This is a genomic window from Pseudomonas sp. Marseille-Q7302 (assembly GCF_965111925.1).
Map to the genome: position 1 here is coordinate 1395790 of NZ_CBCOPK010000001.1, position 230686 is coordinate 1626475.

Consider the following 230686-nt stretch of genomic DNA (forward strand, 5'->3'; position numbering starts at 1 on the left):
AGGTGGATGAGGCTGCACTCTAGCCTCCAAGGCGCTGTGCGATAATCCGGGCTGGACACAACGACCTGTGCGCTCAGCCGTACAATGGAGGTGCCAATGAATCTGGATGACCTGGCAGCCTTCGCCGCCGTGGCCGAGGCGCGCAGCTTTCGCGGCGCCGCCTATGTGCGCGGTGTGGCGGCGTCTTCCCTGAGCGATGCCGTGCGCCGGCTGGAGCGGGAGCTGGATGTCCGGTTGCTGCATCGCACCACTCGCAGCGTGACCCCCACCGATGCCGGCCAGCGCCTGCTGGAGCGCCTGACCCCGGCGCTGCGCGAGGTACGCGGCGCGCTGGACGCCATCAATGCCGAGGGCGAGAGCCCGGTCGGTAGCCTGAGACTCAACGTGCCCACCATCGTCGCCCGGGTGCTGTTGCCGCCGCTGATCGGGCCCTTCCTGGCCAGGCATCCCGGCATTCGCCTGGAGGTGGTGGCCGAGGATCGATTGATCGACGTGCTCGCCGCAGGCTTCGATGCCGGCGTGCGCTACGACGAGCATCTGGAAGGCGACATGATCAGCGTGCGGCTGGGCCCGGCCACCCAGAGATTTGCCGTGGCGGCCACGCCCGCCTACTTGGAACAGCATGGCGTACCTGTGCATCCCACTGACCTGGTCAGGCATTCCTGCATCGGCCATCGTTTCGCCAGTGGCCTGGTGGCGCAGTGGAGCTTCGAGCGCGGCAGCGAGGTCATCAATGTCGCGCCGGGCAGTCGCCTGCTGGCCTCGACACTCGATCTGGAATTGCAGGCCGCCCTCGACGGTGTCGGCCTGATCTATTCCTTCGCCGACTACCTGGCCGAACCCCTGGCCGACGGCCGCCTGGTCGAGGTGCTGGCAGACTGGTCCAGCGTCTTTCCCGGTCCGCGGCTCTATTACGCGGATCGCCGCCAGCTGCCGGCCCCGCTGCGGGCTTTCGTGGCCTTCTTGCGCGAGCGTCACGGCTAGGCGATACCGCCAGCCGCCGCTACCCTGGGGGTCCGACCGCCGTCCGGAGTCTCCATGACGTCCCTGTTTTCCCGCCTGATGCAGCCCTCATGATCATCGGTACCGCCGGCCACATCGACCATGGCAAGACCGCGCTGATCCAGGCCCTCACCGGGATCGCCGGTGATCGGCGGCGCGAAGAGCAGGCCCGGGGCATCACCATCGACCTGGGCTATGTCTACGCCGACCTGGGTGACGGCGGGCTCACCGGCTTCATCGACGTACCCGGCCACGAGCGCTTCGTGCACAACATGCTGGCCGGTGCCAGCGGCCTGGACCTGGCCTTGCTGGTGGTGGCCGCCGATGACGGCGTCATGCCCCAGACCCGCGAGCACCTGGCGATCCTCGAATTGCTCGGCATTCCCCGGCTGCTGGTGGCCCTGACCAAGGCCGACCGGGTGGACGCCGAGCGTCTGGCGGAGGTGCGCCAGGAAGTCGGTGTGCTGTTGGCTGCCGGGCCCTTCGCCGGGGCGCCACTGTATCCGGTGGCCAGCCCCAGCGGCGCAGGCATCCCCGCATTGCGCGCCGCCTTGCTGAAGGCCCTGGGCGAGGTGCGTGAGCGCAATGCCCGGGGCAGCTTCCGCCTGGCGGTGGATCGGGTGTTCAGCGTCGCCGGTGCCGGGGTAGTGGTTACCGGCACTGCCTTTGCCGGTCAGGTCGCGGTGGGCGACGAACTCCTGCTCACCCCACGCGGGCAACGCCTGCGGGTGCGCGGTCTGCATGCCCAGAATCGCGCGGCCGAGACCGCCCGGGCCGGTCAACGGGTTTCCCTCAATCTCGCCGGTGAGCGGCTGAGCACCGACAGCATCGCCCGCGGTGACTGGCTGGTGGCCGAGGCGCTGCATGCGCCCACCACCCGTATCGATGTGGAGCTTTGGCTGCTGCCCGGCGAGGCGCGCAACCTGGCGCACTGGACGCCGGTGCACGTGCACCTGGGTGCCCAGGATCTCACCGGCCGGGTGGCCCTGCTGGAAGGCGACAGCCTGGCACCCGGAGCCACGGCCCTGGCACAGCTGGTGCTCAATGCCCCGCTGCACGGCGTGCATGGCGATCGCCTGGTGCTGCGCGACCAGTCCGCCCAACGCACCCTGGGCGGCGCCCGTCTACTCGATCCCTTCGCACCAGCGCGGCATCGCCGCACGCCGCAGCGCCTGGCACAACTCCAGGCACTGCTCCAGGGCGGTCTGGAGGAGGCCTTGCCCGAGCTCCTGGCCCAGGCCGACGGCGGTCTCGATCCGCGATTGCTGGCGCGCCAGTTCAATCGGCCCGAAGGCGACTGGCAATTGCCAACCGACACCCTGAGGGTGGAAACGCGCGTCGGCCCGCGGCTGTTCCAGGCTTCTCTGTGGCAGGCAGCGCTGGAGCGCCTGAGCGAGGCGCTCGTAACCTTTCACCAGGAACAACCCGACGAGCTGGGCCCCGATCGGGATCGCCTGCGCCGCATCGCTGCACCGGCGCTGGAACGGCCCGTCTATCTGGCCCTACTGGAGACGGCCCTGGCCGAAGGGCGACTGCAGAGCAGCGGCCCCTGGCTGCACCTGCCCGATCATCGGGTACGCCTCACCGAGGCGGAGGAGGGGCTCAAGGCCCGGCTCTGGCCGCTGCTGGAGGCCCAGCGTTTCGATCCGCCCTGGACGCGGGACCTGGCCAAGCACCTGGGTCAGCCCGAGGCCGAGGTACGGCTGCTGCTGCGCAAACTGGCTCGGCTGGGGGAACTGACCCAGGTGGTCAAGGATCTCTTCTATCCCCAGGCGAGCCTGGAAGCCGCGGCCGGCGAGGCATTGCGCCTGGAGCGCGAAGCAGGGATCATTCGCGCCGCGGCCTTCCGCGATGCCCTCGGCATCGGCCGCAAGCGCAGCATCCAGATCCTCGAATGCCTGGATCGCATCGGTTTCACCCGTCGCTTCGGCGACGAGCGCCGGGTTCGCCCGGACAGCGCCTGGGCCCGCGCGGCCAAGGGTTAGCGCAGCAGAGGAAGGCAATCACGCCCGGTGGCGTGGCCGGGCTTCAAACCCGGTTGGGGACGGCAGCCGTTCCCGGGTGGGTTCGACTCCCACTGCCTTCCGCCATTTCCCGCCGTCAGTGCCCATCCGCCAGCTGATGGATCACTCCGCCTTCCCGTTGCAACTCCTGCAGAAACCACTTGGCCTCCCAGAGCAACTCAGGCATGTAGAGGCCCGCAGGTAGCGGGGTGCCAGTCTCCAGTCCCAACACTCGCTCCAGCGACAGCACCAGGCCCAGAGCCGTGAGCGACGACTGACCGTGGCGGAATTCCAGCACGGCACGCCGGGTGGTCCACCGGCCCGCCGCTTCGCCGGTGACGGTCACCACGATCTCGGCCGCCGTTTCCGCCCCTCGGCGGCGACTGGAGGACTCGCCCGTGGCCAGGTCGAAGCGGATATCTCCGGCCCCGGTGGCAGAATAGAGGCTCAGCAGGTCGATGGAGCCGAAGGCGGTAGCAGGCAGCCGGCGACCGTCCAGCGCGGTGATCTCTCCCTGGATCGCTGCGCCGGTCAGCCAGTGACGTCGACCGTTGTGGAACACCAGCGCGGCAGGGGCGGCGCTGTGGACACGCTCCATGTCTTCCCAGGCCAGCGGACCGGCTGGATCCTTTCCGTCGAGCAGGACGTCGATCTTGATAGCGTCGACCCGCGCCAGGCCGCTTGCCTGGTCGAGCGCGAGCGCCAGAGCGGCTCCGGAGGCCCAGTGGCTGGACAGCACCAGAGCGTTGGCAGCAGGGCGGTGTATGAACTGCGCGACCTCCAGCCCCAGTTCGGTGACGCCGGTGTTGGCATTCAAGTAGGGGATGCCCAAGGTCTGGGCCAGGCGCAGGCCGTGCAGCGCCTGGTCCGGCGCGAGCATGATCATGGCGCCGGGGGAGAGTGTCTCGTCCAGACCAAGTCCTGGCCGGTCGAGATCGAGGATGACTGCCTGGGCATTGCCCGCGATCCGGGCCACGGCCTGGGCAGTGCCAAGTGTGCGACCGCCCACCAGCAGAGGCCGGTCGGGGTGGCGCTTGCGAAACCATTGGACGGCCTGGCGGCCTACCGTGCCTGAGCCACCAGCGAAAAGTACGGGTTGCAGTGTCATGATCCGGTCCTCGATAGCGAAATGATGGGATCCATCGTCGGCGATAACCCTGATGTCGAGGATTCAGTGACCTGTTCCGCGGCCACCACGGCAGGTCTGGCTGAAGACATCTTTTGCCGATAACCTACCAATAGTAGGTCTTATTCAGGATTAACCTACCTTTAGTAGGTTTGCAAGGTGATTTGACGAATGGCAGAACGATCCAAGGTGGAAAATTCAGGCTCGGAGAGCTCTGGACGACGCCTCTCGAAGGCCGCGCGGCGGCAGCAGTTGCTGGAGACGGCGCGGTTCATCGCACGGGAAGAGGGGGCGGATCGCTTGACTCTCGGCCATCTGGCCGTGCGGGCCGGAGTGTCCAAGCCGGTGGTTTACGAGCACTTCGGTACCCGCTCGGGGCTGCTCATCGAGCTCTATCGCTGGTTGGATCTGGCGCAGATGGACGCCTTCCGCCAGACCCTGGTCGCCTGTCAGCAGAGTGCCGAAGAGGCCACCGCGGCGCTGGCCGAGGGTTACATCCGTTGCGTGACCGACATGCAGGGCGAGGTCGGGATGCTGGCGGCGGCGCTGGCGGGGAGTGAGGAAAAGACGGTGGTGTACCAGGAGTTGCTGGAGCACGGCACCCAGATGGTGGCGGCGGTGCTAACGCCACACAGCAGGCGCTCCGCCACAGAGTTGCAGGTGTCCTGCATCGGTCTGGTCGGCGCTGGCGAGGCCCTGGCCGCGGCCGTGGTGCGCGGGGCACTGGGCGAGCACGAGGCCATCGAGGCCTTCACCCGCCTGGTGCGCGCGGTGCTGTAGCCGGCGGCGCTAGTAGACGTCCTTCAGATAGCGCTTCTGTTCGCTCATCCCGCGCAGGTACTCGCTGGCGGCCTCGTCGCTGAGGTGGCCATGGGTGGCCACCACCTGGCGCAGGGCCTGGTCGACGTCCCGGGCCATGCGGCTGGCGTCGCCGCAGACATAGACGCGGGCGCCGTCCTGCAGCCAGCGCCAGACTTCGGCGCCGCGTTCGCGCAGCCGATCCTGCACATAGACCTTCTCGGCCTGGTCGCGGGAGAAGGCCAGGCTGAGTTCGCTCAGCAGGCCATCACGCTGGAAGGCTTCCAGCTCGTCGCGGTAGTAGAAGTCGTGGGCGGCATGCTGTTCGCCGAAGAACAGCCAGTTGCGCCCCTGGTCGCCCCGGGCGCGGCGCTCGTGGAGAAAGCCGCGGAAGGGGGCGATGCCGGTGCCGGGGCCGATCATGATCAGCGGGACGTCGCCCTGGTCCGGCAGGCGGAAATGACGCGAGGACTGGATATGCACCTCGGTGGCGGCCTCGCCCAGGCGGTCGGCGAGAAAGCTGGAGGCCACGCCCTTGCGCTTACCGTAGCGCACCGCCGAGACGGTGAGGTGCACCTGGCCAGCATGGGCCAGGGGGCTGGAGGCGATGGAGTAGAGGCGCGGCTGCAGGCGCTTGAGGCTGCCGAGCAACTCGCGGGCGTCGTGGCGGGCGGGAAAGCGGGCCAGCACATCGGCCAGTTGCCGGCCCCAGAGCCAGCGCTTGAATTCGTCGCGGTCGTTCAGCAGGGCGCGGCAATCGTCACTGCCGCTGCGCTCGGCGATCAGCGCCAGGGTCTCGGGGTTGGGGCGGGCGATCTCGTAGTGCTCGCCCAGGGCCTGACGCAGTGACAACTCCCCGACTTTTGGCACGGCGACCGGCTGTTCGCCGTCCAGACCGGCGAGGGTGAGGATCTCCTCGACCAGCTCCGGGCAGTTGCGCGCCCTCACGCTCAAGGCGTCGCCGGCCTCGTAGGCCAGGGGCTGATCGGATTCGAACCCGAACAGCCGCACCTCCTTGTTGGATCCGGCGCTGTTGAGTCTGCGGTTGATGACCAGCCGCGCCGGGACTGGCACCGGGCGATTGGGCGTGGTCGGGGCGGTGACGGACACGCTGGTGGTATGGGGCGCCAGTTGCTCTTGCAGCCTGGCCAGCCAGGCATCGGCGCCGTCGAGACCATCGGCGTCGCAGTCCAGGCGCGGGCACAGGCGGCGAGCGCCGAGTTCGGCCAGGCGGGTGTCGAGGCGCTGGCCGTGGCCGCAGAATTGCTCGTAGGTGGAATCGCCCAGGGCCAGCACGGCGTAGTCCAGTTCGGCCAGGGAGGCGTCGAGGCGACTGAGGCCCTGCCAGAAGGCCTGGCCGTTGTCCGGCGCCTCGCCGTCGCCAAAGGTGCTGCTGACCAGCAGCAGGCGGCGGGCACCGGTCAGGCGTTCCACGGCATAGGCGGCCATGTCGTGCAGTTCCACGCTGAGACCGGCCTGGCACAGGCGGGCGACGCAGCGCTCGGCCAGGGCTTCGGCGTTGCCGGTCTGGGACGCCCAGAGCACTACCAGATCGGCCGGCGCGGTGGGGGCCATGGCCAGGCCGGCGGCCTGGCTTTCCGGTAGGCGGCTGAACAAGCCGGCGAGCAGGCCGTCGAGCCAGAGGCGGGTGTCGGCGGCCAGCGGCGCCTGGGCCGGCAGGCAGGGCACGCCCTGGGTCGCGCCGTCGCGCAGACCGTCCATGAAGCCTGCCAGGTAGGTGCGCTCGGCCGCGCTGAGCTGGGGCCGTACCGCGGTCGCGACCCCGGTGAGCTCGGCCAGGCGCGCCAGGGCGGGCTGGCGGCTGCTCTCGGCGACGGGCTCGTCAACCGGCAGCTGGCGGTGGGGAATGGTGGCGACGCGAGTCAGGCGCACGGCGCAGACCTTGAGCTCCGGTTGCAGCGAGAGCGGATCGACGGCGTCGCTGGTGACGGCATTGATGGCCAGGTCGCTGCCCTGGACGTCGGCCCAGTGAAAGGGCGCGAAGCAGTTGCCGGGCTGGACCCGGTCGCTAAGGGTCACCGGCAACACGGCACGGCCACGACGGGAGGTGATCTCCAGGTGGTCGCCGTCCGCCAGGCTCAGGGCTTCGGCATCCTGGGGATGTACCTCGATGAACGGGGCGGGGTTGAGGCGGTTCAGGGCGGCGATCTTGCCGGTCTTGGTCAGGGTGTGCCACTGGTGCTGCAGGCGGCCGGTATTGAGCACGAAGGGGTAGTCGGCATCGGGCAGTTCCGCTGGCTCCAGGTGCGGGCGGGCGAAGAATTGCGCCTTGCCGCTGGGGGTGGCGAAGTTGAGGGCGGTCGGTTCGCCGGTGGCGTCCACGCGCAGGGTCTGGCTGCGGCCATCGTTGCGATAGCGGATCGGCTGGCGCGGATCGCTCTCTGCGCTGGGGCAGGGCCATTGCAGCGGCGTCTCGCGCAGCCGCGCATGACTGGCGCCGCGAATGTCGTAGCCGGTCTGGGGGTTGTGGAATTGCCGGATCTCGTCGAACACCTCGGCGGCCGAGGCATAGCTGAAGTGCTCGCCATAACCCAGGGCGCAGGCCACGTCGGCGATGATCCGCCAGTCGGCGCGGGCCTCGCCGGGCGGGGTGACGGCCTGGGGCGCCAGGGTCAGGTTACGCTCGGAGTTGATCATCACCCCGTCGGCCTCGGCCCAGAGCGCGCCGGGCAGCAGGATGTCGGCGTACGGGTTGGTCTCGGTGTCGAGAAAGGCGTCCTGGGTGATCACCAGCTCGGCGGCCTGCAGACCGCGGACGACCGTCTCGCGATTGGCCACGCTTGCCACCGGGTTGGTGCAGATGATCCAGCAAGCCTTCACCTTACCGGCGGCCAGGTCATCGAACAGGGCGATGGTACCCTGGCCGAGGCGGGTGTGCAGGGTGCCCTCGGGGATGCCCCAGGCCCGCTCGACGAAGGTGCGGTCGGTAGCCGACAGCAGGCTGCGCTGGCCGGGCAGGCCGGGGCCCATGTAGCCCATCTCGCGCCCGCCCATGGCGTTGGGCTGGCCGGTGAGGGAGAAGGGGCCGCTGCCGGGGCGGCAGATCTTGCCGGTGGCCAGATGCAGGTTGCACAGGGCGTTGGTGCTCCAGGTGCCGTGGGTGCTCTGGTTCAGGCCCATGGTCCAGAGGCTGGTCCATTCGCCGGCCTCGCCGATCCAGCGTGCGGCGGTACGGATGTCCGCCTCGGTCAGCCCGGTCCCCGCGGCCACCCGTGCCGGGGTGTAGTCGGCGAGAAAATCGGGCATGGCCGCCCAACCTTCGGTATGGGCGGCGATAAAGGCTTCGTCCAGATGGTTCTCGGCGTACAGCAGATGCAGCAGACCGTTGAGCAACAGCAGGTCGCTGCCGGGGCGCAGTTGCAGGAAGAGATCGGCCTTCTCGGCGGTGGCGGTGCGCCGCGGATCTATCACGATCAGCTTGGCGCCGCGCTTGACCCGATCCAGTAGGCGCAGGAAGAGGATGGGATGACAGTCGGCCATGTTGGCGCCGCTGACGAGGAAGAGGTCGGCACGGTCGAGGTCGTCGTAGGAGCCGGGCGGACCGTCGGCGCCAAGGGACAGCTTGTAGCCGGTGCCGGCACTGGCCATGCACAGCCGGGAGTTGGATTCGAGCTGGTTGGTGCCGATGAAGCCCCGGGCCAGCTTGCTCACCAGGTACTGGGCCTCCAGCGACATCTGCCCGGACACATAGAAGGCGATGGCGTCGGGGCCGTCGCGGTCGAGGATGGCGCGCAGGCGTTCGGCGGTGGCGGCGACGGCCTGGTCCAGCCCGGTCTGCACCGGTTGGTGGGAGCGGTCGTGGCGGACATAGGCCTGCCCCATGCGCCCGCTGTCCACCAGCGCCTGGTGGCTGGTGCTGCCCTTGGTGCAGAGGCGGCCGCGATTGGCGGGGTGGTCGCGGTCACCGCTGACCTTGATGACCCGGCCGTCCTCCACCTGCATGACGATCCCGCAGCCGACGCCGCAGTAGGGGCAGACGCTCTTGATGTGGGTAGTGGCCATGGCAAGGATCCTTCAAGAACCAGAAAGCGAAAAGGCGCCGGTCGCGCTCCCTGGGGGGAGGCAAACACGGCGCCTTTGTCGTGAAGGGGGCGATCGGCGTTGACCGCTCCATGCCGGGGATTTAGCAAGGCTCGCGCCAGCTCGGTCCGGCGCGCTCAGGGAGCGCATCACTGCTGGTCTGGCGGGGTGCCAGCGGCGCTGATCGAGGTCGCTTCCCTCTTGGTCGAGGTGCGCCGTGACGGGGCAGGCAGGCCTTGCCCTGCACCGTTGTGGTTCCGGCTGGCACGCATCCGGAACGTGGGCGGCAGTCCCCTTTGCCGGCTGCAGGCCGCGCCAGCTTCGGATATATAGGCCATCAGGCGAAACTGGCACAGCCGATGCAGAAGCCTTGGCAGACCCGTCCATTCGGGTCGCCCGGTCGATCAACGGCGATCGACAGCCACTGCAGGCGACGGGCACGGAGCAGCGCCTGGCGCTCCTCCCTACCAGAACAGGCAAAGGCGCCTGAGACCGCAAGGTTTCAGGCGCCTTTTTATTTGCCGCGACTCAACCTGATTGGCCCCGGCCGGGGGATAGCCTCCATGAACAGCATCGTGACCCGCAAAGAACGCCTGATCGTCGTCGGCAACGGCATGGTCGGCCATCACCTCGTCGAGCAGCTGCTGGCGGCCGGCGCCCTGGACCACTACGAGATCCACGTCTTCGGCGAAGAACGTCAGCGCGCCTATGATCGGGTACACCTCTCGGAATACTTCGCCGGTCGTGACGCCGAATCCCTGGCCATGAGCGAGGCCGGCCTCTATGCCGTGCCCGGTCTGGTGCTGCACCTGGGCTGCGCGGTGACCGCCATCGACCGCGAACAGCGTGAGGTGCTGACTTCTGAAGGCGCCTTTGGCTACGACCGCCTGGTGCTGGCCACCGGTTCCTATCCCTTCGTGCCACCCATCGAGGGAGCCGAGGGTGACTCGCGCCTGGTTTATCGCACCCTGGACGACCTGGACACCATCCGCCTGGCCGCTGCCAGGGCGCGCCGCGGCGTGGTGGTGGGCGGCGGCCTGCTAGGGCTAGAGGCGGCCAATGCCCTGAAGTCTCTGGGCCTGGAAGCCCATGTGGTGGAATTCGCCCCACGGCTGATGCCGGTGCAGCTGGACGATCTCGGTGGCGCCGCGCTCAAGCAGCGTATCGAGGACCTGGGCGTGGGCGTGCATCTGTCCAAGGCTACCCAGAACATCACCGCCGGCAGCGAGTACCGCTACCGCATGAACTTCGCCGGCGAGGATTTCCTCGAGACCGACCTGATCCTGTTTTCCGCCGGCATCCGGCCCCAGGACGCCCTGGCCCGCAGCTGCGGCCTGGAGCTCGGCCCCCGCGGCGGGGTGGCGGTGGATAACGGCTGCCTGACCAGCGATCCCTTCATCCACGCCATTGGCGAGTGCGCCGCCTGGAATGGCAGCGTCTTCGGCCTGGTCGCGCCGGGCTACCAGATGGCGCGCCTGGTATCCGCCACCCTCTGCCACGGCCAGGGCACGCCCTTCACCGGCGCCGACATGTCCACCAAGCTCAAGCTGCTGGGCGTGGACGTGGGCTCCATCGGTGATGCCCACGGCGCCACCCCAGGCGCCCGCAGCTATCGCTACATCGACGAAGCCAGCGCCAGCTACCGTCGCCTGGTGGTCTCCGCCGATGGCAAGCACGTCCTCGGCGCCGTACTGGTGGGCGACAACAGCTACTACGATACTCTGCTGCAATACGCCCAGAATGGCATCCCGCTGCCCCAGGATCCGGCCAGCCTGATCATGCCGGTGGGCGAGGGCGCCCCGACCCTGGGCGCCGACGCCCTGCCGGCCACCGCCACCCTCTGCTCCTGCCACAACGTCACCAAGGGCGCGGTCTGCGCCGCCATCGACGCCGGCTGCACCGATCTCGCCGGCATCAAGAGCTGCACCAAGGCCGCCACCGGTTGCGGCGGCTGCGCGGCGCTGGTCAAGCAGGTGTTCGAGCACGAACTGGTCGCCCGGGGCGTCGCGGTGGACAAGAGTCTCTGCGAACACTTCGCCCATACCCGCCAGGAGCTCTATCACCTGGTGCGGGTGGAAGGCATCCAGAGCTTCGACGAGCTGCTGGCGCGCCACGGTCGCGGCCACCATGGCTGCGATATCTGCAAGCCGGCGGTGGCCAACGTCCTGGCCTCCTGCTGGAACGCGCCCATCACAGCTCCGCACCTGGTGCCGCTGCAGGACACCAACGACACCTTCATGGCCAACATGCAGAAGAACGGCACCTATTCGGTGGTGCCACGCATCCCGGGTGGCGAGATCAGCCCGGAAGGCCTGATCGCCATCGGTCAGGTGGCGAAGAAATACGACCTCTACACCAAGATCACCGGCGGCCAGCGCATCGATCTCTTCGGCGCCCAATTGCACGAGCTGCCGGACATCTGGGGCGAGCTGATCGCCGCCGGCTTCGAGACCGGCCATGCCTACGGCAAGTCGACCCGCACGGTGAAGAGCTGCGTGGGCAGTACCTGGTGCCGCTACGGGGTGCAGGACAGCGTCAAGATGGCGCTGAACATCGAGCACCGCTACAAGGGTCTGCGCGCGCCGCACAAGCTCAAGTTCGCGGTGAGCGGCTGCACCCGCGAATGCGCCGAGGCCCAGAGCAAGGACATCGGCGTGATCGCCACCGAGAACGGCTGGAATCTCTATGTCTGCGGCAACGGCGGCATGCGTCCGCGCCATGCCGAGCTGTTCGCCACCGACCTGGATGACGAGACCCTGATCCGCTACATCGACCGCCTGCTGATGTTCTACATCCGCACCGCCGACCGCCTGCAGCGCACCTCGGTGTGGCGCGAATCCCTGGAGGGCGGTCTCGATTACCTCAAGCAAGTGATCATCGAAGACAGCCTGGGCCTGGGCATTGAGCTGGAAGCTCAGATGCAGCTGGTGGTGGATCGCTACGAATGCGAATGGGCCAACGCCCTGAACGACCCCGACAAGCTCAAACGCTTCCGTACCTTCGTCAACCAGCGCGGCAACGACCCGGACATTCACTTCGTCAAGGAACGTGGCCAGCGCCGACCGGCGCGTCACCACGAACTTCAGCTCATCGCCGTTACCGAGGAGGCTTGACCATGACCCAGACCAATACCGCCCACGCCCTGCAACCCACCTGGCAACCCCTGTGCAGCCTGGCCGACCTGGTGCCCCAGTCCGGCGTGGTGGCCCTGCACGAGGGCGAGCAGGTGGCGCTGTTCTACCTGCCCGATACCGAGCAGAAGGTCTTTGCCGTGGGCAACCGCGATCCCAAGTCCGGTGCCAACGTCATCGGCCGTGGCATCGTCGGCCAGCTGGGCCAGGATCTGGTGATCGCCTCGCCACTGTACAAGCAGCATTTCCGCCTGGCGGATGGCGGCTGCCTGGAGTATCCCGAGCAGGCGCTGCCCACCTGGGCGGTACGGTTGAATGGGGAGCGGGTGGAAATCGCCTGAGGCGGCTTGGCCCTCACCCCAACCCTCTCCCGAAGGGAGAGGGGGCGGTACGGCGTGGCGCGGAGCTATTCGCGTAGCCTGGACAACGGCGCAGCCTTGTCCGGGAATAGCTGACGCGATACCAAGTGACACTCACCCCAACCCTCTCCCGGAGAGATAGGGGGCGGTACGGCGCGGCACGGCGCTATTCGCGTAGCCTGGACAACGGCGCAGCCCTGTCCGGGTGATCACCGCGCCTACTGCGACTGACTGTTGCACCCCCGGCAGTGCAGTGTTGCGCGATAGGTGCCGGTCCAGGCAGGCGAAAACCCTCGGACGGGACGATACTCAAGGAGCGGGGACGCTATCCGCCCGAGCCTGGCAATCGCCCCGCGGGAGATCACCATGCGCCTGACAAGAACCCTTCGCTCCGCACTGTTCATCACCCTGCTGCTGGCCCTGGCCGCCGTGGCCCTGCTGGAAGGCTGGCGCGCGCAACCGGTGGGCGAACCCGCCTTGCGCGCCGATCCGGTCTGCACCCACGGCTACGCGCCTTATGGCTGCTATCCGGTGCCAGCCCGCGGTGGCGATCTGGGGTGGCTGGAGCGCCTCTAGACGGTCAACCAGCCCGTAGCTCCGTGTCCAGCAGCGCCGTCAGCTCGCTGGCAGACAGGGCGTGGCCGACCAGCGCGCCCTGGACTTCATCGCAGTGCTGCGTTTGCAGCCAATGCAACTGGCCTGGCGTCTCGACGTCCGTCGCCGCCACCTTGAGGCCCAAGGTTCGTCCGAGGCCGATCAGGGCTTGTGCGATAGCCGCGTCGGCGTGCTGACGTTCCGGGTGGGTGACCACGCGGCTATCGAGGCTGATGCCGTCCAGCCACGGCTGGCGCAGTGCCTCGAAGGCGGTGAGACCCCTGCCGAAGTCGGCCAGGCTCAGACGCACCCCCAGCGCCTTGAGCGCTTGAAGGTGGTCCAGTTGCTGATCACAGTCGGCATGTAGCAGCGTGTCCGGAAGCTGCAGCTCCAGCCGTTCCGCTGCCAGGCCAGTCGCCTGCACGGTCTGGGCGACCGCTTCCAGCAGCTCCCCGGCAGCGGCGAATTGGCGTGGCGACAGACTGACCACCAGCTTCAGGGGCAGGGGCCAGGTAGCCGCGCTGCGACAGGCGCCCTCCAGCAGCCAGATTGCCAGGGAAGCACCAAGGCCAAGCTCTTCGGCCAGGGGCAAAAAGGCGTCCGGAGGCAACAGTCCGCGTACCGGGTGGGCCCACTGCACCTGGACCTCGACACCGCATAGGCCACCATCGGCGACGCTCCGGCGGGGCAGGTAGCTCAGGCGCAGCTGGTCACGCGCCAGCGCCTGGCGCAGTTCCTGTTCCAGATCACGACGCTGGCTGAGCTCGGCGTCCATGGCCGGCGCATGAAAGCACCAGCCGTTGCGGCCCGCGGCCTTGGCCTGGTAGAGCGCGATGTCGGCCAGCCGCAGCAATTCCTCGACCTGATCGGCCTGGCCCGGCGCCTGGGCGATGCCGATGCTGGTCCCGACGCTGACGGTCTGCTCGTCCAGCAGGATCGGCCGGGCGATGGCGGTTACCAGCCGGGCACAGATCTGGTCGACCGTCGTGGCATCCAGGTGACCGAGCAGCACCACGATGAATTCATCGCCGCCCAGCCGCGCCACCAGGCCGCCGGGCCTCAGGCTGGCTTGCAGACGACGGGCGATTTCCTGCAGCACCCGGTCACCGGCGGCGTGGCCGAGGCTATCGTTGATCGGTTTGAAGCGATCCAGGTCCAGACTGAGCAGGGTGAGCGGCGTGCTGGGTTGCGCCAGTTGAGCGGCCAGGTAGTGCTGCAACTGCAACCGGTTGGCCAGCCCGGTCAGGCTATCGTGTTGCGACAGGTGCTCGATTTCGGCCTGGGCGTTGACCGCGGCGGTGATGTCACTGGCGGTTCCACGAAAACCCGCACCCTTGGGCAAGGGACGGGCGGTGATTTCGCAGACCCGGGAATGGCCGAGACGGTCACGATAATGGCAGCGCAGCACCTGACGCTCGTCGAGGTGTCGAGCGTTGTCCAAGAGCCAGTCAGCCAGGCTGGTCGTCTCGGTGCTGAACAGCTCCGCGAGCGGCCGACCGAGCCAGCTGCCAGGCGCATGCCCGGTGATGCGGGCGAAGCGTTCGGACAGATAGGCGATGCGGCCTTCGGCATCGCTTTCCCAGAGCCAGTCGGAGGCCGCCTCGGCGAGCTCGCGAAAGCGGCGTTCGCTGCGACTCAGCTCCGTTTGGCTGGTGACCAGGGCATCGAACTGCTGGTCGAGCTGCCGGGCCGAATTCAGCGCATGGCGGATCAGCAGCGCCAGCACCAGGCCGAGCAACAGCACCCCGGCCAGGAACACCGGTAGCGTCCGGCGCAGCAACTGGGCGCCGGGCCGTGGGGGTTGCCAGTTGAGCAACAGCGGTGAATCCAGCGGGCGCAGGGATTCATGATCGGGCAGAGGCAGCCGGGAGGCCTGCAGCGTCGGCAGCCCGTAGGTGTCGCTGAGATGAGCCAGGGTCGCAGGGTCGAGCACATTGACGAACAGCATCACCGAGGGCACGCCGGCGCCCGGCGTGACGCCATAGCTCGCGCCCGGCGTGATGGTGGCGGCGGCGACCAGCGCAGGGACGCCGCCGACACTCAGGATCCGCACCAGGCTTTCGGTTTCTCCAGGTCGCTGGCGAGTCGCCGCCAGCAGGGCAGTGAGATCCCCTTCCAGCCATTGCGCGGCCGTGCGCTCCGTTGGCTGCCCGTCGATCACGGCATAGACGGTACGGTCCTGGGGATCCAGCACGAAGACGCCGTTGTAGCCATAGAGCTCATAGGGAATGTCGCCAACGTTACGCTCCTCGTTGGCCCAGAAGCGATCGACCTTCAGGTGCAGGTGCTTGTAGGCCTCGCCCCACTTGGCATAGTTGATGATGTTATGGCCGATCTCGTTTTCCACCTGCTCCAGGGTGCGGGTGATATAGGTCCGCGCCCGCTGCTGGACATCGGCGTCCTGGCTGGAGGCGGTCTTGATCAGCAGGTAGCAGCCGATGCCGAGCAGGATCGGCAGGGCGCAAATGACCGGAAACAGGCGCAGCAACAGGGCGTGACTGCGACGGGTGGCGATGGGGGTTGACGACATGAGGGACCTGGGCGGCGCTGGACGACGGTCAGATTTCCTGCGCGGTGGCCAAAGACGGCGCGAGGAATATCTGGCCAGGTGCCATTATCGGCGACTGGCTAACAGACGTCTGCTCATCATCGGACTAGGGGCAGCGCTGAGCTGCCCGGACGGTCGACCGCTCAAGGACGCGGCGGATAGCCGATCAGCAGTTCGTTGATCAGACGGCCAAATCCGGCACTGCGTTGGGCGGGCGTGGCGTTCTGGTCGTCCAGCAGCCGCTCTTCGCTGGCACGCCAGACCAGTTTGCCGTCGCGGCCGTCGAGCATGTCGAGCTGCACCGTCATCACCGGATAGGTGACGGTCTGGGTGCGCACATAGCTCGGTCCCCAGGGGCCCGGGCCCCAGGCGGAGCCCCAAGGGCCACCCCAGCCCGGACCCCAGTAGGGGTCGGCATAGCTGTAGCTCTGCTGACGCTGGTCGAGGATCACATAGAGCTTGATCCTGAGGTCTGGCCGCGTGCCTGTCGCAGCGGGGCGCAGCCCACGCTGGTCGAGGCCGCCGCTGACCGAGTCGCACAGGCGCTGCTCGGTGAGGTCGCTGCGCACCCGGGGATCGTTGGGTCGGTACTCGATGGCTGGATCGGCCCAGCTCCAGCTGCGATAGGCGGCGAAATCGCGGCTGGCGTCATAGTCCAGGTTGCGGGGTCCCCGCTCGGCACAGGCCGCCAGCAGCAGGACCGACAGCAGCAGGAGACAGCGTTTCATGGGCGAACCTCTGGGTGAGCGCACTAGTCTGCTTGGACTGGCTTAAGGGCGACTTATCCCCTCAGCTCGGCGGATAGTTGGCCAACAGGCGGCGGGTGGTATCTCTCAAGGCACGCACGCGTTCGCTGCCGTTGCCCCCGGTGGCCTGTTCGGCGGCCGAATGCCAGAGCACCCGGCCACTGGTGGGGTCGAGCAATTCAACCTCCAGCACGTCCACCAAAAAGGTGCGGGTACGGGTCCGCGCCTGGCCGACCGTGGCGCCATAGCCAGGCCCGTAACCGTAGGGCCCATAGCCGCCGTAGCCATAGTTGGTGTCGTAGTAGTCGGTGTACTGCTCGCTGCGCTGCTGCTGGGTGAGGCGGGCACGGACCTGCAGATCGGCACGGGCACCCCCGAGTGCCGGCCGCAGGCCGCGCTGGTCGAGGCCATCGGCCACTGCCTGCTGTACGGTCTGCCCATCCAGGCCACCGCTGACCACGGCGGCACCGGGTGCCCAGCGCCAGGTGCGATAACGACTCCAATCGGTGGGCGCCGCCGGATAGGCTGCTGGATCCTGCTGCGGCGATACCGGTGCCGAGGCCTCCGGTAGGCTGCTGGCGACATAGGGGTTGGGACTCTGGCAACCGGCCAGGGCGAGCAGCGCGAGCGACAGGCAGAGCAGGGGGCGACGCATGACCGGTTCCTCGAAGGAATGCTGGCCAGAGCATACCGCGCCCGGCGTTATCCTGCCTCAGGTTGGCAGAGCCAATGCAGATAGCGGCCGAGACCGGCGAAGGCCGGGTGCCGTCGGTGGGCCAGTTCCATGGCCACCAGCTCCTCGCCGTTGGCGCGAGCCTGGAATTCCAGCGGCATGTAGTCGTGAAAGACCCGTACGCCGCTGCGCGCCTGGATCTGCCAGTCCGGCGCCAGCCAGGCCTCGACCTCGCGGGGATCGAGGGGCTGTTGCGGCGTGAGACCACGGCGACCCTCGCCCGCATAGTCGCCCCGCTTGAGCTTGCGAAAATGGCCCTTGAGCAGATTGCGATAGATCAGGGCGTCACGGTTGTAGAAGGCCAGGGACAGCCAGCCGTCGGTGGCCAGGCAGCGCTGCAGCGTCGGCAGGATCGCCGTGGGCGTCTCCAGCCATTCCAGCACCGCGTGGCAGAGCACCAGGTCGAAGGGTTCGGCGAAGGCGGGCAACTCCTGCCAGGGCAGCGCCAGCCAATCGGCCCGCAAGCCGGCGGCCGCGAAGGCCTCCTGGGCGCCGGCGAGCATGGGCGCCGACGGCTCGGCCAGGGTCACCGCATGACCCTGCTGGGCCAGCCAAAGACTCATGTGGCCGAGGCCGGCACCGACGTCCAGCACCCGCAGCGGGCGTTGCGGCAGCACCTCGGCGAGATCCGCCTGCAGCACGGCCAGGCGGATGGCGCCCTTGGTGCCGCCATAGATGTTGGCGGCGAAGCGGGTGGCGCGGTCGTCGAAGAAGGTATCGCTCACGGCAGGAAGCGCCTCTCGTTGTCGGCCAGCTTGGCCAGCACCGCCTGTTCCACGTCCAGCTCCAGTTCGCTGCCCAGTTGCAGCAGATAGAGCAGCACGTCGGCGATTTCCTGGCCGGCGTGTTCGCGCTCAGTGGCGCTCAGCGCGCGGGCCTCGGCATCGCTCTTCCACTGGAAGATCTCCACCAGCTCGGCCATCTCGACACTGGCGGCCATCGCCAGGTTCTTGGGGTTGTGATAACGCCGCCAGGCGTTGGCATCGCGGATGGCGTGCAGGCGGGTGAGCAGGGCAGGGAGGTCCATGGGCGTCCGGAGGCGTCGATAAACCACCATTCTCCCATGGCTGGCCCGGCGGACGGCAGTGTCCTGGCTGACGGCGGCCGGCGACAGCCCAGGCCGACTGCTCTACCCTGAGGCCTCCCCCTGACGTTGGCTGCTGGAGACCTGATGAAATTTCGCCTGTCCGGACTGTTGCTGGCCCTGACCATGATCACCGGCACTGCCCATGCCGAACGGCTGCTGCTGGAGGGCACCCTGGGGCAAGCCAGGGTGGTGGTGGACGTCGATCCCGCGGCCAACGACGAAGCCTATGGTCGCTATTTTTACGAACGCTATCGTCGCGATCTGCGCCTGAGCGGTCCGGCGCAGCGGGGCGACCAGCTTGAGCTGGAGGAGGGGGCGCCCTGGCAGGACGGACCCAAGGCCCGCTGGGCACTGGCCCGAGGTAGCGACGGACGCTGGACCGGTACCTGGAATGGTGAGGGCAAGACCTTGCCCATCGCGCTGGCGCCGCTGCACCTGGCCGAGGCCGTGGACACGGGTAGCTATCGCCAGAAGCTGCGCCAGGAAGACCCCTACGAATATCGCCGGCTGCAGGGACTGAGCCTGGTGCAGGGCGAGCGTCAGACCTTCATGGGCCGTGGCCTGCGCTGGTGGCGCGAGCCGGTCTCGGGCATGCGGTTGTTCACCGTGGACGGCGCCAGCGAGGCGGCCAACGGCGTCTTGCGTGAACGCCTCTGGCAGGAGGTGGACGCTCACCTGAGCTGCATCGGCAGTGACGGCGACCATAGCCTGACCGTGACCCCTCAATTGCTCACCGAGCGGGTGCTCAGCGTCAACCTGTTCAGCGAATACAGCTGCAGCGGTGCGGCTCATCCGGATTTCGGCAGCGCGCCCCTGACCCTGGATCTCAAGAGCGGCCGCGAACTGGCGCTGGAGGATGTCCTCTGGCTGGGCCGCGGTGCGCCGATCCGGCCGGCGGCGGACGACCGCTATTCCCAGGCGCTGACGGACTATCGGGAAAAGACCCTGGCACCCTGGGTGGTCCGGCTCTTCACCCGGCTGTATCCGGAGTTGATGCAGGCGCCGGCCAATGGCGACGGCTGCGACTATCGCAGTGCCGATGTCTGGCAATTCGCCCCCTGGTACCTGACGACCAAGGGGCTCTACCTGGGCCCAACCTTCTACCGCGCTGCTCGCAGCTGCGACGAGCCCGGCGGCACCCTGGTGCCCTACGCCGAAGTCCGGAAACATCCGGGGCCGCGGGTGGGATTGCTGCCGCACTGAGGCCTAGGTTGGCGCCGGGTAAGGTTGGGCTTCGACGATGAAGGCGTCTCAACCCAACCTACGCGGTGGTCGACCAAGCAGCAGTAGGTTGGCGCTGAGCGCAGCGAAGCCCAACGAGGCTCCCGTTGGGCTTCGACCATAGAGCTGTCTCGGTCCAGCCTACAAAAGCAGTCGTAGCGCGGAGAACTGCATGGCGGTTTCCACCGGGAAGGAAGGTCCCGCGTGGGTAAGGCTGCGCCGTTACCCACCCTACGGTCGCCGTCAGCCCGTAGCGTGGAAAACCGCAAAGCGTTTTCCACTGGCAATGAGGTATTTGCGGCGGAAAGCCGCCCTTCATCCACCTCTACTCGTCGGCGATCAGCCGCTTGCCCAGGGTGACGACCTCGGCCTCGGCATAGCCCAGGGCGGTATAGAAGCCGATGATCGCCGCGTTGTCCCGCCGTACCATCAGTTGCAGCTTGGGACAGCCTCTTTCGGCCAGCAGCCGTTCGGCGATCTCTACCAGGCGGCGCGCATGGCCGCGGCGCTGATGCTCCGGTGCCACGGCGAGGTAATAGAGCCAGCCGCGATGGCCGTCGGTGCCGAGCATGGCGTTGGCCATGAGGATGCCATCCACTTCGCCTACGAGGAACAATTCCGGCTGCTCGGCCAGCTTGCGCTGGATGTCGCGGTAGGGATCGTTCCAGGGGCGGGTCAGGCCGCAGACCTGCCAGAGACTGACGATGGCCTCGGTGTCGGCGGGCTGGAAAGGGCGGATGTGCATGGGGAGTTCGGCAAGGGGGCGGAGCTCAAAGATAACAGGCAGGGTTGTGGGCTTCGAGGAGGGTGCTGGCTTTGACGGCGCTATCGCGGCCATGGGCCGCTCCTACGGGTTTTGACATCCTGTAGGAGCGGCCCATGGCCGCGATAAGAGCGTTGCTCCTACGGATCGGCGTCAGTAGGAGCGGGCGCATCAGCGGACTGCCGTGGCCGGGATTGAGACGTCAGAAGCCGCTAGAGAAAGTTCTCCGCATAGTGGCAGGCCACCTGGCGGGCTTCCACGTTGCGCAGCGCCGGCACCTCGGTCTTGCACTTCTCCGTCGCATAGGGGCAGCGACGGTGGAAGACGCAACCGGGTGGCGGATCCAGCGGGTTGGGCAGTTCGCCCTGGATGCGGATGCGCGGCTTGCTCGGATCCGGGTGCAGGCTCGGGGTGGCCGACAGCAGCATCTGGGTATAGGGATGCAGGGGCCGCTCGAACAGCAGGTCGCGACTGGTCTTTTCGACGATGCAGCCGAGGTACATCACCATCACCTCGTCGGCGATATGGCGCACCACCGAGAGGTTGTGGGAGATGAACACATAGGCCGTGCGGTACTGCTGCTGCAGATCCATGAACAGGTTGAGCACCTGCGCCTGGATGGAGACGTCCAGCGCCGAGGTCGGCTCGTCCGCCACCAGCACCTTGGGCTGCAGCATCATGGCGCGAGCCACGGCGATGCGCTGGCGCTGGCCGCCGGAGAACATGTGCGGATAGCGCTGGTAGTGCTCCGGCCGCAACCCCACCTGCTGCATCATCGCCTGGACCTTCTCGCGTCTTTCAGCGCGCGAGAGGCTGGTGTTGATCTGCAGCGGTTCGGCCAGCTGATCGCCGATCTTGCGCCGCGGATTGAGCGAGGCATAGGGATTCTGGAACACCATCTGCACCTCGCGGCGCAGCTCCTTGCGGCGGGCGGCATCGGCCTTGGCGACGTCCTGGCCACCAATGACCAGGCTGCCGGTAGTGGGCTGCTCGATCAGGGTCAGGGCGCGGGCCAGGGTGGACTTGCCGCAGCCGGACTCCCCCACCACGGCCAGGGTGCGTCCGGCCTGGAGGTCGAAGGAGACGCCGTTGAGCGCCTTGACCGTGGCGTTGTCCTTGAACAGGCCGCGGGACAGCTGATAGTGCTGGGTCAGGTCGCGGGCTTCGAGCACGTTCCCCTGGGTGACAGGGGTTTCGAGGACGGTGGCTTCAGACGGCGCCATGGCGATCCTCCGGCAGCTGACTGGGACGTTGATGTTCGGGCAGCACTTCGGGCGCCTCGCCCGGGCCGACATTGCGCGGGAAGAAGCAGCGCACCGCTCCGCGGTCGTAGGGCTCCAGCGCCGGACGCTCCTGGCAGCGCGGCTGCACATAGGGGCAGCGCGGGCTGAGCAGGCAGCCGGCCGGCCGGTCGTAGCGACCGGGCACGATGCCGGGCAGGGTGTGCAGGCGGTCCGTCTGGCTATGCTCGGGAATGGCCGCGAGCAGGGCTTCGGTGTAGGGGTGGGCGGGCGCGTCGAACAGCGTCGGCACCACGCCTTTCTCCACCGCCTGGCCGGCATACATCACCACCACGCGCTGGGCGGTCTCGGCCACCACGGCGAGGTCGTGGGTGATGAGGATCAGCCCCATGCCCTCGTCACGCTGCAGGTTGACCAGCAGTTCCATGATCTGCGCCTGGATGGTCACGTCCAGGGCGGTGGTGGGTTCGTCGGCGATCAGCAGGCGCGGCTCGGCGGCGATGGCCATGGCGATGGCGACGCGCTGGCTCATGCCCCCTGACAGCTGGTGCGGATAGGCGCCGAGGCGACTGGCCGCCGCCGGGATCTCGACCTTTTCCAGCAGCTCCAGGGCGCGCTGGCGGGCGGCGCGACCCTTGAGACCCAGGTGCTGACGGATCACTTCTTCCAGCTGGAAGCCCACGGTGTAGCTGGGATTGAGCGCCGTCATCGGGTCCTGGAACACCATCGACAGCTCCTTGCCGATCAGGTGACGCCGACGGCGACCCTTGAGGCTGAGCAGGTCCTGGCCATCGAAGGTCAGGCGGTCGGCGGTGATACGGCCAGGGTGATCGATCAGGCCCATCACGGCCATCATGGTCACCGACTTGCCGGAGCCGGATTCACCGACGATGGCGACGATCTCGCCCTGATCCACCGTGAGATCGAGGCCTTCCACCACCGGCGGGGCGTCGGCGCCGCCGAAGCGGACCGAGAGGTTCTGGATTTCGAGGAGGCTCATGACTGCACCTTCAGACGCGGATCGAGGGCATCGCGCAGGCCGTCGCCCATCAGGTTGATGGCCAGCACGGTGAAGAGGATGGCGAGACCCGGCAGGGTCACCACCCACCAGGCGCGCTCGATGTAGTCGCGGGCCGAGGCCAGCATGGTGCCCCACTCCGGAGTGGGCGGCTGCACGCCGAGGCCGAGGAAGCCCAGGGCGGCGGCATCGAGAATCGCCGAGGAGAAGCTCAGGGTGGCCTGGACGATCAGCGGCGCCATGCAGTTGGGTAGCACACTGACGAACATCAGGCGCAGGGTACCGGCGCCCGCCAGCCGCGAGGCGGTGACATAGTCGCGGTGCAGTTCGCCCATCACCGCGGCGCGGGTCAGGCGGACATAGGAGGGCAGCGAGACGATGGCGATGGCCACCACGGTGTTGATCAGGCCTGGGCCGAGGATGGCGACGATGGCCACGGCCAGCAGCAGCGAGGGCAGCGCCAGCATGATGTCCATCAGGCGCATGATCACCGGACCGGCGCGGTTGGGCGAGAAGCCGGCGATCAGCCCGAGCAGGATGCCGGGGATCAGCGAGAAGACCACCGAGGCCAGGCCGATCAGCAGCGACAGCCGGGCACCATGGATCAGCCGGCTGAGCAGGTCACGGCCCAACTCGTCGGTGCCCAGGGGGAACTGACTGGTGCCACCGTCCAGCCACAGCGGCGGGGTGAGCATGAAGTCGCGGAACTGCTCGCTGGGCGCATGGGGTGCGACCCAGGGCGCGAAGAGCGCGCAGAACACCACGATGACCATGAAGATCAGCCCGCCCAGGGCGCCCTTGTTGCGGGCGAAGGCGTGCCAGAACTCCTTGAAGGGGGAGGGGTAGAGGGCGCTCGGGTCTTGAGCGGCCGGGGTGTTTACCGTTGTCATAGGCTCTGTCCGTATGGGCGCATCAACGCTGGTGGCGGATGCGCGGATTGACCAGGCCGTAGAGGATGTCCACGACGAAATTGACCAGGATGACCAGGGTGGCGATCAGCAGGATGCCGTTCTGCACCACCGGGTAGTCCCGGGCGCCGATGGCCTCGATCAGCCACTTGCCGATGCCGGGCCAGGAAAAGATGGTCTCGGTGAGCACCGCGCCGGAGAGCAGGCTGCCCACCTGCAGGCCAAGCACCGTCAGGACCGGGATCAGGGCGTTGCGCAGGGCGTGGACGAAGACTACGCGCTTGGGCGACAGGCCCTTGGCCCGGGCGGTGCGTACATAGTCCTCGCGCAGGACTTCGAGCATGGCCGAGCGGGTCATGCGGGCGATTACCGCCAGGGGAATGGTCCCCACCACGATGGCCGGCAGGATCAGGTGCTTGAGGGCGTCGATGAAGGCGCCGGGCTCGTCGGAGAGCAGGGTGTCGATGAGCATGAAGCCGGTGCGCGGCGGAATGTCGTAGAGCAGGTCCAGGCGGCCGGAAACCGGGGTCCAGCCGAGCTGCACCGAGAACAGCATGATCAGCAGCAGGCCCCACCAGAAGATCGGCATGGAGTAGCCGGTCAGGGCCACGCCCATCACCCCGTGGTCCACCGTGGAGCCGCGCCTCAGGGCGGCGAGGATGCCGGCCAGCACGCCGAACACCGTGGCGAACAGCATGGCCGCCACCGAAAGCTCCAGGGTGGCTGGGAACAGGGTCAGGAATTCGTCCCAGACCCCGACGCGGCTGCGCAGGGATTCGCCGAGGTTGCCCTGGGCGAGATTACCGATGTAGTCGAAATACTGCTGGTACAGGGGCTTGTCGAGGCCCAGGCGGTGCATGGCTTCGGCGTGCATCTGCGGATCGACGCGGCGTTCGCCCATCATGACTTCCACCGGATCGCCGGGGATGAGGCGGATCAGGGCGAAGGTCAGCAGGGTGACGCCAAAGAACGTCGGTATCAGCAGCCCGAAGCGACGGGCGATGAAGGCGAGCATCGGAGGGGGTATCTCCTCTTGAGGCTGATCAAGACGGCGCGAGTACATGCCCGGCCGCGTTTTTAAGTGAGAGCCCGCTCAAAAGCTAATGAGCTTTTGATCTGACTCTCAGACCTTGTGGGTCTGGATTCATCCCTGAAAAGACCATCCTGGTCCGCAACGAACGACACCTGCGGGCAGCAGGCTCGTTCGGTCCTACGAATAGGTTCGAAGAGCGTTCTGAACCAGTGCTCCAAACCCGGCAGACTACCACGTTGCCACGGGCGTCGATATCTTCGACATGGCCAGGGCTTCGCCGGTGTTCGCGACGCGATCCCGGCCAAGTGCCGGGTGCTGCGCGAAATCTGCCGGGTTTGGTCATCACAGCAGGTTGAACGGCAGGGTGGACACCAGGCGCAGTTCCTTGACGTTGCCGTCGACCTGGTTCTGGCTGGCGCGGTGATCGGTCAGCAGCAGGCGGAAGCGGCTGTCCTTGAGCGTGCCCTGTTGCACCTTGTAGGTGGTGACCAGACCGATCTCGCGGTGCTTCTCGCCATCCTGCTGCAGGACCTCGGCATAGTTGGCGTACTTGCCGGCGCCGGCGTCGTAGTGGGTGCCGTCGATGTCCCAGCCCTTGGCGTACCAGACGCCGGTACTCAGGCCGGGCACGCCGAAGTAGCTCCAGTCGGTCTCGTAGCGGATCTGCAGTGACTTCTCGTTGGGGCTGTTGTAGTCCGAGACCAGGGAGTTGGCCAGGTAGATGGCCGCGGTCTCGTGGGCGTAGTCGAAGTACTCGTTGCCGTCGATCTGCTGGTAGGCCAGGGTCAGGCTGTGGGCCTGGTGGCTGCCGGTGAACGCCAGGCTCCAGGCGGTGTTGTCGATGTTGCCGGCCTTGGCGCTGCCGGCGTCGACGGTGCGATAGGCGTTGGCCACCGCCTTCCAGGCGAAGGTGTCGAGGGTGCCACCGGCCTGGGTGACGCTCAGGAAGTACTGGTTCCAGACGTCTTCGAAGTTGGCGCCATACACGCTGACTTCCCAGCCCTGGGGCAGCTTGTAGTTGCCGCCGAGAAAGCTCAGGCGGTCGGCGGTGACCTCGCGGGTGCCGTACTCGGTGGTCCACTTCTCGTCGCCGGCGCCGGTCCGCGGGCTGACGCGGGTGAAGCTGCCGCTCTGCAGCGAGAGGTTGTCCCACTCATCGCTGGTCAGCGCGAAGCCGTCGAAACCGGAGGGGAAGGGCCGGTTGTCGTTGTAGCTGATCACCGGGGTGTCGAGCATGAAACGGCCGATCTTGAGCTCGGTGTTGGAGACGCGGAAGCGGGCATCGGCGATGCCCAGCTTGGACCATTCCGCATGGCCCTCGCCCTCGGCGTTGGCCAGGGTACGGTTGCCGCCGCCACCGATGCGGCCCTTGCCGCGTTCCAGGTTGGTGGCCTGGTAGCCGGCCACGTCGATGCCGAAGCCCACCGGGCCCTGGGTGTAGCCAGAGCTGTACTTGAGCGCCGTGGCCTGGACCCAGGTGTTGCGCGAATGGGTGCGCACCCGGGTGCCGTTCTTGCTGTAGCTGAAGATCGGATCGGAGCTGGTCTCGCGGGCGAAGAAGTTGCGCGTGGTCAGGGTCAGGCTGTCGTCGGCCAGAAAACCCTTGGCGCCTGCCTGGCCCTTCACCGGCTTCTGCACGTTGGGCAGGGTCTGGACCTCGTTGGCGTAGCTGGGATCTTCCGGCGCCGGGGATTGGGCGTGGGCGGTCAGCGCCAGGGTGAGCAGGGAGAGGGCAAGGCCTCCACGGTGCAGGTTGGTCATCGGTTGTGCTCCAAAGCAGTTGTTTTTGCTGTTATCTGGGCGTTTTCCGGCACGACCGGACCCGTCGCGCCAGAGGCTGGCGCGAGGTGGGTAAGGTCGTGGAGCGGGCCGCCCGGGCCCGGTTTGTTCCGGCGTCAGGCGCCGATCAGTCGAGGGTCACCGTGGAGAAGTCGTAGACCCCCAACGGGCTCTGCACATAGCCCTGCACCTTGGGTTGCAGGACGTCGGTGAACAGCGGGTGCGCCAGCGGAATCCAGGGCATCTGCTGGTGGAAGATCTGCTGGGCCTGCTCGTAGAGGGCCGCGCGCTGGGCGGGATCGTTGATGCGCTTGGCCTTCTCGATGGCGTCGTTGAACGCCTTGTCGCACCAGAAGGAACGGTTCTCGCCACCCTGCACGGCCGCGCAACTCAGGTTGGTGGTGAGGAAGTTGTCCGGATCGCCATTGTCGCCGGTCCAGCTCATCATCATCAGGTCGTGCTCGCCGGCCTTGGTACGCTTGACGAACTCACCCCACTCGAACTGGGTGATCTCGGCCTTGATGCCGATCTTGGCCAGGTCGCCCTGGATCAGCTGGGCCACCAGGGCCGGACTGCCACCAGGACCACTGCCGGTGCTGATGTAGTACTTGAGGGTGAAGCCATTGGCGTAGCCGGCGTCCTTGAGCAACGCCTTGGCCTTCTCCACGTCGTGGGGCCAGGGCTTGATGTCCTTGGCATAGCCCAGCAGCGAGGAGGGGTAGGGGTTGATCGCCGCCTTGGCGCCGCCCTCGCCGAACACCGTCTTCAGGTAGTTCTGCTGATCGAAGGCCATGGCGATGGCCTGGCGCACCCGCACATCGCTCAGCGGCTTGTGCCTGGTGTTCATCGCCAGGTAGGAGGTGGTCTGGCTTTCCACCTGGGCCAGCTTGAGGTGCTTGTCCTGCTTGAGCATCGGCACGTCCTGCGGTTTGACCGTCAGGCCGATCTGGCACTCGTTGTTGCGTACCCGCTGGATACGCACGTTGGGATCCAGGGTCACCGCCAGCACCAGGCCATCCATCGGCGGCTTCTGGCCGAAGTAGTCCGGGTTGACCTTGTAGCGGGTATTGGAATCCTTGGCATAGCGCTGGAAGACGTAGGGACCGGTGCCGATGGGCTTCTGGTTAATGTCATCGGTCTTCTTGCTGGCCAGCAGGCTGTCGGCGTATTCCTTGGACAGGATGGAGCCGAAGGCCATGGCGAGGTCGGCGAGGAAGGGCGCCTCGGGCTGGTTGAGGGTAAAGCGCACATGGCTGTCGTCCACCTTCTCGATGGACTTGATCAGGCTGCCCATCTCCATGGCCGCGGCATAGGGATAGCCGCTGGGGGAGAGGTTGTACCAGGGGTTGTTCTTGTCGAGCATGCGCTCGAAGCTGAACACCACGTCGTCGGCGTTGAAGTCGCGGCTGGGCTTGAAGTAGTCGGTAGTGTGGAATTTCACGCCCTGGCGCAGGGCGAAGGTGTACTGCAGACCATCGGGCGAGATCTCCCAGCTTTCGGCCAGGCCCGGCTCCAGTTCGGCGCTACCCTGCTTGAATTCCACCAGGCGGTTATAAAGCGGCGTGGCCGAGGCATTGAAGGTGTAGCCCGAGGTGTAGCGACCCGGATCGAAGCCTTCCGGATTGGCCTCGGTGCAGACCACCAGGGGCCGCGCCAGGGCGGCATTGGCCGTCAGGCACAGGAGAGCGGCGAGAGACAGCGAGAACAGGGGTTTGGACACGAAAGGCTCCTCGTGAAAGGCCCGCCGGGCGGGCCGGACAGGGTCAGCGGTCGAGGCTTACGCCATAGAAACCGGTAACGCCGAAGGGATTGATCTTGAAGCCCTGCACCTTTTTGCGCATGGGCTGGGACACCACCGAGTGCGCCATGGGGCTCACCGGCATCTGCTGGCGAATCAGCGCCTGCGCCTGCTCGTAGAGACGGGTGCGCTGGGCGCGATCGTTGCTGGTCTTGGCCTGCTGGATGAGGGCGTCGTAGTCCTTGTCGCACCAGCGCGCATAGTTGCTGCCGCCAATGGCGCTGCAGCCATAGAGCACGCCCAGCCAGTTGTCCGGATCGCCGTTGTCACCGGTCCAGCCATAGGTCAGGACATCGTGTTCGCCGGCCTTGGCTCTCTTGATGTATTCGCCCCATTCGTAGCTGACGATCTTGGCCTTGATGCCGACCTTGGCCCAGTCCTGCTGGATCATCTGCGCCGACTGGCGGGCGTTGGGGTTGGAAGAGCGCTGCACGGTCATGGCCCAGAGGGCGATTTCGGTGCCGTCCTTGATCCCGGCCTGCTTGAGCAGGGCGCGGGCCTTGGTCGGATCATAGGGCGCGCCCTTGATGCTCTTGTCGTAGGACCACTGGTTGGGCGGGATCACGTTCTGCGCCACCTGGCCAGCGCCCTGGAACACGGTGTCGACGATGGCCTGCTTGTTGATGGCCATGTCCAGGGCGCGGCGCACCTCGGGCTTGTCCAGCGGCGGATGCTGAACGTTGTAGGCGAGGAAGCCGACGTTGAAACCCGGCTGCTGCAGCACCTTGAGATGAGGATCCTGCTTCATCTCCACCAGATCCGCCGGGCGCGCATAGCCGCTGACCTGGCACTCGTTGGCCTTGAGCTTCTGCAGGCGGGTAGCGGCATCGGGGGTGATGGCGAAGATCAGGTTGTCGAGCTTGACGTCCTCGGGCTTCCAGTAGTCCGGATTACCCTTGAAGCGGATCACCGCATCCTTCTGGTAGCGACTGAAGACGAAGGGACCGGTGCCGATGGGCTGCTGGTTGAGCAGCTCGGGCTTGCCTTCCTTGAGCAACTGATCGGCGTATTCGGCCGATTGAATGGAGGCGAAGCTCATCGCCAAGTCGGCGGCGAAGGCGGCGTCCACCTTATTCAGGGTGAAGACCACGGTGTGGTCGTCGACCTTGGCCACCTTGGCGATGTTCTGGTCCAGCCCCATGTCGGTGAAGTAGGGGAATTCGGTGGGATAGGCCTTACGGAACGGCTGGTTCTTGTCCAGCATGCGCTGGAAGGTGAAGACCACGTCGTCGGCGTTGAAGTCGCGCGTGGGCTTGAAGTAGTCGGTGGTGTGGAATTTCACGCCCTGGCGCAGGTGGAAGGTATAGGTCTTGCCATCCGCGCTCACGTCCCATTGGGTCGCCAGGCCCGGCTCCAGGGTGGTACCGCCGCGCTGGAACTGCACCAGGCGATTGAAGACCGTTTCGGCCGAGGCATCGAACTCGGTGCCCGAGGTGTATTGCGCCGGATCGAAACCGGCAGGGCTGGCTTCCGAGCAATAGACGAGATTGCTCGCGGCCTGGGCCAGGGGAGCGCAGGCGAGCAGGCTCGCCGCCAACAGCGAGTAGGCGTAGGGAAGGCGCATGGGTCTCACTCCATCAGTCAAATGAATGGCCAAGGCCGGGAGTCTAGCTCCCGGACCTGGCCAAGAGGCTTCACTTGCTGACGCTGACGCTGACGCCGTAGAACTGGTTCAGTCCGAAGGGGCTGATCTTGAAGCCCTGGACCTCTTTGCGCATGGGCATGTAGAGGGTCGAGTGGGCGATGGGCGCCAGGGGGCGCTGCTCCATGATGACCTTCTGAGCCTGCTGGTAGAGCTCGGTACGCTTGGCCTGGTCGGTGGTGCGCTTGGCAGCCTGGATCAGATCCTCGTAGGGCTTGTAGCACCACATGGAGAAGTTGTTGCCACCGACCGCGTCGCAGCCGAAGTTGGTGCCCAGCCAGTTGTCCGGGTCACCGTTGTCGCCGCTCCAGCCGATCAACAGGCTGTCGTGCTCGCCGTTGTGGGCACGCTTGATGTACTCGCCCCATTCGTAGCTGACGATCCTGGCCTTGACGCCGACCTTGGACCAATCCTGCTGGATCATCTCGGCCATCAGGCGAGCATTGGGGTTGTAGGGGCGTTGCACCGGCATGGCCCAGAGGGTGATCTCAGTGCCTTCCTTGACGCCTGCCTTCTCCAGCATGGCCTTGGCTTTGGCAGGATCGTAAGGCACCGCCTTGATCGAGGTGTCATAGGACCACTGGGTCGGCGGCATGGCATTGACCGCCTCCTGACCGGCGCCCTGGTAGACGGTGTCGATGATGGCCTTCTTGTTGATAGCCATGTCCAGCGCCTGGCGCACCTCGATCTTGTCCAGCGGCGCGTGCTTGACGTTGAAGCCCAGCCAGCCTTCGTTGAAGCCGGGCTGCGACGGCATCTGCAGGTTGGCGTCCTTCTTCAGACCTTCCAGGTCGGCCGGGCGCGGGTAGGCGGTGATCTGGCACTCGCCGGCCTTGAGTTTCTGGATGCGTACGGAAGGATCGGTGTTGATGGAGAAGATCAGGTTGTCCACCTTAGGGCCGTCTTCCTTATCCCAGTAGCTGGGGTTGGCCTTGAAGCGGATCACCGCATCCTTCTGGTAGCGGTTGAAGACGAAGGGCCCCGTGCCGACCGGCTTCTGGTTGATATCGGCGGCCTTGCCCTGCTTGAGCAGCTGATCGGCGTACTCGGCGGACAGGATCGAAGCGAAAGGCATGGCGACGTTCTGCAGGAAGGCCGCGTCGACGTCGTTCAGGGTGAAGCGCACGCTGTGCTCATCGACCTTCTCGACCTTGGCGATATTCTTGTCCAGGCCCATGTCGGTGAAGTAGGGGAACTCGGTGGGATAGGCCTTACGGAACGGCTGGTTCTTGTCCAGCATGCGCTGGAAGGTGAAGACCACGTCATCGGCATTGAAGTCGCGGGTCGGCTTGAAGTAATCGGTGGTATGGAACTTCACGCCCTGGCGCAGATGGAAGGTGTAGGTCTTGCTGTCCGGGCTGATGTCCCAGCTTTCGGCCAGGCCAGGCTTGACCTGGGTACCGCCGCGCTCGAACTGCACCAGTTCATTGAACACGGTCTCGGCCGAGGCATCCCAGTCGGTGCCAGTGGTGTATTGCGCCGGGTCGAAGCCGGCCGGGCTGCCTTCGGAGCAGAACACCAGGTTGGCCGCCTGGGCCAGGGGTGCGCCGGCCAGCAGACCGGAAGCGAAGAGGGCAGCGAGTACGTTCTTGTGCATGGAGACCTCATGTCGGGGACGGCGCAACACGATGTGGCGTTGCGAAACAGAATGCCGGTGTCTTGTGGACAGATGAGCCCACATGCACAGCTTATGCCCATGTCCATAGCTCAGGCGAGCTATTGACCCGAAGAGACCCAAACACAAAACAGATGTCGCAAAGATGTAATACAGGATGTCGCAGCGTGGAATCGGTGCGCACCAAAAGTGCGCGCCGATACAGCATTGTTACTTTTCTGCACTAGATCAGGGCATCTGTACTTCGATGGTACCGCCTGCCGTCACTTCGACGGTGGTCGTACCCGGGGCGACATCCGGGGTCACGGCGTCACTGGCGGCCTTCATCGCCGACATGCGCAGCATCGGCAGCGGTTGGGGAACGCCACTGGTGCCCAAGTCCAGATTGACGATGCGATAGCCCGAGCCCCCGAGGGCGTCGGTCGCCAGCTGGGCGCGGGCCTTGAAGGCGGCCACGGCGTCCTTGAACAGGGCATCCTCCTGCTGCTTGCGGGTGCCATCGGCGATGGTGAATTGCAGGTTGCCCATCTTCAGCGTGCCCAGCAGCTCGCCGGTCAGCTTGGACAGGGCGGCGAAATCCGCGCTTTCCAGACGCAGCTCGCCGCGTTCGCGCCAGGCATTGATGGCACGGCCCTGGTCTTCGTAGACCGGGTAGGTGTTGCGATTGCCCAGGGAGACATCCACGCCTTTGACCTTGCGGGCTTCTTCCAGGGCTGCATTGAGGGTCTTGGTGGTGTCGCTGGCCAAGGCTGCCGGATCCTGGCCCTGACTCTCGGTATAGAGCATGACCTGCATGCGATCACGCGGCACTTCGCGACTGACCTCGGCCCTCAGGCTAATCTGGTTGTAACGCGGCTCGTCGGCCTGGGCGCCGGTGGCGAGCGCGGCGCTGAACAGGGCGGCGCCCAGCACGAGTGGGCGTAGGGAAAAGGTCATGGTGTTCTCCTGATTGGCAGTACGAAAGCCTTGGGACCTCAGGCCCGGCGGATGGTGCGTCGCATTGCCGCGTCTGCGGCTGAAGGCGGACGGGGCTCGCTATAATGCCGGGTCTGCTCTGACGGACACGCCCCTCTGGGGCCCGCCGTCTCGATCGTTTCTTGCGCCTGGAACCTCGCATGTTCTCCTTGCCCGTTCAATGGTTGTCCGCCAATCGCCAGAATCTCGGGCGCCTGGTTCTCATCCGCGTGCTGGTGCTGGCCGCCCAGGCTGGCTCGGTGGGCATCGCCCGGCTGTCGGGCATCGTCCAGCTGCCCTGGACGGCCCTGGCCATCACCCTGGGCGTCTCCGCGGTACTCTGCCTGTTCGCCGCCCTGCGACTGACCCGCCCCTGGCCGGTCACCGAGCAGGAATATGCCGCGCACCTGGGCTGCGACCTGGCCATCCACAGCGCGCTGCTGTATTTCGCCGGCGGGCCGACCAACCCCTTCGCCTCCTATTACCTGGTGCCCCTGACCATCGCCGCGGCCACATTGCCCTGGCTCTACACCCTGGTATTGGCGGCCCTGACCCTGGTGGTCTTCTCGCTGATGCTGCTCTCCTATGAGCCGCTGCATCTGCTGGTGGCCAACGACGGTGCGGTGCTGAGCTATGGCATGTGGCTGAGCTTCGCCCTGTCCGCCGCCGTCATCACCCTGTTCGTCGCGCGGATGGCCACCGCCCTGCGTGAGCAGGAGAACCTGCAGGCCCAACGCCGCGAGCAGGCCATGCGCGACCAGCAGTTGCTGGCGGTCGCCACCCAGGCGGCCGGGGCCGCCCATGAACTGGGTACCCCGCTGTCCACCATGAGCGTGCTGCTCAAGGAATTGCAGCAGGAGCACGCCGATCAGCCGACCCTGAGCGAGGACCTGGCGCTGTTGCAGGTGCAGGTCGGGCAATGCAAGCAGACCCTGCAGCAACTGGTACGCGCTGCCGAGGCCGACCGGCGCCAGACCGTGCAGGAGCAGACCGCGGTGGAATGGCTGGAGGCGACCATGGATCGCTGGCACCTGATGCGGCCGGAAGCCACCTATCGCTTCGAGGTGGTCAGCCTGGGCACGCCGCCACGCCTGACGCCGCCGGTCGAACTTACCCAGGCACTGCTGAATCTACTCAACAATGCCGCCGATGCTTGCCCGGAAGACCTGGCCATCCGCCTGCACTGGGATGCTCGCGAGCTGTGCCTGTCGATCCGTGACCACGGGGCCGGCGTGCCCCTGGCCATCGCCGAGCAGCTTGGCAAGCCCTTTTTCACCACCAAGGGCAAGGGCTTCGGGCTGGGGCTGTTCCTCAGCCAGGCCAGCGTCACCCGTGCTGGTGGCACGGTGAAGCTCTACAATCACGAAGAAGGCGGCACCCTGACCGAATTGCGCCTGCCGCGGCACTACGCCTTGGCGTGAATGCCTGGAGAATTCTATGACTGACGACCTCAACAGCGGTTTCGACGACCAGCCCCACATCCTGCTGGTGGACGACGACCCCACCTTCACCCGGGTCATGGCCCGGGCCATGGATCGCCGTGGCCTGCGGGTATCCATCGCCGACAGCGCCGAGGAAGGCCTGCAATTGGCCAAGGACGACCTGCCGGACTACGCGGTGCTCGACCTGAAGATGGAAGGCGACTCCGGCCTGGTGCTGCTGCCCAAGCTGCTGGAACTGCATCCGGAGATGCGCGTGGTGCTGCTGACCGGCTATTCCAGCATCGCCACCGCCGTGGAAGCCATCAAGCGCGGCGCCACCAACTACCTGTGCAAGCCGGCCGATGCCGACGACGTCCTGGCCGCCTTGCTCGCCCAGCACGCCGACCTCGACACCCTGGTGCCGGACAATCCCATGTCGGTGGACCGTCTGCAGTGGGAGCACATCCAGCGGGTGCTGGCCGAGCACGAAGGCAACATCTCGGCGACTGCCCGTGCCCTGGGCATGCACCGCCGGACCCTGCAGCGCAAGCTGCAGAAGCGCCCCGTACGCCGCTGAGCGAGCCTCATCGTCCACGGGCCGGGGGCGATGAGTGTTACATTGTTTCAGTCAGACTCCGTTCAGGCATCTCGGCATAGGCTGTGCAAGCGTCTCGTTGAGCAGTCCTTGAGAGTCCGAGCATGTCCGAATCCGCCGTACCCGTACCCTCCGTCTATGGAGCTTCCCGCGGGCATTTTCTTGCCCGTGTCTGGGCCCTGATCACCCCCTACTGGCGCAGTGAGGAGAAGGGCAAGGCCTGGCTTCTGCTGTCCGTGGTCATCGCCCTGTCCCTGGCCGGAGTAGGCCTGTCGGTGGCCCTCAATACCTGGTATCGCTATTTCTACGATGCCCTGCAGAATCGTGATCTCGCCGCCTTCATCCGCCTGATGCTGTATTTCTGCGGCCTGGCGACCACGGCCATCCTGCTGGCGGTGTACCGGCTGTACCTGACCCAGGCGCTGACCATCAACTGGCGCCGCTGGCTGACCGAAAAGCACTTCGGGCTCTGGCTGTCCGATCGCAACTACTATCATCTCGAACGCGAAGGCGGCGCGGACAACCCCGACCAGCGCCTCACCGAAGACATCCGCGACTTCGCCGAAACCACCCTGACCCTAGGACTTGGTTTCATCCGTACCGTGGTCAGCCTGGTGTCCTTCAGCGTCATCCTGTTCGGCATTTCCGGCGACATCACCCTGTTTGGCATCACCATTCCGGCCTACATGTTCTGGGCCGCGCTGATCTACGCCACCATCGGCACCTGGCTGACCCATCTCATCGGTCGACGGCTGATCGGCCTGTACAACCAGCAGCAGCGCTACGAAGCCGATCTGCGTTTCGGTCTGATCAGGGTTCGCGAGAAGGCCGAAAGCGTGGCCTTGTTCCGTGGCGAGGCCAACGAGCAGCAACGCCTGCTGGAGCGTTTCGGCTATGTCTGGGGCAACTACCACCTGCTGATGAACTACACCAAGCGCCTGACCTTCTTTACCGCCGGCTACAGCCAGATCGCCATCGTTGCCGGCTTCGTGCTGGCGGCGCCGCGCTATTTCTCGGGCAAGATCCAGCTGGGCGACCTGATGCAGATCAACTCGGCCTTCGGCAACGTTCAGGAAAGTCTGAGCTGGTTCGTCGACGCCTACGTCAGCCTGGCATCCTGGCGCGCCATCTCCGATCGCCTGCTTACCTTCCGCGAAACCATGGCCGAACTGGGCCAGGAATCCGAAGTGCTGGTGCCGCGTACCGGCGACCAGGAGCTGCTGCTGGAGAGCCTTACCCTGAGCGCCGCCGGCCGGCTGCTGCTACACCCCACCGATCTGCGCATCACCCGTGGCGAGCACCTGCTGATCGAAGGCGCCTCGGGCAGCGGCAAGAGCACCCTGTTGCGCGCCCTGGCCGGACTCTGGCGGCAGGGGCAGGGCGATATCGCCGTGCCGGCCGGACGCCAGCTCTTCCTGCCACAGCAACCCTATCTGCCCATCGGCTCCCTGCGCGAGGCGCTGGCCTATCCGCAAGCCGCCGATGCCTACTCCGACGCACGCCTGACGGAGGTGCTGCAGCTGTGCCGCCTGGAGCACCTTCTTGAGCATCTGGACGAAGCCCGCCATTGGGAGCGGACCCTGTCGCCCGGCGAGCAGCAGCGGGTGGCCCTGGCGCGGGCGCTGCTCTATGCCCCCGAGTGGCTGTTCCTCGACGAGGCCAGCTCGGCGCTGAGCGAGGCGGACGAGCGCCTTCTCTATGAACGCCTGCTGGCCGAGAATCCTGGCCTTACCCTGGTCAGCGTCGGGCACCGGCCCAGCCTGAGGGCCTACCACCGTCGCCATTTGCTGCTGGAGGACCAAGAGCTGCGCCCTAGAGCGGTAGTGGACGTGTCTTGATATGGACCGAGCGGTCTAAATAGGGCGTTTGGGAGGAGGTGGGTGCTATGATTCCAGAGTCCCTTCAATCGGTACGAGAATCCATGTCAGCCCCCACCGTATCCCGCCCCCGAAAAAGACCCCGTAGCCTGGCAGAAGAGGTCGTCGCGGTGCTGATCCAGCAGATCGGCGATGGCCAGTTTCAGCCAGGCGACAAGCTCCCCACGGAATCGGCCATCATGCAGGCCCAAGGCGTGAGCCGCACCGTGGTACGCGAGGCCATCTCCCGACTGCAGGCCGGCGGCTATGTGGAGACCCGTCACGGCATAGGCACCTTCGTGCTGGAGCGACGCCCCGAGTCGCCGCTGCCAATCGATCTGGCGACCATCACCACCCTCAAGGACGTCCTGGCGATGCTCGAATTGCGCATCAGCCTGGAAGTCGAGGCAGCCGGTCTCGCGGCCCAGCGCCGTTCCGCCGAGCAATTGCAGGCGATGTGGACCTTGCTGGAAAACATGCGCACCGGTGTCGAGCAGCCCGACCGCGCGGTAAGCGCCGACCTGGAGTTGCACCTGTTGATCGCCAGCTCCACCGGCAATCGCTATTTCAGCGACATCATGGGTTACCTCGGCACGGTGCTGATTCCCCGTACCCGACTCAATTCCGCCTATCTCGCCCACGATGACCAGCAGCGCTACCAGAGCCGGCTGGACGCCGAGCATGAAGCCATCGTCCAGGCCATCGAAGACGGTGATCTTGAGGCGGCTCGTTCGGCCATGCGTTTGCACCTGAGCAACAGTCGCGAGCGCCTGAGACGCGCTCATGAAGAGATGGAGCGTCAGGCGGAAGGGGCGTGAAACCAGGCATTAACCTGGCGATACGCATTTTCATGGTAGGGGCTTGCCCCTTCCACAAGAGAGGTTGTACGATGACTTACAACAGGTAGCGGACGCGCCGCACCTCAGTCCAACCTACGCCGAGGCACTCAAGATGACTCCACAAGAACTCAAACACGTCCTCTCTTCCGGTCTGCTGTCCTTCCCGCTGACCGACTTCGATGCCAACGGCGACTTCCGTCCCGATACCTATGCCAAGCGCCTGGAGTGGCTGGCCCCCTACGGCGCTACCGCGCTGTTCGCGGCTGGCGGCACCGGTGAATTCTTCTCGCTGGAAGCCAGCGAATACAGCGGCATCATCAAGACCGCCGTGGACACCTGCCAGGGCAGCGTGCCGATTCTCGCTGGCGTCGGCGGCTCCACTCGCCAGGCCATCGCCTATGCCCAGGAAGCCGAGCGCCTGGGTGCCAAGGGTCTGCTGCTGCTGCCGCACTACCTGACCGAAGCCAGTCAGGACGGTGTCGCCGCCCATGTCGAGGCCGTCTGCAAATCGGTCAAGATCGGCGTGGTGGTCTACAATCGCAACGTCTGCCGCCTGCAGCCCCATCATCTGGAGCAGCTGGCCGAGCGTTGCCCTAACCTGATCGGCTACAAGGACGGCCTGGGTGACATCGAGCTGATGGTCGCCATCCGCCGCCGTCTGGGTGATCGCTTCAGCTACCTGGGCGGTCTGCCAACCGCCGAAGTCTATGCCGCCGCCTACAAGGCGCTGGGCGTACCGGTCTATTCGTCGGCCGTATTCAACTTCGTGCCCAAGACCGCCGTGCAGTTCTACGAAGCCATCGCCCGTGACGACCACGAGGCTGTCGGCAAGCTGATCGACGACTTCTTCCTGCCGTACCTGGAGATCCGCAACCGCTGCGCCGGCTACGCCGTGAGCATCGTCAAGGCGGGTGCCAAGATCGCCGGTTACGATGCCGGTCCCGTACGCACCCCGCTGACCGATCTCAAGCAGGACGAGTACGAGCAGCTGGCTGCACTGATGGACAAGCTCGGCCCGCAGTAAGGTCCAGCGCCTGAGAGGGCTATCAAGTACCTCTCCTCAGTTGCTTGCCCGCGACCAGTTGTCTGGTCGCGGGCTTTTTTCTGCCCGCGTCTCAAGGCGCCGGTAGAGCGCCCAAGGCCCTGGGGTGGCGAGGCTCGCCTGGCTTAAGGCGATCCTAAGGGCGGGTGGGCAGACTGGATTGCATGCCGCGCCTGGGTCGCGAAGCCGTTAGGGTAGGGGGAGCTGGTGCCTTGGTGCAGGCGCTTCTTGAGCAACGTCCAGCCAGAGGGTCCCTGTCATGAGTGCCGCCCTGCTGTTTCTCGCCCTCGCCGCGACGCCCGGGCATGCGACCTGCCTGGCCGCCAAGCCGCCCTCGGCCGCTGCGCTGACGCGGGCGGTCGGCAACCCTCCAGCTCCCGCGCCCCAGGCGCTGCCGATCATCCATACCGCGGGGACGCTGCCTCATACGGGCATCCACGATCAGTCCACGGCGGCCGTACGCGATTTCGGCTATATGCTCGACTTGGCGCTGGCCTGGCGAGATAACCACGATGCCGCGGCCCTGGCGCGGCTGGCAGGCTATCTCGATGCCTGGATACCGTTATATCGGCCCAGCTTCCAACCCATCGACGAGACCAACCTGGGCATGCTCATCGCGGCCTATCGGTTGACCGCGACGAACCTTCCGGCGCCAATGGCCCGGCGCACCCGCGCCTTCATCGAGGCACTGGCTCAGGGGTATCTGCAGCAAATGGAGGCGCACCGCGGCGATGACCGGGGCGTCTGGAGCAACAACTGGCAGAGCCACAGGATCAAGCTGGTGACCCTGGCGGCCAGCGCCCTGGATGACCGGGCACTGTTTGCCCGGGCGCGGGCGGCCTTCGTCACCCAGCTGGCGGTCAACATCAAACCCGATGGCGAGGTGCTCGACTTCAGCGAGCGCGATGCCTTGCACTATGTCGTCTACGATCTCGAACCGCTGGTGCTGGCTGCCGCAGTGGCCCGGGGGCGTGGCGAGGACTGGCTACGGCTGCCGGGCCGCGAAGGGCAGACTCTGGCCGCGACGCTCGACTGGCTGCTGCCCTATGCGCAAGGCCAGCGCAGCCATGAAGAATTCCGCCATACGACGGTGCGCTTCGATGTGCAGCGGGCCGAGGCCGGGCTGCCAGGCTATGCGGGGGTCTGGGATCCGAAAGGCGCCAGGACGCTGTACTGGTCGGCCAGTCTGCTTGACCCGCGCTACGTAGCCATCGCCCAGAAGCTTGCTGCCGCGCCACCGCGGATGCTGTGGGCCTATGCCCCGGCCTGTCAGGGCTAGCCCGACCTGAGAGTCTCAGTCCAGGCTGCGGATGCTGACCCTGGAGGTCCCGTCGGCCACCATATCGAGCCGATCGGCCGCGCTGCGCGACAGGTCGATCACCCGCCGGCGCACCGTCGGGCCGCGATCATTGATGCGGACCACCACGCTGCGGCCGTTGGCCAGGTTGGTGACCTGGACGCGGGTACCGAAAGGCAGGGTGCGATGGGCGGCGGTCAGGGCGTTGGGGTCGTACTTCTCGCCGCTGGCGGTACGGCGGCCGGCGTGCCACTTGGAGTAGAAGGACGCCATGCCGGTGTCCTGATAGTCATGGGCCGCGCTGGAGGACAGCGGTGGCGGGAAGCTCTCATGACTGGCGCAACCGGCGAACAGCAGGACCAGCGACAGCAGTCCAACGCGGTGGATCCGATGCATCTCGATGCCTCCTGGCAAAACGACCGGCAGCAGCTTAAGGGCTCGAACCGAGACTGTCAGCCCCGGTCCGTTACCCCGTGCGACTGCCGTCAGCCTTCCAGTTTCTGCTTGAGCAACTGGTTGACCTGGCCGGGGTTGGCCTTGCCCTTGGAAGCCTTCATCGCCTGGCCGACGAAGAAGCCGAACATCTTGCCGCGCTTGGCTTCGTCGCTGGCGCGGTATTGCTCGACCTGGGCGGCATTGGCGGCCAGGACCTCGTCCAGCATGGCCTCGATGGCGCCGCTGTCGGTGACCTGCTTGAGGCCCTTGGCTTCGATGATGGCATCGGCGCTCTCGCCTTCGCCGGCGGCCAGGGCTTCGAACACCATCTTGGCGATCTTGCCGGAGATGGTGTCGTCCTTGATGCGCAGGATCAGGCCGCCCAGCTGGGCCGCGCTCACCGGTGCCTGGCCGATCTCCAGGTCCTGCTTGTTGAGCAGGCTGGACAGGTCGCCCATCACCCAGTTGGCGGCCAGCTTGGCATCGCCGCTCACCCGCTGGACTTCCTCGAAGTAGTCGGCCAGCTCGCGGCTGGCGGACAACACGCTGGCGTCATAGACCGACAGGCCGTACTCACGCTGGAAGCGGTCGCGCTTTTCGGTCGGCAGCTCAGGCAACTGGCTGCGCACCTCGGCGAGGAAGGCTGGCTCGATCACGACCGGCAGCAGGTCGGGACAGGGGAAGTAACGGTAGTCGTTGGCTTCTTCCTTGCTCCGCATGGAGCGGGTCTCGTCCTTGTTGGGATCGTACAGGCGGGTTTCCTGCACCACCTTGCCACCATCCTCGATGAGTTCGATCTGGCGCTGAACCTCGTGGTTGATGGCCTTCTCGATGAAGCGGAAGGAGTTGACGTTCTTGATCTCGGCGCGGGTGCCGAAGGCTTCCTGACCCTTGGGGCGCACCGAGACGTTGCAGTCGCAACGCAGCGAGCCCTCGGCCATGTTGCCGTCGCAGATACCCAGGTAGCGCACCAGGGCGTGGATGGCCTTGACGTAGGCCACGGCTTCCTTGGCGCTGCGGATGTCCGGCTCGGAGACGATCTCCAGCAGGGGGGTGCCGGCGCGGTTCAGGTCGATGCCGCTCATGCCGTGGAAGTCTTCGTGCAGGCTCTTGCCGGCGTCCTCTTCCAGGTGCGCGCGGGTGATGCCGATACGCTTGACGGTGCCGTCTTCCAGGGTGATGTCCAGGTGGCCCTTGCCGACGATGGGATGATCCATCTGGCTGGTCTGGTAGCCCTTGGGCAGGTCCGGGTAGAAGTAGTTCTTGCGCGCGAAGACGTTGCGCTCGGCGATCTCGGCATCGATGGCCAGACCGAACTTGCAGGCCATGCGCACGGCCTCGGCGTTGAGCACCGGCAGGGTGCCGGGCATGCCCAGGTCGACCAGGCTGGCGTGGGCGTTGGGCTCGGCGCCGAAGCTGGTGGCGCTGCCGGAGAAAATCTTCGATTGGGTGCTGAGCTGAGCGTGGATCTCAAGCCCGATCACGGTTTCCCATTGCATGTCTCTATCCTTCCTCAGAAGCCGCTCGGCGCCTGGCGATGCCAGTCGCTGACCTGCTGGTACTGGTGGGCGACGTTGAGTAGACGGCCTTCCTGGAAATAGTTGCCGAGCAGTTGCACGCCCACCGGCAGGCCATCGACGAAGCCGGCCGGCATCGACAAGCCGGGGATGCCGGCGAGGTTGGCAGTGATGGTGTAGATGTCTTCGAGATAGGCGGAGACCGGGTCACCACCCTTTTCGCCGAGCTTCCAGGCCAGGTTCGGCGTGGTCGGGCCGAGGATGACGTCGACCTCGGCGAAGGCCGCGACAAAGTCGTTCTTGATCAGCCGGCGGATGCGCTGCGCCTTGAGGTAATAGGCGTCGTAGTAGCCAGCCGACAGGGCGTAGGTGCCGACCATGATGCGGCGCTTCACCTCGGCGCCGAAGCCTTCGCCGCGGGATCTCTTGTAGAGATCTTCCAGGTTGACCGGATTTTCGCAGCGATAGCCGAAGCGCACGCCGTCGAAGCGCGACAGGTTGGAGCTGGCCTCGGCCGGGGCGATGACGTAGTAGGCCGGGATGGCGTGCTGCAGGTTGGGCAGGGAGATGTCCTTGACGGTGGCACCGAGCTTCTTCAGCTCCTCGACCACGGCCAGTACCTTCTCACCGATGCGGGCATCGAGACCGGCGCCGAAGTATTCCCTTGGCAGGCCGATGCGCAGGCCGGTCAGCGGCTGCTGCAGGGCGGCACGGTAGTCGTCCACCGGCTGGTCGACGCTGGTGGAATCCTTGGGGTCGAAGCCGGCCATGGCCTGCAAGAGCAGGGCGCAGTCCTCGGCGGTGCGTGCCAGCGGACCGCCCTGGTCGAGGCTGGAGGCGTAGGCGATCATGCCCCAGCGCGAGACACGGCCGTAGGTAGGCTTGATGCCGGTAAGGTTGGTCAGGGCCGCCGGCTGGCGGATCGAGCCGCCGGTGTCGGTGCCGGTGGCAGCCGGCAACAGCCGCGCGGCCACGGCAGCGGCGGAGCCGCCGGAAGAGCCGCCAGGCACCCGGGTGACGTCCCAGGGATTCTTCACCGGGCCGTAGTGGCTGGATTCGTTGGCCGAACCCATGGCGAATTCGTCCATGTTCAGCTTGCCGAGGGAGACGGTGCCGGCCGCGGCCAGCCTCTCCACCACGGTGGCGTCGTAGGGTGCCTTGAAGCCAGTGAGGATCTTCGAGCCGCAGCTGGTCAGCACGCCCTGGGTGCAGAATAGGTCCTTGTGGGCGAGGGGCGCGCCCAGCAGGGCGCCCGTCTCGCCGGCGGCGCGGCGGGCATCGGCAGCGCGCGCCTGTTCCAGGGCCTGCTCGGCGGTCACGGTGATGAAACTGTTGAGCTGGGGATCGAGCTGCTCGATCCGTCGCAGCAGCTCGCCGGTCAGTTCTTCGGCGGAAAAGTCCTTCGCGGCCAGGGCGGCGGCGATCTCGGTCAGGGTCAGCTGATGCATGTCGTGTCTCACTCGATCACCTTGGGAACCAGGTACAGCCCGGCTTCCACGGCCGGGGCGATGGCCTGGTAGGCCGCGCGCCGGTCGCCTTCGGTAGCCTGGTCGGGCCGCAGGCGCTGGGTGGCTTCCAGCGGGTGGGCAAGGGGGGCGATGTCCGCGGTGTCCACGGCCTGCATCTGGTCGACGAGGCCGAGGATATCGTTGAGGGTAGCGGTGGTAGCGGCGAGATCCGCCTCGTCGAGACCCAGGCGGGCCAGGTGAGCGATCTTTTCGACGTCGGTGCGTTCGAGCGCCATCGGCTTCTCCAAGCAGGAAGGCGGCGTGACCCAGTTGGCGGCCGCGTATGCTGGAGACGGGCTGGCGGGTCGGGCGCCGCGTTGAACGGGGGCTTAACGGCCCGGAAAAGCTCTCAATCTAGCATATCGGCGCCTTGCCCTAAATCCCCGCGATTGTTAGAGTCTGCCGCACTTTTTTACCCGCACGTTTGTCCTGTCGCGTGCCTGCTTGTCACCGCCTAGGGTCACCTCATGTTCAAGAAATTGCGTGGCATGTTCTCCAGCGATCTGTCGATCGACCTGGGGACCGCCAACACTCTGATTTACGTCCGCGAGCGCGGCATCGTGCTGAACGAGCCGTCGGTGGTCGCCATCCGCACCCACGGCAGTAGCAACCAGAAGAGCGTGGTCGCCGTCGGTACCGACGCCAAGCGCATGCTGGGTCGCACCCCGGGCAACATTGCCGCCATCCGTCCGATGAAGGACGGCGTCATTGCCGACTTCAGCGTCTGCGAAAAGATGTTGCAATACTTTATCAACAAGGTGCACGAGAACAGCTTCCTGCAGCCCAGTCCGCGGGTGCTGATCTGCGTGCCCTGCAAGTCGACCCAGGTCGAGCGCCGCGCCATCCGTGAATCCGCGCTCGGCGCGGGTGCCCGTGAGGTGTTCCTGATCGAGGAGCCGATGGCCGCAGCCATTGGCGCCGGTCTGCCGGTCGAGGAAGCCCATGGTTCCATGGTCGTCGACATCGGTGGTGGCACCACCGAGATCGCGCTGATCTCCCTGAACGGTGTGGTCTATGCCGAGTCCGTCCGCGTCGGCGGTGATCGCTTCGACGAAGCCATCGTCACCTACGTGCGCCGCAACTACGGCAGCCTGATCGGCGAATCCACCGCCGAGCGCATCAAGCAGGAAATCGGCACCGCCTACCCGGGCGGCGAGGTCCGCGAGATCGATGTCCGGGGTCGCAACCTGGCCGAAGGCGTCCCGCGCAGCTTCACCCTCAATTCCAACGAGGTGCTCGAAGCCATGCAGGAATCCCTGGCGACCATCGTCCAGGCGGTCAAGAGCTGCCTGGAGCAGTCGCCGCCGGAGCTGGCGTCCGACATCGCCGAGCGTGGCCTGGTGCTCACCGGTGGTGGCGCTCTGCTGCGCGACCTGGACAAGCTGCTGGCGCTGGAAACCGGCCTGCCGGTGATCGTCGCCGAAGACCCGCTGACCTGCGTGGCCCGGGGCGGCGGCAAGGCGCTGGAAATGATGGATCGCCACGCCATGGACCTGCTGTCCACCGAATAAGGCAGTTCCAGGCTACAGGCCCCGCTCCGGTCGCCCCAGGCTACCGGGGTGCAGGGCGCGTTCTGCGAGGAACTCACCATCAAGCCGATTTTCAGCAAAGGCCCAGCGCTGGGCATTCGTCTGCTGATCCTGGCCGCCCTTTCGGTGGGTGTCATGGTCACCGACGCGCGTTTCGACTATCTGAAGCCGGTGCGCAGCGAACTGGCGCTGGTACTCTCGCCCCTCTATCAGGTGGCGGGCTTTCCCGTGCGCGCCTGGGAAGTTGTCAGCGACCAGTTTTCCAGCCGTACCGAGTTGATGGCGGAAAACGAAAGACTCAAGGCCGAGCAGCTCCTGCTGCAACGGCGACTGCAGAAGCTGGCCGCGCTCACCGAACAGAACGTACGCCTGCGCGAGCTGCTCAATTCCGCCGCCCTGGTGGACGACAAGGTGCTGGTTGGCGAGCTGATCGGCGTCGATCCCAATCCCTATACCCATCGCATCATCATCGACAAGGGTGCGAAGGACGGTGTCTTCGTCGGCCAACCGGTGCTCGACGCCAGTGGCCTGATGGGGCAGGTGGTGGAGGTGATGCCCTATTCGGCGCGCGTCCTGCTGCTGACCGACGTGACCCACAGCATTCCGGTGCAGGTCAATCGCAACGGCTTGCGCGCCATTGCCGCCGGCACCGGTAACCCCGAGCGCCTGGAGCTGCGCTATGTGGCCGATACCGCCGACATCAAGGAAGGCGACCTGCTGGTGAGCTCCGGGTTGGGGCAGCGTTTCCCGGCCGGTTATCCGGTGGCCACGGTGTCCAAGGTGATCCACGACTCGGGGCAACCCTTCGCCGTGGTGCGCGCCATTCCTACCGCCAAGCTCAATCGCAGTCGCTACATGCTGCTGGTGTTCAGCGACACCCGCACCCCGGAGCAACGCGCCAACGATGCCGCCGAGGCCCAGGAGGCGGCGGATCGCCATGCCGCCCAGCGCCCGGCCGCCGCCGCGAATCCGGCCCCCGCCGGAGCCTCCGCCGCGCAGCCGCCAGCTCCTGCTACGCCAGCGCCGAGCGCCGCCGCCAGCAGTCGCGCCGCGACCCCGACCAAGCCTCCGGCGACCCAGGGCAACACTGGGGCTCATCCGGCCACGCCGACCAAGCCACCTGCGGGTGCGAATGGCGCCGCGGCGCATCCTGCCACGCCAGCCAGGTCGCCCGCCCAACCGGCCACGACCGGTACCCAGGCACCACGTCGGGCCCAGCAGCCAGCCGCGGAATTGCCCGACGAGGGTGATCGTTGATGGCGCTGCGCATCGGCCATAACGGGTGGGTGATCTGGCTCACCCTGCTGGTCGGGCTGCTGCTCTCCATCGTGCCCATGCCGGAATTCATGGAGATCGGTCGGCCGCTGTGGCTGGCCATGCTGCTGACCTTCTGGACCCTGGCCCTGCCGCACCGCGTCGGGCTGCTCACCGCCTGGGTGATGGGCATCGCCGAGGACGTGCTCTATGGCAGCCTGCTGGGGCAGACCGCCCTGGTGCTGAGCCTGGTCGTCTTCCTGGTCCGCTCCCTGGCGCAGCGGCTGCGCGCCTTTCCTGTCTGGCAACAGAGTTTCGTGCTGCTGGTGGTCTACGGTATCGCCCAGCTGCTGGCGCTGTGGCTCAACGCCCTGGCCGGCAGCCGGCCACCGACCCTGGTGTTTCTCACCCCCTCGCTGGTCAGCGCGCTGCTCTGGCCGTGGATCTATCTGCTGCTGCGCGGGCTGCGCCTCAGATTTGGTGTCACCTGAGGCGGTCTGAACCACCGCTGGGCGAAGGCAAGGCAGGCAAGACTCTCTGAGGACACGGCGTTTACCAGTGATGAACGAGCCTTCCGAAGGGATGTTCAACGCCGCATGACCGAGCGCAGGCTCTTTTCCCGCAAAGCCTAAGCTGGTTTCACCGGCGATGGGCTGGCATTCTCCCGTCATCCCCTCGTCATCTGGTCGTTGTCGATGCCTCAGCTCTATCTCGCCTCCGCCTCGCCACGGCGTGCCGAACTGCTCGAACAGATCGGCGTCGCCTTCCAGAAAGTCGCCGCGACGGTGGACGAAACCCCTCATCCAGGGGAGGTGGCGGACGCCTATGTCGAGCGCCTGGCCCGGGCCAAGGCGGCCATGGGCCGGCAAGTACTGGCCGGCGCCTCCGATGGCTGTGTCCTGGGCGCCGACACCTGCGTAGTGCTCGATGACCAACTGCTGGGCAAGCCCCGCGATCGTGCCGAGGCGCTGGCCATGCTCAACGCCCTGGGCGGTCGACGGCATCGGGTGGTGACCGGCGTTGCCGTGGCCGATGGCGAGCGCTGTCTGAGTCGCGTGGTCGCCGCGGAGGTGGAGTTTCGTCCCCTGGCCCCCGGTGAAGCCGAGCGCTACTGGGACACCGGTGAGCCGGCCGACAAGGCCGGCAGCTATGCCATCCAGGGCGCCGGTGCGGTCTTCGTTCGCGGACTGCAAGGCAGCTACAGCGCCGTCGTAGGGCTGCCGCTGTGCGAAACCGCGGAACTGCTGAGCGCTTTCGCCATCCCTTGTTGGCGGCCTGTCGGACGGCCGACCGCTCAGTCTTGAGGTCCCTGGTATCCCGGTCCTCATTCCGCCCTTCCACGTCGTCCAAGAGTCCTCCATGAGCGAAGAGATCCTCATCAACATCACTCCCATGGAGTCCCGTGTCGCCGTCGTGGAAAACGGTGTGCTGCAGGAGGTGCACGTCGAGCGCACGTTACGCCGCGGCATCGTCGGCAACATCTATCGCGGCCGGGTCGTGCGGGTACTGCCGGGCATGCAGGCGGCCTTCATCGACATCGGCTTGGCCCGTGCGGCCTTCATCCACGCCGCCGAGATATCCCAGCGTGAAGGTGCGGCGGTGGAGAGCATCAGCGCGCTGGTGCGCGAGGGCCAGACGCTGGTGGTCCAGGTCACCAAGGACCCCATCGGCACCAAGGGCGCGCGCCTTACCACCCATCTGTCGATTCCCTCGCGCTATCTGGTCTATATGCCGCGTACCTCCCATGTCGGCATCTCGCTGAAGATCGAGGACGAAGCCGAACGCGAGCGCCTCAAGGCGATCATGGCGCGTTGCGTGGAAAGCGAGGGCATCGAGCACGAGGGCGGTTTCATCCTGCGCACCGCCGCCGAGGCGGCGCGCGAGGAAGACATCCTGGCCGACATCCGCTATCTGCGCCGCCTCTGGCAGCAGATCTCCAGCAATCTGCAGGGACCGACGCCGGCGCCCATCTATGAAGACCTGACCCTGGCCCTGCGCGCCCTGCGCGATCTGGTCGGGCCGCGCACGGAAAAGATCCGCGTCGACAGCCGCGAGAACTTCCAGCGCATCGGGCAGTTCGTCGAGGAGTTGATGCCCGAGGTCGCGGCGCGGCTGGAGCATTATCCGGGCGAGCGGCCGATCTTCGATCTGTATGGCGTGGAAGACGAGATCCAGAAGGCCCTGGAGCGCAAGGTACTGCTCAAGTCCGGCGGCTATCTGGTGATAGATCCCACCGAGGCGATGACCACCATCGACGTCAATACCGGCGCCTTCGTCGGCCATCGCAATCTGGAAGAGACCATCTTCAAGACCAACCTGGAGGCCGCTACCGCCATCGCCCGTCAGCTGCGGCTGCGCAATCTCGGCGGCATCATCATCATCGATTTCATCGACATGGAAGACGAGGAGCATCAGCGCCAGGTGATCCGTACCCTGGAAAAGCAGCTCGAACGCGACCATGCCAAGACCAATATCATCGGCATCACCGAGCTGGGCCTCCTGCAGATGACCCGCAAGCGCACCCGCGAGAGCCTGTCCCAGGTGCTCTGCGAACCCTGCGGCAATTGTCAGGGACGCGGCATCCTGCGCACCGCCGAGACCATTTGTTACGAGATCTTTCGTGAAATCCTGCGCGAGGCGCGGGCCTACCAGGCCAATTCCTATCTGGTGCTGGCTAATCAGAAGGTGGTGGATCGGCTGCTGGACGAGGAATCGGGCAATGTCGCCGATCTCGAAGCCTTCATCGGCCGCACCGTCAAGTTCCAGGTGGAGACCATGTATTCCCAGGAGCAGTACGATGTCGTGCTGCTCTAGGTTCGTGCCTTGATGTCCCTGCTCAAACGCGGCGCGCTTGGCTTGGCGCTCCTACTGCTGGCCCTGATGACCCTCTATATGGGCCTGGGGCGGCTGCTCATGCCCTGGGTCGGCGAATACCGCAGCGAGGTCGAGGGGCGCGCTACCGCCGCGTTGGGCGAGCCGGTGCGCCTGGGACGACTCGAAGGACGCTGGGCCACCTGGAATCCGGTGCTGATCCTGCGCGATCTGAGCCTGGGGCGCGGCGAAAGCAGCGTACAGCTGGATCATCTCAAGGTGGTGCCGGATGTGCTCGGCAGTCTCTGGCATCGCCAGCTGCGGCTCAAGTCGGTGCAGATCGATGGCGTCCATCTGGTCCTGGAGGAGGATGCCCAGGGCCACTGGCAATTGCGCGGCCTGCCGCCGCGGGCGCCGGACGCCAAGCCCTTCGATCCGGGTCCGCTGCTCGATGCCCTGGCGCGCCTGGGCCATGCCAGCCTGCTGGACAGCCAGCTCAGTCTGATCCCCCAGCAGGGTTCCCCGGTGACCCTCAGGTATGCCGAGGCCAGCCTGTCCCGGCAGTTGAACGGTGCCCTGGAACTGGCAACGCGTTTCCGACTGCCCGATGGCGGCACGGTGGCGGCGTATTTCATCGCCAGGCCACGGCCCGAGGACTGGCGCGCCAGTGGGCTGGAAGGCTATGTCAGCCTGCCCGCCAGCGACTGGTCCCGCTGGATCCCGGGAACCCTGACCCGGCAATGGCAATTGCGCCGTGCCCAGGCGGAAGGCGAGCTCTGGTTCGCCTGGGCCGAAGGGCGGTTGCAGCGTTCCCATCTGCGCCTGAAGGCGGATGAGCTGACGCTCGCCTATGCCGATCACCCCCCAGTGCGGCTGCAGGCCCTGGCGCTGGACAGCGACCAGCAGGCCGGCGCTGCCGGCCAGTACAGCGGGGCGCTTGCGCTCAAGGCTCAGCTCGACGGCAAGCCGCTTGAAGCGCGCTACGGCCTGGCCTACGACAGCACCGCCCAGCACCTGCAGGTACGTAGCGACCAGCTGGATCTCAAGCAGGCTGCCCGGCTGGCCCGGGACCTGGCACCCTTGCCGGCGCCTGTCGCCCAGGCCATGCAGGCCTTGGCGCCCCATGGTCAGCTGCGCAATCTCAACGCCGACTTCTATCCGCAGAAGCCCCTGCGCGAGCGGCTCTCCTATGCGGCCAACCTGGAGCGGGTGGGCGTTTCCGCCTATCGGGGGGCGCCTGCCGTCGAGGGTGTCACCGGCAGCCTGAGCGGCAGTCTGGGCGGCGGCGAATTGTGCCTGGACACCAGCGACTTCATGCTGCACCTGAGCGACCTCTTTCCCGAGCCCTGGCGCTATCGCACCGCCAAGGCGCGACTGACCTGGAGGCTCGACGATCAGCGCTTCACCCTCGGCAGTGCCCTGATGCAGGTCACCGGGCCGGAGGGTGCGGCCAGTGGCGACATGCACATCCAGCTCGGCCTGCACCCCGAGGTGGACAGCTACATGGATCTGCGTGTCGGCCTCAAGGACGGCGACGCGAGCTACACCCGCAAGTACCTGCCCACCAAGCTGCCGGCGACGGACTTCAGTCCGGAACTGGCTCAGTGGCTGACCACCGCCATCGTCGGCGGCCGGATCGACGAGGCCATCTACCAGTACCAGGGCTCCCTGCGCCATGGCTCGCCTCCGCACTCGCGCACCATGAGTCTGTTCTTCCGGGTGCACGATGCCCAGCTGGCCTATCAGCCCGGCTGGCCCGCGCTGCGCGAAGCCCGGGGTGATGTCTTCATCGAGAGCGACGGGGTCAAGGTTCAAGTACCCGAGGGGCGCATCCTCGACACCCGGGTCAGGGACGTCGAGGCCCGTATCCCGTTGCTGCACGATGGCAGCACGCCGCACCTGCGTCTTACCGCACGACTCGACAGCAGCGTGCGCGATGGCCTGAAGATTCTCCAGGACACGCCGCTACCGACCGCCAAGGTCTTCGCCGGCTGGAAGGGTGAGGGGGCGCTCAACAACAGCAGCCTGAATCTGGACATTCCCCTGGCCAAGGGACAGCCACCCGTCGTGGTGGTCGAGCTGACGCCGGACAAGGCGCGCCTGGAGCTGGCGGATCCCCAGCTGACCCTCACCGACCTGCGCGGCACTTTCCGCTACGACACCCGTAGCGGCCTCAGCGCACCCGACATCCAGGCGCATGTCTTCGATCAACCCATTCGCGGTCAGGCCCTGGCCGAAGGCAAGGCCAACGAGCCCCGTACCCGCCTGGTAGTGGACGGCCGCGTGGACGTGGACCAGCTGGCACGCTGGCTGGGCAGCGAGGGGCGACCCCTTCCGGCGCGGGGCCTGCTTGGCTATCGCCTCGGTCTGACCCTCGCCGAGCACAGCGAGCTGGCCGTTACCTCCGACCTGCGCGGGGTAGCCATCGACCTGCCGGCGCCCTTCGGCAAGAGCGCGGAGCAGAGCCGCGAGGCCTTCTTCAGCCTGGCGCTCAACGAGGGTGAGCGCCGGGTGGAAGCGACCTACAAGGGGCTTGCCGACGCCGTGCTGATGCTCGATCCCAAGGCCATGGACAAGGGGCGCGGCGAGGTCGTGCTGGGTGGCGGGACCGCCAATCTGCCCACCACGGCCGGTTACGACCTGCGCGGCCAACTCGCGGAATTCGATCTGGCGGCCTGGCAGGACGTCTATCAGCGTTATGGCAAGGCCAGTGGCAGTGGCGGGGCGGGGCAGGGCGGCGGCAACGCGGTCGATATCTCCAGCCTCGGACGCGGCGATCTCAGCTTCGGGCGCTTTCTGGCGTTTGGCCAGGAAATCGACAACCTGCGCCTCACCTACGCGCCCCAGGGCAATGCCTGGCAACTGGGACTGGCCAGCCAGACCGTGGCTGGCCAAGTGCGTATCCCCCGCCAGACTGGCCAGCCGATCGACATCAACCTGCAGCACCTGCGCATTCCCCAGACCCCGGCAGATCCCTCGGTGGAAAGCGACGCGCCCCGTCCCGATCCGCTGGCTGACGTCGATCCGCGCACTTTGCCAGCGCTGAATCTAGTCATCGACCGTTTCGAACTGGGTGGGCGCCTGGTCGGTGCCCAGCGCCTGCAGCTCAGGCCGTCGCCATCCGGCGCCAACTTCAATGCCCTGGACCTCGACCTGCGCGGCCTCAAGGTCATGGGCTCCCTGCGTTGGGAAGGAGCGCCGGGTGCGACCCACAGCTACTACCAGGGACGTCTGTCCGGCGGCAACATCGCCGACATCCTGCTGGGCTGGAATTTCGCTTCCAGCGTGACCAGTCGCGATTTCCGGCTGGATGCCCGGGTCGACTGGCCCGGCTCGCCTGCCCATGTCGCCCTGGCGCGGCTCAATGGCAATCTCGATGCGCGCTTCAACGATGGCCAGTTGCGCCAGGTGGAAGGAACGGCTTCGGCGCTGCGTATCTTCGGCCTGCTCAACTTCGAATCCATCCGCCGCCGCCTGCGGCTCGACTTCTCCGATCTGTTCGGCAAGGGCTTGAGCTACGACAGCATTACTGGGGTACTCGACGCCCAGCAGGGCGCCTTCCGTACCCGCAAGCCCATCAGCCTGAGCGGGCCGGGTGCCGAGATGAGTCTGCAGGGCCTGCTTGACATGGCCAGCAATCGCATCGACGCCAACCTCAAGGTCGGGCTGCCGGTCAGCAACTCCCTGCCGCTGGCCGCGCTGATCGCCGGGGCGCCGGCCATCGGCGGCGCGCTGTTCATCGTCGATCGGCTGATTGGCGACCGCATCACCCGCATGGCCAGCATCAACTACCACATCGAAGGCCCCTGGCAGAATCCCACCATGACCACGGGCAAGCGCGATTGAGCGTTGCCCTGCGGCCGCGCCACTGCTTAGGATGGGCGATCCCTTCTGGAGTGCCTGCATGTCCATAGCCATCCTGCAGATGGTCAGCGGCCCAGCGGTGGCAGCCAATCTGCGCGCCGCCGAGCGGCTGCTCGAACGCGCCGCTAACGCCGGTGCGCAACTGGCGGTGCTGCCGGAAAACTTCGTCGCCATCGGGCATCCGGCCCCCGCCGAACTGGCCCGGGCGGAGGCGCTTGGCGAGGGTGAGATCCTGCCCTGGCTGTCCAGCCGGGCGCGCGAGCTGGGCTTCTGGCTGCTGGCCGGCACCCTGCCGCTGCTGCCCGACGGCGCCACCGAGGGCAAGCCCTGCGCCTGTTCGCTGCTGTTCGACGACCAGGGTCGCCGCGTCGCCCGCTATGACAAGCTGCATCTCTTCGATGCCGACGTCAGCGACAGCCAGGGCAGCTATCGCGAATCCGATCACTATGCCGCCGGTGAGACCCTCACGGTGGTGGATACCCCGGTCGGCCGCCTGGGCCTGACCGTCTGCTACGACCTGCGCTTTCCCGAACTCTACGGCGCCCTGCGCGCTGCTGGTGCGGAGCTGATCAGCGCCCCCTCGGCCTTTACCGTGCCGACCGGCCAGGCCCACTGGGAGTTGCTGCTGCGCGCCCGGGCGGTGGAGACCCAGAGCTATCTGCTGGGCGCCGCCCAGGGCGGTGTCCACGCCAATGGCCGCACGACCTGGGGCCACGCCATGGCCGTGGATCCCTGGGGCGAGGTGCTTGCCGTCCAGGCCCACGGCGAGGCGGTTCTGCTCATCGAGCGCGATGCCGAGCGCCAGGCCCAGTTGCGCCAGCGAATGCCCGTCACCCAGCACCGCCGCTTCGCACCGGCGCGCCTGGCTGGCCACTAGGAGGCGAACGGCAATGGCGCCCATTGGTCATTTGCATCAGGGATCAATCACTTCCGCGAGTAGGCTAGAGGCCACCTCGCGCCCCTTTCATCGTTCCGACGCCCGGGGTGGCGTCGTCTGGAGTTTCCATGAGTGATTACCTGAATAGCGTCGGCGCGGCCCTGCTGGGGCCGGGCGGACTCGCGCTGGACGATCTGCAGCCCGTGCTGCAGCGCCTCGCCGGCCCCGGCATCGACGCTGCGGACCTGTACTTCCAGAGCATCGTCTCCGAGTCCTGGCTGCTGGAAGACGGCATCGTCAAGGAAGGTGGTTTCCATCTCGACCAAGGCGTCGGGGTGAGGGCGCTGTCCGGCGAGAAGACCGGCTTCGCCTACAGCAACGCCATCACCGGCGAGGCGCTGGATCTCGCTGCCCAGGCCGCGCGCTCCATCTCCCGCAGTGGCGTCGAGGGCCAGGTCCAGGCATTTCGTGCGGTGGAACCCGCGCAGCGCCTCTATGGCCAGGACAACCCCCTCGATGTGCTGGATCGCGCGACCAAGGTGACCTTCCTGCAGCAACTGGACGAGGCCACCCGGGCCCTGGATCCGCGCATCCAGCAGGTCACCATCAGCCTGGCCGGCGTCTGGGAGCGCACCCTGGTGGCCGCGGTCGACGGCACTCTCGCCGCCGACGTGCGCCCCCTGGTGCGCCTGGGCGTCAGCGTCATCGTCGAGCAGAACGGTCGTCGCGAGCGCGGCAACAGCGGTGGCGGTGGCCGTTGCGACTACCGCTATTTCCAGAGCGACGACCGTGCCCTAGGCTATGCCCGCGAAGCGGTCCGCCAGGCGCTGGTCAATCTGGAAGCCACGGCGGCCCCGGCCGGCACCCTGCCAGTGGTGCTGGGTGCCGGCTGGTCCGGCGTGCTCCTGCACGAAGCGGTCGGCCATGGTCTGGAAGGCGACTTCAACCGCAAGGGCAGCTCCAACTACAGCGGTCAGCTTGGCCGGCAGGTAGCCTCGTCGCTGTGCACCATCGTCGACGACGGTACCCTGCCGGATCGCCGTGGTTCCCTGTCCATCGACGACGAGGGTACCCCCAGCGGCTACAACGTGCTGATCGAGAACGGCATCCTCAAGGGCTACATGCAGGACAAGCTCAACGCCCGGCTGATGGGGGTGGCTCCTACCGGCAATGGCCGGCGCGAGTCCTATGCCCACCTGCCCATGCCGCGCATGACCAACACCTACATGCTCGCCGGCCAGAGCGATCCGGCCGAGATCATCGCCTCGGTGGAGAAGGGCATCTATTGCGCCAGCCTCGGCGGCGGTCAGGTGGACATCACCAGTGGCAAGTTCGTCTTCACCACCAACGAGGCCTACCTGATCGAGAACGGCAGGCTTGGTCGCCCGGTGAAGGGCGCCACCCTGATCGGCAATGGTCCCGAGGTCATGAACCGGGTATCCATGGTCGGCAACGACCTGGCGCTGGATGCGGGGGTAGGGACCTGCGGTAAGGATGGCCAGTCATTGCCGGTGGGCGTGGGTCAGCCGACCCTGAAGATCGACGCCATCACCGTGGGCGGCACCGGCGCCTGATGCCGGCACCGGCCGTGGCCGTAGCGGACAGAAACCTAGCGCAGACCGCGCTGGGTTTCGTCGAGGGTGCGGATGTACTTGAAGACCTTGCGCGCCGCCGCGGGCGGCTTGTTGTGCGCGGCCTCGTGCTGGGCATGGCGCACCAGGCCGCGCAGGTGCTGGCGGTCGGTTTCCGGATACAGCGCCACGAAGGCTTCCAGCGCCTGGTCGCCCTCGGCGATCAGGCGATCGCGCCAGCGCTCCAGGGCATGGAAGCGCTCGTTGTACTGCCGCGTCGAGCTGTCCATCTGGTCGACCAGCGCCAGGATGGCCTCCAGATCCTGGTCACGCATCAGCTTGCCCAGGTACTGGACATGCCTTTTGCGCGCGATGTGCGTCTTGTGCTTGGGCGCCTCGGCCAGGGCCTTGCGCAGCGGATCGGTCAGGGGCAGGCGGTCCAGCTGCTCAGCCGGCAACCCGGCCAGGCGTTCGCCCAGCTCCTGCAGCGCGTGCAGCTCACGCTTGACCTGTGTCTTGCTCTTTTCGCCCAGCGGCGCGTCGTCGTCGTAAGAATCAACCATGAACTATGGGGTCCAGCTAAGAATGGGCGCCATCATAACGAGTTGCCGCACGGTTGTCCGGCCTGGCCGGCGCCGTCCGTAAGGAGAACGTCATGAATCGCAACGCCGCCGTGGGTCCCGCCGCGCTACCCGAATTGCGCGAACAGGTCGAAGCCATCCTGGCCGAGGCCCGTCGCCAGGGCGCCAGTGCCGGTGAAGTGGCCGTCTCGATCGACCAGGGGCTGTCCACCTCGGTCCGCAAGGGTGAGGTGGAAACGGTCGAATTCAATCGCGACCAAGGCTTTGGCATCACCCTTTATGCCGGTCAGCGCAAGGGCTCGGCCAGTACCTCGGCCACCGGCCCCGAGGCGATCCGCGAGACGGTGGCCGCGGCCCTGGCCATCGCCAAGCACACCTCCGAGGATCCCTGTGCCGGCCTCGCCGACGCCGAGCTGATGGCGCGTGGCGAGCTGCCCGATCTCGATCTCTATCATCCCTGGGACATCACCCCCGAACAGGCCATCGAGCAGGCCCTGGCCTGTGAAGCCGCTGCCTATGCCGCCGACAGCCGCATCGGCAATGCCGACGGTACCACGCTCAATACCCACCAGAGCTGCCGTGTCTACGGCAACAGCCACGGTTTCGTCGGCGGCTACGCCAGCACCCGCCACAGCCTGAGCTGCGTGATGATCGCCGGCAGCGGCGAGGCCATGCAGCGCGACTACTACTACGACGTCAACCGCCTCGGCAGCGAACTGATGAGCGCCGAGGAAATCGGTCGGCGCGCCACTGAACGCGCCGTGAGCCGTCTGGGCGCCAGGCCGGTGCCCACCGCCAAGGTTCCAGTGCTCTTCTCCCCGGAAATGGCCGCCGGCCTGTTCGGCACCTTCCTCGCTGCCATTTCCGGCGGCAACCTCTATCGCAAGTCGTCCTTTCTTGAGGGCGCCCTCGGGCAGCAGGTGTTTCCCGACTGGCTGACCCTGGATGAACGGCCGCACCTTCCCCGCGCCCTGGGCAGTGCCGCCTTCGATGGTGAAGGCCTGGCCACCTACGCCAAGCCCTTCGTGGAGAGCGGCCAGCTGGTGTCCTATGTGCTCGGCAGCTATTCCGCGCGTAAGCTGGGTATGCAGAGCACCGCCAACGCCGGTGGCGTGCACAACCTGCATGTCAGTCATGGCACGGCCGACCAGGCCGAGTTGATCCGGCAGATGGGCACGGGCTTTTTGGTCACGGAAATGATGGGGCAGGGTACCAACCTGGTCACCGGCGACTACTCCCGGGGCGCCGGTGGTTTCTGGATCGAGAATGGCGAGATCCAGTTTCCAGTCCAGGAGGTCACCATCGCCGGTCGCCTCGGCGACATGTTCCGCCAGATCCTGGCCGTGGGCAGCGACGTGGAACGCCGCGGCAGCCTGCGCACCGGCTCGGTGCTGATCGACGGCATGACCCTGGCGGGTAGCTAGAAGAGATGCCGGAAGCGTCGCGGTAAGGAAAATCCCGTCGAACGGGAGACAGCCCACCCCGTTAGTCGTTAGTATCCTAGCAATGCACTAGGACATAGCCGTGCGGTCGAATTCCGTGACCGGACGGCTTAGATTCAGACGGTGCGCCGTGGCGCACCAGCCGTACTCCCCACTGCCCCAGGGCAGTGGGTCCATACCAAAACCACCATGGAGACATTCCGCATGCCGCATACTCTGCCTCAGCTGCCCTACGCCTACGACGCGCTGGAACCGCACGTCGATGCCCAGACCATGGAAATCCACCACACCAAGCACCACCAGACCTACATCAACAACCTGAACGCTGCGCTGGAAGGCACCGAGTTCGCCAACCTGTCGGCCGAAGAAGTGGTTCGTCAGCTGGACAAGCTGCCCCAGGACAAGCGCGGTGCCGTGCAGAACAACGGCGGCGGCCATGCCAACCACAGCCTGTTCTGGACCGTGATGGCCCCTAACGCCGGCGGCAAGCCCGAAGGCGCTCTGGCTGAAGCCATCGAGTCCCAGTTGGGCGGCTTCGATGCCTTCAAGGAGGCCTTCACCAAGGCTGCCCTGACCCGCTTCGGCAGCGGCTGGGCCTGGCTGAGCGTCACCCCCGAGAAGAAGCTGGTGGTCGAGAGCACCGGCAACCAGGACAGCCCGCTGATGACTGGCAATACCCCGATCCTCGGCCTGGACGTCTGGGAGCACGCCTACTACCTGCGCTACCAGAACCGTCGTCCCGAATACATCGGTGCCTTCTTCAACGTCATCAACTGGCCAGAAGTGTCCCGTCGCTACGAAGCGGCGCTGAACGCCTGAGTTGACGCCCAATAAAAAAGCCGCCCTCGGGCGGCTTTTTTATTGGGCGAAGCTGGAGCAGGGCCGATCACTCACCCTCGTCGAAGTAGTTGTTGATCAGTTCGATCAGGGCGCGCATGGCCTCGTCGCTCTGTTCACCCTCGGTTTCCAGTTGCAGCACCGTGCCCTTGCCAGCGGCCAGCATCATGACCGCCATGATGCTCTTGCCATCGACTGGCGGCTCGCCACTGCGGCCAACGCGGACGCTAGCAGGATAACGGCCGGCCACGCCGACGAACTTGGCGGCCGCGCGGGCGTGCAGGCCAAGCTTGTTGATGATGGTGATCTGTTGGGCAGGCATTGAGTCTGTCCTTGTCGAAACAAAACGGGCGTCAGAGATCGCGATGGCGGATCTGGACGTTCTTGAGCAGGTCTTTGAGTTCGCGACCCAGGCGATCGGCCAGGTAGACCGAACGGTGATGACCGCCGGTACAGCCAATGGCCACGGTCACATAGGACCTGTTGTTGGCCGCGAAGCGCGGCAGCCACTTCACCAGGTAATCGCGGATGTCATTGTACAGGGTCTCTACCTCGGGCTGTTGCTCGAGATAATCGCGCACCTGGGCATCGAGACCGGAAAAGTCGCGCAGGTCCGGTTTCCAGTAGGGATTGGGCAGGAAGCGTACATCGAAGACCATGTCCGCATCCACCGGCAGGCCCCGCTTGAAGCCGAAGGATTCCACCAGGTAGGCGGTGCCGGGCTCGGGCGCGTTCAGCAGACGCAACTTGAGGATGTCACGCAGCTGATAGAGATTCAGGTGAGTGGTGTCGATCTTAAGATCGGACAGATCGGCGATGGGCGACAGCAGCACCTGCTCATCGTGGATGGCCTCGGCCAGCGATCTTTCCTGATTGGACAGCGGATGCCGGCGGCGCGTCTCGGAAAAGCGCTTGAGCAAGGTCTGGTCATCGGCGTCCAGATAGAGGATGTCGCAGCGGATGTTGCGGCTGCGCACCTGTTCGAGCAATTCGGGAAAGCGCTGCAGCTGGCTGGGCAGATTGCGTGCATCGATGGACAGGGCGACCTTGGGCTGAGGCCGTTCCATGTCGGTGAGGGCGTGCTGGGCCAGTTCGGGCAGGAGGCTGGCCGGCAGGTTGTCGATGCAGTAGAAGCCATTGTCCTCAAGCACGTTGAGCGCCGTACTCTTGCCCGACCCGGAACGTCCGCTCACGATGATGAGGTGCATGTCAGTGTCCGCTCTGGGCCTCGACGACGATCTGATAGAGCGCCTGGCTGTCCTTGGCCTTGCGTAGCCGTTCGCGGATGTCCGCGCGGTCCAGGATGCCGGCGATCTGGCGCAGCAGGGTCAGGTGCTGTTCGGTGGCGGCTTCGGGTACCAACAGCACGAACACCAGGTCTACCGGTGCGCCATCCAGGGAGTCGAAGTCCACGGGTTGCTGCAGGTGGAAGAGGACGCACAGCGGCTGTTGCAGGCCCGCCAGGCGACAGTGGGGAATGGCGATGCCATTGCCGAAGCCAGTGGAGCCCAGGCGCTCGCGCGCCATCAGGCATTCATGGATGTGCGCCGCGTCATGGCCAGGCAATTCCTGCGCGGCCAGTTCGGCGATACGTTCCAGTACGGCGGCTTTGCTGCCACCCGGCGCACCCGTCTGGGTGCGGCCGGGGGTCAGAATATTTTCGAGTCTGATCATAAAGCGGCGATCGAAACCTCAGCGGACGCCGACGCCCTGCTGGCGTTCGATCGATTTTTCCTTGTGTTTAATCAGTTGGCGGTCGAGCTTGTCGGCCAGGAGATCAATGGCGGCATACATGTCGTCATGCTCGGCGTTGGCGACCACCGCGGCGCCAGCGACGTGCAGGGTGGCTTCGGCTTTCTGCTTGAGCTTGTCCACTTCCAGAATGACCTGGACGTTGGTAATACGGTCGAAGTGCCGTTCGAGGCGGGCGAGTTTCTCGCCGATGTAGTCACGCAGGGCTTCTGTCACTTCAAGCTGATGGCCACTGATGTTGACTTGCATACCGCTTCTCCTTATTGCCGGGCTGCGATCGGCGAAGCTGCTCGCCGACATGACACGGGTCGATCGAGGCACGGTCACATCAGGACGCGTCAGAGGAGACGCTTGCGTTCGCTGGACGGAGCGATACCCAGGGATTCCCGATACTTAGCCACCGTGCGACGAGCGACTTGTATACCTTGCGATTCCAGTAAACCAGCGATCTTGCTGTCACTCAACGGCTTTTTCGCGTTTTCCGCCGCCACCAATTTTTTGATGATCGCGCGGATCGCGGTGGAGGAGCATTCGCCCCCTTCGGCGGTGCTGACGTGACTGGAGAAGAAATACTTGAGTTCGTAGATGCCACGCGGGGTGTGCATGAACTTCTGGGTGGTCACCCGGGAGATGGTCGACTCGTGCATGCCCACCGCCTCGGCGATGTCGTGCAGGACCAACGGCTTCATGGCCTCTTCGCCGTATTCGAGAAAACCCCGCTGGTGCTCGACGATCTGGGTCGCCACCTTCATCAGGGTCTCGTTGCGGCTCTGCAGGCTCTTGATGAACCAGCGCGCTTCCTGCAGCTGATTGCGCATGTAGGTATTGTCGGCGCTGCTGTCGGCGCGTTTGACGAAGCCCGCATACTGGGGATTCACCCGCAGGCGCGGCATGGATTCCTGATTGAGCTCCACCAGCCAGCGCTCGTTGTGCTTGCGCACGATGACGTCCGGTACCACGTATTCGGCTTCGCCGGACTCGATCTGGGAGCCAGGCCGCGGATGCAGCGTCTGGATCAGCTCGATGATCGGCTTGAGTTCGTCTTCCTTGATCTTCATGCGCCGCATCAGCTGCGCGTAGTCGCGGTTGCCGAGCAGATCCAGGTAGTCACCGACCAGGCGCTTGGCCTCGCCGAGCAAGGGGAGGGTGGCCGGCAGTTGCGCCAGCTGGATCAGCAGGCATTCGCGCAGATTACGAGCGGCGACGCCGGCGGGCTCGAATTGCTGGACCCGTCGGAGCACCACCTCGACTTCGTCGAGATCGACTTCCAGGTCCGGGTCGAGCGAGGCATGGATGTCTTCGAGGCTTTCCTGCAGGTAACCGTCGGTATCGATGCCATCGATGATGGCCAGCGCGATCAGCCGATCGAGGTCCGACATGGGTGCCAGGTTGAGCTGCCAGAGCAGATGCGTCTGCAGGCTCTCGCCCGCCGAGGTGCGAGTGGTGAAGTCCCACTCGTCGTCGTCACTGCTGGGCAGGCTGCTGGCGCTGGTCTGGTAGATGTCTTCCCAGGCCGTGTCGACCGGCAGCTCGCTGTCGCTGGGGATGCGCTCGCTCCACTCGGATTCGTCGGCCAGCTCGTTGGTGGCGACCGAGGTTTCCTTGAAGGTGGTTTCCATGTTGCCGGAGTTCGCGTGCTCGTCGCTTTCGCCCGAGGCTTCGCTCTGGTCGAAGTCTTCCCCGTCTTCCTGGCGTTCCAGCATCGGATTGGATTCCAGGGCTTCCTGGATTTCCTGCTGCAAATCGAGCGTCGAGAGCTGGAGCAGACGTATGGCTTGTTGCAGCTGCGGCGTCATCGTCAGCTGCTGGCCCATCTTGAGGACTAGCGATGGTTTCATGGCTGCGGAAATACACCTTGTCTACCGACGCGAACAGCGCCACCGAACCTCGCGAACCCTGCGAGCGTTAGCAAATTATATGCCTTGTTTCCCCGGGTTTGCCTAGAGGCGGAATTCGTGGCCCAGATAGACTTCCTTCACCAGGTCGTTGGCGAGGACTTCTTCGGCGGTGCCTTCGGCGATGAGTTGGCCGTCATTGACGATATAGGCCGTTTCGCAGATGGTCAGGGTTTCCCGCACGTTGTGATCGGTGATGAGCACACCGATGCCCTTGGCCTTGAGGTGGCGGATGATCTGCTTGATATCGCCCACCGAGATGGGGTCCACGCCCGCGAAGGGTTCGTCGAGCAGGATGAACTTGGGCGCGGTGGCGAGGGCGCGGGCGATCTCGACACGGCGTCTTTCACCGCCAGACAGGCTCATGCCCCGGTTGTCGCGGATGTGGGTGATGTGGAATTCCTGCAGCAGGCTTTCCAGCTCGCGCAGTCGTCCGGCCTTGTCCAGGTCCTTGCGGGTTTCCAGGATGCCAAGGATGTTGTCGGCCACGGTCAGCTTGCGAAAGATCGAGGCTTCCTGGGGCAGATAGCCGATCCCGGCACGGGCGCGGCCATGCATGGGCAGCGCGGTGACATCCTGGTCGTCGATCAGCACGCGACCCTGATCCGCCTTGACCAGGCCGACGATCATGTAGAAGCAGGTGGTCTTGCCGGCGCCGTTCGGGCCTAGCAGGCCAACGATCTGGCCGCTGTCGATGCTGACGCTGACATCACGAACGACCTGACGACCCTTGTAGCTCTTGGCCAGATGCTGGGCTTTGAGCGTGACCGTCATTGTTTCTGCCCCGACTGCTGCTGATCCTTGGGCTGGATGACCATGTCGATCCGCGGCCGCGGCGTGGTGACCTTGCTGCCGTTGGCCCGTCCTGCATTGACGATCTGGCGCTGGGTGTCGTAGACGATCTTCTCGCCTTCGAAGGTGTTGCCCTGTTGGACCACCTTGGCCTGGTCGATCAGGATGATGCGGTTTTCCTGGGCGAAGTATTGGATGGTCAGGCCATAGGCCTTGACGATGTCCTTGTCCGCCGAGGGTTTCTGCTCGTAGTAGGCCGGTTTGCCCACTGCGGTGGCGACCTTGATATTGCCCTGGTTGTCCTGGGTCAAGGTCACGGTATTGCCGGTGATCTTCATGCTGCCCTGGGTGATGACCACGTCTCCGCGATACACGGCCACGCCCTGCTTGTCATCGAGCTCGGCGCTGTCGGCCTGCACGCGGATCGGCTGGGTACGATCGGTCGGCAGGGCCCAAGCCGCGGCACTGCCCAAGGTGGCGCCGAGGGTGAACAGGAAGGGGAGGGTTTTAACGAACCTCATGCTGGCCTCTTACGTTGGACAGCAGGAGCATTCTGCCGTCTTCTAGATACGCTTTCATGCCATTGGCCGTGGTCACCCCATTGGCGGCCTCGATTCTAACGGCTTGCTCGGTTTGCGCATATTGTTTGTCAGGAAAGACGGTCATGCGGGTGGTGGTCAATACCACCGGGCGGCCTTTCGCGTCGGTACGTTCCACACGCACGTCATCGATCAGCTCCGCCTGACTGCCACCGGGAGCCACCTCGGCGCGGGCACTGCGAATGTGCCAGGGAAAGTCGGTGCCACGAAAGGCCAGCATGTCGGGCCGGGTCACCAGGGTGACGTCGGTGGCCTTGACGTGTTCGCTGCGCTCGGCCTTGAGTTCGTACTGGATCTTGCCGTCCAGGCGATACTGAATCGTCCGGGTATTGAGGGCATAACCGTCGATGGCACTGTCTTGCGGGGTCGATGACGCTGGAGCATCGACGAAGCGCTGCGGCAGGATGTTCCAGTAGCCGATCGCGATGAGCGCGGCGGCGATCAGGACCAACAGCACGGGTCGGCGCAAGCTGCGAAACATGAGGGTACCTGTGGTGGGCCGCACGGGGGCGGCGGGTTGAACACGAGTTGTGGGCGTATTTAGTCGGTCAGTATAACCCGGCCTACAGCACCCCGGCGCGTAGCAGGTCACCCATGTTGAGCGCACCGACCGGGCGCCGCTCGTCATCGATCACCACCAGCGCATTGATCTTGTGCTCTTCCATGATCTTCAGCGCCTCCGCCGCGAGCATCTGGGCCCTGGCGGTTCGACCGCCGCGGGTCATCACGGTTGCGATGGGCGTGGTCCGGACATCGATACCGCGATCCAGGGCGCGCCGCAGATCGCCATCGGTGAAGATGCCGGCGAGGCGGCCATCGGCGCCCAGTACGCTGGTCATGCCCAGCCCCTTGCGCGACATCTCCAGCAGGGCGTCGGATACCAAGGTGTCCTCGCTGACCTGCGGCAGATCGACGCCGGCATGCATGACGTCTTCCACCTTCAGCAACAGGCGGCGACCCAGGGCTCCGCCTGGATGGGAAAAGGCGAAGTCCTCGGCGGTGAAGCCGCGGGCTTCTAGCAGGGCGATGGCCAGGGCGTCGCCCAGGACCAGGGCGACGGTGGTGGAGGAGGTGGGTGCCAGGTTGAGCGGGCAGGCCTCGGTGGCGACGCTGGTGTCCAGGTTGACGTCCGCCGCCTTCGCCAGGGGCGAGGTGGGATTGCCGGCGAAGCTGATCAGGGGAACGCCCAGGCGCTTGATCAGTGGCAGCAGCGTCAGGATCTCGCTGGAGGTGCCCGATTGGGAGATGGCGATGATGACGTCGTCGCGGGTGATCATGCCCATGTCACCATGGCTGGCTTCGGCTGGATGCACGAAGAACGCCGGGCTGCCGGTACTGGCCAGGGTGGCGGCGATCTTGTTGCCGACATGGCCGGACTTGCCCATGCCCAGCACCACGATGCGACCACGGCAGGCGAGCAGCAGACGGCAGGCCTGGGCAAAGCTCGCGTCGACGCGGTCACCCAGGGCGGCCACTGCCGCTCGCTCTACATCTATGGTGCGCTTGGCGGACGCGATGAAATCTATTGAGTCGGACATGGGTCAGAAGGCAGGTGACGGGACAATCGGAAATTATATGCGCAAAGCCGCGACACTCAGCAACGTCGCCCGCAGGTCAGAGGTCTCAGCGGCAACGAATGGTATAGTGCCGCCCTTTTGCCGGGGCCATCGAGCGCGAAAGCCGCGTGCCCTGACGCGGCGGAGCGGCGTCTCCCTGCACAGAGTTGAACCTTAGGAGTCTTGATGACCGTCGATAGCCCGTACGCCGTGGAGCTAAAGGGCGTTTCCTTCAAGCGCGGCACGCGTCTCATCTATGACCGTGTCGATATCCGTATCCCGCGGGGCAAGGTCACCGGGATCATGGGGCCGTCCGGCAGTGGCAAGACCACCCTGTTGCGCCTCATCGCTGCTCAGCTGCGGCCGAGCAGTGGCGAGATCTGGGTGAATGGCGCCAATCTGCCGCAGCTGTCCCGTGGCGAGCTGTTCGAGATGCGCCGACAGATGGGGGTGCTGTTCCAGAGCGGGGCGCTGTTCACCGATCTCGATGTCTTCGAGAACGTGGCCTTCCCGCTGCGGGTGCACACCAAGCTGCCCGAGGAGATGATCCGCGACATCGTCCTGCTCAAGCTACAGGCAGTAGGCCTGCGCGGCGCAGTCGAGCTGATGCCGGACGAACTCTCCGGCGGCATGAAGCGCCGGGTCGCCCTGGCGCGGGCCATCGCCCTGGATCCACAAATCCTCATGTACGACGAGCCCTTCGTTGGCCAGGACCCCATTGCCATGGGCGTGCTGGTGCGGCTGATCCGGCTGCTCAACCAGGCCCTTGGGCTTACCAGCATCGTGGTCTCCCACGACCTGGCCGAGACGGCCAGTATCGCCGACTACCTCTATGTGGTCGGCGATACCAAGGTGCTGGGGCAGGGCACGCCAAAGGAACTGCGCGAATCGCCCGATCCGCGGGTTCGCCAGTTCATGCAGGGCATCCCTGATGGCCCCGTACCCTTCCACTACGCCGCGCCTGATCTGCGCGATGCCTTGCTGGGGAAACACTGATGCGTAAGGTCTCCGCCGTGGAGCGGATTCGTCGGCTGGGCAAGGCCGGGCTGGACGTCGTGGCGGCCATTGGCCGCTCCGTCATCGTCCTGCTGCTGGCGGTGTTCGGTCGGGGTGGCGTGGGCAGCGGCCTGCAGCTGCTGGGCAAGCAACTCTATTCGGTGGGCGTGATGTCACTGCCCATCATCGTGGTCTCGGGTTTCTTCATCGGCATGGTGATTGCCCTGCAGGGCTACAACATCCTGGTCAAGTACGGCTCCGAGCAGGCCGTGGGACAGATGGTGGCCCTGACTCTGCTGCGCGAGCTGGGGCCAGTGGTGACCGCCCTGCTGTTCGCCGGGCGGGCCGGCTCCGCGCTGACCGCCGAGATCGGCAACATGAAATCCACCGAGCAGTTGTCCAGCCTGGAAATGATCGGCGTGGACCCGCTCAAGTACATCGTCGCGCCGCGCTTCTGGGCCGGCTTCATTTCCATGCCCCTGCTGGCCGCCATGTTCAACGTGGTGGGTATCTGGGGCGCGGCGATGGTCGCCATCGATTGGCTCGGCGTCTACGACGGTTCCTTCTGGGCCACCATGCAGAACAGCGTGATGCTCAGCGACGTGCTCAATGGCGTGATCAAGAGCCTGGTGTTCGCCTTCGTGGTGACCTGGGTTGCCGTTTTCCAGGGGTATGACTGCGAGCCGACCTCCGAAGGCATCGGTCGCGCCACTACCCGTACCGTCGTCTATGCGTCGCTTGCCGTGCTCGGCCTCGACTTCATTCTTACCGCCCTGATGTTTGGAGATCTCTGATGCAAACCCGCACCCAGGAAATCGGTGTCGGACTCTTCCTGCTGGCCGGCGTGCTCGCACTGCTGCTGCTGGCGCTGCGGGTAAGCGGTCTGACGATGAGCGACCATCACGATACCTACAAGGTCTATGCCTACTTCGACAACATCGCCGGTCTCACCGTGAGATCGCGAGTGACCATGTCCGGCGTGACCATTGGCAAGGTCACCGCCATCGATCTCGACCGCAACAGCTATCGCGGCCGGGTCACCATGCAGATCGACAAGCAGGTGGACAACCTGCCGACTGACTCCATCGCCTCCATCCTGACCGCTGGCCTGCTTGGTGAGAAATACATCGGCATCAGCGTCGGGGGCGACGAGCAGGTGCTCAAGGAAGGCTCGACTATTCGAGATACACAATCCTCGCTGGTTCTCGAAGATCTGATCGGTAAATTCCTGCTCAACTCGGTCAATAAAGACTCTTCCGCCAACAAATGATGAGAGGCTTCTTCATGCTCAAGCTAATTCGTCACGGAGTGATCGCGATCCTAGCCCTGCTACCGCTGGTGTCCCAGGCGGCGCCCTCGGCCCATGACGTGATCCAGCAGACCACCAGTACCCTGCTCAGTGATCTCGAGGCCAATCGCGACAAGTATCGCAGCAACCCGGACGCCTTCTACGAGTCGCTCAACAGCATTCTCGGGCCGGTAGTGGATGCCGAGGGCATCTCGCGCAGCATCATGACCGTGCGCTATAGCCGCAGCGCTTCGCCCGAGCAGATGGCGCGCTTCCAGGAAAACTTCAAGCGCAGCCTGATGCAGTTCTATGGCAATGCACTGCTGGAGTACAACAACCAGGGTATCCGCGTCCTGCCCGAAGGCCCGTCCGACGGCCCCGACCGCACCAGCGTGGGCATGGAGGTCAAGGGCAATAATGGCGCCGTGTATCCCGTGCAGTACAGCATGGTCAAGCAAGGCGAGGAATGGAAAGTCCGCAACGTCATCATCAACGGCCTGAACCTGGGCAAGCTGTTCCGTGACCAATTCGCCCAGGCGATGCAGGAAAACGGCAACGATCTGGACAAGACCATCAACAACTGGGCGGGCACCGTGGCCAAGGCCAAGGACTCTCCCGAGGCCCAGAAGGCCAAGGTCGGGTCGTGAGTCGCGCAACCATCACCCGCGAGGGCGCCCGGCTGCAACTCTCGGGCGTACTCGATCACGCCAGTGTGCCGATCCTGCGCGAGCAGGGTCGAACCCTGATCGCTCAGGGCAGTGGTCCACTGGTGCTGGACTGCGCAGGTGTCGAACACTCCAACAGCGCCGGTCTGGCGCTGTTGCTGGCCTGGCTGCGCGATGCCCAGGCGGCGAGTCGCCCGCTGACCATCGCCGGCCTGCCGTCCGAGTTGCGGCAGATCGCCGACGTTTCGAATGCCCTGGAGTTGCTACCTCTGGCCGAGCCGGCTCACAGCTAGGTTGTGTCCAGAAAACGCCTGGGCACCGCCAGTTGGCATTGGAACTCAGCGTGGAATGCTCCTTTACCTCTGGTAAACGCCGCTTCCTCGCTGGCTTTTGCCTTTCCTGACCTTGGCTTGGCGACCTTGCAAACGAGCCCTGGCAGTCATCGCAGTCGCCGTGCAGCCGGTTTTTTTGTATGATCGCCGGCTGTACTAGATTGCCGAGGTGCCGCCATGCAGGCCCAAGAAGTCAAAAGCCTCCTGGAGGCAAAACTGACCGATACCCAGGTCGAAGTGGAAGGCGAGGGCTGCAATTTCCAGCTCTACCTGATCAGCGACGAGCTCCAGGCACTCAGCCCGGTCAAGCGTCAGCAGCAGGTCTACTCCTATCTCCAGCCGCAGATCGCCGATGGCAGCATCCATGCTGTCACCATGAAATTCTTCACCCGTGCTGCCTGGGCCGAACGCGCCTGATTCGCAGCGCCGAGAACTCGCTATGGACAAACTGATCATTACCGGCGGCAACTGCCTGAACGGTGAAATTCGCATTTCCGGGGCCAAGAACTCCGCCCTGCCGATTCTGGCCGCGACCCTGCTCGCCGATACCCCGGTGACCGTCGCCAACCTGCCGCACCTGCACGACATCACCACCATGATCGAGCTGTTCGGCCGCATGGGCGTTCAGCCGGTGATCGGTGAAAAGCTCAATGTCGAGGTGGATGCCTCCAGCATTAAGACCCTGGTCGCGCCCTATGAGCTGGTCAAGACCATGCGCGCTTCCATTCTGGTGCTGGGCCCGATGGTCGCCCGCTTCGGCGAGGCGGAAGTCGCCCTGCCCGGCGGTTGCGCCATCGGCTCGCGTCCGGTCGACCTGCACCTGCGCGGTCTGGAAGCCATGGGCGCCAAGATCACCGTCGAAGGCGGCTACATCAAGGCCAAGGCTCCGGCTGGCGGCCTGCGCGGCGCTCACTACTATTTCGATACCGTCAGCGTGACCGGTACCGAGAACGTGCTGATGGCCGCCACCCTGGCCAAGGGCCGCAGCGTCATCCAGAACGCCGCCCGTGAGCCCGAAGTGGTGGATCTGGCCAACTGCCTGATCGCCATGGGTGCCAACATCCAGGGCGCTGGTACCGACACCATCACCGTGGAAGGCGTCGAGCGCCTGGGCGGCGCCACCTATTCGGTCCTGCCCGACCGCATCGAGACCGGCAGCTACCTGGTCGCCGCCGCTGCCACCCGTGGCCGCGTCAAGCTCAAGGACACCGATCCGACCATCCTCGAGGCCGTGCTGGCCAAGCTGGAAGAGGCGGGTGCCCACATCTCCACCGGCAGCAACTGGATCGAGCTGGACATGAAGGGCAATCGCCCCCGCGCGGTAAACATCCGCACGGCGCCTTACCCGGCGTTCCCCACCGACATGCAGGCCCAGTTCATCTCCATGAACGCCGTCGCCGAAGGCACTGGCACCGTGGTGGAAACCATCTTCGAGAACCGCTTCATGCACGTTCACGAGATGGTGCGCATGGGCGCCAACATCGCCATCGAAGGCAATGCCGCCATCGTCACAGGCGTGCCCAGCCTCAAGGCCGCCCCGGTCATGGCGACCGATCTGCGCGCCTCGGCGAGTCTGGTCATCGCCGCCCTGGTGGCCGAAGGCGACACCCTGATCGATCGCATCTACCACATAGATCGCGGCTACGAATGCATCGAGGAGAAATTCCAGCTGCTCGGCGCCAAGATCCGTCGCACGCCCAAGTAAGGACCTCCGATGCTGACCATCGCCCTGTCCAAGGGCCGTATCCTCGACGACACCCTGCCGCTGCTGGCGGCGGCGGGGATCGCCCCGACCGAGAATCCGGACAAGAGCCGCAAGCTCATCATCCCGACCACCCAGGACGATGTGCGCCTGCTCATCGTTCGCGCCACCGACGTGCCCACCTATGTGGAGCATGGCGCCGCGGACCTGGGCGTGGCCGGCAAGGACGTGCTGATGGAATACGGTGGCGATGGTCTCTATGAGCCGCTCGACCTGCGCATCGCCCGTTGCAAGCTGATGACCGCAGGCGCCGTAGGCGCTCCGGCGCCGCGCGGCCGGCTGCGGGTGGCGACCAAGTTCGTCAATGTCGCCAAGCGCTACTATGCCGAGCAGGGCCGCCAGGTCGACATCATCAAGCTGTACGGCTCCATGGAGCTGGCACCGCTGGTGGGTCTGGCCGACAAGATCATCGACGTGGTCGACACGGGCAATACGCTCAAGGCCAATGGCCTCGAGCCACAGGAGCTGATCGCCCACATCAGCTCGCGCTTGATCGTCAACAAGGCCTCGATGAAGATGCAGCACGGCCGCATCCAGGCCCTCATCGAGACCCTGCGCCATGCCGTCGAGACGCGTGGCGCCTGAGAACCTGTTCAAAGCCTGCGCGCGTCGGCCAAACTACGTTGAAAATGGCTTCGGAATGCTCATTTACCACTCGTAAACTCGTTCGCGAGCCCGGTCCGCTTCCTCAGCCATTTTCGCGGGGCCGCCTTGGCCTTGTTTGTCTCTAGCTCGCGAGACTTTGAACAGGCTCTGGGTCCGAGCCGGCAGGTTGATGCCGGCTCGGACTGCTTCCATCCCTCCAGCTTCGCCTATCCGTGCCATAGCCAAATTGTCGGGCGCCCACACGGAGCCGGCTGTTACTCTCGGGCGCCCCTTTCGCTATCCTGAAGAGGACCCGCCATGACCGCTCCGCTCGCCATCCGCCGACTCGTCGCCGCCGCTCCGGATTTCGCCGAGCATCTGGATCATCTGCTGAGCTGGGAAGGGGTGTCCGACGCCGATATCAACCAGCGGGTCCTGGCGATCATCGCCGATGTCCGCCATCAGGGTGACCAGGCGCTACTCGAGTACACCCGCCGCTTCGATGGCATCGAGACGACCTCCATGAGCGATCTCATCCTGCCGCGAGCACGCCTCGAGGAAGCCCTGACCCGGATCACCCCGGAGCAGCGCACGGCGCTGGAAGCCGCTGCTGAACGGGTGCGCAGCTATCACGAGAAGCAGCGCCAGGATTCCTGGCAGTACCAGGAGGCCGACGGCACGGTGCTCGGCCAGCAGGTCACGCCGCTGGATAGGGCTGGTCTCTATGTGCCGGGTGGCAAGGCCTCCTATCCCTCTTCGGTGCTGATGAACGCCATCCCGGCCAAGGTCGCCGGCGTGCCCGAAGTGGTCATGGTGGTGCCCACGCCCCGTGGCGAGGTCAACGAACTGGTGCTGGCGGCTGCGGCCCTGGCCGGCGTCGATCGCGTCTTCACCATAGGTGGTGCCCAGGCGGTGGCCGCTCTGGCCTATGGCACCGAAAGCGTACCGCCGGTGGACAAGATCGTCGGTCCCGGTAACATCTATGTCGCCACCGCCAAACGCCACGTGTTCGGCAAGGTCGGCATCGACATGATCGCCGGCCCGTCCGAGATCCTGGTGGTTTGTGACGGCCAGACCGATCCCGACTGGATCGCCATGGATCTGTTTTCCCAGGCCGAGCACGACGAGGACGCCCAGGCCATCCTGGTGAGTCCGGACGCCGCCTTCCTCGACGCCGTGGCGGCCAGCATCGCCCGGCTGCTGCCCGAGATGGAGCGCGCTGACATCATCCGCGCCTCCCTGGAGGGGCGTGGTGCGCTGATCCAGGTCGCCGACATGGCCCAGGCCATCGAGGTGGCCAACCGCATCGCGCCGGAACACCTGGAGCTGTCGGTCGTCGAGCCCGAGCAATGGCTGCCCAAGATCCGCCACGCTGGCGCCATCTTCATGGGTCGCTATACCGCCGAAGCCCTGGGCGACTACTGCGCCGGCCCCAACCACGTGCTGCCGACCTCGGGCACCGCGCGCTTCTCCTCGCCCCTGGGCGTGTACGACTTCCAGAAGCGCTCCTCGATCATCCACTGCTCGGCCGCCGGTGCCTCGGCGCTGGGCCGGGTCGCGTCGGTCCTGGCCCGTGGCGAGTCTCTGACCGCCCACGCCCGCAGCGCCGAATACCGTATTCAGGAGGAGCAGGCATGAGCGAGCTCTGGAGTCCCTTCGTCAAGAATCTGGTGCCCTATGTGCCAGGCGAGCAGCCCAAGCTGACCAACCTAGTCAAGCTCAACACCAACGAGAATCCCTATGGGCCTTCGCCGCGGGCGCTGGACGCCATCCGCGCCGCGGCCACCGACGACCTGCGTCTCTATCCCGACCCCAACGGTCAGGCGCTCAAGGATGCCGTCGCTCAGTATTACGGCATCCAGAGCGATCAGGTCTTTGTCGGCAATGGCTCGGACGAAGTCCTGGCGCACATCTTCCTGGGCCTGTTCGGTCACGGGCGGCCGGTCCTGTTCCCGGACATCAGCTACAGCTTTTATCCGGTGTACTGCGGCCTCTACGACATCGCCTTCGAGACCCCGGCGCTGGATGAGGATTTCCAGATCGTCGTCGAAGACTATTTCCGGCCTAATGGCGGCATCATCTTCCCCAATCCCAATGCGCCCACTGGCAGCGCCCTGGCGCTGGAAGCGATCGAGCGTATCGTCGTTGGCAACCCGACGTCCGTGGTGGTGGTGGATGAAGCCTACGTCGATTTCGGTGCAGAGTCGGCGGTCGCCCTGATCGGGCGCCATCCCAATCTGGTGGTGACCCAGACGCTGTCCAAGTCCCGCTCCCTGGCCGGCCTGCGAGTGGGTCTGGCCATGGGCCAGGCGCCGCTGATGGAAGCCCTGGAACGAATCAAGAACAGCTTCAACTCCTATCCGCTGGACCGCCTGGCGTTGGCCGGGGCGGTGGCCGCCTTCGAGGATCGCGCCTATTTCGACGAGACCTGCCGGCAGGTGGTCGAAAGCCGTGAAAGCCTGGTGGCCCAGTTGCTGGAGCGGGGCTTCGAAGTATTGCCCTCGGCGGCCAACTTCATCTTCGCCCGTCATGTGCAGAAGGGTGGGGCGGCGCTGGCGGCGGGGTTGCGTGAGCACGGCGTCATCGTGCGCCACTTCAGCCGACCCGAACGCATCGCCGACTTCCTGCGCATCACCATCGGCACGCCGGCACAGAATCAGGCGCTGATCACGGCTCTCGACGCTCTCTGAGAGCTTGTCAAAGACCGCGGCGTGTCGGTCAGACGGCATTGAAAATGCCTTGTTTGGCTTTAGCTCAGAGCCTTGAGCAGGCTCTGAGCGTCGCGGGCGGCTAGCGCGCCTTCTCCATCAGGGGACGCAGACCGACAGTGACCTTGAGTTGCAGGGTCTTGTCCTGCCGCCGCACCTCAATGGGTATGCTGTCGCCCGGCTGCTTGCGGGCGATCTGATTCATCGCCAGTCGACCGTCCTTGATCGGCTGCCCAGCCAGCTTGACCAGCACGTCGCCAGCGCGCAGACCAGCCTTGTGCGCCGGCCCATCGGGATCGATGTCCGTCACCACGATGCCCTGGTCGACCTTGAGGCCGTAGGTCTTGATCAGTTCCGGGGTGATCACCTCCACCGCCACGCCCAGCCAGCCCCGGATGACCTGACCATGCTGGATGATCGACCGCATGACCTCCATGGCCAGCTTGATCGGGATGGCGAAGCCGATGCCCTGGGAGCCGCCGGAGAGGATGGCGGTGTTGATGCCGATCAGGTTGCCATTGGCATCCACCAGCGCCCCGCCTGAATTGCCCAGGTTGATCGCCGCATCGGTCTGGATGAAGTCCTCGTAGGTGTTGAGGCCCAGCTGATTGCGGCCGGTGGCGCTAATGATGCCCATGGTCACGGTTTGGCCGACGCCGAAGGGGTTGCCGATGGCCAGCACCACGTCGCCGATGCGGATGGCGGTCGAATCGCCTACCGAGATGGCTGGCAGATTGGGCAGGTCGATCTTGAGCACGGCGAGGTCGGTGGCCGGATCGTTGCCGATCAGCTTGGCCAGGGTCTGGCGACCGTCGGCGAGCGCGACCACGATGGATTCGGCATCGAGCGTCACATGGTTGTTGGTCAGCAGGTAGCCATCATGACTCATCAGCACCGCCGAGCCGAGGCTCAGCTCTTCCACCGGCTTGGCCGGGCTCTTGCGGTCGTTGGCCGTGTCGCCGGCCTTGCCCGGCTTGGCTGCTTTGGTCGAGCGCAGCGACACCACCGCCGGTGCTGCCCGACTCGCCGCATCGGCGTAGGAGACCGGCCCCTGCTGGCGCCCAGGCGAGGGCGCCTGGGCAGCCTCGAACAGCGGCGGCTGGGCCGGTAGCCCGAGCCACTGGGGATAGTGCTGCATGATCAGGGCTGCAACGAGCAGACCGCACAGCACGGGCCAGCCGAGATAACGCAAAGCCTTGTACATCGATCACATCCTTGAATTTGTCCGCCCGGAGTGCGGCGGATAAGCTGGCGGCATTATAAGGAGCGGCGCCGCTCGATGACATGCCGGGGCGCCGCCACAGAGGAGGTAAGCCGTCCGTGACCCTGTCCCTTGATCTACTGGTAGAAACCGCCGACCGTTACCTGGAGACGGCCCGTATCCAGGATTATTGCCCCAATGGCCTGCAGGTCCAGGGCCGTGGGCAGCTTCGCCTGCTGGTTAGTGGCGTCACGGCCTCCCAGCAGTTGCTGGATGCCGCTGTAGCGGCCGGTGCCGATGCCATCCTCGTGCACCACGGCTACTTCTGGAAAAACGAAGATGCCCGTCTCATCGGCATGAAGCACCGCCGGATCAAGACCCTGCTGAGCCACGACATCAGCCTGCTAGCCTATCACCTGCCGCTGGACGTCCATCCCGAAGTGGGCAACAACGTTCAGCTGGGACGCCGCCTTGGCGTGCAGAACATTCGTCCGCTGCCGGGCGATGCCAGGGGGCTGATCTGGGAGGGCGAGCTGGCCGAGCCGTTGTCCGCGACGGATTTTGGTCGGCGGGTAGCGGATCCCCTGCAGCGCCAGCCGCTGGTGGTCGATGGCGGACGATCGATCCGGCGCCTGGCCTGGTGCACCGGAGGCGCCCAGGGCTATATCGATCAGGCCATCGCGGCGGGCGTGGACGCCTACCTGACCGGTGAGGTATCCGAGCAGACGGTGCACAGTGCCCGCGAAAACGGGGTCAGTTTTTTCGCTGCCGGCCACCATGCTACCGAGCGCTATGGGGTGCAGGCGCTGGGCGACTATCTGGCCACTCAACTGGGCGTGCAGCATCTATTCATCGACTGCGACAACCCGGCCTGAGCGTCATAAGCATATAGCTTCTAGTTCTAAAAGGGCTGTCGGGACATAACCATTGCCTATGATAAGGTTGAGGTTCGTCCACGGCCCGCTCTGTCCGGTGTGTCCAGTCGACTGGATGCCGCAACGGACATCTCCTAGGCCACCTTTCTGCTATCGTGAGTAGCCATGCTCGACAAACAGACGCACCTCAAACAGCTTGAGGCGGAAAGCATCCACATCATCCGTGAAGTGGCCGCCGAGTTCGACAATCCGGTCATGCTGTATTCCATCGGCAAGGATTCGGCCGTGATGCTGCACCTGGCCCGCAAGGCCTTCTTTCCCGGCAAGTTGCCGTTCCCGGTACTCCACGTGGACACCGGCTGGAAATTCCAGGCCATGTACGAATTCCGCGATCGCATGGTTGAGGACATGGGGCTCGATCTGCTGGTGCACAAGAATCCGGAGGGGATCGCCCAAGGCATCAACCCCTTCACCCATGGCAGCGCCAAGCACACCGACATCATGAAGACCCAGGGCCTCAAGCAGGCGCTGGACAAGTACGGCTTCGACGCAGCCTTCGGCGGGGCCCGCCGTGATGAAGAGAAGTCCCGCGCCAAGGAGCGCGTCTACTCCTTCCGCGACAGCAAGCACCGCTGGGACCCCAAGAACCAGCGTCCCGAACTGTGGAACATCTACAACGGCAAGACCAACAAGGGCGAGTCGATCCGGGTCTTCCCGCTGTCCAACTGGACCGAGCTGGACATCTGGCAATACATCTATCTCGAAGGCATCCCGATCGTGCCGCTGTACTTCGCTGCCGAGCGCGAGGTGATCGAGAAGAACGGCACCCTGCTCATGATCGACGACGACCGTATCCTCGAGCACCTCTCGCCCGAGGAAAAGGCGCGTATCCACAAGCGCCAGGTGCGCTTCCGTACCCTCGGCTGCTACCCCCTGACCGGCGCGGTGGAGTCCCAGGCGACGACGCTGACGGACATCATCCAGGAGATGCTGCTCACCCGCACCTCCGAACGCCAGGGCCGGGTCATCGACCACGATGGCGCCGGATCCATGGAAGAGAAGAAACGTCAGGGGTATTTCTAAGATGTCGCACCAATCCGATCTGATCGGCCAGGACATCCTGGCCTACCTCGCGCAGCACGAACGCAAGGAGCTGCTGCGCTTCCTCACCTGCGGCAACGTCGACGACGGCAAGAGCACCCTGATCGGGCGCCTGCTGCACGACTCCAAGATGATCTACGAGGATCACCTGGAAGCCATCACCCGCGACTCCAAGAAGGTGGGCACCACCGGCGAGGAGGTCGACCTGGCGCTGCTGGTGGACGGCCTGCAGGCCGAGCGCGAGCAGGGCATCACCATCGACGTGGCCTATCGCTACTTCTCCACGGCCAAGCGCAAGTTCATCATCGCCGACACCCCCGGCCATGAGCAGTACACCCGCAACATGGCTACCGGGGCCTCCACCTGCGACCTGGCGATCATCCTGGTCGATGCCCGTCACGGCATCCAGACCCAGACGCGCCGGCACAGCTACATCGCTTCGCTGCTGGGCATCAAGCACATCGTGGTCGCCATCAACAAGATGGACCTGCTGGGCTTCGACCAGGCGGTGTTCGAACGCATCAAGGACGACTACCTGGCCTTCGCCCAGCGCATCGAGCTGGGCGCCAAGGACATCCACTTCGTCCCCATGTCGGCGCTCAAGGGCGACAACGTGGTGAATCGCAGCGAGCAGACGTCCTGGTACAGCGGCAAGTCGCTGATGGAAATCCTCGAGACCGTGGAGATCGCCGCGGATCGCAATCTCGACGACCTGCGCTTTCCGGTGCAGTACGTCAATCGGCCCAACCTAAACTTCCGCGGCTTCGCCGGGACCCTGGCATCGGGTGTCGTCACCAAGGGCGATGCCGTGGTGGTCCTGCCGTCGGGCAAGGGCAGTCGGGTCAAGTCCATCGTCACCTACGAAGGCGAGCTGGAGCAGGCCGGTCCCGGCCAGGCGGTGACCCTGACCATGGAAGACGAGATCGACATCTCCCGGGGCGACGTCCTGGTGCATGCCGACAACCGTCCCCAGGTGACCGACAGCTTCGAGGCCATGCTGGTGTGGATGGCCGAAGAGCCCATGCGCCCAGGCAAGAAGTACGACATCAAGCGCGCCACCAGCTATGTGCCGGGTTCGCTGCCGAGCATCGTGCACACGGTGGACGTCAATACCCTGGAACGCGGCGCCACCAGCGAGCTCAAGCTCAACGAGATCGCCCGGGTCAAGGTAGCCCTGGATTCCCCCATCGCCTTGGACGGCTATGGCGTCAACCGCACCACCGGCGCCTTCATCGTCATCGATCGCCTGACCAATGGCACCGTAGGTGCCGGCATGATCATTGCCGACCCGGTAGGTAGCGCTGGCCATGGCCAGAGCGCGCATCAGCTGCACGTCGCCACCAGCGAGCGGGCTGCCCGTTTCGGCCAACAGCCCACCACGGTGCTGTTCACCGGCCTTTCCGGTGCCGGCAAGACCACTCTGGCCTATGCCCTTGAGCGGCGCCTGTTCGACGCCGGTCGCGCGGTCTTCGTGCTGGATGGCCAGAATCTGCGCCACGACCTGAACAAGGGCCTGCCGCAGGATCGCGCGGGTCGTCGCGAGAACTGGTTGCGCGCCGCCCAGGTGGCCCGTCAGTTCAACGAGGCGGGCCTGATCGCCCTGGCTGCGTTCGTCGCGCCGGATGCCGAGGGTCGGGCCCAGGCCCAGGCACTGATCGGTGCCGAGCGCCTGCTGACGGTACACGTCAAGGCTTCGCCGGCGGCTTGCGCCGAGCGGGATCCCCAGGGCCTCTACACCGCCGGTGGCGACAATATCCCGGGCATCTCCTTTGCCTACGATGCGCCCGAAGACGCCGATCTGGTACTGGATACCGAACAGCTGTCGGTTGAGGAGGGGATCCAGCAGATCCTCGACGTCCTGCGGCGACGTCAGGTGATCTAAGGCTTGCAGCGATAGAAAAAACCCGCCTTTCGGCGGGTTTTTCATGGGCCTTTACCAGCGTGGAGGCGGGCCATAGTAGTAGGCGCCAGGTGGCGGGCCGTAGTACACGGGGCGCGGCTCAACCACGCGATACTCGTAGACCGGTGCCGGCTCGTAGTAGACCACGCGCGGCGGGGGCGGCGGCGGTGGCCCCTCGATGTAGACCGGCTCGCGGGCATAGGAGTGGGAGACGATGGCTCCGCCAACCACGGCGCCAACCACTGCACCAAGAAAGGCCGGGCCGGGACCACGACCGTGGGCGGACGCCTGACCGGCGATGGCGAGGCAACCGGCAAGCACCACAGCCTGAGTGATGCGACGTAGCATGATGATTCTCCTGCGACCCGGGGTGATGAAACCGGGCATCTCTATCAGACCGCAACGGTGGCCGCTCGCCTAGGCAGCCCGGGGTAAAGTTTGGGTAAACCAAATACTTCGACATCAGTCCCAACAACCTGAGGTCGACGTGTCCCCAGCCTCGCGGGACGCATCTTCTGTATCTGGTGCCGCGACCGGTGCCCCGACCACGAGACCACTGTGCAGATTCTCTATACCGCTCTGATCCTCTTGCTGATGGTGGGCGCCACCCGTCTCAGCGCCCACCTCATTCCCATCCCGCTGCCACTGATCCAGGTGGTGGTGGGCGCCTTGCTCGCCTGGCCCACGCTGGGGTTGCATGTCGCCCTGGATCCCGAACTCTTTCTGTTGCTGTTCATACCGGCGCTGCTGTTCTCCGATGGCTGGCGCATGCCCAAGCGCGAATTCTGGCGGCTGCGGCGCCCCATCTTCGTACTGGCCTTCGGCCTGGTGTTCCTCACGGTGCTGGGCGCCGGCTGGTTCCTGCACTGGATGCTCAAGCTGCCCTGGGCAGTGGCCTTCGCCCTGGCTGCTGTGCTGTCGCCAACCGATGCCGTGGCCGTTTCCAGCATCGTCCGCGGACGGCTGCCCAGTGCGCTGCTGCATGTGATCCAGGGCGAGGCCCTGCTCAACGATGCCTCGGGCCTGGTGACCTTCAAGTTCGCCGTGGCGGCAGCCCTGACCGGCGCCTTTTCGCTCAGCCAGGCCAGCCTGGATTTCGTCATCGTCGCCGTGGGTGGGGCGCTGGTTGGCGGGGTGTTGAGCTGGCTGGTCGGTCGTGCCCGGGCCTGGATGGTGATCCGACGAGGCTGGAGCGATGCCGCACCCCATGTCGTCTTCATGCTGTTGCTGCCTTTCGCCGCCTATGTGCTGGCGGAGCGGTTGGGCGTCTCGGGCATCCTCTCGGCGGTGGCCGCCGGGATGATGCAGAGCCGGGTCGACATGCTGCCTCGACAGACCGCCACCCGACTGCTCAATCACAGCGTCTGGGGGCTGGTGGAGTTCGCTTTCAACGGCCTGGTATTTCTCATCCTCGGCCTGCAGCTGCCTGACATCCTGGCGGCCGCGCTGCCAGCTTCCCAGGCGCTCTGGCCGGCCGCGGGCTGGCTGACGCTCTACGTGGTGGGGGCCTATCTGGTGATCATGGCCATTCGCTTCGGGGTCATCCTGGGCTATTGGCACCTGACCCAGCCCGGCAGCGGCCCTATCACCATCGCTGGCGATCCCCGCTGCATCGCCGCCATCGCTTCCCTCAGCGGGGTACGCGGCGCCGTGACTCTGGCGGGTGTGCTGTCGCTGCCGCTGATGCTGTCGGATGGCACGCCTTTTCCCCTGCGTGATGTCCTGGTATTCATCGCCGCCGGCGTGATCCTGCTGTCACTGGTGGTGGCGAGCGTCGGCATTCCGCTGCTCCTGGCGCGTTTGCCGGAGCAGTCCAACGACCTGCTGGAGCGTGAACGCTGCGAGGTACGGATCAATGCCGCCCGGGCGGCCATCGGGGCCTTGGAGGACGTGGAGTCAGACGATGCGGACGAACCAGCCCGGGCAGCACTGCAGGCGGAGATCAAGGCCGGCATCATTGCCGAGTTTCGCGACGAGTTGAGTTCCGCCGATGACAGCGAGGACGCCCGTTCCTTGGCGCGTCTACGTGACACCCTGGATGGCGAGCTGCGTCTGCTCGCCATCCGCGCCCAGCGTCGCGAACTCTATCGGCTGCGCATAGCCGGCGTGATCGATGACCTGGTGGTCAGCGAATTCCTGCGCGAACTGGACATCCAGGAGACCGCGCTGATGCGCGATCAGGGCAACCGCTAGCCCTTGCAGAAGCGGCGGATGCGCTCCGCTGCTTCCACACACTCGGCCAGGGGGGCGACCAGCGCCATGCGTACCCGTCCGGCACCTGGGTTGGTGCCCTCCACCTCGCGCGAGAGGTAGGAGCCCGGTACGACCGTCACGTGCTCGCGAGCGAAGAGGTCGCGGGCGAAGGCTTCGTCATCGCCGGGTGTCTTGGCCCAGAGATAGAAGCCGCCGTCCGGCAGGGAGACATCCAGACTGCCCTGCAGAATGTCCAGTACGGCGGCGAATTTCTGCCGGTAGAGCGCGCGGTTCTCACGGACATGGGCTTCGTCGCGCCAGGCCACGGCACTGGCCTTCTGCACCTGCACCGGCATGGCGCAGCCATGATAGGTGCGATAGAGCAGGAAGCGCTTGAGGATGGTGGCATCGCCGGCGACGAAGCCGGATCTCATGCCCGGCAGGTTGGAGCGCTTGGAGAGGCTGTGGAAGACCACGCAACGGGCGAAGTCGCTGCGACCGAGTTCGGCGCAGGCGGTCAGCAGGCCGGGCGGCGGGCTGGCTTCATCGAAGTAGAGTTCGCTGTAGCATTCGTCGGCGGCGATCACGAAGTCGTGGCGGTCGGCGAGTTCGATGAGCTTCTTCAGCGTTTCCAGGGGCAGCAGGGCGCCCGTGGGATTACCCGGGGAGCAGAGGAAGAGCAGCTGGCACCGTTGCCAGACCGCATCCGGAACGCTGTCGAAATCGGGGTTGAAGCCGTTGTCCGCCAGGCAGGGCAGATAATGCGGCTCGGCGCCGGCCAGCAGGGCCGCCCCTTCGTAGATCTGATAGAAGGGGTTGGGGCTCAGCACCAGGCCGCGCTTGCTGCGATCCACCACTGCCTGGGTAAAGGAGAACAGGGCTTCCCGGGTGCCGGTGACTGGCAGCACGTGGCGAGCCGGATCCAGCCAGCCCGCGGGGACGGCGAAGCGCTGGCCGGCCCAGTCGGCGATGGTCTCACGCAGGTCGGCGATTCCCAGTGTGGTGGGATAGACCGCCAGCTGAGCCAGATTCGCGGTCAGCGCCTCGGCGACGAAGGCGGGTGCCGGGTGCTTGGGCTCACCGATCGACAGCGGGATGGGGCTGATCGAAGCCGGCGGGGTGACGGTGGCCAGCAGGGCACGCAGTTTCTCGAACGGATAGGGCTGCAGCAGGTCAAGGGTGGGATTCATCGTCGGGTGGTCCTTCGTTCGAGACTAGATGCTGATGCGACTGAGTGGTGTCTGGCTGTCCCGCTCGCCCAGCTGCTTGATCAGGGCTTGCTGCAGCGCGGCGCAGAGGCTGGGGTCAGACAGTGGGCGACCGTCGGCGTTGGTCACGTAGAAGACGTCTTCCACGCGCTCGCCGAGGGTGGCGATCTTGGCGTTGAGCACGGACAGGTCGAAATCGAGGAAGATCCGTCCCACCCGCGCCAGCAGGCCGGGTCGGTCGGGCGCCGTCAGTTCGATGAGGCTCGCCGAGCGCGTGGTGTCGGTATAGATGTTCACCTGGGGCGAAAAGGCGAAATGCTTGAGCTGGCGGGTCACGCGCCGATTGATGATGCTCGGGTATTCTTCCGGATGCTTGAGCGCCTCGATCAGGCCGGCGCGGATCTGGGCGATACGCGCGGGATTGTTGCCAATCGAGCCGCCATCGGTATCCAGCACGATGTAGGTGTCCAGGGTGAACTGGCTGCTGGAGGTGATGATGCGTGCGTCCTGAATGTTCAGGTTGAGCTGATCCATCACCGCCACGGTCACCGCGAAGAAGTCGTGCTGGTCCGCGGCATAGATGAAGATCTGGGTGCCGCCCTCGGAGTCACGCTGGGTGGTCTCGCGGATCAGCACCAGCGGCTCGGCGGTATCGCTATGGCCAAGGATGGCCTCGGTGTGCCAGGCGACGTCCAATGCGGTGTGGCGCAGGAAGTAGGTATCACCCAGCTGCGACCAGAGCTGCTCGGCGTCATCGGCATCGATGCCGCGACGCATCAGGGTATCCAATGCCGATTGCTGGGTACTGCGGATCTGCTCCTCGCGGTTGACCGGATTCTCCAGGCCCCGACGCAGGGCACGCTTGGTCTCGGTGTATAGCTGGCGGAGCAGGGTGGCGCGCCAGGAGTTCCATAGCGACGGATTGGTCGCGGTGATGTCGGCCACGGTCAGGACATACAGATAGTCCAGGTGGGTGTGGTCGCCAACGGTTAGGGCGAAGTCGTGGATGACCTGGGGATCGGAGAGATCCTTGCGCTGGGCGGTGGTGGACATCACCAGGTGGTTGCGTACCAGCCAGCTGACCAGACGGGTGTCCCACTCCGGCAACTGGTGGCGGCGACCGAAGGCTTCCACGTCTTCCGCGCCCAGCTCCGAGTGATCGCCACCACGACCCTTGGCGATGTCGTGGTAGAGGCCGGCGACATAGATCAGCTCCGGCTTGGGCAGCTTGTGGATCACCCGCGTCGCCAGCGGATACTTCTCGGCGAGGACGTCGTAGCTCATCTTGCGCAGGTGCTTGATGAGATTGAGGGTATGGGCGTCGACCGTATAGATGTGGAAGAGGTCGTGCTGCATCTGCCCGACGATCTGGCCGAATTCGGGCAGGTAGAGCCCCAGCAGGCCATAACGATTCATGCGCCGCAGATTGCGGTGGATGCCGGATTCGCTCTTGAGCAGCTCGATGAACAGGCTGGTGTTGCGAATGTCCTGGCGGAAGGCGTCATCGATCAGGTGACGGCTGTCGCGTAGCAGGCGGATGGTACCGGCGCTCGGTCCCTTGATCGCAGGGTTCTGCGCCAGCAGGACGAACAGCTCCATCAGGGCGAAGGGGGTGCGCAGGAAGACCTGGGGATGCACCACCTCGAGATAGCCGTTACGGATCTGGAACCTGTTGTTGAGCGGGGTGACCGCGGCAGGCACCTGCTCGTCGCGCAGATTCACTTCCTCGAAGTGCTGCATCACCACGTCGCTGAGCTGGGAGACGTCCATCACCACCCGGTAGTACTTCTGCATGAAGCGTTCTACCGCGAGCTTGGCGTCGTTGTCCTCGTAACCGAGCAGATTGGCGATGCGCCGCTGGTGGTCGAACAGCAGGCGGTCCTCGGCGCGACCGGCGAGCATGTGCAGGGCATAGCGGACCTTCCATAGGTACTCCTGTGCCGAGGTCAGCAGGCCGCATTCGCTTTCGGTCAGAAAGCCCTGGCCTACCAGTGCCTGTAGATTGAGGGTGCCGAACTGGCGCCGGGCGATCCACAGCAGTGTCTGGATATCGCGCAGACCACCCGGTGAACCCTTCACATTGGGTTCGAGGTTGTATTCGGTGTCGTTGTACTTCGCGTGCCGCGCGCTCTGTTCGGCACGCTTGGCCAGGTAGAAGGCGCGTCCGGGCCAGAGATGCTCGACGCCGGTCGCCGCCAGCATCGCCTGGCGCAGGTGCTCGGGGCCAGCTAGGGTGCGGCTTTCCATCAGGTTGGTGATCACCGTCAGGTCGGCCAGGGCCTCGGTAGTGCATTCGCGCAGAGACCGGACGCTCTGCCCCACGGCCAGGCCCACGTCCCATAGCAGGGTCAGGAAGCCTTCGATGGATGCGCGGAAGCGCTCCTGCTCTTCTTCGGCGAGCAGGATGAGCAGGTCGATATCCGAGTGTGGATGCAGTTCGCCGCGGCCATAGCCGCCTACGGCGAGCAGGGCGATGCCGTCAGACGGCCAACTGAAGCGATTCCAGGCCGCCGTGAGTAACTGATCGATGAACCAGGCGCGATCCTCGACCAGGCGACGCACGCTGCGTCCGGCCAGGAAACGGGCATCCAGGGTGGCGTTCGCGGCCCGGATGAATTTCTTGAAGGCCGCGAGAGGGCTGGCTTTCAGCGAAAGCTCAGCCTGGAACTGGCCGGCGTCGAACAACTCCGAATCGACCTGGGGCATGGGCGCTCACTCACGCAGAAACGCGGGGAAAGGTTTCGTCCTTTCTCAGGGTCAGGATCTCGTAACCCTCTTCGGTGACCAGCACCGTGTGTTCCCACTGCGCGGACAGCTTGCGGTCCTTGGTGATGGCGGTCCAGCCATCGCCCAGCAGGCGGGTCTCGTAGCGGCCCTGGTTGATCATCGGCTCGATGGTGAAGATCATCCCGGCCTGCAGCTCGAGGCCAGTGCCGGCGCGGCCGTAATGCACCACCTGCGGCTCCTCGTGGAAACCCTTGCCGATGCCGTGACCGCAGTATTCGCGGACCACCGAGAAGCCGTTCTTCTCGGCATATTTCTGGATGACCTCGCCGATGTCGCCCAGACGCGCGCCGGGACGGACGAGTTCGATGCCCTTGTAGAGGCACTCCTGGGTGACCTGGCAGAGGCGGCCGGCCCACTCGGGAACGTCACCTACCAGGTACATCTTGCTGGTATCCCCGTGATAGCCATCTTTGATCACGGTGATGTCCACGTTCATGATGTCGCCGCTCTTGAGTGGCTTGTCATTGGGAATGCCATGGCAGACCACGTGGTTCAGCGAGGTGCAGATGGATTTGGGGTAGCCCTTGTAGTTCAGCGGGGCAGGAATGGCCTGCTGCACGTTGACGATATAGTCGTGGGCCAGTCGATCCAGTTCTTCGGTAGTGATGCCGGGACGCACGTGTTCGTCCAGCATTTCGAGCACCTCGGCGGCCAATTGGCCGGCGACGCGCATCTTGGCGATGTCTTCAGGGGTCTTGAGGATGACGGTCATCGGAAATCTCTAGGTATCACGCCGGGTGTTAGCTTTCGATCCGTTATTCTATCAGAGCTAGTGCCCTTGCTGTGGCCACCGGCGGCACCCCGGATCTCCGGTGTCCACCAATCGCCGCTGGTGATATCCGATAAGGCGTGATATAAAGTCGCGCGCTTTTTCGGGGCTCTGCCCTTTAGCGCTCCTAACCCCACACACGCATCGACACGATGACCTGGGTGCTTCCCAAGGGAAGTTGGTCATTGGGATGCGTGGAGGCCCAACCCGACTACGAGGAACATCTAAATGTCTCAAGTCTCCATGCGTGACATGCTGAAAGCCGGCGTGCATTTCGGCCACCAAACCCGTTACTGGAACCCGAAGATGGGCAAGTACATCTTCGGTGCGCGCAACAAGATCCACATCATCAACCTCGAAAAAACCCTGCCGATGTTCAACGAGGCCCTGACCTTCGTTGAGCGCCTGGCGTCCGGCAAGAACAAGATCCTGTTCGTCGGCACCAAGCGCGCCGCCGGCAAGATCGTTCGCGAAGAAGCCGCGCGTTGCGGTCAGCCCTTCGTCGATCATCGCTGGTTGGGCGGCATGCTGACCAACTACAAGACCATCCGTGCCTCGATCAAGCGTCTGCGTGATCTGGAAGTCCAGTCCCAGGACGGTACTTTCGACAAGCTGACCAAGAAAGAAGCCCTGATGCGTACCCGCGACCTCGAAAAGCTCGAGCGCAGCCTGGGTGGTATCAAGGACATGGGCGGTCTGCCGGATGCCCTGTTCGTGGTCGACGTTGACCACGAGCGCATCGCCATCACCGAAGCCAACAAGCTGGGCATCCCGGTCATCGGCGTCGTCGATACCAACAGCAGCCCGGAAGGTGTTGACTACATCATCCCCGGCAACGATGACGCCTTCCGCGCCGTTACTCTGTACCTGAGCAGCGTTGCCGATGCCGTGATCCGTGGCGGCAGCAACGGCGGTGCCAACGAGCAATTCGTCGAAGAACCCGTTGCCGAAGCCGTCGAGGGCTGAGCATTTCGACCCTAGGGTCGAGCGGTTCGACGTGCGAGAAGGGGGCCTAGCCCCCTTTTTGCCTACTGGCGTTTCATTGGCTCCGTCTCTGTGCGGAGTGACCTCGAAACCGATTCAAGAGGATTTCAAACATGGCAGAAATCACTGCAGCCCTGGTCAAAGAACTGCGCGAGCGCACCGGCCAAGGCATGATGGATTGCAAGAAGGCCCTGGCCGCTGCCGGTGGCGACATCGAGAAAGCCATCGACGACATGCGTGCCGCTGGCGCCATCAAGGCTGCCAAGAAGGCCGGTAACGTGGCTGCCGAAGGCTCCATCGCGGTCAAGGTCGCTGATGACCACAAGGCTGCCGTCATCATCGAAGTCAACTCCCAGACCGATTTCCTGGCTCTGCAGGACGACTTCAAGGGTTTCGTCGCCGCCAGCCTGGACAAGGCCTTTGCCGAGAAGATGAGCGATGCCGCTCCGCTGATCGCCGCTCAGGAAGCTGCTCGTGAGGCGCTGGTCGCCAAGTGTGGCGAGAACGTCAACATCCGTCGCCTGACCCGTGTCGAAGGCGATGTCGTTGGCGCCTACCTGCACGGTCACCGCATCGGTGTGGTCGTTACCCTGCAGGGTGGTACCGCCGAACTGGCCAAGGAAATCGCCATGCACGTCGCGGCGAGCAACCCCCAGTTCCTGAATCCCTCCCAGGTTTCCGAAGAAGCTGTCGCCAAGGAAAAGGAAATTTTCCTGGCGCTGAACGCCGACAAGATCGCCGGCAAGCCGGAAAACATCGTGGAGAACATGGTCAAGGGTCGTATCAACAAGTTCCTGGCCGAAGCCAGCCTGGTTGAGCAGCCCTTCATCAAGGATCCGGAAGTCAAGGTCGGTGAGCTGGCCAAGAAAGCCGGCGCCGAGATCGTCTCCTTCGTACGCTACGAAGTGGGCGAAGGCATCGAGAAGGCCGAAGTCGACTTCGCTGCCGAAGTGGCTGCCCAGCTGGCTGCCAGCAAGCAGTAAGCCCGGCATCCGCCGTTGACCAGGAGGCCGCCCGCTTCGAGCGCGCGGCCTCTTTGTCAAAGTGGTAGGCAGGTCTAGTTTCTCGCCTCCCAAGGAGTTTTTTGCCGATTGGAGTGAACGCAACTGCGGTTGCGCTTTCCTATCGCAGGATCAAAATCCCCCGCACATGTTCATCGCCACAGGAGAGAGTGAATGGCACAGCAGATGAGTGGTCGCCAACCCCGTTACAAGCGTATTCTGCTGAAGCTCAGTGGCGAAGCCCTGATGGGAAGTGAAGACTTCGGGATCGATCCGAAGGTGCTGGATCGCATGTCGCTGGAAATCGGCCAGCTGGTGGGCATTGGTGTCCAGGTCGGTCTGGTGATCGGCGGTGGCAACCTGTTCCGCGGTGCGGCGCTGTCCGCCGTGGGCATGGACCGGGTGACCGGCGACCACATGGGCATGCTGGCTACCGTGATGAACGCCCTGGCCATGCGCGACGCCCTAGAGCGCTCCAACATTCCCGCCACGGTGATGTCCGCCATTTCCATGGTCGGCGTGACTGACCAGTACGATCGCCGCAAGGCATTGCGTCAGTTGAAGGGTGGCGAAGTGGTCATCTTCTCCGCCGGTACCGGCAATCCGTTCTTCACCACCGATTCCGCCGCCTGCCTGCGTGCGATCGAGGTGGAGGCCGATCTGGTGCTCAAGGCCACCAAGGTGGATGGTGTATACACGGCTGATCCCTTCAAGGATCCCAATGCCGAAAAATTCGAGCGCCTGACCTACGACGAGGTGCTCGACCGCAAGCTGGGCGTCATGGATCTCACGGCTATCTGTCTCTGCCGTGATCACAACATGCCTCTGCGGGTTTTCAACATGAACAAGCCCGGCGCCCTGCTCAACATCGTGGTGGGTGGTGGCGAGGGTACCCTGATCGAGGAGGGAGCAGCATGATTGACGAGATCAAGAAGGATGCGCAGGCGCGCATGACCAAGACCCTGGAAGCCCTGGGCCACGCCTTTGCCAAGATCCGTACCGGACGCGCTCACCCGAGCATCCTGGACAGCGTCATGGTGTCTTACTACGGCAGCGATACCCCACTGCGTCAGGTGGCCAACGTCAACGTCGAGGATTCGCGGACCCTGGCCTTGAATGTGTTCGACAAGAGCATGATCCAGGCCGTGGAAAAAGCCATCATGACCTCGGACCTGGGCCTCAATCCGGCCACTGCGGGCACCACCATTCGCGTGCCGATGCCGGCGCTGACCGAAGAGACGCGGAAGGGCTTCACCAAGCAGGCGCGTGCCGAAGCCGAGCAGGCACGGGTCTCCGTGCGCAACATCCGTCGCGATGCCCTGGCTCAGCTCAAGGACCTGCTCAAGGAAAAAGAAATCAGTGAAGACGAGGATCGTCGTGCTCAGGATGACGTCCAGAAGCTGACTGATAAATTCGTCGCCGAGGTGGACAAGGCTCTGGAGGCCAAGGAAGCCGACTTGATGGCTGTTTGACAACGGTTGGGATGTAGCATGGGCATGAGCAAGCCAGGCAAGGTGGTGCCACGTCACGTGGCGATCATCATGGATGGGAACAATCGCTGGGCGCGCCGTCGGTTGCTGCCGGGTGTCGCCGGTCACAAAGCCGGAGTGGACGCTGTTCGGGCGGTGATCGAGGTCTGCGGCGATGCGGGCGTCGAGGTGCTGACGCTGTTCGCCTTTTCCAGCGAGAACTGGCGGCGTCCGGCCGACGAGGTTGGCGCCCTGATGGAGCTTTTCCTTTCCGCCTTGCGGCGGGAAGCCAAGAAGCTGCACCAGAACGGCATTCGGCTGCGCATCGTTGGCGATCGCTCGCTGTTCCATCCGGAACTGCAGGCTGCCATGGCGGAAGTCGAGGCGCTCACCGCCCACCACACCCGATTCGTGCTGCAGATCGCGGCCAATTATGGCGGGCAATGGGATATCACCCAGGCTGCCCAGCAACTGGCGCTGCAGGTTCAGCAGGGCACTCTACAGCCCGCGGCCATCACGCCGGAACTGTTGCAGGGTTGCCTGGCGACCGCCGATCTGCCTTTGCCCGACCTCTGCATCCGTACTGGCGGAGAACGGCGGGTGAGCAACTTCCTGCTCTGGCAGATCGCCTATGCCGAGCTGTATTTCTCCGACCTGTTCTGGCCGGACTTCAAGCACGAGGCCATGCACGCCGCCCTGGCCGACTTTGCCACCCGCCAGCGGCGGTTCGGCAGGACCTGCGAACAGGTGGAAGCGGAGCTACGCGCCTAATGCTGAAGCAGCGAGTTATCACGGCGATGGTGCTCCTGCCCATCGCGCTGGCCGGATTCTTCTGGCTGGAAGGAGCGGCCTTCGCTCTGTTCATCGGTGCGGTCGTTGTCTTGGGTGCCTGGGAATGGGCGCGCTTGGCGGGGCTGGAGGCTCAGCCGCTGCGTTGCGCCTATGCCGCCGTGGTCGCCCTGGCCTTGTTGCTTTGCTGGTGGATGCCTGCCGGCGCGCACGGCCTGCTGTTCATCAGTCTCGCCTGGTGGCTGTACGCGACCGTGTTGGTACTGACCTATCCCGATAGCGCTCGGGCCTGGCAGGCTTCCTGGCGACGTCTGCTGATCGGGCTGGTGGTGCTGGTGCCGGCCTGGCAGGGGCTGATGCTGCTCAAGGCTGCGCCGGGCGGCAATCTGCTGATTCTCGAAGTGATGATGCTGGTGTGGCTCGCCGACATCTTCGCCTATTTTTCCGGACGGGCCTTTGGCAAGCGCAAGCTGGCGCCAGCCGTAAGTCCGGGCAAGAGCTGGGAAGGGCTCTATGGTGGCCTGGCCGCCGCGCTGGTGGCCACTCTGGTGCTGGGCTTGGTCCGCGGCTGGGGTTTTGGTGACCTGCTGCAGGCGCTCCTTGGCGCCGCCTGCGTGGTGCTAATCTCCGTGGTGGGCGACCTCACCGAAAGCATGTTCAAGCGTCAGGCCGGACTCAAGGACAGTAGTCAGCTGCTGCCAGGGCACGGCGGCGTGCTGGATCGTATCGACAGCCTTACCGCCGCCGTCCCGCTGTTCGCCTTGCTGCTCTGGTGGGCTGGCTGGGGTGTCCAGTGAACGTCCAGCGGCTCTGCGTCCTGGGTGCCACGGGATCCATCGGCGCCAGCACCCTGGATGTCGTGGCGCAGCATCCTGACCGTTATCAGATCCTTGCCCTCAGCGGCCATCGCCGTCTGAACGAGCTGGCCGAGCTCTGCCGTCGCTTCCAGCCGGTCTACGCCGCCGTGCCGGACCAGGCCTCCGCCGACCGGCTGGCCGGTCTGCTGCAGGGCGCCCAGGCGCTCCCTGAGATCTTGGTAGGGGAGGCGGGTCTGGAGTTCATCGCTGCCCATCCCGAGGTCGACACCGTCATGGCGGCGATTGTTGGCGCGGCGGGACTCAAACCGACATTGGCCGCGGTCAAGGCCGGCAAGCGCGTGCTGCTCGCCAACAAGGAAGCCCTGGTCATGAGCGGCGCCCTCTTCATCGAGGCGGTGCAGACCAGCGGCGCGACCCTGTTACCCATCGACAGCGAGCACAATGCGATTTTCCAGTGCCTGGCCGATCCGGCGACGCCGGGGTTGGCCCGCAAGGGCGTGCGCCGAATCTTGCTCACGGCCTCGGGCGGCCCGTTCCGTGAGACACCGGCCGAAGAGTTGATCGGAGTGACACCGGATCAGGCCTGCGCTCATCCCAAGTGGTCGATGGGGCGCAAGATTTCGGTGGATTCGGCCACCCTGATGAACAAGGGGCTGGAGCTGATCGAGGCCTGCTGGCTGTTCGAGGCGACGCCGGAGCAGGTCGAGGTGGTCATCCATCCCCAGAGCGTCATCCACTCTCTGGTGGACTATGTAGACGGTTCGGTGCTGGCTCAGCTCGGCAACCCCGACATGCGCACTCCCATCGCCCATGCCCTGGCATGGCCGGAGCGTATCGGCTCCGGGGTGGCGCCCCTGAACCTGTTCGACATCAGCCGGCTCGAATTCGAGCGGCCCGATGAAGCGCGCTTTCCGTGTCTGCGCTTGGCGCGCGAAGCCGCTCAGGCGGGCGGTTGCATGCCGGCGACGCTCAATGCCGCCAACGAGGTCGCCGTCGAGGCCTTTCTCGCGGGTCAACTGGGTTTTACCGAGATCCCGCAACTGATCGAGTCCGTGCTCAAGGGTGTCGAGCCCTGTCCGGCCGCCGATCTGGAAGCGGTCTTCGCGGCCGACAATACCGCTCGGCAGCTGGCCCGGGAGTGGTTGTCAAGGCGCTGATCCTGCGCCTCGACACCTGGCCTGCGAGTCCGCAGAATCTGCACACTGAGGTAGCGGAGGCAGCCAATGTCCATCCTTTATACGATACTGGGAACCCTGATCGCCCTGGGCGTCTTGGTGACCATTCACGAGTATGGCCATTTCTGGACCGCGCGCCGGTGCGGCGTCAAGGTCCTGCGCTTTTCCGTAGGCTTCGGCAAGCCACTGCTGCGCTGGCACGACCGGTACGGTACCGAATTCGTGGTGGCGGCCATCCCCCTGGGTGGCTACGTGAAGATGCTGGACGAGCGCGAAGCACCCGTCCCGCCCGAAGAGCAGCATGCCGCCTTCAACCGCAAGACGGTGCGCCAGCGCATCGCCATCGTGGCCGCCGGTCCGATCGCCAATTTCCTGCTCGCCATCCTGTTCTTCTGGTTGCTGGCCATGCTGGGCTCCCAGCAACCGCGTCCGGTCGTGGGGGCGATAGCAGCCGATACACCGGCTGCGACTGCCGGCATCCCGGTCGGGGCGGAGCTGACCGCGATCGATGACGCTGCCGTGGACAGCTGGTCCGCCGTCAACCTGCGTCTGGTCGATCGTCTGGGTGAAAGCGGTCCGCTGCGCATCCGCTATACGGTTCCAGGGACCACCGTGGAGCAGAATAGCATCATCGAACTCCACTCCTGGCTACGCGGTGCGGAAGATCCCGATCCGATTCAGGCATTGGGCCTGAAACCCTGGCGGCCAGAAATCCCCGCTGTCTTCGCCGAGCTGGATCCGGCGGGTCCTGCCCAGGCCGCTGGCCTGCAGACCGGCGACCGCCTGATCGCGTTGAACGAGACGGCCATCAAGGACTGGCAGCAGGCGGTGGACTGGGTGCGAGCCCATCCCAATCAGCAGGTCAAGGTGACTTACGAACGCCAGGGTCAGCAGCAGGACGTTTCCCTTCGCCTTGGAGCGCGCCATGTCGATGCTACCGAGTCCGGCTATCTGGGCGCCGGTGTGGCGCCGGTCAAATGGCCAGCGGACATGGTTCGCGAAATTAGCTATGGACCGGTGGCCGCCGTGGGTGAAGGCATCGGCCGAACCTGGCAGATGAGCGTGCTCACGCTGGTTTCTCTGAAGAAGATGCTCTTGGGAGAGCTCTCGGTAAAAAACTTGAGCGGGCCGATAACCATTGCTAAAGTGGCGGGCGCTTCGGCTCAGTCAGGCCTGGGGGATTTCCTCAATTTTCTGGCGTACCTGAGCATAAGCCTGGGGGTTCTGAATCTGTTGCCTATCCCTGTGCTCGACGGTGGTCACCTGGTGTTCTACTTCGTCGAGTGGATTCGCGGGCGGCCCTTGTCCGAGCGTGTGCAGACATGGGGCATGCAGATCGGTATTAGCCTCGTCGTGGGTGTGATGCTGCTGGCCTTGGTCAATGACCTCGGTCGCCTCTGACACTCTGCTGATTGCCGAATCTGCCGCCCAGTGCGGCAGATTCTTTATTTGCCAGTTGGAATAAAAGGGACTCATGAAACGCCTGCTGCTACCTGCGGTAATAGCCGCGCTGATGATCGGCGAGGTACACGCCGAGTCCTTCACCATCTCCGATATCCGCGTCAACGGATTGCAACGTGTATCGTCCGGCAGCGTCTTTGGCGCCTTGCCGCTGAACGTGGGCGAGGCCGTTGACGACAACAAATTGGCCGAGGCTTCCCGTTCCCTCTTCCGTACCGGATTCTTCCAGGACATCCAGCTGGGTCGTGACGGTAACGTCCTGGTCGTGAACCTGGTCGAGCGTCCTTCCATTTCCAGTATCACCCTGGAAGGCAACAAGGCGATCTCCAGCGACGACCTGATGAAGGGTCTCAAGCAGGCTGGTCTCGCCGAGGGTGAGATTTTCCAGCGTGCGACGCTGGAAGGGGTGCGCAATGAACTGCTGCGCCAGTACGTCGCCCAGGGCCGTTATTCCGCCAGCATCGATGCTGAAGTGGTACCCCAGCCTCGCAATCGCGTGCAACTGAAGATCACCATCAACGAGGGCGAGGTCGCGACCATCTCCCACGTCAACGTGGTGGGCAACACGGTCTTTGCCGAAGACGACCTCACCTCGCTGTTCGAGCTCAAGCCGAGCAACTGGTTGTCCTTCTTCCGTAACGATGACAAATACTCCCGGGAAAAGTTGGCGGGTGACCTCGAGCGTCTGCGTTCCTATTACTTGGACCGCGGCTACATCAACATGGACATCACCTCGACCCAGGTGTCCATCACGCCCGACAAGAAGCACGTCTACATCACGGTCAACGTCAACGAAGGGCAGAAGTACACCGTTCGTGAAGTCAAGCTGTCCGGCGACCTCAAGGTGCCGGAGGAAGAGCTGCGCAAACTGATGCTGGTCCAGCCGGGCCAGGTTTTCTCGCGCAAGGTCATGACCAGCACCTCGGACCTGATCACCCGCCGCCTGGGCAACGAGGGCTACACCTTCGCCAACGTCAACGGCTTGCCCGAGCCCCATGACGACGACCACAGCGTGTCCCTGACCTATGTGGTCGATCCGGGCAAGCGTGCCTACGTCAATCGCATCAACTTCCGCGGCAACACCAAGACCGAGGACGAGGTGCTGCGTCGCGAGATGCGCCAGATGGAAGGCGGTTGGGCTTCCACCTATCTCATCGACCAGTCCAAGACCCGCCTCGAGCGCCTGGGGTACTTCAAGGAAGTCAAGGTCGAGACGCCCCAGGTACCAGGCACTGATGACATGGTCGACGTCAACTATAACGTCGAGGAGCAGCCGTCAGGCTCCATCACCGCCAGCATCGGCTTCGCCCAGAGCGCCGGTCTGATCCTCGGTGGATCCATCAGCCAGAACAACTTCCTGGGTACCGGCAACCAGGTCAGCATCGGTCTAACCCGTTCCCAGTACCAGAGTCGCTACAACTTCAGCTTCACCGACCCGTACTTCACCCCGGACGGCGTGAGCCTGGGTTACAACATCTTCTATCGCAGCACCGACTACAGCAAACTGTACGACAGTGACGTCTCTTACTACTCGATCAACAGCCTGGGTAGCGGTGTCACCCTGGGCTATCCGATCAGCGAGACCTCGCGCCTGACCTATGGTCTGAGCGTGCAGAAAGACGAGATCAATCCCGGTACCTACAGTGCCGACGAGATCTACGATTTCGTCCAGCGCGAAGGGGATAACTTCACCAACTTCAAGGCCAGCATCGGCTGGTCGAGCTCGACGCTGAACCGCGGCGTCCTGCCGACCCGGGGTGCCTCCCAAAGCCTGACCGGTCAGATCACCATTCCAGGCAGCGACCTGAGCTTCTACAAGCTCGACTACCGGGGCCAGTTGTTCACGCCGCTGACCGACAACACCGCGCTACGCTTCCATACCGAGCTGGGTTACGGCGACGGCTATGGCAGCACCGACGGCCTGCCGTTCTACGAAAACTACTATGCTGGGGGTTTCAACTCGGTTAGAGGCTTCGAGGACAGCAGCTTGGGTCCACGGACAACGCCGCCTCAGTTGCAGGATCAAAATGATCCTACATCTACCAAATATAAAGCTCAGGGCCAGGGTTATCGTGATCGGGAGAACGACGAGGCCTTTGGTGGCAACGTCCTCATCACCGGTGGTATGGAATACCTGTTCCCCTTGCCCTTCGTGAAGGATCAGAAGAGCCTGCGGACCGTGCTGTTCTGGGACGTGGGTAATGTGTTCAGCACCAAATGCTACCTGGGCTCGACGAAGAACTGCGGCGATGTCAGCTTCTCCAACATGGCTAGCTCCGTCGGTGTCGGTGTGACCTGGGTTACCGCTCTGGGTCCGCTCAGCTTCAGCCTCGGCGTGCCAGTCAAGAAGCCGACCAACTCCGACCCGCAGGTCTTCCAGTTCTCGCTGGGTCAGACGTTCTGACCCAGGCTACACCTTTGCGCTTTACGCAGGAGTCAACTGTGCACAAGTACACCCGTTACGCTCTGTTCGCTGCCGTTCTCGTTGCCGCTCCGGTTTTCGCCGATACCAAGATCGCCGTGCTGAACTACCAGATGGCCCTGCTGGAGTCGGACGCCGCCAAGAAGTACGCGGTCGATTCCGAAAAGAAATTCGGTCCCCAGCTGAACAAGCTGAAGAGTCTGGAAGGCTCGGCCAAGGATATCCAGGACAAGCTCAACAAGGGCGGTGACAAGATGGCCCAGGCCGAGCGCACCCGTCTGGAAAATGATTTCCGTCAGAAAGCCCGGGATTTCCAGTTCCAGTCCAAGGAACTCAACGATGCCAAGGCCGCGTCCGACCGTGACATGCTCAAGCTGCTCAAGCCGCGCCTGGACAAGGCCGTGGAAGAGGTGCTGAAGAAGGGTGATTACGATCTGGTGCTCGAGCGCGGTGCCGTGGTGGACGTGAAGCCGCAGTACGACATCACGCGCCAGGTCATCGAGCGCATGAACGCGGGTCGTTAATGAGCCATACGACCTTTACGCTGGGCGAGCTGGCGCAATGGCTGGAAAGCCGCCAGTTGACCGTGGAATTACGCGGTTCGCCCGAGCGCCTGGTAACCGGCCTGGCTACCCTGCCAGAGGCCGCTGCTGACCAGCTGAGTTTTCTTGCCAATCCGCAGTATCGCCGCTATCTGGCCGACACCCAGGCTGGGGCGGTGCTGCTCACGGAAAAGGACGCCGACGGCTATGCTGGCGATGCCCTTATTCTGGCCAATCCCTATCTGGCCTATGCACGGCTGTCCCATCTGTTCGACCGCAAGCCACGTAGCGCGGCCGGCATCCATCCCACGGCGCTCGTCGCCGCGGATGCCCAGGTCGATCCGACGGCGGCCATTGGCCCCTATGTGGTGATCGAGGCACAGGCGCACATCGGTGCTGGCGTGAGTCTGGGAGCTCACTGCGTAGTGGGTGCGCGCAGCGTCATTGGTGCAGACAGCTGGCTGGCGCCACGGGTCACGCTCTATCACGACGTGATCATCGGCGAACGGGCAGTGGTGCAATCCGGCGCCGTGATCGGCGCGGAAGGCTTCGGCTTCGCCAGCGAGCGCGGCCAGTGGCAAAAGATCGCCCAGCTGGGTGGGGTGCTGATCGGCGACGACGTCGAGATCGGGGCCAATACCACCATCGACCGTGGCGCCCTGGCGAACACGATCATCAGCAATGGCGTCAAGCTCGACAACCAGATCATGATCGCGCACAACGTCCAGGTCGGTGAGCACACCGCCATGGCCGCCTGTGTCGGCATCTCTGGCAGTACCAAGATCGGCAAACACTGCACCATCGCCGGCGGCGTGGGCATGGTCGGTCATATCGAGGTGTGCGACAACGTGTTCGTCACCGGTATGACCATGGTGACTCGCTCGATTACCGAGCCCGGTGCCTATTCCTCCGGTACGGCCATGCAGCCGGCCGGTGAGTGGAAGAAAAGCGCCGCGCGGATTCGTCACCTCGACGACATGGCTCGCCGTCTGCAACATCTGGAAAAAATCGTTGCTACCGTGACCTCGCGGGATGACGCTGCTTCTGATGCTTGATTCTGCATCGGATGTTTCCCCTTTCTGAACAGGCCTTCCCCGACCATGATGGACATCAACGAGATCCGTGAATATCTCCCGCATCGCTATCCCTTTCTGTTAGTGGATCGCGTGCTGGAGCTGGATATCGAAGCCAAGCGCATTCGTGCCTACAAGAACGTCAGCATCAATGAGCCGTTCTTTACCGGCCACTTTCCCCAGCACCCGATCATGCCGGGCGTGCTGATCGTCGAGGCCATGGCGCAGGCAGCCGGTGTCCTCGGCTTCAAGATGATGAATTCCTCGCCGGCCGACGGCACCCTGTACTACTTCGTCGGATCGGATAAGCTGCGTTTTCGCCAGCCGGTGACGCCGGGTGATCAGCTGATGCTCGACGCTCGCTTTATCAGCACCAAACGCGGCATCTGGAAATTCGAATGTCGGGCCAGTGTGGACGACAAGCCGGTCTGCTCGGCCGAGATCATCTGCGCGGAACGCAAGCTATGACGTTGATTGACCCCAGGGCTATCGTCGACCCCAAGGCACGGCTCGCTGCCGATGTCCAGGTCGGCCCCTGGTCGATCATCGGGCCAGATGTGGAGGTAGGCGAGGGTACCGTCATCGGGCCTCACGTCATCCTCAAGGGTCCGACCATGATCGGGCGTCACAATCGCATCTTCCAATTCTCGTCCATCGGCGAGGATACGCCTGACCTCAAGTATCAGGGCGAACCGACCCGGTTGCGGATCGGCGATCACAACACCATCCGCGAAGGGGTCACCATCCATCGCGGTACCGTGCAGGATCGGGAAGAGACCACTATTGGCGATCACAATCTGCTGATGGCCTATGTGCACATCGGCCACGACAGCGTGATCGGCAATCACTGCATCCTGGTCAACAACACGGCCCTCGCCGGGCACGTGCATGTCGACGATTGGGCGATTCTCTCCGGCTATACCCTGGTCCATCAATTCTGCCGTATTGGCGCCCACAGCTTTTCCGGCATGGGCACGGCCATCGGCAAGGATGTACCGGCCTATGTCACGGTGTTCGGTAACCCGGCCGAAGCCCGTAGCATGAATTTCGAAGGCATGCGGCGGCGCGGCTTCTCGGCCGAGGCCATCAAGGAATTGCGCCGCGCCTACAAGGTGGTCTATCGCCAGGGGCTGACCGTCGATGACGCCATGCGGGAGCTGGAGCCGGTTGCCCAGCAGTTTCCCGAGGTGGCGGTATTCCGTGACTCCATCCTGAGTGCGACGCGTGGCATCACCCGCTGAGTTCGCCCAGCGCCCGCTGCGTGTGGCGCTGGTGGCAGGGGAGGCGTCGGGCGATCTGCTGGGCGCTGGCCTGATGCAGGCGCTGCGCGAGCAGCATCCGCATATCTCCTTCATGGGCGTCGGTGGTCCGCGGATGGAAGCCGAAGGACTGGTGTCCGAGTTTCCCATGGAGCGCCTGGCGGTCATGGGGCTGGTCGAGGTGCTCGGCCGGCTGCGCGAACTGCTGGGCCGGCGCAAGGCGCTGATCGCCCAGTTGCTCGATGCCCGCCCCGACGTCTTCATCGGTATCGATGCCCCGGATTTCGTCCTCGAGATCGAGGCCCAGCTGCATTGCGCAGGCATTCCAGCGGTGCATTACGTCAGTCCCTCGGTCTGGGCCTGGCGACAGAAGCGGGTGCTGAAGATTCGCGATGGCTGCGACCTGATGCTGACCCTGTTTCCCTTCGAAGCCCGTTTCTACGAAGAGCAGCAGGTGCCGGTGCGTTTCGTCGGGCATCCACTGGCCGACACCATCCCGCTGGATAACGACCGCGCGGCCGCCAGGCAAGCCCTGGGTTTGCCGGAACAGGGGCAGGTCGTGGCTCTGTTGCCCGGCAGTCGCGGTGGCGAAGTAGGGCGCCTCGGTGCGCTGTTCCTCGACGCCGCCGCCCAGTTGCTGGCCGTGAGTCCTGGTGTGCGTTTCGTCTTACCCTGTGCCAACGCCGCACGACGGGCTCAGGTGGAGCAATTGCTGGAAGGGCGACCGCCCTTGCCGCTGCTGCTGACCGATGGACGTTCCCATGAAGTGCTGGCCGCCTGTGATGGCGTGCTGATCGCCTCGGGCACCGCGACCTTGGAGACACTGCTGTTCAAACGGCCCATGGTGGTGGCCTATCGGGTGGCGCCCCTGACCTATCTGATTCTCAAGCAGCTGGTGAAAAGCCCCTACATTTCGTTGCCCAACCTGCTGGCCGGACGCAAGCTGGTGCCTGAGCTGATCCAGCACGAGGCAACGCCGGAGCGGCTGGTGGCTGAACTCCTGCCGCTGCTGGAGCGGCCGCAGCAGCAGACCGACAGCTTCGAAACCATCCATCACAGCCTGCGGCGCGATGCCTCGGTCCAGGCGGCCGGCGCCGTGTTGGATCTCCTGCGGGCGCGCAGCTGATGCAGCTGGGCCTGGATTTCAATCTGGTCGAGGCGCTGGTCGCCGGGGTCGACGAAGTCGGTCGCGGCCCCTTATGTGGTGCTGTGGTGACAGCGGCGGTCATTCTTGATCCAGGCAAGCCCATCCTGGGGCTGAATGACTCCAAGAAGCTGTCGCTGGTCCGCCGTGAAGCCCTGTTCGAGGAGATTCAGGAAAAGGCCCTGGCCTGGTGCGTGGCGCGCGCTGAAGTTGCCGAGATCGATCGCCTGAACATCCTGCACGCCACCATGCTGGCCATGCAGCGAGCGGTGGAGGGCCTTCAGGTCCAGCCGCGTCTGGCGCTGATCGACGGCAATCGCTGCCCCAAACTGGCGGTGCCCAGTGCACCGGTAGTGAAGGGGGATAGCCAGGTCCCGGCAATCGCCGCGGCGTCCATTCTGGCCAAGGTGACCCGCGATCGCGAAATGCAGGTGCTGGATACCCTCTATCCGGGCTATGGCCTGGCCGGACACAAGGGCTATCCCACCGCCGAGCACCTCGACGCGCTCAGGCGCCTGGGCCCCACGCCCATCCATCGGCGCTCCTTCGCACCGGTACGCGAGGCCTGGCTCGCCCTCGAGACCCAGGCCTCGACCCAGATCGTTGCGACCTACTGACGGCCGTCGCGGCGGTCTGACCCCAGGTCGACAATCCAGTACAATCCCGCGCCTCATGCATCAAGGGGTCTCTGCCATGTCCGCATCCTTCGTCCACCTGCGTCTACACACGGAATACTCCCTGGTCGACGGGATCGTGCGAGTGAAGGGGCTGGTCAAGGCCGCTGAAGCCGCCGGGATGCCGGCGGTTGCGGTGACCGACCAGGGTAACCTCTGTTCGCTGGTCAAGTTCTACAAGGCCGCCATGGGCGCCGGGATCAAGCCTATCGCTGGCGCCGACATCTGGATGGCCGGTCGCGACAGCGATGCCCCGCAAAGCCGCCTGACCCTGCTGGTCATGAACGCCAAGGGCTATCGCAACCTTACCGAGCTGCTGTCTCGCGGTTTTCAGGAAGGCCAGCAAGACGGGCAGATCGTCATCCAGCGCGATTGGGTGAAGGAGGCCAGCGAGGGGCTGATCGCCTTGTCCGGTTCCAAGGAGGGCGAGATTGGTATGGCGCTGCTCGAAGGCGATCTGGCCCTGGCCGATCAGCTCTTCGAGGAATGGCAGCAGGTCTTCCAGGATCGCTTCTATCTGGAGATCCAGCGCACCGAAAGAGCGGGTGACGAAGAGCATCTGCATGCGGCGGTGGCCCTGGCCGATCGTTGCGGTGGCGCCCTGGTGGCGACCAACGACGTGCGCTTTCTCAAGGCCGAGGACTTCGAAGCCCACGAGACCCGCGTCTGCATCGGCGAGGGCCGTCCGCTGGACGATCCCCGGCGCGAGCGCAAGTACAGCGACCAGCAGTACCTGAAGTCGGCGGCCGAGATGGCCGAGCTGTTCAGCGACCTGCCCGAGGCGCTGGAAAACACCGTCGAGATCGCCAAGCGCTGCAACATCGAAATCCAGTTGGGCAAGTACTTCCTGCCCAACTTCCCGATTCCCAACGGGATGACCATCAACGACTACCTGCGCCATGTGTCCTTCGAGGGCCTGGAGGAGCGCCTGGCCGTGCTCTGGCCGCGCGAGACCACGCCGAACTACGAGGAAAAGCGCCAGGAGTACGTCGACCGGCTTAACTTCGAGCTCGACATCATTATCCAGATGGGCTTCCCCGGTTACTTCCTCATCGTGATGGACTTCATCAAGTGGGCGAAGAACAACGGCGTACCGGTCGGTCCCGGCCGGGGCTCGGGTGCCGGCTCCCTGGTCGCCTATGTGCTCAAGATCACCGACCTGGATCCGCTGGCCTACGACCTGCTGTTCGAGCGCTTCCTGAACCCCGAGCGGATCTCCATGCCCGACTTCGACGTCGACTTCTGCATGGACGGTCGTGACCGGGTGATCGAATACGTGGCCGACCTGTACGGCCGCGAGGCGGTGAGCCAGATCATCACCTTCGGCACCATGGCGGCCAAGGCGGTGGTGCGCGACGTGGCGCGGGTGCAGGGCAAGTCCTATGGCCTGGCCGATCGCCTGTCGAAGATGATCCCCTTCGAAGTGGGCATGACCCTGCAGAAGGCCTTCGAGCAGGAGGAGCCGCTGCGCGACTTCCTGGCGACCGACGAGGACGCCAAGGAAATCTGGGACATGGCCCTGAAGCTGGAAGGCATTACCCGCGGCACCGGCAAGCACGCCGGGGGCGTGGTGATCGCCCCGACCAAGCTGACCGACTTCTCACCCATCGCCTGCGACGAGGACGGCAACGGCCTGGTGACCCAGTTCGACAAGGACGACGTCGAGCAGGCCGGCCTGGTCAAGTTCGACTTCCTCGGCCTGCGCACCCTGACCATCATCAAGTGGGCGCTGGAGACCATCAACCGCACGGAAGTGGAGGAGGGGCGCGAGCCGCTCAACATCGACTTCATCCCGCTGGACGACAAGCCGACCTACGCCCTGCTGCAGAAGGCCGAGACCACTGCCGTCTTCCAGCTGGAATCCCGCGGCATGAAGGAGCTGATCAAGAAGCTCAAGCCGGACTGTCTGGAAGACCTCATCGCCCTGGTGGCGCTGTTCCGACCCGGTCCGCTGCAGTCGGGCATGGTGGACGACTTCATCAACCGCAAGCACGGTCGCGCCGAGCTGGCCTATCCGCACCCGGACTACCAGTACGATGGCCTGCAGCCGGTGCTGGCGCCGACCTACGGCATCATCCTCTATCAAGAACAGGTGATGCAGATCGCCCAGGTCATGGGCGGCTACACCCTGGGCCAGGCGGACATGCTGCGCCGGGCCATGGGCAAGAAGAAGCCCGAGGAGATGGCCAAGCAGCGCGGCGGCTTCATCGAGGGCTGCGCCAATAACGGCATCGATGGTGAGCTGGCGGGCAACATCTTCGACCTGGTAGAGAAATTCGCCGGTTATGGCTTCAACAAGTCCCACTCGGCCGCCTATGGTCTGGTCTCCTACCAGACCGCCTGGCTGAAGACCCACTATCCGGCACCCTTCATGGCCGCGGTGCTGTCGGCGGACATGCACAACACCGACAAGGTGGTGATCCTCATCGAGGAATGCCGCCACATGAAGCTGCGCATCGACACGCCGGACGTGAACATCTCCGAGTTCAAGTTCACCGTGAATGAGGGCGGGCGCATCGTCTACGGCCTGGGCGCCATCAAGGGCGTGGGCGAGGGGCCGGTGGAGGCCATCGTCGAGGCACGTGCCGAAGGACCCTTCAAGGACCTGTTCGATTTCTGCGCGCGGGTGGACCTCAAGCGCATCAACAAGCGCACCCTGGAAGCTCTGATCCGCTCTGGCGCCCTGGATCGCCTGGGGCCGCACTACCATGACGAGATCAAGGCCTATCAGGCGACCATCGACCAGAACCGCGCCGTGCTGCTGGCGGCCATGGAAGAGGCCATCGCCTCGGCCGAGCAGACCGCCCGTAGTCACAACAGTGGTCATGTCGACCTCTTCGGTGGCGTCTTCGCCGAACCCGAGGCCGATGTCTATGCCAATCACCGGCGCGCCCGGGAGCTCAATCTCAAGGAGCGCCTGCGCGGAGAAAAGGAAACCCTGGGGCTGTACCTGACCGGCCACCCCATCGAGGAATACGAAGGCGAGGTGCGCCGGCTGGCGCGTCAGCGCATCGTCGACCTCAAGCCCTCGCGCGAGACCCAGACCGTGGCCGGGCTGATCGTCAACCTGCGGGTGATGAAGAACAAACGTGGTGACAAAATGGGCTTCGTCACCCTGGACGACCGTTCCGGGCGCATCGAGGCCTCGCTGTTCGCCGAGGCTTTCAACGCGGCCCAGGCGCTCTTGCAGACCGACGCCCTGGTGATCGTCGAGGGCGAGGTCAGCCAGGACGACTTCTCCGGCGGCCTGCGGCTGCGCGCCAAGCGGGTGCTGGGCCTGGAGGAGGCCCGTACCGCCCTGGCCGAAAGCCTGAGGATCGCCGTGCGCAGCGAGTCCCTGGCCGGTGATCGGCTGCGTTGGCTGGGTGAACTCTGCGGTCGTCACCGTGGCGCCTGTCCGGTCACCATCGACTACCAGGGCCCCACCGCGCGGGCCTTGCTGCAGTTCGGCGAGAATTACCGGATCGACCCGGCTGACGGCCTGATTCAAACCCTGCGTGACCAGTTCGGCAGGGAGAACGTCTTTCTCAACTATCGTTAAGCCCGAACGCCTCGTGCGTTCCGTCCCAACCCTCGCCAGCGGCGGGTGCCAGTGACGCGGCAGGAGTCTCGACCTGTCTCGTCCGATCCCTTAAGGTAGGCGCCCCGGCCCCTGGCTCTAGATTGCAATAACGGATGCCCATGAACCCGAACTATCTCGATTTCGAACAGCCCATCGCCGATCTCCAGGCCAAGATCGAAGAACTTCGACTGGTCGGTAACGACAATGCGCTGAACATCAGTGACGAGATCGCCCGGTTGCAGGAGAAGAGCCAGGCGCTCACCAAGAGCATCTTCAGCGACCTGTCGAGTTGGCAGGTGGCCCGTCTGGCGCGTCATCCGCTGCGTCCCTACACCCTGGATTACATCAGCTACCTCTTCAGCGATTTCGAAGAGCTGCATGGCGACCGTCACTTCGCCGACGATCCGGCCATCGTGGGTGGCGTCGCCCGCCTGGAAGACCGTCCGGTAATGATCATCGGCCATCAGAAGGGCCGCGAAGTGCGCGAGAAGGTGCGGCGCAACTTCGGCATGCCGCGTCCGGAAGGCTATCGCAAGGCTTGCCGTCTGATGGAAATGGCCGAGCGTTTCAAGATGCCGATCCTGACCTTCATTGATACCCCCGGTGCCTACCCGGGCATCGATGCCGAAGAGCGTGGCCAGAGCGAGGCCATCGCCTGGAATCTGCGCGTCATGGCGCGTCTGAAGACTCCCATCATCGCCACCGTGATCGGCGAGGGTGGTTCCGGCGGCGCCCTGGCCATTGGCGTCTGCGATCAGCTCAACATGCTCCAGCACTCCACCTACTCGGTGATTTCGCCGGAAGGCTGCGCCTCCATCCTGTGGAAGACCGCCGAGAAGGCCCCCGATGCCGCCGAGGCCATGGGCATCACCGCCGAGCGGCTGAAGAGCCTGAACATCGTCGACCAGGTGATCGACGAGCCCCTGGGCGGTGCCCACCGCGATCCCCAGGCCATGGCCGCCAGCCTGCGCACCGCGCTGCTGGAACAGCTGGACGAACTCAAGGGCTACGATCTGCCGGCGCTGCTGGAGCGTCGTTACGAGCGCCTGATGAGCTACGGCATTTCCTGATCCCGCCTCCATGAGTCTGCTGGATCGGCTGCACGCCCGGCTGGAGCGGCAGCCGCCCACTCGTCACTGGCGGGTGGGTTTCTCTGGCGGACTCGACTCCACCGTCCTGCTGCACCTGTTCGCGCGCCTGCGCGAGCGTGGCCTGCTCGTCGAGCTGCAGGCGATACACGTGCACCATGGCCTGCAAGCCGTTGCGGATACCTGGGTCAGTCATTGCGCCCAGGTCTGTCAGGCATTGGCGGTTCCCCTCGATATCTTGCACGTGCGCACCGATCAGGCAGCCAGTCTCGAACGTGCCGCACGCGAGGCGCGCTATGCCGCCTTCGCACGGGTCCTGCCCGCGGAGGGCTGCCTGGTGCTCGGCCAGCACCGCGACGATCAGTTGGAGACGCTGCTGCATCGCCTGGTGCGTGGCACGGGTGTGAAGGGGCTGGCCGGCATGCCGGATGCGCGGCCGCTGGCTGCCGGTCGTCTCTGGCGCCCCTTGCTGGACGAGCCACGGGCCGCGCTGCTGGCCTATGCCCGGAACGAAAAGCTGGACTGGATCGAGGATCCCAGCAACGCCGACATCCAGCTGGATCGCAATTATCTGAGACACGAGGTGCTGCCCCGGCTGCGCACTCGCTGGCCAGGTGTCGACCAGGTCATGGCGCGCAGCGCTCGGCATCTGGCCGAGGCCGATGAGCTGCTGGGCGAGCTGGCCAGCCTGGATCTGCTGCGGGCTTGGCGAGGGGAGCAGCCCTTTGCCTGGGTGCCGCTGCCAAGCCTGGCTCTGGCGCCCCTGCAGACCCTGAGCGAGGCACGCCAGCGCAATGCCCTGCGCGCCTGGCTGGAACGTCTGACGCGCCAGCCTGACAGCGCCCATTGGGCCGGCTGGCAGGCGCTGCGCGAGGGGGGTGAGGCCAGCGATCCCTGCTGGCGCCTGGAAGGCGGCAGCGTGCGCCGTGGCGCTGGGCGGATCTGGTGGGTGCCGGATGCCTGGCAGGCCGAGCCGCTACCTGCGGCCTTAAACGGACAGGAAACCACCCTGGAGCTCGGGGGCAATGGCCGGCTGATATTCGTCGGTCGGCCTGCCGAATCCGGCTGGCGGATCGGCTATCGGCAGGGGGGCGAGCGGCTGCGGATCCCTGGTCGGGGCGCCCGTGATCTCAAGCGATTGCTCAATGAGCAGGCGGTGCCGCCGTTCCTGCGCGGCCGTTTGCCGCTGCTCTGGCGAGGCGACGAACTGCTGGCCGTGGCCAATCTGCATGGCCTGGATGGTCTGCCAGGGGGAGGGCGGCTTGAGTGGCAGCCCGCAGACGGCATGGGTGGGTTTGAGCTGGGATGACCTTTAGGCTAGACTACGCTCCCGTCTTATACCGCATTTTCCGCTCGCCCCGAGTGGACGGTGTGCATTGGTCCGGCGCCAGGCCGACCGCTCTCGCTTTCATCGGCGGCTCTCCGCCTCAACGCAGATTCTAGGAATTTTCATGACGCGCTTTATTTTCGTCACGGGCGGTGTTGTTTCTTCTTTGGGGAAAGGCATCGCCTCGGCCTCCCTGGGCGCCATTCTGGAAGCGAGAGGGCTGAAGGTCACCATGCTCAAGCTGGATCCGTACATCAACGTGGATCCCGGCACCATGAGCCCCTTCCAGCACGGCGAGGTGTTCGTCACCCATGACGGCGCCGAAACCGACCTGGACCTGGGCCACTACGAGCGGTTCATCCGCACCACCGTGACCCAGAACAACAACTTCACCACCGGTCGCATCTACATGGACGTGCTGCGCAAGGAGCGCCGCGGCGACTACCTGGGCGCCACCGTGCAAGTGATCCCGCACATCACCGACGAGATCAAGCGGCGCATCATCAAGGGCGCCGGCGATGCCGACGTGGCCCTGGTGGAGATCGGCGGTACCGTCGGCGACATCGAGTCGCAGCCCTTCCTCGAAGCCATCCGCCAGCTGCGGGTAGAGATCGGGGCGCGTCGCGCCATGCTGATGCACCTGACCCTGGTGCCCTACATCGCTACCGCCGGCGAGACCAAGACCAAGCCGACCCAGCATTCGGTCAAGGAACTGCGCTCCATCGGCCTGCAGCCCGATGTGCTGATCTGCCGTTCCGACCACACCGTCGACAGCTCCTCCCGTCGCAAGATCGCCCTCTTCACCAACGTCGAAGAGCGCGCGGTCATCTCCCTGGAAGACGTCGACACCATCTACCGCATCCCTTCGGTGCTGCACGCCCAGGGTCTGGACGAATTCGTCATCGAGCGCTTCGGCCTGGAGTGCCAGCCGGCCGATCTGTCCGAGTGGGATCGCGTGGTGGACGCCAAGCTCAATCCCGAGCAGGAAGTCACCATCGCCATGGTCGGCAAGTACATGGAGCTGCTCGACGCCTACAAGTCGCTGATCGAGGCCATGAACCACGCCGGTATCCAGAGCCGCACCAAGGTCAACCTGCGCTACATCGATTCCGAGCACATCGAGCAGCAGGGTACCCACCTGCTCAAGGGCGTCGACGCCATCCTCGTTCCCGGTGGCTTCGGCCTGCGTGGCGTGGAAGGCAAGATCGCCACCGTGCAGTACGCCCGCGAGAACAAGATTCCCTACCTGGGCATCTGCCTGGGCATGCAGGTGGCGGTCATCGAGTTCGCCCGTAACGTGCTGGGCTGGAAAGACGCCAACTCCACCGAATTCGACAAGGCCAGCGGTCACCCCGTGGTCGGCCTGATCACCGAATGGCAGGATTCCACCGGCGCCACCGAGATCCGCACCGAAGGCTCCGATCTGGGCGGCACCATGCGCCTGGGCGCCCAGGAATGCCAGCTGATCAGCGGCACCCAGGTGCATGACTGCTATGGCCAGGACGTCATCGTCGAGCGCCATCGTCATCGCTACGAGGTCAACAACAACCTGCTGCCGCAGATCCAGGCCGCGGGCCTGAAGATCTCCGGTCGTTCGGGCGACGGTGCCCTGGTGGAAGTGGTGGAAGCCCCGGACCATCCCTGGTTCGTCGCCTGCCAGTTCCACCCGGAGTTCACCTCCACCCCGCGTGATGGCCATCCGCTGTTCAGCGGCTTCGTCAACGCCGCCCTGCGCTACGCCAAGAAGGATTGATCATGACCGCTCAGAAGATCGTCCGCGTCGGCAACATCGAGATCGCCAACGACAAACCCTTCGTGCTTTTCGGCGGCATGAACGTGCTGGAATCCCGTGACCTGGCCATGCAGGTGTGCGAGCAATACGTCAAGGTGACCGAGAAGCTGGGTATCCCCTATGTCTTCAAGGCCAGCTTCGACAAGGCCAACCGCTCATCGGTGACCAGCTACCGTGGTCCCGGCATGGAAGCTGGCCTGCGCATCTTCGAAGAGCTCAAGGCCACCTTCGGCATGCCGGTGATCACCGATGTCCACGAGCCCTACCAGGCTGCCCCGGTGGCGGCGGTTTGCGACATCATCCAGCTGCCGGCCTTCCTCTCGCGGCAGACCGATCTGGTCGTGGCCATGGCCAAGACCGATGCCGTGATCAACATCAAGAAGGCCCAGTTCCTCGCGCCCCAGGAGATGAAGCACATCCTCGCCAAGTGCGAAGAAGCCGGTAACGACCAGCTGATCCTCTGCGAGCGTGGTTCCTCCTTCGGCTACAACAACCTGGTGGTCGACATGCTCGGCTTCGGCATCATGAAGAGCTTTGGCTACCCGGTGTTCTTCGACGTGACCCATGCCCTGCAGATGCCGGGCGGGCGCTCCGATTCCGCCGGCGGCCGCCGTGCCCAGGTCACCGACCTGGCCAAGGCCGGCATGAGCCAGGGCCTTGCCGGTCTGTTCCTCGAAGCCCATCCGGATCCTGAACACGCCAAGTGCGACGGCCCCTGTGCCTTGCGCCTGGACAAGCTGGAGCCCTTCCTGGCCCAGCTCAAGGCACTGGACGAGCTGGTGAAGTCGTTCACGCCGATCGAAACTGCCTAAGCGGCGGCTGAACCAAAAGGCCCGCGCGCAGCCGAAGGCTGATCCGTCAATGACCGGTAACATGGAGATCGATACAAAAATGGCTAACATCGTCGACATCAAGGGACGTGAGGTCCTGGATTCCCGCGGCAACCCCACCGTTGAAGCGGACGTGATCCTGGACAACGGTATCGTCGGTCGCGCCACCGCGCCGTCCGGCGCGTCCACCGGTTCGCGCGAGGCACTGGAGCTGCGCGACGGCGACAAGAGCCGCTATCTGGGCAAGGGCGTGCTGAAGGCCGTGGGCAACATCAACGGGCCGATCCGCGACCTGCTGCTGGGCAAGGATCCGAGCGACCAGAAGGCGCTGGACCGCGCCATGATCGAACTGGACGGTACCGACAACAAGGCCAAGCTGGGCGCCAACGCCATCCTGGCCGTGTCCCTGGCCGCTGCCAAGGCCGCCGCCGAAGACCAGGACCTGCCGCTCTACGCCCACATCGCCAACCTGAACGGCACCCCCGGCCAGTACTCCATGCCGGTGCCGATGATGAACATCATCAATGGCGGCGAGCATGCCGACAACAACGTCGACATCCAGGAATTCATGGTCCAGCCGGTCGGGGCCAAGAGCTTCGCCGACGCCCTGCGCGTGGGTGCCGAGATCTTCCATCACCTGAAAGCCGTGCTCAAGGCCCGTGGCCTGAGTACTTCTGTGGGTGACGAAGGCGGCTTCGCACCGAACCTGGCCTCCAACGCCGATGCCCTGGCTGCCATCGCCGAAGCGGTGAAGAACGCCGGCTACGAGCTGGGCACCGACGTGACCCTGGCCCTGGATTGCGCCTCCAGCGAGTTCTACAAGGACGGCCAGTACGACCTGTCCGGTGAAGGCAAGGCCTTCGACGCCAACGGTTTCGCCGACTACCTGGCCGGCCTGACCGAGCAGTTCCCGATCATCTCGATCGAAGACGGCATGGACGAGTCCGACTGGGCGGGCTGGAAGGCCCTGACCGACAAGATCGGCAGCAAGGTACAGCTGGTGGGCGACGATCTTTTCGTCACCAACACCAAGATCCTAAAGGAAGGCATCGAGAAGGGCATCGGTAACTCGATCCTGATCAAGTTCAACCAGATCGGCTCCCTGACCGAGACCCTGGAAGCCATCCAGATGGCCAAGGCCGCCGGCTACACCGCGGTGATCTCCCACCGCAGCGGCGAGACCGAAGACTCCACCATCGCCGACCTGGCCGTAGGTACCGCCGCCGGTCAGATCAAGACCGGCTCGCTGTGCCGTTCCGACCGCGTCTCCAAGTACAACCAGCTGCTGCGTATCGAAGAGCAACTGGGTGCCAAGGCACCGTACCGCGGCCGTGCCGAGTTCCGTAGCTAAGGGCTGTGTGAACGTGGAGGCGACGATTCAGGTCGTTGCCTCCTGGCTCGTCTGCCGGACCACAGGATAGATGCCCAGTTTACAAGCGTAGAGCCGGGCTTCTATCCTGTTTTCGTTTCTGCCGCCGCCTTTGCGGCATCTGCCGCCCGCGAATCCGTTACCACCCATGCGAAGTCCCTACTGGCTGTTCCCCTTCCTGCTCCTGCTGCTTGGCGGTCTTCAGTATCGCCTGTGGGTTGGTGATGGCAGCTTCGCCCAGGTGCGCGAACTCAAGCAGCAGATCGCCGACCAGAATGGCGAGAACAAACGCCTGCTGGAGCGCAACGAGATCCTCGAAGCCGAGGTCGTCGAGCTCAAGAAAGGCATGGAGACCGTCGAGGAGCGTGCCCGCCACGAACTCGGCATGGTCAAACAAGGCGAAACCCTCTTCCTGCAATCCAAATAATGTCCCTGCTGCCTTCCTTCTGGGCGGTCATTCCCGCCGCGGGTGTGGGCGCGCGAATGCGTGCCGACCGGCCCAAGCAATACCTCGACCTGTGCGGCCGCAGCCTGCTGGAGCGCACCCTCGACTGTTTTCTCGATCATCCCCGTCTACGCGGCCTGGCGGTGAGCCTGGCGCCGGAAGATCCCTGGTGGCCGACGCTACCCTGCGCCACCGATGCCCGTATCCTTCGTGCACCGGGCGGTCGCGAGCGCGCCGACTCGGTACTCGGCGGCCTGCTGCTGCTAGCCGAGCAGGGTGCCACCGACGGCGACTGGGTGCTGGTGCATGACGCGGCGCGGCCCAATCTGCGACGTGATGACCTGGATCGGCTGCTGGCCGAACTGGCCCAGGACCCGGTGGGTGGCCTGCTGGGCGTGCCGGCGCGGGATACCCTCAAGCGTGTCGGGCGCGATGGCCGGGTGAGCGAAACCGTGGATCGCAGCCAGGTGTGGCTAGCCTACACACCGCAGATGTTCCGCCTCGGCGCCCTGCGCGATGCCCTCTGCGCCGGCCTAGCCGCGGGCGCCGCCATCACCGACGAGGCCTCGGCCATGGAATGGGCCGGCCATGCGCCGCGTCTGGTCGAGGGCCGGGTGGACAACATCAAGGTCACCACCCCCGAAGACCTGCAGCGACTGCAGGTTGTCTTCGCCGAGGCCTAGGACTCAGGCCTGTAGCTACACCTCGATCAGAAAGCGAGCCAGCGATGCTCACCCCCTGGATAGGGAGCGGCCGCCCAGGCGCTCCGCGCCCAGTCCCTGTTTGAGATGCTCCACCAGCAGGCGAATCTTCGGCGAGAGAAAGCGCCGCTGCGGATACAGGGCCCAGACCGCGCTATTGGGCGGCTGACGGTTGTCCAGCAGCGCGCGCAGCTCGCCGCGCGCTAGATGCGGCTGCACGTAGTAGTCCGGCAGCTGGCACAGACCGAAGCCACGCAGCGCGGCGTCCAATACCGCCTGGCCGCTGTTGCAGCGCCAGGAGCCCTGGACGCGGTGCAACACCTCGCGCTCGTTTTCGCGAAAGCTCCAGATGTCGCTGGTGCCGACCAGGCAGCGATGGCGGCTCAGTTCCGACAGGGTATGGGGCGCCCCGAAGCGCTCCAGATAGCTGGGGGCGGCGCACAGGTAGAGCTCCCGCGGCGCCAGCCGCGTCGCCACCAGGCGGGAATCGGCCAGGCGACCCAGGCGGATGGCCAGGTCGTAACCCTCGTGGAGCAGGTCGACGGTGCGATTGGTCAGGTCCAGCTCCAGGCTCACCTCGGGATGGCGGGCAAGGAAGTCATTGACCAGCGGCACGACGAAACGCTCGCCATAGGTCACGGCGCAGGTCATGCGGATCAGCCCCTTGGGCTGGCTGGAGAGGTCGCTGACCTCGCGCAGGGCTTCGTCGCGGGCCTCCTGCAGGCGACGGCAGTGCTGCAGGAAGGTGTGGCCGGCCTCGGTGAGGGCCACGCTGCGGGTGCTGCGGTAGAGCAGCCGAGCCTGCAGGCGCTCCTCCAGCCGTGCCACCTGGCGACTGACGTGGGAAGTGGAGGTGCCCAGGCGATCGGCGGCCTGGCCAAAGTGCAGGGTATTTGCCACCGCGACGAACTCATCGATGCCCTCCCAGCCCATGATTGTTTCCCTGTGGCAAAAATGAATTCCAGTATGCCCGATTGTTCCAGGATTTCTGGCGTCTAAACTGGTCACCTCGTTTTTTCGTCTGACTGGAGTCGAGCATGATCAAGTCCCGCGCCGCTGTAGCCTTCGCGCCCAATGAGCCTCTGAAGATCGTCGAAGTGGACGTCGAGCCGCCCAAGGCCGGCGAGGTGCTCATCCGCATCGTCGCCACCGGCGTCTGCCATACCGATGCCTACACCCTGTCCGGCCAGGATTCCGAGGGCGTCTTTCCCTGCATCCTCGGTCACGAAGGCGGTGGCATCGTCGAAGCAGTAGGCGAGGGCGTGACTTCGGTCGCCGTCGGCGATCACGTCATCCCGCTGTATACCGCCGAGTGCGGCCAGTGCAAATTCTGCAAATCCGGCAAGACCAACCTCTGCAGCTCGGTACGCGCGACCCAGGGCAAGGGCCTGATGCCCGATGGCACCACCCGCTTCTCCTACAACGGCGAGCCGATCTACCACTACATGGGCTGCTCGACCTTCTCCGAGTACACCGTGCTGCCAGAGGTGTCGGTAGCCAAGATCCCCGCCGAGGCGCCGCTGGAAAAGGTCTGCCTGCTGGGCTGTGGCGTCACCACCGGCATCGGCGCCGTGCTCAACACCGCCAAGGTGGAAGAGGGCGCGACCGTCGCCGTCTTCGGTCTGGGCGGCATCGGCCTGGCCGCCATCATCGGCGCCAAGATGGCCAAGGCCAGCCGCATCATCGCCATCGACATCAACCCCTCCAAGTTCGACATCGCTCGTGAACTGGGCGCCACCGACTTCGTTAATCCCAAGGATCACCAGAAGCCGATCCAGGAAGTCATCGTCGAGCTGACCGACGGCGGCGTCGACTACAGCTTCGAGTGCGTCGGCAACGTCAACCTGATGCGTGCGGCCCTGGAGTGCTGCCACAAGGGGTGGGGCGAGTCGGTGATCATTGGCGTGGCCGGTGCCGGCCAGGAGATCAGCACCCGGCCGTTCCAGCTGGTGACCGGTCGCGTCTGGCGCGGCAGCGCCTTCGGTGGCGTCAAGGGCCGTAGCGAGCTGCCCGGCTATGTGCGCAAGGCGCAGAGCGGCGAGATTCCGCTGGATACCTTCATCACCCACACCATGGGTCTGGAGCAGATCAACGAAGCCTTCGAGCTGATGCACGAAGGCAAGAGCATCCGCACCGTCGTCCACTACTGATCGCCGAGAGGGCGCCCACGGGCGCCTTCTTTCCGAGGGAGATGACCATGAGTCTCGAACTGCTCTCCAGCAACAAGAGTTTCGGCGGTTGGCACAAACGCTATCGCCACCGTGCCCGCAGTCTCGACTGCGACATGACCTTCGCCGTCTATCTGCCGCCCCAGGCGGAAGCTCGTAGCGATCTGCCGGTACTCTACTGGCTGTCGGGCCTGACCTGTACCGACGAAAATTTCATGCAGAAGGCCGGTGCCCAGCGCCTGGCGGCCGAACTGGGTCTGGTGCTGGTGGCGCCGGACACCAGTCCGCGTGGCGAGGGCGTGCCGGACGACCCCGACAAGGCCTGGGACTTCGGCCTGGGTGCCGGTTTCTACATCAACGCCACCCAGCAGCCCTGGGCCAGGCACTACCGCATGCACGACTACGTGGTCGAGGAACTGCCGGCGCTGATCGAGGCCAACTTCCCGGTCTCGGATCGCCGTGGCGTCAGCGGGCATTCCATGGGCGGCCATGGCGCCCTGATCTGCGCCCTGCGTCATCCGGGCCGCTATCGCTCGGTGTCGGCCTTCTCGCCCATCGTCAATCCGCTGGATTGCCCCTGGGGCCACAAGGCCTTCTCCAACTATCTGGGCGAGGATCGCAGCACCTGGGCGGAGTGGGACGCCTGTGCGCTACTAGAAAAGGCCGAGGAGCGTCTGCCGTTGCTGGTCGACCAGGGTGAGCAGGACAGCTTCCTTGCCGAACAGCTCAAGCCCCAGGCCCTGCAACGGGCGGCGGGTGCCGTCGGCCATCCCCTCGAACTGCGCCTGCAGCCGGGCTACGACCACAGCTATTTCTTCGTCGCCAGCTTCATCGACGACCATCTGCGGCATCATGCGGCGGCCCTGTCGACCCCCTGAGGGCGACGGGAGCTGTTCCCAGCCGGTAGAATCGACGCCCTGTCATTTTCCAGGGCGTCTTTCTTCATGCGCATAGGTCACGGTTTCGACGTTCACGCCTTCGGCGAGGGCGACTTCATTACCCTTGGTGGCATTCGTATTCCCCACCACCATGGCCTGGTCGCCCACTCCGATGGCGACGTGCTGTTGCATGCCCTGGCCGACGCCCTGTTGGGCGCCGCGGCCCTGGGCGACATCGGCAAGCATTTCCCCGATACCGATCCGCGCTTCAAGGGCGCCGACAGCCGGGTGCTTCTGCGCCATGTAGTTGGCCTGGTGCGCGAGCAGGGCTGGAAGGTCGGCAACGTCGACGGCACCATCGCGGCCCAGGCGCCGAAGATGGCGCCGCACATCGAGGCCATGCGCCAGGCCATCGCCGAGGATCTGCAGGTCGAGCTGGACCAGGTCAACGTCAAGGCCACCACCACCGAGCGCCTGGGTTTCGTCGGACGCGAAGAGGGCATCGCCGTACACGCCGTGGCCCTGTTGCTGCCGCTATGACCGAAGATCAGCTGCTCGGGCCGTGCGCCCATGGCGAGCCCTGTGGCCAGGCGATTCTCAAGGCCAGCGCCGAGGACTTCCAGGTGGACGAGGTACTGGACATCCCGCTGAGCGGTGATGGCGAGCACCTCTGGCTGTGGGTCGAGAAGCGTGGCCTCAATACCGAGGAGGCGGTGCGCCGCCTGGCGCGGGCGGCCGGCGTGCCGCAGCGGGCGATCAGCTACGCCGGTCTCAAGGATCGCCAGGCGCTGACCCGCCAGTGGTTCAGCCTGCACCTGCCCGGCAAGGCCGATCCGGATCTTGCGGCCGCCTGCGACGAGACGCTGGTGATCCTCCAGCAGGGTAGGCACCGGCGCAAGCTGCAACGCGGCGCCCATGCCGCCAATGGCTTCCGCCTGCGCCTGACCGGGCTCAAGGCCGATCCCGCGGCGCTGGAGGCTCGGCTGCAAGCCATTGCCGCCGAGGGCGTGCCCAACTATTTCGGTCCGCAACGTTTTGGCTATGAGGGCGGCAATCTGGCCGACGCCCAGCAATGCGCCCGTGAACAGCGCCTGCCCGAGCAGCGCAACCGGCGTTCGCGCACCCTGTCCGCCGCGCGCAGCTGGCTGTTCAATCAGGTGCTGGCCGGGCGTGTCGCGGATGGCTCCTGGAATCGGGCGCAGGAGGGGGATCTGCTGGCCTTTACCGACAGCCGCAGCCACTTCCCGGCGACCGCCGCCGATCTGACGGATCCGCGCCTGGCAGCGCTCGATCTGCACCCTACCGGCCCGCTCTGGGGCGCCGGCGAATCGCCCGTGCAGGGCCCTGCCGCCGCCCTGGAACAGGAGGTGGCGAAGGCCGCCGGAGAGCTGCCCGCCTGGCTGGCCGGTGCCGGCCTCTCGCATGAACGGCGCATCCTGCGCCTCCCCATCGGCGGCCTGACGTGGCATTATCCCGCTCCTGACATTCTGCAACTCGAATTCGTCCTGCCGGCCGGCTGTTTTGCCACCGCAGTGGTTCGCGAGCTGGTAACGCTTGGCGAGGCAGGGCAGACGGAACATCCATGCGACTTCTGATCGCCAACGACGATGGGGTGCTGGCCCCCGGTATCGCCGCGCTGCATGCCGCGCTCGCCGCCCGTGCGGACTACGAGTGCCAGGTGGTCGCGCCGCTCTATGACATGAGCGGTGTGAGCAGTGCCCTGACGCTGGACCGCCCCCTGCATCCGCAGCGCCTGCCCAATGGCTACCTGGGCGTCAACGGCACGCCTACCGATTGCGTCCACCTCGGCCTCAATGGCCTGCTGGAGGAAACGCCCGACATGGTGGTGGCCGGTATCAATCTCGGCGCGAACCTGGGCGACGACGTCCTCTATTCCGGCACCGTGGCCGCGGCCATGGAAGGGCGTTTTCTCGCTCGCCCGGCCCTGGCGTTTTCGCTGGTTTCACGCAGCCCCGATAACATGGCGGTGGCGGCGGAGATCGCTGCCCGTATCGTCGCCCTGCACGAAAGCTTCGACCTGCCACCGCGCACCGTGCTCAACGTCAATATCCCGGATCTGCCGCTGGAGCAGATCAAGGGCCTGCAGCTGACCCGACTGGGTCACAGAGCCCAGGCCAAGCCGCCGGTGCGCGAGATCAATCCGCGCGGCAAGGCTGGCTACTGGATCTCGGTGTCGGGCGATGCGGTGGATGGCGGGCCGGGAACCGACTTCCATGCGGTACTGGAAGGCTATGTGTCGGTGACGCCGCTACAGTTCGATCGCACCTTCCGCGAGGGCTTCGCCGGCCTGTCGGCACTGACGGAGCTGCTGGCATGACTCAGGGGCAAGAGCATATGCAAAGACACGGCATCGGCATGACGTCCCAGCGCACCCGGGAGCGGCTCATCCAGCGCCTCTACGAAGAGGGGCTGTCCAACGCCCAGGTGCTGGAGGTGATTCGCCGCACGCCGCGTCACCTGTTCGTCGATGAGGCCCTGGCTCATCGGGCCTACGAGGACACGGCACTGCCCATCGGCCATAACCAGACCATTTCCCAGCCCTTCATGGTGGCGCGCATGACCGAGCTCCTGCTCGCCGGCGGCCCCCTGGACAAGGTCATGGAGATCGGCACCGGTTCCGGCTACCAGACCGCCATCCTGGCGCAGACCGTGGAGCGGGTATTTTCCGTCGAGCGTATCCAGTCGCTGCAGGACCGGGCCAAGGAACGCCTGCTCGAACTCAACCTGCGCAACGTGTTGTTCCGCTGGGGCGATGGCTGGGAAGGCTGGCCGGCGCTGGCGCCCTACAACGGCATCATCGTCACGGCGGCCGCGCGGGAGATCCCCCAGGCACTGCTCGACCAGCTGGCACCCGGCGGCCGCCTGGTGATCCCGGTCGGCGCCGATGAGGAGCAGAAGCTCTTGCTGATCGTGCGCGAAGACGAAGGCTTCGTACGCCACGAACTCAATGCCGTACGCTTCGTACCCCTGCTCAACGGACCCCTGGCCCAGTGAGCGACAGGGAACGTTACCCCGGTACCGCGCTCCAAGGCAGCTTGACGGCTGCGGCCGCTTGAGGCCGGCGGGATGGCCGGACGCTAGATGATCAGACTCTGCGGGAGGAACGGGTGAAGGCCCGAGCGCAAGGATTTCCAAGACGAGGGCGGTCAGGCTGGCTGGCGGCGGTGCTCGTCGCCCTGCTGCTGACGGGCTGCTCGAGCAACGGTTCACGCGCGCCGGTGATCGACCGCGGCGATGGCCGTGGCAGCGTTCCCAAGATCACCTCCGGGCAGTATCGCGTCAAGCGCGGCGACACCCTGTTTTCCATTGCCTCGCGCAACGGCTGGGAATGGCGGGCCCTGGCCGCCCAGAACGGGATCAATGCGCCCTTTGTCATCCATGTCGGTCAGGTGATCCGCTTCGGTAACGGATCCAGCGCCAGCAGTTCCAGTCGCATCATCCGCCGATCCGCCCCGGCAGCCTCCAATCCGGCGCCAGGCACTCCCGTCGCGACCCCGGTGCCCATTCCGCCGCCGGTGACCTCCAATCCCACTGCCGCTACCCCGGTGGTGACGCCCAATCTGCCTGCTGCACCGCCCCCGACGCCGGTCACCCCGGCCCAGACACCTACCCGCGACGTCCCGCAATCCGCGTCCGGTTGGGCTTGGCCGACGAAAGGCACCCTCATCAGTCGTTTCTCCGCCAGCAGCAGTCTAAACAAGGGAATAGACATCGCCGGACAGGAAGGCCAGCCCGTCATGGCCGCCGCCGACGGTACCGTTGTCTATGCGGGAAATGGTTTACGCGGTTATGGTGAACTGGTTATCGTCAAACACAGCGAAACCTACGTCAGTGCCTACGGTCACAATCGTAGGTTGCTGGTTCGGGAAGGTGAGCGTGTCAAGATAGGACAGACCATTGCCGAAATGGGGTCGACCGGGACCGACCGGGTCAAGCTCCATTTCGAGATTCGCCGTCAGGGCAAACCGGTGGATCCTTTGCAATTCCTGCCCAATCGCTGATTCGCTAGGTGCCGACTCGTTCCCGCAGCTCTTTGGGGGCGAGTCATGGCGCATCGGCAACGTATCGATACGCCCGGGCTCGAAGCACAGACGAGCAAGGGTTACTCAAGATGATCCAGAACAAACAAGAAACCGAGTACGATCTCGGAGATGATGTCCTGCTTCTCGATTCCAATCCCTTCGATGAGGAATCTGCCGATTCCGCCATGACCAAGGCGCTCTCCGGGCGCGGTAATCAGGTCTTGCGTGGGGCGAAGCTGGCCGACTATGGCCGAGCGCTCGACGCCACGCAGCTCTATCTCAATGAAATCGGCTTCTCGCCACTGCTCTCACCAGCGGAAGAGGTGCATTTCGCGCGGCTCGCGCAACGCGGTGATCCCGCCGGTCGCAAGCGCATGATCGAAAGCAACCTGCGCCTGGTGGTGAAGATCGCGCGGCGCTATATCAACCGTGGGCTGTCGCTGCTCGATCTGATCGAGGAGGGCAACCTGGGTCTGATTCGCGCCGTGGAGAAATTCGACCCCGAGCGGGGCTTCCGCTTCTCCACCTATGCCACCTGGTGGATCCGGCAGACCATCGAACGGGCGATCATGAATCAAACCCGTACCATTCGCCTGCCGATCCATGTGGTCAAGGAGCTCAACCTGCACCTGCGTGCAGCACGGGAACTGACCCAGAAGCTCGACCACGAGCCTTCGCCCGAGGAAATCGCGGCGTTGCTGGAAAAACCGGTGGCGGACGTCAAGCGGGTAATGGGCCTGAACGAGCGGATCAGCTCGGTGGACATGGTGCTGGGGCCGGATTCTGACAAGACTCTGCTCGATACCCTGACCGATGATCGTCCCACCGACCCTTGCGAGTTGCTGCAGGACTCAGACCTCAACCAGAGCATCGACCAGTGGCTGCTGGAGCTGCCGGAGAAGCAGCGCGAGGTGGTCGTGCGTCGTTTTGGCCTGCGTGGCCACGAGGCCTGCACCCTGGAAGAGGTCGGGCAGGAAATCGGCCTTACCCGCGAGCGGGTTCGGCAGATCCAGGTCGAGGCCCTCAAGCGGCTGCGGGAAATTTTCGAGCGCAACGGCCTGTCGAGTGATTCGTTGTTCTGATTATCCCTAGCTGAATGTCAGCCAAACGGAGCCCGGATTATTCCGGGCTTTTTTCTGTGCGCTGCTGTAAGTCGTGGCTTACAGCACACGTAAGCCTGAGTCGCTTGGGCCTGCCGGAAAGCATCGCTTGGACCAACGATCGATTTTCAAGTGCTTACTGCATAACGATTTTTCGTTACCAGCGCGGCAGCGAAGCGGTTTGGAAGGTCACATTGTGGCAGATTGCCAGCGTTCGGGAGAGGCGTACTATCGGCGCTGTGTCTGGGACGACACGGATTGGCAGGAAGCGAATCGGGAACACCTCAGGATGAGGTTCACCAGGACGGTGACAGGAATTCAGGGACAGGGACGAAGGGGGCGGAGCGATCCGCCCCCTTTTTTATTGCCGGGGCTTTTTCCGCAGGATCTAGCGTTCCAGCTGGGCGAGCTTGCCGGTCTTGCCATCCCACTCCGCGGCGTCGGGCAGGGCTTCCTTCTTCTCCGTGATGTTCGGCCAGATATTGGCCAACTCACTGTTGAGTTCGATGAAGGCTTCCTGACCGGCCGGAACCTCGTCTTCCGAGAAGATCGCCTGGGCCGGGCACTCGGGTTCGCACAGGGCGCAGTCGATGCACTCGTCCGGGTGGATCACCAGGAAGTTGGGGCCTTCGTAGAAGCAGTCCACCGGGCAGACTTCCACGCAGTCGGTATATTTGCATTTGATGCAGTTGTCAGTGACGACGAAGGTCATCTGCTCGTTCTCCTCAGGCTAAGGCGGCGGATTCTAGCAGCATTGCCGGAACCCTCGTATCCGTTAACTCAGATACGCTTTTTCCATTCGTAGATAAGCTCCAGGGCCCGTCTGGGTGTGATGTCGTCCGGCTGCAGGCGTTCCAGTTCCTCGATGAGAGGATGGATGGCGCTGGCGAACAGATCGGCCTGCAGCGGGCGGCCCTTGGCCGGCGCGCTCACCGGCAGCGGCGTACCCACCTCTCCATTGAAACTGGCCGCTTCCAGGCGAGCGAGGTGTTCGCGCGCCCGCAGGATGACGTCCTCCGGAACGCCCGCCAGTTGCGCCACGGCCAGGCCGTAGCTCTGGCTGGCCGGACCGGGCAGCACATGGTGCAGGAAGACGATGCGGTCGTTGTGCTCGGTGGCGTTGAGATGCACGTTGGCTACGCTCGGCTGGCCTTCCGGCAGCACGGTCAGCTCGAAATAGTGGGTGGCGAACAGCGTCCAGGCACGCAGCCGTGCCAGCTGCTCGGCGGCAGCCCAGGCGAGGGACAGGCCATCGAAGGTGCTGGTGCCGCGTCCTACCTCGTCCATCAGCACCAGGCTGTGTTCGCTGGCGTTGTGCAGGATGTTGGCGGTCTCGCTCATCTCCACCATGAAGGTGGAGCGACCGCCGGCCAGGTCGTCGCTGGAGCCGATACGGGTGAAGATGCGGTCGACCAGGGACAGCTCGCAGCTGGCCGCCGGGACGAAGCTGCCGACATGGGCCAGCAGCACGATCAGCGCCGTCTGACGCATGTAGGTGGACTTACCGCCCATGTTCGGGCCGGTGATCACCAGCATGCGGGTGTCGTTGTCGAGGGTGACGTCGTTGGCGACGAAGGGCGTTTCCAGCACCTGTTCCACCACCGGGTGGCGACCCTGGCCGATCTTCAGGCAGGGCTCCTCGACGAAGCGCGGCTTGTTCAGGTCCAGGTTGAGGGCGCGCTCGGCGAAGTTGGCCAGGACGTCCAGCTCGGCCAGGGCCGCGGCGCTGTCCTGCAGGGGCGCCAGGTGGCCGATGAGCTCGTCCAGCAGCGTCTCGTAAAGGGCCTTTTCCCGCGCCAGGGCGCGACTCTGGGCTGACAGGGCCTTGTCTTCGAAGGCCTTGAGTTCGGGAGTGATGAAGCGCTCGGCGCCCTTGAGGGTCTGGCGACGGATGTAGTCGGCCGGCGCCGATTCGGCCTGCCGGCTGGGAATCTCGATGAAGTAGCCATGGACGCGGTTGTAGCCGACCTTGAGGCCTTGCAGGCCGGTGCGGGCCTTTTCGCGGGCCTCCAGGTCCATGAGGAACTGGCCGGCGTTCTCGCTCAGGGTCTGCAGTTCGTCCAGCTCACTATCGTAGCCACGCTTGATGACGCCGCCATCGCGGATCACCGCAGGCGGGTTGTCGATGATGGCGCGGGCCAGGGTGGCGGCGAGTTCCGGATAGGTCTGGATGCTGCGCGCGAGGTCGAGCAGGTGCGGCGCGATCATCTGCGTCAGCCCTTCCTGCAGCGTCGGCAGCGCGGCCAGGGCATCGCGCAGGCGGGCGAGGTCGCGCGGGCGGGCGTTGCGCAGGCCGATGCGGGCGAGGATGCGCTCCAGGTCGCCGATGTCCTTGAGCTGCGGCTGCAGCGTTTCGAAGCGATAGCCTTCCAGCAGGCAGGTGATGGCGTCCTGGCGGGCTTCGATCACCGCGCGATTGCGCAGGGGACGATTCAACCAGCGGGTCAGCAGGCGACTGCCCATGGCGGTCTGGCAACGATCCACCACCGATTGCAGGGTGTTGTCGCGGCCACCGGCCAGGTTGACGTCCAGCTCCAGGTTGCGGCGACTGGCGCCGTCGAGGATGACGGTGTCGTCCAGGCGCTCGTGCCTGAGGCTGCGCAGGTGGGGCAGGGCGGTACGCTGGGTTTCCTTGGCATAGGCCAGCAGGCAGCCAGCGGCGCCGATGGCCAGGCCCAGCTTGTCGCAGCCGAAGCCCTTGAGGTCGCCGGTACCGAATTGCTGGCAGAGGCTCTTGAGCGCCGAGTCGCAATCGAAGTCCCAGGGCGCCCGGCGGCGTACGCCACGCCGCTTCTCGGCGGGCAGGCCGGCAGGCCAGTCGTCGGGAATCAGCAGTTCCGCGGGGTTGAGGCGATCCAGCTCCGCCAGCAGAGTCTCCCAGCCGGCCAGTTCCTGCACAGTGAAGCGGCCACTGGCGATGTCGAGCACGGCCAGGCCGAACAGACGCTCATCGCCCAGCACGGCGGTCAGCAGGTTGTCGCGGCGCTCGTCGAGCAGGGCCTCGTCGCTGACGGTGCCCGGGGTGATGATGCGTACCACCTGACGCTCCACCGGCCCCTTGCTGGTGGCCGGATCGCCGATCTGCTCGCAGATCACCACCGATTCGCCGAGCTTGACCAGCTTGGCCAGGTAGCCTTCGGCGGAGTGGAAGGGAATGCCGGCCATGGGGATGGATTTGCCGGCCGAGGCGCCGCGCGCGGTCAGGGTGATGTCGAGCAACTTGGCGGCACGCCGGGCGTCGTCATAGAACAGCTCGTAGAAATCGCCCATGCGATAGAACAGCAGCTGCTCGGGATGTTGATGCTTGATCTTGAGGTACTGCTGCATCATGGGCGTGTGCGCGGAGAGATCGCTCATGCGGGTGTTTCGATCCGGTTGCCGTTGAATAGCCGGGTATTGTCCAACAACTCGCGGCGTTTGTCGGCCCCGCTCGGCTCAGAGGCGCACCGTCACGCCGACGGCGGCTGCTCGCGGGAAGCCAGCAACAGATCGATCTGGATCAGGAGTCTTTCCAGGGTGAAAGGCTTGGCCAGCACCTGGACGCCTGGGGTGGGCAGGGGATCGCCCGGCAGGTCGGTCTCGGCGTAGCCGGTGATCAGCAGGGTCATCAGCCCTGGCCGTCTTTCGCGGGCCAAGGCGGCGAGCTGGCAGCCGTTCAGACCGCCCGGCAGGCCGACGTCGGTGATCAGCAGATCCAGGGGCGTATCGGATTCCAGCACCTGCAAGGCAGTGGCGCCATCCTTCGCCTCCAGCGTGCGGATCTGGTGTTCGCGCAGGGCTTCGTCCACCAGCATCCGCACCATGGGTTCGTCGTCCACCACCAGGACCGTCATCCCCTCGGGATAGCGCGCCTGCGGCGATGGCGGCGTTTCGACCGGCAGGGCGGGCGCCGCTATCAGGCGCGGCAGGTAGAGGGTGACGGTGGTGCCCACGCCTGGCGCCGAGGCAATATGGGCAACGCCCCCGGATTGCTTGGCGAAACCGTAGATCATCGACAGGCCAAGACCAGTACCCATGCCGACCGGCTTGGTGGTGAAGAAGGGATCGAAGGCGCGGGCCAGGACCTCGGGTGGCATCCCCGAGCCGGTGTCGAGCACGGCCAGGGTCACGTAGTCGCCAGGTGGCAGTTCCAGGGCGGCTGCCTGGGTGTCGGTCAGGCGGCGATTGGCGGTGACGATGCGTAGCGTGCCGCCTTCGGGCATGGCATCCCGCGCATTGATGCAGAGATTGAGCAGGGCGTTTTCCAGCTGGTGGGGGTCGCAGAGGATGAGGTTGAGCGCCTCGGCGAGTTCGATGTGGATCTCCACCTGGGTGCCGACCGAACGGCGTATGAGTTCTTCCATGCCCAGCACCAGATCGTTGGTCTGGGTGGCGCTAGGGTCCAATGCCTGGCGCCGCGAAAAGGCCAGTAGCCGATGGGTGAGGGCCGCGGCGCGCTCGGCGGAGCCCTTGGCTGCACCGGTATAGCGTTCGAGATCGGCGAAACGACCTTGGTTGATCCGCAGAGTGAGCATGTCGAGGCTGCCGATTACGCCGGTCAGCAGGTTGTTGAAGTCATGGGCGATACCGCCGGTGAGCTGGCCCACGGCTTCCATCTTCTGACTTTGGCGCAGCTGTTCCTCGGCCTGGCGCAAGGCTTCCTGCTGCTCGCGGATGGCGGTGACCTCGCGCACCGTGGAATAGATGAGGCCATCCTGCACTACCGAATTCCATGACAGCCAGCGATAGCCGCCCTCGCGATGCCGATAGCGATTCTCGAAGCCGAAGACCGGCTCACCTAGCTTCAGGCGTGCGAGGGCGGCTTCGGTAGGCGCGCGGTCCTCGGCGTGGACGAAGGCCATGAAGGGTTCCTGGTGCAGCTGCTCCTCGCTCCAGCCCAGCGTGTTGGTCCAGGCCGGATTGAGATCCAGCAGCTCACCCTCCAGGGTCGCCGTGCAGAGCAGGTCGGGGCTGGCCTGCCAGATGAGGTCGCGTTGGCGAGTACGCAAGGTGACCTCTTCACCGAGGTTGCCGGCAACGCGATAGAGGGATTCCAGACTGCGGCGTTGGGCGACGCAGACCACCGCCATCGTGACGTTCACCAGCACGAACAGGGCGTGGGACACCCAGCGCTCGCCAAACAGAGCGAAGTAGGCGGGTGCCTTGACGAACAGCGTCTCGGCCAGCAGGACCGAGAGCAGGGTGGCGAAGAGGCCGGGGCCTAGGCCGAACCAGAAGGCGGCCGTCATGATGAAGGGAATGAAGACCAGATAGGGCAGGCTATCAATTCCCAGGCTCAGCCGGATGCCTGCTGCGATGGCAATAAGCACGGCTGCGCCCAGGTAGCGCAAGGGAGCAGGGGTGTCCCGCGGGACCAGCTGCAGCAGCCGGCCAAGCAGGGAGTGGGTCGCGATAGGCACTGGATGCTAGGCCTCGGGGCGCTGGTCCGTCACGGTACCTGAAGGGCGAACAGCCGGGCTGTTGGGCAGAAGGCGAAATCAGGTGCCTTCGTGCCGTTCGAATTCCTCCACCGCCCGGACCACGCCGGCGTTGTCCTGGGCCGTACTACGGGCCTGGCGCTCGAAGGCGGTGGCCAGCTCGTTGACCAGTTGTAGCAGGCGTGGGATGTCGCCGCTGCGCTCGGCATCGGCGGCTTGCTCGCGCACGCGGTTGACGAAGGCTTGGGGATCGTCGAAGGCAGTCATGGGCGTTCTCCGTGGGGGGTGATGTTCATCTGACCGCAAATGACGGCCAAGACTCACTCGCGGCCCTGCCAGACCTCCGGATTGACCAGGTTGGCCGGGCGCTGACCGGTGAGGGCGGCCAGCAGATTGTCCACCGCGCATCGGGCCATGGCTTCGCGGGTCTCGTGGGTCGCCGAGCCCAAGTGCGGTGTCGGCACCACATTGGGCAGTTGCAGCAGGGGCGAGTCCGGCGCCACCGGCTCGCGGTCGAAGACATCCAGCCCCGCGCCGCGCAGTCGGCCTTCCTGCAGGGCGGCGATCAGGGCGGCTTCATCGATCACCGGGCCGCGCGAGACATTGATCAGGATGGCGTGCGCCGGCAGTCGAGCGAGCTCGGCGGCGCCCAGCAGGTGATGGGTCTCGTCGCTCAGGGGCACGGTGACGCAGAGGAAGTCGCAACTCGCCAGCAGCTCGGGCAGCGGCAGGAAACGCGCAGCGTAGCGCTCGTCCACCTCGGGCTTGGCGGCATGGGCGGTGTAGTTGACCTGCATGCCGAAGCCCAGGTGGGCGCGGCGGGCGATGGCCTGGCCTATGCGGCCCATGCCGACCAGGCCCAGGGTCTTGCCATGGACGTCGCAGCCGAAATGCGCTTCGCCCAGACTGGCCTGCCACTGGCCGGCACGTACCCAGTCCGCCAGCTCGACGATGCGCCGCGCCGTGGCGAGCAGCAGGGCGAAGGCGGCGTCGGCCACGCTTTCGGTCAGGACGTCCGGCGTGTTGCACAGCAGGATGCCGCGGCGTTGCAGATAGGGCAGGTCATAGCTGTCGAAGCCGACCGAGACGCTGGCGATGGCCTCCAGTCGGGGTGCGAGGTCCAGCAGCTCGGGGGTCAGCTTGAAGCTGGAGCCGAGCAGGCCCTGGGCGTCGGGCAGACGCTCACGCAGCCGGGCTTCGCCGCCCGGTGCCTTGACGTCGATGTACTCCAGGTCGAAGGCCTCGCTCAGCCGTGCGGTCAGGGCGGGCGACAGGGCCTTGTAATGGATCACCTTCTTTTTCATGGGCAGGGTATTCCTCTAGTGACTGGTGGCGGGCTTGAGCGCCGCGGTGCGGCTGGCTGGTTCCTGACGCAGCAGCAGGGTAAGGACCACCGCTACCAGCAGGGCGCCGCCCATGAAGCCGAAGGAGGCCCCGGGGCCCCCGGTCACACCATTGAGATAGCCCACCAGATAGGAGCCGGCAAAGGAGCCCAGGGCGCCCATGCTGTTGATCAGCGCCATGGCGCCGCCGGCGACGTTGCCCGGCAGGATCTCGGGGACGATGGCGAAGAAGGGGCCGTAGGGGGCGTACATGCAGGCCCCGGCGACCACCAGCAGGGCATAGGACCACCAGAAGTGCTGGGTGCCGAGGGCGAAGGAGCCCAGGAAGGCCAGGGCGGCGATCAGCAGCGGCGGCCAGACGAACAGCTTGCGATTCTGCATGCGGTCCGAGGCCCAGGACACCCCGAGCATGGCCAGCACGGCAGCCAGATAGGGCAGGGAGGACAGCCAGCCGGCCTGGACGATGTCCAGGTGGGCGCCCTGGCGCAGGATCGATGGCAGCCAGATGACGAAGCCATAGACGCCGATGCTCCAGCAGAAGTACTGCAGCGACAGCAGGATGACCTTGGGCGAGCGGAAGGCTTCGGCGTAGTTCTTGACCGGCTTCATGCCCTGCTGCTCGGCCTTCAGCGCCTGTTCCAGGCGGGCCTTTTCGTCAGCGGCGAGCCACTTGGCATCCTTGGGACGCTCGGCGGCCAGGCGCCACCAGATGAAGGCCCAGATCACCGCCGGCAGGCCTTCGATGATGAACATCCAGCGCCAGTCCAGGGCATGGATCAGATAGCCCGAGACCACCGACATCCAGAGAATGGTCACCGGGTTGCCGAGGATCAGGAAGGTATTGGCCCGCGAGCGCTCACGCTTGGTGAACCAGTGGCAGAGATAGACCAGCATCGCCGGCATCACCGCCGCTTCGACGACGCCGAGCAGGAAACGGATGGCGATGAGCAGGGTGACGTTGGGCACCATGCCCGTTAGGGTGGCGAGGCCGCCCCAGGCGATCAGGCTCCAGAAGATCAGCCGCTTGACGCTGCGCTTTTCGGCATAGATGGCGCCGGGCACCTGGAAGAAGAAATAGCCGAGAAAGAACAAGGCGCCGAGCAGGGAGGACATCGCCGGGGTGATGCCTAGGTCGTCGGCCATGCCCGAGGCGGCGGCGAAACCGTAGTTGGCCCGGTCGAGGTAGGCCAGGCTGTAGGTGATGAAGACCACTGGCATCAGATACCACCAGCGGCGTGGAGCGAGAGAGGAGGCGTTCATGAGGTCACCTGCTTGATTGTTCTTGTAGGGGGTGTAGATCAGGGTAGTTCGTGACGGTGGGGCAGTCCTTCCATGTCGCCGACGACCTGTACGGCGCGCGCGCCGATCCAGTTGCCCCGGGCGACGGCGGCAGCGACGTCGAGGCCGTCGAGCAGGCCGCTGACGAATCCGGTAGCGAAGCCATCGCCGGCGCCGACGGTGTCGACCACCTCGGCCACGGCGACGCCGGGTACCTCACCCTCGGCCTCGGGGGTGCGCCAGTAGCCCCCCTCGGGGCCGAGCTTGATGGCCACGGCCTTGGCTCCGCGGTCGAGGTAGAAGGCAGCGATGTCCGCCGGGGTGTCATAGCCGGTCAGTAGGCGGCCCTCGGCCAGCCCGGGCAGCACCCAGTCGGCCAGGGCTGCGAGTTCGTTGAGTTCGCGGCGCATCTGCGCCTCGCTGTCCCATAACGAAGGCCGCAGATTGGGATCGAAGGAGATGCTGCGTCCGGCACCCCGCATGGCTTCCAGCAGATGGCGGCTGAAAGCGCGGACGCTGGGCGACAGTGCCGGGGGAATGCCGGTGGCGTGCAGATGGCGCGCCCGCAGCAGGCTGGGGTCGAAATCTTCCTCGATGTTGAGGTGACTGGCCGCCGAGCCACGGCGGAAGTACTCGACGACCGGGTCGCTGCCATCGGAAACGCGGGATTTGAGCTGGAAACCGGTGGGATGCTGCGGATCGATCTTCAGGCGGCTGCAGTCCAGGCTCTCGGCTTCGAGGCTGGCGCGCACGAAGCGGCCGAAGGAGTCGTCACCGACCCGCGACAGCCAGGCGACCTTGAAGCCCAGGCGGCTCAGGCCGATCGCCACGTTGTTGTCGGCGCCGGCGATACGTTTGCCGAACTGGCCGACCGTGGCGAGCTCGCCAGGGGTCTCGGCGACGAACATGGTCATGGTTTCGCCAAAGGCGAGGATGTCGAAGTCAGCCATGCTGGCGCTTCTCCCGCTGCTGGCTATCGAAGGTGCGCAGGGCCGCTACCTGGCGGCGGGTCTCGGCCAGCAGGTCGGCCCCCATGAGGGGAAACTCGATGGCGCGCCGCAGGCCGGTGGGGAAGTGGACCATCAGGCTCTGCCAGGCCAGCAGATCGGCCGCTTCCGGAGGCACGGCATGCAGGCCGCCGGCACGTCGGCGCACCGCCTTGCAGTGCAGGTAGCGGACGTCCCGGCCGAGCAGCCGTGCGGCCTGGAGGGGATCTTCGTCCTGCCAGCGCCAGTTGCCGACATCGAAGGTCAGCCCGACCGGCAGGCCCTTGGCCCGGGCGGCCTGGATGAAGGCGCGCAGCGGCTCGACCCGTCCTCCCTGGGCGGTCTGGTCGTTTTCCACCAGCAACTGCGGACCGTCGCCCGCCAGCTGTTCTGCGAGGGACTGCAGGTCTGCCGCGGTGCGATAGTGACCGAGGGACACCTTGAGGGTATCGGCGCCCAGCTGACGCGCTTCGGCGAGTGACGTGGGCAGGCGCGGCGACAGGGCCGCTCCGGCTTCGGGCCAGAGCTCCAGGGGAACGGAGTAGACGCAGCCCAGGCCGGCGGCCTTGATGGCCGCGCCCAGGGCGGTGAAATCGGGGGCATCGGTGAACAGCTCGGCGCGGATTTCCACATGGCTGGCCCCCGCGGCGGCGATCAGGTCGAGCCAGGCGGCCTGACCCTGGGTACGGACCCCGTCGGCGCCAAAGGCCGAGGTGGTGATGGCGATCTCCGGTGGCATTGTTATTCTCCTGAAACCGGTTTCAACAAATGACGGATAAAAATGCGAAAGGTGCCCTCAGGCCCTGGCGCGAGTCGACTGGCGGACGCGCAACTCCGCGCCGAAGGTCTGCTGGAATGGCGCGCTGCGGTCACCGTCGATGCGTCGCTGCAGGCGCTCGAAGGCGGCTACGCCCAGGGCATGGGTAGGCTGGGCCAGGGCACTGATGCCACCACCAACCAGGGGAAACCAATCCAGATCATCCAGAGCCAGCAGGCCAAGGCGTTCGAACAGGGGTTCACCCAGGGCCTGCAGGGCCAGGGTCGTCGCCAGGGTCGCCACGCCATTGGCGGTGAGCAGGGCCTTGGGGCCGGGGCCGGGGCTGGCGAGGAAGGCGGCTAGGGCGGCTTGCAGCGCCAGGGCGTTGTCGGCCTCGCCACAGTGTCCGCCACGACAGTCACGGTGCCCGGCCAGGGCCGCGTCGAAGGCGCCCAGGCGCTGGAGGCGGGAGCTGGTCCCGTCCAGGGGCTCGCTCACCAGCAGCAGGTCGCGATAGCCCTGCTCACGCAGGTGCGCTACCCCCAGCTGGATGGCCTGGTGGTTGTCGAGGCCGACCAGGTCGGCTTCGACCCCCGGCAGCTCGCGGTCCAGCAGCACCAGCGGCAGACGGCTGCCCAGGTGCTGCAGGTCGGCGGCATGCTGGCCGAAGGTATTCACGATCAGGCCTTCGATACTGTAGGACTGCAGTGCGGCCAGTTGCTGGCGCTCCTGGCGGGCATCCTGGTCGGTGTTGCAGATCAGCAGCGAATAGCCCTGCTGGCGGCAGGCCGTCTCGACGCCGTGCATCACGGCGGTGGAGTAGGGGTTGAGCAGGTCGGCCACCAGCATGCCGATCAGTCGGCTGCGTCCGCGTTTGAGACCGCGGGCCATCTGGTTGGGCTGGAAATCGAGGGCGACCACGGCCTGCTCGATACGGGCGGCGAGGGAATCTGAAAGCAGGCGACGATCACCGCTGATGTAGCGTGACACGCTGGCCTTGGATACGCCGGCAGCGCTGGCCACTTCGGCGATGGTCGCGCGGGTGGCGCGCGGACCGGGGAGATAGACATCGTTCATGGCGTACCGCTGTTAGGATTTTGTAGGTGCCTGAAACCGGTTTCAGTAAATCTTTTCTCACGCGGGCCGGCAAGCCGGTCTAAGGTGCAGGCCGACCAGTGGTCGCCGTAGGCAGTCGCTTGTTGCGGTCACCTTTTATGTCTTTTTCGCAAAGGAAGGTCTTGATGGATTCCCTCGACAGTCTGGCTCTGCAACTGGGCGAAGCCCTGCAGGCGGCCGGCGCCCAGGTGACCACCGCCGAATCCTGCACCGGTGGCGGCATCGCCGAAGCGATTACCCGGGTCGCTGGAAGCTCCGGCTGGTTCGAGGCCGGCTTCGTCACCTATTCCAACCGGCAGAAGACCCTGCAGCTGGACGTACCCGACGTCCTGTTCGAACAAGTTGGCGCAGTCAGCGAAGAGGTGGTGACGGCCATGGTCCATGGCGCCCAGCGGCGCGCCGAGGCACGCTTCGCCGTGGCGGTGAGCGGTATCGCCGGGCCGGGTGGCGCGGTGCCCGACAAGCCGGTCGGAACGGTCTGGCTGGCCTGGTTGGATGGGGAACGACTGCGCACCGAACGCCAGGTCTTTGCCGGCGATCGCGCTGCCGTGCGTCAGCAGACCCAGGTCCGCGCGCTGCAGGTTTTACTGGCGTTATTGGCCGAGGAAAAAGCCCCTCAGGTGTAGCAACCGAGAGGCGACTATGGTTTAATACTGTTCACTTATACAGGTATCCACGGCCGTCTGGCCCTTCTTTCTCCGAGAGGAATCTAATGGACGACAACAAAAAGCGCGCCCTGGCCGCGGCCTTGGGACAAATTGAAAAGCAATTCGGCAAGGGCACCGTGATGCGCATGGGCGATCACGAGCGTCAGGCCATTCCGGCGATTTCCACCGGCTCCCTGGGGCTGGACATCGCCCTTGGCATCGGTGGTCTGCCCAAGGGCCGGATCGTCGAGATCTACGGTCCCGAATCCTCGGGTAAGACCACGCTGACTCTGTCGGTCATCGCTCAGGCTCAGAAGCAGGGTGCCACCTGCGCCTTCGTCGACGCCGAACACGCGCTGGATCCGGATTACGCCGGCAAGCTGGGTGTCAACGTCGACGACCTGCTGGTGTCCCAGCCGGACACCGGTGAGCAGGCGCTGGAAATCACCGACATGCTGGTGCGCTCCAACGCGGTCGACGTGATCATCGTCGACTCGGTGGCGGCCCTGGTGCCCAAGGCCGAGATCGAAGGCGAGATGGGTGACATGCACGTGGGTCTGCAGGCACGTCTGATGTCCCAGGCACTGCGCAAGATCACCGGCAACATCAAGAACGCCAACTGCCTGGTCATCTTCATCAACCAGATCCGCATGAAGATCGGCGTGATGTTCGGTAACCCCGAAACCACCACTGGCGGTAATGCCCTGAAGTTCTACTCGTCGGTCCGTCTGGACATCCGCCGGATCGGCGCGGTGAAGGAAGGCGACGAGGTGATCGGTAGCGAAACTCGCGTCAAGGTGGTCAAGAATAAGGTGGCCCCCCCGTTCCGCCAGGCCGAGTTCCAGATCCTCTACGGCAAGGGTATCTACCTGAACGGCGAGATCATCGACCTGGGTGTGCAGTTGGGTCTGATCGAGAAGTCGGGCGCCTGGTACAGCTACCAGGGCAGCAAGATCGGCCAGGGCAAGGGCAACGCCGCCAAGTTCCTGGAAGACAATCCCGAGATCAAGGGCGCCGTGGACAAGGCGATCCGCGAGAAGCTGCTGAGCCAGCCGACCAATCAGAAGGCCGAAGTGGCTGCTGAAGAAGACGCTGACATCGATCTGTGATCAGACACCACGCTTGAAACGACCCCCGCCCCGTGCGGGGGTTTTTGCATAGGAGAGATTACTCGTGGGCAATCCGCTGGACACCACCGCTGCCATCCGCTTCGCGGCCATGGACCTGCTGGCACGCCGCGAGCATGGCCGCGAGGAGCTATCGCGCAAGCTGCGTCGGCGCGGGGCCGAGGAAAGTCTGCTCGGTCCGGTACTGGATCGGCTGGCCGAGGACGGTCTGCTCGATGAGAGCCGCTATCTGGACAGCTATATCGCCAGCCGTGCTCGCGCCGGCTATGGCCCTATGCGCATTCGTGAAGAGCTAGGGCAACGCGGCTTGAAACGGGATCAGGTGGAAGCCGCGCTGCGTGAGGCGGACGTGGACTGGCAGGCGCAACTGGAAGACGTCTGGCGCAGGAAATTTGGTACGCCCCCCGCCGATGCCAAGGAGCGCGCCAAGCAGGGCCGCTTCCTGGCCTACCGTGGTTACGCCATGGATGGGATCAATCGGGTGTTGAGTCGGCGATAGGCGGCCTTTTTGTTGGGCTTCGCGGTGCTCAGCGCCAACCTACGGGACGGGTGACGTAGGTTGGGTTGAGACGGCTTTATCGTCGAAGCCCAACATCCAGTCGGAGGCCTGGGTTCGTTGGGCTTCGCTGTGCTCAGCGCCAACCTACGGGACGGGTGACGTAGGTTGGGTTGAGACGGCTTTATCGTCGAAGCCCAACATCCAGTCGGAGGCCTGGGTTCGTTGGGCTTCGCTGTGCTCAGCGCCAACCTACATTTTCACCTCAGGCCACCCAATGCTCCGGCCGATTGAGCTCGTCCACCAGTTCACGCAGGCGGCCGTAGTGGCGGCCGTGGAAGTCGAAGGTGAGGCGCGTCAGGTGGGAGAATTCCGCCTCGTCGGCCTCGCCTTCACCCGGCGACAGCTGGGTGAAGCCCGGGGTGCGGCACAGATCACCGAAGTCGGCGGCCAGGCGTTGCAGGCAGGCGGGGGTCACGGGGTGCTTGAGGCGGATATGGAGATGGCCGTCGCGTCGGCGCGTGGAATGATAGTTGCCGTAGAAGTGCTCGATCTCGGCGGCGGCCGCCTCGGGCGAGCGCACCAGGCGCACCAGCTTGAGATCGGCGGGCAGGATGTAGCCTTCCTCCAGCAGATTGCGCTCCAGATAGGCCAGGGCGTCGTCCCAGAAGTGGCCGTCGGGCGTATCCAGCAACACCAGCGGCACCAGCGGGCTCTTGCCGGTCTGGATCAGGGTGAGTACCTCGAAGGTCTCGTCCAGGGTGCCGAAGCCGCCGGGGCAGAGCACCAGCGCGTCCGCCTCCTTGAGGAAGAACAGCTTGCGCACATAGAAGAAGTGGAAGGACAGCAGGTGATCCGTGCCTTCGATGGTTGGATTGGCACGTTGCTCGAAGGGCAGGGTGATGTTGAAACCCAGGCTGGCTTCGGGCCCGGCGCCCTCGTGGGCCGCACCCATGATGCCGGCGCCGCCGCCGGTGATGACCATCATGTCGCGGCGGGCTAGGGCGCTGCCCAAGTCGCGGGCGAGGGCGTAGAGGCCGTGATCGATCCGGGTCCGCGCTGAGCCGAACACCGTGACCTTGCGCCGCCGGCGGAAGCGCTCCAGGGTGCGGAAGGCCTGCTCCAGTTCCTTCAGCGTCTGCAGCATGATCTTGGCGTCCCAGCGTGCCGGGTTGGTTTGCGCCATGCGCACCACCGTCACCAGCATCTCGCGGTACAGGCCCAGATTCGGGCTGCCGCCGGGCAGGGCATGCTCCAGCAGTTCGTCGATACGCTGACCGAGATCGGCGGCGCTGGGCTCCACGTGACGCGCCAGGTAGCTGTCGTCGCTGTCCTCGGTCATGCTGCGACCCTCCGCTTACTTGCCCAGGCCGCAGTCGGCGGCCTGGAAGCGCTCGACCATGACCGGCTTGTTGGTCTGGTATTCGGTGAAGTCATAGACCAGGGTGGCGCCACGGGCCAGCAACTGGCGATAGCCGTTGTTCTGGCAGACGCTTTCGGCGAGCTGCACCCGTACCGTGGCTGGATTCTCGCGCATGCGGGCGGCATGGGCCGGACGGACGCTGAGGCTGTTGATCAGCTGCTTGCCCTGCACGGTGTAGCCGCGGTCGAGGATGTCTTCGTTGACGGCGCGGGGCGTGCCCTGGCTGCTCTCGGTGGCGACCTTGCGCAGCATCTGGTTGAGCTCGTGGTCCTTGAGCGACTCAGCCGCCTGGGTGGCGAAGGGCAGGGCGAGGGTCAGGGCGAGCAAAGCAAAACGAGGCATCGTGTTCTCCAGCGTAGAGGAGCCCGTTTCGACCGTGGTCGCGGGCGGGGGTTCGCAAGGCGTCTATGCAGGGTAACCCGCCTGGCCGCCGCGGGCATCCCGATCGCTCTGGTAAACTGCGCTTTTTCCCGTGAGCCCGGCATGACCCCGATCAGCGACATCCCTCCCCATGCCGTGGCCCGCCTGCGCCAGGAGCGCCTGGCGCGCAGCATCAAGCCCTTCATCGCCCGCGGCTCGCGCATGGCACGCTGTCCGGCGTGCCGGCTGGCGCCCACCCATTGCCTCTGCGACCTGCGCCCCTTGCGTCAGACCCGCGCCGGGATGTGCCTGCTGATGCATGACGTGGAGCCGCTCAAGCCAAGCAACACGGGTTGGCTGATCGCTGACGTGGTGGCCGATACCCATGCCTTCGGCTGGAGTCGCACGGCAGTGGATCCGGCGTTGCCTGAGCTGCTCAGGCAGCCCGAGTGGCAGCCATTGCTGGTATTTCCCGGCGAATACGCCGACCCGGGTCGGGTAGTCGAAAGCCTGCCACTGGCCCCCGGCCAGCGACCACTGTTCGTGCTGCTGGATGCCACCTGGACCGAGGCGCGCAAGATGTTCCGCAAGAGTCCTTACCTGGACAGCCTGCCGGTGCTGAGCTTCCAGCCCACCGCCCTGTCGCGCTACCGTCTGCGGCGCTCCACCCGCGGCGAGCACCTGTGCACCGCCGAGGTCGCGGCCCTGTGCCTGGAGCTGGCCGGGGAGGCGCCCGCCGGGCGGCTGCTGGAGGCCTATCTGGATGTCTTCAGTGAGCGCTATCTGGACGCCAAGCATCATCTGCCATTGGCGGCGGACAGCTCGGCGATCCAGCAGCTGAAGGCGCTGCGCGCTAGTTGACCGGCTTGACCTCGACCGGCGCCTGGCGTGGCCACAGCTGGGCCGCCAGCATGCCGGCGAACATCAGGGCGCAGCCGAGGTAGCCACGGTCGCTGAGGGCCTCACCCAGCAGCCAGGCGCCAAAGCCGGCAGCGAACACCGCTTCCAGGGAAAAGATGACCGCCGCGTGGGAGGCAATGGCGCCGCGCTGGGCGAAGACCTGCAGGGTGTAGCCGATGCCGGCGGCGATCACGCCGCCATAGAGCAGGTCAGGCAGGGCAAGGGCGATCCGGGCCGGCTGAAGCGGCTCGAAGGCCAGCGCCAGCAGCAGGCTCAGCAAGGCGCAGACCAGAAATTGCAGGATCGACAGTACGGTGGCGTCGTGGCGGCTGGAGTAGTGACCCACGAGCAGGACATGGACGCCCCAGGCCAGGGCGCCAGCCAGTTGCAGCAGATCGCCCGAAGCGACGTGGAAGTTGTCGCCGATGCTCAGCAGCCCCATGCCGACCACCGCCAGGCTGGCGCCGATCCAGGTCCCCAGATGGCTGCGCTGGCCAAGCAGCAGGCCCAGCAGTGGCACCACGATGACATAGAGCCCGGTGATGAAGCCGGAATTGGTCACGCTGGTGAACAGCAGGCCGACCTGTTGCAGATTGATCCCCAGGGTCAGCACCAAGCCCATCAGCAGTCCGCCCTTGAAGGTGTCGCGGGTCAGGCGTTGCTGGCGACCGCGGCGGCGCAGGAACAGCAGCAGCGGCAGCAGGGTGAGGGCGCCCAGGGCGAATCTCAGGCCGGTGTAGAGGAAGGGACCGATGTGCTCCATGCCACCGGTCTGGGCGATGAAGGCGCTGCCCCAGATGATGGCGGTGAGCAGCATGAGCAGGTCGGCACGCAGGGCAGCGCTGGGCATCGGGTGTCTCTTGGGCAAAAAAGCGCAACTGTGCCGCAACCGCCGGGCCTTGCCTATCGTCTGTGGTCCACTCGGCCTTGCCCCCGTCCGCGCCGTTCGGCATGCTGGCGCGATCTCGCATGCAGCCGGCACGCCAGGCTGCTGGTCTGCGCGGACCTCGGAGGCTGTTCCAAGGCTCACGAGCTGGAGACGAACCAGGTGAAGATGACCGAGGGCGCGACGTTTACGCAGGGTAGATGAGCATCCCGAAGTCATGTCCACCGCCGTTTGGCCAACGCGCAGCAAGCGTTGAGCAGGCTCTCACGACAACAAGGAAGGCTACACCATGGCGGCTGCCTATCAGATATTGATCGCCGATGATCATCCGCTGTTTCGCAGCGCGCTGCAGCAGGCGCTCACCCTGGGCCTGGGCGCCCAGGCGCGGCTCACCGAAGTGGCCGACATCGCCGAACTCCAGGCCTGCCTGGCCGAGCGCACCGACTGGGATCTGGTCCTGCTCGATCTCAACATGCCCGGCGCCTACGGCTTTTCCGGGCTGGTCCTCCTGCGCGGCCAATATCCCCAGGTGCCCGTGGTGATGATCTCGGCCCAGGAAGAACCGGCCGTGGTGCAACGCGCCCGGGAGTTCGGTGCCAGCGGCTTCATCCCCAAGTCCAGCGATCTGAGTACCCTGCAGCAGGCCGTCAGTCAGGTGCTGGACGGCGACACCTGGTGGCCACCGCAGGTGGAAGGCGCCGCGGCCTTGAGCGAGGAGGCCAAGGCGGCCAGCGCCGGGCTTGCCAGTCTCACGCCGCAGCAGTTCCGGGTGCTCACCATGCTCTGCGAAGGCTTGCTCAACAAGCAGATCGCCTTCGAGCTGAATGTCTCCGAAGCCACGGTCAAGGCCCATGCCACGGCCATCTTCCGTAAACTCGGGGTCCGTACCCGCACCCAGGCGGCGCTCCTGCTGCAACAGCTGGAGAGCACCTCCAGCTAGCTTCGGTTGCCGTTGCCGCTTTCGATGGGCGGTCGCTTTATGCGCGGCCCCCGGTCCTCACCCTTTTTTGTACCTGCCGTCCGCCGGGACCGGCAGTACGACGCTGCTGGATGGAGCTTTCGGTGATTTCTCCCTACAAAGGCAAGACCGGTCTACGCCGGGTCATCAATGCCACGGGCTACTCCCTGGCCGGGCTGCGCACGGCCTTTCGCCAGGAAGCGGCCTTTCGTTCGCTGGTGGTGCTCAACCTGGTGCTGGTGCCGCTGGCCTTCTGGCTGGACGTCAGTCGCGGCGAGCGGGCGTTGCTGGTGGCGGTCTGCCTGCTGTCGCTGGTGGTCGAACTGTTCAATGCCGCCATCGAGGCGGTGGTGGATCGCATTTCCCTGGACTGGCACGAACTGTCGAAGAACGCCAAGGATCTTGGCAGCGCTGCGCAGTTCGTGGCCATGATCATCATCGCCGTGGTCTGGGGCATCGTCCTGCTCGGCTGAGCAGGAGAAGGATCAGACGGTAGCGCCCAAGGTGGCACCCGCTGCGGTGTCATCCGCGGCCAGGCGCTGTTCCAGCACGCTGGGCTGGGCCGAATGGATGACCTTGTGAATGAAGTGCAGCTTGGCGATCACCGGGGCCGGCAGGGCGAAGGGATAGAAGTCCGGCTGGCCCATGCTGCGCGACAGCTCGTTGAGCATGGCGGCCAGCTCGATCCAGGCATTGGCGAAGCCGAGGAATTCGTCATCGCTGCGGTCTTCGGCCTCATAGAGCGCCTCGCGGGTGAACGGCTGGAAGTCCAGCTGCAGGCTGCCGGCGTTCATGCCCAGGCTGGCGGCGGTGGCCAGAGTGTCCATCATGTGCAGGTAGTGCGCCCAGGTCTCCGCCCAGTCTTCCCAGGGATGCATGGTGGCGTAGGCACTGACGTACTGGCTTTCCCAGTTGGCCGGAGCACCCTGCTCGTAGTGACGCTTGAGGGCCTCGCCATAGTCGGCGCGCTCGTCGCCGAACAGGACGCGGAAGGGCTCTTCCCAAGCGGTGCCGGCGACCAGACGATCGAAGTAGTAGTGACCCACCTCGTGGCGGAAATGGCCGAGCAGGGTGCGATAGGGTTCGTGCATGTCGGCGCGGACCTTTTCCCGGTGGGCATCGTCCGCTTCGAGGATGTTCAGGGTGATGAGGCCATTGGCATGGCCGGTGGTAGGGGTACCGGTAGCATCAGGGGCGAGAAAGTCGAAGGCGAGACCGCGCTCGGCATCGACCGTCTGGGGGATGACCTGCAGCCCCAGGCCCAGCAGCTGGGCGACCAGTTGCCGCTTGGCCAGCTCCAGCTTGCGCCAGCGCTCGCCGTTGCCCTCGAAGGACAGGTCCGGAATGGTGTGGTTGAGCTGGCAGGCCACGCAGAAGCCGTCGCCCGATTCGGCTGGCACCAGCCAGTTGCAAGCGGCTGGGGTATCCAGGTTGGCACAGCGGCGATAGAGGCCGCTGGTCGTCTCGGGCAGTTGCCAGAGGCCACCTTCCGCCGGCAGCAGTGCCGTCGGCGTGCCCTGGTCCGGGGCGTAGCCCAGGGCATTGCCGCAGGCCAGGCATTCGCTGTTGGGAAAGAAGATGGCCTGGCCGCAGGTGCAGTTGGCGACCTTGCGCTGGACGGGCAGGGCGCGCAGGACGTTGCGTTGCTGGCGATTCGAACTGTAGCTTCCGAGAAAATTGCGCATGGGGAATACCTGGCGAGAGCGGCCGCGTCGGACGCCAGGCGGAGCGCCGGCGTCTTGCTAGCGCTTTAGTAGAGCGGCCCGACCCTGGAGTTCCGGTTGTTCGTCGCCTGGGTGCGCTGGCAAGGGCTCTGGAATCGGCGCCCGGACCAGAGGCCCGCCCGCGCGCATCGGCGGCCCGCGTTAGCGGTGGCGCATCCCGGCGCGCACCACTACCCTAGGTTACCGTCGACACTGTCGCGCGCCCCCACGGCGTCGGCCCGTTCGGCTCTTGCGAACCTGCTCTCGTATCCTGTCAGCCGTCGTCCGACCATGCCCCCGATCGTCTCCCACAATGCCAGCGACATGACCGGCAGCTACCACGAACTCTGGAGTCCGCGGGGTGGCGTGCGGCCGACCTGGCGGCGCTTCTATGGACACCTGGCGGGTCTGCGTCCGGCGCAGCTCGACCAGCGCCAGGCCCTGATCGCCCGGCAGATCCAGGAAAACGGCGTGACCTACAACGTCTATGCCGATCCCAAGGGCAGTGACCGGCCCTGGGCGCTGGATCTCCTGCCGCAGCTGATCTCGGCGGAGGAGTGGGCACCCCTCGCCGCTGGGGTGGCCCAACGGGCGCGACTGTTGAACCGGGTACTGGGCGATCTCTATGGCGAGCAACGTCTGCTGCACGAGCGACTGTTGCCGCCAGAGCTGGTATTCGGTCATCACAACTTTCTCTGGGCCTGCCAGGGGCTGCGACCGCCTGGCGATACCTGGCTGCACGTCTATGCGGTGGATCTGGCGCGGGCCCCTGACGGCCGCTGGTGGGTGCTGGCGGATCGTACCCAGGCGCCCTCCGGTGCCGGCTATGCCCTGGAAAACCGGCACATCGTGGCGCGGGCCTTTCCCGAATTGCACCGTGATCTGCAGGCCCAGCCCCTCAATGGCTACTTCCAGGCCCTGCAACGCACCCTGAGCTCGGGTCTGGACATCGGCGACGAAGCGCCGCTGGCGGTGCTGCTGACGCCGGGGCGCTACAACGAGACCTACTTCGAGCACCTCTACCAGGCGCGCCAGCTGGGCTTTCCGCTGGTGGAAGGCCAGGACCTCACGGTCCGCAACGACTGCCTGTACCTGAAAACCCTGAGCGGGCTGCGTCGCGTCCATGCGGTGTTTCGCCGGCTGGACGACGACTTCTGCGATCCCCTGGAGCTGCGCACCGATTCGGCCCTGGGCGTGCCTGGCCTGCTGGAGGCTGTGCGCCAGGGTAATGTCATCATGGCCAACGCCTTGGGCAGCGGCCTGCTGGAATCGCCCGGCCTGCTCGGCTTCCTGCCGGGGGTCTGCCAGGCCTTGCTGGGTGAGACCCTGGCGCTGCCCTCCGTCGCCACCTGGTGGTGTGGCGAGACGCCGGTCCGGGAAGCGGCCCTGGAGCGGCTGGCGGAATTGGTGATCAAGCCCGCCTATCCCGGCCAGGGATTCGAGCCGGTGTTCGGCAAGGAATTGGATGCCCAAGGCCTGGCCGCCCTGCGTGAGCGCATCCTGGCCACGCCCCATGCCTATGTGGCCCAGGAGCGCATCCAGCTCTCGCAGGCGCCGGTCTGGCAGGGCGGCAGCCTGCAGTCACGGGCCATCGGCATGCGTGTCTACGCAGTGGCCAGCGAAGACGGCTACTGGGTCATGCCCGGTGGCCTGACCCGCGTGGCACACGAAGGCGCTGCCGTGGTGTCCATGCAACGCGGTGGGTCGAGCAAGGACACCTGGGTACTGGGTGGTAGCCGCGGCGCCGCCGAGGTGCCCGGGGCCCGGGTGCTGGGGGTGCGCGACCTGGTGCGCAAGGACCCCTTCCTGCCCTCGCGTACGGCGGAAAACCTGTTCTGGTATGGCCGCTACAGCGAGCGCTGCGAGGATGCCGCGCGCCTCCTGCGGATCGTGCTGAGCCGTTACCTTGACGCCGACGATGGGGGGCCGGCGGTGCAATCGGCCATCGACCTGGCCACTGCCCTGGAATGGCTACCGGGGCAGGGCGGGCTCGCCGAGCAGCTGCATGCTGCCCTCGGGCCTGGCGACTTTCCCAGCGGCCTGGGCGCCAATCTGCAGCGCCTGCATTGGGCCGCGGCCCAGGTACGCGGACGGCTGTCGCCGGAGAACTGGCGCGCCATCCGCGAGGTGGAGCGCGAGGCCCATGGCCTGGGCCAGGTAGGCAGCGAGCCGGGCGAAGCGCTGCAGAGTCTCAACCGGCTGGTGATGGCGCTCGCCGCGGTGGCCGGCTTCACCTTCGACGACATGACCCACGACGAGAGCTGGCGCTTTCTGATGATCGGCCGACGCATCGAGCGGGTGCAGTTCCTCGCCGGCAGCCTGGCGCACTTTCTCGAAGGTGGCGCCACCTGGGATGCGGCCGGTCTGGAGTGGCTGCTGGAGCTGGGCAACAGCATCATCACCTATCGCTCGCGCTACCAGGCCGCGCCTCAGTTGATCCCGGTGCTGGACTTGCTGATGCTGCACGAGCACAACCCCTATTCGATCCGCTTCCAGCTGCACGCGCTGATCAACGCCGTGGAGCATCTGGAGCGCTACCATGGCCTGCCGCCCGATCCGGCACTGCACGACGCCTACGACCGGCTGCGTCGCTTCGACCTCGGCACCCTGGAAAACACCCTGTTCGGCGATGCCGGCCGGGTCGAGGTGCAGCAAGGCTTGGCGCGCCTGCTGCGGCAGATCGCCGGGGCCAGCAGCCAGCTGTCCGAGCGGGTCATCTATCGCTGCTTCGCCCATGTCGACGCGGTCAGCCAGCGCACGGTATCCATGTGATGAGCCCGGTCCGCTATCGCATCCAGCACGATACCCACTACCGCTACGAGGCGCCGGTATCGCTCTCGCAGCAGTTGCTGCACCTGTTGCCGCGCGACTGCGCCTGGCAGCGTTGCCTGTCCCGGCAACTGGCGATCCTGCCGCAGCCGACGCAACGCCAGGACGCCTGGGACGCCTTCGGCAATCCGCTGACCCGACTGTCTTTCGAGCGCCCGCACGACGAACTCTATGTCGGGACCGAACTGGACGTGGAGGTGGACTCCCGCGCAGGTCTCCCGCTTGCGGACTCGCCCGCCTGGGAGCAGGTACGCGACGGGCTGCGCTATCCGGCTGCCCGCGCGGCGCTGGAGGTGCATCACTTTCGCTTCGAATCGCCGGCGGTGCCCCTCGACGGCATCTTCGCCCGCTTCGCCGAGGACTGCTTTCCGCCCGGGCGGCCTCTGTTGCTGGGCTGCCGGGCGCTGATGGAAAAGATCCATCGCGAATTCCGCTTCGACGCCACCGCTACCCAGGTGGCCACGCCCCTGCGCGAGGTGCTCGCGCATCGGCATGGCGTCTGCCAGGACTTCGCCCACCTGATGCTGGCCTGCCTGCGTGGCCTGGGATTGGTGGCGCGCTATGTCAGTGGCTATCTGCTGACCCGCCCACCGCCCGGCAAGCCGCGCCTCATTGGCGCCGACGCCTCCCATGCCTGGGTCAGCGTGCATTGTCCGGTGCTGGGTTGGGTCGACTTCGATCCCACGAACGACGTCCTGCCGGATCTCGAACACATCACCCTGGCCTGGGGCCGCGACTTCACCGATGTCTCACCGTTGCGCGGGGTGATCCTCGGTGGCGGCCATCACGATCCGGTGGTGGAGGTGACGGTGACGCCGCTGTAGCGTGCCGGTTTGGAAAGGACTCCATCGATGAAAGATCCCAGGTGGCTGAACATCCCGCTCGGTCCTTCACGGCCCAATACCTTCCTGTTCTGCATCAACGCCATCCTGGCGGCGCTCCTGTGCGTTCAGGTCGGTCGGCCCAGGACACCGGAAGCCTGGCTGTATCTGCTATTGATCGGTCTTCCGCTGACCTGGATGGTGCTTACCCATCTCAAGTGGCTGGACGATTGGAAACGACGTTGTCGTTATACCTTCGCGCCCATGCTGGTCGTGCTAGCAAGAGGAGCTTTGGTCATGGCGATTTTCAAGGCAGAGCCTCTGATGCGGCCGGTGTCCGCCTGGCTTTGGCGGCAATGCGATCCCTGGTTTACCGCTATCCTTTAATTGTCTATACAAATAAGGGGTTTTGTCGTGCGCTCCTGTCCTTCGCACATTAGCCATCCAACGGCACACTTCATTCTTCCGCGCAAAACTTCTTGAAGCTTGACGGGTAGTGTTCTCTCAATTAAATGTATATACATTAACCGGAGAGGTCATCATGTCCGTCACTACCCAACCGCTGCTCTGGCGCCACGTCACCCTGTTCGATGGCTTCCAGACCTGGCCCACGCCCATGGCCGTTCGAGTGGACGCTGGCCGCATCGTCGGGCTCTGGCCGGAAGCCGACTTCCAGCCCGCACTGGGCGAAGGGGCTGAGCTGGCCGGGCAGGGCGGGGTGCTGACGCCCGGGCTGGTGGATTGCCATACGCATCTGGTCTACGCCGGCCAGCGCGCCGGGGAATTCGAGCAGCGTCTGGAAGGCGCCAGCTACGCCGAAATCGCCCGCGCGGGTGGCGGCATCCTGGGTACCGTGCACGCTACCCGGGCGGCCAGCGAGGCGGAACTCTTCGCCTTGAGCTTGCCGCGCTTGCAGGCCCTGGCCGACGAGGGTGTCACCACCGTGGAGATCAAGTCCGGCTACGGCCTGACGGTGGCTGACGAACTCAAGTTGCTGCGTGTCGCTCGCCGGTTGGGTGAGGCGCTACCAGTCCGGGTGATGACCACGCTGCTGGGCGCCCATGCCGTGCCACCGGAATTCCAGGGCGATGCCGATGGCTACGTCGATCTGGTCTGCCAGGAGATGATCCCCGCCGCAGTGGCTGAGGGTCTGGCCGATGCGGTGGACGTCTTCTGCGAGGGGATCGCCTTTTCGCCGGCCCAATGCGAGCGGGTCTTCCAGGCAGCACGGGCGCACGGCCTGCCGATCAAGGCCCATGCCGAGCAGCTGTCCAATCTGGGCGGCAGCGCCCTGGCCGCGAGCCTGGGCGCCCTGTCGGCGGATCATGTTGAGTACCTCGACGAAGCCGGCGTGCGCGCCATGGCAGCAGCCGGTACCGTCGCCGTGCTCCTGCCCGGTGCCTTCCTGATGCTAAGCGAAACCCAGCAGCCACCGGTGGAGCTGCTACGCCGGCACGGGGTGCCCATGGCCCTGGCCAGTGACGCCAATCCCGGCACCTCGCCGCTCTATCTGCCCACCCTGATCGCGCATCTGGGCTGCACCCTGTTTCGCCTCACGCCACGCGAGGCCCTGGCCGGCATGACCGCCCATGCCGCCCAGGCCCTGGGGCGCCCGGAGTTGGGCCGTATCCAGGTGGGCGCCCCGGCGGATCTCTGCCTGTGGGAGGTCAATCAACCGGCGGAACTGGCCTACGAGGTGCGGCCGGGTCGCTTGCGGCAGCGCGTCTTCGCCGGGGAGGTGCAGCGTGTTCGCTGATCGCCAGACTCTGGAAATCTGGAGCGGTCGCATCGATCCTGAGCCGGATGCCTTGCGCTGGCACCAGTGCATCCAGCCACTCGCCGTGGACAGCGCGCCCGGCGTGGCCCTGCTGGGCTTCGCCTGTGACGAGGGCGTACGGCGCAACCAGGGTCGCGTGGGCGCTGCCGAAGGTCCCACCGCCGTTCGCCGCGCCCTGGCCAATGTGGCCTGGCAGCGGCAAGGGCCGGCCTATGACGCCGGCGATGTCCGCTGCGCCGACGGCGATCTGGAGGGCGCCCAGGCGCGCTTGGCCGATGGCGTACGCCAGCTGCTGGACGCCGGCCATCTGCCCTTGGTGCTGGGGGGCGGTCATGAGGTGGCCTGGGCCAGTTGGTCGGGCCTGGCGCTGCACCTGGCCAGGACCCTGCCCAAGCCGCGTATTGGCATCGTCAACTTCGATGCTCATCTGGACCTGCGCGATCCGTCACGAGGCCCCACTTCCGGTACACCCTTCACTCAGATCGCTGCCCACTGCACCAGCCACGGTTGGCCCTTCCGCTATGCCTGCCTGGGGCTGAGTCAGGCGGCCAATACCCGCACGCTGCTCAGGCGCGCCGCCGAGCTGGACGTACTGATCCATGAAGACCACGAGATTCGTGAGGGCAGCCTGGCGCGCATCGGCGCAGAGCTCGACGCCTTCGCCGCCGACTGTGATGCCCTTTATCTCACCTTCGACCTAGACGTACTGCCCGCAGGCGATGCGCCTGGAGTCAGCGCGCCCGCCGCCCATGGCGTCGGCCTGGCGCTGCTGGAGCCGCTGGTCCGCCGGCTCAAGGCCAGCGGCAAGTTGCGCCTGGCCGATGTGGCCGAACTCAACCCCGCGCTCGATCAGGACGGCCGCACGGCCCGGGTCGCGGCGCGGTTGATCCATACCCTGGCGCTGGATGTTTAGGTCCCGCCTCGAAAACAACAAAAGAGGAACCACCATGACCCGCTTTCGTGAAGGTGAGATTCGCGCCCCTCGCGGCACCCAGCTCAATGCCAAGAGCTGGCTGACCGAAGCGCCGCTACGCATGCTGATGAACAACCTGGATCCCGAGGTCGCGGAAAATCCCCAGGAACTGGTGGTCTACGGCGGCATCGGCCGGGCGGCGCGCAACTGGGAAAGCTACGACCGCATCGTCGCCACCCTCAAGGTGCTGGGCGACGACGAGACCCTGCTGGTGCAGTCGGGCAAGCCGGTGGGGGTGTTCAAGACCCACGCCGATGCCCCGCGGGTGCTGATCGCCAACTCCAACCTGGTACCGCACTGGGCCAGCTGGGAGCATTTCAACGAACTGGATGCCAAGGGCCTGGCCATGTACGGCCAGATGACCGCCGGCAGCTGGATCTACATTGGCAGCCAGGGCATCGTCCAGGGCACCTACGAGACCTTCGTCGAGGCCGGCCGCCAGCACTATCAGGGCGATCTGCGCGGACGCTGGGTGCTGACCGCGGGCCTCGGTGGCATGGGCGGCGCCCAGCCACTGGCCGCGACCCTGGCCGGCGCCTGCTCGCTGAACATCGAGTGCCAGCAGAGCCGTATCGATTTCCGCCTCAAGACCCGCTACGTGGACGAACAGGCCAGCGACCTGGACGACGCCCTGGCGCGCATCGCCCGGCACACCGCCGCCGGGGCCGCGGTTTCCGTCGCCCTGCTGGGCAACGCCGCCGAGATCCTCCCCGAGCTGGTCCGCCGCGGCGTGCGTCCTGACATGGTGACCGACCAGACCAGCGCCCACGACCCGCTCAACGGCTACCTGCCGGCTGGCTGGAGCTGGGAGCAATACCGCGATCGCGCCCAGACCGATCCAGCCGCGGTGGTGGCCGCGGCCAAGCAGTCGATGGCCGTGCATGTCCAGGCCATGCTGGACTTCCAGCGCCAGGGCATCCCGACCTTCGACTACGGCAACAACATCCGCCAGATGGCCCAGGACGCCGGCGTCGCCGATGCCTTCGCCTTCCCGGGTTTCGTCCCGGCCTATATCCGGCCGCTGTTCTGCCGCGGCATCGGTCCCTTCCGCTGGGCGGCGCTATCGGGTGATCCCGAGGACATCTACCGCACCGACGCCAAGGTCAAGGAGCTGATCCCCGACGATGCCCACCTGCACCGCTGGCTGGACATGGCCCGTGAACGCATCGCCTTCCAAGGCTTGCCGGCACGCATCTGCTGGGTCGGCCTGGGCCAGCGGGCCAAGCTGGGCCTGGCGTTCAACGAGATGGTGCGCAGCGGCGAACTCAAGGCGCCCGTCGTCATCGGTCGCGACCATCTGGACTCCGGCTCGGTGGCCAGCCCCAACCGCGAGACCGAGGCCATGCAGGACGGCTCCGATGCCGTCTCCGACTGGCCGCTGCTCAATGCCCTGCTCAATACCGCCAGCGGCGCCACCTGGGTCTCGCTGCACCATGGCGGCGGGGTAGGGATGGGCTTTTCCCAGCACTCCGGCATGGTCATCGTCTGCGATGGCACCGATGCCGCCGCGGCGCGCATCGCCCGGGTCCTGCACAACGACCCGGCCACCGGAGTGATGCGCCACGCCGATGCCGGCTACGAGATCGCCATCGACTGCGCCCGCGAGCAGGGCCTGAATCTGCCCATGATCAAGAGTTGAGCGTCCTGACGCCGGTGGTAGCACCGGCGTCCCGTTCCCGACAACAACAAGAGCGCCGACCTTCGGCGCCGTGGAGCGCGAACCATGCCCAAGGCCAACACCCCCCTGATCGAGCGGCGCTCGATCGACTTCATTCCCGAGACCGAGCGGCACGGCCGGCTCTACAGCCAGTTCACCCTCTGGCTGGGCGCCAACCTGCAGATCACCGCCATCGTCACCGGTGCCCTCGCCGTGGTGCTGGGGGGTGATGTCTTCTGGTCGCTGATCGGGCTGTTCATCGGCCAGTTGCTGGGCGGTGGGGTGATGGCCCTGCATGCCGTCCAAGGCCCTCGGCTCGGCCTGCCGCAGATGATCTCCAGTCGGGTGCAGTTCGGCGTCTATGGCGCGGCGATTCCCATCGTGCTGGTGTGCCTGATGTATCTGGGCTTCACCGCCACGGGCACCGTGCTGTCCGGCCAGGCGATCGCCCAGCTGGCCGGCATCAGCGACAGTGCCGGCATCCTGGTCTTCGCGGCCTGCATCGTGGTGGCCACGGTCCTCGGCTACCGGGTGATCCACTGGGTCGGTCGGCTGGCCAGCGTCCTGGGCATCCTCGCCTTCTGCTACCTGTTCGCCCGGCTGATCAGCCTGGGCGACCTGGGCGACCTGGGCTCCTTGCTGCAGATCCGCCACTTCAGCTGGGCGTCCTTTCTACTGGCGGTGTCCCTGGCCGCTTCCTGGCAGATCGCCTATGGCCCCTATGTGGCGGACTATTCCCGTTATCTGCCGAGCGCTACTTCGAGCTGGAAAACCTTTGCCGCCGTGGGGGCCGGTTCGATACTCGGCGCCCAGGCGGCCATGATCCTCGGCGTGCTGGCTGCAGCCCTGGCGAACGGCCAGTTCGCCGGGCGCGAGGTGGCCTATATCGTCGGCCTTGGCGGCAGTGGTGTGACCGCGGCGCTGCTGTACTTCAGCATCGCCTTTGGCAAGATCACCATATCCACGCTCAATTCCTATGGCAGCTTCATGTGCATCGCCACGGTGATCAGTGGCTTTCGCGGTCATCTGGAGGTGTCGCGGCTCCAGCGGCTGTTCTTCGTGCTCGCCATCGTCGGCGCCGCCACCCTGGTGGCGCTGCTTGGCCAGCGGGAATTCCTCGGCGCCTTCAAGTCATTCATCCTCTTCCTGCTGACCTTCTTCACGCCCTGGAGCGCGGTCAACCTGGTGGACTACTACGCCGTCAACCACGGCCGCTACGACCTGGCCGCCCTGGCTGATCCTGACGGGCGCTACGGTCGCTGGAATCGGGCCGGCCTGCTCGCCTACGGCGTCGGGGTGCTGATCCAGCTGCCGTTCCTCTCGACCAAACTCTACACCGGCCCGCTGGTGGCGCATCTGGGCGGCGTGGACATCTCCTGGATCATCGGCCTGCTGGTGCCGGCGGTCCTCTACTACCTGCTGGCCCGTCGCCAACCCCTGCCGAACACGCGCCCGGCGGCAATCTGAATTTCTCGATCAACGCCGACACCTGCGGTGTGCGGCTCTGGAGTCCTAGATGAACACCCTGACCCTGAAACCCGGCACCCTCGATCTAGCCCAGCTGCGCCAGGCCTACCAGCAGCCACTGTGCGTCGAGCTGGATCCAGCGGCCTATGCGGCCATCGACGCCAGTGTGGCCTGCGTGGAAAACATCCTGGCCGAAGGCCGGACTGCCTATGGCATCAACACCGGTTTCGGCCTGCTGGCCTCGACACGGATCGCGCCGGCGGATCTCGAAAAGCTGCAGCGTTCCCTGGTCCTGTCCCATGCCGCTGGCGTCGGCGAGGCGCTGGACGATGACCTGGTGCGGCTGATCATGCTGCTCAAGGTCAACAGCCTGGCCCGTGGCTTCTCCGCCATCCGCCGCCAGGTCATCGAAGCCCTGATCCGCCTGATCAACGCCGAGGTCTATCCGCATATTCCGCTCAAGGGCTCGGTGGGCGCCTCGGGTGACCTGGCGCCGCTGGCGCACATGTCGCTGGTGCTGATCGGCGAGAGCAAGGCGCGTTACCAGGGCCAGTGGCTGCCGGCCCGCGAGGCGCTGGCGGTGGCGGGTCTCGAACCCCTGACCCTGGCCGCCAAGGAGGGCCTGGCGCTGCTCAATGGCACCCAGGTGTCCACCGCCTATGCCTTGCGCGGATTGTTCGAAGGCGAAGACCTGTTTGCCGCGGCCACGGTCTGCGGCGGCTTGAGCGTCGAGGCCATGCTCGGTTCCCGGGCGCCCTTCGATGCGCGCATCCATGCCGCGCGGGGCCAGCGCGGCCAGATCGACGTGGCCGCGGCCTATCGCGAACTGCTCACCGCCAGCAGCGAGGTCTCCCGCTCCCACGCCAATTGCGACAAGGTCCAGGATCCCTATTCGCTGCGCTGCCAGCCCCAGGTGATGGGCGCCTGCCTGACCCAACTGCGCCAGGCGGCCGAGGTCTTGGAGGTCGAAGCCAACGCCGTGTCCGACAACCCCCTGGTATTCGCCGAGGAGGGCGATGTCATCTCCGGCGGCAACTTCCACGCCGAGCCGGTGGCCATGGCCGCCGACAATCTGGCCTTGGCGCTGGCCGAGATTGGCGCCCTGTCGGAGCGGCGCACCTCGCTGATGATGGATAGGCACATGTCCCAGCTGCCGCCCTTCCTGGTGGAGAACGGCGGGGTCAATTCCGGTTTCATGATCGCCCAGGTCACCGCGGCGGCCCTGGCCAGCGACAACAAGGCGCTGGCCCATCCGGCCAGCGTCGACAGCCTGCCCACCTCGGCCAACCAGGAAGACCACGTGTCCATGGCGCCCAACGCCGGCAAGCGCCTGTGGGCCATGGCCGAGAACGTGCGTGGCATCCTCGCCATCGAGTGGCTGGGCGCCTGCCAGGGCCTGGATTTCCGTCACGGCCTGAAGAGTTCGGAGCGACTGGAAAGGGCGCGCAGCATCCTGCGCGAGCGGGTGCCCTACTATCAGGAAGACCGCTTCTTCGCCCCGGACATCGAGGCCGCCAGCGCTCTGCTGGCCAGCGGCTGCCTGAACGCGCTGGTCACGCCGCGGCTGCTGCCCAGTCTTTGAGACACACGCGGTCCGGCAGCCAGAAGGCCAGACCGCGCGTTATCATCGGCTTCCCATTTTCCGGCCTGGAGTTCGCGTGAGCAGCACGACACCCCCGCGCTACAAGGTGATCGAGGACTTCCTGCTCGAACGCATCCAGGGTGGTGCCTATCCGGTGCATCACCAGATCCCCACCGAAGAACAGCTGGCGCGGGATTTCGCCGTCAGCCGCATGACCGCCAACAAGGCCATCACCCGCCTGGTGCAACAGGGCTACCTGATGCGCCAGGCGGGCCTCGGCACCTTCGTCATCGAGCGCAAGGCCGAATCCTCGCTGCACGAGGTGATGAACATCGCTGCCGAGGTACGTGCCCGGGGGCACCAGTATTCCAACGAGGTGCTGCGCAGCGAGGCCGTCGCCGCCGATGACGAGGTGGCCCTGCGCCTGGGGCTGCGGATCGGCAGTCAGGTCTTTCACAGCATCCTGGTACACCGCGAGGATGGCGTGCCCATCCAGCTGGAAGACCGCTACGTCAATCCGCGCTGGGTGCCGCATTATCTGGAGAGTGATTTCAGTCGCCAGACGCCCAACGAGGTGCTGGTGGCCAGCTGTCCGATCAGTGATGTGGAGCATATCGTCGAGGCGGTGCTGGCTAACGCCCAGACGGCGCGCTGTTTGGAGATCGCCGAGGGGGCGGCTTGCCTGTCGATGATCCGCCGCACCTGGTCGGACGAACACCTGGTCAGCTATGTACGGCTGCTGCATCCGGGCGACAGGTACAAGCTGAGCTCGACGACCCGGCATCGCTGAGGGGCTTGATGTGGGGAGGGGTGTTGGGCTTCGCTGCGCTCAGCCCAACCTACGAGACTGTTCGCACGCGCCGATTTGCCCCCTCTCCCCCTGGGAGAGGGTTGGGGTGAGGGTAGCCCCTGCAGCCAGCGATCAGAGCTTGCCCACCAGCGCCACGGCATCCTGTTTGGCCTGGTCGCGCGAGGCCTGATCGACCTCGGCACCGAACAGGGTCTTTTCCACCACCACGGTATGCATCCGGTCGATGCCGACCATCTCGCACCAGGTGCGCAGATAGGATTCCTGATGCTCCTGGCGATCCAGGGCCGCACCGCGGGCGGCGATCACCAGTGCCTGGCGGCCGCCGAGCAGGCCGTTGAGGCCGCGGTCGTCGAAGGTGAACAGCAGGTCTTTCTGGCTGACCACGTCGAACAGCTGCTTGAGCTTGTAGGGGATGCCGAAATTCCAGCAGGGTACACCGAACAGCAGTACATCGGCAGCCTTGAAGCGCTGCGCCAGCGCCTTGGCGACCGTCCAGGCGTGCGCCTGCTCGGCGCTCAGGGACTCGCCCTGGATGCCGGCGTACTTGGCGTCGAGAATGGGACCGTCGAATTCCGGCAGGTCGCAGTGCCAGACATCGAGAGTGTCCACCTCGGCGTCTGGATGCCTGTCCTGCCAGGCCTGGATAAAGGCGTTGGCGACGTCCAGGGAGGCGGAGCGATCCTGGCGGGGCGAACCTATCACGTGCAGCAGTCGGGGCATGGGCAGATCCTCGCTCGATGGGGATTGCGATAACTATAAGCGTCTCGCTGGAGCGTGCCAGCCTCGAATGGGGTGTGCCGATGGATGGTCTGGGGGGCGGTTCCTGGAGTGACGATTGGTGTTGGGCGGACCCTCACCCCAGCCCTCTCCCCAGGGGAGAGGGGGCCGATTGGTGTGAGCGGGAGGCTGCGCTCCACGCGTGCGGCATGGGCACAGGTGGAAAACGCTGGGCGGTTTTCCACGCTACGGCTGCGATTGGGGACGGGCCCTCACCCCAGCCCTCTCCCAGAGGGAGAGGGGGCGGATTGGTGTGAGCGGGAGGCTGCGCTCCACGTGTGCGGCATGGGCACAGGTGGAAAACGCTGCGCGGTTTTCCACGCTACGGCTAGGTGAGGAGGTAGCTGCGTAGGTTGGGCTGAGCGCAGCGAAGCCCAACAATTATCCATCCCCACCTCAGGCCGAACCTGCCTCCGCACGCAGAGCCGGGCCGCGTAGGCCGAGCAGGGTGTCCAGCAGCAGGAACAGCAACAGGCTGCCGCCCAGCACTGGCAGGCACAAGCCGAGCAGCACGGCCGTCGCCGGGACCAGCAGGCGCGGCAGGGGCGACAGCTGACGCCAGAGGGCGATCAGACCGGGTTGCGCCGGGTCGCGGGTGGGACGGCGGCGCCACCAGAGCAGGTAGCCCCAGACGGTCATCACCAGCAGCCCCAGGGCGATGGCCACCAGCACTAGCTGGTTGGCCAGGCCGAACAGCACGCCCATGTGGGCATCGATCCCCCAGCGGGTCAGCTTGGCTGGCAGCGAGTACTGGGCGAAGCGCACCTGATCCACCACTTTCAGGCTGGTCGGGTCGACGGAGACGGCGTCCACCCGGGTCGGCCAGCGGCGATCGATCTCGCTGACCGTCCAGGCCTTGTCGTCACTGCGAGCCGGACGGATCTCCAGCTTGCCGGCGTCGATACCGGCCGCACGGGCACTGGCCAGCACCTGGTCGAAGGTGGTCGGATCCAGCGACGGCGCCTTGGCCATGTGCATCGCGCCATGGCCGTGGTGCTCAGCATGCTCGTCGTGGGCCATGGCCGGGGCCGGGGCGCTGCCCAGGGCGGTCTTCACGCTGGGGGTGGACCAGCCGTAGTGGGCGCGCAGCACGCCGATGTTGTCGCCGGCGAAGCGCGACCAGGTCAGGCCGGTGGCGGACAGGAACAGCAGCCCGCCCAGCAGCCAGACACCGGTGCTGGCGTGCAGGCCGCGCAGCCCTCGGGCCGGACGGCGTCGGCGGCGGCGCACCAGCCAGAGCGTCAGGCCGCCGAGGGCGGCGACCCACAGCCAGGAGGCGGCCAGTTCGCTGTAGAGACGTCCGGGCTCACCCAGCAGCAGGCTGCGGTGGAACTGATCGATGACGGTGCGCAGTGGCAGGATGCCGCTGGTGCCATAGACGGTCAGGTCGCCACGAATGGTGCCGGTGACCGGATCGACGAAGAGGGCGCGATGGGCCGATTCGCCCAGGGACGGATCGTTGAACATCACCCGGGTGGTGTCGCCCACCGCCGGGGCCGGACGCACGGCGCCTAGGCTCAAGGCCGGGCCCACCACCGCCTGGGCAGCACGGATCTGCTCGGCCAGTGGCAGCGTCTCACCGCGACTGGGGGTGTGCAGGGCCTCGGCATAGAGACGTGCTTCGAGTTGCGGCGTCAGGGCATAGAGCAGGCCGCTGGCGGCAGCCACCAGCAGGAAGGGGCCGACGAAGAGGCCAATCAGGAAATGCAGCCGCGCCAGCAGTTGCAGCAGCGGCCCCGGCGTCTTGGCGGCCGGAGCGGAGGGGTGCGAAGTCATAGCGTTCACCACGGGTCGGCACGCGGCCAGCCGTTGGCCGCGTGCGGGATTACGAAAAAAGAGCACAGCAGTTTTCGTAGCAGGGGCGTCAGGGGGCCTGGGGGTGAAGCGCGGAGCGATAGGCCCGTGGTGGGGGCGGCAGGGCGCTCTGGTAGCGGCGGCGATGGGGATCGCCGGGCCGCAGCAGCCATTGCAGGGCGATGGCCAGCAGGGTGGCCAGGAACAGGGTGGCGGCAAAGACGCAATCGCCGGTGGGCGAGAGCGTGGTGATGCTGCCACCCGGCAGGCCGGCGTGCATGCCGGCCATGTCGTCCTGGGCCGCCTGTGACTGGGCGCCCTGGTGGTGCTCGTGCACCTGCGTGGAGAGGGGCGAGGCCGGCAGGGTAAGGCGCGCCAGCATCTGACCGTGGCCCAGGGCGCAGACGAGTCCGTTCAACAGGATGCAGGCCAGCAGCATCCAGGCGAGCGAAGCGCGTGGGGAACGGACGGTTTTCATGGCAGGGGACTGTATCATCGTCGTAGGCAGCGCACAGCCCGGCGGGCGCCGCCCTGCGCCGAAATGTCGCGCCCCCGTGGGCCGCCCAGACCAGAAGAGACCATGAGCGAACCGCCAATCATCACCCTGGATCGGATCATCTCAGCGGATGACGGGATGGCCACCTTTCTGCTGGCGAGCTATCGCGAGGTGTTCGCCAGCCGCGCCGATGCCGCGCCCGTGCCGAAGGATCTGCGTCTTTTCGCCGATCACTATGGCGTTGGCCAGGGCTGCCTGCTGATCGCTCGCGACGCCTCTGGCAAGCCCATCGGCAGCATCGCCTATCGGCCCTATGACCGGCGTTTTCCGCAGCTGGCCTATCCTGGCGAGCGGGTGGTCGAAGTGGTTCGCCTGTATGTCGCACCCCCCTACCGCCGCCAGGGCCTGGGGCGACGGCTGTTCGGCGCGCTGCTGGCACAGGCAGGGCGGGACGGCGTGGCGCGTCTCTACCTGCACACCCATCCCTTCCTGCCCGGTGCCGAGGCGTTCTGGCTTGGCCAGGGCTTTCAGGTCGTCGAACGGGAGTCGGCCTTGCCCTGGCAGACCATCCATCTGGATCGCCGGCTAAGGGCCGCGCGGTAGCGGCTCAGGCGTCTGCCGGCCCTCGGCAGAGCAGATAGGTATCCATGATCCAGCCGTGCCGGGCACGGGCGGCGCTGCGGGTCTGGTGGATGGTCTCGGCCACCTCCTGCAGCGGACCGGCGATGAGGATCTCGTCCGCCGTGCCCACATAGGCACCCCAGTAGATATGCAGGCCGGGCTCGTCCAGGCGGCGATAGGCTTCGTGGGCGTCGAGCATCACCACCAGACTGTCGAGGTGAGCGGGAAAGCGCTCCAGGCGCCGACCGGGGGTGATCTCCAGCGCCTGGCCGATGCGATTGAGCGGCACCCGATGACGGGCAGCCAGGGCCTGGACACTGGAGATCCCGGGGATCACCTCGTAGTCGAAAACCAGGTGCCCCTCACGCCGGAGGGCGGCGAGGATGCGCAGGGTACTGTCGTACAGCGCCGGATCGCCCCACACCAGGAAGGCACCGCAGTCGTCCGGCCCCAGTTCCTCCTCGATCATCCGCGCCATCAGCCTCTGCTTGGCGGTGTTGAGGTCGTCCACCGCCTGGCGGTAGTCACCCTCGCGGCGACGTTCGGGGATGGGCGCGCTAACGAAGCGATAGCCCGGTTCGCGGATGTGGCGGGCGCAAATCGTTTCGCGCAGGTGGATCAGGCTGTCCTTCTCGGCGCCCTTGTCGAACAGGAAGAACACCCGGGCGCGATTCAGCGCCTTGATGGCCTGGAGGGTGAGGTGGTCGGGATCGCCGGCGCCTATGCCGATGACCAGCAGCGTTTTCATGGCGTCGTCTCAGCGCAGGTCGGGGGCTCCAGTGTAACCAGGGACGTGGCCTCGGGAGAGCCGTTCGCCATCGTCGGCCACGTTCTTCGCCAGCACCGGCAGGCCAGTCCAGGTGATGCCGATAGGGCAGTGCAGCAGCCAGCCCAGCGGGACTTCAATAGAGCCTACATTGGGCCGGCCCACCGCCCTGCGCGACGGCGTGCGCCACGCTGCCGTCTGCCCGGCACCCCGCTACCTGGAGTGCCCGCCGTTCCAACGCCTGTTGGGTATCCGTCAGCGCCGCTCGGTTCAGGCGTCGAACGAGGGCCGCAAATAGGGCGCCGTGGGGCTGGCGGGATCCTCCGCCACTGCGCGCGGCGTGCCGTAGGCGACGATGCGGCCGCCCGCCGTGCCGGCGCCGGGGCCGATGTCGATCAGCCAGTCGCTGCCGGCCACCACCTGCAGGTTGTGCTCCACCAGCACCACGGTATTGCCTTCGTCGACCAGGCCGTGCAGTTGGCGCATCAGCCGCTCCACGTCGGCCGGGTGCAGGCCGGTGGTGGGTTCGTCCAGCACATAGAGGGTGGTGCCACGGCTGGTGCGCTGCAGCTCGGTGGCCAGCTTGATGCGCTGGGCCTCGCCACCGGAGAGTTCGGTGGCCGGTTGACCCAGGCGCAGGTAGCCCAGGCCGATGTCGACCAGCACCCGCAGCGCCCGCGCCACCGGGGCTTCCTCGGCGAAAAAGGCCAGGGCCTCGTCCACCGTCAGGCCCAGGACCTCGGCGATGGTCTTGCCTTGCCAGCGCACCTCCAGGGTCTCGGGGTTGTAGCGCGCGCCCTGGCAGGTGGGGCAGGCGGCGTAGACGCTGGGCATGAACAGGAGCTCGACGCTGACGAAGCCCTCGCCTTCGCAGGTCGGGCAGCGGCCCTTGGCGACGTTGAAGGAGAAGCGCCCGGCATCGAAGCCGCGTTCCTGGGCCTCGGGGGTGGCGGCGAACAGCTTGCGCACCCCGTCGAACAGGCCGGTGTAGGTCGCGAGGTTGGAGCGTGGCGTGCGGCCGATGGGTTTCTGGTCCACCGGCACGAGGCGACGGATGCCACCGAGGCCGCCGACCACCTGGCCGGTGGTGGCGGGCAGGGCGTCGCCGTCCAGTTCCGGCGTTTCGTCCCCGTCCTCGGCGGCGCGCTGGCCTAGTTCGGCGCCTACCAGCTCCAGCAGCGCCTGGCTGACCAGGCTGGACTTGCCGGAACCGGAGACGCCGGTCACCGCGGTCAGGCAGTCCAGGGGAAAGGCGGCGTCCAGCCCCTGCAGATTGTTGCGGGTGACCCCGGCCAGGCGCAGCCAGCCCTGGGGCTTGCGGGGTGGTCGGGTCTCGCGTTGCGGCGCGGCGAACAGGTAGCGTGCCGTCACCGACTCCGCGACCTCGGCCAGACCCGCGGGGGGACCGCTGTAGAGCACCCGGCCACCGCCTTCGCCGGCCGCGGGGCCGACATCCACCAGCCAGTCGGCACGCTTCATGGTGGCCAGGTCGTGCTCCACCACGAACAGCGAATTGCCCTGGGCCTTGAGGCCGTCGAGGGCTTCCAGCAGGGACTCGCCATCGGCCGGATGCAGGCCAGCGGAAGGCTCGTCCAGCACATAGACCACGCCGAACAGCTGGGACACCAGCTGTGTGGCCAGCCGCAGGCGCTGCAATTCACCGGAGGAAAGAGTAGTGGTGCTGCGCTCCAAGGCTAGATAACCAAGGCCCAGGCGGGTAAGGGTCTGCAGCCGTTCCAGCAATTCGGTGGCCATGCGCTGGGCGGCCAGGCGTTTCTCCGGCGAGAGATCGGGGGTACGGCGCACGTCCGGGGCACTGGCATGATCGCTGCCGCCAGCGGCCTTGCGCCGGGCGCGATCCTGCTTACCGGCCTTGGCGTCCAGCACGCCCCTGTCCTGGGTGTCGTCGAAATCTCCCGCGGCCACCCGGCGCAGCAGCACGCTCAGGTCATCCAGCGGCAGGCGTGACAGCTCGCCGATGTCCAGGCCGGCGAAGGTCACCGAGAGCGCCGCCCGGGTCAGCCGCTTGCCTTGGCACAGCGGGCAGGTCTGGCCAATCATGAAGCGCGCCGCGCGCTGCTTCATCTTGGCGCTCTGGGAGTTGGCGAAGGTGTGCAGCACATGGCGCCGCGCGCCGGTGTAGGTGCCCTGGTAGCTGGGCTCGGCCTTGCGCTTGAGCGCGGCGCGGGCCTGCTCGGGGGTGAGGCCGGCATAGACCGGGACGGTGGGCTGCTCCTCGGTGAAAAGGATCCAGTCGCGCTGCTTCTGCGGCAGGTCGCGCCAGGGAATGTCGACGTCATAGCCCAGGGTGACCAGGATATCGCGCAGATTCTGCCCGCCCCAGGCGGTGGGCCAGGCGGCGATGGCGCGCTGGCGGATGGTCAGCGAGGGGTCCGGCACCATGGAGGCTTCCGTCACCTCGTAGACCCGGCCCAGGCCGTGGCACTCGGGGCAGGCGCCCTGGGGCGTGTTGGGCGAGAAATCCTCGGCATAGAGCATTGGCTGGTCGGCGGGGTAGCGACCGGCGCGGGAATAGAGCATCCGCACCAGGCTGGAAAGCCCGGTCACGCTGCCCATGGACGAACGACTGTTGGGCTGGCCGCGCTGCTGTTGCAGGGCCACCGCCGGTGGCAGGCCTTCGATGGCCTCCACCTGGGGCACCCCCACCTGGTCGATCAGCCGCCGCGCATAGGGCGCCACGGATTCGAAATAGCGCCGCTGGGCCTCGGCATAGAGGGTGCCGAAGGCCAGCGACGACTTGCCCGAGCCCGACACCCCGGTAAAGACCACCAGGGCATCGCGGGGGATATCCACGTCGACGTTCTTCAGATTGTGCTCGCGGGCACCGCGGACGGAGACGAAACCGGGACGGGGGGAGGAGGGCATGACGGGCGGAAACCTTGTCTGAGAGCGTGCAGATTCGGACCGCGGCACGGCGCAAAGGATCGCCGGGCGATACCGGACGACGGGACAGAGGTCTCATCGTCCGGTTGCCCAGGCTCAAGGTTGCAGCGGGCTCAGAAGGTGTAGCTGACCGACAGCGTCGCGTTGCGCGGCGCACCGTAGTTGCCGCTGGTGGCGTTGTTGTACAGCGACAGCAGGTATTTGCGGTCGGTGAGGTTGTTGAGATTGAGCTGGGTGCTCCAGTGCTCGTCGAAGTCGTAGCTGCCCAGTAGATCCACCAGCGCATAGGCGTTCTGGTGGATGCGGCTGTTGTTGTCGTTCTCGATACCGCTCTGCCATCTCAGCCGCGCGCCGACCTTGGCCTGGGGCAGGCCCGGCAGGCGATAGGTCGCCAGGCCGCGCAGGCTGTGGCTGGGCACGAATTTGCGCGCCCGCTCGCCGTCCGCGTCGTCGATGCGCACATAGGTGTAGCCGGCCAGCAGGTCCAGGCCGGGCAGCGCCTCGCCGGAGACCTGCAGCTCCAGGCCATGGCTCCGGTAGTCGGTGGTGTCGTAGAGGGTACGCGAACCCGTGAGCACCGAGGTCGAGGCGACGTTGCGCTGCTCGGTCTTGAACACCGCGGCGGTGAGGCTCAGGCGATCGTCGAACAGGCCGCCCTTGATGCCGGCTTCCAGGCTCTTGCCCTCCAGCGGGTCGAGCAGCCGACCATCCAGGCCAAAGCTGTATTGCGGGCTGAAGATCTTGGTCCAGCTGGCATAGAGACTCCACTGCGGACTCAGGTCGTAGACCAGACCGGTGTAGGGGGTGACTTCGCCATGGACGCGGGTGTAGTAATCGTCGCCATAGCTCAGACCGCTGGCATCGGCGCTGAGCATCCGCGCGCCCACGATCCAGTGCAGGTCGTCGATCAGGTTGAAGCGGGCACCGGCGAACAGGCTCTTCTGGCGATCGGTGAAGTCCTGGGTATGGCCGATATCGTCGGTGTATTGCAGCGACGGCTCGGGGACGCCGGCCAGGGAGCCGGAGAGGGTGGTGGGGTAGTAGCCGTCCTCGGCGAGGATCTTTTCGCGTAGCTTCTGGTGGGTCCGGCCGTAGCTGGCGCCCAGGGTGAGTTCGTGGTCACGGCCAAACAGCTGGAAGGGGCCGGACAGCCTGGCCTCGCCGATCAGCTGGTGCGCCTTGCTGGCGGAGTGGTCGCCGAAGGCGGTGGCGTCATCGCCACTGACTCCGAAGAGGTAGTACATGTCGGCGTTCTGCCGCTCGGTGACGCCGGTCGCCGTGAGGGTACCCTGCCAGCCGTTGCCGAAGTCGTGGGTGAATTCGCCGAAGACGCGCTGGGTGTCCAGATTCCAGTAGGTCCAGTCCTGGCCGACACTGGCGCTGCGACTGCCGTAGTGGAGGGGATTGCCGTCCACATCGGCCAGCGGCAGGTTGCCCCAGGAGCTGCCGTTGGCGTCGCTGTTGTGCTGGGAGAAGCCGAGGGTCAGGGTATCGGCGTCGCTGAGGTCGAAGGCTACCAGGCCGGCGGCAACGTTCTTTTCATGACCATAGCGATCCAGCCAGGAATTGCCCTTGTCGTGGGCGTAGATGAAGCGCCCGCGCACGTTGCCGGTCTCGGTCAAGGGCCCGGAGACATCGGCATCCACCCGGCGGCTGTCCCAGGAACCGACGCTGGCGCCGAGCCTGGCCTGGAACTCGGCGGTGGGCCGCTTGCGCACGAAGTTGACCGCCGCGGAGGGATTGCCGGTGCCACTCATCAGGCCATTGGCCCCGTGCAGGACGTCCACCTGCTCGTATTCGGCCAGGTCCTGGTCGCCCACCAGGGTGGTGCTGACGAAGGGCATGCCCATGCCGTCGTACTGGAAGCTGTTGATGTCGAAGCCGCGCGAGGTGAACTGGGTGCGGTCGGTCTCGGTTTGCTCGACGGTCACCGACGGGGCGGCACGCAAGGCTTCCTTGATGCTCTGCAGGCGAAAATCCTCGACCTGGTCGCGGGTCAGGGTGGTGATCGCCTGGGGTGTCTGCCGCTCGGTCAGGCCCAGGCGCGTGGTGCTGGAGCTGACCGGGCGCTGGTAGCCGACATCCGCGCCACCGCCCGTGGCGCTGGCCTGGATGGTGGTTTCAGGCATGGCCAGGGCGGCCTCGGCGCTGCCGGCTTCCAAGGCATAGATGCCGGCGCCACGTTCGCTCCAGCGATAGCCGCTGCCACGCAGCAGGCGCTCGAAGCCTTGGTCGAGGGTATAGCGGCCCTGCAGTCCCGGACTGCTGCGCCCGGCCAGCGGCGCCGGATCGAATACCAGCTGGACCCCGGCGGTGGCGGCGAAACGGGCCAGCACCGCAGTCAGCGGACCGGCGGGAACCCGGTAGTCACGCACCTCCGCGGCGGCCAGGGCCGGCAGCGGCAGCAGGGCCAGTCCAGTAGCGGCCAGGGGCACGCCCTGCAGGGCGACGGCCAGGATCAGTGGGGTGAAGGCTCGGGTGCCGGGTTGCTGCCGGTGGATCTTTGCCATGTCGTGTTGCCGTCCTCTAGAGCGCGCCAGGCGCGGGCTGCCACCGCTCTCCATGAGGGTGTCTGCAGCTATCCCGGACGAGCGCGGGAAAGTGCTCAGGGGCGGCGCACTTTATTTTTTCGCATCCGCCGCTGCCGTTCAGGGCGCACCCACCGCGACCCAGTAGCGGGTGCGGCGCGTGACGCGGATCGGCAGGGTGCGTTCCAGCGCCAGCAAGGCCTGGTCCGTGTCATCCAGCGACAGGGCGCCGGATACCCGCAACTCGGCCACCGCCGGGTCGCAGCGCAGCAGCCCAGGGCGATAGCGACCCAGTTCCGCCAGCACCTCGGCCAGGGGGCGGTCGTGGGCCAGCAGCATGCCACGCGTCCAGAGGCTGGCGTCCTCGTCCACCGGGGCGAGGCGCTGTACGCCGCGGGCGTCGAACCAGGCCTGCTGCCCCGCGGCCAGGCGTATGGCCGCGCCCTGCTGCGGCCGCACTTCCACGCCATGGGCAAAGACCGCCACTCGGCAGAGGTCCTCCTCCAGGCGCATGCTGAAACGGGTACCCAGGGCTTCGACCTCGCCTTGCGCCAGGCTGACCACGAACGGTCGCCGTGGCACCAGGGGATCGGTATGGGTGGTCACCAGCACCTCGCCGCGCCGCAGTCGCAGGCGCCGCACCTGCGCGTCGAAGCGCACGTCCAGGGCGGAGGCGGTGTTCAGGACCAGCTGACTGCCATCGGCGAGCACCAGGCTCCGGCGCTCGCCCGTGGCGGTGGCCAGGTCGGCCTCCGGTTCGCCCAGCGGCAGGCTATGCAGGGCCAGCCAGCCGCCAGGAACCCCCACCAGCAGGGCCGTGAGCAGGCGCAGGGTGCGTCGCCGGCTGAGCGTCCGGTCACCCGCACGCCGCACCACCTGCTGACCGATGTCGGTGGGAACGCTGGCGAAGGTGCCCATGACCCGTTCGGCCCGCGCCCAGGCGGCGCGATGGGCCTCGCTTTGCCCACGCCAACGCTCGAAGGCCTGGCGCTGTGCCTCGTCGGCTTCATCGAAATTGAGGGTGAGCAGCCACTCGGCCGCCTCTTCGAGCAGGCGTGGCGCGGGACGGGTCATGCCTCGCTGGCCACCAGGCAGGCGACCAGGGCGCGCTGGATGTGGCGGCGCACCGTGATCACCGCCAGGTCCAGCCGCACCGCGATCTCGGCCAGGGTCAGCCGCTGGAATTGCGCCAGCAGAAAGGCCTCCCGTCCCGGCGCGGGCAGGCCGTCGAGCATGGCATCGATGCGCAGCAGGGCCTCGACGATCAGCCAGTGCGTCTCCGGCGAGGGCACCTGGGCTTCGGGCAGGTGGGCGATGGCTTCACGGTAGGCACGCTCCACCTCTTGCCGCCGCCAGAGGTCGATCACCAGTCCCTTGGCCACCTGCGCCAGATAACGCCGCGAGTCCTCGCGACCTGGGAGGCGCCCGGAGGTCAGGATGCGCAGGTAGGTGTCCTGGGCGATATCCGCCGCATCCGGCGCATTGCCCAGCCGCCCGCGCAGCCAGCCACTGAGCCAGCCATGATGGTCGCGATAGAGTTGGTCCAGCACGACGGTCGGCGAGCCGGCAGGCAGGGCAGGGTGCATGGAAGATCCTTGGCGCGAGCGCCAGCCTCTAAATGATAAAGCGTCTCATTTTATTTAAAGGACAGACCTCGCACAATGCGCGATTGCGTGGATCGACGAAGCGGGTAAGGGGCAAGCGAAAGCGGGGGTGAGCGCAGCCCTGGCCGACGGAGCCTGGCGGGCAGGTCCCAGGGGAGGCCATGCCAAGAGCGCGGCCTGAGGCGGACAGCCTCAAGCCGGCTTCACGACGAGCTCAGTCCTGCGCATGCTCCAGCGCATAGGCGCGGCAATGGGCGAGGTAGCCCATTTCGTGGGCGCCCACCAGCTGCACCACGCTGCTCCATAGCCAGGAGGGGGCATCCAGGGTGCGGGTGCGATTGCGTTGCAGATCGCTCATCCACTCCACGCGGGTGGCCAGGTCCATCTGCCGGGCGTGGGCGCGACCGACCACGCGAGCGAGATAAGCCGCGGCGCTCATGGCTTCGCGGGCGCTGAGTTCGTCCAGCTCCAGCTTGAGGTCCTGGGGCAGCAGTTCACGGATGAAGAAGGAGTGATCAAGCATGCGCACCGCCAGCATGCGATTGCCCAGCGCGGGGGAGAGCTGGCGTGCCCCTTCCACTACCCGCTTGCCGTTATCGCGCGGCATGGTCGCGTGAGCCACGCGTGGGGCGGCGGCGGCCACCGCCTGCTTGACGTCGATCAGGCAGTAGTCCTGATCGTCGCCATCGTCCACGCCCAGCAGCACGGCGTAACGGCGCAAGCCCAGGGAGCTGCAGCCCTTGACCCAGTAGGCACTGTCGAGCAGCTCGACGCGACTATCATGGCTGCGGCCCTTGAGCGAGGTCACCAGGGCGTGGATACCCGGTGTCTCGCACAGCTCGGCGATGGCCTGGCGCTCGGCCTTGCTCAGCTGCCAGAAGTGCTTGCCCAGCGGCAGCTTGGGGCGGGTGTTTTCCATACGCTCGCGGGCCAGGTGCTTCCAGGTGCGTTGCACCGCGCTGCGCATCCCGGCCTTGACCTGGGCCGGTCGCGGCACCTCGCGCTCGAGGTCGTCTTCGAAGGCGATCTCGTAGCCGCGCATCATTTCTTCGAGCATCCGCGCCGTGGTCACGCCCGGCAGGTCGGAGCCGCGTGCCGCCGTGGCCAGCGACAGCGCCAGGCGCACCAGATCATGGGCCGGATTGCCGACCACGGTCTGGTCCAGGTCGCGGATATTGACGTCGGTGGCACCATGCAGGTCGCCGGTAGGGCCAAGATTGCCGGCGTGGCAGTCGCCACAGATCCATACCGCCGGCCCGTTGGGCAGGCTGCGGCCGGGTTGGCTGTGCAGCCACTCATAGAACTGGACCGTGCTGCCGCGGACATAGGCGTGGGCGGAACGGGCCATCTTCAGGTTGCGCAGTTGGTTGAGGCGGGGAATACGATCAGCGGGACGCGGGGTTTTCATGCAGGGCGCAGGCCTCGAGGGATACGCCTGTGTGACCGCTTCGCTCGGTGAATGTTGCGGGGTATTTCATGGCCTGACCCCGGCAGCTGGCCGGGGTCGTGATCCGCCGGGTGAAGGGCTAGCAGCGGAACTGGCCGATCTGGCGATTCAGGTCGTTAGCCAGGGCATCGAGGGAGACGGCGGTCTGCACCGTCTCGTCGATGGCTTCGCTGTTCTGCTGGGCCATCTGCGCCAGGCGCTCCACGGTACGGGCAACGTCGTGACTGGCAGCAGTCTGCTCGCGCAGCGCCAGGGAGATCTGGTTGACCACCCGCACCACATTGTCCGAGGACGCGTTGATGCTGACCACCGCCTCGCCGGCCTGGTTGGCCAGGTCGACGCCGCCGTTGACCTGGCGTACGCCCACCTCCATGTCGCTCATGGCGGCCTGGGTCGCGGCCTGGATCTTCTCGATCATGGCGGCGATCTCCTGGGTGGAGTGGAGTTGGTGGTGCGTTGCGCCAGCTGGCGAACCTCATCGGCCACCACGGCGAAGCCGCGGCCCTGTTCGCCGGCCCGCGCCGCTTCGATGGCCGCGTTGAGCGCCAGCAGGTTGGTCTGGTCGGCGATGCCCTTGATCACGCTGACGATGGAGGACACCCGCTCGGAGTGCTCGCCCAGTTCGCCGATGCGCGTGGCCGAGGACTGCACCGTGCCGGCAATGGATCTCATGCTGTCCACCGAGGCCTGGATGGTCTGGCCGCCGTCCTGGGCCAGGCGGCCCGACTGGCTGGAAAGGTCGTGGGCTTCCCCGGCGTTGTCCGCCACGTGATTGATGCTCACGGTCAGTTCCTCCACGGTAGCGGCCATGCTGGAGGCGGCACTGGACTGCTCCTGGGCGGCGGCCGACAGCTGCTGGGAATTGGCGGAGATGGTGTGGGCGGCGGCGACCAGCTGGTCGGTCCCCTGCTTGATGCCCTGGATCATGGCGCGCAGCTTTTCCTGCATCTGGCCAAAGGCGCCGAGCAGTTGGCCCACCTCATCGCGACCCGCGGCCGGGATCGGCGAATCCAGCTGGCCCGCGGCGATGGCGCGAGCGACGTTGACGGCCTGGGCCAAGCGGCCGACCACCGTCCGCGACAGCGACCAGGCGATGACTAGGGCCAGCAGGGTGGCGAGAATGCCCCCGCTGATCAGGATCAACATGGCGTGCTGCTTGGCGTCCTGCATCGACTCGGTACGGCTGTCCAGCAGGCGGGTCTCACGGGTCTTGATCTGGCCCAGCACGTCACGCATGTCGTCCATCTTGCCCTTGTCCTGGGCGGTGGCGATGCGGCTGGTGAGGACGTCCAGCGGCTGGCTGCCAGCATTGACCTGCCGCCGCAGCGCCAGGATCTGCTGCACCGACTCCTGGTGCCACTGCGCCTCGGCCTGACCCAGTTGTACCAGGCTGGCCTGCTGCTCGGGATTGTCACGGGTGAGCTGGGTCAGCTCCTGCAACTGCTCGGCGAATTGGCGTTTCCCCTGGTTGAGAGGATCGAGAAATTCGTCCTTGCCGGTCAGGGCGAAGCCGCGCATCCCGGTTTCCATGTTGACCAGCGCCAACAGCGCGGCGTCGGAATCCTGCAGTACGTGGTAGGAATGGATGTTCTGCTGGACCGCCGAATTGACCTGGTTGAAGCCCTGGCTGGCCGCCAGGATCAGCGCCAGGATGATGACCAGGATCGCGCCGAAGCCGAGTTTGAGTTTGTTCGAGATGGTCAGCTGTTGCAGCATGGGAAAACCTCAAGCGCTAGGTAGTCGACTCAGGCCCATCGGGCAGACGTTTGGGGGTACAGCGAGCTAGCGGAGGGGAACGCGACTGATCCGTGTCTTGCGCCGACGGCGGGGAAGCGTGGCTCCTGGTAGTGCAGGTACCGCTGAAAGGTGTGGCTCGCTCGGCGCGCTCTCGGAGTACAGCGAAAGCAGTACGGTTTCGACTGAAGAGGTGCAGGCCAGAGCCTTCGAGCTGGGTGTTTGAGCGAAGAGGTAGGAAAAAGTTTTATGTGACGCAGTAAACATTTTTGCGGTTGGCGTCAGGTGGCGCAGAGGGTGCGCCAGGGGCGAGCGGGAATCGCCTCCTGCCTATTGGGAAAGGTCGTCCTGCGTGAGCAGCGGTTCGGAGGTGCAAGGTTGCGTTGCCTAGGCATTCCTCAGCCGAGCCAGTCGCCGAGCCAGTTCGGCGGCTTCCGCAGGGCTGGCGACGTTGGTGAAGCCCAGCAGCAGGCCCTGCCGCTCTGGCGTTTCCAGGTACCAGCGTGACAGGGCCTGGACCGCCAACCCCTCAGCCTGGGCGGCAGTTGCCCAGGGGCGGTCATCTCCCTCGATCAGGCGTGCCAGCAGGTGTAGGCCGCCCGCCTGGAGCTCGACTTGGACCCCCGGCGTGTTGGTTGCCAGCAGCGCCTCGGCCAGCCACTGGCGACGCTGCCGGTAGAGGGTACGCATGCGGTTGAGATGACGAGCGAAATGCCCTTCTTCGAGAAAGCTTGCCACCGTGGCCTGCAGCAACTGGGGCGCGTGGTTGTGCAGGTGATCGGCGCTAAGGGTGAAGGCCTCGATCTGCTCGGGCGGCACGACCAGGTAGGCAAGGCGCAGACCGGGAAACAGCACCTTGCTGAAGGTGCCGGCATAGAGTACCCGTCCTTGGTCATCCAGACTCTTGAGCGCCGGCAGCGGCTTGCCCTGGTAGCGGTACTCGCTGTCGTAGTCGTCTTCGATGATCCAGGCTTGCTGGCGCTGTGCCCAGTCCAGCAGCGCCAGCCGCCGGGGCAGCGACAGGGCTACGCCCAGCGGACTCTGATGGCTGGGGGTAACCAGCGCGCAGCGCGCCGTGGGTGCCTGGGCTAAACCGGCGGCCACATCCACTCCTGCGTCATCCACCGGCACCGGAATCAGCTCGAGACCCGCGGTCTGCAAGGCGCGCCGGGCGATGAAATAGCCGGGTTCCTCGAACCAGCAGGCATCACCGGGCGTTAGCAGCGTCTGGACGACCAGGTCCAGGCAGGCGCGATAGCCCGCGCAGACGAACACCTGTGCTGGATGACAGGCGATGCCCCGGGACAACCCCAGGTAGGTGGCGATGGCCGTGCGTAGGCCGGCATGACCCCGGGCATCGGGATAGACCAGCCCCTCCAGCCCCTGGTGGCGCAGTTGCCGCGCGGCCAGGCGTGTCCATACCTTGCGCGGAAAGGCATCCAGGGCGGGCAGGCCCAGCTGCAGGGGCAGGGGTGGCCCGCCAGCATGGGTCGTCAGCGTCCGAGGCGCGACGGGGTTCATCGGTGGCGGTACAGCGGAGCGACTCCATTGGGGCGAGACGATGGTTCCGGCCGGGCCGCGTGGCAGCAGGAAGCCTTCGGCGATCAGCTGCTGGTAGGCCATCTCCACCGTTCCCCGCGCCACGTTCAGCTCCGCCGCCAGGGCACGCACCGCGGGTACCCGATCACCGGGACGCAAACGCCCGTCGTCCAGTGCCTGACGAAAGCGCTGATAGAGCTGCTGATAGAGCGGCAAGGCGAGGCGGCTGTCGAGGGCGGCGTTCAGGGTCATGGCCTGGTCGTTTGTATCTTTCTTGGCTCTATAGCCTAGGCCATCGGCTGCCTAGAGTGGGCGCAGCTTTCCCGGAAACGCTCGCCAGGGCTTTGGGCACTCAGCGACCTGGAGGGCCCGTCCGACATTGCCGGACCTTGGCGACCGCCCGTGAACAACACTTCCGTGAAGCCATCTCGCCCACCTTGTGACCACTACCTGGAGTAAGCCATGAGCCAACTGCGCCTGCCGTTTTCCACCCTCTCGCCCGCCGCCTACCAGGGCCTGATCGCCACGGGCCAGGCCCTGGCGCAGAGTTCGCTCGGCCTGGAACTGGTGGAGCTGGTCTACTTGCGCATCTCCCAGATCAATGGCTGCGCCTTCTGCCTGGGCAAGCATGCCGAGACCCTGCGTGAGCAGGGCGTCAGCCAGGCCAAGCTGGATCGTCTGGCCGGCTGGCGCATCAGCGAGCGGTTCGACGCCCGCGAGCGCGCTGCCCTGGAATGGGCGGAAGCCCTGACTGCCGTCAGCCAGCAGGGCGCACCCGATGCCCTTTACGAACCACTCAAGATGCACTTCAGTGACGCCGAGGTCTCCGACCTGACCTTTGTCGTGGCACTGATGAACGCCTTCAATCGGCTGGCGGTGGGAATGAAGCTCTAGCCGGTGACGCGGCCAAAGGCGGCGGCCGGGAGCGAAAGGATCAGCCGAGACCCGGACGGACTGCGCCGAAATACCCGATGAATGGCAGGTACAGGTGCCAGGTGAGTTCCATCCGAAAAAAGCCAGGTGCAGGAGCGTTCGACCTCCATGCCAGGTCAGTGACGGCGGGCTGCCGGTGTCCTACCGTGCCTGGCCATGGGGAGCGGATTTCAAGCCCGCAAAGTCTGTTTTCGTGGCGCCGATTCGCGGTGGCTGCGCTTTTGACAGCTCTAAAATGCTGTGCTTAGGTTCTTTGGGCCATGCCGACGTAAGTCTTCATATGACCAGACTAACGTCGGCGGGGCGCCCTCGCTGTCAGGAGTTTCCTGCAGGGCAAGGTGGCGTAGCAGGTGGAGCCGTGGCTCTCCGGGCCGCTAGACGGCCAGGCCGGATGTCACTTCACCTCGTTCCGCTCGCGGATCCCTGGTCGAAGGCAGCCCTCATGGAATACCTGCAGCAGATCTTGAATCAGGCGCCGGAACTTGCCCTGTTCCTGTCCCTGGCCATCGGTTACTGGGTCGGCAGCATCCAGTTCGGCAAGTTCCAGCTGGGTGGGGTGGCCGGCTCGCTACTGGTGGCGGTGGTCATCAGCCAAGTCGGCATTAGCATCGACAACGGCATCAAGTCGGTGCTCTTCGCGCTGTTCATCTACGCCGTAGGTTTCGAGAGCGGGCCGCAATTCTTTCGCTCCCTGGGTCGGCAATCGCTGCGCGAGATCGTCCTGGCGGCGGTGATGGCACTCAGCGGTCTCCTGACCATCATCGTCTGCGCCCGGCTGTTCGGCCTCGACAAGGGCATCGCCGCGGGGATCGCCGCCGGCTCCATGACCCAGTCCGCCATCATCGGCACCGCCAGCGCCGCCATCGCCAAGCTCGACTTGCCGCTTGAGCAGATCCAGGCACTGCAGGGCAACGTCGCCGTGGGCTATGCGGTGACCTACATCTTCGGCTCCTTCGGCGCCATCATCCTCTGCGTCAATGTGCTGCCCTGGTTCATGCAGCGCAGCATCCGCGACGATGCGACCCAGGCCGAGGCGGAGTTGCTGGCCGGGGCCAAGGTCTATGGCCCGGGGGAGTTGCCCGCCATCCCGCCGCTGGTGGGACGGCTCTATCGCATCGACCAGGCGGCTGGCCAGACCGTGGCACAGCTGGAAGTCAGCGACCAGGGCGATCCCCAGGCGGCCCTCACTATAGAGCGCATCAAGCGCGGCGGCGCCCTGGTCGGGGTGACCCCGACGACGGTGCTGGAAGCCGACGACGTGGTGCTGGTGGTGGGACGGCGCGCCGGGGTGGTGGCCATCGCCGCGCGCCTGGGCGCCGAGCTGCAGTCCTCGCCCGACATGGATGTGGTGGTGGTGCAGCGTGACGTCAGCCTCGACAACCCGGCCTTCATCGGTCGCCGCGTGGTCGAGATCCGCCAGGCCGCCAGCCAGGCCCTGCGCCACGGCGTCTACGTGGTTGGCGTGAAACGCGCCGGGCGGCCCCTGTCGCTGGAGCCCGATACCGTCATCGAGGCAGGCGATCTGGTCACCCTCTATGGCACCCCGGACGACATCCAGCGGGTCGCCCAGCAAGTCGGTTCCATCATCGTCCCCAGCGACAAGACCGACTTCGTCTTCCATGGCTTCGGTCTGGCGGTCGGGCTGCTCATCGGCCTGGTCGTGATCCGCCTGGGAGCCATCCCCCTGACCCTGGGCAGCGGGGGCGGTGCGCTGATCGCCGGCCTGGTCTTTGGCTGGTATCGCAGTCGCCACCTGACCCGCGGCAACCTGCCGTTGCCGGCCTCGACGCTGTTGCGCGACCTCGGCCTGGCCGGATTCGTGGCGGTGGTGGGACTGCAGTCCGGGCGCCAGGCGGTGGAGACCATCGCCACCCAGGGCCTCTCCATCTTCCTCATCGGGGTGGTGGTCTGCGTGGTGCCCATCGTCATCACCATCCTGGTCGGTCACTATGTACTGCGCTACCGCAACCTGGCGCTGTTCGCCGGGGCCGTCGCCGGTGCGCGCAGCGCCAACCCCGCCTTCGGCGAGGTGCTGGACAAGGCCGGCAACTCGATCCCCACGGTGCCCTTCGCGGTCACCTACGCCCTGGCCAATGTGTTTCTCACCCTGCTCGGGCCACTGGTCGTGGCCTTCGCCTAACCGAAGGAAGCAAGTCATGAGCGAAGTCCAAGACGATTACGCCCAGTACGCCAAACTGAGTCCGTTCGAACTCAAGGACGAATTGATCAAGCTCGCCTCGGGCAGCGAGAACCGCCTGATGCTCAACGCCGGTCGCGGCAATCCCAACTTCCTGGCGACCCTGCCGAGGCGGGCCTTCTTCCGCCTCGGCCTGTTCGCCACCAGCGAGGCGGAACTGTCCTATTCCTACATGCCCCACGGGGTCGGCGGCCTGCCGCAGATCGATGGCATCGAGGCGCGCTTCGAGCGCTATACCGCCGAGCACCGCGACCAGCCCGGCGTGCTGTTCCTGGCCAAGAGCCTGAGCTATGTGCGCGACCAGCTGGGACTTTCGGCCTCGGCCTTCCTCCACGAGATGGTGGAAGGCATCCTCGGCGCCAACTACCCGGTGCCGCCGCGCATGCTCAAGATCTCCGAGCAGGTGGTCAGCCATTACATCGTCAAGGAGATGATCGGCGGCTACGTGCCCGCCGGCTCGGTCGACCTCTTCGCCGTGGAGGGCGGCACGGCCGCCATGACCTACATCTTCCATTCGCTGCAACAGAACGGCCTGGTCAAGCGGGGTGACAAGGTGGCCATCGGCATGCCGGCCTTCACTCCCTACATCGAGATCCCGGAGCTGGAAGAATTCGGTCTGGAGCAGGTGCACATCCACGCCGACCCCCAGGCGAACTGGCAGTATCCGGACAGCGAACTCGACAAGCTGCGCGATCCGACGATCAAGATCTTCTTCTGCATCAATCCCAGCAATCCGGCGTCGGTGAAGATGGACGACCGCAGCCTGGCCACTGTCGCCCGCCTCGTCGCCGAGGCGCGTCCGGACCTCTTCATCCTCACCGACGATGTCTACGGCACCTTTGCCGACGACTTCCGTTCGCTGTTCGCCACCTGCCCGCGCAACACCCTGCTGGTGTATTCCTTCTCCAAGTACTTCGGTGCCACCGGCTGGCGCCTGGGGGTGATAGGCGCGCACAAGGACAGCATCTTCGACCAGGCCCTGGCCGAGCTGCCCGAGGCGACCAAGGCTTCCCTGGACCGCCGCTATGGCAGCTTGCTGCCGGACGTGCGCGGCCTCAAGTTTCTCGATCGGCTCGTCGCCGACAGCCGCACCGTGGCGCTCAACCACACGGCCGGACTTTCCACGCCGCAGCAGGTGCAGATGGTGCTGTTCGCGCTGTTCGCCCTGATGGACGAAAGCGACGGCTACAAGACCGAACTGAAGAAGCTGGTGCGGCGCCGCGAAGCTGCCCTCTATCGCGAACTGGGCGTCGCCCCGGAGAGCGATCCCAACGCCGTCGACTATTACACCCTGCTGGATCTGGAAGACCTGGCCCGCAAGCTCCATGGCGACGCCTTCGCCACCTGGGTGAAGGCCAAGTTCAGCAGTGGTGACCTGCTGTTCCGCATCGCCAGGGAGACCGGCATCGTGCTCCTGCCCGGCAAGGGCTTCGGCACTCAGCAACCGGCTGCCCGGGTGTCCCTCGCCAACCTCAACGAATACGAGTACGCCAACATCGGCCGCTCGCTGCGAGCCATGGCGGAGCAGTATTTCGCCGAGTTTGAAAGGGAGGACGGCAACCACCCGGCGCAGCCCTGAGCCCGTTGCACACCCGAGTTACCGACGCTACCTGCCCGTGTCGCCTGGGGCACCCGGAGCTGGCGATGAACGCCAAGTGCCCGGACGCTGCGACTGGCCAACCCACTGTCGAGGAAAGCGCCCATGCGTCTGTCAGGCTGGATGATCCCCCTTTCCCTCATCGGCTCCCTGGCGAGTGCGGCAGAGCAGGCGTCCGCGCCGCAAGGCGCCAGCCCGGCAACCATCACGGCCAATCGGCAGCTCCTTGGCGTGCTGGACTTCGCCGATACCTCCGACTTCGATGACGCCTTGCGTGGGCGGATCGCGACGTTTCCCGAGGGTGTGATCCGCGATGAAAAAGGCAAGGTGGTCTGGGACCTGGCGGGCTATGGGTTCCTGGAGGCGCCGCAGGCGCCGGATACCGTCAATCCCAGCCTGTGGCGGCAGGAGCGCCTGAACAACATCGCGGGTCTTTTCCAGGTCACCGAGGGTATCTACCAGGTGCGGGGGCTGGACTTGTCCAACATGACCCTCATCGAGGGCAAGACCGGCGTCATCGTCATCGACCCGCTGATTTCCACCGAGACCGCCGCCGCTGCACTGGCGCTCTATCGCCAGCAGCGCGGCAATCGCCCAGTGAAGGCCGTCATCTATTCGCACTCCCATGTGGATCACTACGGCGGCGTGAAGGGCGTGGTCAGCGAAGACCAGGTTCGCTCCGGAGCGGTCAGGGTCTATGCCCCGAACGGTTTCCTCGAGCACGCGGTTTCCGAAAACGTCTATGCCGGGACCGCGATGAGCCGTCGGGCCCAGTACATGTACGGGGCGCTGTTGCCGAAGAGCCTCACGGGTCAGGTCGGCGCCGGGCTGGGCAAGACCACCTCGCGGGGCACGGTGAGTCTCATCGCGCCCACCGACATCCTCGGGGCCGACGGCGAGGCTGAGGTGACCAGGACCATCGACGGCCTGGAGGTCGAGTTTCAGCTGACACCCGGAACCGAGGCTCCGGCCGAAATGAACATGTACCTCCCGGCCTATCGGGCGCTGGGCGCAGCGGAGAACGCCACCCATACCCTGCATAACATTCTCACGATCCGTGGCGCGGAAGTGCGGGATGCCAAGAAATGGTCCGAGTATCTCGACCAGACCCTGGCTCGCTACGGCAACAGGAGCGAGGTGCTGTTCGCCCAGCACCATTGGCCGACCTGGGGGCGGGACAGGGTCGAGACGCTGCTGGCGGATCAAAGGGACATGTATCGGTACATCCATGACCAGACGCTGCGGCTGATAAATCTCGGCCTGACGCCCATGGAGATCGCTGATACGCTCGAAAGCCTACCGGAGCCGTTGGCGCGGCGGTGGTACAACCGCGGCTACTACGGGACCCTCAGTCATAACGTACGCGCAGTCTACCAGCGCTATCTGGGGTTCTACGACGGCAACCCCGCGAATCTCAACCCCTTGCCGCCCGTCGAGGCCGCCCGGCGCTACGTCGCTGTCATGGGGGGCGAGGAGCAGGTCGTCAGCAAGGCTCAGGTGTCCTATGACCAGGGCGACTATCGCTGGGTGGCGGAGCTCATGAAGCACGTGGTGTTCGCCAACCCCGCTTCGCGGCGTGGCCGGGAGCTCCTGGCGAATGCGCTCGAACAGATGGGCTACCAAAGCGAGGCAGGCACCTGGCGCAACGCCATGCTGATGGGCGCCAGCGAGCTCCGCAACGGTGTCCCTCCCGCATCGTCCACTACCGCCTCGCCTGATACGCTCAAGGCCCTGACCCTGGATATGTATTTCGATTACCTGGGCATTCGCCTGAATGGTCCCAAGGCAGCCAGATCCGGCGACAGCGTCTTGAACTGGATCTTCGACGACCTGGGCGAGACGCAGGTGCTGACCCTGCGTTCGGGGGTCCTGACGCATCGCAAGGCGCAGGCGGTGGCGACGGCGGACGCCACCGTCCGGCTCTCGCGAAGCACGCTCGACACCATCAACCTGGGCCAGACGACCTTCGACAAGGCCATCGAGGACGGGGCCATCGTCATCGAAGGACGTCGCGAGGCGGTCACTCAACTGCTGGCCAACCTCGACGACTTCGAAAATGTCTTCAACATCGTGACGCCTTGAGGGCCATGCATCATGGGCATCCGGATACCCCTTGCTCCGCTGGCCTTCATCCTGATCCTCCGGTCCGCAGACGTTACGGCCGACGGCGCCCGGGACTGGGAAAACGTGCCCGTCGACACCAACATCCTGTTTCTCTATTACACCTATTCGAACAGCGAGGCGTCGGTCGATCCCTCCTTGCCGATCAAGGGGGTGGAGGTTGATGCCCATGTTCCCCTGGTGAGGTATGCCCGCACCTTCGCGCTGGGCGATCGCGTGGCGGGCTTTCAGTTGATAGTGCCCTACGGCTTCGTCGATGCGCGGCTCAAGGGGACGCGATTGAGTACCGACACCGAGGGCCTCGGCGACATTACCGCCATCTTTCTGGCAAACCTCTATGGCGCTCCGGCTCTGACTCGGCAGCAGTTTCAGACGTGGACCGCGGGCCCTTTCCTGACCGCTTCGATGGCGGTGACCCTGCCAACCGGCGACTACGACAAGGATGCTCTGCTCAACGTAGGCAAGCACCGCTGGGCCTTGAAGCCGCAACTGTCCTTTGGGGCACCCTTTGGCCAGGGCGGCCTGTTGGCGATCAATGGCAACGTGCAGTTCTTCAGTGACAACAGCGAGAATCGCAACGGGCGGTTGGAGCAGGCACCGCTCTACGGTATCGAGGCTCATTTGAGCCATGACGCAGGCAAGCGCGCCTGGCTGTCGCTGGATACCTTCTATGCCTATGGCGGAACCACCCGCGTGAGTGACGAGGATCAGGACAATCGCCAGCGTACGCTGCGCCTGGGCGTCAGTGGCAGCTACAGTTTCACCTCCACGACGGCGGTGAGCACAGCGGTCACCCGGACCGTCCTGCGCGAGGATTACACCCCGGCCGCCACGACCTTCTCGATAAACGTCAACCATGCGTTTTAACTCGCGGGAGAGGAAACGCGCCTAACTCGCGCAAGCCTGAGGCTCCCGCGCCCGGTGTCCCGGCGCGATACCAGGACACCGGGCGCAGGCTATACTGACGGTCTCTTCTAGACCCCTAAGGGTGCAGCATGGCTACCGATACCTCGAAGCTGGATCGAATCCTCGCCGAGACCCAGCGCGAGCGCGAACGCGGCTATCGTGACAAGGCGCTGAAGATGTATCCCCACGTCTGTGGTCGCTGCGCGCGGGAATTCGCCGGCAAGCGCCTGAGCGAGCTGACCGTGCATCATCGCGACCACAACCACGACAACAATCCCCAGGATGGCTCCAACTGGGAGTTGCTCTGCCTGTACTGCCACGACAACGAGCACAGCCGCTACACCGATCAGCAGTACTTCAGCGACAGCTCCCTGGGCACGCCCAAGGTGGCCCAGGCCACCCACAACCCCTTCGCGGGGCTGGCGGGACTGCTGAAAAAGGACTGAGCGCACGGCGATCCAGGCAGTCCGTCCTGCCTTAAGCCGATCTTAAGTCTCGCCCTCTAGCGTTTCAGGTCTTTGGCTGATTGCCGACCTGGGAGCGAGAGGGGATGAGACGTTCGAGCGTTGCTAAACGGTTGGCCGCCGGGGCCTTGGTCGTGCTGGCCGCAGGCTGTCTGCCGGAGGCCTCCGCCGAGATGGCCGTCATCCGCGGCGAGGGCACGGCTGCCAGCGCCGACACCGCGTCGGTGTACTTCAACAGCGGTATCAACGACCGCTCGGTCAGCTCCCTGCTGGCCGCCCTGAGCGACATCGCCCTCAAGTACCCCGCCACCAAGAATGTCAACCTCTATCTCAACAGCCCGGGCGGCAGCATGGAGGCGGGCTATGTCGCCTACGAATTCATCCGCCACTATCCGCTGCACATCAATACCATCGACGCCGCCGCGACGGATTCATCCGCCACCATGATCTATTGCGCGGCCGAAGATCGTTACGCGGCGCCACTCGCCAGCTTTCTCCTGCATCCGGCCGCGGCGGCCATCGCCGTCAACGGCTACATGAAGCCGGATCAGGCCAAGCAGGCGTTCGAGGACGTCGAGCGCGAGAACCTCAAGTTCCGCGAGATCTACAAGGGCTGCCTCAAGCTGGCGCCAGAAGAGCTCACCACCCTGCTGTCCTCCGAAAGCAACAGGCGACGACTGGGCTACGACGCCGCCAAGGACATCGGTTTGATCACCCGGGCACCGGACCGGCTGCCGCGTGGGACCGACCGGGCTACCTACTTCGTCAGCGACGGCGGAAGCAGGTGAGGGCAGGTTGACGCCCGGCCAGACCGGCAGGTGCGGTCTACACGCGCTCGTTCTTTCGTGATACCTTCCGGGTATGCATTTCCCCTCCCGCGACTGGCAACCCAGTCCCCCATAGCTCGCACCTCTCCCGTCCTTGCATCGCTGATGCAAGGATGTCTGCCGTCCTGTCGCGCCCGCGGCGTGGCGGCTGCCAACCCTGGAATTCACGCCTGATCCGGCGTCTGCCACTCGCTTGACGGGTCAGGCACAGGTGCGAGTTGTCTATGTTGAATACCCTCAAGACACATTGGTTTTCCAATGTGAAGAACGATGTGCTGTCCGGATTGGTCGTCGCCCTGGCGCTGATCCCCGAAGCCATCGCCTTTTCCATCATCGCGGGACTCGATCCCAAGGTGGGGCTCTACGCCTCCTTCTGCATCGCCGTGGTGATCGCCTTCGTCGGCGGTCGCCCCGGCATGATCTCGGCGGCGACCGGCGCCATGGCGCTGCTGATGGTGACCCTGGTCAAGGAGCACGGCCTGCAATATCTGCTGGCCGCGACCCTGTTGACCGGGGTGCTGCAGATCGCTGCTGGCTACCTGCGCCTGGGTGCGCTGATGCGCTTCGTGTCCTGATCCGTGGTCACGGGGTTCGTCAATGCCCTGGCGATCCTGATCTTCCTGGCCCAGTTGCCCGGGGTGACCCATGTCGGCTGGGAGGTCTACGCCATGACCGCTGCGGGGCTGGGCATCATCTATCTGTTCCCGCTGCTGCCGGTGGTGGGCAGGCTGCTACCTTCGCCGCTGGTGTGCATCCTGGTGCTGACGGGTGTCTCCCTCGCCCTGGGGCTGGACATCCGCACGGTGGGTGACATGGGACAGCTGCCCGATACCCTGCCGGTGCTGCTCTGGCCCCAGGTGCCGCTGAATCTCGACACCCTGCTGATCATCCTGCCCTATTCCCTGGCGCTGGCCGTGGTGGGACTGCTGGAATCCCTGATGACGGCAACCATCGTCGACGACATCACCGATACGCCCAGCGACAAGAATCGCGAGTGCAAAGGGCAGGGCATCGCCAACATCGCCGCCGGCCTGCTGGGCGGCATGGCGGGCTGCGCCATGATCGGCCAGTCGGTGATCAACATGAAATCCGGCGGACGCACCCGGCTGTCCACCCTCTGTGCTGGCGTCTTCCTGCTGCTGATGGTGGTGTTTCTCGGTGACTGGCTCGCCCGGATTCCCATGGCGGCGCTGGTGGCGGTGATGATCATGGTGTCCATCGGCACCTTCAGCTGGGATTCGATCCGCAATCTGCGGCGCCATCCGCTCTCCACCAACCTGGTGATGGTGGCCACCGTGGTGGTCGTGGTCGCCACCCACAACCTGGCGCTCGGCGTGCTGGTCGGGGTGCTGCTGGCTTCGCTGTTCTTCGTCAACAAGGTGGGGCACCAACTAACGCTGACGTCTCGTCTGGAAGCGCCCGGCATTCGCGTCTACGAGGTGCGTGGCCAGGTGTTCTTCTCGTCCACCGCGGCCTTCATCGAGGCCTTCGATTTCAAGGAGGTGCTGGACGAGGTCCGCATCGATCTCAGGGCGGCCCAGTTCTGGGACATCACCGCCGTCGCCGCCCTGGACAAGGTCGTGCTCAGGTATCGCCGGGAAGGCGTGACCGTGCAGGTCCTCGACCTCGATCAGGCCAGCGCGACCCTGGTCGACCGCTTTGGCATCCACGACAAACCCGGGGCCGACAGCCAGCTGCTGGGCCACTGAGAGGGAGAACAGACCCATGAAAGACATCATCGCTTGCCTCGACGGTTCGCCGCTGACAGCCAGCGTCTGCGACCATGGCGCCTGGCTGGCACAACGGCTGGAGCTGCCCCTCACCCTGCTGCATGTCCTGGAGCGCAGCCTCTATCCCACCGCCCCCGATGCCAGCGGCACCATAGGCCTCGGTTCGCGCGAGCACCTGCTCGAGGAACTGGCGCGGCTGGACGAGCAGCGCGCGCGTCTGGCGCGTGCCGATGGCGCGGCGCTGTTGGCCGGGGCCGTGGAACGGTTGCAGGACAGCGGGCTGGTCAAGGCGCCTGCCACGCTCCAGCGACACGACTACCTGGTGGATACCCTGCGCGAACTGGAGGCGGACATGAGCCTGCTGGTGATCGGCAAGCGCGGCGAGCATGCCGGTCGCCGCGGTATCGGTAGCCAGCTGGAAACCGTGGTGCGAACACTGCACAAGCCCATCCTGGTGTGCGCCGCCGACTTCCGCGAACCCCAGCGCTTTCTGCTCGCCCATGACGGCAGCGAGGCCACCCATCAGGGACTGCTGGAGGTCGCTAGGAGCGGGTTGCTGGCAGGGCTGCAGGGCGAGGTCTTGCGGGTCGGTGAGTCCACGCCGGCGCGCGTGGCCGAACTGGAGGCCGCTGCGGAGCTCCTGCGTACCGGCGGCAGCGAGGTGACGACCCACCTCGTGGCAGGGCATCCGGCCGAGGTGATTCCCGAGCGGGTCCAGGCCTCTCGGGCCAACCTGCTGGTGATGGGCGCCTACCGCCATTCCGCCGCCCGGCGCTTGCTGCTGGGCAGTCAGACCTCCCACCTGCTGCACCACACCGACATCACCACCCTGGTACTGCGCCCCTGAGAAAGAGGCCCTGGTCGCTACGACGGCCAGGGCCTTCGCCTGTCAGGAATCAGGCTGCAGGGCCTGTTCGAGAAAGTCGATGAAGGCGCGAACCTTGCCGCTCAGCGCGGAACGCTCGGAAACGCAGGCATAGATGTCCATCGGCTCCGACTGCGCGGCGGTGGCGTCTTGGCTCTGGGCGTCGAACAGCGATACCAGCTGGCCCCGCTCGATCAGCGGCAGTGCGACGAAGTCCGCCAGGCGCGCGATGCCGCCCCCGTTCACGGCGAGCTGGGCGATCATGTCGATGTCGTCGCAGACGAAGCCAGGGCGGGTGGCCGCCTCGAAGGTCTGACCCGCGCGCACGAAGCGCCAGGGCAGATAGCGTCCATCGGTGGGATAGCGAAACAGCAGACAGGCGTGCTGCTGCAGCTCTTCCGGGGTGCGGGGTGTGCCGGCCTGTTCGAGATAGGCGGGCGCGGCGCAGAACACAAAGGCACGAGAAGCGATCCGGCGGGCGACCAGGCTGTCGCTCAGCTGCGCCTTTATCCTCAGGCTGACATCGATCTGTTCCAAGCGATGATCCAGGCGCCGGTCGCTGCCGATCAATTCGATGTCGATGCCCGGATAGGTCTGTTTGAACGCCGGCAGCAGCGGCGCGAGCAGGTGGCGGCCAAAGGCGGCGGTGGTGGCTATCCGCAGCGATCCCTGCGGCTCGCTGGCCAGGGTCGCCAGGTGGGCGGCAACCTCGACGTCCTGGGGGATGTGCCGGACTTTCTCGAAATAGCGGGCGCCACTTTCGGTCATGGCGAGACGGCGCGTGGTCCGCGACAGCAGCCGTACGCCCAGATGTGCCTCCAGGCGAGCGATGCTCTGGCTCACCGCGGCCGCGCTCAGGCCCTGAGCACGGGCGGCGCCGGCGATGCTGCCCGCTTCCACGACCCTGATGTAGGTACTGATCAAGCCCAGGATGTCCATGGGGCCCTGCCGAAGGATTCGTTGATTTCTGTTTATAGTGAATCAAGGCGGAGAAGGCTACCGGCAGATATTCGCCCCTGTAAGCTTGGCCTCGATTCCTTGACCCGAGGCAACCCGATGAATCCGATCAGTGCTGCTACTTCCACCAAGCGACGCTTTCCCAAGCAGGCGACGCCCTATGTCTTCGCCCTCTATATGTCGACCATCATGGCCCTGCTGATGTGCCTGGTCATCACCCTGGCGGAGTTCGGCTTCGACGCCGACTACTTCAGGAATGTGATGAGTGCCTATCAGGTCGCCATGCCGTCCGCCTTCGTCTGTGTGTTGCTGGTACGGCCTGTGGTCGCCCGACTCGTCGCCCTGACCGTCCATGCCTGAGCGGATTCAGGCGGCTGGTCGGTCACGGCTGGTCACCTGGGCTGCGCCTGGCCATTCCGCTCAGGACGGCGAGCCAGCCGACGCCCACGGCATAGTTGAGGCGCTGGTAGAGTCCGAAGCCTTGGCCGTCGGCGACCGCGCTCGCCATCATGCCCGCGGTGACCAGGGCCAGCAGGGTGCAGATCGCCGAGAAGGCAGCCAGGCCGGGCGAGGCCAGCAACCGCTTGCCGATCCAAGCCCAGAGCGCGCTCGCCAGGGTCAGCGAAAGGAACATCACCAGGCCGGCCAGGTTATGCAGCTGCTGGGAAACGGAGGGCTGCAGCGGGGCGCAGCCCTGGTCGCAGGGGAACAGCCCGGTGGCGAAGCTCGCCAGGCCATGGAGCAGGATCAGGGCCGCGCTCAACCCGGCCAGGCGCGACGGGCGAAAACGTCTGGCCAGTCCCAGGGCGACCAGCACGAAGAGCACCCCCAGAGGAACGTTGTTGAGCCAGGCGGAAAATCCCTGAGTGGGCGCATCGACAGCCCCCAGCCGACTCAGGGCATGATCGACATGGCTGTAACCGGGATACGCCAGGGCGGTCAGCCCTACGCCGATAGTCAACCAGAACGGAATCAACAGACCCGTGCCCAGCAGCAGCCGATCCATCCGGTTCCAGGCGAACGTCCTCGTCATCATCACTGCTGCTGCCTCCCTGGTGTTGTCTGGTCATGCTAGGAGGTGCTGGCGGGCAAGCGTTACGGATTTTTTTGCAAGGCAGCTTGCCCAGGCGTCATCCTGGGGCGCCCCGCTGCCAAGGATGACCGCTGATGACTAGACGCCTGCCCAGTACTACGGCGCTGGTGGCCCTGGAGGCGGCCGCCCGCCATCTCAGCTTCGCCAAGGCGGCGCAGGAGCTGTCGCTCAGCGAGGGCGCGATCAGCCGGCAGATCGCCAAGCTGGAGGCTGCATTGGGCGTCAGGCTGTTTCTGCGGATCGGCAATCGCGTCGAGCTTTCCGCTGCCGGAGCCCGCTATGCCGCGCACATGCGCACGGCCCTTGCCGACATCGAACGCCACACGCGGCAACTGATCGCCCAGGCCCGCGGCACCACCGCGCTGGAGATCGGCGTCATCCCGACCCTGGCGGGTCGCTGGCTGATCCCGATGCTGGCGCGCTTCCAGGAGCGCCATCCGGACATCGAGGTCAATCTGCGCGAGCGGACGCAGCCCTTCGCCCTGGAAGACAGCGGACTGCACGCCGCGATCAACTATGACCATCCGGTCTGGCACGCTCTGCGGGTGCAGCCGTTGTTCGAGACGCAGCTGGTCGCGGTCTGTCATCCGCGCCTGGCGGGCAATCCTCCGGCCAGCCTGCCGCTCCTGCACAAGCTGGAGAGTCCGCACAGCTGGGCCCGTTATGCCACGCTCACCGGGTTAACCCTGGGCGCCCAGGCGGTTGGTCCTACCTATGATCGCTACTCGCTGCTGATCGAGGCCGCCAAAGCCGGCTTCGGCATGGCCCTGGTACCTGAGCACTACATCGAGGAGGACCTGGTCGCCGGCCGACTCCAGGCGCCCTGGCCGGTCCTGCCGGAACTACGCGAACGCTATGTGCTGGTCACCCGTCCCACGACGGAAATCGATTCCGCGCTCGCAAGTTTCGAACGTTGGCTGCTGGAAGAGGCGAGGGTGGGGTGAGGGAAGTCGTGGCGCCGTAGGTTGGGTTGGGACGGCTCCACTGTCGAAGCCCAACGGCCTAGCCTTCACCTAAACTGGCGTTGGGCTTCGCTGTGCTCAGCCCAACCTGCCTTCGTGCGAGCGTGGAAAAGGCTGCACCGTTTTCCACCCTACGCCAGGCATGACAGGTGCTTCCCACTCCCTCGGGTAGAGCCAGCCGTAGGTTGGGTTGAGACGGCTTCACCGTCGAAGCCCAACGGCCCAGCCTTCACCTGGCTGATGTTGGGCTTTGCTGTGCTCAGCCCAGCCTACCTTTTGTACCGCGTTTTCCTTCCTGCTGGATGTCCATCCCAGGCGCTCCCTCTCCCTTGGGGAGAGGGCCGGGGTGAGGGGAAGGAGCGGGCGCGAGGAGCGCTAGGATCACACCTTGAGGCGTCCCATCGTCTTCAGCTGATGGCTGCGCAGGGTGGCCATGGCGACCTTGGTGGATTCCATGTCCGGGCCAGCATCTCGATCTGGTCGGCTGCCTTGCTCACTGTCGGACTCGTCTTCACCCAGTCGAGCAAGACCTTCGATCCGGAGCAGGTGTACGGAGACATGCCGAATCCCACGCAGCTGTAGCTCCCGGGTAGTGCAAAGCTGGCGCAAGACACCGCCAAGCAAAAACGCCCCGACCTCACGGCCGGGGCGTTTCCCATGGGGCTAGGCTAGCCGATCACACCGCCGCGCTGCGCTCCTTGATGTCCTGGTGCAGGATGCGGTCGTTCTCGGAGTAGTCCACCGGGCAGTCGATGACGTGGACGCCGGGGGTGTCCAGGCAATGCCGCACCAGCGGCGCGAAGGCCGCGGCGCTTTCCACGCGATGGCCGTTGGCGCCGTAGCTTTCGGCGTAGCGGACGAAGTCCGGGTTGCCGTAGTCCAGGCCGAAGTCCTCGAAGCCCATCTGCGCCTGCTTCCAGCGGATCATGCCGTAGCCGTCGTCGCGCAGGATGATGACCACTAGGTTCATCTTCAGGCGCACCGCGGTTTCCAGTTCCTGGCTGTTCATCATGAAGCCACCGTCACCGCATACCGCCACGATGGGCGTATTGGGGTAGACCAGGCGCGCGGCCATGGCCGACGGCAGGCCAGCGCCCATGGTGGCCAGGGCGTTGTCCAGCAGCACCGTGTTGGGCATGTAGGCCTTGTAGTTGCGGGCGAACCAGATCTTGTAGATGCCGTTGTCCAGGGCGACGATGCCGTCGGACGGCAGCACGTTACGCAGATCGGCCACCAGGCGCTGCGGATAGACCGGGAAGCGGTCATCGGTCGCGCCTTCGGCGACATGGGCCTCGTTGGCTTCGCGGATGGTCAGCAGGCGGTCGAAGTCCCAGGTGGGCTGGACCTCGATGCGCTCCTTGATCTCCCAGATGGCGTTGGCGATGTCGCCGACCACCTCGACCTGGGGGAAGTACACCGGATCGACTTCGGCGGAGCGGAAGTTGATGTGGATGACCTCGGTGCCGCCTCGGGTCATGAAGAACGGCGGCTTCTCGATCACGTCGTGGCCGATGTTGACGATAAGGTCGGCGGACTCCAGGGCGCGGTGCACGAAGTCACCGGCGGAGAGAGCGGCGTTGCCCAGGAAGCGCGGATGGCGCTCGTCGACCACGCCCTTGCCCAACTGGGTGGTGACGAAGGGGATGCCGGTCTTCTCGATCAGCTGACGCAGCACCCGCGCGGTCATCTTGCGGTTGGTGCCGGCGCCCAGCACCAGCACCGGGCTACGGGCGTTTTCCAGCTTGGTGACGGCGGCGGCGATGGCCTTGGCCTCGGCGACCGGACGACGGCTCAGGCTCGGCGGTACCGGCAGGCTCTCGGTGTGCTCGTCGGCGATGTCTTCCGGCAGTTCCAGGTGCACGGAGCCGGGCTTTTCTTCCTCGGCGAGGCGGAAGGCCTCGCGGATGCGCGACGGGATGTTGTCGGCGGAGGCGAACTGGTGGGTGTACTTGGTGAGCGGCGCCATCATGCGGCACACGTCGAGAATCTGGAAACGACCCTGCTTGGATTTCTTGATCGGCTTCTGGCCGGTCAGCATCAGCATCGGCATGCCGCCCAGGTAGGCGTAGGCGCCGGCGGTGACCAGGTTGGTGGCCCCTGGACCGAGGGTGGAAAGGCAGACACCGGTCTTGCCGGTGAAGCGGCCGTAGGTGGCGGCCATGAAGCCGGCGGACTGCTCGTGGCGAGTCAGGATCAGCTTGATCTGCGAGGAGCGACGCAGGGATTCCAGCAGGTCCAGGTTCTCTTCGCCGGGAATGCCGAAGATGTATTCCACACCCTCGTTTTCCAAGCAGCGAACGACCAGATCGGAGGCCTTCATCATGAGTGTTGTGTTCCTTGTTGGGTGGGTGGCGAGCGCCTGAGGCGCCTCCTCTATGAGGCGCAGCGGCCACTGTACTCAGGAACGGCGAAACATTTCAAAACAAGGTGCGACCCCGTTTTACTTCTGTGACGAATAGCCGCAGCGGAAACGATTCAGGCGATGCAGCGTTGCAGGGACGCCCGGGCACTGCGCAGTTGCAGACCGGCGAAGAGCAGGCCCAGGGCGGCGATCACCAGCGCCGGTTGCAGGTTGCCGGCATAGTGACTGCTCACCGCGCCCAGCAACGGGCCGAGCAGCTGGCCGCTGGCGAAGCTGGCGGTCAGCACCCCGGCGTTGCGTTGCGGCGTGGCCGGCGCCAGCTCGCGACCGTATTGCATCACCAGCTGCATGCAGGCGAGGAAGGGGCCACCACAGAGCAACACGCCCAGGAACAGCGCCAGACTGCCTGGCAGCAGACAGAGCACGACGCCCGTAGCCTGCAACCAGAGGGTCGCGATCAACCAGCGGCGGGCATCGGTGCCCGGGCGTCTCAGGCTGACCAGCACCACGCCGAGCGCGGCGGCCAGGCCGTATCCCGGCCAGAACAGGTCGGCCTGCCACTGGCCATGGAAGCGGCTGGCCGCCATCTGCGACAGGAAGGTGGCCGGCAGGATGTAGCCGACGCCCACCAGGCCGTAGGCCAGGATCAGCCGGTTGAAGGCGGGCGAGCGCTTGGCCGGTGCCGCGGCGGTGGTAGGCAGCGGGGTGGCGGGACCACGCCGCGGCAGCAGGGGCAGCAGCGCCAGGGTCGCGACGCTGGCGAGCAGGCCGTAGCTCAGCCACAGCTGGTTGGAATCGCCACCCAGGCGATTGCTGACCAGGGCCATCAGACCACTGATGAGAATGCCTACTCCGGGCCCGGTGAAGACCAGGGCGCCCAGGCGCGGCCGTCCGGCCTCGGCGGCCAGGGGCTGGCTTAGACCGGTCACCATCACCAGCACCCAGGCACTGGCGAGGCCGGTGCCGAAGCGCAGCAGCGCCTGGGCGGCCAGGCCATCGGCCAGCAGCGACGCCAGGGTCAGGCCGGCGCAGAGCCAGAGGCCACCGACCAGGCGCGCTTGGGTGCGACGGGCGAAGAGGGCATCCAGGGCCCCGAGCAGATAGCCCAGGTAGTTGGCCGCGGCCAGCAGACTGGCGCCGGTGAGATCGATCTGACCTTCGGCGATGAGATGGGGCAGGGCAGGGGTGAGAGCGAAGCGGCCGATGCCCATGGCAGTGGCCAGGGCCAGCAGGCAGGCCAGCAGGCGGGTGGTGGCGGTCATCGAAAAGGCTCCGGAAGCGAGTGGATGTGGACAGCCTAGGCCTTGAAGTTGATCAATAAAAACGAATAATAGAGAAATAGATGTTCAGCTAAAGAGAAAGGTGGTGATCCATGGAGTTCGCAGAGCTACGCATCTTCCAGGCGGTGGCCGAGGAAGGTTCCCTGGTGAAGGCCGCCGAGCGACTCAATCGGGTGCCATCCAATCTCTCCACGCGTTTGCGCCAGCTGGAAGACAAACTGGGAGTGGAGCTGTTCCTGCGCGAGCGCCAGCGGCTGCACCTGACCGCCGCCGGCCATCGCCTGCTGGACTACGCCCACCGCCTGTTCGCCCTGGCCGACGAGGCACGCAGCGCGGTGCAGGGTAGCGAGCCGGCTGGCACCTTCGTGCTCGGTTCCATGTTCAGTACTGCAGCCATCCATCTGCCCGGCCTGCTGGCGCGCTATCACCAGCGCTATCCCAAGGTGAATCTGCAGGTGCACAGTGGCCCCAGTGGCGAACTGGTGGAGGGGCTGCTGGCCGGCCGTCTGGACGCCGCCCTGGTGGACGGCCCGGCGCCCGATGCGGCGCTGGAAGGTCAGCCCTGGTTCGAGGAGCGACTGGTGCTGATCACCGGACTGGAGCTCGGACCGGTACGCTCGCCGGCCGACGTGGCGGGGCGCCCGGTATTCGGCTTTCGCGCCGGCTGCTCCTATCGCCGCTACCTGGACACCTGGTACGCCGCGGCGGGGGTGCCCAGCGGACCGGTGATGGAGATCGAGTCCTACCACAGCATGCTGGCCTGCGTGATCACTGGCGGAGTGGCGCTGATGCCGGAATCCATGCTCGACAGCCTGCCCGGGCGAGAGCGGGTGCAACGCCACGCGATCCAGGCGCGCTTCGCCCAGGCCACTACCTGGCTGATGTGGCGCAAGGGCCGCGAGGGCGCCAATCTGCACAGCTGGCTGGAGTTGCGCGAGAGCCTGCAGACTGACCGCGAATCTGTTGCTTTGGTGTGATGATTGCTCGATCCTAGGCGGCGGACTACTACCGTCTACCGAGGACGATCATGATAAGAATAGCCATCGTCGGTTTGGGCAAGATCGCCCGTGACCAGCACCTGCCGGCGCTCGCCGCCAATCCCGAGTACGAGCTGGTCGCCGTGGCGAGCCGCAACGCCCAGCTCGACGGCGTCGCCCACTATCCCAGCCTGAGCGCCCTGCTCGAAGACGGCCCGGCCATCGACGCCGTGTCCCTCTGCGCGCCAGCGGCGGTGCGTTACGAACAGGCGCGCGAGGCCCTGGCCGCCGGCAAGCACGTGATGCTAGAAAAGCCCCCGGGGGCGACCCTGAGTGAAGTGGAAGCCCTGACCCGTCAGGCCGAGGCGGCGGGTCTTTCGCTGTTCGCCACCTGGCACTCCCGCTATGCCCAGGGCGTGCAGCCGGCCCGCGAATGGCTGGAAGGCAAGCGCATCCAGGCGGTGCGCATCGAATGGAAGGAAGACGTGCGCGTCTGGCACCCCGGTCAGGCCTGGATCTGGGAACCGGGCGGCATGGGCGTCTTCGATCCGGGCATCAATGCCCTGTCCATCGTCACCGCCATCCTGCCGCGGCCGTTCTTTCTCAAGGAGGCCGCGCTGCAGGTTCCCGGCAACTGCCAGACCCCGGTGGCCGCGCAACTGGCCTTCGTCGACAGCGCTGGCGTACCCATTGCCGCCGACTTCGACTTTCTGCAGACCGGACCCCAGACCTGGGACATCCACGTCGACACCGAGGCCGGTCGCCTGACCCTGAGCAAAGGCGGCAGCGAGCTGTACCTGGACGGCCAACTGACCCACCAAGGCCCCGACCAGGAATACGCCGGCCTCTATGCCCGCTTCGCCGAACTGGTCGCCCAGAACCGCTCCGACGTGGACGTGGCACCGCTCCGCCACGTGGCCGACGCCTTCCTCTATGGCCGTCGCGAGACGGTGGCGGAGTTCCACGAGTAGGGCGACCCTCACCCCAACCCTCTCCCCAAGGGAGAGGGGGCGTCCAGACCCACCGCTGCGTTTTTCGTAGGTTGGGTTGAGCGCAGCGAAGCCCAACAAGGGTGTCTGGCCTGTTGGGCTTCGACGATAGAGCCGTCTCAGCCCAACCTACGGGTTAGCGGTTCCCTCACCCCAACCCTCTTCCTCTGAGGGAGAGGGGGGCGCTTGGACCCAGCGTAGGGTGGAAAACGGCGCAGCCTTTTCCACGTGCGGTACTCGTAGGTTGGGCTGAGCAAAGCGAAGGCCAACAAGGGTGTCTGGCCTGTTGGGCTTCGACGATGGAGCCGTCTCAGCCCAACCTACGGGGTAGCGGTTCTCTCACCCCAACCCTCTCCCTGATGGAGAGGGGGCGCTTGGACCCAGCGTAGGGTGGAAAACGGCGCAGCCTTTTCCAAGCGCGGTACTCGTAGGTTGGGCTGAGCGCAGCGAAGCCCAACGGGGGGGTGGTCCTGCCTGTTGGGCTTCGACGATGGAGCCGTCTCAGCCCAACCTACGGGGTAGCGGTTCCCTCACCCCAACCCTCTCCCTGATGGAGAGGGGGCGCTTGGACCCAGCGTAGGGTGGAAAACGGCGCAGCCTTTTCCACGTGGGTGCCTCAACGCCGCTCCAGCAGCACCCCACTCTCCATATGGTGCGTCCAGGGGAACTGGTCGAACAGGGCGCAGCGGGTGATGCGGTGGGTGTCGTGCAACTGGGCGATGTTCTCGGCCAGGGTTTCCGGGTTGCAGGAGATATAGAGGATGCGCTCGAAGCGGCGGGTCAGTTCGCAGGTGTCCCGGTCCATGCCGGCGCGGGGCGGGTCGACGAAGACGGTGCCGAACTGGTAGCTCTTGAGATCCACGCCGGCCAGGCGGCGGAAGGGCCGGACCTCGTTGAGCGCCTGGGTCAGTTCCTCGGCGGAGAGGCGAACCAGGATGACATTGTCCATGCCATTGCTGGCCAGGTTGTGCAGCGCGGCGTTGACCGAGGTCTTGCTCACCTCGGTGGCCAGCACCCGGCGCACCCGGCTGGCCAGCGGCAGGGTGAAGTTGCCGTTGCCGCAATAGAGCTCCAGCAGATCGTCGTCACGCTCGCCCAAGGCGGTATGGGCCCAGGTGAGCATCTTCTGATTGACCGTGCCATTGGGCTGGGTGAAGCCGCCCTCGGGTTGCAGATAGCTGTAGGTCTTCCCGGCCACCTCCAGTTCTTCGATCACATGATCGCGACCGATCACCAGGCGCTGGCCGCGGGAACGACCGATCAGGCTGACGCCGAGGTCGGCGGCCAGGCGCTCGGCGGCAGCCTGCCAGGCGGCGTCCAGGGGGCGGTGGTAGGCCAGGGTGATCAGGGCGTCGCCGCTCAAGGTAGTGAGGAATTCTACCTGGAACAGCTTGAACGACAGGGCCACGTCCGCCTGCCAACCGGCCTTGAGGCGCGGCATCAGGTCATTGATGCGCTGGCTGGCGATGGGGAATGCCTCGATGAGGATCGGCGTGTGCTTGTCGCCCGGGGCGAACATGGCGTAGTGGCGTTCTTCGTTCTCCCGCCATAGGCGGAATTCGGCGCGCAGGCGGTAGTGCTGCAGCGGCGAGGCGAAGACCTCCGGTTCGGGAGCCTGGAAGGGCGCCAGCAGCTCGCGCAGGCGGGTGGCCTTGGCGTCGAGTTGGACCTGGTAGTCGGCGGGGGCGAAGGAGGGCTGGGACATGGGCGAATCCGGAGAGGCGATGAGGCGGGGAACCTCGGGGCCGAAGCCCCGAGGGGAGGGGTCAGGCGTTGAACCAGCCCAGCTTGATGACGAACAGGATCGACAGGATGATCAGCGCCGAATTCAGCTCGCGGGTGCGGCCGGACAGCAGCTTGATGGCGGTCCAGGCGATGAAGCCGAAGGCGATGCCGTTGGCGATCGAGTAGGTCAGCGGCATGGCCAGGGCAGTGACCAGCACCGGGGCGGCGGTGGTCAGGTCTTCCCAGTCGATTTCGGCCAGGCCGGAGGTCATCAGCACGGCGATGAAGAACAGCGCCGGTGCGGTGGCGAAGGCCGGTACGCTGCCCGCCAGGGGGGCGAAGAACAGCGCCAGCAGGAACAGGACCGCGACCACCACGGCGGTGAGACCGGTGCGGCCACCGGCGGAGACACCCGCGGCGGACTCGATGTAGCTGGTGGTGGTGGAGGTACCCAGCAGCGAGCCGAACATGGCGGCGGAGCTGTCGGCGATCAGGGCGCGGCCCATCTTTGGCAGGTGGCCGTCCTTGCCCATCAGGCCGGCGCGCTTGGCCACGCCGATCAGGGTGCCGGAGTTGTCGAACAGGTCGACGAACAGGAAGGCGAAGATCACGCTGACCAGGCCGATGTCCAGGGCGCCCTTGATGTCCAGCTGCAGGAAGGTCGGCGCCAGCGACGGCGGCATGGACACCACGCCCCCGAAGGGGGTGACGCCCATGGCGATGGCGATGGCGGTAACCGCCAGGATGCCGATCAGCACCGCGCCGGTGATGCGACGAGCTTCCAGGGCGATGATCAGGAAGAAGCCGAGCACGGCAAGGATGGGGCCGGGCTTGGCCAGATCGCCGAGACCCACCAGGGTGGCCGGGTTATCGACCACGATGCCGGCGTTCTGCAGGGCGATCAGCGCCAGGAACAGGCCGATGCCGGCGGCGATGCCGGAGCGCAGGGCCAGGGGGATGTTGTTGATGATCCACTCGCGGATGCGAAAGATCGACAGCAGGAAGAACATCAGCGCCGAGAGAAACACCGCGCCCAGCGCCGCCTGCCAGGTGTGCCCCATGTGCAGCACCACGGTGTAGGTGAAGAAGGCGTTGAGGCCCATGCCCGGGGCGAGGGCGATGGGGTAGTTGGCGATCAGTCCCATGATCGCCGAGCCGATGGCCGCGGCCAGGCAGGTGGCGACGAAGACCGCGCCCTTGTCCATGCCGGTCGCGCCGAGAATGCTCGGGTTGACGAACAGGATGTAGGCCATGGCCAGGAAGGTGGTGACTCCCGCCAGCAGTTCGGTGCGGACAGAGGTGTTGTGGGCCTTGAGTTGGAAGAGTCGTTCCAGCATGGGATGCCTCGTGCGCGCCGGTCTGATCGGAAAAACGGCGCGCATGATAGCAGGTCGGACGACGACCGTAGCCTGGCGTGACCACACCAGGATCAGATCCGTTCGCTCGACCGCCAGCGGAGCCGGATTCGCGTTGAAGCCTCCAGCATAGGCTGCCCTGGGCGCGGAATCACGACCACCCTGGTGGGCGGCCGTAACCCGTCGATCAGCGCTTGATCATGTCGGCCGCGTGCTGGGTGGCCTCGGCGGTCCGGGTGGCCAGCTTGCGTACCTCGTCGGCGACCACCGCAAAGCCACGGCCGGCCTCGCCAGCGCGGGCCGCCTCGATGGCGGCGTTGAGCGCGAGCAGGTTGGTCTGCGCGGCGATGCCCTGAATGGAGGACACGATTTCGGTCAGCTTGAACAGGTTTTCCTCCATCGACTGATGCTGGGCCTGCTGCTGCTCGCGGAGCGCTTCCTGCTCGTAGCTCGCATGGATGTCGGTCAGGGCGCCTACCACCCGCACGGGCATGCCGTTGGCGGTACGACGTGTCTGGCCACGGGCCCTGAACCAGCGGTATTCGCCGTTCTTGAGCTTGAGCCGGTAGGTGATGTCGAACGGCGTCTGGCCGCTGCGATCGTTGAGGTGGGCGCCAAAGGCATCGATGCTGCGCTGCTTGTCTTCGGGGTGCAGGCGCGAGGCCCAGCTGTCCAGGACGTCCGGGAATTCCTCCACGGTCTCGAAGCCCAGCAGCCGGCGGAATTGCGGCGACCACCAGAAGGGGTTCTTGGGATTGACCGGATCGCCGGCGATCACCGCCATGTCCCAGATGCCGTCGTTGAGCATTTCCCGCGACAGATCGAAGCGGGTCAGGGTGACGTCGAGCTCTTCATCCTTCATGCGCTGGTCATGGATGTCGCGCAGCGAGCCTGCCACCCGTAGTGGTGTGCCTTGGCCATCGCGCAGGGTTTCGCCACTGGCGCGAAACCAGCGGTACTCGCCGCTCTTGGTGGCGACCCGGTACTCGACGTCGTAGGGCGTACGGCCACTGCGGTCGTTGAGGTGCCGGGCGAAGGCATCCAGCGTCGGCTGGCTGTCCTCGGGGTGCAGGCGGCTGGCCCAGCTGCCCAATTCGTTGGGAAAGTCAGACTCATTGCGAAAGCCCAGCAGGGCACGGAACTGATCCGACCACCAGAAGGCATTGCGCGGGTTGACCGGATCGCCAGCCACCACTTCCATGTCCCAGAGCCCTTCGCTGGACGCCCGGTTGACCAGATCGAAGCGCGTCTTCAGCAACTGCACCTCGGCCTCGCGGTTTGCCAGTCTGGCGGTCAGGTCCTGGATATCCTGCTGCAACTCCTGCATCTGGAGTTGCTGATCCTGCTGCTGCTTGAGCAGCGGCTGCAGGGCCTGGCCCAGTTCGCGAATCGCTGCAGGCCCCTGAAGCAGTTCTGGTCCGATCGCCTGTTGCGGGGCGTTGATCGCCGTGATGGCAGCGCGGATGCCGCGCAGAACTGCAGAGTGCTGAAGTAGCGACATGCGAGAAAGCTCCTGGAAGACGGATGATTAGTACGTTTTTTGTTAGCGCAGTGTCAGAGGTTATCGGCCGGCTTCGCTTGTGCTTTATAGCGTGCTAGAGGGATTTCTTGCGTAGAGGTAGCGATGAGGAGCAAGAGGGGCGGCTGGCGATCCTGCAGCCAGGTGGGGCGAGCCGCCGTGGACGAGGAGGGCAGGCTGCCTGCTCCCGGCGGGTGCTGTCAGGGGAGGCGATGGCCGCTTACCGCGTCGCCCGCATCTCGCGCCAGGCGAAAGCTGTCCAGGGTACTCAGCACGCCCAGTACGGCGATGGCGATGAAAGCCAGGCGGAAGTCCAGAAGCTGCGGATCCAGGTGGCCATGCCACTCCATCGAGGCGCGCAACAGCAGGGCGGCGATGGCCACACCCAGTCCCATGGCCAGTTGGAAGTTGGTACTGAAGAGGGTCGAGGCATGGCTCAACCGCGCCTTGGGGATGTCGGCGAAGGCCAGGGCATCGCTGGCGGTGAACTGCAGCGAGCGGAACACCCCGCTGGCGAATAGCAGGAGCAGCACCAGCGGCAGGGGCCAGGCCGGGGTGAGCAGGCCGCAAGCCAGCAGGCTCAGGGCGCTGAGCAGGCCGTTGACGGTGAGGATGCGGCGCAGGCCAAAGCGGCGCATGGCAGCGGTGGTGAAGGGCTTGGCCGCCAGGTTGCCGGCAAACAGCGCCAGCAGGAGCAACCCGGACTGGAAAGCATCCAGGCCGAAGGACAGCTGGAACATCAGCGGCAGGAGGAAGGGCGCCGTGGCGATGGAGACGCGGAACAGTCCGCCACCGAGGATGGACGCCCGGTAGGTGGGAATGCGCAGGGTGCTGAAATCGATCAGCGGCCGGTCCAGCCGGGCCATGTGGCGCACCGCCTTGACGCCGAGGATCAGCCCGACTCCCATCCAGGCCAGGTTGCTACCCAGGCTGCCCTGGTTCTGGCCGAGTCGCTCCACCCCCCACATGAAGGCCACGCAGGCGCCACCCAGCAGCAGGAAGCCGCGCCAGTCCAGCGGATGCCGCTGGGTGGGAATGTCGGCCGGTACCAGGCGCCAGGCCAGCAGCAGGGCGATCAGCCCCAGTGGCAGATTGAGATAGAAGATCCAGCGCCAGTCGGCATAGGTGGTGATGAGGCCACCCAGCGGCGGGCCCAGAACCGGTGCCACCAGGCCCGGCCAGGTGATGAGGGCGATGGCGCGTACCAGTTCGTGCTTTTCGGTCACCTGCAGCACCGCCAGCCGGCCCACCGGCACCATCTAAGGCGCCCCCGATGCCCTGGAGGATGCGTGCGGCGATGAACTGTTCCAGGGACAGCGCCATGCCACAGAACAGCGAGGCCAGGGTGAAGAGGCCAATCGCCAGGGTAAAGACGGGGCGTGGCCCGAAACGCTCGGCGATCCAGCCGCTCACGGGGATGCCCACGGCGATGGCCAGCAGATAGGCGCTGATGCCCAGGTTGAGATCCACCGGATCGCGACCGAAAGACGCCGCCATCTGGGGCAGGGCCGTGGCGATCACGGTGGCATCGAGGTTTTCCATGAAAAAGGTGAAGCTCACCAGGCAGGCGAGCAGCTTCCAGCGTTCCATGAGTCTTGGTCCCTGGCCTAAGACGGGGGGCTACTCTGCCTGACGCGGCGCGAAGTCCGCCAGTCCAAGGGCCGTGCATGACAGTCAGGAATTGGCCGCCGTCATCCGAGGCAGCCTGCTGACGGCGAGAGAAGACAGTCGTCCTCGCTACGAGGACCGCTGGCCCGGCTGACGCGAAGCGCTGCAAGGGATCGTGGAGCTTTTCCGGCAGCCCGGGGGTCCAACCTTCGAATGCAAAGGAGATACACCCATGATCAAGCAATCGCTGCTCTCTCTGGCACTGGGTACCGTCGTCCTCGCCGGTGCCCTGCAGGCACAGGCCGCTCCTGAATCCATGACCCCGGTGAAGCCCGCCGCCGACAAGGAAGCCTCGGAGCCGACCAACTCGCAGTATCAGAACAAGGTCAACAAGAAAGAGGCCAATCAGAGCGATGAGGCCATTACTCACGATCCCGATCATCCTACCTTTGAACTCGAGGAAGGCGGTCGGGCGCCGCGCAAGTACATCCGCGACGAGTACGTGATCAAGGACTGGAAGAGGCACGGCCTGGAACAGCCGGGCGAAGACAGCCAATGGGTCAAGATCGGTTCCGACTATGTGATGATCAAGCGCAGCAATGCCGTGATCGACAAGATCGTCAAAGCCAAGCAGTAAATCACAGTGCCAGGGGTCGAGCAGTCGGCCCCAGTGGCATTCAGGATGCCAAGGCCTCATGCTGAAACGCCTTTCTGGAGTTTCGAGCATGACTCACGAAATCCGTGTCGTCGCCATCCTGCACGCTCAACCTGGCCAGGCCCAGGTAGTCGAACGCGCCTTGCAGGCCATCGTCGCCCCCTCCCGCGCCGAAGCCGCCTGCCACTTTTATACTCCCCACCGCGATCCGAGCCATGAAGGGCGTTATGTCTTCATCGAACACTGGGCCAGCCGTGAAGCTCTGGCCGAGCATGAAGAGACCGCACACTTCAAGCAGCTGCTCGCCGATCTCGACGGTCTGCTCAGCGAGCCGCCCCAGGTCATGATCCTTGAAGAATTGCCGCTGGCCTAAAGCGGACGACATCGGGTTGTCACCTCTCTGAGCCACCCTGGCCTCTTTCGCGGAGGCCCGGATGAACACTTCACGACGTCAAGCGCTCGGCCTGCTGGGTTTGGGCCTGAGCGCTCCCTGGTTTGCCGGTTGCAGTGCCCGCGAGTCGCAGCCGGATCCTTTTACCCTGGGCGTCGCCAGTGGCGATCCGACCCCCGAGGGTTTCGTCGTCTGGACCCGGCTCGCGCCCGATCCGCTGGCCGTGGATGGCCTGGGAGGTCTGCGCGGCCCGGTCGAGGTTCAGTGGGAGATAGCCCTGGACCCAGGATTGCGCCAGGTGGTGCAACGGGGTACGGCCACGGCGCTGCCGCAAACCGCCTTCAGCCTGCCGATCACGCTGGCCGGCCTGGCGCCGGGGCGCCCCTACTGGTACCGCTTCACCGCGCTGGGGCACCAGAGTCGTACGGGGCGGGCCACCACGCTGCCGCCGTCCGCGAGCGCGCTGCAACGCCTGAAACTGGTGGCCGCATCCTGTTCCCACTACGAGAAGGGCTTTTTCAGCGCCTATCGGCACATGGCCGACGAACAGCCAGATCTGGCGCTGTTTCTTGGCGACTATTTCTATGAGTCCAACGTGTCGTCGCAGCTCCCGGCAGTGCGCCGGCACGGCCTGCCGGAAGCCCGGGACCTGGCCGGCTACCGACGGCGCCACGCTCTGTATCGTACCGATCCTGACCTGCAATACCTGCACGCCAACGTCACCTGTCTGATGACCTGGGACGACCACGAGGTGCAGAACGACTATTCCGGGCCCTGGTCGGCCGACCCCAGGGTGAGCCAGACGGCCTTTGCCGTGCGGCGCCAGGCGGCCTACCAGGCCTTCCGCGAGCATGCCCCGCTACGGGCCTGGCGGACCCAGGGGGCGGCGCTGCGCCTCTATGACCGTTGGCGCTTCGGCGACCTGGCCGAGATCCATCTGCTCGATGGTCGCCAGTACCGTAGCGAGCCAGCCTGTGCAACGCTCCAGACCCGGGGCGGCCATCTGGTGGCACCCAACTGCCCCGGCTTGCGTGATGCCGCGCGCAGCATGCTGGGTCAGGAACAGGAAGGCTGGCTGCTGGATGGTTTTCGCCATAACGCCACCCGCTGGAACCTGATCGCCCAGGATCTGCTGATGACACCCCTGCGCCAGCGTTTTCCAGACGGCGATCCGGCGCGCTGGACCGATGGCTGGGATGGTTATCCGACTACCCGCAAGCGGCTGCTCGTGGCCATGGCCGACAGTCGCCTGGCCAATCCGGTAACCCTAGGGGGCGACATCCATTCGTTCTGGGTGACGGACCTGCACCGCGAGCCGGAGAACGAGCGGAGCCCGGTGGTGGCCAGCGAATTCGTCGGCACCTCCATCACCTCGGACGGCCCGGAATATCGACGTTTCCAGGCGTTGTTGCCGGAGAATCCCCAGGTGCGCTTCTTCGACAGTCGGCAGCGCGGCTATCTGGCCCTGGAGCTGACGCGGGAACGGTTGCAGGTGGACCTGCGCACCATCAGTGACCGAACCCGTCCGGATGCCGAGCGCAGCACCCGGGCGAGTTTCGTGGTGGAGGGGGGGCGGCCAGGGGCCGTCCCTGCCTGAGAGCCTGCTCCAAAGCTGCTGCGCGTCGGCCAATCTGCGTTGAAAATGGCTTCGGAATGCTCATTTACCCTACGTAAACTCCGCTTCCTCAGCTATTTTCGCGGGGCCGCCTAGGCCTTGCTTGGCTCTAGCTTGCTAGCCTTGGAACAGGCTCTGCAGGGTTCAGACGAACAGCGACAGCAGCATGATGAAGGCCAGGGCCACCACCGAGAGGATGGTCTCCATCATCGACCAGGTCTTGAAGGTCTCGGCCACGGTCATGTTGAAGTACTGCTTCACCAGCCAGAAGCCGGCGTCGTTGACATGGGAGAGGATCACCGAACCGGCGCCAGCGGCCAGCACCAGCAGTTCCTTGTTCACACCGGGGATCAGGGCCACCACGGGGGCGACGATACCGGCGCCAGTGATGGTCGCCACGGTGGCGGAGCCGGTGGCCACGCGGATCACCGCTGCCACCAGCCAGGTCAGCAGGATGGGCGAGATCTGGGTTTGCACCGCCAGGTTGCCGATCACTTCACCGACGCCGCTGGCCACTAGCATCTGCTTGAAGCCACCGCCCGCGCCAACGATCAGCACGATGGCCGCCACCGGGGCCAGACTCTGGTCCAGCAGCTTGACGATCTTCTCGCGGGAGAAGCCGCAGGCGGTGCCGAAGCTGTAGAAGCTCAGCAGCAGGGCGGCGAGCAGGGCGGTGATGGGGTGGCCGATGAAGTCCATCCAGACGCGGAAGTGGTTGTCGGCAGCGAAGAAGATGTCGGCGAAGGCCTTGAGCAGCATCAGGATCACCGGCAGCAGCACGGTGAAGACGGTGATGCCGAAGCCCGGCAGGTTACGGTTGTCGGTCTCCTGGGCGATCTGGGCGACCAGCTCGGGATTGGCCGAGCCAGGGATGCGCTTGGAGATCCAGGCACCGAAGATGGGACCGGCGATCATGGCGGTAGGCAGGCCGACCAGCAGGCCGTAGAAGATGGTCTTGCCGATGTCGGCGCCGAACACCCCGACCGCCAGCAGCGGACCCGGGTGCGGCGGCACCAGGCCGTGCACGGCGGAGAGACCGGCCAGCAGCGGGATGCCCAGCTTGACCAGCGACAGCCCGGTGCGGCGGGCGACGATGAACACCAGGGGCGCCAGCAGCACGAAGCCGATCTCGAAGAACAACGGGATGCCCACCAGGAAGGCGGCGAACATCATCGCCCAGTGCACGCGCTTGATGCCGAAGGCGCGGATCAGCGTCTGGGCGATCTGGTCGGCGCCGCCGGAGTCGGCCATCAGCTTGCCGAGCATGGTGCCCAGGCCCAGCAGGATGCCAACGAAGCCGAGCACGCCGCCGAAGCCGTCCTGGAAGGATTTCATGACCTTTTCCACCGGCATGCCGGAGGTCAGCCCAAGAAAGCCGGAGGCAATGGTCAGGGCGATGAAGGGATGGACCTTGAACTTGGTGATCAGGAGCACCAGGCCAATGATGGTGACCAGGGCGTCGAGCAGAAGGAAGCTGTTGTGGTCCATGCCGAACATGGCGCCTCTCCTATTGTTGTTGTGGGCGTTGGGGGTGGTTGAAGTAGGTAGCGCTGTCTCGTCAGGCCGGCTGGGCCAGGCGAGTCGAGGTGTTCCACCAGGCCGATACCTGGGTACCGATGGCGGGCAGGGTGTCGCGTGCATCCACTACCAGCGTAGCCGGTTCACCGTGGGGTGCTTCCAGGGCGGCGAACTGGCTGTCGATCAGGCTGGCGGGCATGAAGTGTCCCGGGCGATTGGCGACGCGCTGGGCAGCGGTCTCGCGGGTCAGTTCGAGGAAGACGAAGCCCAGGCCGGGTACCGCCTGGCGCAGCTGGTCGCGATAGCGACGCTTGAGTGCAGAGCAAGTGAGCACGGGACGTTCGCCCGCGGCCACGGCGGCGGCCAGTTCTTCGCCCAGGCGAGTCAGCCAGCCGGCGCGGTCGTTGTCGTCGAGGGGGATGCCAGCGCTCATCTTGGCGATGTTGGCCGGTGGGTGAAAGGCGTCGCCTTCGATCAGGCGGCCCTCGTCCTGCTCGGCGATGGCTGCGCCGACGCTGCTCTTGCCGCAGCCTGCGACGCCCATGACCACCAGCGCGGGAATGGGAGTGTTCATCGTCACCTCCGGTCTGGAGACAGCGCTACCCCGAAAAATGAAAAAGGTAGCGGCTTCCAGTTCTTGTCGATCTTGTTGGGCCGAATGCCGACGTGCTCCGGCAGGGCGCATCAGGCTTGTAGTGTCTGCTGAGACAGCGCTACCTTAGGCGCGTTCTCCGTCTCTGACAAGCCTGAAACCACAACAATGAATCGAACGGGTTCTCGTAGTTCCGGTCGGCCCACCCTCACCGAGGTTGCGCTGCAGGCCGGCGTTTCTCCCATCACCGCTTCCCGTGTCTTGCGCGGGGTCGCCACCGTGGCGCCCGAGCTGGTCACCCGCGTGCAGGAGGCGGCCGCGCGCCTCGGTTATGTCACCAATCCGGCCGCCCGTGCCCTGGCCTCGGCCCAGGGGCATTCGGTGGTGGTGCTGGTGCCGTCGCTGTCCAACCACCTGTTCATCGAACCGCTGGAGGCCATTCACGAGGTCCTGCATCCGCGCGGCCTGGAGGTGCTGATCGGCAACTATCACTACGATCCCGCGGAAGAGGAAAAGCTGATCCGCAACTACCTGGCCTATCAGCCCAGGGGCCTGCTGCTGACCGGCTTCGATCGCACCGACGCCGCCCGCCAGCTGCTGGCGGCCAGTGGGGTGCCACGGGTACACATGATGGAGCTGGATCCGGCCGGCGCGACACCCAGCGTCGGCTTCTCCCAGCACGCGGCCGGTGCGGCGGCCGCGCGGCATCTGCTGGCGGCGGGGCGTAAGCGCCTGGGCTACGTGGCCGCGCAGCTCGATCCCCGGGCCCTGGCGCGGGGCGAAGGTTTTCGCGAGGTGCTGCGCGAAGCGGGGTGCTACGACCCGGACCTGGACGTATTGAATCCGCAGCCGTCGTCCGTGGGATTGGGCGCCCGGCAATTCCGCGACCTGCTGGCGCAGCGACCGGATGTCGACGGCCTGTTCTTCTGCAATGACGACCTGGCCCAGGGCGCCCTGTTCGAGGCGCAGCGTCTGGGCATCGCCATTCCCGAGCGGATCTCGGTGCTGGGCTTCAACGACCTGCCCGGCTCGGCGCACACGGTGCCCCGGCTGTCCTCCATCCAGACTCCGCGAGCCGCGGTAGGGCGCCAGGCCGCGACCCTGTTGCTGGGACTGCTCGATGGTCGCAGTCAACCGACCTGCGTGGACCTGGGATTCGAGCTGGTGAGCCGGGAGAGTGTGTAGAGTCCGCGTCGACGGCTCATAGCGGGGCTTAGATCCGGTAATGTCGGGCTTCGCTGCGCTCAGCGCCAACCTACGGCACCTGTGTTGGCCACGCGACGTAGGTTGGGTTGAGACGGCTCCATCGTCGAAGCCCAACGGCAGAGTCTCGGTCCGGCCATGTTGGGCTTCGCTGCGCTCGGCGCCAACCTACGGTGCCCGTGCTGGCCACGCGACGTAGGTTGGGTTGAGACGGCTCCATCGTCGAAGCCCAACGGCAGAGTCTCGATCCGGTCATGTTGGGCTTCGCTGCGCTCAGCACCAACCTACGGGGTCTGGCCACTCACGCTTCTACCGCCTCGCCTTGACCGTAGGAGCGGCCCATGGCCGCGATGCGCTGGCGCCGACTCCTACCGCAACGACTTGGCCAGTATCCGCGACTGGCCCTGGAAGTCCTGCCGGGCATAGAAGGCCTGGGCCTCACGGTTGAACTCCATGACTTCCAGCCGCAGCTCGTCGACGCCGTTGTCCCGGGCCCAGGCTTCCACGGCTTCCAGCAGCCGCGCCCCCACTCCCTGGCGCTGGTGGCTGGTGGCGACCACCAGAGTGCCGATGCGGCAGAGGATGAGGGGCTGCAGAAAGGAAATTGAACCGGTATCGGACAGCCGCGCGGTGACGAAACCCACCAGGGCGTCCTCTGCCTCGGCGACGAACAGGACGCCATCCTCGGGCTCCAGCTGGGCGGCCCAGTAATCCTGGTCGCGCCAACCACCGGAGGGCCGGGCAAAGGTCGCCGGGGCCTGCTGGTGATGCTGCTCGGCGAGTTGTTCGGCCAGGGTGCAGATGGCGGCCAGGTCGGTAACGAAGGCAGGACGGATACGCAAGAGCGATGCTCGCAGAAAGAGTCAGCTGTTCACCTTACGCCGCCCGGACCGGGTCAGGAAACATTCGGCTCGGCCGGCAGCTGCTGATACCAGTCGGAATAAGGGGTGTTCTTCGCCATCCGGCGGTTGTAATCGGGAGCGCCATCGGTCCACCAGACCGGGCCGCGTTCCCCCAGGGCCCGCTTGGCCTCGTCCACCGCCGCACGGGCCTGACGCAGGGCCGCGTCGTCGCCCTGGCGCTTGGCGGTACCCACCTGGCGGCGGGCGTCCATCAGCTGGTGGGTCAGCGTCTCACGGCGTTCAGCTGGCAGGCTGGGATCGGTACAGCGCCAGAGTCGACCCCTGACCGCGAAGTAGCGTCCGTCCGGGGTGGTGGGGTAGCTCATGGGCAGGGTCTCTGGTCAGTCGTCGATGTCGAGCAGGGCGCGGCAGTCCGGATAATTCGAGCAGGCCCAGAATTCCCGGCCCTGGTGGCGACCGCTGCGGGCGCGGCGGCGAACCATGGGCGCCTGGCATTCGGGGCATTCCGGCGCCAGCGCCTGGCTCGGGGCAGCCGCCCGGGCGCGTGGGCGACGGCCCCCGAAGACGGCATCGCGCACGGCACTGGCCGAATAGCGCGCCGCCGCCGGAATCTCCACCAGGCGTAACTGGGCGGCCTCGCATACCGCGCGGACGAAGCGGTCACGCTGCTGGCGGTGGCGCTGCAGGTGCGAACGGTCATTGAGCTCGACCACGGCGTGCACGGCGAGGTCGTCGCGGCGGCAGATGGCGAAGTCGAAGTGCTTGCAGTTGATGCGGTTCTGCGCGACCAGGTAGCGGCGCCGGTCGCGCAGCGGCAGGGTCTGGACCACATCGGCGATGCGGACCTTGCCGAACACCCGGTAGTCATCGCCCACGGCTTCGTCGAGCACGGCGAGAAAGGCCTTTTCGGCAGGGGTGAAAAGGGCTTCGACCTGGCGATAGGGAAAGGCCGCCTGGCGCTGACGCTGCCACCACCAGGATGCCCCGAGCAGCAGCAGTCCGGCCAGGACCAGCAGGGGCAGATAACGCTCGTACATCTCGAACTCCAACAGCGGGGCGCCATGATAGTGAGTCCTGGCGCCGGACAGCAGCGGCGGCGACGAAACGTCAGTCGCGTCGCGGCAGTTGCCGTTGCAGATCGTCCAGACGCAGCAGGGTCACGGACTTCAGACAGCTCAGATACTGCAGCTGCTGCATGGGGCCGCTGAAACCGCGGGTGGCGGTCGTGCAGCGGGGTGCCCGGTCGGCCTGCCAGAGCTGCTGCAGGCGTTCGAAGGCAGGTCGTTGCGTGGGAGAGGTGGCTGCCAGCCGCCGACCATAGACGTCAGCCAGACGGGCCTCGGCCGCCGCCAGGTCGTCGGCTGCGCAGGCGGCCAACTGGGCCTCGTTCCCCTGACGATCGCAGGCGACGGGCGTGGGTTCGGCGGCGAGCGCCACGCGGGTAAGCGGGAGTGCGAGCAGGAGCAAGAGCAGGCGGGAGACAGGCATGAAGGACAGTTATCCAGGAGGCAGTCCCCCTAGACTGCCGCAAGCGCGAGCCGCTCACCAGGCGCCGTTGGTTTCCGGCTGCTCGCCCTGGATGTCACGGAAGGCGCGGATCTGCTCCAGCAGCCAGGTCACCCAGCGCTGCACCGGCGCGTCCACCGTACCCCGGGGCAGTACCAGGAAGTAGGCCTGGGGCGACAGCTGATTGAATCGGTCCGGCAGCGGCCGCACCAGGGCGCCACTGGCCAGCAGGCGCTGGGCCAGCACACAGCCGCCGAGCGCCACGCCCTTGCCGGCGGCCGCCTGTTGCAGGGCCATGCCACTGAGCGAATAGCGCGGTCCGCGCAGATTGCCGCCAAGGCTGACGGCCTGGCTGGTGAACCAGTCCTGCCAGGCGTTGAAGCGGCTGCTGGGGCGACCCGACCGCCAACCACCGGGCCATTCGGCGTGCAACAGGGGATAGTCCAGTAGCGCGGCGGGCTCCGTCAGGGGCGCTGGGATCAGCGCGGGACTGCAGACCGGAAAGATCCACTCGCGCAGCAGCAGGCGGATCTCGCCATCCTGCCAGTCGCCACGGCCATAGCGGATCGCCGCCTGGGCACCTCCCTCGGTGCCCAGCGGCACGATAGCGGACGAAGCATCGAGGAAGACCTCGATATCCGGATGCTGGCGCTGGAAGTCTTCCAGGCGCGGCAGCAGCCATTCCTGGCCGAAGGTGGGTGGCGCACTGACGGTCAGAACGCTGCTCTTGACCCGTGCCCGGGCGACGGCGCGTGTCAGGCCGTCGAGGTGGGGCGCGATCTCCGCGGCCAGGTTCCGACCCGGCTCGGTGAGCCGTACCCCCTGGGGCAGGCGCTCGAACAGGGTCTGCCCCAGTTCGTCCTCCAGGAGGCGGATCTGCCGACTGATAGCCCCGGCGGTGACATGCAGCTCGGCTGCCGCCTTGGCGAAATGCTCATGCCGGGCAGCCGCCGCGAAGGCACGCAGGGCATTGAGGGGGAGGGCGATGGTCATGACAGCCTTAGTTTTCCTGAGCCTGACGCCCATTAAACATCGTTTGTCCGACCTGTTCAGCCGCCTTCACCATTCAGGCTCACTTATTCGTGGAGCGACGCTCATGCGCAAGGAGCTCGATCTCCCCGCCGTGCTGGTGATGCTGGTGCTTTGCCTGGTCTGGGGCCTGCAACAGACGGCGATCAAGGCCATCGCCGAACAGGTCGACCCGTTGCTGCAGATCGGCTGGCGCTCGCTGCTGGCGGCCGGGTTGCTCTATGGCCTGGCACGCTGGCGCGGCATCCGCTGTCTGGGCCGGGACCAGACCCTGGTTCCCGGCCTGCTCGCCGGTTCGTTGTTCGCCATGGAGTTCCTGTGCATGGCGGTGGGCCTGAACTACACCAGCGCTGCGCACATGGTGGTGTTCATCTACACGGCGCCGCTGTTCGCCGCCTGTGGCCTGCACTGGTTGGTACCGGGCGAGCGACTGTCGTTGCGTCAGTGGTTGGGCGTCGTATTGGCGGGTGTCGGCGTGGTCTGCGCCTTCCTGATCGGCCAGCCAAGCGGTGGGGCGAGCTGGCAAGGCGATCTGATCGGCCTGGTCGGTGGCGCCTGCTGGGGGGCTACCACGGTGCTGATCCGCCGCAGCGCTCTGGCCGAGGCGCCGCCCTTGCGCACCCTGTTCTATCAGCTTGGGGTGACTGGAGTCGTGCTGCTGGCGCTGGCCCTGCCACTGGGCAAGCGGCTGAACCTGGCGGGACTCGACTCCCTGGCCTGGTCGAGTCTGGCGTTCCAGGTGTTCATCGTCGCCGGCATCAGTCTGCTGGGCTGGTTCGTGCTGCTCAGTCGCTATCGCGCTGCCCCGCTGGGGGTGCTGACCCTTCTGACGCCCCTGTTCGGGGTGCTGATGGGGGTCTGGCTGCTGGGCGAGACACTCGGGGCAGGTTTTCTCGTCGGTGCGGCCCTGGTGCTCTGCGGTCTGCTGATCGTCAGCTATCCTTCCCGCTCGCGAACGGCCCCCCGCTGACTCGCCTGGTCCCGAGAATCCGATGCCTGCTACCTCCACCCACCCTTGGCTGTTGCGCCTCATCCCGCTGGTGTTCCTGGCCCTGTGGTCCGCCGGTTTCGCCGTCTCCAAGGTGGGCCTGGCCTATGCACCGCCCTTCACCCTCCTGGCGATGCGGTATGGGTTGGCGTTCAGCGTGCTGTTGGTCGCCTTTCTGATCCTGCGTCCGCCCTTGCCGCGCACGCGCCGGGAGTGGGCGAATCTGGCGGTGGTGGGCTTCCTGATCCAGGGGGTCTATTTCGGCATGAGCTACGGTGCCCTGGTGATGGGCGCCTCGGCCAACGTGGTCGCCATGGTGGCGTCACTGCAGCCGATCCTGGTCGCCTTGGGCGCGCCCTTGCTGGTAGGCGAGCGGGTGGCACCGCTACAGTGGCTGGGCCTCGCCCTGGGCCTGCTGGGCGCGATCGGGGTGATCCTGGCGCGTGCCAGCGTCGCCGTGGAAACCCTTTCCGGCATCTGCCTGGCGGTAGGCGCCTTGCTGGGCATGACCAGCGCGGTGCTCTACGAGAAACGCCTGGGTGTCGCCCAGCATCCGGTCACCAATAACCTGGTGCAGTACAGTGTCGGGCTGCTCTGCTGCGCACCTCTGGCGCTGCTGTTCGAGCACACGCCGGTGCACTGGGCGCCCGCCTTCATCGGCGCCCTGGCCTATCTGGTGCTGGCCAATTCGTTGCTGGCCATCAGCCTGCTGGTGTGGATGATTCGCGCTGGCGAGGCGGCACGGGTCAGCGCGCTGTTCTTCTGCGTCCCGCCGGGCGCGGCCCTTACCGCCTGGCTGCTGCTCGGCGAAACCCTGCCGCCGCTGGCCTGGGTCGCCATGGTGATCGCCATCGGCGGAGTGCTCCTGGCGACGCGCTCAGGAGCGAAGGCGGCGCGCTGAAGAACGCGCCGCCTGCCACTAGGCCGTCTTGAGTCCGGCCAGCACCTTGTCCACCGTCAGCGGATAGTCGCGGATGCGCACCCTGCAGGCGTTGTAGACGGCATTGGCAAGGGATGCGCCGGCACCGCAGATGCCCAACTCACCCACGCCCTTGATCTTCAGCGGATTGGCCTTGGCGTCCAGCTCCGGCAGGAAGTGGGCCTCGATGGCGGGGATGTCCAGGTGACAGGGGTAGTGGTAGTCGGCCAGGTCGTGGTTGACGAAGTGGCCATGGCGGGTATCGATCACCCCCTCTTCGTGCAGCGCGCTGCCAACGCCCCAGATCATGCCGCCCAGCATCTGCGAGTGGGCGGTCTTCTCGTTGAGGATGCGGCCGGCGGCGAACACCCCGAGCATGCGCCGTAGACGGATCTCGCCGGTGATGGCGTGCACCCCGACTTCAGCGAAGAAAGCGCCGTAGGCCTGCTGGGAATAGTCCTTGAGGGTCTGCCCCGGCTTGATCTCGCCGATGGCCTGGAGATCGTGTTCCCGGGCCAGCTCGGCAAGGTCGCGACTGCCGTTGTCGGCAATCAGCCGCCCGCCGACGAAGCGGGCACTGGCCGGATCCAGCCCGGCCGCCTCTGCGGCCTTCAGGCGCAGGTTCTCACAGGCGACATACACCGAGGAGCCGGAACTGGCCGCGCCAAAGGAGCCACCGGAGCCCGCACCCGCGGGGTCGTCGCTGTCTCCCAGCAGGACCTTGACCCGCTCCACCGGCAGCCCGAGCGACTCGCCGGCGATCTGCGCCAGGATGGTGTAGGTCCCGGTGCCGATGTCGGTCATGGAGGTCTTGACCGTGGCCGTGCCATCGGCTTCCAGCCGCACGCCGGCCTGGGAGGGCCTGAGCATGTTGGCGCGACTGGCCGCGGCCATGCCCATCCCGATCAGCCAGTCGCCGTCGCGCATCTGGCCGGGCTTGGCACTGCGCTTGTTCCAGCCAAAGCGGCGGGCGCCGTCCTGCATGCAGTCCACCAGCTTGCGGGCGGAGAAGGGGATGTGCTTTTCCGGGTCCTGGCTGGGCTCGTTGCGCAGGCGCAGCTCGATGGGATCGAGATCGAGCATCGCGGCCAATTCGTCCATGGCGCTTTCGCTGGCGAGCATGCCCACGGCTTCGCCAGGCGCGCGGCAGGAGCCGGATTCGGGCAGGTCCAGTTCGACCATGCGGTGCGCCACCAGGCGATCGTCGCCGGCATAGAGGGTGCGCGAGGACAGCCCCGTGGGTTCGTAGTAGGTGAGGCCGCGGGCCGAGTGCGACCAGCCCTCGTGGGCCATGGCCAGAAGGCGGCCATCGCGGTCGGCGCCCAGGCGGATCCGTTGCACGGTGGCCGAACGGTGGTCGGTGATCTGGAACATCTGCTGGCGGGTGAGGGTGACCTTGACCGGTCGGCCGATAGCCCGGGCGGCCATAGCGCCGATCAGGGCATCGGCATAGATCGGCAGCTTGCCGCCGAAACCGCCGCCGATGTAGCGCGCCACGATGCGGACGTTCTCCTTGGGCAGTTGCAAGGTATTGGCCACGCAACTTTGCGCCTGCTCGACGAACTGGGTGGAGCAGTAGATGGTCACCCGGTCGCCGTCCCACTGGGCGAGGCTGGCGTGGGGCTCCATCTGCGCATGGATGTGGTAGGGCGTGGTATAGCGCTCGTCGAGCTTGACCGGTGCCCGGGCGAAGGCGGCGTCGACATCGCCCGAGGCGGTGTCGGTGGGCTGGTCGCCATCCGGTGGCTTCACCGCCTGGCCGAGGTTGGCGGCCAGATCGAAGGCGCCCGGTTCGGCGGCGTAGTCGATCTCCACCAGGGCCGCCGCCAGGCGTGCCTCCTCGAAGGTCTCGGCCACCACGAAGGCCACCGGTTCGCCGAAGTAACGCACCTGATCGCTGTCCAGGTAGGGCTTGGGCCGGCTGAAGCGGCTGTTGTTGTCTGGCTCGCGAGCCGCTTGGCGCGGGGCGTTGCGGTAGGTCAGGACGTTGAGCACGCCCGGCGCGCTTTCGGCGGCGGAGGTGTCCAGTCGAGCGATGCGGCCCTTGGCGATGGTAGCCCCGACGATGAAGCCATAGGCCACGCGATCATTGCGAAACTCGAAGCTGTAGGGCGCCTGGCCGGTGACCTTGAGCATGCCGTCGACGCGATCGATGGGCTTGCCGATCAGGCCGCTGCGATTCTCGTCGATCAGGTTGCGGCCAACGGGTTCGTTCATTTCCATGCTGCTGTCCTCAGGCCTGTTGACGAGCATCGGCCACGCCAGCGCGCAGGACGCGGCGGGTCAGCTCGAGTTTGAAGTCGTTGTGGCCATAGCCACGGGCGCCGGCGAGCAGGGCATCGCCCACCCCGGCCAGGTCACCGTCCGCCGCCTGGCCGGCAAAGGCCTGATCGGCCGCCGCCACGCGCCAGGGTTTGTGCGCCAGACCGCCGAAGGCGGCGCGACCGCTGCGGATGCGCGTGCCGTCGAACTCGACGATGGCCGCCATGGACACCAGGGCGAAGGCATAGGAGGCACGGTCGCGCACCTTGCGATACACCTGGATACCAGGCGGTGGCGGTGGCAGGGTCACGGCGGTGATGAGTTCGCCGGGTTGCAGCACCGTTTCGATCTGCGGGGTGTCACCGGGCAGGCGATGGAAGTCGGCGAGGGGGATGCGCCGGATGCGGCCATTGGCTTCGCGGGTCTCCACCGTGGCGTCCAGTACGCGCATGGCTACCGCCATGTCGGAGGGGTGTACGGCGATGCACTGGTCGCTGGCGCCGAGCACCGCGTTCATCCGATTGAAGCCGCCCAGGGCCGCACAGCCACTGCCGGGCTGGCGTTTATTGCAGGGCATCGCAGTGTTGTAGAAGTAGGAGCAGCGGGTGCGCTGCAGCAGATTGCCACCGGTGGTGGCCTTGTTGCGTAGCTGCGCCGAGGCGCCGGCCAGCAGGGCGCGCGACAGCACCGGATAGCGCTCCCGTACCCGCGCATCGGCAGCCAGGGTGGAATTGCGCACCAGGGTACCGATGCGCAGGCCGCCGTCCTCGGTGGCGCGGATCTGATCCAGCGCCAGGCGATTGATGTCCAGCACCTGGCTGGGCGTCTCGATCTCCAGCTTCATCAGGTCCAGCAGATTGGTGCCCCCGGCGATGAAGCGGCTGCCGGCCTGGACGCCCTGGCGGCTGGCGTCGGCCTCGTTCTGGACACGCCGATAGTCGAAGACTCTCATGCCTGGCCCCCCGCCATCTGGATGGCCGCGACGATGTTGGGATAGGCGCTGCAGCGACAGAGGTTGCCACTCATGCGCTCGCGGATCTCTTCCTCGCTCAGCCGCATGGGGCCATCGAGGCGCGCCGAGACATGGCTGGGCATGCCGGCCTTGACCTCGTCGAGCAAGGCCACCGCCGAGCAGATCTGCCCAGGCGTGCAATAGCCGCACTGGAAGCCGTCCTTGGCCAGGAAGGCGGCTTGCATGGGATGCAGGCGCTCGGCATTGCCCAGGCCCTCGATGGTGGTGATGGCGTCGCCTTCATGCATGGCGGCCAGGCTCAGGCAGCTGTTGATGCGCTGACCGTTCACCAGCACCGTGCAGGCGCCGCACTGGCCATGATCGCAGCCTTTCTTGGTGCCGGTCAGGTGCAGGTTCTCGCGCAGGGCATCGAGCAGGGTGGTGCGGCTGTCGACCTTGAGCCGGCGCGCCTCGCCATTGATCTGCAGCGTCAGCGGCAGCAGCTGCGGCAGGCGGGCAGCGATGGCCTGGGGTGTCAGGGGCGCGCCACCGCTGGCCTGGGCAAAGGTGTAGCCGGGAATGGCGCTGGTCGCCACCAGCACCGCGGAGGTGCCGAGGAACTGGCGCCGCGACAGGCGCCAGCGAGCATCGGAGTCGGAAGCCATGGTTGGATTCTCATCGTTGGGGGCATATCACGGGAGTTCTGATGACTACCGTGCCGCCAAGGGGGTTCAGGGCGCTGGCGCACCATCGGACAAGGTCGCCATACCGGATGTGTCCAGGCGGCGGAAAAGGGCTCTGGCTGGCGCCTCGGACCGCTTCGCTGAGCAGACCTCAACGTGACGTTGAATACCACTGGGCAGGGGTGCTGAACCGCTTCCGGTCGGCGTCGGTCCCTTACCTGAGGTGGCCTTTCGCTGCCACCGCCTATTCCGACCACGGGGGCACCTGCACCCCGCGGCTTTAACCGTGAGGTCCGCCATGAACGCCACCCCCGCGCGCCAGGTTCAGCCCCTGGCCGAACCCGAGTCCCATACCATCGCCCTGACCCTCAACGGCAAGCAGTTGCAACTGGCCGTCGAGCCCTGGACCACCCTGCTCGATCTCCTGCGCGATCACCTCGACCTGACCGGCACCAAGAAGGGCTGCGATCACGGTCAATGCGGTGCCTGCACGGTGCTGGTCAACGGTACCCGCATCAATAGCTGCCTGGCCCTGGCGGTCATGCAGGATGGCGCCGAGGTCACCACCATCGAAGGCTTGGCCCAGGGCGACCAGCTGCACCCCATGCAGGAAGCCTTCGTCGCCGAAGACGCCTTCCAATGTGGCTATTGCACCCCTGGCCAGATCTGTTCGGCCATCGGCATGCTCAAGGAAGGCCATGCCCAGAGTGAGGCCGAGGTAGCCGAGCAGATGAGCGGTAACCTCTGCCGTTGCGGCGCCTATCGCAACATCCGCGCCGCCATCGAGCGCGCGCGTCCGGCCTGCCAGCAAGGGGAGGGCCGCGAATGAACCGCTTCGGTTATGCCAAGCCCAACGCCGTGCCCGACGCCATCCGCCAGCATGGGCCCCAGACCCATTTCATCGCCGGGGGTACCAACCTGCTGGACCTGATGAAGGAAAACGTCGAACGTCCCACGCAACTGATCGACGTCAACGGCCTGCCCTTGCGTGAGGTCGAGGCAACCCCCGAAGGTGGCCTGCGCATCGGCGCCCTGATAAAGAATGCCGAGGTGGCCTATCACCCCGAGGTGCAGCGTCGTTACCCGCTACTGGCCAAGGCCATCCTCGCCGGCGCCTCACCGCAGCTGCGCAACATGGCCTCTACCGGTGGCAACCTCTTGCAGCGCACCCGCTGCTACTACTTTTATGACGTGGGCACGCCCTGCAACAAGCGTGAGCCCGGCTCCGGCTGCGGTGCCCGCGAGGGGCAGAATCGCATCCATGCCATCCTGGGCCACAGCGAGCAGTGCATCGCCACTCACCCCTCGGACATGTGCGTGGCCCTGGCCGCCCTACAGGCCAAGGTCGAGGTAAGCGGGCCCCAGGGTGATCGCGTCATCGACTTCGCCGATTTCCACCGCCTGCCCGGCGACACCCCGGAGCGCGACACCAACCTTGAGGCCGACGAACTCATTACCGCCGTGACCCTGCCGGCGGAAAGCCTGGCTGCCCACAGCGCCTACCTGAAGATTCGCGACCGCGCCTCCTATGCCTTCGCCCTGGTCTCGGTGGCGGCAGCCCTGGAGCTGGACGGCGAGCGCATCAAGCAGGTGCGTGTCGCCCTGGGTGGCGTGGCCCATAAGCCCTGGCGCCTGCCGGAGGCCGAGCAGGCTCTGGTTGGCCAGGTCGCGGACAAGGCGGCCTTCGGTCAACTGGCCGATCGCCTGCTGCAAGGCGCCGAAGGCTTCGCCCACAACAGCTTCAAGATCGAACTGGCCCGGCGCGCCATCGTCCGCGCCCTTACCGAAGCCGCCGGAGGTACCCTGCAATGACCGTCGTCCATCTGCAAAAAGCCGTTCCCCGCGTCGATGGTCCGCTCAAGGTCACCGGTAAGGCCCTCTATGCCGGCGAATTCAGCGTGCCGGATCTGGCCTTTGGCTTCGTGGTCAACGCCACCATCACCAAGGGGCGTTTGCTCGATCTGGATGTCAGCGAAGCCCTGGCCCAGCCGGGTGTCGTCGAGGTGCTCAGCCACCTCAATCGACCCAAGATGGCCAGCTATGACGAAAGCTACACCGACATGGACGCGGCCGATGGCAAGCCCTTTCGGCCGCTGTACAACGACCGCATCCTCTACAGTGGCCAGCCCATCGCGTTGGTAGTGGCTGACACCTTCGAGGCCGCGCGCCACGCCGCCTCGCTGATCCGTGCCCAATACAGCGAAGAGGAGCACGCCACCGACCTGGCCCAGGCCCGCGATCAGGCCCACGAAGCGCCCATGGAACTGCCGGAAAATCGTGGTAACGCCCCGGCAGCCTGGGCCGCGGCGCCCACTCGTATCGAAGCCGAATACCACTCCGCGGCGGAATTCCATAACCCCATGGAGATGCACGCCTCGACGGTCATCTACCACAAGGACGGCAAGCTGACGGTGCACGACAAGACCCAGGGCGTGCAGAACAGCGCCCAGTTCGTCAGCAGCATCTTCGGTCTGGGCGAAGGCGACGTGAAGGTCATCTCGCCCTTCGTTGGCGGCGCCTTTGGTTCCGGCCTGCGTCCGCAGTACCAGCTGGTCCTGGCGACCATGGCCGCCTTGCAGCTCAAGCGCTCGGTACGGGTCACCCTGACGCGCCAGCAGATGTTCACCTTCGGCTATCGCCCCGAGACCTATCAGCAGGTCAAGCTGGCCTGCGACAGCGACGGCAAGCTGCAGGCCATCGACCACAGCGCCCTGGGCATCACCTCGCGCTTCGAAGACTTCACCGAGATGGTGCTGGTCTGGTCGGCGTCGCTCTATGCCTGCCCCAACGTCAAGCTGGCCTACCAGCTGGCTGCGCTGGACGTCTACACCCCGCTGGACATGCGCGCACCGGGCGCCGTACTGGGCGTCTATGCGCTGGAAAGTGCCATGGACGAACTGGCCTATGCCGCCGACATCGATCCGCTGGAGCTGCGCATCCGCAACTTCACCGATGTCGATCCGGCCAAGGACAAACCCTACTCCAGCAAGGAACTGCTGGAATGCTATCGCCAGGCCGCCGAGCGTTTCGGCTGGGAGCAGCGCAGCATGGCGCCACGTTCCATGCGTGATGGCAATCAACTGGTCGGCTGGGGCATGGCGACCGGGGTCTGGGAGGCCATGCAGCAACCGGCCACGGCCAAGGCCGTGATGAACATCGACGGCAGTCTGGTGGTGGCCAGTGCCACGGCCGATATCGGCACCGGTACCTATACGGTGATGACCCAGATCGCTGCCGAGAACCTCGGGCTGCCGCTGGACAAGGTGACCTTCAAGCTAGGCGATTCCACCCTGCCCAAGGCCCCCCTCGAAGGCGGTTCCTTTACCGTGTCTTCGGTAGGCACCGCCGTGAAGCTGGCCTGCGACCAGTTGCGCCAGCAACTGCTGGATGCGGCCAAGGAGATGGACGACTCGCCGCTGGCCAAGGCCGAACTGGAGCAGGTGGTATTCGCCGACGGCGGCATCAGCCTCAAGACCGATCCTGCCCAGCGCGTCGACTTCACCGCCATCCTCAAGGCGTCCGGTTCGGCGTCCATGGAGACCCTGGCCAGCGCCGAGCCGGCAGAAGAGCGCGACAACTACGCCACCGGTACCCACTCGGCGGTGTTCGTTGAGGTCAAGGTGGACGAGGACTTCGGCAGCGTTCAGGTCAGCCGCGTGGTCACGGCCGTAGCCGCAGGCCGTATCCTCAATCTCAAGACCGGCGAGAACCAGGTGGCCGGTGGCATCGTCTGGGGCATTGGCATGGGCCTGCAGGAAGAGGGGATGATGGACACCACCGAAGGCCGCTGGATGAATCACAGCCTCGCCGAGTACCACTTCCCGGTGCAGGCCGATGTTCATCAGCTGGACGTGATCTTCGTCGAGGAACACGACGAGATCGTCAATCCGCTGGGCGCCAAGGGCATCGGCGAGATCGGCATCGTCGGCGTAGCGCCGGCCATCGCTAACGCCATCTTCCACGCCACCGGCAAGCGGGTGCGGGATCTGCCCATCACCCTGGACAAGGTCTTCGCCGACGAGCTGCTGCACTAGGCTCGGCTGTAGAGGGGTGCAGCGTGACGAAACCCGACGCTTTGCGGTCGAGTCCGCTGCGTTGGGCTTCGACGATGGGGCCGTCTCAACCCAACCTACGGAGGCTACCGTAGGTTGGCGCTGAGCGCAGCGAAGCCCGAAATGTCGTGCTGTGTCCACGCTGTTGGGCTTCGACGATGGAGCCGTCTCAACTCAACCTATGGTGAGGCTACCGTAGGTTGGCGCTGACCGCGGCGAAGCCCAACACCCAAGCTCCGGTAACGAAAAAGGCCCGCCTCCAAGAGACGGGCCTTTTTCAGGCAGTCAGTAAACCGCTATTCGATCACTCGGCGTGCGACGCGCCGTCATGTTCGATTTGCTCTTTGTACTCCAGGGCATCCGCTTCGCTCTGGTAGACACCGACCAATTCCCCTTCCTGTTTCACGTCCCACAGATGCATGCCCAGGCCACGGGCTTCGCGGGACATATGGTCTTCGTCACGTTCGGTTACGGTAATGGTCATGTTATATCTCCTTGGTCGAGCCCGCACTACGGCAGGGCTTGAAGCCCATACTAGAGCGTTTCGCTTCAGGACCAAGGCGTATCTCGGCAACAAGTCGTTACAACTTCTGCGACAATCTGTCGCGTCCGAGGTTGTCTGGCGTACGGACACCATCTGCATTCGCTCATGCCGATGGTGTTGAAGCGATAGACCTCGCAGTCCTTCCTACGGCTGCCCCTTGCACACGGCCGCTGCCGTCTTTTTGATCGCGGCCATGGGCCGCTCCTACTGACTCGTCGGCTTTGTAGGAGCGGCCCATGGCCGCGATAGAAGCTTATCGAAAGCCCGTAGGTCACCTGAGGGGAAGAGCAACCTCCCCAAGCTATTCGCAAGCCCAGCACGAAAGGCACTATCGCACCCACCAGCGCGCCACAAAAGAAAACGCCCTCCGAAGAGGGCGTCATCATTGCGACCAGGATCAGTTGGCGCCTTTCACCGTGCGCCCGTTGACCGAGCCTTCCTTGAGGCTGGTCTGGTATTCCTTGCCGTCGCTCTCCTGCTGGTAGAGACGCACCAGCAGGTAGTCCCAATCCTTGGCGAACCACAGTTCGGTCTTGCGGCTGCTCTTGGTGGGATCACGCACGCGCTCCACCTTGATGGCATCGAACAGACCTAGCGGAGTGCGGATGCGCTCCGGACCGATGACGCGGAAGTCATAGGTGTCGATGCTGTCACCGTCGACGATCTGGTAGCTCATGCTCTTCTTGCCGTCGGCGACGTCCTGCTGCAGCTTGAGCTGGTAGGTCGACTTGTCCAGCAGACCACGATCCAGGGTCAGGCTGACCGGATCGTCCTTGTCCTTGCCGGTAACCTTCTTGGCGGCCCAGTCGAAGGTCAGTTCGCTCTCGCGGCTCTTGCCCAATCCGCTGCGCTTGTACTGGTAGGTATCAGGCAGGAAGGCTTCGCCCTCGCGGCGGAAGGTGCTGGACTCATTGAGGCCGGCGACCAGCATGGAGGCTTCGAACTTCAGCTCCCAGCGGCCATCGGCTTCTTTCTCCAGCGAGCGTTCGGCGGAGCCGCTGACCGGCATCTGCTTCCAGTCGGCGGTGTAGCTGGCCGTGAAGGGCTGCAGGTCGAAGGCGAAGGCCGAGGCACTGCAGAGGGTGGCCAATAGGAACAACAGACGTCGCATCAGTTTCTCCTTGGATCAGGAAAGGGAGGCCGCCACCGTCATCGACGGCAGCGTGGCCCCGGTAGGCGGCAGCGCCTGGCCATCGAGCTCGGCACCCAGGGTACCTAGCCGCAGACGACGTTCGGCGAACAACCGCACCGCCACAGGGTAAAGGAGGTGCTCGGCGGCGTGTACCCGTGTCGCCAGGCTCTCCGCCGTATCTTCCGCCAGGACCGGCACCCGTGACTGCAGGACGACGGGACCGCCATCCAGTTCTTCGGTGACGAAGTGCACGCTGCAGCCATGCCAGGCATCTCCAGCGTCGAGGGCCCGTTGATGGGTATGCAGCCCCTTGTACTGCGGCAGCAGCGAGGGATGGATATTGAGCAGGCGGCCCTGGTAGCGCCGCACGAAGGTCGGCGTGAGGATGCGCATGAAGCCGGCCAGGACCACCAAGTCGGCGCCCTGAGCGTCGATGGCGGCCGCCAGGGCCGCATCGAAGCTATCGCGATCGCCATGCTCGCGGTGGTCGATCACCTGGGTGGCGATCCCCGCCTGACGAGCCCGCTCCAGGCCATAGGCCTCGGCGCGGTTGGCGATCACCGCCGCGATCCGCACGGGCGGCGTCGCGGCGTCGATCAGAGCTTGCAGGTTGCTGCCGTGGCCGGAGATGAGCACCACCACGGCGCAGTCGGCAGGGCTCATCCGTGCTGTTTCAGATTGTTCAGTACGACCTGGTCGGCGCCCTCGGCGGCCTGCTCGATACGGCCGATCACCCAGGGCTGCTCGCCCTCGGCACGCAGCACCTGCAGGGCGCCTTCTACCTGATCCTGGGCCACGCAGATGACCATGCCGACACCGCAATTCAGTACACGGTGCATCTCGGTCTCATCGACGTTGCCCTGCTGCTGCAGCCAGTCGAACACCGCCGGACGCTGCCAGCTGGCCACGTCCACCACCGCCTGGGCACCCTCGGGCAGCACGCGCGGGATGTTGTCCAGCAGACCGCCGCCGGTGATGTGGGCCATGGCCTTGACCGCACCGGTCTCCTTGATCAGCTTGAGCAGCGGCTTCACATAGATGCGGGTGGGCGCCATCAGCAGTTCGGTCAGCGGCTGGCCGTCGAGCTGGATGTTCTCGATGTCGGCGCCGGCTACCTCGATGATCTTGCGGATCAGCGAATAGCCGTTGGAGTGCGGGCCGGAGGAGGGCAGGGCGATCAGGGCGTCGCCGGTGGCGACCTTGGAACCGTCGATGATCTCGGACTTTTCCACCACGCCGACGCAGAAGCCGGCCAGGTCGTAGTCTTCGCCTTCGTACATGCCGGGCATCTCGGCGGTCTCGCCACCCACCAGGGAGCAGCCAGCCTGTTCGCAACCGGTGCCGATGCCGGTCACCACCTGGGCGGCGACGTCGACATTGAGCTTGCCGGTGGCGTAGTAGTCGAGGAAGAACAGCGGTTCGGCGCCGCAGACCACCAGGTCGTTGACGCACATGGCCACCAGGTCGATGCCGATGCTGTCGTGCTTGGCCAGGTTCATGGCCAGACGCAGCTTGGTGCCGACGCCGTCGGTGCCGGAGACCAGTACCGGCTGGCGATAGCCTGCCGGGATCTCGCACAGGGCACCAAAGCCCCCCAGGCCGCCCATGACTTCCGGGCGGGCGGTGCGCTTGGCGACGCCCTTGATGCGTTCTACCAGAGCCTCACCGGCGTCGATGTCTACACCGGCGTCCTTGTAGCTCAGCTGGGGTTGTTTGCTCATGAATCCTGGCCTTTGGCTAATGGCGAAACGAGCCGGCTGGCGCCAGCCGGCAATGAGGCGGGCGATTTTACCAGAAGCCGTGCCAAAGCACGCGGCCCGCCGCGGCCTCCGGTCCGGGCGGCGATGGCACCCGGCCAGCCCCCTGTGGTCTGAGCCTGACCGCCTGCGAATTCGCCGGCTCGGTGCCGGCCTGCTGCGGGCTTCTTCGCAGCCTGGGTTCCCGCACCCTTGCCCGCGGGTCAGGCGGCTTTTAAGGTATGCCCCTTGCCCTTTCTATGGAATCGCCATGCGCCGTCTCGTCCTTCCGTTGCTCGCTTCGCTGCTGGTCCTGAGTCCGCTCGCCCGCGCCGAGGTGGTGGACAACCTCTACCAGGTCCGCGAGCCGGTGGCCTCGCAACAACCGGACGAGCGCAATGCCGCCCTCAAGCGCGCCCTGCAGGTGCTGGCCGGACGCCTGACCGGTAATCCCCAAGCCGGCCAGACCCCGGGTCTGGCCAGTGCCCTGGCGGCGCCCGAATCCCTGATCAGCCAGTACAGCTATGACGCCGGTCCGCCGGAGGTACTGGTGGCCAACTTCGACCCGGCCGCCACCGAGCGCGCCCTGGGCCAGGCGGGTCTGTCGGTGTGGGGCGCCAATCGTCCGGTGGTGATGATCTGGTGGCTCAACGACGCCGACAGCGGGGCGACCCTGCTGGGTGACGGCCAACCCGCCAGCACCGGTGTGCAGCGCGGTGCCCAGCGCGCCGGCCTGCCGATTCGCCTGCCGCTGGCCGATCTCAACGAACAACTGGCTGGCACCGCCGCCAACATCGACGCCAACGATCCGACCGCCTTGCGCCAGGCCTCCGAGCGCTATGGCGCCAATGCACTGCTGGCGGTACATGCCAAGCCCCAGGGTAATGGCTGGCAGGCCCAGTGGCGCCTGTGGAACAACGGCGCTGCCGAGCAGGGCAGCAGCCAGGCAGCCGACCAGGACGCCCTGGCCGCAGCCGTCCTGCAGGACGTCGCCGGGCGCCTGTCGAAGAAGTTCGTCTCCCGCCCTGGCACCACCCAGCCGCTAACCCTGGTCGCCGACAACTCCAACTTCGAGCGCTATGCCCAGCTGCAGAAGGTCCTGGAGCCCCTGTCGAGCCGCCTGGTGAAAGTCGAGGGTACCCAGCTGACCTATGACCTGACGGGCAATCCCGACCAGCTCCAGGCACAGCTTGGCCTGGCCGGTCTGCAGCCGACTTCCGCGCCGGCCGCCCCCGCGTCCCCCGCACCGGCGACGCCGGGTGCTCCGGTGGACGCCACCGTCACGCCGACCGCTCCGGCAGCCCAGCCAGCCCCGTCCGCCCAACCGGCGCGTACCACCCTGTATTTCCGTTGGCCGTGAGGGTAGACGGCCAACACTGAAGCGGCTGCTGCGAGGGGGCCAGGATTTGGTTAGACTTGGCGCCCTCGCGAAACTGCCAAGAGCCGTTCGAGCTGGCATGATGCCTTTACAGCTGCCCCTGGGTATTCGTCTGCGTGACGACGCCACCTTCGTCAATTACTACCCTGGCGCCAATGCTGCGGCGCTCGGCTATGTCGAGCGTCTCTGCGACGCCGATGCCGGGTGGACGGAAAGTCTGATCTATCTGTGGGGCGGTGCGGGTGCCGGCCGCAGTCATCTGATGCAGGCGGCCTGTCACCGCCTGGAAGAGCTGGGCGAGCGGGCCATCTACCTGCCCATGGGTGAACTGGCCGACTATGGCGTGGAGTTGTTCGACAACCTCGAACAGTGCGAACTGGTCTGCCTCGACGATCTCGATGCACTGGCCGGTCAACGGCGCTGGGAAGAGGCGCTCTTCCATCTGTTCAACCGTCTGCGCGATGCCGGCAAACGCCTGCTCATCTCCAGTACCGCCTCGCCGCGGCAACTGCCGGTACAGCTGGCCGATCTTAAGTCACGTCTGACCCTGGCACTGGTCTTCCAGCTGCGACCCCTGTCCGACGAAGACAAGCTGCGCGCCTTGCAGCTGCGCGCTTCTCGTCGCGGCCTGCACCTGACCGACGAGGTCGGCCGCTTCATCCTCTCGCGCAATACCCGCAGCATGGACGCCCTGTTCGACATGCTCGAACGTCTGGATCAGGCGTCACTGCAGGCGCGACGCAAGCTCACCATTCCCTTCGTCAAGGAAATCATGGGCTGGTAGCCGCGCCGGCTCCTACTTCTTCTGCAAGCGACCCGCCAGGGTCGCCAGGCGCTTGCCCAGGGCCCGGCACAGCGCCGTTTCCTGTTCGTCCAGCGCGCGCTTGCCATCCGCCCCGGCGAAATGACTCGGGCCATAGGGTGTACCGCCCCCCCTGGTTTCCAGCAGGGCGCTCTCGCTGTAGGGCAGGCCGGTGATGAGCATGCCGTGATGCAGCAGCGGCAGGGCCATGGACAGCAGCGTGCTCTCCTGACCACCGTGCAGACTGGCAGTGGAGGTGAAGACGCCGGCGGGCTTGTCCACCAGGGCACCGGTCAGCCAGAGGCTGTTGGTTCCATCCAGAAAATACTTCATCGCGGCGGCCATGTTGCCGTAGCGCGTCGGGCTGCCCAGGGCGAGTGCAGCGCAGTCGCGCAGATCATCGAGGGTGGCATAGACCGCACCCTGCTCGGGCACTGCCGGGGCAACAGCAGCGCACTCGGCGGACACCGCCGGCACCGTACGCAGGCGCGCGGCCATGCCGGCCATCTCGACCCCGCGTGCAACCTGGCGAGCCATCTCGGCGGTGGCGCCATGGCGGCTGTAGTAGAGCACCAGGACGTAGGCTTCGGGGGTCATTGCAGGATCTCCAGTACACGCTCGGGGGGACGACCGACGACAGCGCGTTCGCCGCACACGGCGATGGGTCTTTCGATCAGCTTGGGATGGGCGGCCATGGCCGCGATCAGGGCGTCTTCGTCCAGCTCCGGATCGGCCAGGTTCAATTCGCGATAGGCCTCCTCACCGGTACGCAGCAACTGGCGCGCCTCCAGGCCCAGCTTGCCGAGCAACTCGCGCAAGGCGCTGGCATCCGGCGGCGTCTCCAGGTAGGGCACCACCGACACGGCTAGCTCGCGGCTTTGCAGCAGCTCAAGCGCTGCCCGCGATTTCGAGCAGCGCGGATTGTGATAGAGGACGATTTCACTCATGGGCTGATCCATAGAAGGTAAGATGCCCATTGTAGCGGGTTGGCGAGGACTGCCGCGCCAGCCCTTGACCGTGCCTTTCGAGGAACCGCCAATGCCGGCCCGCTTGCGTGAACTGCTGTCCTTCGTTCGCTACCTCGCCGACCGCTTCATCGAGGATCGCGCGCCCAACAACGCCGCGGCCCTGACCTACACCACGCTCTTCGCCGTGGTCCCGGTGATGACCGTGACCTTCGCCATGCTCTCGGCGATACCCGCCTTCCAGGGCACCGAAGTGCAGATCCAGGCCTTCATCTTCCGCAATTTCGTGCCCTCCACCGGGGCGACCCTGGAGGAATACCTGCGCAACTTCATCGAGCAGGCCCGTCACCTGACCTGGCTGGGCGTGGCCCTCTTGGCGGTGACGTCCTTCTTCATGCTGGTGACGGTGGAAAAGACCTTCAACGACATCTGGCGGGTACGCATTCCGCGGCGCGGGGTCTCTAGCTTCCTGCTCTACTGGGCGGTGCTCAGCCTGGGCCCCCTGCTGCTGGGAGCCGGCTTCGCCATGAGCACCTACCTGGCCTCGGTGGCCCTGGTCTTTGGCTCCTACGGTATGTCCGGTGCGCAGATGCTGCTCAAGGTCACGCCACTACTGTTCAGCATTGCCGCCTTCACCTTGATGTACGCCGCTGTGCCCAACACCCGGGTCCCCCTACGCCATGCGCTGATTGGCGGTGCCCTGACCGGGGTGCTGTTCGAGGCGGCCAAGAGCCTGTTCGGTCTCTATGTCTTCTATTTTCCCGGCTACCAGCTGATCTATGGCGCCTTCGCCACGGTGCCGCTGTTTCTGGTCTGGATCTATGTCTGCTGGCTGATCGTGCTGCTGGGGGCGGAGGTGGTGTGCAGCCTGTCCACCACCCATCATTGGCGGCGCGCGCCGCTGCCGGCGTTCTTCATCCTGCTCGCCGTGCTGCGGGCCTTTCTGGAGCGGCAGCAAAGCGGTTCCAGTCTGCACCTGGGGCGGTTGCACCAGGCTGGCTGGAAGCTGCCGGAGCACGAATGGCACGCAGTGCTGGCGTTCCTGCAGCAGGAGCGTCTGGTGTGCCAGAACGACAGCGGTCACTGGGTACTCTGCCGCGACCTGCACGGCTATGCCCTGCTGGATCTGCTGGACCGTTCCCCCTGGACACCTCCCGCACCGGATTGCTGGCCGCCCGCCGAGCGCTTTCCCGGTGACTGGTATCCGCAGTTGCAGGAGGCCTTCACCCGACTGCAAGCGCAGCGTCATGAACTGCTGGCTGGCAGCGTGGCGCAATGGTTGCGGGTTGCGCCGCCCCTGGAAGAGAGCGGGGCTGCCAGACGATGAGCGTTGCCGCACGCCACGGGCTGATCAGCGGTCGCGTTCAAGGCGTCTACTACCGCGAGAGCACCCGGCAGGAGGCACAGCGACTGGGCGTCACCGGTTGGGTACGGAATCTGAAGGATGGCGGGGTGGAGTGCCACCTGGAAGGCTCGTTCGAGGCACTTGCCCGCATGGAGCGCTGGCTCTGGCAGGGGCCGGCAGCGGTGCGGGCGACCGGGGTGGAACTGGAGGAGGTGGCCTGTGCAGGCTTCACTGACTTCCAGGTCAGGCGCACGGACGCCTGACCTGGAGCGGTAGCCCTTAGCGGGCCTTGAGGAAGCCGACGATCTCGGCCAGGGCGACATTCTGGCTTTCGCTGTCGGTACGGCCCTTGTACTCGACCAGGCCTTCATTGAGGCCGCGCTCACCCACCACCAGGCGGTGAGGGATGCCGATCAACTCCATGTCGGCGAACTTCACGCCAGGGCTGGTCTTCTTGTCGCGGTCGTCCAGCAGCACATCGAAGCCAGCGGCCTTCAGCTCGGCGTAGAGGCGGTCGGTCGCCTCCTTCACCGCGGCGTTTTCGTACTTCATGGGCACCAGGGCGATCTGGAAGGGCGCCAGGGCGGCCGGCCAGCGGATGCCACGCTCGTCGTGGTTCTGCTCGATGGCGGCGGCGACCACGCGGGACACGCCGATACCGTAGCAGCCCATGGCCAGGACGGCGGGTTTGCCTTCTTCGCCCAGGACCGACAGCTTCATGGCCTCGCTGTACTTGGTGCCCAGCTGGAAGATGTGGCCCACTTCGATACCGCGCTTGATCACCAGGGTGCCCTGGCCGTCCGGGCTCGGATCGCCGGCTACCACGTTGCGCAGGTCGGCGACCTGGGGCAGCGGCAGATCGCGCTCCCAGTTGACGCCGAAGTAGTGCTTGTCTTCCTGGTTGGCGCCGATGCCGAAGTCGCTCATCAGGGCGACCGAGCGATCGATGATGCAGGGAATCGACAGATTCATCGGACCCAGGGAGCCGGGGCTGGCGCCAATGGCGGCACGGATCTCGGGTTCGGTGGCGAACACCAGGGGGCTGGCGACCTCCGGCAGGTTGGCTGCCTTGATTTCATTGAGTTCGTGATCGCCACGCACCACCAGGGCGACCAGCTTGCCTTCCTCGGCGCCGCGAACCACCAGGGTCTTCACGGTCTTCTCGATGGCCAGACCGAATTTCTCCACCAGATCGGCGATGGTCTTGGTGTCGGGGGTGTCTACCAGACGCAGCTCCTCGGTGGCGGCGCCGCGCGCGGTTTCCCGCGGCAGGGCCTCGGCCTTCTCGATGTTGGCGGCGTAGTCGGAGCTGTCGCTGAAGGCGATGTCGTCTTCACCAGAGCCGGCCAGCACATGGAATTCATGGGAACCACTGCCACCGATGGAGCCGTTGTCGGCCTGCACCGGCCGGAAATTCAGGCCCAGGCGGCTGAAGACATTGCAGTACGCCTGGTACATGGCGTCATAGGTTTGCTGCAGCGACGCCTGGTTCAGGTGGAAGGAATAGGCATCCTTCATCACGAACTCGCGACCACGCATCAGGCCGAAGCGCGGACGGATCTCGTCACGGAACTTGGTCTGGATCTGATAGAGGTTAATCGGCAGCTGCTTGTAGCTGTTCAGCTCGTTGCGCATCAGGTCGGTGATGACTTCCTCGTGGGTCGGGCCCACGCAGAAATCACGCTGATGGCGATCCTTCAGGCGCAGCAGCTCGGGACCGTACTGCTCCCAGCGACCGGATTCCTGCCACAGCTCGGCGGGCTGGATCGCCGGCATCAGCACCTCCAGGGCGCCGGTGGCGTTCATTTCCTCGCGCACCACGGCCTCCACCTTGCGCAGCACGCGCAGGCCCAGCGGCAGCCAGGTATAGAGACCGGAGGCCAGCTTGCGGATCATGCCGGCGCGCAGCAGCAGCTGGTGGCTGATCACCACGGCATCGGAAGGGGTTTCTTTGAGGGTGGACAGCAGGAACTGACTGGTACGCATGGCTAGGCGGTCTGTCGGCATCGAGACGGGACCGGCATTGTACGGTGGGGTGGGGCAGGGCGTACAGGGACGCGGGCGGTGCTGATCGGAGGCCGGAAAAGAACAGCCCGGCGAAGGCCGGGCTGCTGGATCGTGCGAGAAGCGCTGGCCTCTATCAGAGGATGTTCAGCGGGTACTCGGTGATCAGGCGGAACTCGTTGACGGTGCCGCCGGTGCTGGCGTCGCCACGGTGCCAGGCTTGACGGACACGGAAGGACAGGTCCTTGGCCGGGCCGCTTTGCAGGACGTATTTGGCTTCGACGTTGGTCTCGCGCTCTTTGTCGCCATCCTGATACAGGCCAGCGTAGGCGGTGCCGCCCTTGGGTGCGTCGATATCATGGCCGTAGATGTAACGGGCCATGAAGCTCAGGCCGGGTACGCCCAGGGTGGCCATGTTCAGGTCGTAGCGAGCCTGCCAGGACTTCTCGCCAGAGGCGTTGAAGTCGGAGTACTGGATGGAGTTGGCCAGGAAGATACTGTCGCCACCATTACCGGTATTGCCATTTCTGCCACCTACGCCGACGTAGTCGAATGGCGCATCGCTGCTCACGCCTTGGTAGGCCAGGGTGAAGGTGTGGGCGTCGACGCTGTAGGCGGCGGCCAGCGAGTAGGCGTTGTTACTGAAGTCGCCCAGCTTGGCGCTGCCGGCATCCTTGGTGTAGTAGTAGTTGAAATCGAAGGTCAGCGCCTGGTTGGCACTCAGCGGCTTCACAAAGTTGACGTTGGCGTAGTACTGGTTCCACAGATCTTCCATGCGGCCGTAATACAGCGACGCATTCAGCTGATCGTTGATCTTGTATTTGCCGCCCACGTAATCAGCTGAGCTGGACGTGAAGCCGGAGGCATACGTCGAACCCAGATTTCCGTCATGGTAGGTGTTGGTGCGGTCACGCGCAGCGGTGATGTGGCCAGCTTCAAGGAACAGGTTGTCGATTTCTTCGCTGGTCAGCATGAAGCCGGTGGCGGTCTGCGGGAACAGGCGGCTGCCACCCACGGCGAAGACCGGGGAGGTGGGCTGCACGTTGCCGTACTTCAGGACGGTGTTGGAGATGCGCAGCTTGACGGCGGCGCCACCGGTTGAGTACTCGTCCTTGTTGCGACCGTCGCTGTCAACCTGCAGGTTGCCGGAACCGACATGGCCACGGCCGCCATCCAGTTTCAGACCCAGGTAGCCAAAGGCGTCCACACCGACACCGACGGTGCCTTGGGTGAAGCCCGATGCGTAGTTCAGCAGGAAGCCATGGCTCCAGTCTCTACGATCGTTGGCGCCGTTCTTGAGGTCCCGGTTGAAGTAGTAGTTGCGGTTCAACAGGGTCAGCTTGCTGTCTTCGACAAAGCCCTTGGACTCGGACTGCTGGTCGGCGAAAGCCAGTTGAGTGGTCCCTGCGGCTACTGCCAGGGCGAGAATGCTCCACTTCATCGCTTGCATCAGAAATGCTCCTTTGGGTTGAAAGTCAGCCATCGTGTCAGCCGTGGCTGTTTGTTCTAATAGCGGCACATATAGCACCTCTCTTGGAGAGGCGATAGGTTTCATCAAAATTTTGCGTGTAATGAACGGATTAGCCAAGACTCTTAAGAAATCTCTTTAAGAGTTCCCCTCCGATCGTCGTACCCGGATCGTGATAGCAAAAAGCATGCACAAATCTGAAATTCCAGTGCCCGCCTGTCTTTCGCGGGTCCATTCCCTGGGCCCTGGGCAGTTTCCAGAGCGCTGATTGCACCTTTGTGACACCAAAGGTTCCACTTACCCGAGGTCATGCACACTTTTAGTGCTGACCGGTGTTAGCAGGAGATGAGATGTTCCAAATCGACTCACGGTTGGCCGGCGACACCCTGGAGGTGGCGTCCTTGACGCTCTGCCAGGTGCTGTTGCTGAACGATCAACGCTATGACTGGCTGGTTCTGGTACCGCGACGTGAAAGTGTTACCGAGGTGCTCGATCTGTCACCGCCGGACCAAGCGCAACTGTGGCGAGAGGTGACACTTGTCGCTGGGGTGTTGCGTGAGGCAAAGCCGGATTGCAAATTGAACATTGGTGCCCTGGGTAACATCGTCCGGCAACTGCATCTGCATATCCTGCTGCGGCGGGAAGGTGATCCTGCCTGGCCTGGCCCGGTTTGGGGGCATTCGCCTCGCGAGCCCTACAGCGAAGAAGCCGGACAGGCGGCCGTTGCCCGCTGGCGGGCGCAGTTGGAGCAGGAGTTACAGGCATGACCCTCGAAGAACGTATCGCCGATCTGGAAATGCGCCAGGCGTTTCAGGACGACACCATCCAGACCCTCAATGACATCATCGTCGAGCAGCAACGCGCCCTGGATCGCTGTGCGGCGCAGATCCGCCTGCTGGCCGAGCGCCAGGCCGAGTTGCAAAGCGGCGGTGGCGGGGGGATGCCGGACGAGGCGCCGCCGCCCCACTATTGAGATCCGTTCCGCAGCTGAATCTTGTTGTCGCCCTGACGTACGTGCGCGACTGTCTTTGCCGGCTACTCTAGCGGTACTGCATCTTTGCACTTTTTTGGTGCAGTCCGGCCTCGTCCCTTGTGGAACTCGCTCCGGGAGAGGCCTGTCCTCTGCGGAGCGAAGCCCACAGCACCTTCAGGACGGAGTACGGTTATGGCGTTTTTCACCGCTGCCAGCCAAGCGGATTTCCAACAACAACTCAAAAATGCCCTCGCGGCCCATGTCGAAGGGGAAACCCTCGAGCAACTGGAGCGCTTTACCGCCCAGTTCTTCGGCATCGTCCCGCTGGAAGAACTCACTCAACGCCGGCTGTCCGACCTGGTCGGCTGCGTACTGTCGGCCTGGCGGCTGCTGGATGTCTTCGATCCCGCCGAACCGCGGGTTCAGGTCTTCAACCCGGATTACGAGCGACACGGCTGGCAATCGAGCCATACCGTGGTCGAGGTGCTGCATGTCGATTCGCCGTTCCTGGTGGACTCGGTGCGCATGGAACTCAATCGCCAGGGTTACAGCGTCCATACCCTGCAGAACAGCGTCCTCAGCGTGCGCCGGGATGCCCAGGGCCGCCTGATCGAACTGCTGCCCAAGGGACAGCAGGGCGAAGGGGTAAGCCGCGAGGCACTGATGTTCCTCGAGATCGACCGCTGCGCGGCAGCCACCGAGTTGCGCACCCTGGAAGCCGCGCTGCAGGAAATCCTCGGCGAGGTGCGGCTGACGGTCGGTGACTTCGCTGCCATGAAGGCCAAGGTCGCCGACCTGCTGGGCTGGCTGGATCAGCGTCCGGCCGGGGTGGACGACGGCGAGCTGGCCGAGGTCAAGGCCTTCCTGGACTGGCTGCGCAACGACAGATTCACCTTTCTTGGCTACGAGGAATTCACCGTCGAGGGCGATGGTGATACCGCGATACAACACTATGTGCCCGACTCCCTGCTGGGACTGTCGCGGCGTCTACGCGGTCGACCGGAAACCGCCGAGATCAGCCTTTCCGGCGATCCGCTGCGCTATCTGCGCGAGCCGGTGCTGCTGTCCTTCGCCAAGGCCGCCGATCCAAGTCGCGTGCATCGTCCGGCCTATCCGGATTTCGTCTCCCTGCGTGAAGTGGACACCAATGGCCGGGTGGTGCGCGAGCATCGTTTCATGGGGCTCTATACCTCCAGCGTCTACAACGACAGCGTGCGCGAGATCCCCTACATCCGCCGCAAGGTCGACGAGGTGCGGCGACGTGCCGATTTTGACAGCAGTGCCCACCTGGGCAAGGAGCTGGCGCAGGTCCTCGAAGGGTTGCCACGGGACGATCTGTTCCAGACCCCGGTAGACGATCTCTTCAGCACCGCCATGGCCATCGTGCAGATCCAGGAGCGCAGCAAGGTCCGCGTCTTCCTGCGCCGCGATCCCTATGGCCAGTTCTTCTATTGCCTGGCCTATGTGCCACGCGACATCTACTCCACCGAAGTCCGCCAGCGTATGCAGCAGATCCTCATGGATCGCCTGCATGGCACCGATTGCGAGTTCTGGACCTTTTTCTCCGAGTCCGTGCTGGCGCGGGTGCAGTTCATCCTTCGCGTCGATCCGCTGCAGCCGCAGGACGTCGATCCGGCGCGCCTGGAGCAGGAGATGGTGCAGGCCTGCCGTAGCTGGAAGGACGACTTCGCCAGCCTGATGGTGGACAGCTTCGGCGAGGCCCAGGGCACCTCCATCCTGGCCGACTATCCGCTGGGTTTCCCGGCCGGTTACCGCGAGCGCTTCGCACCGCACCTGGCCGTGGTGGACATGCGTCACCTGTTGGCCCTGAATGACGAGCGTCGTCTGGCCATGGGTTTCTACCAGCCGCTGACCCAGACCGGCGACAACATCCTGCACTGCAAGCTCTATCACGCCGATACGCCCCTTGCGCTGTCGGACGTCCTGCCGATCCTGGAAAACCTCGGTCTGCGGGTACTGGGTGAATTCCCCTACGAGCTGCGTCATCGCAATGGTCGCCGCTACTGGATCCATGATTTCGCCTTCACCACCGTGGCCGGGCTGGAGCTGGACCTGCAGCAACTCAACGACACCTTCCAGGACGCCTTCGTCCAGGTGGTGGACGGCCAGGCGGAAAATGACAGCTTCAACCGGCTGGTACTGACCGCCGGGCTGCCCTGGCGTGACGTCGCGGTACTACGGGCCTATGCGCGCTATCTCAAGCAGATCCGCATCGGCTTCGACATCGGTTATATCGCCGCCACCCTCAACGCCCATGTCGACATCGCCCGGGAACTGGTGCGGCTGTTCCGCATGAAGTTCTACCTGGCGCGGCGCATGACCAGTGAAGACCTGGACGACAAGCAGCAGCGCCTGGAGCAGGCCATCCTCAGCGCCCTGGACGACGTCGCGGTACTCAACGAGGACCGCATCCTGCGGCGCTACCTGGACCTGATCAAGGCGACCTTGCGCACCAACGTCTTCCAGACCGATGCCGCCGGCAAGCCCAAGGCCTACTTCAGCTTCAAGCTCGATCCCAAGGCCATTCCCGAGCTGCCGCGCCCGGTGCCGCGCTACGAGATCTTCGTCTACAGCCCGCGTGTGGAAGGCGTGCACCTCCGCTTCGGCAATGTCGCCCGTGGCGGCCTGCGCTGGTCGGATCGTGAGGAGGACTACCGCACCGAAGTGCTGGGCCTGGTCAAGGCGCAGCAGGTCAAGAACTCGGTGATCGTGCCCGTGGGCGCCAAGGGCGGCTTCGTGCCGCGGCGACTGCCCACCGGTGGCTCCCGTGACGACATCCAGGCCGAGGCCATCGCCTGCTACCGCATTTTCATCAGCGGGCTGCTGGACATCACCGACAACCTCAAGGATGGCGAGGTGGTTCCGCCTGCCGCAGTGGTGCGCTACGACGGCGACGATCCCTATCTGGTGGTGGCGGCCGACAAGGGCACCGCGACCTTCTCCGATATCGCCAACGGTATCGCCCAGGACTACGGTTTCTGGCTCGACGACGCCTTCGCCTCCGGTGGCTCGGCGGGTTACGACCACAAGAAGATGGGCATCACTTCCCGGGGCGCCTGGGTCAGCGTGCAGCGCCACTTCCGTGAGCGCGGCATCGACGTCCAGACCGATCCGGTCACCGTGGTGGGCATCGGCGACATGGCCGGCGACGTCTTCGGCAACGGTCTCTTGCGCTCGCGCAGCCTGGAGCTGGTGGCGGCCTTCAACCACCTGCACATCTTCATCGATCCCAATCCGGACGCCGAACGTAGCTATGTCGAGCGCGAGCGGCTGTTCAACCTGCCACGTTCGAGCTGGACCGACTACGATGCCAGCCTGATCTCCCAGGGCGGCGGGATCTTCCCGCGCAGTGCCAAGCGCATCGCCATCAGCCCCGAGATGAAGGCGCGCTTCGACCTGCGGGCCGATCACCTGACGCCCAACGAGCTGATCAATGCCCTGCTCAAGGCGCCGGTCGATCTGATCTGGAATGGCGGTATCGGCACCTACGTCAAGGCCAGCTTCGAAACCCATGCCGATATCGGCGACAAGGCCAACGATGGCCTGCGCGTGGACGGTTGCGACCTGCGTGCCAAGGTGATCGGCGAGGGTGGCAACCTGGGCATGAGCCAGCTGGCGCGGGTGGAATTCGGCCTGCACGGCGGCGCCTGCAACACCGACTTCATCGACAACGCCGGTGGCGTGGACTGCTCCGACCATGAGGTCAACATCAAGATCCTGCTGGGCGATGTGGTTTCCGCTGGCGACATGACGGTCAAGCAGCGCAACACGCTGATGGGCGAGATGACCGACGAGGTCGGCGAGCTGGTGGTTGCCAACAACTACATGCAGACCGGTGCCCTGTCCCTGGCGGAATACCGGGCGCGGACCCACCTGGCCGAATACCAGCGGCTGATCGTGGATCTCGAGGGTCGCGGCAAGCTGGATCGTACGCTGGAATTCCTGCCCAGCGACGAGGTGCTCGCCGAGCGCGCCGCCAAGGGGCAGGGGTTGACCCGTTCCGAGCTGTCGGTGCTGATCTCCTACAGCAAGATCGACCTCAAGGAACAGTTGCTGGCCTCTTCGATGCCGGACGACGACTACCTTGCCCGGGACATGCAGGGGGCCTTCCCGCAACGCCTGACCGAGCAATTCCCCGAGGCGATGGCGCGCCATCGCCTCAAGCGCGAGATCGTCGCCAACCAGATCGCCAACGACCTGATCAACCACATGGGCATCACCTTCGTGCAGCGCCTGTGCGAATCCACCGGCATGAGCGCGGCCGATGTTGCCCGGGCCTATGTGGTAATGCGCGACGTGCTGCATCTGCCGCACTGGTGGCGTCAGGTGGAAGCCCTGGATCATCAGGTGCCGGCCGAACTGCAGCTGCGTCTGATGAGCGAGCTGATGCGCCTGGGGCGCCGGGCCACCCGCTGGTTCCTGCGCAGCCATCGCAGTGGCCTGGATGCCGGGGCCGTGGCGGCCTTCTTCGGACCGCGTATCGCCGCACTGGGCGTACGCCTCGACGAACTGCTGCAGGGCGAGCCGCGCCAGGACTGGGAGGAACGCTTCCGCGCCTATACCGAGGCGGGCGTTCCCGAATTGCTGGCACGGGTCGTGGCTGGGACCAATCACATCTATACGCTGCTGCCGGTCATTCAGGCCGCGGAGGTCACTGCCCAGGATCCCCTGGAAGTGGCGGCCACCTGGTTCGCTGCGGGCGATGTGCTGGATCTGGCCTGGTATCAGCAGCAGCTCAACCAGCTGCCGGTGGCCAATGCCTGGCAGGCCTTGGCGCGCGAGGCGTTCCGCGACGAGGTGGATCTCCAGCAACGCACCATCACTATCGGCATGCTCAACTTGAGCGAGGCGCCCAGTGATCCGGAGGCACGGCTCTCGCTGTGGCTGGAGCGGCACCGGGCAGCGGTGGAGCGCTGGCGCGGGCTGCTGGTGGATCTGCGTAATGCCACCGGACAGGACTACGCGATGTACAGCGTCGCCAGTCGTGAACTGGCGGATCTGGCCAGCAGCAGCGTCTGAGGTGTAGGGTGTCCTTGAGCGAGGCTCAAGGACACCCTGAGTCCAGAGGGCAATGAAAAGGCGGCGTACCCCCGGGTGCGCCGCCTTTTTTGCTGTCTGGGGGCCGATCAGTGACTGGCCGGGTCGCTCGGGGACCTCAGGGCATCCAGGCCTTGCAGTAGCGCCTGGTGGAAGCGTTCTGGCGCCTGCATCTGGGGCGCATGACCCAGATCGTCGAATTCCACCAGCGTCGCCTGGGGAATGCGCTTGGCCGCTGCCTTGCCCAATTCAGGATAGTGACCCAGTCGCGCCTTGATCTCGGCCGGGGCCGCATCCTTACCTATGGCGGTGGTATCGCGCTGGCCTATCAACAGCAGGGTCGGCATGCGCAGCTGCCCGAATTCATAGACCACCGGCTGGCTGTAGATCATGTCGTAGATCAGCGCCGAGTTCCACGCGACCCTCTCCTTGCCCGGGCCGTCATTAAGCCCAGCCAGCATGGTTACCCAGCGCTCGTAACGGGGCGACCACTGACCGGCGTAATAGGTGGTCCGTTCGTAGTCGCGGATGGCGTCTGCCGAGGTCTTGAGCTCCCGGGCGTACCACTGGTCGACGCTACGATAGGGCACGCCCAGGGCCTTCCAGTCTTCCAGTCCGATCGGATTGACCAGGACCAGTTGCTCGGTGGCCTGGGGGTAGAGGAGGGCGTAGCGGGTCGCCAGCATGCCACCTGTCGAATGCCCGATCAGGGTCGCCTGGGCGATGCCCAGATGGTCGAGCAGGGCCCGGGTGTTGGCCGCCAGTTGCTGGAAGCTGTACTGGTAGTGGGCCGGCTTGCTGGACTTGCAGAAGCCGATCTGATCCGGCGCCACGACCCGATAGCCGGCAGCACTCAGTATCCGGATGCTGTCTGCCCAGGTGCCGGCGCAAAAGTTCTTGCCGTGCAAGAGCACCAGGGTTCGCCCTTTGGGTTCTCCGCTTGGCGCGACATCCAGATAGGCCATCTCAAGGCGCTGCTGCTGGGAGTCGAAGGCAAAGGTCCGTACCGGGAAGTCGTAGTCGAAGCCTTCGAGACGTTCTCCATAGACGGTGTCGGCCAGGGCAGGCGAACTGAGGAGCAGGGTAGTCAGGGGGAGGGCGAGACGCAGGGACATGAGTCGATCCGGAGGGTCAAACCTGCTCCGACTGGCAAGCTGCAGGGAAGATTCCGGAGCGCCGGGCAACGGCTGTCGCAATTTATGTCGATACCTACCGTCCATGCCGTTTCGCTTCGCGTCAAGCTTAGGGTCTGATAGTCTGAGAGACCCTTGTCCACGTTTCTGCGCACCTCTCTCCCTGCGCTTTCTTCCGATCACGTGAGGTTCCCGGTTTGGCGCTCGAGTCATCTTTTAAGACCCAGCCCGATGCTCTGGCCGACTGCGCCAACGAGCCGATCCAGATTCCCGGCAGCATTCAGGAACATGGCTTCCTGTTCGCTGTAGAGGAACCGGATCTGCGCATCGTGCAGGCCAGCGCCAATGTCCGCGAATACCTTGGCCTGGCCGTGGAAGACGTGCTTGGCCGAACCCTGGGCGAACTGTTGCCAGAGCGAGACCTGCCCGCCATGC

199 protein-coding genes, 1 tRNA gene and 3 pseudogenes (1 of these 203 cut by a window edge) are annotated in these 230686 nt (G+C 65.6%); 115 read left to right on the plus strand and 88 right to left on the minus strand.

What is annotated here, in order from left to right; translation table 11 throughout:
* Positions 1-96 precede the first annotated feature (96 nt).
* From ACWPW1_RS06445 to ACWPW1_RS06455, 3 genes are all read left to right on the plus strand, one after another.
* Entirely contained in the window at positions 97-984 is an 888-nt protein-coding gene (locus tag ACWPW1_RS06445) for a LysR family transcriptional regulator (RefSeq protein WP_271654170.1), read from the plus strand.
* Between the two features lie 89 nt (positions 985-1073).
* Complete coding sequence (gene selB, locus ACWPW1_RS06450; RefSeq protein ID WP_454252603.1) at positions 1074-2987, plus strand: selenocysteine-specific translation elongation factor; 1914 nt, start codon at positions 1074-1076, stop codon at positions 2985-2987.
* Between the two features lie 9 nt (positions 2988-2996).
* Positions 2997-3092: transfer RNA gene (locus ACWPW1_RS06455), tRNA-Sec, on the plus strand.
* A gap of 10 nt (positions 3093-3102) precedes the next feature.
* Here ACWPW1_RS06455 and ACWPW1_RS06460 read toward each other — a convergent pair.
* Complete coding sequence (locus ACWPW1_RS06460; protein ID WP_434776010.1) at positions 3103-4113, minus strand: hypothetical protein; 1011 nt, start codon at positions 4111-4113, stop codon at positions 3103-3105.
* Positions 4114-4302: 189 nt separating this feature from the next.
* On the opposite strand from ACWPW1_RS06460, the gene ACWPW1_RS06465 reads away from it, so the two are divergent.
* Entirely contained in the window at positions 4303-4911 is a 609-nt protein-coding gene (locus tag ACWPW1_RS06465) for a TetR family transcriptional regulator (protein WP_434776011.1), read from the plus strand.
* A 9-nt stretch (positions 4912-4920) separates the two neighbouring features.
* Here the strand turns inward: ACWPW1_RS06465 and ACWPW1_RS06470 are convergent, their stop codons facing one another.
* A complete protein-coding gene (locus ACWPW1_RS06470; RefSeq protein WP_454252604.1) occupies positions 4921-8952 on the minus strand; it encodes a molybdopterin-dependent oxidoreductase in 4032 nt (1343 codons plus the stop codon).
* A 581-nt stretch (positions 8953-9533) separates the two neighbouring features.
* Between ACWPW1_RS06470 and nirB the strand changes: the two genes are divergently transcribed.
* The 3 genes from nirB to ACWPW1_RS06485 all read left to right on the plus strand — a co-directional run bounded on the left by nirB (position 9534) and on the right by ACWPW1_RS06485 (position 13036).
* Positions 9534-12083 (plus strand): nitrite reductase large subunit NirB, encoded by a 2550-nt coding sequence (nirB, locus tag ACWPW1_RS06475; protein WP_454252605.1) that lies wholly within the window; start codon positions 9534-9536, stop codon positions 12081-12083.
* A 2-nt stretch (positions 12084-12085) separates the two neighbouring features.
* Positions 12086-12442: a nitrite reductase small subunit NirD gene (gene nirD / locus ACWPW1_RS06480; RefSeq protein ID WP_434776014.1), complete on the plus strand. Its 357-nt coding sequence runs from the start codon at positions 12086-12088 to the stop codon at positions 12440-12442.
* A gap of 384 nt (positions 12443-12826) precedes the next feature.
* Positions 12827-13036, plus strand: coding sequence for a hypothetical protein (locus ACWPW1_RS06485; protein ID WP_059313987.1), 210 nt, complete (start codon positions 12827-12829; stop codon positions 13034-13036).
* Positions 13037-13040: 4 nt separating this feature from the next.
* Here the strand turns inward: ACWPW1_RS06485 and ACWPW1_RS06490 are convergent, their stop codons facing one another.
* The 5 genes from ACWPW1_RS06490 to ACWPW1_RS06510 all read right to left on the minus strand — a co-directional run bounded on the left by ACWPW1_RS06490 (position 13041) and on the right by ACWPW1_RS06510 (position 18108).
* Entirely contained in the window at positions 13041-15584 is a 2544-nt protein-coding gene (locus ACWPW1_RS06490; RefSeq protein ID WP_454252606.1) for a bifunctional diguanylate cyclase/phosphodiesterase, read from the minus strand.
* Positions 15585-15745: 161 nt separating this feature from the next.
* Complete coding sequence (locus tag ACWPW1_RS06495) at positions 15746-16330, minus strand: DUF4136 domain-containing protein (RefSeq protein ID WP_434776016.1); 585 nt, start codon at positions 16328-16330, stop codon at positions 15746-15748.
* 61 nt (positions 16331-16391) lie between these two features.
* On the minus strand, positions 16392-17003 hold the full coding sequence (locus ACWPW1_RS06500) for a DUF4136 domain-containing protein (RefSeq protein WP_434776017.1): 612 nt from the start codon (positions 17001-17003) through the stop codon (positions 16392-16394).
* Positions 17004-17050: 47 nt separating this feature from the next.
* The gene (locus ACWPW1_RS06505; protein WP_434776018.1) at positions 17051-17806 is read right to left on the minus strand and encodes a methyltransferase domain-containing protein; all 756 of its coding nucleotides are present in this window, start codon (positions 17804-17806) and stop codon (positions 17051-17053) included.
* Positions 17803-18108: a nucleotide pyrophosphohydrolase gene (locus ACWPW1_RS06510; protein WP_059313992.1), complete on the minus strand. Its 306-nt coding sequence runs from the start codon at positions 18106-18108 to the stop codon at positions 17803-17805. The genes ACWPW1_RS06505 and ACWPW1_RS06510 overlap by 4 nt, the downstream gene beginning before the upstream one ends.
* A 144-nt stretch (positions 18109-18252) precedes the next feature.
* On the opposite strand from ACWPW1_RS06510, the gene ACWPW1_RS06515 reads away from it, so the two are divergent.
* Positions 18253-19371 (plus strand): hypothetical protein, encoded by a 1119-nt coding sequence (locus ACWPW1_RS06515; protein WP_454252607.1) that lies wholly within the window; start codon positions 18253-18255, stop codon positions 19369-19371.
* A gap of 343 nt (positions 19372-19714) precedes the next feature.
* On the opposite strand, the gene ACWPW1_RS06520 is transcribed toward ACWPW1_RS06515, so the two are convergent.
* From ACWPW1_RS06520 to ACWPW1_RS06565, 10 genes are all read right to left on the minus strand, one after another.
* Complete coding sequence (locus tag ACWPW1_RS06520) at positions 19715-20134, minus strand: GNAT family acetyltransferase (RefSeq protein WP_454252608.1); 420 nt, start codon at positions 20132-20134, stop codon at positions 19715-19717.
* Positions 20135-20364: 230 nt separating this feature from the next.
* Entirely contained in the window at positions 20365-21375 is a 1011-nt protein-coding gene (locus ACWPW1_RS06525; protein ID WP_271654182.1) for a peptide ABC transporter ATP-binding protein, read from the minus strand.
* The gene (locus ACWPW1_RS06530) at positions 21362-22393 is read right to left on the minus strand and encodes an ABC transporter ATP-binding protein (protein ID WP_059313996.1); all 1032 of its coding nucleotides are present in this window, start codon (positions 22391-22393) and stop codon (positions 21362-21364) included. Before ACWPW1_RS06530 ends, ACWPW1_RS06525 begins: the two co-directional genes overlap by 14 nt.
* Positions 22390-23301, minus strand: a complete 912-nt coding sequence (locus ACWPW1_RS06535) for an ABC transporter permease subunit (protein WP_059313997.1) — start codon at positions 23299-23301, stop codon at positions 22390-22392. Before ACWPW1_RS06535 ends, ACWPW1_RS06530 begins: the two co-directional genes overlap by 4 nt.
* Positions 23302-23323: 22 nt before the next feature.
* Positions 23324-24334, minus strand: coding sequence for an ABC transporter permease subunit (locus tag ACWPW1_RS06540; protein ID WP_323148904.1), 1011 nt, complete (start codon positions 24332-24334; stop codon positions 23324-23326).
* 360 nt (positions 24335-24694) lie between these two features.
* Positions 24695-26113, minus strand: a complete 1419-nt coding sequence (locus ACWPW1_RS06545) for an OprD family outer membrane porin (protein WP_454252609.1) — start codon at positions 26111-26113, stop codon at positions 24695-24697.
* A gap of 145 nt (positions 26114-26258) precedes the next feature.
* Positions 26259-27851 (minus strand): ABC transporter substrate-binding protein, encoded by a 1593-nt coding sequence (locus tag ACWPW1_RS06550; protein WP_434776022.1) that lies wholly within the window; start codon positions 27849-27851, stop codon positions 26259-26261.
* A gap of 43 nt (positions 27852-27894) precedes the next feature.
* Positions 27895-29493: an ABC transporter substrate-binding protein gene (locus ACWPW1_RS06555; protein ID WP_454252610.1), complete on the minus strand. Its 1599-nt coding sequence runs from the start codon at positions 29491-29493 to the stop codon at positions 27895-27897.
* Positions 29494-29563: 70 nt separating this feature from the next.
* Positions 29564-31168: an ABC transporter substrate-binding protein gene (locus ACWPW1_RS06560; RefSeq protein WP_454252611.1), complete on the minus strand. Its 1605-nt coding sequence runs from the start codon at positions 31166-31168 to the stop codon at positions 29564-29566.
* A gap of 246 nt (positions 31169-31414) precedes the next feature.
* Complete coding sequence (locus tag ACWPW1_RS06565; RefSeq protein WP_271654186.1) at positions 31415-32122, minus strand: SIMPL domain-containing protein; 708 nt, start codon at positions 32120-32122, stop codon at positions 31415-31417.
* A 179-nt stretch (positions 32123-32301) separates the two neighbouring features.
* Between ACWPW1_RS06565 and ACWPW1_RS06570 the strand changes: the two genes are divergently transcribed.
* From ACWPW1_RS06570 to ACWPW1_RS06595, 6 genes are all read left to right on the plus strand, one after another.
* A complete protein-coding gene (locus ACWPW1_RS06570) occupies positions 32302-33561 on the plus strand; it encodes an ATP-binding protein (protein ID WP_059314004.1) in 1260 nt (419 codons plus the stop codon).
* A gap of 16 nt (positions 33562-33577) precedes the next feature.
* Complete coding sequence (locus ACWPW1_RS06575; RefSeq protein WP_059314005.1) at positions 33578-34138, plus strand: response regulator transcription factor; 561 nt, start codon at positions 33578-33580, stop codon at positions 34136-34138.
* Between the two features lie 122 nt (positions 34139-34260).
* Positions 34261-35994: an SbmA/BacA-like family transporter gene (locus ACWPW1_RS06580; RefSeq protein WP_434776024.1), complete on the plus strand. Its 1734-nt coding sequence runs from the start codon at positions 34261-34263 to the stop codon at positions 35992-35994.
* Positions 35995-36077: 83 nt separating this feature from the next.
* On the plus strand, positions 36078-36830 hold the full coding sequence (locus ACWPW1_RS06585) for an FCD domain-containing protein (RefSeq protein ID WP_434776025.1): 753 nt from the start codon (positions 36078-36080) through the stop codon (positions 36828-36830).
* 133 nt (positions 36831-36963) lie between these two features.
* Positions 36964-37875 carry a 5-dehydro-4-deoxyglucarate dehydratase gene (gene kdgD / locus ACWPW1_RS06590; protein WP_017642389.1) on the plus strand — a complete coding sequence of 304 codons (912 nt, stop codon included), beginning with the start codon at positions 36964-36966 and terminating at the stop codon, positions 37873-37875.
* Between the two features lie 277 nt (positions 37876-38152).
* Positions 38153-39172, plus strand: coding sequence for an alginate lyase family protein (locus tag ACWPW1_RS06595; RefSeq protein ID WP_271654188.1), 1020 nt, complete (start codon positions 38153-38155; stop codon positions 39170-39172).
* 15 nt (positions 39173-39187) lie between these two features.
* Here ACWPW1_RS06595 and ACWPW1_RS06600 read toward each other — a convergent pair whose 3' ends face one another.
* The 4 genes from ACWPW1_RS06600 to gatC all read right to left on the minus strand — a co-directional run bounded on the left by ACWPW1_RS06600 (position 39188) and on the right by gatC (position 42886).
* Entirely contained in the window at positions 39188-39586 is a 399-nt protein-coding gene (locus ACWPW1_RS06600; protein ID WP_271654189.1) for a septal ring lytic transglycosylase RlpA family protein, read from the minus strand.
* Positions 39587-39675: 89 nt separating this feature from the next.
* Positions 39676-41124, minus strand: coding sequence for an Asp-tRNA(Asn)/Glu-tRNA(Gln) amidotransferase subunit GatB (gene gatB, locus ACWPW1_RS06605; protein ID WP_323148912.1), 1449 nt, complete (start codon positions 41122-41124; stop codon positions 39676-39678).
* 14 nt (positions 41125-41138) lie between these two features.
* Positions 41139-42590 (minus strand): Asp-tRNA(Asn)/Glu-tRNA(Gln) amidotransferase subunit GatA, encoded by a 1452-nt coding sequence (gene gatA, locus ACWPW1_RS06610; RefSeq protein WP_454252612.1) that lies wholly within the window; start codon positions 42588-42590, stop codon positions 41139-41141.
* An 8-nt stretch (positions 42591-42598) separates the two neighbouring features.
* Positions 42599-42886 (minus strand): Asp-tRNA(Asn)/Glu-tRNA(Gln) amidotransferase subunit GatC, encoded by a 288-nt coding sequence (gene gatC / locus ACWPW1_RS06615; RefSeq protein WP_059314012.1) that lies wholly within the window; start codon positions 42884-42886, stop codon positions 42599-42601.
* A 231-nt stretch (positions 42887-43117) separates the two neighbouring features.
* Between gatC and mreB the strand changes: the two genes are divergently transcribed.
* The 8 genes from mreB to tldD all read left to right on the plus strand — a co-directional run bounded on the left by mreB (position 43118) and on the right by tldD (position 54559).
* Positions 43118-44161, plus strand: coding sequence for a rod shape-determining protein MreB (gene mreB / locus ACWPW1_RS06620; protein WP_059314013.1), 1044 nt, complete (start codon positions 43118-43120; stop codon positions 44159-44161).
* Between the two features lie 87 nt (positions 44162-44248).
* Complete coding sequence (mreC, locus tag ACWPW1_RS06625; protein ID WP_156428992.1) at positions 44249-45436, plus strand: rod shape-determining protein MreC; 1188 nt, start codon at positions 44249-44251, stop codon at positions 45434-45436.
* Entirely contained in the window at positions 45436-45924 is a 489-nt protein-coding gene (gene mreD / locus ACWPW1_RS06630) for a rod shape-determining protein MreD (RefSeq protein WP_059314014.1), read from the plus strand. Before mreC ends, mreD begins: the two co-directional genes overlap by 1 nt.
* Before the next feature lie 204 nt (positions 45925-46128).
* Positions 46129-46737: a Maf family nucleotide pyrophosphatase gene (locus tag ACWPW1_RS06635; RefSeq protein WP_434776028.1), complete on the plus strand. Its 609-nt coding sequence runs from the start codon at positions 46129-46131 to the stop codon at positions 46735-46737.
* Positions 46738-46792: 55 nt separating this feature from the next.
* Complete coding sequence (rng, locus tag ACWPW1_RS06640) at positions 46793-48247, plus strand: ribonuclease G (protein WP_059314016.1); 1455 nt, start codon at positions 46793-46795, stop codon at positions 48245-48247.
* Between the two features lie 12 nt (positions 48248-48259).
* A complete protein-coding gene (locus ACWPW1_RS06645; RefSeq protein ID WP_454252613.1) occupies positions 48260-52090 on the plus strand; it encodes a YhdP family protein in 3831 nt (1276 codons plus the stop codon).
* Positions 52091-52148: 58 nt separating this feature from the next.
* Entirely contained in the window at positions 52149-52985 is an 837-nt protein-coding gene (locus tag ACWPW1_RS06650; RefSeq protein ID WP_434776031.1) for a nitrilase-related carbon-nitrogen hydrolase, read from the plus strand.
* A 128-nt stretch (positions 52986-53113) separates the two neighbouring features.
* Positions 53114-54559, plus strand: coding sequence for a metalloprotease TldD (gene tldD, locus ACWPW1_RS06655; RefSeq protein ID WP_434776032.1), 1446 nt, complete (start codon positions 53114-53116; stop codon positions 54557-54559).
* A gap of 35 nt (positions 54560-54594) precedes the next feature.
* Here the strand turns inward: tldD and yjgA are convergent, their stop codons facing one another.
* Positions 54595-55119: a ribosome biogenesis factor YjgA gene (gene yjgA / locus ACWPW1_RS06660; protein WP_059314019.1), complete on the minus strand. Its 525-nt coding sequence runs from the start codon at positions 55117-55119 to the stop codon at positions 54595-54597.
* A 92-nt stretch (positions 55120-55211) separates the two neighbouring features.
* Here yjgA and pmbA point away from each other — a divergent pair, with 92 nt between their 5' ends.
* Positions 55212-56561, plus strand: coding sequence for a metalloprotease PmbA (gene pmbA, locus ACWPW1_RS06665; protein ID WP_434776033.1), 1350 nt, complete (start codon positions 55212-55214; stop codon positions 56559-56561).
* Positions 56562-56783: 222 nt separating this feature from the next.
* Positions 56784-57398: a superoxide dismutase gene (locus ACWPW1_RS06670; protein WP_059314021.1), complete on the plus strand. Its 615-nt coding sequence runs from the start codon at positions 56784-56786 to the stop codon at positions 57396-57398.
* Positions 57399-57465: 67 nt separating this feature from the next.
* Here the strand turns inward: ACWPW1_RS06670 and ACWPW1_RS06675 are convergent, their stop codons facing one another.
* The 9 genes from ACWPW1_RS06675 to ACWPW1_RS06715 form a co-directional block, all read right to left on the minus strand.
* Positions 57466-57738, minus strand: a complete 273-nt coding sequence (locus ACWPW1_RS06675) for an HPr family phosphocarrier protein (protein ID WP_059314022.1) — start codon at positions 57736-57738, stop codon at positions 57466-57468.
* 31 nt (positions 57739-57769) lie between these two features.
* On the minus strand, positions 57770-58624 hold the full coding sequence (gene rapZ / locus ACWPW1_RS06680; protein ID WP_059314023.1) for an RNase adapter RapZ: 855 nt from the start codon (positions 58622-58624) through the stop codon (positions 57770-57772).
* A 1-nt stretch (position 58625) separates the two neighbouring features.
* Positions 58626-59090 carry a PTS IIA-like nitrogen regulatory protein PtsN gene (ptsN, locus tag ACWPW1_RS06685; protein WP_007159520.1) on the minus strand — a complete coding sequence of 155 codons (465 nt, stop codon included), beginning with the start codon at positions 59088-59090 and terminating at the stop codon, positions 58626-58628.
* An 18-nt stretch (positions 59091-59108) separates the two neighbouring features.
* Positions 59109-59417 (minus strand): ribosome hibernation-promoting factor, HPF/YfiA family, encoded by a 309-nt coding sequence (gene hpf, locus ACWPW1_RS06690; protein ID WP_007159519.1) that lies wholly within the window; start codon positions 59415-59417, stop codon positions 59109-59111.
* A gap of 89 nt (positions 59418-59506) precedes the next feature.
* Positions 59507-61006 carry an RNA polymerase factor sigma-54 gene (locus ACWPW1_RS06695; RefSeq protein ID WP_434776034.1) on the minus strand — a complete coding sequence of 500 codons (1500 nt, stop codon included), beginning with the start codon at positions 61004-61006 and terminating at the stop codon, positions 59507-59509.
* 102 nt (positions 61007-61108) lie between these two features.
* Entirely contained in the window at positions 61109-61837 is a 729-nt protein-coding gene (gene lptB / locus ACWPW1_RS06700) for an LPS export ABC transporter ATP-binding protein (RefSeq protein ID WP_017640054.1), read from the minus strand.
* The gene (gene lptA, locus ACWPW1_RS06705) at positions 61834-62376 is read right to left on the minus strand and encodes a lipopolysaccharide transport periplasmic protein LptA (protein ID WP_059314025.1); all 543 of its coding nucleotides are present in this window, start codon (positions 62374-62376) and stop codon (positions 61834-61836) included. The genes lptB and lptA overlap by 4 nt, the downstream gene beginning before the upstream one ends.
* Positions 62363-62935 (minus strand): LPS export ABC transporter periplasmic protein LptC, encoded by a 573-nt coding sequence (gene lptC / locus ACWPW1_RS06710; protein WP_059314026.1) that lies wholly within the window; start codon positions 62933-62935, stop codon positions 62363-62365. The genes lptA and lptC overlap by 14 nt, the downstream gene beginning before the upstream one ends.
* Before the next feature lie 82 nt (positions 62936-63017).
* The gene (locus ACWPW1_RS06715; protein ID WP_323148214.1) at positions 63018-63992 is read right to left on the minus strand and encodes a KpsF/GutQ family sugar-phosphate isomerase; all 975 of its coding nucleotides are present in this window, start codon (positions 63990-63992) and stop codon (positions 63018-63020) included.
* 204 nt (positions 63993-64196) lie between these two features.
* On the opposite strand from ACWPW1_RS06715, the gene ACWPW1_RS06720 reads away from it, so the two are divergent.
* The 10 genes from ACWPW1_RS06720 (at position 64197) to hisC (ending at position 72328) form a co-directional block, all read left to right on the plus strand.
* Positions 64197-65006 (plus strand): ATP-binding cassette domain-containing protein, encoded by an 810-nt coding sequence (locus tag ACWPW1_RS06720; RefSeq protein ID WP_017640057.1) that lies wholly within the window; start codon positions 64197-64199, stop codon positions 65004-65006.
* Entirely contained in the window at positions 65006-65800 is a 795-nt protein-coding gene (gene mlaE, locus ACWPW1_RS06725; RefSeq protein ID WP_059314028.1) for a lipid asymmetry maintenance ABC transporter permease subunit MlaE, read from the plus strand. Before ACWPW1_RS06720 ends, mlaE begins: the two co-directional genes overlap by 1 nt.
* Positions 65800-66276, plus strand: coding sequence for an outer membrane lipid asymmetry maintenance protein MlaD (gene mlaD, locus ACWPW1_RS06730; RefSeq protein WP_007159511.1), 477 nt, complete (start codon positions 65800-65802; stop codon positions 66274-66276). The genes mlaE and mlaD overlap by 1 nt, the downstream gene beginning before the upstream one ends.
* 14 nt (positions 66277-66290) lie before the next feature.
* Positions 66291-66941 carry an MlaC/ttg2D family ABC transporter substrate-binding protein gene (locus ACWPW1_RS06735; RefSeq protein WP_059316835.1) on the plus strand — a complete coding sequence of 217 codons (651 nt, stop codon included), beginning with the start codon at positions 66291-66293 and terminating at the stop codon, positions 66939-66941.
* Positions 66938-67252 (plus strand): STAS domain-containing protein, encoded by a 315-nt coding sequence (locus ACWPW1_RS06740; protein ID WP_323148215.1) that lies wholly within the window; start codon positions 66938-66940, stop codon positions 67250-67252. Before ACWPW1_RS06735 ends, ACWPW1_RS06740 begins: the two co-directional genes overlap by 4 nt.
* A 216-nt stretch (positions 67253-67468) precedes the next feature.
* Positions 67469-67708 carry a BolA family protein gene (locus ACWPW1_RS06745; RefSeq protein ID WP_454252614.1) on the plus strand — a complete coding sequence of 80 codons (240 nt, stop codon included), beginning with the start codon at positions 67469-67471 and terminating at the stop codon, positions 67706-67708.
* Positions 67709-67730: 22 nt separating this feature from the next.
* Positions 67731-68996 carry a UDP-N-acetylglucosamine 1-carboxyvinyltransferase gene (gene murA / locus ACWPW1_RS06750; protein ID WP_059314031.1) on the plus strand — a complete coding sequence of 422 codons (1266 nt, stop codon included), beginning with the start codon at positions 67731-67733 and terminating at the stop codon, positions 68994-68996.
* Between the two features lie 9 nt (positions 68997-69005).
* Positions 69006-69638, plus strand: coding sequence for an ATP phosphoribosyltransferase (gene hisG, locus ACWPW1_RS06755; protein WP_093250315.1), 633 nt, complete (start codon positions 69006-69008; stop codon positions 69636-69638).
* A gap of 318 nt (positions 69639-69956) precedes the next feature.
* Complete coding sequence (gene hisD, locus ACWPW1_RS06760) at positions 69957-71276, plus strand: histidinol dehydrogenase (protein WP_454252615.1); 1320 nt, start codon at positions 69957-69959, stop codon at positions 71274-71276.
* The gene (hisC, locus tag ACWPW1_RS06765; RefSeq protein WP_271654201.1) at positions 71273-72328 is read left to right on the plus strand and encodes a histidinol-phosphate transaminase; all 1056 of its coding nucleotides are present in this window, start codon (positions 71273-71275) and stop codon (positions 72326-72328) included. Before hisD ends, hisC begins: the two co-directional genes overlap by 4 nt.
* 100 nt (positions 72329-72428) lie before the next feature.
* Here the strand turns inward: hisC and ACWPW1_RS06770 are convergent, their stop codons facing one another.
* Positions 72429-73550: a S1C family serine protease gene (locus tag ACWPW1_RS06770; protein WP_059314035.1), complete on the minus strand. Its 1122-nt coding sequence runs from the start codon at positions 73548-73550 to the stop codon at positions 72429-72431.
* 80 nt (positions 73551-73630) lie between these two features.
* Here ACWPW1_RS06770 and ACWPW1_RS06775 point away from each other — a divergent pair, with 80 nt between their 5' ends.
* The 3 genes from ACWPW1_RS06775 (at position 73631) to cysN (ending at position 77405) form a co-directional block, all read left to right on the plus strand.
* Entirely contained in the window at positions 73631-74422 is a 792-nt protein-coding gene (locus ACWPW1_RS06775) for a Nif3-like dinuclear metal center hexameric protein (protein ID WP_454252616.1), read from the plus strand.
* Between the two features lie 165 nt (positions 74423-74587).
* Entirely contained in the window at positions 74588-75505 is a 918-nt protein-coding gene (gene cysD / locus ACWPW1_RS06780; protein ID WP_313647864.1) for a sulfate adenylyltransferase subunit CysD, read from the plus strand.
* Between the two features lies 1 nt (position 75506).
* A complete protein-coding gene (cysN, locus tag ACWPW1_RS06785; protein WP_454252617.1) occupies positions 75507-77405 on the plus strand; it encodes a sulfate adenylyltransferase subunit CysN in 1899 nt (632 codons plus the stop codon).
* Positions 77406-77456: 51 nt separating this feature from the next.
* Here cysN and ACWPW1_RS06790 read toward each other — a convergent pair whose 3' ends face one another.
* Positions 77457-77771 (minus strand): hypothetical protein, encoded by a 315-nt coding sequence (locus ACWPW1_RS06790; protein ID WP_059314039.1) that lies wholly within the window; start codon positions 77769-77771, stop codon positions 77457-77459.
* Positions 77772-77981: 210 nt separating this feature from the next.
* Between ACWPW1_RS06790 and ACWPW1_RS06795 the strand changes: the two genes are divergently transcribed.
* A complete protein-coding gene (locus tag ACWPW1_RS06795) occupies positions 77982-79616 on the plus strand; it encodes a Na+/H+ antiporter (protein WP_323148219.1) in 1635 nt (544 codons plus the stop codon).
* On the opposite strand, the gene dapC is transcribed toward ACWPW1_RS06795, so the two are convergent.
* From dapC to map, 3 genes are read right to left on the minus strand one after another with little or no spacing between them, the layout of a single operon-like run.
* Positions 79613-80806, minus strand: coding sequence for a succinyldiaminopimelate transaminase (gene dapC / locus ACWPW1_RS06800; RefSeq protein WP_454252618.1), 1194 nt, complete (start codon positions 80804-80806; stop codon positions 79613-79615). The genes ACWPW1_RS06795 and dapC overlap by 4 nt on opposite strands.
* Before the next feature lie 24 nt (positions 80807-80830).
* Positions 80831-83530 (minus strand): [protein-PII] uridylyltransferase, encoded by a 2700-nt coding sequence (locus tag ACWPW1_RS06805; RefSeq protein ID WP_454252619.1) that lies wholly within the window; start codon positions 83528-83530, stop codon positions 80831-80833.
* Between the two features lie 10 nt (positions 83531-83540).
* Positions 83541-84323, minus strand: a complete 783-nt coding sequence (gene map / locus ACWPW1_RS06810) for a type I methionyl aminopeptidase (RefSeq protein ID WP_271654208.1) — start codon at positions 84321-84323, stop codon at positions 83541-83543.
* A 285-nt stretch (positions 84324-84608) separates the two neighbouring features.
* Between map and rpsB the strand changes: the two genes are divergently transcribed.
* From rpsB to ispD, 23 genes are all read left to right on the plus strand, one after another.
* Positions 84609-85346 (plus strand): 30S ribosomal protein S2, encoded by a 738-nt coding sequence (rpsB, locus tag ACWPW1_RS06815; protein ID WP_454252620.1) that lies wholly within the window; start codon positions 84609-84611, stop codon positions 85344-85346.
* 131 nt (positions 85347-85477) lie between these two features.
* The gene (tsf, locus tag ACWPW1_RS06820) at positions 85478-86347 is read left to right on the plus strand and encodes a translation elongation factor Ts (protein WP_007159493.1); all 870 of its coding nucleotides are present in this window, start codon (positions 85478-85480) and stop codon (positions 86345-86347) included.
* Positions 86348-86539: 192 nt separating this feature from the next.
* On the plus strand, positions 86540-87283 hold the full coding sequence (gene pyrH / locus ACWPW1_RS06825) for a UMP kinase (RefSeq protein WP_059314045.1): 744 nt from the start codon (positions 86540-86542) through the stop codon (positions 87281-87283).
* Complete coding sequence (gene frr, locus ACWPW1_RS06830) at positions 87280-87837, plus strand: ribosome recycling factor (RefSeq protein WP_313647852.1); 558 nt, start codon at positions 87280-87282, stop codon at positions 87835-87837. Before pyrH ends, frr begins: the two co-directional genes overlap by 4 nt.
* An 18-nt stretch (positions 87838-87855) precedes the next feature.
* Positions 87856-88605, plus strand: a complete 750-nt coding sequence (gene uppS, locus ACWPW1_RS06835) for a polyprenyl diphosphate synthase (RefSeq protein WP_167348558.1) — start codon at positions 87856-87858, stop codon at positions 88603-88605.
* On the plus strand, positions 88605-89420 hold the full coding sequence (locus ACWPW1_RS06840) for a phosphatidate cytidylyltransferase (protein WP_059314047.1): 816 nt from the start codon (positions 88605-88607) through the stop codon (positions 89418-89420). The genes uppS and ACWPW1_RS06840 overlap by 1 nt, the downstream gene beginning before the upstream one ends.
* Complete coding sequence (gene ispC, locus ACWPW1_RS06845) at positions 89417-90598, plus strand: 1-deoxy-D-xylulose-5-phosphate reductoisomerase (protein ID WP_434776045.1); 1182 nt, start codon at positions 89417-89419, stop codon at positions 90596-90598. Before ACWPW1_RS06840 ends, ispC begins: the two co-directional genes overlap by 4 nt.
* Before the next feature lie 66 nt (positions 90599-90664).
* Positions 90665-92017 carry an RIP metalloprotease RseP gene (gene rseP, locus ACWPW1_RS06850; RefSeq protein WP_454252621.1) on the plus strand — a complete coding sequence of 451 codons (1353 nt, stop codon included), beginning with the start codon at positions 90665-90667 and terminating at the stop codon, positions 92015-92017.
* A 73-nt stretch (positions 92018-92090) separates the two neighbouring features.
* The gene (gene bamA / locus ACWPW1_RS06855) at positions 92091-94481 is read left to right on the plus strand and encodes an outer membrane protein assembly factor BamA (RefSeq protein ID WP_323148223.1); all 2391 of its coding nucleotides are present in this window, start codon (positions 92091-92093) and stop codon (positions 94479-94481) included.
* 38 nt (positions 94482-94519) lie between these two features.
* Positions 94520-95023, plus strand: coding sequence for an OmpH family outer membrane protein (locus tag ACWPW1_RS06860; protein WP_271654212.1), 504 nt, complete (start codon positions 94520-94522; stop codon positions 95021-95023).
* Positions 95023-96096, plus strand: coding sequence for a UDP-3-O-(3-hydroxymyristoyl)glucosamine N-acyltransferase (lpxD, locus tag ACWPW1_RS06865; protein WP_454252622.1), 1074 nt, complete (start codon positions 95023-95025; stop codon positions 96094-96096). Before ACWPW1_RS06860 ends, lpxD begins: the two co-directional genes overlap by 1 nt.
* Before the next feature lie 45 nt (positions 96097-96141).
* Positions 96142-96582 (plus strand): 3-hydroxyacyl-ACP dehydratase FabZ, encoded by a 441-nt coding sequence (gene fabZ, locus ACWPW1_RS06870; RefSeq protein WP_059314053.1) that lies wholly within the window; start codon positions 96142-96144, stop codon positions 96580-96582.
* A complete protein-coding gene (lpxA, locus tag ACWPW1_RS06875) occupies positions 96579-97355 on the plus strand; it encodes an acyl-ACP--UDP-N-acetylglucosamine O-acyltransferase (RefSeq protein WP_059314054.1) in 777 nt (258 codons plus the stop codon). Before fabZ ends, lpxA begins: the two co-directional genes overlap by 4 nt.
* 16 nt (positions 97356-97371) lie before the next feature.
* Complete coding sequence (lpxB, locus tag ACWPW1_RS06880) at positions 97372-98499, plus strand: lipid-A-disaccharide synthase (protein ID WP_454253906.1); 1128 nt, start codon at positions 97372-97374, stop codon at positions 98497-98499.
* A complete protein-coding gene (rnhB, locus tag ACWPW1_RS06885; RefSeq protein WP_271654214.1) occupies positions 98499-99134 on the plus strand; it encodes a ribonuclease HII in 636 nt (211 codons plus the stop codon). Before lpxB ends, rnhB begins: the two co-directional genes overlap by 1 nt.
* A 76-nt stretch (positions 99135-99210) precedes the next feature.
* Entirely contained in the window at positions 99211-102732 is a 3522-nt protein-coding gene (gene dnaE, locus ACWPW1_RS06890; protein WP_271654215.1) for a DNA polymerase III subunit alpha, read from the plus strand.
* Positions 102733-102872: 140 nt separating this feature from the next.
* The gene (locus tag ACWPW1_RS06895; protein ID WP_059314058.1) at positions 102873-103823 is read left to right on the plus strand and encodes an acetyl-CoA carboxylase carboxyltransferase subunit alpha; all 951 of its coding nucleotides are present in this window, start codon (positions 102873-102875) and stop codon (positions 103821-103823) included.
* Positions 103824-103833: 10 nt separating this feature from the next.
* Positions 103834-105150 carry a tRNA lysidine(34) synthetase TilS gene (tilS, locus tag ACWPW1_RS06900; RefSeq protein WP_059314059.1) on the plus strand — a complete coding sequence of 439 codons (1317 nt, stop codon included), beginning with the start codon at positions 103834-103836 and terminating at the stop codon, positions 105148-105150.
* Between the two features lie 142 nt (positions 105151-105292).
* The gene (locus ACWPW1_RS06905; RefSeq protein WP_059314060.1) at positions 105293-106921 is read left to right on the plus strand and encodes a CTP synthase; all 1629 of its coding nucleotides are present in this window, start codon (positions 105293-105295) and stop codon (positions 106919-106921) included.
* 2 nt (positions 106922-106923) lie between these two features.
* Positions 106924-107772: a 3-deoxy-8-phosphooctulonate synthase gene (gene kdsA, locus ACWPW1_RS06910; RefSeq protein WP_313647832.1), complete on the plus strand. Its 849-nt coding sequence runs from the start codon at positions 106924-106926 to the stop codon at positions 107770-107772.
* 79 nt (positions 107773-107851) lie between these two features.
* Entirely contained in the window at positions 107852-109141 is a 1290-nt protein-coding gene (gene eno / locus ACWPW1_RS06915; protein ID WP_007159474.1) for a phosphopyruvate hydratase, read from the plus strand.
* Positions 109142-109307: 166 nt separating this feature from the next.
* Positions 109308-109586 carry a septum formation initiator family protein gene (locus ACWPW1_RS06920; RefSeq protein WP_007159473.1) on the plus strand — a complete coding sequence of 93 codons (279 nt, stop codon included), beginning with the start codon at positions 109308-109310 and terminating at the stop codon, positions 109584-109586.
* On the plus strand, positions 109586-110287 hold the full coding sequence (gene ispD / locus ACWPW1_RS06925) for a 2-C-methyl-D-erythritol 4-phosphate cytidylyltransferase (protein WP_059314062.1): 702 nt from the start codon (positions 109586-109588) through the stop codon (positions 110285-110287). Before ACWPW1_RS06920 ends, ispD begins: the two co-directional genes overlap by 1 nt.
* A 48-nt stretch (positions 110288-110335) precedes the next feature.
* On the opposite strand, the gene ACWPW1_RS06930 is transcribed toward ispD, so the two are convergent.
* Positions 110336-111241 (minus strand): LysR substrate-binding domain-containing protein, encoded by a 906-nt coding sequence (locus tag ACWPW1_RS06930; protein WP_156428993.1) that lies wholly within the window; start codon positions 111239-111241, stop codon positions 110336-110338.
* A 101-nt stretch (positions 111242-111342) separates the two neighbouring features.
* On the opposite strand from ACWPW1_RS06930, the gene ACWPW1_RS06935 reads away from it, so the two are divergent.
* The 8 genes from ACWPW1_RS06935 to rpoS all read left to right on the plus strand — a co-directional run bounded on the left by ACWPW1_RS06935 (position 111343) and on the right by rpoS (position 118476).
* A complete protein-coding gene (locus tag ACWPW1_RS06935; RefSeq protein ID WP_017639036.1) occupies positions 111343-112455 on the plus strand; it encodes an S-(hydroxymethyl)glutathione dehydrogenase/class III alcohol dehydrogenase in 1113 nt (370 codons plus the stop codon).
* A gap of 41 nt (positions 112456-112496) precedes the next feature.
* Positions 112497-113351, plus strand: a complete 855-nt coding sequence (gene fghA / locus ACWPW1_RS06940) for an S-formylglutathione hydrolase (RefSeq protein WP_434776053.1) — start codon at positions 112497-112499, stop codon at positions 113349-113351.
* A gap of 66 nt (positions 113352-113417) precedes the next feature.
* On the plus strand, positions 113418-113891 hold the full coding sequence (ispF, locus tag ACWPW1_RS06945) for a 2-C-methyl-D-erythritol 2,4-cyclodiphosphate synthase (RefSeq protein ID WP_434776054.1): 474 nt from the start codon (positions 113418-113420) through the stop codon (positions 113889-113891).
* Positions 113888-114946, plus strand: a complete 1059-nt coding sequence (truD, locus tag ACWPW1_RS06950; RefSeq protein WP_434776055.1) for a tRNA pseudouridine(13) synthase TruD — start codon at positions 113888-113890, stop codon at positions 114944-114946. The genes ispF and truD overlap by 4 nt, the downstream gene beginning before the upstream one ends.
* The gene (gene surE, locus ACWPW1_RS06955; RefSeq protein WP_059314066.1) at positions 114934-115689 is read left to right on the plus strand and encodes a 5'/3'-nucleotidase SurE; all 756 of its coding nucleotides are present in this window, start codon (positions 114934-114936) and stop codon (positions 115687-115689) included. Before truD ends, surE begins: the two co-directional genes overlap by 13 nt.
* 38 nt (positions 115690-115727) lie before the next feature.
* Positions 115728-116366, plus strand: a complete 639-nt coding sequence (locus ACWPW1_RS06960) for a protein-L-isoaspartate(D-aspartate) O-methyltransferase (protein ID WP_434776601.1) — start codon at positions 115728-115730, stop codon at positions 116364-116366.
* A gap of 170 nt (positions 116367-116536) precedes the next feature.
* A complete protein-coding gene (locus ACWPW1_RS06965) occupies positions 116537-117373 on the plus strand; it encodes a peptidoglycan DD-metalloendopeptidase family protein (RefSeq protein ID WP_434776056.1) in 837 nt (278 codons plus the stop codon).
* 110 nt (positions 117374-117483) lie between these two features.
* Entirely contained in the window at positions 117484-118476 is a 993-nt protein-coding gene (gene rpoS, locus ACWPW1_RS06970) for an RNA polymerase sigma factor RpoS (RefSeq protein ID WP_059314068.1), read from the plus strand.
* 406 nt (positions 118477-118882) lie between these two features.
* Here the strand turns inward: rpoS and fdxA are convergent, their stop codons facing one another.
* The 9 genes from fdxA to ACWPW1_RS07015 form a co-directional block, all read right to left on the minus strand.
* A complete protein-coding gene (fdxA, locus tag ACWPW1_RS06975; RefSeq protein WP_059314069.1) occupies positions 118883-119206 on the minus strand; it encodes a ferredoxin FdxA in 324 nt (107 codons plus the stop codon).
* 68 nt (positions 119207-119274) lie between these two features.
* Complete coding sequence (gene mutS, locus ACWPW1_RS06980) at positions 119275-121851, minus strand: DNA mismatch repair protein MutS (RefSeq protein WP_434776057.1); 2577 nt, start codon at positions 121849-121851, stop codon at positions 119275-119277.
* Positions 121852-121943: 92 nt separating this feature from the next.
* A complete protein-coding gene (locus ACWPW1_RS06985) occupies positions 121944-123893 on the minus strand; it encodes an ATP-binding protein (RefSeq protein ID WP_454252623.1) in 1950 nt (649 codons plus the stop codon).
* A 78-nt stretch (positions 123894-123971) separates the two neighbouring features.
* On the minus strand, positions 123972-124178 hold the full coding sequence (locus ACWPW1_RS06990) for a hypothetical protein (RefSeq protein ID WP_059314072.1): 207 nt from the start codon (positions 124176-124178) through the stop codon (positions 123972-123974).
* 53 nt (positions 124179-124231) lie between these two features.
* Positions 124232-125215 (minus strand): 2-hydroxyacid dehydrogenase, encoded by a 984-nt coding sequence (locus ACWPW1_RS06995; protein WP_454252624.1) that lies wholly within the window; start codon positions 125213-125215, stop codon positions 124232-124234.
* Between the two features lie 15 nt (positions 125216-125230).
* Positions 125231-126514 (minus strand): MFS transporter, encoded by a 1284-nt coding sequence (locus tag ACWPW1_RS07000; protein ID WP_454252625.1) that lies wholly within the window; start codon positions 126512-126514, stop codon positions 125231-125233.
* Positions 126515-126552: 38 nt separating this feature from the next.
* Positions 126553-127482: a sugar kinase gene (locus tag ACWPW1_RS07005; protein WP_454252626.1), complete on the minus strand. Its 930-nt coding sequence runs from the start codon at positions 127480-127482 to the stop codon at positions 126553-126555.
* A complete protein-coding gene (locus ACWPW1_RS07010) occupies positions 127475-128257 on the minus strand; it encodes a sugar phosphate isomerase/epimerase family protein (protein ID WP_454252627.1) in 783 nt (260 codons plus the stop codon). Before ACWPW1_RS07010 ends, ACWPW1_RS07005 begins: the two co-directional genes overlap by 8 nt.
* A gap of 57 nt (positions 128258-128314) precedes the next feature.
* Positions 128315-129352 (minus strand): LacI family DNA-binding transcriptional regulator, encoded by a 1038-nt coding sequence (locus ACWPW1_RS07015; RefSeq protein WP_454252628.1) that lies wholly within the window; start codon positions 129350-129352, stop codon positions 128315-128317.
* Between the two features lie 164 nt (positions 129353-129516).
* Here ACWPW1_RS07015 and ACWPW1_RS07020 point away from each other — a divergent pair, with 164 nt between their 5' ends.
* The 3 genes from ACWPW1_RS07020 to recX all read left to right on the plus strand — a co-directional run bounded on the left by ACWPW1_RS07020 (position 129517) and on the right by recX (position 131664).
* Positions 129517-130017 (plus strand): CinA family protein, encoded by a 501-nt coding sequence (locus tag ACWPW1_RS07020; RefSeq protein WP_454252629.1) that lies wholly within the window; start codon positions 129517-129519, stop codon positions 130015-130017.
* Between the two features lie 86 nt (positions 130018-130103).
* Positions 130104-131147, plus strand: a complete 1044-nt coding sequence (gene recA / locus ACWPW1_RS07025) for a recombinase RecA (protein WP_017639019.1) — start codon at positions 130104-130106, stop codon at positions 131145-131147.
* Between the two features lie 64 nt (positions 131148-131211).
* The gene (gene recX / locus ACWPW1_RS07030; RefSeq protein ID WP_454252630.1) at positions 131212-131664 is read left to right on the plus strand and encodes a recombination regulator RecX; all 453 of its coding nucleotides are present in this window, start codon (positions 131212-131214) and stop codon (positions 131662-131664) included.
* Positions 131665-131926: 262 nt separating this feature from the next.
* On the opposite strand, the gene ACWPW1_RS07035 is transcribed toward recX, so the two are convergent.
* Both ACWPW1_RS07035 and ACWPW1_RS07040 read right to left on the minus strand, forming a co-directional pair.
* Complete coding sequence (locus ACWPW1_RS07035; RefSeq protein WP_454252631.1) at positions 131927-133003, minus strand: LOG family protein; 1077 nt, start codon at positions 133001-133003, stop codon at positions 131927-131929.
* 15 nt (positions 133004-133018) lie between these two features.
* Positions 133019-133426: a quorum-sensing-regulated virulence factor family protein gene (locus tag ACWPW1_RS07040; protein ID WP_271654234.1), complete on the minus strand. Its 408-nt coding sequence runs from the start codon at positions 133424-133426 to the stop codon at positions 133019-133021.
* A 141-nt stretch (positions 133427-133567) separates the two neighbouring features.
* On the opposite strand from ACWPW1_RS07040, the gene ACWPW1_RS07045 reads away from it, so the two are divergent.
* Positions 133568-134305: a tRNA-uridine aminocarboxypropyltransferase gene (locus ACWPW1_RS07045; protein ID WP_454252632.1), complete on the plus strand. Its 738-nt coding sequence runs from the start codon at positions 133568-133570 to the stop codon at positions 134303-134305.
* On the opposite strand, the gene ACWPW1_RS07050 is transcribed toward ACWPW1_RS07045, so the two are convergent.
* Positions 134298-135194, minus strand: a complete 897-nt coding sequence (locus tag ACWPW1_RS07050; protein ID WP_454252633.1) for a DMT family transporter — start codon at positions 135192-135194, stop codon at positions 134298-134300. The genes ACWPW1_RS07045 and ACWPW1_RS07050 overlap by 8 nt on opposite strands.
* 325 nt (positions 135195-135519) lie before the next feature.
* On the opposite strand from ACWPW1_RS07050, the gene erdR reads away from it, so the two are divergent.
* Entirely contained in the window at positions 135520-136170 is a 651-nt protein-coding gene (gene erdR, locus ACWPW1_RS07055) for a response regulator transcription factor ErdR (protein WP_017639013.1), read from the plus strand.
* A gap of 110 nt (positions 136171-136280) precedes the next feature.
* Positions 136281-136661, plus strand: coding sequence for a diacylglycerol kinase (locus tag ACWPW1_RS07060; protein ID WP_059314085.1), 381 nt, complete (start codon positions 136281-136283; stop codon positions 136659-136661).
* Positions 136662-136673: 12 nt separating this feature from the next.
* On the opposite strand, the gene ACWPW1_RS07065 is transcribed toward ACWPW1_RS07060, so the two are convergent.
* A complete protein-coding gene (locus tag ACWPW1_RS07065; protein WP_454252634.1) occupies positions 136674-137873 on the minus strand; it encodes a zinc-binding metallopeptidase family protein in 1200 nt (399 codons plus the stop codon).
* Between the two features lie 309 nt (positions 137874-138182).
* On the opposite strand from ACWPW1_RS07065, the gene ACWPW1_RS07070 reads away from it, so the two are divergent.
* The 9 genes from ACWPW1_RS07070 to hutC all read left to right on the plus strand — a co-directional run bounded on the left by ACWPW1_RS07070 (position 138183) and on the right by hutC (position 149787).
* The gene (locus tag ACWPW1_RS07070) at positions 138183-140663 is read left to right on the plus strand and encodes a circularly permuted type 2 ATP-grasp protein (RefSeq protein WP_454252635.1); all 2481 of its coding nucleotides are present in this window, start codon (positions 138183-138185) and stop codon (positions 140661-140663) included.
* Positions 140663-141544: a transglutaminase family protein gene (locus ACWPW1_RS07075; protein WP_454252636.1), complete on the plus strand. Its 882-nt coding sequence runs from the start codon at positions 140663-140665 to the stop codon at positions 141542-141544. Before ACWPW1_RS07070 ends, ACWPW1_RS07075 begins: the two co-directional genes overlap by 1 nt.
* 27 nt (positions 141545-141571) lie before the next feature.
* The gene (locus ACWPW1_RS07080) at positions 141572-141928 is read left to right on the plus strand and encodes a hypothetical protein (protein ID WP_434776067.1); all 357 of its coding nucleotides are present in this window, start codon (positions 141572-141574) and stop codon (positions 141926-141928) included.
* Positions 141929-142082: 154 nt separating this feature from the next.
* Positions 142083-143297 (plus strand): imidazolonepropionase, encoded by a 1215-nt coding sequence (gene hutI, locus ACWPW1_RS07085; RefSeq protein ID WP_454252637.1) that lies wholly within the window; start codon positions 142083-142085, stop codon positions 143295-143297.
* Positions 143287-144231, plus strand: a complete 945-nt coding sequence (gene hutG, locus ACWPW1_RS07090) for a formimidoylglutamase (RefSeq protein ID WP_454252638.1) — start codon at positions 143287-143289, stop codon at positions 144229-144231. The genes hutI and hutG overlap by 11 nt, the downstream gene beginning before the upstream one ends.
* Positions 144232-144265: 34 nt before the next feature.
* Positions 144266-145930, plus strand: a complete 1665-nt coding sequence (gene hutU / locus ACWPW1_RS07095; protein WP_454252639.1) for a urocanate hydratase — start codon at positions 144266-144268, stop codon at positions 145928-145930.
* Between the two features lie 84 nt (positions 145931-146014).
* The gene (locus tag ACWPW1_RS07100; RefSeq protein WP_454252640.1) at positions 146015-147415 is read left to right on the plus strand and encodes a purine-cytosine permease family protein; all 1401 of its coding nucleotides are present in this window, start codon (positions 146015-146017) and stop codon (positions 147413-147415) included.
* A gap of 49 nt (positions 147416-147464) precedes the next feature.
* On the plus strand, positions 147465-148997 hold the full coding sequence (hutH, locus tag ACWPW1_RS07105; protein WP_454252641.1) for a histidine ammonia-lyase: 1533 nt from the start codon (positions 147465-147467) through the stop codon (positions 148995-148997).
* 76 nt (positions 148998-149073) lie between these two features.
* Positions 149074-149787, plus strand: a complete 714-nt coding sequence (gene hutC / locus ACWPW1_RS07110) for a histidine utilization repressor (protein ID WP_271654243.1) — start codon at positions 149074-149076, stop codon at positions 149785-149787.
* 132 nt (positions 149788-149919) lie between these two features.
* Here the strand turns inward: hutC and ACWPW1_RS07115 are convergent, their stop codons facing one another.
* The 3 genes from ACWPW1_RS07115 to ACWPW1_RS07125 all read right to left on the minus strand — a co-directional run bounded on the left by ACWPW1_RS07115 (position 149920) and on the right by ACWPW1_RS07125 (position 152857).
* A complete protein-coding gene (locus ACWPW1_RS07115) occupies positions 149920-150528 on the minus strand; it encodes an FMN-dependent NADH-azoreductase (RefSeq protein ID WP_454252642.1) in 609 nt (202 codons plus the stop codon).
* A gap of 453 nt (positions 150529-150981) precedes the next feature.
* On the minus strand, positions 150982-152361 hold the full coding sequence (locus ACWPW1_RS07120; protein ID WP_454252643.1) for a PepSY-associated TM helix domain-containing protein: 1380 nt from the start codon (positions 152359-152361) through the stop codon (positions 150982-150984).
* 88 nt (positions 152362-152449) lie between these two features.
* Positions 152450-152857 (minus strand): hypothetical protein, encoded by a 408-nt coding sequence (locus tag ACWPW1_RS07125; RefSeq protein WP_059314097.1) that lies wholly within the window; start codon positions 152855-152857, stop codon positions 152450-152452.
* A 102-nt stretch (positions 152858-152959) separates the two neighbouring features.
* Here ACWPW1_RS07125 and ACWPW1_RS07130 point away from each other — a divergent pair, with 102 nt between their 5' ends.
* Entirely contained in the window at positions 152960-153478 is a 519-nt protein-coding gene (locus tag ACWPW1_RS07130; protein ID WP_454252644.1) for a GNAT family N-acetyltransferase, read from the plus strand.
* Between the two features lie 4 nt (positions 153479-153482).
* Here ACWPW1_RS07130 and cobF read toward each other — a convergent pair whose 3' ends face one another.
* The 8 genes and pseudogenes from cobF to pdxR form a co-directional block, all read right to left on the minus strand.
* Positions 153483-154244 (minus strand): precorrin-6A synthase (deacetylating), encoded by a 762-nt coding sequence (gene cobF, locus ACWPW1_RS07135; RefSeq protein WP_454252645.1) that lies wholly within the window; start codon positions 154242-154244, stop codon positions 153483-153485.
* A 288-nt stretch (positions 154245-154532) separates the two neighbouring features.
* Complete coding sequence (locus ACWPW1_RS07140) at positions 154533-157148, minus strand: excinuclease ABC subunit A (protein ID WP_454252646.1); 2616 nt, start codon at positions 157146-157148, stop codon at positions 154533-154535.
* Between the two features lie 131 nt (positions 157149-157279).
* Positions 157280-159676: a TonB-dependent siderophore receptor gene (locus tag ACWPW1_RS07145; RefSeq protein WP_454252647.1), complete on the minus strand. Its 2397-nt coding sequence runs from the start codon at positions 159674-159676 to the stop codon at positions 157280-157282.
* 138 nt (positions 159677-159814) lie between these two features.
* The gene (locus ACWPW1_RS07150) at positions 159815-160768 is read right to left on the minus strand and encodes a FecR domain-containing protein (RefSeq protein ID WP_454252648.1); all 954 of its coding nucleotides are present in this window, start codon (positions 160766-160768) and stop codon (positions 159815-159817) included.
* Positions 160765-161280 (minus strand): sigma-70 family RNA polymerase sigma factor, encoded by a 516-nt coding sequence (locus ACWPW1_RS07155; RefSeq protein ID WP_454252649.1) that lies wholly within the window; start codon positions 161278-161280, stop codon positions 160765-160767. The genes ACWPW1_RS07150 and ACWPW1_RS07155 overlap by 4 nt, the downstream gene beginning before the upstream one ends.
* 232 nt (positions 161281-161512) lie before the next feature.
* Complete coding sequence (locus ACWPW1_RS07160; RefSeq protein WP_059314104.1) at positions 161513-162706, minus strand: DUF2252 domain-containing protein; 1194 nt, start codon at positions 162704-162706, stop codon at positions 161513-161515.
* 118 nt (positions 162707-162824) lie between these two features.
* Positions 162825-164461, minus strand: a pseudogene (locus ACWPW1_RS07165) (methyl-accepting chemotaxis protein).
* Positions 164462-164866: 405 nt separating this feature from the next.
* On the minus strand, positions 164867-166270 hold the full coding sequence (gene pdxR / locus ACWPW1_RS07170) for a MocR-like pyridoxine biosynthesis transcription factor PdxR (protein ID WP_454252650.1): 1404 nt from the start codon (positions 166268-166270) through the stop codon (positions 164867-164869).
* Positions 166271-166480: 210 nt separating this feature from the next.
* Between pdxR and ACWPW1_RS07175 the strand changes: the two genes are divergently transcribed.
* The 9 genes and pseudogenes from ACWPW1_RS07175 (at position 166481) to ACWPW1_RS07215 (ending at position 177640) form a co-directional block, all read left to right on the plus strand.
* The gene (locus tag ACWPW1_RS07175; RefSeq protein ID WP_454252651.1) at positions 166481-166912 is read left to right on the plus strand and encodes a carboxymuconolactone decarboxylase family protein; all 432 of its coding nucleotides are present in this window, start codon (positions 166481-166483) and stop codon (positions 166910-166912) included.
* Positions 166913-167393: 481 nt separating this feature from the next.
* Positions 167394-169091, plus strand: a complete 1698-nt coding sequence (aspT, locus tag ACWPW1_RS07180; RefSeq protein ID WP_313649304.1) for an aspartate-alanine antiporter — start codon at positions 167394-167396, stop codon at positions 169089-169091.
* 16 nt (positions 169092-169107) lie between these two features.
* Entirely contained in the window at positions 169108-170727 is a 1620-nt protein-coding gene (locus tag ACWPW1_RS07185; protein ID WP_454252652.1) for a bifunctional aspartate transaminase/aspartate 4-decarboxylase, read from the plus strand.
* Between the two features lie 123 nt (positions 170728-170850).
* Positions 170851-172827, plus strand: coding sequence for an alkyl/aryl-sulfatase (locus ACWPW1_RS07190; RefSeq protein ID WP_454252653.1), 1977 nt, complete (start codon positions 170851-170853; stop codon positions 172825-172827).
* 12 nt (positions 172828-172839) lie between these two features.
* Positions 172840-173733, plus strand: a complete 894-nt coding sequence (locus ACWPW1_RS07195; RefSeq protein WP_082696296.1) for a transporter — start codon at positions 172840-172842, stop codon at positions 173731-173733.
* A 128-nt stretch (positions 173734-173861) separates the two neighbouring features.
* Positions 173862-174218: a YajD family HNH nuclease gene (locus ACWPW1_RS07200; RefSeq protein WP_059314111.1), complete on the plus strand. Its 357-nt coding sequence runs from the start codon at positions 173862-173864 to the stop codon at positions 174216-174218.
* A 104-nt stretch (positions 174219-174322) separates the two neighbouring features.
* Complete coding sequence (locus ACWPW1_RS07205) at positions 174323-175024, plus strand: ATP-dependent Clp protease proteolytic subunit (protein ID WP_454252654.1); 702 nt, start codon at positions 174323-174325, stop codon at positions 175022-175024.
* Positions 175025-175287: 263 nt separating this feature from the next.
* A pseudogene (locus ACWPW1_RS07210) lies at positions 175288-176772 on the plus strand (SulP family inorganic anion transporter).
* 16 nt (positions 176773-176788) lie between these two features.
* Positions 176789-177640, plus strand: a complete 852-nt coding sequence (locus tag ACWPW1_RS07215; RefSeq protein WP_454252655.1) for a universal stress protein — start codon at positions 176789-176791, stop codon at positions 177638-177640.
* Between the two features lie 42 nt (positions 177641-177682).
* On the opposite strand, the gene ACWPW1_RS07220 is transcribed toward ACWPW1_RS07215, so the two are convergent.
* The gene (locus ACWPW1_RS07220; protein ID WP_271654259.1) at positions 177683-178597 is read right to left on the minus strand and encodes a LysR family transcriptional regulator; all 915 of its coding nucleotides are present in this window, start codon (positions 178595-178597) and stop codon (positions 177683-177685) included.
* A gap of 117 nt (positions 178598-178714) precedes the next feature.
* Between ACWPW1_RS07220 and ACWPW1_RS07225 the strand changes: the two genes are divergently transcribed.
* Positions 178715-178975, plus strand: coding sequence for a DUF2798 domain-containing protein (locus ACWPW1_RS07225; protein WP_454252656.1), 261 nt, complete (start codon positions 178715-178717; stop codon positions 178973-178975).
* Positions 178976-178997: 22 nt separating this feature from the next.
* Here the strand turns inward: ACWPW1_RS07225 and ACWPW1_RS07230 are convergent, their stop codons facing one another.
* Positions 178998-179648 (minus strand): DUF998 domain-containing protein, encoded by a 651-nt coding sequence (locus ACWPW1_RS07230; protein WP_454252657.1) that lies wholly within the window; start codon positions 179646-179648, stop codon positions 178998-179000.
* Positions 179649-179782: 134 nt separating this feature from the next.
* On the opposite strand from ACWPW1_RS07230, the gene ACWPW1_RS07235 reads away from it, so the two are divergent.
* Positions 179783-180652 (plus strand): LysR substrate-binding domain-containing protein, encoded by an 870-nt coding sequence (locus ACWPW1_RS07235; protein WP_454252658.1) that lies wholly within the window; start codon positions 179783-179785, stop codon positions 180650-180652.
* Positions 180653-181346: 694 nt separating this feature from the next.
* Here ACWPW1_RS07235 and ACWPW1_RS07240 read toward each other — a convergent pair.
* The gene (locus ACWPW1_RS07240) at positions 181347-182993 is read right to left on the minus strand and encodes an acetolactate synthase large subunit (protein WP_454252659.1); all 1647 of its coding nucleotides are present in this window, start codon (positions 182991-182993) and stop codon (positions 181347-181349) included.
* A 152-nt stretch (positions 182994-183145) separates the two neighbouring features.
* Entirely contained in the window at positions 183146-184294 is a 1149-nt protein-coding gene (locus ACWPW1_RS07245; RefSeq protein WP_454252660.1) for a YbfB/YjiJ family MFS transporter, read from the minus strand.
* Positions 184295-184404: 110 nt separating this feature from the next.
* On the opposite strand from ACWPW1_RS07245, the gene ptrR reads away from it, so the two are divergent.
* Both ptrR and ACWPW1_RS07255 read left to right on the plus strand, forming a co-directional pair.
* Positions 184405-185289, plus strand: a complete 885-nt coding sequence (ptrR, locus tag ACWPW1_RS07250; RefSeq protein WP_454252661.1) for a putrescine utilization regulator PtrR — start codon at positions 184405-184407, stop codon at positions 185287-185289.
* A gap of 50 nt (positions 185290-185339) precedes the next feature.
* Positions 185340-186260 (plus strand): Gfo/Idh/MocA family protein, encoded by a 921-nt coding sequence (locus ACWPW1_RS07255; RefSeq protein ID WP_323149753.1) that lies wholly within the window; start codon positions 185340-185342, stop codon positions 186258-186260.
* 634 nt (positions 186261-186894) lie between these two features.
* On the opposite strand, the gene trmA is transcribed toward ACWPW1_RS07255, so the two are convergent.
* From trmA to ACWPW1_RS07275, 4 genes and pseudogenes are all read right to left on the minus strand, one after another.
* Complete coding sequence (gene trmA / locus ACWPW1_RS07260) at positions 186895-187983, minus strand: tRNA (uridine(54)-C5)-methyltransferase TrmA (RefSeq protein ID WP_454252662.1); 1089 nt, start codon at positions 187981-187983, stop codon at positions 186895-186897.
* Positions 187984-188044: 61 nt separating this feature from the next.
* The gene (locus ACWPW1_RS07265; RefSeq protein ID WP_059314123.1) at positions 188045-189340 is read right to left on the minus strand and encodes an NCS2 family permease; all 1296 of its coding nucleotides are present in this window, start codon (positions 189338-189340) and stop codon (positions 188045-188047) included.
* 205 nt (positions 189341-189545) lie between these two features.
* Positions 189546-190859, minus strand: coding sequence for a methyl-accepting chemotaxis protein (locus ACWPW1_RS07270; protein ID WP_059314124.1), 1314 nt, complete (start codon positions 190857-190859; stop codon positions 189546-189548).
* A gap of 218 nt (positions 190860-191077) precedes the next feature.
* Positions 191078-192467 (minus strand): annotated as a pseudogene (locus ACWPW1_RS07275) (MFS transporter).
* Positions 192468-192717: 250 nt separating this feature from the next.
* Between ACWPW1_RS07275 and ACWPW1_RS07280 the strand changes: the two are divergent.
* The 3 genes from ACWPW1_RS07280 to ACWPW1_RS07290 all read left to right on the plus strand — a co-directional run bounded on the left by ACWPW1_RS07280 (position 192718) and on the right by ACWPW1_RS07290 (position 195128).
* Positions 192718-193122, plus strand: coding sequence for an RcnB family protein (locus tag ACWPW1_RS07280; protein ID WP_454252663.1), 405 nt, complete (start codon positions 192718-192720; stop codon positions 193120-193122).
* Between the two features lie 88 nt (positions 193123-193210).
* Positions 193211-193513, plus strand: coding sequence for a putative quinol monooxygenase (locus ACWPW1_RS07285; RefSeq protein WP_454252664.1), 303 nt, complete (start codon positions 193211-193213; stop codon positions 193511-193513).
* 61 nt (positions 193514-193574) lie between these two features.
* Positions 193575-195128, plus strand: a complete 1554-nt coding sequence (locus tag ACWPW1_RS07290; protein ID WP_454252665.1) for an alkaline phosphatase D family protein — start codon at positions 193575-193577, stop codon at positions 195126-195128.
* A 162-nt stretch (positions 195129-195290) separates the two neighbouring features.
* Here ACWPW1_RS07290 and ACWPW1_RS07295 read toward each other — a convergent pair whose 3' ends face one another.
* Both ACWPW1_RS07295 and ACWPW1_RS07300 read right to left on the minus strand, forming a co-directional pair.
* The gene (locus ACWPW1_RS07295; RefSeq protein WP_059314129.1) at positions 195291-196643 is read right to left on the minus strand and encodes a GntP family permease; all 1353 of its coding nucleotides are present in this window, start codon (positions 196641-196643) and stop codon (positions 195291-195293) included.
* A gap of 61 nt (positions 196644-196704) precedes the next feature.
* The gene (locus ACWPW1_RS07300) at positions 196705-197238 is read right to left on the minus strand and encodes a gluconokinase (RefSeq protein ID WP_059314130.1); all 534 of its coding nucleotides are present in this window, start codon (positions 197236-197238) and stop codon (positions 196705-196707) included.
* Between the two features lie 186 nt (positions 197239-197424).
* On the opposite strand from ACWPW1_RS07300, the gene ACWPW1_RS07305 reads away from it, so the two are divergent.
* Positions 197425-198441, plus strand: coding sequence for an HTH-type transcriptional regulator GntR (locus ACWPW1_RS07305; protein WP_434776099.1), 1017 nt, complete (start codon positions 197425-197427; stop codon positions 198439-198441).
* A gap of 386 nt (positions 198442-198827) precedes the next feature.
* Here ACWPW1_RS07305 and ACWPW1_RS07310 read toward each other — a convergent pair whose 3' ends face one another.
* From ACWPW1_RS07310 to ACWPW1_RS07330, 5 genes are all read right to left on the minus strand, one after another.
* On the minus strand, positions 198828-199301 hold the full coding sequence (locus tag ACWPW1_RS07310; RefSeq protein WP_454252666.1) for an N-acetyltransferase family protein: 474 nt from the start codon (positions 199299-199301) through the stop codon (positions 198828-198830).
* A gap of 53 nt (positions 199302-199354) precedes the next feature.
* Positions 199355-199687 carry a hypothetical protein gene (locus ACWPW1_RS07315; RefSeq protein ID WP_434776101.1) on the minus strand — a complete coding sequence of 111 codons (333 nt, stop codon included), beginning with the start codon at positions 199685-199687 and terminating at the stop codon, positions 199355-199357.
* A 15-nt stretch (positions 199688-199702) separates the two neighbouring features.
* On the minus strand, positions 199703-200359 hold the full coding sequence (locus tag ACWPW1_RS07320) for a DUF2726 domain-containing protein (protein WP_434776102.1): 657 nt from the start codon (positions 200357-200359) through the stop codon (positions 199703-199705).
* 70 nt (positions 200360-200429) lie between these two features.
* Complete coding sequence (locus tag ACWPW1_RS07325) at positions 200430-200810, minus strand: lysozyme inhibitor LprI family protein (RefSeq protein WP_434776103.1); 381 nt, start codon at positions 200808-200810, stop codon at positions 200430-200432.
* Between the two features lie 54 nt (positions 200811-200864).
* Positions 200865-201821 carry a LysR substrate-binding domain-containing protein gene (locus ACWPW1_RS07330; RefSeq protein ID WP_454252667.1) on the minus strand — a complete coding sequence of 319 codons (957 nt, stop codon included), beginning with the start codon at positions 201819-201821 and terminating at the stop codon, positions 200865-200867.
* A gap of 103 nt (positions 201822-201924) precedes the next feature.
* Between ACWPW1_RS07330 and ACWPW1_RS07335 the strand changes: the two genes are divergently transcribed.
* Complete coding sequence (locus ACWPW1_RS07335; protein ID WP_454252668.1) at positions 201925-202827, plus strand: DMT family transporter; 903 nt, start codon at positions 201925-201927, stop codon at positions 202825-202827.
* Positions 202828-202849: 22 nt separating this feature from the next.
* Complete coding sequence (locus ACWPW1_RS07340) at positions 202850-203746, plus strand: DMT family transporter (RefSeq protein ID WP_454252669.1); 897 nt, start codon at positions 202850-202852, stop codon at positions 203744-203746.
* Between the two features lie 18 nt (positions 203747-203764).
* Here the strand turns inward: ACWPW1_RS07340 and ACWPW1_RS07345 are convergent, their stop codons facing one another.
* The 3 genes from ACWPW1_RS07345 to paoA are packed head-to-tail and all read right to left on the minus strand — an operon-like array spanning position 203765 to position 207643.
* The gene (locus ACWPW1_RS07345; RefSeq protein ID WP_454252670.1) at positions 203765-205987 is read right to left on the minus strand and encodes a xanthine dehydrogenase family protein molybdopterin-binding subunit; all 2223 of its coding nucleotides are present in this window, start codon (positions 205985-205987) and stop codon (positions 203765-203767) included.
* 10 nt (positions 205988-205997) lie between these two features.
* The gene (locus ACWPW1_RS07350) at positions 205998-206978 is read right to left on the minus strand and encodes an FAD binding domain-containing protein (protein WP_454252671.1); all 981 of its coding nucleotides are present in this window, start codon (positions 206976-206978) and stop codon (positions 205998-206000) included.
* Positions 206975-207643 (minus strand): aldehyde dehydrogenase iron-sulfur subunit PaoA, encoded by a 669-nt coding sequence (gene paoA / locus ACWPW1_RS07355; protein ID WP_323149626.1) that lies wholly within the window; start codon positions 207641-207643, stop codon positions 206975-206977. The genes ACWPW1_RS07350 and paoA overlap by 4 nt, the downstream gene beginning before the upstream one ends.
* A gap of 316 nt (positions 207644-207959) precedes the next feature.
* On the opposite strand from paoA, the gene ACWPW1_RS07360 reads away from it, so the two are divergent.
* The 3 genes from ACWPW1_RS07360 to ACWPW1_RS07370 are packed head-to-tail and all read left to right on the plus strand — an operon-like array spanning position 207960 to position 211695.
* Positions 207960-208490: a (2Fe-2S)-binding protein gene (locus ACWPW1_RS07360; RefSeq protein ID WP_059314142.1), complete on the plus strand. Its 531-nt coding sequence runs from the start codon at positions 207960-207962 to the stop codon at positions 208488-208490.
* Positions 208487-209473, plus strand: coding sequence for an FAD binding domain-containing protein (locus ACWPW1_RS07365; RefSeq protein WP_454252672.1), 987 nt, complete (start codon positions 208487-208489; stop codon positions 209471-209473). Before ACWPW1_RS07360 ends, ACWPW1_RS07365 begins: the two co-directional genes overlap by 4 nt.
* Positions 209470-211695, plus strand: coding sequence for a xanthine dehydrogenase family protein molybdopterin-binding subunit (locus ACWPW1_RS07370; RefSeq protein WP_059314144.1), 2226 nt, complete (start codon positions 209470-209472; stop codon positions 211693-211695). Before ACWPW1_RS07365 ends, ACWPW1_RS07370 begins: the two co-directional genes overlap by 4 nt.
* Positions 211696-212017: 322 nt before the next feature.
* Here ACWPW1_RS07370 and ACWPW1_RS07375 read toward each other — a convergent pair whose 3' ends face one another.
* The 4 genes from ACWPW1_RS07375 to purM form a co-directional block, all read right to left on the minus strand.
* Positions 212018-212197, minus strand: coding sequence for a hypothetical protein (locus ACWPW1_RS07375; protein ID WP_017638952.1), 180 nt, complete (start codon positions 212195-212197; stop codon positions 212018-212020).
* Between the two features lie 457 nt (positions 212198-212654).
* Complete coding sequence (locus ACWPW1_RS07380) at positions 212655-213368, minus strand: DUF3108 domain-containing protein (protein ID WP_059314145.1); 714 nt, start codon at positions 213366-213368, stop codon at positions 212655-212657.
* 15 nt (positions 213369-213383) lie between these two features.
* A complete protein-coding gene (purN, locus tag ACWPW1_RS07385; protein ID WP_454252673.1) occupies positions 213384-214052 on the minus strand; it encodes a phosphoribosylglycinamide formyltransferase in 669 nt (222 codons plus the stop codon).
* Entirely contained in the window at positions 214049-215110 is a 1062-nt protein-coding gene (purM, locus tag ACWPW1_RS07390; RefSeq protein ID WP_059314147.1) for a phosphoribosylformylglycinamidine cyclo-ligase, read from the minus strand. The genes purN and purM overlap by 4 nt, the downstream gene beginning before the upstream one ends.
* Positions 215111-215396: 286 nt before the next feature.
* Between purM and ACWPW1_RS07395 the strand changes: the two genes are divergently transcribed.
* Both ACWPW1_RS07395 and hda read left to right on the plus strand, forming a co-directional pair.
* Positions 215397-216485: a DUF2066 domain-containing protein gene (locus ACWPW1_RS07395; protein ID WP_454252674.1), complete on the plus strand. Its 1089-nt coding sequence runs from the start codon at positions 215397-215399 to the stop codon at positions 216483-216485.
* Between the two features lie 97 nt (positions 216486-216582).
* The gene (gene hda, locus ACWPW1_RS07400) at positions 216583-217287 is read left to right on the plus strand and encodes a DnaA regulatory inactivator Hda (RefSeq protein WP_017638945.1); all 705 of its coding nucleotides are present in this window, start codon (positions 216583-216585) and stop codon (positions 217285-217287) included.
* 12 nt (positions 217288-217299) lie between these two features.
* Here hda and wrbA read toward each other — a convergent pair whose 3' ends face one another.
* Together wrbA and arsC are read right to left on the minus strand one after the other, a co-directional pair.
* A complete protein-coding gene (gene wrbA / locus ACWPW1_RS07405; RefSeq protein WP_133859719.1) occupies positions 217300-217902 on the minus strand; it encodes an NAD(P)H:quinone oxidoreductase in 603 nt (200 codons plus the stop codon).
* On the minus strand, positions 217899-218252 hold the full coding sequence (gene arsC / locus ACWPW1_RS07410) for an arsenate reductase (glutaredoxin) (RefSeq protein ID WP_454252675.1): 354 nt from the start codon (positions 218250-218252) through the stop codon (positions 217899-217901). The genes wrbA and arsC overlap by 4 nt, the downstream gene beginning before the upstream one ends.
* Before the next feature lie 91 nt (positions 218253-218343).
* On the opposite strand from arsC, the gene ACWPW1_RS07415 reads away from it, so the two are divergent.
* Both ACWPW1_RS07415 and ACWPW1_RS07420 read left to right on the plus strand, forming a co-directional pair.
* Positions 218344-219597, plus strand: a complete 1254-nt coding sequence (locus ACWPW1_RS07415; protein WP_454252676.1) for a YihY family inner membrane protein — start codon at positions 218344-218346, stop codon at positions 219595-219597.
* Positions 219594-219878, plus strand: coding sequence for an acylphosphatase (locus ACWPW1_RS07420; protein WP_454252677.1), 285 nt, complete (start codon positions 219594-219596; stop codon positions 219876-219878). Before ACWPW1_RS07415 ends, ACWPW1_RS07420 begins: the two co-directional genes overlap by 4 nt.
* Positions 219879-219894: 16 nt before the next feature.
* Here ACWPW1_RS07420 and ACWPW1_RS07425 read toward each other — a convergent pair whose 3' ends face one another.
* Together ACWPW1_RS07425 and ACWPW1_RS07430 are read right to left on the minus strand one after the other, a co-directional pair.
* Complete coding sequence (locus ACWPW1_RS07425) at positions 219895-221601, minus strand: proline--tRNA ligase (RefSeq protein WP_454252678.1); 1707 nt, start codon at positions 221599-221601, stop codon at positions 219895-219897.
* Positions 221602-221755: 154 nt separating this feature from the next.
* The gene (locus ACWPW1_RS07430; protein ID WP_454252679.1) at positions 221756-223069 is read right to left on the minus strand and encodes an OprD family porin; all 1314 of its coding nucleotides are present in this window, start codon (positions 223067-223069) and stop codon (positions 221756-221758) included.
* Between the two features lie 368 nt (positions 223070-223437).
* On the opposite strand from ACWPW1_RS07430, the gene ACWPW1_RS07435 reads away from it, so the two are divergent.
* From ACWPW1_RS07435 to ACWPW1_RS07445, 3 genes are all read left to right on the plus strand, one after another.
* Positions 223438-223854, plus strand: coding sequence for an HIT domain-containing protein (locus ACWPW1_RS07435; protein WP_454252680.1), 417 nt, complete (start codon positions 223438-223440; stop codon positions 223852-223854).
* Positions 223851-224060: a SlyX family protein gene (locus ACWPW1_RS07440; RefSeq protein ID WP_059314155.1), complete on the plus strand. Its 210-nt coding sequence runs from the start codon at positions 223851-223853 to the stop codon at positions 224058-224060. Before ACWPW1_RS07435 ends, ACWPW1_RS07440 begins: the two co-directional genes overlap by 4 nt.
* Positions 224061-224252: 192 nt before the next feature.
* Positions 224253-229100 (plus strand): NAD-glutamate dehydrogenase, encoded by a 4848-nt coding sequence (locus ACWPW1_RS07445; RefSeq protein WP_454252681.1) that lies wholly within the window; start codon positions 224253-224255, stop codon positions 229098-229100.
* 107 nt (positions 229101-229207) lie between these two features.
* On the opposite strand, the gene ACWPW1_RS07450 is transcribed toward ACWPW1_RS07445, so the two are convergent.
* The gene (locus ACWPW1_RS07450; protein WP_454252682.1) at positions 229208-230233 is read right to left on the minus strand and encodes an alpha/beta fold hydrolase; all 1026 of its coding nucleotides are present in this window, start codon (positions 230231-230233) and stop codon (positions 229208-229210) included.
* Positions 230234-230448: 215 nt separating this feature from the next.
* Between ACWPW1_RS07450 and ACWPW1_RS07455 the strand changes: the two genes are divergently transcribed.
* Positions 230449-230686, plus strand: the 5' end (the start) of a protein-coding gene (locus tag ACWPW1_RS07455; RefSeq protein WP_454252683.1) for an ATP-binding protein. 2042 nt of this gene lie beyond the right edge of the window; only the first 238 of its 2280 coding nucleotides appear in the window; its start codon is at positions 230449-230451; its stop codon lies off the right edge, out of view.

Coding starts and splice junctions, on each gene's coding strand:
- ACWPW1_RS06445 (WP_271654170.1), top strand. CDS start 97: ATGAATCTGGATGACCTGGCAGCCTTCGCCGCCGTGGCCGAGGCGCGC.
- selB (WP_454252603.1), top strand. CDS start 1,074: ATGATCATCGGTACCGCCGGCCACATCGACCATGGCAAGACCGCGCTG.
- ACWPW1_RS06460 (WP_434776010.1), bottom strand. CDS start 4,113: ATGACACTGCAACCCGTACTTTTCGCTGGTGGCTCAGGCACGGTAGGC.
- ACWPW1_RS06465 (WP_434776011.1), top strand. CDS start 4,303: ATGGCAGAACGATCCAAGGTGGAAAATTCAGGCTCGGAGAGCTCTGGA.
- ACWPW1_RS06470 (WP_454252604.1), bottom strand. CDS start 8,952: ATGGCCACTACCCACATCAAGAGCGTCTGCCCCTACTGCGGCGTCGGC.
- nirB (WP_454252605.1), top strand. CDS start 9,534: ATGAACAGCATCGTGACCCGCAAAGAACGCCTGATCGTCGTCGGCAAC.
- nirD (WP_434776014.1), top strand. CDS start 12,086: ATGACCCAGACCAATACCGCCCACGCCCTGCAACCCACCTGGCAACCC.
- ACWPW1_RS06485 (WP_059313987.1), top strand. CDS start 12,827: ATGCGCCTGACAAGAACCCTTCGCTCCGCACTGTTCATCACCCTGCTG.
- ACWPW1_RS06490 (WP_454252606.1), bottom strand. CDS start 15,584: ATGTCGTCAACCCCCATCGCCACCCGTCGCAGTCACGCCCTGTTGCTG.
- ACWPW1_RS06495 (WP_434776016.1), bottom strand. CDS start 16,330: ATGAAACGCTGTCTCCTGCTGCTGTCGGTCCTGCTGCTGGCGGCCTGT.
- ACWPW1_RS06500 (WP_434776017.1), bottom strand. CDS start 17,003: ATGCGTCGCCCCCTGCTCTGCCTGTCGCTCGCGCTGCTCGCCCTGGCC.
- ACWPW1_RS06510 (WP_059313992.1), bottom strand. CDS start 18,108: ATGGACCTCCCTGCCCTGCTCACCCGCCTGCACGCCATCCGCGATGCC.
- ACWPW1_RS06515 (WP_454252607.1), top strand. CDS start 18,253: ATGAAATTTCGCCTGTCCGGACTGTTGCTGGCCCTGACCATGATCACC.
- ACWPW1_RS06520 (WP_454252608.1), bottom strand. CDS start 20,134: ATGCACATCCGCCCTTTCCAGCCCGCCGACACCGAGGCCATCGTCAGT.
- ACWPW1_RS06525 (WP_271654182.1), bottom strand. CDS start 21,375: ATGGCGCCGTCTGAAGCCACCGTCCTCGAAACCCCTGTCACCCAGGGG.
- ACWPW1_RS06530 (WP_059313996.1), bottom strand. CDS start 22,393: ATGAGCCTCCTCGAAATCCAGAACCTCTCGGTCCGCTTCGGCGGCGCC.
- ACWPW1_RS06535 (WP_059313997.1), bottom strand. CDS start 23,301: ATGACAACGGTAAACACCCCGGCCGCTCAAGACCCGAGCGCCCTCTAC.
- ACWPW1_RS06540 (WP_323148904.1), bottom strand. CDS start 24,334: ATGCTCGCCTTCATCGCCCGTCGCTTCGGGCTGCTGATACCGACGTTC.
- ACWPW1_RS06545 (WP_454252609.1), bottom strand. CDS start 26,113: ATGACCAACCTGCACCGTGGAGGCCTTGCCCTCTCCCTGCTCACCCTG.
- ACWPW1_RS06555 (WP_454252610.1), bottom strand. CDS start 29,493: ATGCGCCTTCCCTACGCCTACTCGCTGTTGGCGGCGAGCCTGCTCGCC.
- ACWPW1_RS06560 (WP_454252611.1), bottom strand. CDS start 31,168: ATGCACAAGAACGTACTCGCTGCCCTCTTCGCTTCCGGTCTGCTGGCC.
- ACWPW1_RS06565 (WP_271654186.1), bottom strand. CDS start 32,122: ATGACCTTTTCCCTACGCCCACTCGTGCTGGGCGCCGCCCTGTTCAGC.
- ACWPW1_RS06570 (WP_059314004.1), top strand. CDS start 32,302: ATGTTCTCCTTGCCCGTTCAATGGTTGTCCGCCAATCGCCAGAATCTC.
- ACWPW1_RS06575 (WP_059314005.1), top strand. CDS start 33,578: ATGACTGACGACCTCAACAGCGGTTTCGACGACCAGCCCCACATCCTG.
- ACWPW1_RS06580 (WP_434776024.1), top strand. CDS start 34,261: ATGTCCGAATCCGCCGTACCCGTACCCTCCGTCTATGGAGCTTCCCGC.
- ACWPW1_RS06585 (WP_434776025.1), top strand. CDS start 36,078: ATGTCAGCCCCCACCGTATCCCGCCCCCGAAAAAGACCCCGTAGCCTG.
- kdgD (WP_017642389.1), top strand. CDS start 36,964: ATGACTCCACAAGAACTCAAACACGTCCTCTCTTCCGGTCTGCTGTCC.
- ACWPW1_RS06595 (WP_271654188.1), top strand. CDS start 38,153: ATGAGTGCCGCCCTGCTGTTTCTCGCCCTCGCCGCGACGCCCGGGCAT.
- ACWPW1_RS06600 (WP_271654189.1), bottom strand. CDS start 39,586: ATGCATCGGATCCACCGCGTTGGACTGCTGTCGCTGGTCCTGCTGTTC.
- gatB (WP_323148912.1), bottom strand. CDS start 41,124: ATGCAATGGGAAACCGTGATCGGGCTTGAGATCCACGCTCAGCTCAGC.
- gatA (WP_454252612.1), bottom strand. CDS start 42,590: ATGCATCAGCTGACCCTGACCGAGATCGCCGCCGCCCTGGCCGCGAAG.
- gatC (WP_059314012.1), bottom strand. CDS start 42,886: ATGGCGCTCGAACGCACCGACGTCGAAAAGATCGCTCACCTGGCCCGC.
- mreB (WP_059314013.1), top strand. CDS start 43,118: ATGTTCAAGAAATTGCGTGGCATGTTCTCCAGCGATCTGTCGATCGAC.
- mreD (WP_059314014.1), top strand. CDS start 45,436: ATGGCGCTGCGCATCGGCCATAACGGGTGGGTGATCTGGCTCACCCTG.
- ACWPW1_RS06635 (WP_434776028.1), top strand. CDS start 46,129: ATGCCTCAGCTCTATCTCGCCTCCGCCTCGCCACGGCGTGCCGAACTG.
- rng (WP_059314016.1), top strand. CDS start 46,793: ATGAGCGAAGAGATCCTCATCAACATCACTCCCATGGAGTCCCGTGTC.
- ACWPW1_RS06645 (WP_454252613.1), top strand. CDS start 48,260: ATGTCCCTGCTCAAACGCGGCGCGCTTGGCTTGGCGCTCCTACTGCTG.
- ACWPW1_RS06650 (WP_434776031.1), top strand. CDS start 52,149: ATGTCCATAGCCATCCTGCAGATGGTCAGCGGCCCAGCGGTGGCAGCC.
- tldD (WP_434776032.1), top strand. CDS start 53,114: ATGAGTGATTACCTGAATAGCGTCGGCGCGGCCCTGCTGGGGCCGGGC.
- yjgA (WP_059314019.1), bottom strand. CDS start 55,119: ATGGTTGATTCTTACGACGACGACGCGCCGCTGGGCGAAAAGAGCAAG.
- pmbA (WP_434776033.1), top strand. CDS start 55,212: ATGAATCGCAACGCCGCCGTGGGTCCCGCCGCGCTACCCGAATTGCGC.
- ACWPW1_RS06670 (WP_059314021.1), top strand. CDS start 56,784: ATGCCGCATACTCTGCCTCAGCTGCCCTACGCCTACGACGCGCTGGAA.
- ACWPW1_RS06675 (WP_059314022.1), bottom strand. CDS start 57,738: ATGCCTGCCCAACAGATCACCATCATCAACAAGCTTGGCCTGCACGCC.
- rapZ (WP_059314023.1), bottom strand. CDS start 58,624: ATGCACCTCATCATCGTGAGCGGACGTTCCGGGTCGGGCAAGAGTACG.
- ptsN (WP_007159520.1), bottom strand. CDS start 59,090: ATGATCAGACTCGAAAATATTCTGACCCCCGGCCGCACCCAGACGGGT.
- hpf (WP_007159519.1), bottom strand. CDS start 59,417: ATGCAAGTCAACATCAGTGGCCATCAGCTTGAAGTGACAGAAGCCCTG.
- ACWPW1_RS06695 (WP_434776034.1), bottom strand. CDS start 61,006: ATGAAACCATCGCTAGTCCTCAAGATGGGCCAGCAGCTGACGATGACG.
- lptB (WP_017640054.1), bottom strand. CDS start 61,837: ATGACGGTCACGCTCAAAGCCCAGCATCTGGCCAAGAGCTACAAGGGT.
- lptA (WP_059314025.1), bottom strand. CDS start 62,376: ATGAGGTTCGTTAAAACCCTCCCCTTCCTGTTCACCCTCGGCGCCACC.
- lptC (WP_059314026.1), bottom strand. CDS start 62,935: ATGTTTCGCAGCTTGCGCCGACCCGTGCTGTTGGTCCTGATCGCCGCC.
- ACWPW1_RS06715 (WP_323148214.1), bottom strand. CDS start 63,992: ATGTCCGACTCAATAGATTTCATCGCGTCCGCCAAGCGCACCATAGAT.
- ACWPW1_RS06720 (WP_017640057.1), top strand. CDS start 64,197: ATGACCGTCGATAGCCCGTACGCCGTGGAGCTAAAGGGCGTTTCCTTC.
- mlaE (WP_059314028.1), top strand. CDS start 65,006: ATGCGTAAGGTCTCCGCCGTGGAGCGGATTCGTCGGCTGGGCAAGGCC.
- mlaD (WP_007159511.1), top strand. CDS start 65,800: ATGCAAACCCGCACCCAGGAAATCGGTGTCGGACTCTTCCTGCTGGCC.
- ACWPW1_RS06735 (WP_059316835.1), top strand. CDS start 66,291: ATGCTCAAGCTAATTCGTCACGGAGTGATCGCGATCCTAGCCCTGCTA.
- ACWPW1_RS06745 (WP_454252614.1), top strand. CDS start 67,469: ATGCAGGCCCAAGAAGTCAAAAGCCTCCTGGAGGCAAAACTGACCGAT.
- murA (WP_059314031.1), top strand. CDS start 67,731: ATGGACAAACTGATCATTACCGGCGGCAACTGCCTGAACGGTGAAATT.
- hisG (WP_093250315.1), top strand. CDS start 69,006: ATGCTGACCATCGCCCTGTCCAAGGGCCGTATCCTCGACGACACCCTG.
- hisD (WP_454252615.1), top strand. CDS start 69,957: ATGACCGCTCCGCTCGCCATCCGCCGACTCGTCGCCGCCGCTCCGGAT.
- hisC (WP_271654201.1), top strand. CDS start 71,273: ATGAGCGAGCTCTGGAGTCCCTTCGTCAAGAATCTGGTGCCCTATGTG.
- ACWPW1_RS06770 (WP_059314035.1), bottom strand. CDS start 73,550: ATGTACAAGGCTTTGCGTTATCTCGGCTGGCCCGTGCTGTGCGGTCTG.
- ACWPW1_RS06775 (WP_454252616.1), top strand. CDS start 73,631: ATGCCGGGGCGCCGCCACAGAGGAGGTAAGCCGTCCGTGACCCTGTCC.
- cysD (WP_313647864.1), top strand. CDS start 74,588: ATGCTCGACAAACAGACGCACCTCAAACAGCTTGAGGCGGAAAGCATC.
- cysN (WP_454252617.1), top strand. CDS start 75,507: ATGTCGCACCAATCCGATCTGATCGGCCAGGACATCCTGGCCTACCTC.
- ACWPW1_RS06790 (WP_059314039.1), bottom strand. CDS start 77,771: ATGCTACGTCGCATCACTCAGGCTGTGGTGCTTGCCGGTTGCCTCGCC.
- dapC (WP_454252618.1), bottom strand. CDS start 80,806: ATGAATCCCACCCTTGACCTGCTGCAGCCCTATCCGTTCGAGAAACTG.
- ACWPW1_RS06805 (WP_454252619.1), bottom strand. CDS start 83,530: ATGCCCCAGGTCGATTCGGAGTTGTTCGACGCCGGCCAGTTCCAGGCT.
- map (WP_271654208.1), bottom strand. CDS start 84,323: ATGACCGTCATCCTCAAGACCCCTGAAGACATCGCCAAGATGCGCGTC.
- rpsB (WP_454252620.1), top strand. CDS start 84,609: ATGTCTCAAGTCTCCATGCGTGACATGCTGAAAGCCGGCGTGCATTTC.
- tsf (WP_007159493.1), top strand. CDS start 85,478: ATGGCAGAAATCACTGCAGCCCTGGTCAAAGAACTGCGCGAGCGCACC.
- pyrH (WP_059314045.1), top strand. CDS start 86,540: ATGGCACAGCAGATGAGTGGTCGCCAACCCCGTTACAAGCGTATTCTG.
- frr (WP_313647852.1), top strand. CDS start 87,280: ATGATTGACGAGATCAAGAAGGATGCGCAGGCGCGCATGACCAAGACC.
- uppS (WP_167348558.1), top strand. CDS start 87,856: ATGGGCATGAGCAAGCCAGGCAAGGTGGTGCCACGTCACGTGGCGATC.
- ACWPW1_RS06840 (WP_059314047.1), top strand. CDS start 88,605: ATGCTGAAGCAGCGAGTTATCACGGCGATGGTGCTCCTGCCCATCGCG.
- rseP (WP_454252621.1), top strand. CDS start 90,665: ATGTCCATCCTTTATACGATACTGGGAACCCTGATCGCCCTGGGCGTC.
- bamA (WP_323148223.1), top strand. CDS start 92,091: ATGAAACGCCTGCTGCTACCTGCGGTAATAGCCGCGCTGATGATCGGC.
- lpxD (WP_454252622.1), top strand. CDS start 95,023: ATGAGCCATACGACCTTTACGCTGGGCGAGCTGGCGCAATGGCTGGAA.
- fabZ (WP_059314053.1), top strand. CDS start 96,142: ATGATGGACATCAACGAGATCCGTGAATATCTCCCGCATCGCTATCCC.
- lpxA (WP_059314054.1), top strand. CDS start 96,579: ATGACGTTGATTGACCCCAGGGCTATCGTCGACCCCAAGGCACGGCTC.
- rnhB (WP_271654214.1), top strand. CDS start 98,499: ATGCAGCTGGGCCTGGATTTCAATCTGGTCGAGGCGCTGGTCGCCGGG.
- dnaE (WP_271654215.1), top strand. CDS start 99,211: ATGTCCGCATCCTTCGTCCACCTGCGTCTACACACGGAATACTCCCTG.
- ACWPW1_RS06895 (WP_059314058.1), top strand. CDS start 102,873: ATGAACCCGAACTATCTCGATTTCGAACAGCCCATCGCCGATCTCCAG.
- tilS (WP_059314059.1), top strand. CDS start 103,834: ATGAGTCTGCTGGATCGGCTGCACGCCCGGCTGGAGCGGCAGCCGCCC.
- ACWPW1_RS06905 (WP_059314060.1), top strand. CDS start 105,293: ATGACGCGCTTTATTTTCGTCACGGGCGGTGTTGTTTCTTCTTTGGGG.
- kdsA (WP_313647832.1), top strand. CDS start 106,924: ATGACCGCTCAGAAGATCGTCCGCGTCGGCAACATCGAGATCGCCAAC.
- eno (WP_007159474.1), top strand. CDS start 107,852: ATGGCTAACATCGTCGACATCAAGGGACGTGAGGTCCTGGATTCCCGC.
- ACWPW1_RS06920 (WP_007159473.1), top strand. CDS start 109,308: ATGCGAAGTCCCTACTGGCTGTTCCCCTTCCTGCTCCTGCTGCTTGGC.
- ispD (WP_059314062.1), top strand. CDS start 109,586: ATGTCCCTGCTGCCTTCCTTCTGGGCGGTCATTCCCGCCGCGGGTGTG.
- ACWPW1_RS06935 (WP_017639036.1), top strand. CDS start 111,343: ATGATCAAGTCCCGCGCCGCTGTAGCCTTCGCGCCCAATGAGCCTCTG.
- fghA (WP_434776053.1), top strand. CDS start 112,497: ATGACCATGAGTCTCGAACTGCTCTCCAGCAACAAGAGTTTCGGCGGT.
- ispF (WP_434776054.1), top strand. CDS start 113,418: ATGCGCATAGGTCACGGTTTCGACGTTCACGCCTTCGGCGAGGGCGAC.
- truD (WP_434776055.1), top strand. CDS start 113,888: ATGACCGAAGATCAGCTGCTCGGGCCGTGCGCCCATGGCGAGCCCTGT.
- surE (WP_059314066.1), top strand. CDS start 114,934: ATGCGACTTCTGATCGCCAACGACGATGGGGTGCTGGCCCCCGGTATC.
- ACWPW1_RS06960 (WP_434776601.1), top strand. CDS start 115,728: ATGACGTCCCAGCGCACCCGGGAGCGGCTCATCCAGCGCCTCTACGAA.
- rpoS (WP_059314068.1), top strand. CDS start 117,484: ATGATCCAGAACAAACAAGAAACCGAGTACGATCTCGGAGATGATGTC.
- fdxA (WP_059314069.1), bottom strand. CDS start 119,206: ATGACCTTCGTCGTCACTGACAACTGCATCAAATGCAAATATACCGAC.
- mutS (WP_434776057.1), bottom strand. CDS start 121,851: ATGAGCGATCTCTCCGCGCACACGCCCATGATGCAGCAGTACCTCAAG.
- ACWPW1_RS06990 (WP_059314072.1), bottom strand. CDS start 124,178: ATGACTGCCTTCGACGATCCCCAAGCCTTCGTCAACCGCGTGCGCGAG.
- ACWPW1_RS06995 (WP_454252624.1), bottom strand. CDS start 125,215: ATGAAAAAGAAGGTGATCCATTACAAGGCCCTGTCGCCCGCCCTGACC.
- ACWPW1_RS07000 (WP_454252625.1), bottom strand. CDS start 126,514: ATGAACGCCTCCTCTCTCGCTCCACGCCGCTGGTGGTATCTGATGCCA.
- ACWPW1_RS07005 (WP_454252626.1), bottom strand. CDS start 127,482: ATGGCTGACTTCGACATCCTCGCCTTTGGCGAAACCATGACCATGTTC.
- ACWPW1_RS07010 (WP_454252627.1), bottom strand. CDS start 128,257: ATGCCACCGGAGATCGCCATCACCACCTCGGCCTTTGGCGCCGACGGG.
- ACWPW1_RS07015 (WP_454252628.1), bottom strand. CDS start 129,352: ATGAACGATGTCTATCTCCCCGGTCCGCGCGCCACCCGCGCGACCATC.
- ACWPW1_RS07020 (WP_454252629.1), top strand. CDS start 129,517: ATGGATTCCCTCGACAGTCTGGCTCTGCAACTGGGCGAAGCCCTGCAG.
- recA (WP_017639019.1), top strand. CDS start 130,104: ATGGACGACAACAAAAAGCGCGCCCTGGCCGCGGCCTTGGGACAAATT.
- ACWPW1_RS07035 (WP_454252631.1), bottom strand. CDS start 133,003: ATGACCGAGGACAGCGACGACAGCTACCTGGCGCGTCACGTGGAGCCC.
- ACWPW1_RS07040 (WP_271654234.1), bottom strand. CDS start 133,426: ATGCCTCGTTTTGCTTTGCTCGCCCTGACCCTCGCCCTGCCCTTCGCC.
- ACWPW1_RS07045 (WP_454252632.1), top strand. CDS start 133,568: ATGACCCCGATCAGCGACATCCCTCCCCATGCCGTGGCCCGCCTGCGC.
- ACWPW1_RS07050 (WP_454252633.1), bottom strand. CDS start 135,194: ATGCCCAGCGCTGCCCTGCGTGCCGACCTGCTCATGCTGCTCACCGCC.
- erdR (WP_017639013.1), top strand. CDS start 135,520: ATGGCGGCTGCCTATCAGATATTGATCGCCGATGATCATCCGCTGTTT.
- ACWPW1_RS07060 (WP_059314085.1), top strand. CDS start 136,281: ATGGAGCTTTCGGTGATTTCTCCCTACAAAGGCAAGACCGGTCTACGC.
- ACWPW1_RS07065 (WP_454252634.1), bottom strand. CDS start 137,873: ATGCGCAATTTTCTCGGAAGCTACAGTTCGAATCGCCAGCAACGCAAC.
- ACWPW1_RS07070 (WP_454252635.1), top strand. CDS start 138,183: ATGCCCCCGATCGTCTCCCACAATGCCAGCGACATGACCGGCAGCTAC.
- ACWPW1_RS07075 (WP_454252636.1), top strand. CDS start 140,663: ATGAGCCCGGTCCGCTATCGCATCCAGCACGATACCCACTACCGCTAC.
- ACWPW1_RS07080 (WP_434776067.1), top strand. CDS start 141,572: ATGAAAGATCCCAGGTGGCTGAACATCCCGCTCGGTCCTTCACGGCCC.
- hutI (WP_454252637.1), top strand. CDS start 142,083: ATGTCCGTCACTACCCAACCGCTGCTCTGGCGCCACGTCACCCTGTTC.
- hutU (WP_454252639.1), top strand. CDS start 144,266: ATGACCCGCTTTCGTGAAGGTGAGATTCGCGCCCCTCGCGGCACCCAG.
- ACWPW1_RS07100 (WP_454252640.1), top strand. CDS start 146,015: ATGCCCAAGGCCAACACCCCCCTGATCGAGCGGCGCTCGATCGACTTC.
- hutH (WP_454252641.1), top strand. CDS start 147,465: ATGAACACCCTGACCCTGAAACCCGGCACCCTCGATCTAGCCCAGCTG.
- ACWPW1_RS07115 (WP_454252642.1), bottom strand. CDS start 150,528: ATGCCCCGACTGCTGCACGTGATAGGTTCGCCCCGCCAGGATCGCTCC.
- ACWPW1_RS07120 (WP_454252643.1), bottom strand. CDS start 152,361: ATGACTTCGCACCCCTCCGCTCCGGCCGCCAAGACGCCGGGGCCGCTG.
- ACWPW1_RS07125 (WP_059314097.1), bottom strand. CDS start 152,857: ATGAAAACCGTCCGTTCCCCACGCGCTTCGCTCGCCTGGATGCTGCTG.
- ACWPW1_RS07130 (WP_454252644.1), top strand. CDS start 152,960: ATGAGCGAACCGCCAATCATCACCCTGGATCGGATCATCTCAGCGGAT.
- cobF (WP_454252645.1), bottom strand. CDS start 154,244: ATGAAAACGCTGCTGGTCATCGGCATAGGCGCCGGCGATCCCGACCAC.
- ACWPW1_RS07140 (WP_454252646.1), bottom strand. CDS start 157,148: ATGCCCTCCTCCCCCCGTCCCGGTTTCGTCTCCGTCCGCGGTGCCCGC.
- ACWPW1_RS07145 (WP_454252647.1), bottom strand. CDS start 159,676: ATGGCAAAGATCCACCGGCAGCAACCCGGCACCCGAGCCTTCACCCCA.
- ACWPW1_RS07150 (WP_454252648.1), bottom strand. CDS start 160,768: ATGACCCGTCCCGCGCCACGCCTGCTCGAAGAGGCGGCCGAGTGGCTG.
- ACWPW1_RS07155 (WP_454252649.1), bottom strand. CDS start 161,280: ATGCACCCTGCCCTGCCTGCCGGCTCGCCGACCGTCGTGCTGGACCAA.
- ACWPW1_RS07160 (WP_059314104.1), bottom strand. CDS start 162,706: ATGAAAACCCCGCGTCCCGCTGATCGTATTCCCCGCCTCAACCAACTG.
- pdxR (WP_454252650.1), bottom strand. CDS start 166,270: ATGACCCTGAACGCCGCCCTCGACAGCCGCCTCGCCTTGCCGCTCTAT.
- ACWPW1_RS07175 (WP_454252651.1), top strand. CDS start 166,481: ATGAGCCAACTGCGCCTGCCGTTTTCCACCCTCTCGCCCGCCGCCTAC.
- aspT (WP_313649304.1), top strand. CDS start 167,394: ATGGAATACCTGCAGCAGATCTTGAATCAGGCGCCGGAACTTGCCCTG.
- ACWPW1_RS07185 (WP_454252652.1), top strand. CDS start 169,108: ATGAGCGAAGTCCAAGACGATTACGCCCAGTACGCCAAACTGAGTCCG.
- ACWPW1_RS07190 (WP_454252653.1), top strand. CDS start 170,851: ATGCGTCTGTCAGGCTGGATGATCCCCCTTTCCCTCATCGGCTCCCTG.
- ACWPW1_RS07195 (WP_082696296.1), top strand. CDS start 172,840: ATGGGCATCCGGATACCCCTTGCTCCGCTGGCCTTCATCCTGATCCTC.
- ACWPW1_RS07200 (WP_059314111.1), top strand. CDS start 173,862: ATGGCTACCGATACCTCGAAGCTGGATCGAATCCTCGCCGAGACCCAG.
- ACWPW1_RS07205 (WP_454252654.1), top strand. CDS start 174,323: ATGAGACGTTCGAGCGTTGCTAAACGGTTGGCCGCCGGGGCCTTGGTC.
- ACWPW1_RS07215 (WP_454252655.1), top strand. CDS start 176,789: ATGAAAGACATCATCGCTTGCCTCGACGGTTCGCCGCTGACAGCCAGC.
- ACWPW1_RS07220 (WP_271654259.1), bottom strand. CDS start 178,597: ATGGACATCCTGGGCTTGATCAGTACCTACATCAGGGTCGTGGAAGCG.
- ACWPW1_RS07225 (WP_454252656.1), top strand. CDS start 178,715: ATGAATCCGATCAGTGCTGCTACTTCCACCAAGCGACGCTTTCCCAAG.
- ACWPW1_RS07230 (WP_454252657.1), bottom strand. CDS start 179,648: ATGACGAGGACGTTCGCCTGGAACCGGATGGATCGGCTGCTGCTGGGC.
- ACWPW1_RS07235 (WP_454252658.1), top strand. CDS start 179,783: ATGACTAGACGCCTGCCCAGTACTACGGCGCTGGTGGCCCTGGAGGCG.
- ACWPW1_RS07240 (WP_454252659.1), bottom strand. CDS start 182,993: ATGATGAAGGCCTCCGATCTGGTCGTTCGCTGCTTGGAAAACGAGGGT.
- ACWPW1_RS07245 (WP_454252660.1), bottom strand. CDS start 184,294: ATGACCGCCACCACCCGCCTGCTGGCCTGCCTGCTGGCCCTGGCCACT.
- ptrR (WP_454252661.1), top strand. CDS start 184,405: ATGGAGTTCGCAGAGCTACGCATCTTCCAGGCGGTGGCCGAGGAAGGT.
- ACWPW1_RS07255 (WP_323149753.1), top strand. CDS start 185,340: ATGATAAGAATAGCCATCGTCGGTTTGGGCAAGATCGCCCGTGACCAG.
- trmA (WP_454252662.1), bottom strand. CDS start 187,983: ATGTCCCAGCCCTCCTTCGCCCCCGCCGACTACCAGGTCCAACTCGAC.
- ACWPW1_RS07265 (WP_059314123.1), bottom strand. CDS start 189,340: ATGCTGGAACGACTCTTCCAACTCAAGGCCCACAACACCTCTGTCCGC.
- ACWPW1_RS07270 (WP_059314124.1), bottom strand. CDS start 190,859: ATGTCGCTACTTCAGCACTCTGCAGTTCTGCGCGGCATCCGCGCTGCC.
- ACWPW1_RS07280 (WP_454252663.1), top strand. CDS start 192,718: ATGATCAAGCAATCGCTGCTCTCTCTGGCACTGGGTACCGTCGTCCTC.
- ACWPW1_RS07285 (WP_454252664.1), top strand. CDS start 193,211: ATGACTCACGAAATCCGTGTCGTCGCCATCCTGCACGCTCAACCTGGC.
- ACWPW1_RS07290 (WP_454252665.1), top strand. CDS start 193,575: ATGAACACTTCACGACGTCAAGCGCTCGGCCTGCTGGGTTTGGGCCTG.
- ACWPW1_RS07295 (WP_059314129.1), bottom strand. CDS start 196,643: ATGTTCGGCATGGACCACAACAGCTTCCTTCTGCTCGACGCCCTGGTC.
- ACWPW1_RS07300 (WP_059314130.1), bottom strand. CDS start 197,238: ATGAACACTCCCATTCCCGCGCTGGTGGTCATGGGCGTCGCAGGCTGC.
- ACWPW1_RS07305 (WP_434776099.1), top strand. CDS start 197,425: ATGAATCGAACGGGTTCTCGTAGTTCCGGTCGGCCCACCCTCACCGAG.
- ACWPW1_RS07315 (WP_434776101.1), bottom strand. CDS start 199,687: ATGAGCTACCCCACCACCCCGGACGGACGCTACTTCGCGGTCAGGGGT.
- ACWPW1_RS07320 (WP_434776102.1), bottom strand. CDS start 200,359: ATGTACGAGCGTTATCTGCCCCTGCTGGTCCTGGCCGGACTGCTGCTG.
- ACWPW1_RS07325 (WP_434776103.1), bottom strand. CDS start 200,810: ATGCCTGTCTCCCGCCTGCTCTTGCTCCTGCTCGCACTCCCGCTTACC.
- ACWPW1_RS07330 (WP_454252667.1), bottom strand. CDS start 201,821: ATGACCATCGCCCTCCCCCTCAATGCCCTGCGTGCCTTCGCGGCGGCT.
- ACWPW1_RS07335 (WP_454252668.1), top strand. CDS start 201,925: ATGCGCAAGGAGCTCGATCTCCCCGCCGTGCTGGTGATGCTGGTGCTT.
- ACWPW1_RS07340 (WP_454252669.1), top strand. CDS start 202,850: ATGCCTGCTACCTCCACCCACCCTTGGCTGTTGCGCCTCATCCCGCTG.
- ACWPW1_RS07345 (WP_454252670.1), bottom strand. CDS start 205,987: ATGGAAATGAACGAACCCGTTGGCCGCAACCTGATCGACGAGAATCGC.
- ACWPW1_RS07350 (WP_454252671.1), bottom strand. CDS start 206,978: ATGAGAGTCTTCGACTATCGGCGTGTCCAGAACGAGGCCGACGCCAGC.
- paoA (WP_323149626.1), bottom strand. CDS start 207,643: ATGGCTTCCGACTCCGATGCTCGCTGGCGCCTGTCGCGGCGCCAGTTC.
- ACWPW1_RS07360 (WP_059314142.1), top strand. CDS start 207,960: ATGAACGCCACCCCCGCGCGCCAGGTTCAGCCCCTGGCCGAACCCGAG.
- ACWPW1_RS07365 (WP_454252672.1), top strand. CDS start 208,487: ATGAACCGCTTCGGTTATGCCAAGCCCAACGCCGTGCCCGACGCCATC.
- ACWPW1_RS07370 (WP_059314144.1), top strand. CDS start 209,470: ATGACCGTCGTCCATCTGCAAAAAGCCGTTCCCCGCGTCGATGGTCCG.
- ACWPW1_RS07375 (WP_017638952.1), bottom strand. CDS start 212,197: ATGACCATTACCGTAACCGAACGTGACGAAGACCATATGTCCCGCGAA.
- ACWPW1_RS07380 (WP_059314145.1), bottom strand. CDS start 213,368: ATGCGACGTCTGTTGTTCCTATTGGCCACCCTCTGCAGTGCCTCGGCC.
- purN (WP_454252673.1), bottom strand. CDS start 214,052: ATGAGCCCTGCCGACTGCGCCGTGGTGGTGCTCATCTCCGGCCACGGC.
- purM (WP_059314147.1), bottom strand. CDS start 215,110: ATGAGCAAACAACCCCAGCTGAGCTACAAGGACGCCGGTGTAGACATC.
- ACWPW1_RS07395 (WP_454252674.1), top strand. CDS start 215,397: ATGCGCCGTCTCGTCCTTCCGTTGCTCGCTTCGCTGCTGGTCCTGAGT.
- hda (WP_017638945.1), top strand. CDS start 216,583: ATGATGCCTTTACAGCTGCCCCTGGGTATTCGTCTGCGTGACGACGCC.
- wrbA (WP_133859719.1), bottom strand. CDS start 217,902: ATGACCCCCGAAGCCTACGTCCTGGTGCTCTACTACAGCCGCCATGGC.
- arsC (WP_454252675.1), bottom strand. CDS start 218,252: ATGAGTGAAATCGTCCTCTATCACAATCCGCGCTGCTCGAAATCGCGG.
- ACWPW1_RS07415 (WP_454252676.1), top strand. CDS start 218,344: ATGCCGGCCCGCTTGCGTGAACTGCTGTCCTTCGTTCGCTACCTCGCC.
- ACWPW1_RS07420 (WP_454252677.1), top strand. CDS start 219,594: ATGAGCGTTGCCGCACGCCACGGGCTGATCAGCGGTCGCGTTCAAGGC.
- ACWPW1_RS07425 (WP_454252678.1), bottom strand. CDS start 221,601: ATGCGTACCAGTCAGTTCCTGCTGTCCACCCTCAAAGAAACCCCTTCC.
- ACWPW1_RS07430 (WP_454252679.1), bottom strand. CDS start 223,069: ATGCAAGCGATGAAGTGGAGCATTCTCGCCCTGGCAGTAGCCGCAGGG.
- ACWPW1_RS07435 (WP_454252680.1), top strand. CDS start 223,438: ATGTTCCAAATCGACTCACGGTTGGCCGGCGACACCCTGGAGGTGGCG.
- ACWPW1_RS07440 (WP_059314155.1), top strand. CDS start 223,851: ATGACCCTCGAAGAACGTATCGCCGATCTGGAAATGCGCCAGGCGTTT.
- ACWPW1_RS07445 (WP_454252681.1), top strand. CDS start 224,253: ATGGCGTTTTTCACCGCTGCCAGCCAAGCGGATTTCCAACAACAACTC.
- ACWPW1_RS07450 (WP_454252682.1), bottom strand. CDS start 230,233: ATGTCCCTGCGTCTCGCCCTCCCCCTGACTACCCTGCTCCTCAGTTCG.